This is a genomic window from Methylophilus sp. DMC14 (assembly GCF_056314085.1).
On the sequence record NZ_JBQUZA010000001.1, the window covers coordinates 114950 to 344703 of the forward strand.

Annotated in this window: 239 protein-coding genes, 7 tRNA genes, 1 pseudogene and 1 riboswitch (2 of these 248 running past the window's edge); of the genes and pseudogenes, 86 read left to right on the forward strand and 161 right to left on the reverse strand. The window is 51.1% G+C overall.

Features of this window, described 5'->3' with window-relative positions; translation table 11 throughout:
• The 11 genes from ACT53C_RS00580 to ffh form a co-directional block, all read right to left on the reverse strand.
• Positions 1-371 carry the start of a TrbL/VirB6 family protein gene (locus tag ACT53C_RS00580; RefSeq protein WP_476144336.1) on the reverse strand. It extends 751 nt beyond the left edge of the window, so 371 of the gene's 1122 nt are visible here — the first part of the coding sequence; it begins with the start codon at positions 369-371; the stop codon falls past the left edge of the window.
• A gap of 12 nt (positions 372-383) precedes the next feature.
• Entirely contained in the window at positions 384-659 is a 276-nt protein-coding gene (locus tag ACT53C_RS00585; protein ID WP_476144338.1) for a hypothetical protein, read from the reverse strand.
• Positions 656-916, reverse strand: a complete 261-nt coding sequence (locus ACT53C_RS00590) for a hypothetical protein (protein ID WP_476144339.1) — start codon at positions 914-916, stop codon at positions 656-658. Before ACT53C_RS00590 ends, ACT53C_RS00585 begins: the two co-directional genes overlap by 4 nt.
• On the reverse strand, positions 913-1959 hold the full coding sequence (locus ACT53C_RS00595; protein WP_476144340.1) for a relaxase/mobilization nuclease domain-containing protein: 1047 nt from the start codon (positions 1957-1959) through the stop codon (positions 913-915). The genes ACT53C_RS00590 and ACT53C_RS00595 overlap by 4 nt, the downstream gene beginning before the upstream one ends.
• Positions 1952-2494: a plasmid mobilization relaxosome protein MobC gene (mobC, locus tag ACT53C_RS00600; RefSeq protein WP_476144341.1), complete on the reverse strand. Its 543-nt coding sequence runs from the start codon at positions 2492-2494 to the stop codon at positions 1952-1954. The genes ACT53C_RS00595 and mobC overlap by 8 nt, the downstream gene beginning before the upstream one ends.
• Positions 2491-3315 carry a hypothetical protein gene (locus tag ACT53C_RS00605; RefSeq protein ID WP_476144343.1) on the reverse strand — a complete coding sequence of 275 codons (825 nt, stop codon included), beginning with the start codon at positions 3313-3315 and terminating at the stop codon, positions 2491-2493. The genes mobC and ACT53C_RS00605 overlap by 4 nt, the downstream gene beginning before the upstream one ends.
• A 3-nt stretch (positions 3316-3318) precedes the next feature.
• Positions 3319-3531: a hypothetical protein gene (locus ACT53C_RS00610; RefSeq protein ID WP_476144344.1), complete on the reverse strand. Its 213-nt coding sequence runs from the start codon at positions 3529-3531 to the stop codon at positions 3319-3321.
• 83 nt (positions 3532-3614) lie between these two features.
• Positions 3615-4046 (reverse strand): hypothetical protein, encoded by a 432-nt coding sequence (locus ACT53C_RS00615; RefSeq protein WP_476144345.1) that lies wholly within the window; start codon positions 4044-4046, stop codon positions 3615-3617.
• A gap of 111 nt (positions 4047-4157) precedes the next feature.
• Positions 4158-5201 carry a tyrosine-type recombinase/integrase gene (locus ACT53C_RS00620; protein WP_476144346.1) on the reverse strand — a complete coding sequence of 348 codons (1044 nt, stop codon included), beginning with the start codon at positions 5199-5201 and terminating at the stop codon, positions 4158-4160.
• Between the two features lie 107 nt (positions 5202-5308).
• Positions 5309-5384, reverse strand: a tRNA-Lys gene (locus tag ACT53C_RS00625).
• Positions 5385-5523: 139 nt separating this feature from the next.
• Positions 5524-6885: a signal recognition particle protein gene (ffh, locus tag ACT53C_RS00630; protein ID WP_194749092.1), complete on the reverse strand. Its 1362-nt coding sequence runs from the start codon at positions 6883-6885 to the stop codon at positions 5524-5526.
• Positions 6886-7023: 138 nt separating this feature from the next.
• On the opposite strand from ffh, the gene ACT53C_RS00635 reads away from it, so the two are divergent.
• Positions 7024-7857, forward strand: coding sequence for a cytochrome C assembly family protein (locus tag ACT53C_RS00635; RefSeq protein WP_313985825.1), 834 nt, complete (start codon positions 7024-7026; stop codon positions 7855-7857).
• A 33-nt stretch (positions 7858-7890) separates the two neighbouring features.
• Here the strand turns inward: ACT53C_RS00635 and ACT53C_RS00640 are convergent, their stop codons facing one another.
• The 4 genes from ACT53C_RS00640 to pssA all read right to left on the reverse strand — a co-directional run bounded on the left by ACT53C_RS00640 (position 7891) and on the right by pssA (position 12011).
• Complete coding sequence (locus ACT53C_RS00640) at positions 7891-8562, reverse strand: histidinol-phosphatase (protein WP_476144348.1); 672 nt, start codon at positions 8560-8562, stop codon at positions 7891-7893.
• A 24-nt stretch (positions 8563-8586) separates the two neighbouring features.
• Positions 8587-9480 (reverse strand): drug/metabolite exporter YedA, encoded by an 894-nt coding sequence (yedA, locus tag ACT53C_RS00645; protein WP_313985749.1) that lies wholly within the window; start codon positions 9478-9480, stop codon positions 8587-8589.
• Between the two features lie 84 nt (positions 9481-9564).
• Complete coding sequence (locus tag ACT53C_RS00650; RefSeq protein ID WP_275356273.1) at positions 9565-11097, reverse strand: 2-isopropylmalate synthase; 1533 nt, start codon at positions 11095-11097, stop codon at positions 9565-9567.
• A 125-nt stretch (positions 11098-11222) separates the two neighbouring features.
• Positions 11223-12011: a CDP-diacylglycerol--serine O-phosphatidyltransferase gene (gene pssA / locus ACT53C_RS00655; protein ID WP_313985745.1), complete on the reverse strand. Its 789-nt coding sequence runs from the start codon at positions 12009-12011 to the stop codon at positions 11223-11225.
• Between the two features lie 156 nt (positions 12012-12167).
• Between pssA and ACT53C_RS00660 the strand changes: the two genes are divergently transcribed.
• The 12 genes from ACT53C_RS00660 (at position 12168) to ACT53C_RS00715 (ending at position 27829) form a co-directional block, all read left to right on the forward strand.
• On the forward strand, positions 12168-13358 hold the full coding sequence (locus ACT53C_RS00660; protein ID WP_476144349.1) for a tRNA guanosine(34) transglycosylase Tgt: 1191 nt from the start codon (positions 12168-12170) through the stop codon (positions 13356-13358).
• A gap of 445 nt (positions 13359-13803) precedes the next feature.
• Positions 13804-14118, forward strand: a complete 315-nt coding sequence (gene yajC / locus ACT53C_RS00665) for a preprotein translocase subunit YajC (protein ID WP_476144350.1) — start codon at positions 13804-13806, stop codon at positions 14116-14118.
• Positions 14119-14178: 60 nt separating this feature from the next.
• A complete protein-coding gene (gene secD / locus ACT53C_RS00670; RefSeq protein ID WP_194748614.1) occupies positions 14179-16008 on the forward strand; it encodes a protein translocase subunit SecD in 1830 nt (609 codons plus the stop codon).
• Positions 16009-16052: 44 nt separating this feature from the next.
• Positions 16053-16997 carry a protein translocase subunit SecF gene (gene secF / locus ACT53C_RS00675; protein WP_194748615.1) on the forward strand — a complete coding sequence of 315 codons (945 nt, stop codon included), beginning with the start codon at positions 16053-16055 and terminating at the stop codon, positions 16995-16997.
• A gap of 81 nt (positions 16998-17078) precedes the next feature.
• Positions 17079-18350, forward strand: a complete 1272-nt coding sequence (locus ACT53C_RS00680; RefSeq protein ID WP_313985737.1) for an HlyC/CorC family transporter — start codon at positions 17079-17081, stop codon at positions 18348-18350.
• An 81-nt stretch (positions 18351-18431) separates the two neighbouring features.
• Positions 18432-18743, forward strand: a complete 312-nt coding sequence (gene clpS, locus ACT53C_RS00685) for an ATP-dependent Clp protease adapter ClpS (protein WP_194748617.1) — start codon at positions 18432-18434, stop codon at positions 18741-18743.
• A 274-nt stretch (positions 18744-19017) separates the two neighbouring features.
• The gene (clpA, locus tag ACT53C_RS00690) at positions 19018-21273 is read left to right on the forward strand and encodes an ATP-dependent Clp protease ATP-binding subunit ClpA (RefSeq protein WP_194748618.1); all 2256 of its coding nucleotides are present in this window, start codon (positions 19018-19020) and stop codon (positions 21271-21273) included.
• Positions 21274-21492: 219 nt separating this feature from the next.
• Positions 21493-21846 (forward strand): hypothetical protein, encoded by a 354-nt coding sequence (locus ACT53C_RS00695; RefSeq protein ID WP_476144353.1) that lies wholly within the window; start codon positions 21493-21495, stop codon positions 21844-21846.
• A gap of 93 nt (positions 21847-21939) precedes the next feature.
• On the forward strand, positions 21940-23184 hold the full coding sequence (locus ACT53C_RS00700; RefSeq protein WP_476144355.1) for a TolC family protein: 1245 nt from the start codon (positions 21940-21942) through the stop codon (positions 23182-23184).
• Between the two features lie 10 nt (positions 23185-23194).
• On the forward strand, positions 23195-24346 hold the full coding sequence (locus ACT53C_RS00705) for an efflux RND transporter periplasmic adaptor subunit (protein ID WP_476144356.1): 1152 nt from the start codon (positions 23195-23197) through the stop codon (positions 24344-24346).
• Positions 24347-24349: 3 nt separating this feature from the next.
• Positions 24350-27451, forward strand: a complete 3102-nt coding sequence (locus ACT53C_RS00710; protein ID WP_476144358.1) for an efflux RND transporter permease subunit — start codon at positions 24350-24352, stop codon at positions 27449-27451.
• Positions 27452-27496: 45 nt separating this feature from the next.
• Complete coding sequence (locus ACT53C_RS00715) at positions 27497-27829, forward strand: P-II family nitrogen regulator (RefSeq protein WP_275356279.1); 333 nt, start codon at positions 27497-27499, stop codon at positions 27827-27829.
• 42 nt (positions 27830-27871) lie between these two features.
• Here the strand turns inward: ACT53C_RS00715 and ACT53C_RS00720 are convergent, their stop codons facing one another.
• The 3 genes from ACT53C_RS00720 to dapA are packed head-to-tail and all read right to left on the reverse strand — an operon-like array spanning position 27872 to position 30829.
• Positions 27872-28639: an MBL fold metallo-hydrolase gene (locus ACT53C_RS00720; RefSeq protein WP_476144360.1), complete on the reverse strand. Its 768-nt coding sequence runs from the start codon at positions 28637-28639 to the stop codon at positions 27872-27874.
• A 12-nt stretch (positions 28640-28651) separates the two neighbouring features.
• Entirely contained in the window at positions 28652-29908 is a 1257-nt protein-coding gene (gene bamC, locus ACT53C_RS00725; RefSeq protein ID WP_476144362.1) for an outer membrane protein assembly factor BamC, read from the reverse strand.
• A 39-nt stretch (positions 29909-29947) separates the two neighbouring features.
• The gene (gene dapA, locus ACT53C_RS00730) at positions 29948-30829 is read right to left on the reverse strand and encodes a 4-hydroxy-tetrahydrodipicolinate synthase (protein WP_194748626.1); all 882 of its coding nucleotides are present in this window, start codon (positions 30827-30829) and stop codon (positions 29948-29950) included.
• Positions 30830-31029: 200 nt separating this feature from the next.
• On the opposite strand from dapA, the gene rsxB reads away from it, so the two are divergent.
• The 10 genes from rsxB (at position 31030) to ACT53C_RS00780 (ending at position 37231) form a co-directional block, all read left to right on the forward strand.
• Positions 31030-31749, forward strand: a complete 720-nt coding sequence (rsxB, locus tag ACT53C_RS00735) for an electron transport complex subunit RsxB (RefSeq protein WP_476144364.1) — start codon at positions 31030-31032, stop codon at positions 31747-31749.
• 27 nt (positions 31750-31776) lie between these two features.
• Positions 31777-32436 carry an endonuclease III gene (nth, locus tag ACT53C_RS00740; RefSeq protein ID WP_476144366.1) on the forward strand — a complete coding sequence of 220 codons (660 nt, stop codon included), beginning with the start codon at positions 31777-31779 and terminating at the stop codon, positions 32434-32436.
• Between the two features lie 2 nt (positions 32437-32438).
• Entirely contained in the window at positions 32439-32888 is a 450-nt protein-coding gene (locus ACT53C_RS00745; RefSeq protein WP_275356285.1) for a DUF1841 family protein, read from the forward strand.
• Between the two features lie 105 nt (positions 32889-32993).
• The gene (locus tag ACT53C_RS00750; protein WP_476144367.1) at positions 32994-33641 is read left to right on the forward strand and encodes an MOSC domain-containing protein; all 648 of its coding nucleotides are present in this window, start codon (positions 32994-32996) and stop codon (positions 33639-33641) included.
• Between the two features lie 83 nt (positions 33642-33724).
• Positions 33725-34267 (forward strand): sigma-70 family RNA polymerase sigma factor, encoded by a 543-nt coding sequence (locus ACT53C_RS00755; RefSeq protein ID WP_476144369.1) that lies wholly within the window; start codon positions 33725-33727, stop codon positions 34265-34267.
• A gap of 22 nt (positions 34268-34289) precedes the next feature.
• Positions 34290-34538: a zf-HC2 domain-containing protein gene (locus ACT53C_RS00760; RefSeq protein ID WP_476144371.1), complete on the forward strand. Its 249-nt coding sequence runs from the start codon at positions 34290-34292 to the stop codon at positions 34536-34538.
• A gap of 36 nt (positions 34539-34574) precedes the next feature.
• Entirely contained in the window at positions 34575-34922 is a 348-nt protein-coding gene (locus tag ACT53C_RS00765; RefSeq protein ID WP_379074790.1) for a hypothetical protein, read from the forward strand.
• Between the two features lie 14 nt (positions 34923-34936).
• The gene (locus ACT53C_RS00770) at positions 34937-35815 is read left to right on the forward strand and encodes an HvfB family MNIO-type RiPP peptide maturase (protein ID WP_476144372.1); all 879 of its coding nucleotides are present in this window, start codon (positions 34937-34939) and stop codon (positions 35813-35815) included.
• A complete protein-coding gene (locus ACT53C_RS00775; protein WP_476144373.1) occupies positions 35815-36567 on the forward strand; it encodes an HvfC family RiPP maturation protein in 753 nt (250 codons plus the stop codon). Before ACT53C_RS00770 ends, ACT53C_RS00775 begins: the two co-directional genes overlap by 1 nt.
• 196 nt (positions 36568-36763) lie before the next feature.
• Positions 36764-37231: a MarR family winged helix-turn-helix transcriptional regulator gene (locus ACT53C_RS00780; protein WP_275356290.1), complete on the forward strand. Its 468-nt coding sequence runs from the start codon at positions 36764-36766 to the stop codon at positions 37229-37231.
• 162 nt (positions 37232-37393) lie between these two features.
• Here ACT53C_RS00780 and ACT53C_RS00785 read toward each other — a convergent pair whose 3' ends face one another.
• The 3 genes from ACT53C_RS00785 to ACT53C_RS00795 all read right to left on the reverse strand — a co-directional run bounded on the left by ACT53C_RS00785 (position 37394) and on the right by ACT53C_RS00795 (position 41339).
• On the reverse strand, positions 37394-37579 hold the full coding sequence (locus ACT53C_RS00785; protein WP_194748637.1) for a DUF1289 domain-containing protein: 186 nt from the start codon (positions 37577-37579) through the stop codon (positions 37394-37396).
• A 23-nt stretch (positions 37580-37602) separates the two neighbouring features.
• A complete protein-coding gene (secA, locus tag ACT53C_RS00790; protein ID WP_476144374.1) occupies positions 37603-40335 on the reverse strand; it encodes a preprotein translocase subunit SecA in 2733 nt (910 codons plus the stop codon).
• A 101-nt stretch (positions 40336-40436) separates the two neighbouring features.
• Positions 40437-41339 (reverse strand): M23 family metallopeptidase, encoded by a 903-nt coding sequence (locus ACT53C_RS00795; protein WP_194748639.1) that lies wholly within the window; start codon positions 41337-41339, stop codon positions 40437-40439.
• A 42-nt stretch (positions 41340-41381) separates the two neighbouring features.
• Here ACT53C_RS00795 and ACT53C_RS00800 point away from each other — a divergent pair, with 42 nt between their 5' ends.
• Positions 41382-41882: a DciA family protein gene (locus tag ACT53C_RS00800; RefSeq protein ID WP_228518830.1), complete on the forward strand. Its 501-nt coding sequence runs from the start codon at positions 41382-41384 to the stop codon at positions 41880-41882.
• A gap of 196 nt (positions 41883-42078) precedes the next feature.
• Positions 42079-44109, forward strand: coding sequence for a sodium-translocating pyrophosphatase (locus tag ACT53C_RS00805; RefSeq protein WP_476144376.1), 2031 nt, complete (start codon positions 42079-42081; stop codon positions 44107-44109).
• A gap of 73 nt (positions 44110-44182) precedes the next feature.
• Here ACT53C_RS00805 and ppa read toward each other — a convergent pair whose 3' ends face one another.
• The 4 genes from ppa to gap (ACT53C_RS00825) form a co-directional block, all read right to left on the reverse strand.
• On the reverse strand, positions 44183-44731 hold the full coding sequence (gene ppa, locus ACT53C_RS00810) for an inorganic diphosphatase (RefSeq protein WP_194748641.1): 549 nt from the start codon (positions 44729-44731) through the stop codon (positions 44183-44185).
• A 72-nt stretch (positions 44732-44803) separates the two neighbouring features.
• On the reverse strand, positions 44804-45046 hold the full coding sequence (locus ACT53C_RS00815) for a YkvA family protein (protein ID WP_476144377.1): 243 nt from the start codon (positions 45044-45046) through the stop codon (positions 44804-44806).
• A 75-nt stretch (positions 45047-45121) separates the two neighbouring features.
• Positions 45122-46021 (reverse strand): phosphoribosylaminoimidazolesuccinocarboxamide synthase, encoded by a 900-nt coding sequence (locus tag ACT53C_RS00820; RefSeq protein WP_275356295.1) that lies wholly within the window; start codon positions 46019-46021, stop codon positions 45122-45124.
• Between the two features lie 104 nt (positions 46022-46125).
• A complete protein-coding gene (gap, locus tag ACT53C_RS00825; protein ID WP_194748644.1) occupies positions 46126-47187 on the reverse strand; it encodes a type I glyceraldehyde-3-phosphate dehydrogenase in 1062 nt (353 codons plus the stop codon).
• Between the two features lie 155 nt (positions 47188-47342).
• Between gap (ACT53C_RS00825) and ACT53C_RS00830 the strand changes: the two genes are divergently transcribed.
• On the forward strand, positions 47343-48335 hold the full coding sequence (locus ACT53C_RS00830; protein WP_194748645.1) for a sensor domain-containing diguanylate cyclase: 993 nt from the start codon (positions 47343-47345) through the stop codon (positions 48333-48335).
• 48 nt (positions 48336-48383) lie between these two features.
• On the opposite strand, the gene ACT53C_RS00835 is transcribed toward ACT53C_RS00830, so the two are convergent.
• Positions 48384-49577, reverse strand: a complete 1194-nt coding sequence (locus ACT53C_RS00835) for a phosphoglycerate kinase (RefSeq protein ID WP_476144378.1) — start codon at positions 49575-49577, stop codon at positions 48384-48386.
• 99 nt (positions 49578-49676) lie between these two features.
• Positions 49677-50678 carry a type I glyceraldehyde-3-phosphate dehydrogenase gene (gap, locus tag ACT53C_RS00840; RefSeq protein ID WP_476144379.1) on the reverse strand — a complete coding sequence of 334 codons (1002 nt, stop codon included), beginning with the start codon at positions 50676-50678 and terminating at the stop codon, positions 49677-49679.
• 163 nt (positions 50679-50841) lie between these two features.
• Here gap (ACT53C_RS00840) and msrA point away from each other — a divergent pair, with 163 nt between their 5' ends.
• The gene (gene msrA / locus ACT53C_RS00845) at positions 50842-51357 is read left to right on the forward strand and encodes a peptide-methionine (S)-S-oxide reductase MsrA (RefSeq protein WP_476144380.1); all 516 of its coding nucleotides are present in this window, start codon (positions 50842-50844) and stop codon (positions 51355-51357) included.
• A gap of 14 nt (positions 51358-51371) precedes the next feature.
• Here msrA and ACT53C_RS00850 read toward each other — a convergent pair whose 3' ends face one another.
• Positions 51372-51920 (reverse strand): RNA pyrophosphohydrolase, encoded by a 549-nt coding sequence (locus ACT53C_RS00850; protein ID WP_275356300.1) that lies wholly within the window; start codon positions 51918-51920, stop codon positions 51372-51374.
• A gap of 255 nt (positions 51921-52175) precedes the next feature.
• Here ACT53C_RS00850 and ACT53C_RS00855 point away from each other — a divergent pair, with 255 nt between their 5' ends.
• From ACT53C_RS00855 to folE2, 8 genes are all read left to right on the forward strand, one after another.
• Positions 52176-53117: a YVTN family beta-propeller repeat protein gene (locus ACT53C_RS00855; protein WP_476144381.1), complete on the forward strand. Its 942-nt coding sequence runs from the start codon at positions 52176-52178 to the stop codon at positions 53115-53117.
• Between the two features lie 198 nt (positions 53118-53315).
• Complete coding sequence (locus ACT53C_RS00860) at positions 53316-53861, forward strand: SRPBCC family protein (RefSeq protein WP_476144382.1); 546 nt, start codon at positions 53316-53318, stop codon at positions 53859-53861.
• A 443-nt stretch (positions 53862-54304) separates the two neighbouring features.
• On the forward strand, positions 54305-54661 hold the full coding sequence (locus tag ACT53C_RS00865; protein ID WP_476144383.1) for a type IV pilin protein: 357 nt from the start codon (positions 54305-54307) through the stop codon (positions 54659-54661).
• 222 nt (positions 54662-54883) lie between these two features.
• A complete protein-coding gene (locus ACT53C_RS00870; RefSeq protein WP_476144384.1) occupies positions 54884-55537 on the forward strand; it encodes an alpha/beta hydrolase in 654 nt (217 codons plus the stop codon).
• Between the two features lie 73 nt (positions 55538-55610).
• Positions 55611-55856: an exodeoxyribonuclease VII small subunit gene (locus tag ACT53C_RS00875; protein WP_194748651.1), complete on the forward strand. Its 246-nt coding sequence runs from the start codon at positions 55611-55613 to the stop codon at positions 55854-55856.
• Positions 55857-55882: 26 nt separating this feature from the next.
• Positions 55883-56773, forward strand: a complete 891-nt coding sequence (locus tag ACT53C_RS00880; protein ID WP_476144385.1) for a polyprenyl synthetase family protein — start codon at positions 55883-55885, stop codon at positions 56771-56773.
• A gap of 2 nt (positions 56774-56775) precedes the next feature.
• The gene (dxs, locus tag ACT53C_RS00885) at positions 56776-58620 is read left to right on the forward strand and encodes a 1-deoxy-D-xylulose-5-phosphate synthase (protein WP_476144386.1); all 1845 of its coding nucleotides are present in this window, start codon (positions 56776-56778) and stop codon (positions 58618-58620) included.
• 49 nt (positions 58621-58669) lie between these two features.
• Positions 58670-59479 (forward strand): GTP cyclohydrolase FolE2, encoded by an 810-nt coding sequence (gene folE2, locus ACT53C_RS00890; protein ID WP_476144387.1) that lies wholly within the window; start codon positions 58670-58672, stop codon positions 59477-59479.
• A gap of 193 nt (positions 59480-59672) precedes the next feature.
• On the opposite strand, the gene ACT53C_RS00895 is transcribed toward folE2, so the two are convergent.
• Both ACT53C_RS00895 and aroC read right to left on the reverse strand, forming a co-directional pair.
• On the reverse strand, positions 59673-60845 hold the full coding sequence (locus tag ACT53C_RS00895) for an MFS transporter (protein ID WP_379074735.1): 1173 nt from the start codon (positions 60843-60845) through the stop codon (positions 59673-59675).
• A 55-nt stretch (positions 60846-60900) separates the two neighbouring features.
• Positions 60901-61992 (reverse strand): chorismate synthase, encoded by a 1092-nt coding sequence (gene aroC / locus ACT53C_RS00900; RefSeq protein ID WP_275356308.1) that lies wholly within the window; start codon positions 61990-61992, stop codon positions 60901-60903.
• A 119-nt stretch (positions 61993-62111) separates the two neighbouring features.
• Between aroC and corA the strand changes: the two genes are divergently transcribed.
• Positions 62112-63200, forward strand: a complete 1089-nt coding sequence (gene corA / locus ACT53C_RS00905; protein ID WP_476144925.1) for a magnesium/cobalt transporter CorA — start codon at positions 62112-62114, stop codon at positions 63198-63200.
• Between the two features lie 6 nt (positions 63201-63206).
• Here the strand turns inward: corA and ACT53C_RS00910 are convergent, their stop codons facing one another.
• The 4 genes from ACT53C_RS00910 to grpE form a co-directional block, all read right to left on the reverse strand.
• Positions 63207-64001 carry a ParA family protein gene (locus ACT53C_RS00910; RefSeq protein WP_338655286.1) on the reverse strand — a complete coding sequence of 265 codons (795 nt, stop codon included), beginning with the start codon at positions 63999-64001 and terminating at the stop codon, positions 63207-63209.
• A gap of 495 nt (positions 64002-64496) precedes the next feature.
• Positions 64497-65627, reverse strand: a complete 1131-nt coding sequence (dnaJ, locus tag ACT53C_RS00915; protein ID WP_194748658.1) for a molecular chaperone DnaJ — start codon at positions 65625-65627, stop codon at positions 64497-64499.
• Positions 65628-65721: 94 nt separating this feature from the next.
• The gene (dnaK, locus tag ACT53C_RS00920; RefSeq protein WP_476144388.1) at positions 65722-67638 is read right to left on the reverse strand and encodes a molecular chaperone DnaK; all 1917 of its coding nucleotides are present in this window, start codon (positions 67636-67638) and stop codon (positions 65722-65724) included.
• A gap of 100 nt (positions 67639-67738) precedes the next feature.
• Positions 67739-68275 (reverse strand): nucleotide exchange factor GrpE, encoded by a 537-nt coding sequence (grpE, locus tag ACT53C_RS00925; protein WP_275356311.1) that lies wholly within the window; start codon positions 68273-68275, stop codon positions 67739-67741.
• 250 nt (positions 68276-68525) lie between these two features.
• On the opposite strand from grpE, the pseudogene ACT53C_RS00930 reads away from it, so the two are divergent.
• A pseudogene (locus ACT53C_RS00930) lies at positions 68526-68585 on the forward strand (type II secretion system protein); the annotation flags it as partial.
• A gap of 123 nt (positions 68586-68708) precedes the next feature.
• Positions 68709-69032: a hypothetical protein gene (locus ACT53C_RS00935; RefSeq protein ID WP_476144948.1), complete on the forward strand. Its 324-nt coding sequence runs from the start codon at positions 68709-68711 to the stop codon at positions 69030-69032.
• Positions 69033-69071: 39 nt separating this feature from the next.
• On the opposite strand, the gene waaC is transcribed toward ACT53C_RS00935, so the two are convergent.
• Positions 69072-70022 (reverse strand): lipopolysaccharide heptosyltransferase I, encoded by a 951-nt coding sequence (waaC, locus tag ACT53C_RS00940; protein WP_476144389.1) that lies wholly within the window; start codon positions 70020-70022, stop codon positions 69072-69074.
• Between the two features lie 30 nt (positions 70023-70052).
• On the opposite strand from waaC, the gene ACT53C_RS00945 reads away from it, so the two are divergent.
• Complete coding sequence (locus tag ACT53C_RS00945; RefSeq protein ID WP_476144390.1) at positions 70053-71183, forward strand: glycosyltransferase family 4 protein; 1131 nt, start codon at positions 70053-70055, stop codon at positions 71181-71183.
• Positions 71184-71187: 4 nt separating this feature from the next.
• Here ACT53C_RS00945 and ACT53C_RS00950 read toward each other — a convergent pair whose 3' ends face one another.
• From ACT53C_RS00950 to bioB, 6 genes are read right to left on the reverse strand one after another with little or no spacing between them, the layout of a single operon-like run.
• Positions 71188-72240, reverse strand: a complete 1053-nt coding sequence (locus ACT53C_RS00950; RefSeq protein ID WP_476144391.1) for a rhomboid family intramembrane serine protease — start codon at positions 72238-72240, stop codon at positions 71188-71190.
• Entirely contained in the window at positions 72241-72885 is a 645-nt protein-coding gene (gene bioD, locus ACT53C_RS00955) for a dethiobiotin synthase (RefSeq protein ID WP_476144927.1), read from the reverse strand. It abuts the gene before it with no gap.
• A complete protein-coding gene (gene bioC / locus ACT53C_RS00960) occupies positions 72885-73763 on the reverse strand; it encodes a malonyl-ACP O-methyltransferase BioC (RefSeq protein ID WP_476144392.1) in 879 nt (292 codons plus the stop codon). The genes bioD and bioC overlap by 1 nt, the downstream gene beginning before the upstream one ends.
• The gene (gene bioH, locus ACT53C_RS00965; protein ID WP_476144393.1) at positions 73764-74555 is read right to left on the reverse strand and encodes a pimeloyl-ACP methyl ester esterase BioH; all 792 of its coding nucleotides are present in this window, start codon (positions 74553-74555) and stop codon (positions 73764-73766) included.
• Positions 74552-75736, reverse strand: coding sequence for an 8-amino-7-oxononanoate synthase (gene bioF, locus ACT53C_RS00970; RefSeq protein ID WP_476144394.1), 1185 nt, complete (start codon positions 75734-75736; stop codon positions 74552-74554). Before bioF ends, bioH begins: the two co-directional genes overlap by 4 nt.
• A complete protein-coding gene (bioB, locus tag ACT53C_RS00975) occupies positions 75737-76768 on the reverse strand; it encodes a biotin synthase BioB (RefSeq protein WP_476144395.1) in 1032 nt (343 codons plus the stop codon). It lies immediately after the preceding gene.
• 391 nt (positions 76769-77159) lie between these two features.
• Between bioB and ACT53C_RS00980 the strand changes: the two genes are divergently transcribed.
• On the forward strand, positions 77160-77612 hold the full coding sequence (locus tag ACT53C_RS00980) for a ComF family protein (RefSeq protein ID WP_275356318.1): 453 nt from the start codon (positions 77160-77162) through the stop codon (positions 77610-77612).
• 9 nt (positions 77613-77621) lie between these two features.
• Here ACT53C_RS00980 and ACT53C_RS00985 read toward each other — a convergent pair whose 3' ends face one another.
• The 15 genes from ACT53C_RS00985 to ACT53C_RS01055 form a co-directional block, all read right to left on the reverse strand.
• The gene (locus ACT53C_RS00985) at positions 77622-78818 is read right to left on the reverse strand and encodes a tetratricopeptide repeat protein (RefSeq protein ID WP_476144396.1); all 1197 of its coding nucleotides are present in this window, start codon (positions 78816-78818) and stop codon (positions 77622-77624) included.
• A 19-nt stretch (positions 78819-78837) separates the two neighbouring features.
• Entirely contained in the window at positions 78838-79728 is an 891-nt protein-coding gene (locus ACT53C_RS00990) for an ExeA family protein (protein WP_476144397.1), read from the reverse strand.
• A gap of 8 nt (positions 79729-79736) precedes the next feature.
• Positions 79737-81515: a pilus (MSHA type) biogenesis protein MshL gene (mshL, locus tag ACT53C_RS00995; protein ID WP_476144398.1), complete on the reverse strand. Its 1779-nt coding sequence runs from the start codon at positions 81513-81515 to the stop codon at positions 79737-79739.
• A 61-nt stretch (positions 81516-81576) separates the two neighbouring features.
• On the reverse strand, positions 81577-81948 hold the full coding sequence (locus tag ACT53C_RS01000) for a hypothetical protein (RefSeq protein WP_476144400.1): 372 nt from the start codon (positions 81946-81948) through the stop codon (positions 81577-81579).
• Positions 81949-81961: 13 nt separating this feature from the next.
• Complete coding sequence (gspM, locus tag ACT53C_RS01005; RefSeq protein ID WP_476144401.1) at positions 81962-82675, reverse strand: type II secretion system protein GspM; 714 nt, start codon at positions 82673-82675, stop codon at positions 81962-81964.
• Positions 82676-82678: 3 nt separating this feature from the next.
• Positions 82679-83545 (reverse strand): PilN domain-containing protein, encoded by an 867-nt coding sequence (locus tag ACT53C_RS01010; RefSeq protein WP_476144402.1) that lies wholly within the window; start codon positions 83543-83545, stop codon positions 82679-82681.
• Positions 83542-84480, reverse strand: coding sequence for a hypothetical protein (locus ACT53C_RS01015; protein ID WP_476144403.1), 939 nt, complete (start codon positions 84478-84480; stop codon positions 83542-83544). The genes ACT53C_RS01010 and ACT53C_RS01015 overlap by 4 nt, the downstream gene beginning before the upstream one ends.
• 277 nt (positions 84481-84757) lie before the next feature.
• On the reverse strand, positions 84758-87586 hold the full coding sequence (locus ACT53C_RS01020; protein WP_476144404.1) for a DUF6701 domain-containing protein: 2829 nt from the start codon (positions 87584-87586) through the stop codon (positions 84758-84760).
• Between the two features lie 263 nt (positions 87587-87849).
• On the reverse strand, positions 87850-88266 hold the full coding sequence (locus ACT53C_RS01025) for a hypothetical protein (RefSeq protein ID WP_476144928.1): 417 nt from the start codon (positions 88264-88266) through the stop codon (positions 87850-87852).
• Positions 88267-88295: 29 nt separating this feature from the next.
• Complete coding sequence (locus tag ACT53C_RS01030) at positions 88296-89087, reverse strand: prepilin-type N-terminal cleavage/methylation domain-containing protein (RefSeq protein ID WP_476144405.1); 792 nt, start codon at positions 89085-89087, stop codon at positions 88296-88298.
• On the reverse strand, positions 89071-89694 hold the full coding sequence (locus tag ACT53C_RS01035) for a type IV pilus modification PilV family protein (protein WP_476144406.1): 624 nt from the start codon (positions 89692-89694) through the stop codon (positions 89071-89073). The genes ACT53C_RS01030 and ACT53C_RS01035 overlap by 17 nt, the downstream gene beginning before the upstream one ends.
• 32 nt (positions 89695-89726) lie before the next feature.
• On the reverse strand, positions 89727-90188 hold the full coding sequence (locus tag ACT53C_RS01040) for a pilus assembly FimT family protein (protein WP_476144407.1): 462 nt from the start codon (positions 90186-90188) through the stop codon (positions 89727-89729).
• An 8-nt stretch (positions 90189-90196) separates the two neighbouring features.
• Positions 90197-90649, reverse strand: a complete 453-nt coding sequence (locus ACT53C_RS01045) for a prepilin-type N-terminal cleavage/methylation domain-containing protein (protein WP_476144408.1) — start codon at positions 90647-90649, stop codon at positions 90197-90199.
• A gap of 121 nt (positions 90650-90770) precedes the next feature.
• The gene (locus ACT53C_RS01050) at positions 90771-91985 is read right to left on the reverse strand and encodes a type II secretion system F family protein (protein ID WP_476144409.1); all 1215 of its coding nucleotides are present in this window, start codon (positions 91983-91985) and stop codon (positions 90771-90773) included.
• 5 nt (positions 91986-91990) lie between these two features.
• The gene (locus tag ACT53C_RS01055) at positions 91991-93643 is read right to left on the reverse strand and encodes a GspE/PulE family protein (protein WP_476144410.1); all 1653 of its coding nucleotides are present in this window, start codon (positions 93641-93643) and stop codon (positions 91991-91993) included.
• 141 nt (positions 93644-93784) lie between these two features.
• Here ACT53C_RS01055 and trmL point away from each other — a divergent pair, with 141 nt between their 5' ends.
• From trmL to ACT53C_RS01075, 4 genes are all read left to right on the forward strand, one after another.
• Positions 93785-94249 (forward strand): tRNA (uridine(34)/cytosine(34)/5-carboxymethylaminomethyluridine(34)-2'-O)-methyltransferase TrmL, encoded by a 465-nt coding sequence (trmL, locus tag ACT53C_RS01060; RefSeq protein ID WP_476144412.1) that lies wholly within the window; start codon positions 93785-93787, stop codon positions 94247-94249.
• A 246-nt stretch (positions 94250-94495) separates the two neighbouring features.
• Positions 94496-96676: a DNA helicase II gene (uvrD, locus tag ACT53C_RS01065; protein ID WP_476144413.1), complete on the forward strand. Its 2181-nt coding sequence runs from the start codon at positions 94496-94498 to the stop codon at positions 96674-96676.
• 13 nt (positions 96677-96689) lie between these two features.
• On the forward strand, positions 96690-98471 hold the full coding sequence (locus ACT53C_RS01070) for a PglL family O-oligosaccharyltransferase (RefSeq protein ID WP_476144415.1): 1782 nt from the start codon (positions 96690-96692) through the stop codon (positions 98469-98471).
• Positions 98472-98555: 84 nt separating this feature from the next.
• A complete protein-coding gene (locus ACT53C_RS01075) occupies positions 98556-100325 on the forward strand; it encodes a GGDEF domain-containing protein (RefSeq protein ID WP_476144416.1) in 1770 nt (589 codons plus the stop codon).
• A gap of 20 nt (positions 100326-100345) precedes the next feature.
• Here the strand turns inward: ACT53C_RS01075 and ACT53C_RS01080 are convergent, their stop codons facing one another.
• From ACT53C_RS01080 to ACT53C_RS01095, 4 genes are all read right to left on the reverse strand, one after another.
• Positions 100346-101143, reverse strand: a complete 798-nt coding sequence (locus ACT53C_RS01080; RefSeq protein ID WP_379074680.1) for a BPSS1780 family membrane protein — start codon at positions 101141-101143, stop codon at positions 100346-100348.
• 22 nt (positions 101144-101165) lie between these two features.
• A complete protein-coding gene (locus tag ACT53C_RS01085; protein WP_379074677.1) occupies positions 101166-102092 on the reverse strand; it encodes a homoserine kinase in 927 nt (308 codons plus the stop codon).
• 40 nt (positions 102093-102132) lie between these two features.
• Entirely contained in the window at positions 102133-102477 is a 345-nt protein-coding gene (locus tag ACT53C_RS01090) for a DUF2782 domain-containing protein (RefSeq protein ID WP_194748686.1), read from the reverse strand.
• A 103-nt stretch (positions 102478-102580) separates the two neighbouring features.
• Positions 102581-103306 (reverse strand): LOG family protein, encoded by a 726-nt coding sequence (locus ACT53C_RS01095; protein WP_194749104.1) that lies wholly within the window; start codon positions 103304-103306, stop codon positions 102581-102583.
• A 96-nt stretch (positions 103307-103402) separates the two neighbouring features.
• Between ACT53C_RS01095 and polA the strand changes: the two genes are divergently transcribed.
• The 3 genes from polA to ACT53C_RS01110 all read left to right on the forward strand — a co-directional run bounded on the left by polA (position 103403) and on the right by ACT53C_RS01110 (position 106836).
• The gene (gene polA / locus ACT53C_RS01100; protein WP_476144417.1) at positions 103403-106168 is read left to right on the forward strand and encodes a DNA polymerase I; all 2766 of its coding nucleotides are present in this window, start codon (positions 103403-103405) and stop codon (positions 106166-106168) included.
• Positions 106169-106226: 58 nt separating this feature from the next.
• The gene (locus tag ACT53C_RS01105; RefSeq protein ID WP_228518837.1) at positions 106227-106445 is read left to right on the forward strand and encodes a hypothetical protein; all 219 of its coding nucleotides are present in this window, start codon (positions 106227-106229) and stop codon (positions 106443-106445) included.
• A 151-nt stretch (positions 106446-106596) separates the two neighbouring features.
• Positions 106597-106836, forward strand: a complete 240-nt coding sequence (locus ACT53C_RS01110; RefSeq protein ID WP_194748688.1) for a GlsB/YeaQ/YmgE family stress response membrane protein — start codon at positions 106597-106599, stop codon at positions 106834-106836.
• A gap of 29 nt (positions 106837-106865) precedes the next feature.
• Here the strand turns inward: ACT53C_RS01110 and ACT53C_RS01115 are convergent, their stop codons facing one another.
• Positions 106866-108539 (reverse strand): MHYT domain-containing protein, encoded by a 1674-nt coding sequence (locus ACT53C_RS01115; RefSeq protein WP_476144419.1) that lies wholly within the window; start codon positions 108537-108539, stop codon positions 106866-106868.
• A 212-nt stretch (positions 108540-108751) separates the two neighbouring features.
• On the opposite strand from ACT53C_RS01115, the gene ACT53C_RS01120 reads away from it, so the two are divergent.
• The 7 genes from ACT53C_RS01120 to ACT53C_RS01150 all read left to right on the forward strand — a co-directional run bounded on the left by ACT53C_RS01120 (position 108752) and on the right by ACT53C_RS01150 (position 117497).
• Positions 108752-109492 (forward strand): competence/damage-inducible protein A, encoded by a 741-nt coding sequence (locus ACT53C_RS01120; RefSeq protein WP_476144420.1) that lies wholly within the window; start codon positions 108752-108754, stop codon positions 109490-109492.
• Positions 109493-109498: 6 nt separating this feature from the next.
• Positions 109499-109756, forward strand: a complete 258-nt coding sequence (locus ACT53C_RS01125) for a YkgJ family cysteine cluster protein (RefSeq protein ID WP_476144421.1) — start codon at positions 109499-109501, stop codon at positions 109754-109756.
• Between the two features lie 72 nt (positions 109757-109828).
• A complete protein-coding gene (locus ACT53C_RS01130) occupies positions 109829-111670 on the forward strand; it encodes a type I restriction-modification system subunit M (protein WP_476144423.1) in 1842 nt (613 codons plus the stop codon).
• Positions 111667-112998, forward strand: coding sequence for a restriction endonuclease subunit S (locus ACT53C_RS01135; RefSeq protein ID WP_476144425.1), 1332 nt, complete (start codon positions 111667-111669; stop codon positions 112996-112998). The genes ACT53C_RS01130 and ACT53C_RS01135 overlap by 4 nt, the downstream gene beginning before the upstream one ends.
• Positions 112999-113139: 141 nt before the next feature.
• Positions 113140-113685: a hypothetical protein gene (locus ACT53C_RS01140; RefSeq protein ID WP_476144426.1), complete on the forward strand. Its 546-nt coding sequence runs from the start codon at positions 113140-113142 to the stop codon at positions 113683-113685.
• Between the two features lie 15 nt (positions 113686-113700).
• Positions 113701-114384 carry a hypothetical protein gene (locus ACT53C_RS01145; RefSeq protein WP_476144428.1) on the forward strand — a complete coding sequence of 228 codons (684 nt, stop codon included), beginning with the start codon at positions 113701-113703 and terminating at the stop codon, positions 114382-114384.
• Positions 114381-117497: a type I restriction endonuclease subunit R gene (locus ACT53C_RS01150; protein WP_476144429.1), complete on the forward strand. Its 3117-nt coding sequence runs from the start codon at positions 114381-114383 to the stop codon at positions 117495-117497. The genes ACT53C_RS01145 and ACT53C_RS01150 overlap by 4 nt, the downstream gene beginning before the upstream one ends.
• A gap of 24 nt (positions 117498-117521) precedes the next feature.
• Here the strand turns inward: ACT53C_RS01150 and lgt are convergent, their stop codons facing one another.
• From lgt to ACT53C_RS01175, 5 genes are all read right to left on the reverse strand, one after another.
• Positions 117522-118316 (reverse strand): prolipoprotein diacylglyceryl transferase, encoded by a 795-nt coding sequence (gene lgt / locus ACT53C_RS01155; protein WP_476144430.1) that lies wholly within the window; start codon positions 118314-118316, stop codon positions 117522-117524.
• A 99-nt stretch (positions 118317-118415) separates the two neighbouring features.
• A complete protein-coding gene (locus ACT53C_RS01160; protein WP_476144431.1) occupies positions 118416-119681 on the reverse strand; it encodes an MFS transporter in 1266 nt (421 codons plus the stop codon).
• 166 nt (positions 119682-119847) lie between these two features.
• Complete coding sequence (locus ACT53C_RS01165) at positions 119848-121302, reverse strand: efflux transporter outer membrane subunit (protein ID WP_476144432.1); 1455 nt, start codon at positions 121300-121302, stop codon at positions 119848-119850.
• 150 nt (positions 121303-121452) lie between these two features.
• Positions 121453-124593: an efflux RND transporter permease subunit gene (locus ACT53C_RS01170; protein WP_476144433.1), complete on the reverse strand. Its 3141-nt coding sequence runs from the start codon at positions 124591-124593 to the stop codon at positions 121453-121455.
• Between the two features lie 82 nt (positions 124594-124675).
• Positions 124676-125839 (reverse strand): efflux RND transporter periplasmic adaptor subunit, encoded by a 1164-nt coding sequence (locus ACT53C_RS01175; RefSeq protein WP_476144434.1) that lies wholly within the window; start codon positions 125837-125839, stop codon positions 124676-124678.
• A gap of 199 nt (positions 125840-126038) precedes the next feature.
• Here ACT53C_RS01175 and ACT53C_RS01180 point away from each other — a divergent pair, with 199 nt between their 5' ends.
• The 8 genes from ACT53C_RS01180 (at position 126039) to ACT53C_RS01215 (ending at position 134791) form a co-directional block, all read left to right on the forward strand.
• The gene (locus ACT53C_RS01180) at positions 126039-126665 is read left to right on the forward strand and encodes a TetR family transcriptional regulator (RefSeq protein WP_476144435.1); all 627 of its coding nucleotides are present in this window, start codon (positions 126039-126041) and stop codon (positions 126663-126665) included.
• 79 nt (positions 126666-126744) lie between these two features.
• Complete coding sequence (gene dusB, locus ACT53C_RS01185) at positions 126745-127788, forward strand: tRNA dihydrouridine synthase DusB (RefSeq protein ID WP_476144436.1); 1044 nt, start codon at positions 126745-126747, stop codon at positions 127786-127788.
• Positions 127788-128024: a helix-turn-helix domain-containing protein gene (locus tag ACT53C_RS01190; RefSeq protein ID WP_194748698.1), complete on the forward strand. Its 237-nt coding sequence runs from the start codon at positions 127788-127790 to the stop codon at positions 128022-128024. The genes dusB and ACT53C_RS01190 overlap by 1 nt, the downstream gene beginning before the upstream one ends.
• A 93-nt stretch (positions 128025-128117) precedes the next feature.
• On the forward strand, positions 128118-129722 hold the full coding sequence (gene purH, locus ACT53C_RS01195; protein WP_476144437.1) for a bifunctional phosphoribosylaminoimidazolecarboxamide formyltransferase/IMP cyclohydrolase: 1605 nt from the start codon (positions 128118-128120) through the stop codon (positions 129720-129722).
• A 110-nt stretch (positions 129723-129832) separates the two neighbouring features.
• Positions 129833-131101, forward strand: coding sequence for a phosphoribosylamine--glycine ligase (gene purD, locus ACT53C_RS01200; RefSeq protein ID WP_194748700.1), 1269 nt, complete (start codon positions 129833-129835; stop codon positions 131099-131101).
• A gap of 6 nt (positions 131102-131107) precedes the next feature.
• Positions 131108-132022 carry an oxygen-dependent coproporphyrinogen oxidase gene (hemF, locus tag ACT53C_RS01205; protein ID WP_476144438.1) on the forward strand — a complete coding sequence of 305 codons (915 nt, stop codon included), beginning with the start codon at positions 131108-131110 and terminating at the stop codon, positions 132020-132022.
• A gap of 1 nt (position 132023) precedes the next feature.
• Positions 132024-133328 carry a M18 family aminopeptidase gene (locus tag ACT53C_RS01210; protein ID WP_476144440.1) on the forward strand — a complete coding sequence of 435 codons (1305 nt, stop codon included), beginning with the start codon at positions 132024-132026 and terminating at the stop codon, positions 133326-133328.
• Between the two features lie 68 nt (positions 133329-133396).
• On the forward strand, positions 133397-134791 hold the full coding sequence (locus ACT53C_RS01215) for an amino acid permease (RefSeq protein ID WP_275356348.1): 1395 nt from the start codon (positions 133397-133399) through the stop codon (positions 134789-134791).
• 75 nt (positions 134792-134866) lie between these two features.
• Here the strand turns inward: ACT53C_RS01215 and ACT53C_RS01220 are convergent, their stop codons facing one another.
• The 6 genes from ACT53C_RS01220 to ACT53C_RS01245 all read right to left on the reverse strand — a co-directional run bounded on the left by ACT53C_RS01220 (position 134867) and on the right by ACT53C_RS01245 (position 140802).
• Complete coding sequence (locus ACT53C_RS01220) at positions 134867-135190, reverse strand: c-type cytochrome (protein WP_194748704.1); 324 nt, start codon at positions 135188-135190, stop codon at positions 134867-134869.
• Positions 135191-135394: 204 nt separating this feature from the next.
• The gene (locus ACT53C_RS01225; protein WP_194748705.1) at positions 135395-136330 is read right to left on the reverse strand and encodes a D-hexose-6-phosphate mutarotase; all 936 of its coding nucleotides are present in this window, start codon (positions 136328-136330) and stop codon (positions 135395-135397) included.
• Entirely contained in the window at positions 136330-138186 is a 1857-nt protein-coding gene (ilvD, locus tag ACT53C_RS01230) for a dihydroxy-acid dehydratase (protein ID WP_476144443.1), read from the reverse strand. Before ilvD ends, ACT53C_RS01225 begins: the two co-directional genes overlap by 1 nt.
• A gap of 103 nt (positions 138187-138289) precedes the next feature.
• On the reverse strand, positions 138290-138574 hold the full coding sequence (locus ACT53C_RS01235) for a TIGR03643 family protein (protein ID WP_476144445.1): 285 nt from the start codon (positions 138572-138574) through the stop codon (positions 138290-138292).
• Positions 138547-138735 (reverse strand): YbdD/YjiX family protein, encoded by a 189-nt coding sequence (locus ACT53C_RS01240; protein WP_476144447.1) that lies wholly within the window; start codon positions 138733-138735, stop codon positions 138547-138549. The genes ACT53C_RS01235 and ACT53C_RS01240 overlap by 28 nt, the downstream gene beginning before the upstream one ends.
• A gap of 12 nt (positions 138736-138747) precedes the next feature.
• The gene (locus tag ACT53C_RS01245) at positions 138748-140802 is read right to left on the reverse strand and encodes a carbon starvation CstA family protein (RefSeq protein WP_476144449.1); all 2055 of its coding nucleotides are present in this window, start codon (positions 140800-140802) and stop codon (positions 138748-138750) included.
• Between the two features lie 286 nt (positions 140803-141088).
• On the opposite strand from ACT53C_RS01245, the gene ACT53C_RS01250 reads away from it, so the two are divergent.
• Both ACT53C_RS01250 and ACT53C_RS01255 read left to right on the forward strand, forming a co-directional pair.
• Positions 141089-141289, forward strand: a complete 201-nt coding sequence (locus ACT53C_RS01250) for an ANTAR domain-containing protein (protein ID WP_228518840.1) — start codon at positions 141089-141091, stop codon at positions 141287-141289.
• Between the two features lie 147 nt (positions 141290-141436).
• A tRNA-Val gene (locus ACT53C_RS01255) sits at positions 141437-141512 on the forward strand.
• Between the two features lie 24 nt (positions 141513-141536).
• Here the strand turns inward: ACT53C_RS01255 and radC are convergent.
• Both radC and ACT53C_RS01265 read right to left on the reverse strand, forming a co-directional pair.
• Positions 141537-142211: a RadC family protein gene (gene radC / locus ACT53C_RS01260; protein WP_476144451.1), complete on the reverse strand. Its 675-nt coding sequence runs from the start codon at positions 142209-142211 to the stop codon at positions 141537-141539.
• 19 nt (positions 142212-142230) lie between these two features.
• Complete coding sequence (locus ACT53C_RS01265; RefSeq protein WP_476144453.1) at positions 142231-142998, reverse strand: hypothetical protein; 768 nt, start codon at positions 142996-142998, stop codon at positions 142231-142233.
• A gap of 100 nt (positions 142999-143098) precedes the next feature.
• Between ACT53C_RS01265 and coaBC the strand changes: the two genes are divergently transcribed.
• The 5 genes from coaBC to rpmG all read left to right on the forward strand — a co-directional run bounded on the left by coaBC (position 143099) and on the right by rpmG (position 147673).
• Positions 143099-144295, forward strand: coding sequence for a bifunctional phosphopantothenoylcysteine decarboxylase/phosphopantothenate--cysteine ligase CoaBC (coaBC, locus tag ACT53C_RS01270; protein WP_476144455.1), 1197 nt, complete (start codon positions 143099-143101; stop codon positions 144293-144295).
• Between the two features lie 102 nt (positions 144296-144397).
• Positions 144398-146578 (forward strand): TonB-dependent receptor family protein, encoded by a 2181-nt coding sequence (locus ACT53C_RS01275; protein ID WP_476144457.1) that lies wholly within the window; start codon positions 144398-144400, stop codon positions 146576-146578.
• Between the two features lie 123 nt (positions 146579-146701).
• Positions 146702-147154, forward strand: a complete 453-nt coding sequence (gene dut / locus ACT53C_RS01280; protein WP_194748713.1) for a dUTP diphosphatase — start codon at positions 146702-146704, stop codon at positions 147152-147154.
• A gap of 95 nt (positions 147155-147249) precedes the next feature.
• Complete coding sequence (rpmB, locus tag ACT53C_RS01285) at positions 147250-147486, forward strand: 50S ribosomal protein L28 (RefSeq protein ID WP_018986249.1); 237 nt, start codon at positions 147250-147252, stop codon at positions 147484-147486.
• A 31-nt stretch (positions 147487-147517) separates the two neighbouring features.
• On the forward strand, positions 147518-147673 hold the full coding sequence (rpmG, locus tag ACT53C_RS01290) for a 50S ribosomal protein L33 (RefSeq protein ID WP_013441158.1): 156 nt from the start codon (positions 147518-147520) through the stop codon (positions 147671-147673).
• Between the two features lie 57 nt (positions 147674-147730).
• Here the strand turns inward: rpmG and ACT53C_RS01295 are convergent, their stop codons facing one another.
• On the reverse strand, positions 147731-149035 hold the full coding sequence (locus ACT53C_RS01295; protein ID WP_476144461.1) for a mechanosensitive ion channel family protein: 1305 nt from the start codon (positions 149033-149035) through the stop codon (positions 147731-147733).
• A 10-nt stretch (positions 149036-149045) separates the two neighbouring features.
• Positions 149046-150503, reverse strand: coding sequence for a magnesium transporter (gene mgtE, locus ACT53C_RS01300; protein ID WP_194748715.1), 1458 nt, complete (start codon positions 150501-150503; stop codon positions 149046-149048).
• Between the two features lie 78 nt (positions 150504-150581).
• On the opposite strand from mgtE, the gene ACT53C_RS01305 reads away from it, so the two are divergent.
• A complete protein-coding gene (locus tag ACT53C_RS01305; RefSeq protein WP_275356357.1) occupies positions 150582-150830 on the forward strand; it encodes a glutaredoxin family protein in 249 nt (82 codons plus the stop codon).
• A 41-nt stretch (positions 150831-150871) separates the two neighbouring features.
• Here ACT53C_RS01305 and rplQ read toward each other — a convergent pair whose 3' ends face one another.
• From rplQ to ACT53C_RS01570, 53 genes are all read right to left on the reverse strand, one after another.
• The gene (gene rplQ / locus ACT53C_RS01310) at positions 150872-151258 is read right to left on the reverse strand and encodes a 50S ribosomal protein L17 (RefSeq protein WP_194748717.1); all 387 of its coding nucleotides are present in this window, start codon (positions 151256-151258) and stop codon (positions 150872-150874) included.
• Between the two features lie 33 nt (positions 151259-151291).
• Positions 151292-152278 (reverse strand): DNA-directed RNA polymerase subunit alpha, encoded by a 987-nt coding sequence (locus ACT53C_RS01315; protein WP_194748718.1) that lies wholly within the window; start codon positions 152276-152278, stop codon positions 151292-151294.
• 56 nt (positions 152279-152334) lie between these two features.
• A complete protein-coding gene (rpsD, locus tag ACT53C_RS01320) occupies positions 152335-152964 on the reverse strand; it encodes a 30S ribosomal protein S4 (RefSeq protein ID WP_194748719.1) in 630 nt (209 codons plus the stop codon).
• A gap of 47 nt (positions 152965-153011) precedes the next feature.
• Positions 153012-153401 (reverse strand): 30S ribosomal protein S11, encoded by a 390-nt coding sequence (rpsK, locus tag ACT53C_RS01325; protein WP_018986256.1) that lies wholly within the window; start codon positions 153399-153401, stop codon positions 153012-153014.
• Between the two features lie 39 nt (positions 153402-153440).
• Positions 153441-153803: a 30S ribosomal protein S13 gene (rpsM, locus tag ACT53C_RS01330; protein ID WP_194748720.1), complete on the reverse strand. Its 363-nt coding sequence runs from the start codon at positions 153801-153803 to the stop codon at positions 153441-153443.
• Positions 153804-153911: 108 nt separating this feature from the next.
• A complete protein-coding gene (gene rpmJ, locus ACT53C_RS01335; RefSeq protein WP_081620790.1) occupies positions 153912-154025 on the reverse strand; it encodes a 50S ribosomal protein L36 in 114 nt (37 codons plus the stop codon).
• A 24-nt stretch (positions 154026-154049) separates the two neighbouring features.
• Positions 154050-154268: a translation initiation factor IF-1 gene (gene infA / locus ACT53C_RS01340; RefSeq protein WP_194748721.1), complete on the reverse strand. Its 219-nt coding sequence runs from the start codon at positions 154266-154268 to the stop codon at positions 154050-154052.
• A 3-nt stretch (positions 154269-154271) separates the two neighbouring features.
• The gene (gene secY, locus ACT53C_RS01345) at positions 154272-155585 is read right to left on the reverse strand and encodes a preprotein translocase subunit SecY (RefSeq protein ID WP_018986259.1); all 1314 of its coding nucleotides are present in this window, start codon (positions 155583-155585) and stop codon (positions 154272-154274) included.
• Between the two features lie 24 nt (positions 155586-155609).
• On the reverse strand, positions 155610-156047 hold the full coding sequence (gene rplO, locus ACT53C_RS01350) for a 50S ribosomal protein L15 (protein WP_275356358.1): 438 nt from the start codon (positions 156045-156047) through the stop codon (positions 155610-155612).
• A 2-nt stretch (positions 156048-156049) separates the two neighbouring features.
• Entirely contained in the window at positions 156050-156244 is a 195-nt protein-coding gene (rpmD, locus tag ACT53C_RS01355; protein ID WP_019881237.1) for a 50S ribosomal protein L30, read from the reverse strand.
• 2 nt (positions 156245-156246) lie between these two features.
• A complete protein-coding gene (rpsE, locus tag ACT53C_RS01360; RefSeq protein ID WP_018986262.1) occupies positions 156247-156756 on the reverse strand; it encodes a 30S ribosomal protein S5 in 510 nt (169 codons plus the stop codon).
• A 14-nt stretch (positions 156757-156770) separates the two neighbouring features.
• Positions 156771-157124, reverse strand: coding sequence for a 50S ribosomal protein L18 (gene rplR, locus ACT53C_RS01365; protein ID WP_194748723.1), 354 nt, complete (start codon positions 157122-157124; stop codon positions 156771-156773).
• Positions 157125-157198: 74 nt separating this feature from the next.
• Positions 157199-157732, reverse strand: a complete 534-nt coding sequence (gene rplF / locus ACT53C_RS01370; protein ID WP_194748724.1) for a 50S ribosomal protein L6 — start codon at positions 157730-157732, stop codon at positions 157199-157201.
• An 11-nt stretch (positions 157733-157743) separates the two neighbouring features.
• Positions 157744-158139 (reverse strand): 30S ribosomal protein S8, encoded by a 396-nt coding sequence (rpsH, locus tag ACT53C_RS01375; RefSeq protein ID WP_194748725.1) that lies wholly within the window; start codon positions 158137-158139, stop codon positions 157744-157746.
• Between the two features lie 14 nt (positions 158140-158153).
• On the reverse strand, positions 158154-158459 hold the full coding sequence (gene rpsN, locus ACT53C_RS01380; protein ID WP_194748726.1) for a 30S ribosomal protein S14: 306 nt from the start codon (positions 158457-158459) through the stop codon (positions 158154-158156).
• A 3-nt stretch (positions 158460-158462) separates the two neighbouring features.
• A complete protein-coding gene (gene rplE / locus ACT53C_RS01385) occupies positions 158463-159002 on the reverse strand; it encodes a 50S ribosomal protein L5 (protein ID WP_194748727.1) in 540 nt (179 codons plus the stop codon).
• A gap of 8 nt (positions 159003-159010) precedes the next feature.
• Positions 159011-159328 carry a 50S ribosomal protein L24 gene (gene rplX, locus ACT53C_RS01390; RefSeq protein WP_194748728.1) on the reverse strand — a complete coding sequence of 106 codons (318 nt, stop codon included), beginning with the start codon at positions 159326-159328 and terminating at the stop codon, positions 159011-159013.
• Positions 159329-159345: 17 nt separating this feature from the next.
• Positions 159346-159714 carry a 50S ribosomal protein L14 gene (gene rplN / locus ACT53C_RS01395; RefSeq protein WP_018986269.1) on the reverse strand — a complete coding sequence of 123 codons (369 nt, stop codon included), beginning with the start codon at positions 159712-159714 and terminating at the stop codon, positions 159346-159348.
• A gap of 211 nt (positions 159715-159925) precedes the next feature.
• Complete coding sequence (gene rpsQ, locus ACT53C_RS01400) at positions 159926-160183, reverse strand: 30S ribosomal protein S17 (RefSeq protein WP_275356359.1); 258 nt, start codon at positions 160181-160183, stop codon at positions 159926-159928.
• Complete coding sequence (rpmC, locus tag ACT53C_RS01405; protein WP_194748729.1) at positions 160180-160374, reverse strand: 50S ribosomal protein L29; 195 nt, start codon at positions 160372-160374, stop codon at positions 160180-160182. The genes rpsQ and rpmC overlap by 4 nt, the downstream gene beginning before the upstream one ends.
• A gap of 11 nt (positions 160375-160385) precedes the next feature.
• Entirely contained in the window at positions 160386-160802 is a 417-nt protein-coding gene (gene rplP, locus ACT53C_RS01410) for a 50S ribosomal protein L16 (RefSeq protein WP_055827127.1), read from the reverse strand.
• Complete coding sequence (gene rpsC / locus ACT53C_RS01415) at positions 160786-161502, reverse strand: 30S ribosomal protein S3 (RefSeq protein WP_194748730.1); 717 nt, start codon at positions 161500-161502, stop codon at positions 160786-160788. The genes rplP and rpsC overlap by 17 nt, the downstream gene beginning before the upstream one ends.
• Before the next feature lies 1 nt (position 161503).
• On the reverse strand, positions 161504-161842 hold the full coding sequence (rplV, locus tag ACT53C_RS01420; protein ID WP_194748731.1) for a 50S ribosomal protein L22: 339 nt from the start codon (positions 161840-161842) through the stop codon (positions 161504-161506).
• A gap of 10 nt (positions 161843-161852) precedes the next feature.
• A complete protein-coding gene (gene rpsS, locus ACT53C_RS01425) occupies positions 161853-162128 on the reverse strand; it encodes a 30S ribosomal protein S19 (protein ID WP_018986275.1) in 276 nt (91 codons plus the stop codon).
• Positions 162129-162133: 5 nt separating this feature from the next.
• Positions 162134-162967, reverse strand: coding sequence for a 50S ribosomal protein L2 (gene rplB, locus ACT53C_RS01430; protein WP_194748732.1), 834 nt, complete (start codon positions 162965-162967; stop codon positions 162134-162136).
• An 11-nt stretch (positions 162968-162978) separates the two neighbouring features.
• Positions 162979-163293, reverse strand: a complete 315-nt coding sequence (rplW, locus tag ACT53C_RS01435; protein ID WP_018986277.1) for a 50S ribosomal protein L23 — start codon at positions 163291-163293, stop codon at positions 162979-162981.
• Entirely contained in the window at positions 163290-163916 is a 627-nt protein-coding gene (gene rplD, locus ACT53C_RS01440; protein WP_476144473.1) for a 50S ribosomal protein L4, read from the reverse strand. Before rplD ends, rplW begins: the two co-directional genes overlap by 4 nt.
• A complete protein-coding gene (gene rplC, locus ACT53C_RS01445; protein ID WP_049637763.1) occupies positions 163916-164566 on the reverse strand; it encodes a 50S ribosomal protein L3 in 651 nt (216 codons plus the stop codon). Before rplC ends, rplD begins: the two co-directional genes overlap by 1 nt.
• A gap of 137 nt (positions 164567-164703) precedes the next feature.
• Positions 164704-165012, reverse strand: coding sequence for a 30S ribosomal protein S10 (rpsJ, locus tag ACT53C_RS01450; protein WP_018986280.1), 309 nt, complete (start codon positions 165010-165012; stop codon positions 164704-164706).
• Between the two features lie 58 nt (positions 165013-165070).
• Complete coding sequence (gene tuf, locus ACT53C_RS01455) at positions 165071-166261, reverse strand: elongation factor Tu (protein ID WP_194748734.1); 1191 nt, start codon at positions 166259-166261, stop codon at positions 165071-165073.
• Between the two features lie 36 nt (positions 166262-166297).
• Complete coding sequence (gene fusA, locus ACT53C_RS01460; protein ID WP_194748735.1) at positions 166298-168391, reverse strand: elongation factor G; 2094 nt, start codon at positions 168389-168391, stop codon at positions 166298-166300.
• A 55-nt stretch (positions 168392-168446) separates the two neighbouring features.
• Positions 168447-168917, reverse strand: a complete 471-nt coding sequence (gene rpsG, locus ACT53C_RS01465; RefSeq protein ID WP_194748736.1) for a 30S ribosomal protein S7 — start codon at positions 168915-168917, stop codon at positions 168447-168449.
• A gap of 98 nt (positions 168918-169015) precedes the next feature.
• On the reverse strand, positions 169016-169399 hold the full coding sequence (rpsL, locus tag ACT53C_RS01470) for a 30S ribosomal protein S12 (protein WP_194748737.1): 384 nt from the start codon (positions 169397-169399) through the stop codon (positions 169016-169018).
• 207 nt (positions 169400-169606) lie between these two features.
• Positions 169607-173866, reverse strand: coding sequence for a DNA-directed RNA polymerase subunit beta' (rpoC, locus tag ACT53C_RS01475; protein ID WP_194748738.1), 4260 nt, complete (start codon positions 173864-173866; stop codon positions 169607-169609).
• Positions 173867-173889: 23 nt separating this feature from the next.
• Positions 173890-178062, reverse strand: a complete 4173-nt coding sequence (gene rpoB, locus ACT53C_RS01480) for a DNA-directed RNA polymerase subunit beta (protein ID WP_313985441.1) — start codon at positions 178060-178062, stop codon at positions 173890-173892.
• A gap of 244 nt (positions 178063-178306) precedes the next feature.
• Positions 178307-178684, reverse strand: a complete 378-nt coding sequence (gene rplL, locus ACT53C_RS01485; RefSeq protein ID WP_194748740.1) for a 50S ribosomal protein L7/L12 — start codon at positions 178682-178684, stop codon at positions 178307-178309.
• 33 nt (positions 178685-178717) lie between these two features.
• On the reverse strand, positions 178718-179215 hold the full coding sequence (rplJ, locus tag ACT53C_RS01490; RefSeq protein WP_194748741.1) for a 50S ribosomal protein L10: 498 nt from the start codon (positions 179213-179215) through the stop codon (positions 178718-178720).
• 276 nt (positions 179216-179491) lie between these two features.
• On the reverse strand, positions 179492-180178 hold the full coding sequence (gene rplA / locus ACT53C_RS01495) for a 50S ribosomal protein L1 (protein ID WP_194748742.1): 687 nt from the start codon (positions 180176-180178) through the stop codon (positions 179492-179494).
• Between the two features lies 1 nt (position 180179).
• Positions 180180-180611 (reverse strand): 50S ribosomal protein L11, encoded by a 432-nt coding sequence (gene rplK / locus ACT53C_RS01500; protein ID WP_029147986.1) that lies wholly within the window; start codon positions 180609-180611, stop codon positions 180180-180182.
• Positions 180612-180701: 90 nt separating this feature from the next.
• Complete coding sequence (gene nusG / locus ACT53C_RS01505; RefSeq protein WP_194748743.1) at positions 180702-181238, reverse strand: transcription termination/antitermination protein NusG; 537 nt, start codon at positions 181236-181238, stop codon at positions 180702-180704.
• The gene (gene secE / locus ACT53C_RS01510; protein WP_275357986.1) at positions 181238-181585 is read right to left on the reverse strand and encodes a preprotein translocase subunit SecE; all 348 of its coding nucleotides are present in this window, start codon (positions 181583-181585) and stop codon (positions 181238-181240) included. The genes nusG and secE overlap by 1 nt, the downstream gene beginning before the upstream one ends.
• Positions 181586-181628: 43 nt before the next feature.
• A tRNA-Trp gene (locus tag ACT53C_RS01515) sits at positions 181629-181704 on the reverse strand.
• 58 nt (positions 181705-181762) lie between these two features.
• Positions 181763-182953, reverse strand: coding sequence for an elongation factor Tu (tuf, locus tag ACT53C_RS01520; RefSeq protein WP_194748734.1), 1191 nt, complete (start codon positions 182951-182953; stop codon positions 181763-181765).
• Positions 182954-183075: 122 nt separating this feature from the next.
• A tRNA-Thr gene (locus ACT53C_RS01525) sits at positions 183076-183150 on the reverse strand.
• A gap of 20 nt (positions 183151-183170) precedes the next feature.
• A tRNA-Gly gene (locus ACT53C_RS01530) sits at positions 183171-183246 on the reverse strand.
• A gap of 70 nt (positions 183247-183316) precedes the next feature.
• Positions 183317-183401: transfer RNA gene (locus ACT53C_RS01535), tRNA-Tyr, on the reverse strand.
• A gap of 62 nt (positions 183402-183463) precedes the next feature.
• Positions 183464-183539 (reverse strand) — tRNA-Thr (locus ACT53C_RS01540).
• 128 nt (positions 183540-183667) lie between these two features.
• Positions 183668-184075: a ClpXP protease specificity-enhancing factor gene (locus ACT53C_RS01545; RefSeq protein ID WP_476144480.1), complete on the reverse strand. Its 408-nt coding sequence runs from the start codon at positions 184073-184075 to the stop codon at positions 183668-183670.
• Positions 184076-184136: 61 nt separating this feature from the next.
• Positions 184137-184736 carry a glutathione S-transferase N-terminal domain-containing protein gene (locus ACT53C_RS01550; protein WP_194748746.1) on the reverse strand — a complete coding sequence of 200 codons (600 nt, stop codon included), beginning with the start codon at positions 184734-184736 and terminating at the stop codon, positions 184137-184139.
• A 65-nt stretch (positions 184737-184801) separates the two neighbouring features.
• Complete coding sequence (locus ACT53C_RS01555; protein ID WP_194748747.1) at positions 184802-185512, reverse strand: cytochrome c1; 711 nt, start codon at positions 185510-185512, stop codon at positions 184802-184804.
• Positions 185512-186798, reverse strand: a complete 1287-nt coding sequence (locus ACT53C_RS01560) for a cytochrome b (protein ID WP_275357632.1) — start codon at positions 186796-186798, stop codon at positions 185512-185514. The genes ACT53C_RS01555 and ACT53C_RS01560 overlap by 1 nt, the downstream gene beginning before the upstream one ends.
• 5 nt (positions 186799-186803) lie before the next feature.
• Entirely contained in the window at positions 186804-187424 is a 621-nt protein-coding gene (gene petA, locus ACT53C_RS01565; RefSeq protein WP_275357634.1) for a ubiquinol-cytochrome c reductase iron-sulfur subunit, read from the reverse strand.
• Between the two features lie 116 nt (positions 187425-187540).
• Positions 187541-188287, reverse strand: a complete 747-nt coding sequence (locus ACT53C_RS01570) for a Nif3-like dinuclear metal center hexameric protein (RefSeq protein ID WP_476144484.1) — start codon at positions 188285-188287, stop codon at positions 187541-187543.
• A gap of 67 nt (positions 188288-188354) precedes the next feature.
• On the opposite strand from ACT53C_RS01570, the gene ACT53C_RS01575 reads away from it, so the two are divergent.
• Entirely contained in the window at positions 188355-189512 is a 1158-nt protein-coding gene (locus ACT53C_RS01575) for a S1C family serine protease (RefSeq protein ID WP_194748751.1), read from the forward strand.
• A gap of 13 nt (positions 189513-189525) precedes the next feature.
• On the opposite strand, the gene tatC is transcribed toward ACT53C_RS01575, so the two are convergent.
• The 28 genes from tatC to ACT53C_RS01715 all read right to left on the reverse strand — a co-directional run bounded on the left by tatC (position 189526) and on the right by ACT53C_RS01715 (position 210872).
• Entirely contained in the window at positions 189526-190263 is a 738-nt protein-coding gene (gene tatC, locus ACT53C_RS01580; protein ID WP_476144485.1) for a twin-arginine translocase subunit TatC, read from the reverse strand.
• A 31-nt stretch (positions 190264-190294) separates the two neighbouring features.
• The gene (tatB, locus tag ACT53C_RS01585; RefSeq protein ID WP_194748753.1) at positions 190295-190816 is read right to left on the reverse strand and encodes a Sec-independent protein translocase protein TatB; all 522 of its coding nucleotides are present in this window, start codon (positions 190814-190816) and stop codon (positions 190295-190297) included.
• 13 nt (positions 190817-190829) lie between these two features.
• Positions 190830-191012, reverse strand: coding sequence for a Sec-independent protein translocase subunit TatA (gene tatA, locus ACT53C_RS01590; protein WP_194748754.1), 183 nt, complete (start codon positions 191010-191012; stop codon positions 190830-190832).
• Between the two features lie 25 nt (positions 191013-191037).
• The gene (locus ACT53C_RS01595; RefSeq protein ID WP_194748755.1) at positions 191038-191367 is read right to left on the reverse strand and encodes a histidine triad nucleotide-binding protein; all 330 of its coding nucleotides are present in this window, start codon (positions 191365-191367) and stop codon (positions 191038-191040) included.
• Positions 191364-191684 (reverse strand): phosphoribosyl-ATP diphosphatase, encoded by a 321-nt coding sequence (locus ACT53C_RS01600; protein WP_476144486.1) that lies wholly within the window; start codon positions 191682-191684, stop codon positions 191364-191366. The genes ACT53C_RS01595 and ACT53C_RS01600 overlap by 4 nt, the downstream gene beginning before the upstream one ends.
• Complete coding sequence (hisI, locus tag ACT53C_RS01605; protein WP_194748757.1) at positions 191677-192060, reverse strand: phosphoribosyl-AMP cyclohydrolase; 384 nt, start codon at positions 192058-192060, stop codon at positions 191677-191679. Before hisI ends, ACT53C_RS01600 begins: the two co-directional genes overlap by 8 nt.
• On the reverse strand, positions 192057-192821 hold the full coding sequence (gene hisF / locus ACT53C_RS01610) for an imidazole glycerol phosphate synthase subunit HisF (RefSeq protein ID WP_194748758.1): 765 nt from the start codon (positions 192819-192821) through the stop codon (positions 192057-192059). Before hisF ends, hisI begins: the two co-directional genes overlap by 4 nt.
• Positions 192822-192823: 2 nt before the next feature.
• A complete protein-coding gene (gene hisA, locus ACT53C_RS01615) occupies positions 192824-193567 on the reverse strand; it encodes a 1-(5-phosphoribosyl)-5-[(5-phosphoribosylamino)methylideneamino]imidazole-4-carboxamide isomerase (protein ID WP_194748759.1) in 744 nt (247 codons plus the stop codon).
• 53 nt (positions 193568-193620) lie between these two features.
• Positions 193621-194265, reverse strand: coding sequence for an imidazole glycerol phosphate synthase subunit HisH (gene hisH / locus ACT53C_RS01620; RefSeq protein WP_313985806.1), 645 nt, complete (start codon positions 194263-194265; stop codon positions 193621-193623).
• A gap of 14 nt (positions 194266-194279) precedes the next feature.
• Positions 194280-194870 carry an imidazoleglycerol-phosphate dehydratase HisB gene (gene hisB, locus ACT53C_RS01625; protein ID WP_194748760.1) on the reverse strand — a complete coding sequence of 197 codons (591 nt, stop codon included), beginning with the start codon at positions 194868-194870 and terminating at the stop codon, positions 194280-194282.
• 152 nt (positions 194871-195022) lie between these two features.
• Positions 195023-195907: a 3-hexulose-6-phosphate synthase gene (hxlA, locus tag ACT53C_RS01630; RefSeq protein WP_194748761.1), complete on the reverse strand. Its 885-nt coding sequence runs from the start codon at positions 195905-195907 to the stop codon at positions 195023-195025.
• Positions 195908-196123: 216 nt separating this feature from the next.
• Positions 196124-197188 (reverse strand): histidinol-phosphate transaminase, encoded by a 1065-nt coding sequence (gene hisC / locus ACT53C_RS01635; RefSeq protein WP_194748762.1) that lies wholly within the window; start codon positions 197186-197188, stop codon positions 196124-196126.
• Positions 197189-197197: 9 nt separating this feature from the next.
• On the reverse strand, positions 197198-198493 hold the full coding sequence (hisD, locus tag ACT53C_RS01640; RefSeq protein WP_194749111.1) for a histidinol dehydrogenase: 1296 nt from the start codon (positions 198491-198493) through the stop codon (positions 197198-197200).
• A 13-nt stretch (positions 198494-198506) separates the two neighbouring features.
• Positions 198507-199148 (reverse strand): ATP phosphoribosyltransferase, encoded by a 642-nt coding sequence (hisG, locus tag ACT53C_RS01645; protein ID WP_275357652.1) that lies wholly within the window; start codon positions 199146-199148, stop codon positions 198507-198509.
• A gap of 2 nt (positions 199149-199150) precedes the next feature.
• Entirely contained in the window at positions 199151-200416 is a 1266-nt protein-coding gene (gene murA / locus ACT53C_RS01650) for a UDP-N-acetylglucosamine 1-carboxyvinyltransferase (RefSeq protein ID WP_275357654.1), read from the reverse strand.
• Positions 200417-200418: 2 nt separating this feature from the next.
• Positions 200419-200727, reverse strand: a complete 309-nt coding sequence (gene grxD, locus ACT53C_RS01655) for a Grx4 family monothiol glutaredoxin (RefSeq protein WP_476144488.1) — start codon at positions 200725-200727, stop codon at positions 200419-200421.
• A gap of 30 nt (positions 200728-200757) precedes the next feature.
• A complete protein-coding gene (locus ACT53C_RS01660) occupies positions 200758-201003 on the reverse strand; it encodes a BolA family protein (RefSeq protein ID WP_194748766.1) in 246 nt (81 codons plus the stop codon).
• 54 nt (positions 201004-201057) lie between these two features.
• Positions 201058-201864: an ABC transporter permease gene (locus ACT53C_RS01665; protein WP_194748767.1), complete on the reverse strand. Its 807-nt coding sequence runs from the start codon at positions 201862-201864 to the stop codon at positions 201058-201060.
• Complete coding sequence (locus ACT53C_RS01670) at positions 201861-202775, reverse strand: ABC transporter ATP-binding protein (protein ID WP_476144490.1); 915 nt, start codon at positions 202773-202775, stop codon at positions 201861-201863. The genes ACT53C_RS01665 and ACT53C_RS01670 overlap by 4 nt, the downstream gene beginning before the upstream one ends.
• Before the next feature lie 74 nt (positions 202776-202849).
• Positions 202850-203143 (reverse strand): STAS domain-containing protein, encoded by a 294-nt coding sequence (locus ACT53C_RS01675; RefSeq protein WP_194748768.1) that lies wholly within the window; start codon positions 203141-203143, stop codon positions 202850-202852.
• Positions 203144-203174: 31 nt separating this feature from the next.
• Positions 203175-203777 (reverse strand): MlaC/ttg2D family ABC transporter substrate-binding protein, encoded by a 603-nt coding sequence (locus ACT53C_RS01680; protein WP_275357659.1) that lies wholly within the window; start codon positions 203775-203777, stop codon positions 203175-203177.
• Positions 203778-203801: 24 nt separating this feature from the next.
• Positions 203802-204347, reverse strand: coding sequence for an outer membrane lipid asymmetry maintenance protein MlaD (gene mlaD, locus ACT53C_RS01685; RefSeq protein ID WP_476144493.1), 546 nt, complete (start codon positions 204345-204347; stop codon positions 203802-203804).
• Positions 204348-204381: 34 nt separating this feature from the next.
• A complete protein-coding gene (gene mlaE, locus ACT53C_RS01690; RefSeq protein WP_476144495.1) occupies positions 204382-205176 on the reverse strand; it encodes a lipid asymmetry maintenance ABC transporter permease subunit MlaE in 795 nt (264 codons plus the stop codon).
• A complete protein-coding gene (locus tag ACT53C_RS01695) occupies positions 205176-205979 on the reverse strand; it encodes an ABC transporter ATP-binding protein (RefSeq protein WP_194748772.1) in 804 nt (267 codons plus the stop codon). The genes mlaE and ACT53C_RS01695 overlap by 1 nt, the downstream gene beginning before the upstream one ends.
• Before the next feature lie 129 nt (positions 205980-206108).
• A complete protein-coding gene (locus ACT53C_RS01700) occupies positions 206109-206747 on the reverse strand; it encodes a type II secretion system protein (protein ID WP_476144496.1) in 639 nt (212 codons plus the stop codon).
• 204 nt (positions 206748-206951) lie between these two features.
• Positions 206952-208094 (reverse strand): c-type cytochrome biogenesis protein CcsB, encoded by a 1143-nt coding sequence (ccsB, locus tag ACT53C_RS01705; protein WP_194748774.1) that lies wholly within the window; start codon positions 208092-208094, stop codon positions 206952-206954.
• Between the two features lie 24 nt (positions 208095-208118).
• Positions 208119-210038 carry a cytochrome c biogenesis protein ResB gene (locus ACT53C_RS01710; RefSeq protein WP_476144498.1) on the reverse strand — a complete coding sequence of 640 codons (1920 nt, stop codon included), beginning with the start codon at positions 210036-210038 and terminating at the stop codon, positions 208119-208121.
• Between the two features lie 204 nt (positions 210039-210242).
• Complete coding sequence (locus ACT53C_RS01715) at positions 210243-210872, reverse strand: c-type cytochrome (protein WP_379074558.1); 630 nt, start codon at positions 210870-210872, stop codon at positions 210243-210245.
• Positions 210873-210982: 110 nt separating this feature from the next.
• On the opposite strand from ACT53C_RS01715, the gene yihA reads away from it, so the two are divergent.
• Entirely contained in the window at positions 210983-211618 is a 636-nt protein-coding gene (gene yihA / locus ACT53C_RS01720) for a ribosome biogenesis GTP-binding protein YihA/YsxC (protein ID WP_313985370.1), read from the forward strand.
• 36 nt (positions 211619-211654) lie between these two features.
• Here yihA and trmB read toward each other — a convergent pair whose 3' ends face one another.
• Entirely contained in the window at positions 211655-212365 is a 711-nt protein-coding gene (gene trmB / locus ACT53C_RS01725; protein ID WP_476144499.1) for a tRNA (guanosine(46)-N7)-methyltransferase TrmB, read from the reverse strand.
• A 173-nt stretch (positions 212366-212538) separates the two neighbouring features.
• Positions 212539-213708, reverse strand: coding sequence for a class I SAM-dependent methyltransferase (locus ACT53C_RS01730; protein WP_313985364.1), 1170 nt, complete (start codon positions 213706-213708; stop codon positions 212539-212541).
• 40 nt (positions 213709-213748) lie between these two features.
• On the opposite strand from ACT53C_RS01730, the gene ACT53C_RS01735 reads away from it, so the two are divergent.
• The 4 genes from ACT53C_RS01735 to topA all read left to right on the forward strand — a co-directional run bounded on the left by ACT53C_RS01735 (position 213749) and on the right by topA (position 218506).
• Positions 213749-214501, forward strand: coding sequence for a pteridine reductase (locus tag ACT53C_RS01735; RefSeq protein ID WP_476144501.1), 753 nt, complete (start codon positions 213749-213751; stop codon positions 214499-214501).
• Positions 214502-214508: 7 nt separating this feature from the next.
• Positions 214509-214829, forward strand: coding sequence for a hypothetical protein (locus ACT53C_RS01740; protein WP_379074548.1), 321 nt, complete (start codon positions 214509-214511; stop codon positions 214827-214829).
• Positions 214830-214897: 68 nt separating this feature from the next.
• Entirely contained in the window at positions 214898-215839 is a 942-nt protein-coding gene (gene ttcA / locus ACT53C_RS01745; protein WP_275357675.1) for a tRNA 2-thiocytidine(32) synthetase TtcA, read from the forward strand.
• Positions 215840-215950: 111 nt separating this feature from the next.
• Complete coding sequence (topA, locus tag ACT53C_RS01750; protein WP_476144502.1) at positions 215951-218506, forward strand: type I DNA topoisomerase; 2556 nt, start codon at positions 215951-215953, stop codon at positions 218504-218506.
• An 80-nt stretch (positions 218507-218586) separates the two neighbouring features.
• On the opposite strand, the gene ACT53C_RS01755 is transcribed toward topA, so the two are convergent.
• Positions 218587-219843: an HD-GYP domain-containing protein gene (locus ACT53C_RS01755; protein WP_476144504.1), complete on the reverse strand. Its 1257-nt coding sequence runs from the start codon at positions 219841-219843 to the stop codon at positions 218587-218589.
• A gap of 117 nt (positions 219844-219960) precedes the next feature.
• Entirely contained in the window at positions 219961-221124 is a 1164-nt protein-coding gene (gene metK, locus ACT53C_RS01760) for a methionine adenosyltransferase (protein ID WP_476144506.1), read from the reverse strand.
• A 166-nt stretch (positions 221125-221290) separates the two neighbouring features.
• Between metK and dapF the strand changes: the two genes are divergently transcribed.
• From dapF to uca, 10 genes are all read left to right on the forward strand, one after another.
• A complete protein-coding gene (gene dapF, locus ACT53C_RS01765) occupies positions 221291-222121 on the forward strand; it encodes a diaminopimelate epimerase (RefSeq protein WP_194748786.1) in 831 nt (276 codons plus the stop codon).
• A 33-nt stretch (positions 222122-222154) separates the two neighbouring features.
• Positions 222155-222808, forward strand: a complete 654-nt coding sequence (locus ACT53C_RS01770) for a DUF484 family protein (protein ID WP_194748787.1) — start codon at positions 222155-222157, stop codon at positions 222806-222808.
• Positions 222809-222997: 189 nt separating this feature from the next.
• Entirely contained in the window at positions 222998-223879 is an 882-nt protein-coding gene (xerC, locus tag ACT53C_RS01775; protein WP_476144509.1) for a tyrosine recombinase XerC, read from the forward strand.
• 184 nt (positions 223880-224063) lie between these two features.
• Positions 224064-224645: a superoxide dismutase gene (locus ACT53C_RS01780; RefSeq protein ID WP_476144511.1), complete on the forward strand. Its 582-nt coding sequence runs from the start codon at positions 224064-224066 to the stop codon at positions 224643-224645.
• Positions 224646-225048: 403 nt separating this feature from the next.
• A riboswitch (guanidine-I (ykkC/yxkD leader) is annotated at positions 225049-225146 on the forward strand.
• A 57-nt stretch (positions 225147-225203) separates the two neighbouring features.
• Positions 225204-226265 carry a putative urea ABC transporter substrate-binding protein gene (locus tag ACT53C_RS01785; protein ID WP_275357681.1) on the forward strand — a complete coding sequence of 354 codons (1062 nt, stop codon included), beginning with the start codon at positions 225204-225206 and terminating at the stop codon, positions 226263-226265.
• Positions 226266-226336: 71 nt separating this feature from the next.
• A complete protein-coding gene (locus ACT53C_RS01790; protein WP_476144513.1) occupies positions 226337-227092 on the forward strand; it encodes an ABC transporter permease in 756 nt (251 codons plus the stop codon).
• Positions 227089-227871, forward strand: a complete 783-nt coding sequence (locus ACT53C_RS01795; RefSeq protein ID WP_194748792.1) for an ABC transporter ATP-binding protein — start codon at positions 227089-227091, stop codon at positions 227869-227871. The genes ACT53C_RS01790 and ACT53C_RS01795 overlap by 4 nt, the downstream gene beginning before the upstream one ends.
• An 11-nt stretch (positions 227872-227882) precedes the next feature.
• Positions 227883-228611: an urea amidolyase associated protein UAAP1 gene (locus tag ACT53C_RS01800; RefSeq protein WP_194748793.1), complete on the forward strand. Its 729-nt coding sequence runs from the start codon at positions 227883-227885 to the stop codon at positions 228609-228611.
• Between the two features lie 13 nt (positions 228612-228624).
• A complete protein-coding gene (locus tag ACT53C_RS01805) occupies positions 228625-229260 on the forward strand; it encodes an urea amidolyase associated protein UAAP2 (RefSeq protein ID WP_476144516.1) in 636 nt (211 codons plus the stop codon).
• A gap of 211 nt (positions 229261-229471) precedes the next feature.
• On the forward strand, positions 229472-229754 hold the beginning of the coding sequence (gene uca, locus ACT53C_RS01810) for an urea carboxylase (protein WP_476144519.1). The gene runs 3317 nt beyond the window's last position; the window shows 283 of its 3600 coding nt (coding positions 1-283); it begins with the start codon at positions 229472-229474; its stop codon lies off the right edge, out of view.

Sequence of the window (229754 nt, forward strand, 5' to 3'; positions counted from 1 at the left end):
CCCAAGTCCAAGCCCTTCTGGAGGGCAAGATCGGCTGCCGCATAAGGATTAGTTTGTTCACCGGCAACCGCACTGACCAATGCATTTTGAAGATCGGACAGATCCCCCAAAATCTCAAGCTGGTATATGCTGCTTGAGAATGCAATGCTCGCCAATACAACCATACCTGCACAGCGTTCAAGAACATTGATAAATGGTGCTTGAAGCCTTCCAGACATGGCTTGATACCCCATCACTGTAAGCCACAAGAAGATACCGCCGTAGACGTATTTATATACAGCAAGTGCCAGGGCCTGAGAATGCTCGTTTGCATAATGTGTTGTAACACTGTCAAGCACAGCGCCCAGCTCCTGAAATAGATTAATGGTCATGTGTACTTTTCCTTATTTATTATCATTACCAGGTCTGAGATGGAACTGAATATCTGGCGACTTTGCTGCCCCTTTATACAACTTGATTTCATCGCATTCTTTTTTGCTAAACTCACCTGCATTTGTTAGGCAACTTAAAGCTTTTTCTTCAGTTGAGTTCAAGGTGTTGCAGACTTCAGCCTTATTGTTAAAGGCACACATAAACACTTTTGTTACATCGACTTTCTCAGGCTCTTTGTGACAAGCCGTAACAATGAGTACCGAAAGGACTAAAAAAACGTATTTCATTTCACTCTCCCTTTATTCATGTTTTGTTTCTGAAATAACAACGTGATCTGGCGAACATCCAGGAGCTTCATATAGCTAACGAAATCGTCACCCTGCATTAACAATGGCTCATCTGTGCGCGAATTGAATACAAAAAATGAAGCAACTTTGTTTTGAGCGATAAGCTTGACACCCTTATCTGTATGTAGCGCGACTAAACTCAAGCCTGGTATCAAGCCCAACTCAATATCTATTGTGTGCACTGACTCTAAATTCATCTTTCTGATCCTTTATCTTTGCTTTTCTGCTTATCAAGCTGTGAACGCAACTGCTTTTCAAGCTGCTCACCCAAACTGTCAGTCGAAGGCAGGGCATTCGCAAAGGCTTTTGCCTCTGATGACAGTTTTTCAGCCCCCTGGGCTTGCAGGGCATGCCCAATTTCGCGCCAACTATCGACAACGTGCTGTCTAGTGCGTGTAATCTTTGATTTCATGGGGTTAATGATCACTTGGGCATTGCGTATAAAGCCCTCTGCAGCCTTTTTAAGAGCCTCCCTATGGAATGACCTTAACCCACGCTTTTCCAGGTGTATTACGGGCTGTTTTTTAGGTCGCTTTGTGACTCCTCGAACTGGACGACGAGTAGCATTGGCTTCGATACCGTGGTCTATCAGCTTTTCTGCAAACATCTCACGCCACCGTTGTAAGTCTGCCTTACGCGGGTTCAGCCTTATACCGTCCTTACCCATTGCCTTAACGCATAGATGAACATGCGGATGTTTCTCATCGTCATGAGTTGCAAAGACATAACTATAGTTATCGCCAAATTCCGCTTTTGCAAAGTCTCTTGCAGCGCTAGTTACGGATTTTCGATCAGTCCCAGGTGGCATTGATAAGACTATATTGAAAGCTTGCTTAGGTTTAGAACCCACCTCATCAGCGATGGGATAGCCTCCAAATCTCCACTCATTTTGCAGATCCCTCACCTCTGGACGTCCAGAAAAAATATTTCCGGATTGATCCTCCAAAGGCACATCACCGTTTCTAGAAATGTACTCAAGATGGGACTTAATTTGTACCAGTGATTTACCGCCACCACTTATCTTTACCATCACTTCTGGAGTCCTGCGAACGGTATTGCGGATAGCATTGCTTAAGTAAACAGGTCTTGGCTTAGTGGATTTTCTGGGCAAGGGCTTGCGTTCAAGGCCTGTTAGGGTTCGACGCGATTTTAGCGGCCTGACATCCTCATAAAACAAACGGTCACCGACCTGTCGTAATAATCCGTCAACGACGATGGGAAATTCAGGCGAATTACTCATGTTTACCCCCCTGCCATCTGTTCAAATTGTTGGCGATCAAGGCGGCCACATGTTGCGTATGCAAATTGATCTCTTGGCGGATTTCCTGTATTAACTCAACTCTCGCTAAATCAGTTTCGAGTGGGTTACGGTTAATAGCACGAGCTATTTGATTGAGATTGGTACCTAAACGCAACAGCTGGGATGTTGAGGCAGTTAGCCCATCCATTTCGTGCTGACCAAAGGTTGGAACAGTCCTGGCCAGACGAGCATCCACAAGTCCACTAATAAATCGGTTTGGTGAAAACCCTTCAGCTTTAGCACGCCTTTGTAATTCAGCATACAAAGACGGTTTTAAACGAATCTCGATACGCTTTGTTTTACCGTCATCGATAATATCCGTAGCCACTTCTGGAGTGGAGCCAAATTCCCTTGTGAGCAAATGCTGGATTACCTGTTTCAAAGCGCTACTCGATTTGACGCCTTTTGATAAACAGTACTGATCCCACTTCGACCGTAGTGGCCCAAGATAAACGGAAATGATTGGAGCGCTCATAAAGAACCATCCCTTCCAGCGCTCGCAGTTTTAAACCCCAAAGACGATTTGATCTGCGCCATGTTTGCCCTAGCTTGATCTTTGGAAGTGGGCTTTGGCTTGCGCTCATGATCTGCAGCTGCAACTTGGCGACGACTTCTATTTGCTGCAATTTGGAGACCCGCGCTTGGATTAAATGATTTGTTTTTATATCTTTTAACGATTCCTCCAAACCACTGGACTGGCGACGTCTTGATTGAGCGTCCTCGAATCGCACCTTCTAGTTCGTCAACAAGCATCAACTGTGCTGAGGAATCAATTCCTTCCAGCAATAAAATAATCTGCTTAATTTCAATCTCAGATAGTTTTAAGTGAGCAAGATCGATAGGGGTAGTAGTACTTTTTAATACATTAAGTCCTTTGTTATTACCTGTATTTATTAATGTGTGATTATCCGAAGCAGGAAAATCCGAAATTGGAAAACCCGTATTCGGAAAATCCGTTTCTGGTGTCGAGGGCCCATTTTCAAACGCTTCTGGTGTATCGGTCACCTCCCAAAAGTTGCCCAAAAATCGACCCGACTCTTCATCTCGAATTTTTTCTATTGTTAGGTAACCACACTCCTGCAGCTCAACCAAACCAGTGCGCGTACTATCCCGACCACTTGGGCGCAAACTTCCAAGCTTTTTCAGATACAGCTTAAAATCTGGAGGCAATGAAAGTAGGTACGTGAGTATCCCGAGGGCTTTCCAACTTAGTCGATCATCACGAATGAGATTGTTGTTGAGCACGGTAAAGTTAGACCTGACTTTACGCCTGATAATGATCCCGTCTTGAGCCATATATCAAGCCTCATCAATAATCTGAGCGATACGTGCACTTTTAAACATAACCCTTCGGCCAAGCCTGACTTTTGCAGAGTTTAGCTTTCTGGAGAGTTCCCCATCCCTAGTAAGGGTTACTCGAAGACCTTCAGGGCTCCGATTCAGCAGCCGTGCAACATCTTGCATGTTTAGTAAGATGCCAAAGGTGGAAATAATCTGTTGTTCTGTTGTCATTTGAGACACCTTAAATCTATGGCGCATAGGCGCGTGAAAACACTTTCCTGCAATCAGGAAAACTAAAAGATTAGGGTGTGGGATTAAGACCGAAAGGCCAGAGGGGCGCTTAGCAAAGGAAGTTGCGTTAAGCCAAGTAGATCGGAAAGGCGATCAAAAAAAGAAATTTCTGGTCGAGGATTTACTGCAAGGAAAGAGCAAAAAAGCTGACGCCAAATGCTCATCTTCTCGCGTAGGCGATCAATGTACTCAGTCAATTCTTCTCTGATGGCAGCAACAAAATCGGTTAATTTTTCTGCCATCCAGTGATTAAGTTGTGTGAAAGCCATCATGAAGCTTATAGTAAGCATGTAAGCTTCAACGGCTAATTCAGTAGGCACTATTAACAGACTTAAAAGAAAAACGAAGGTGAACGCAATAAAAACAAAGCGGTAAACCGGTAACTGGTGATCCAATACCTGGTTCACATTTTGACATGCAGCTTTTACCTGTTTATTTAAATGTCTTACGCTCATGTTTTGAAGACTATCACAGGTTTTGATAGGTTAACAACAAGTATCCCATCTTACGAGGTTTCATGTTAATACTGGTTAATCAGCGATAATCCAGAACTTCTCTAGTACAGTTTATCTTTGGATTTTATCCAATTTCGCAACCAAGTCCTCAGCTCTTAAGTGCGTATAGCGCCGCAACATAGCCATTGATTTATGGCCACTTATGGATGCTACTTCCTGATCACTCAACCCTGCTTCTACAAGGCGACTTACAGCTTCATGACGTAGATCATGGAAATGCATTTCAGCAAAACCAAGATCTTTTTTAATCTGTATCCAAACCTTATTGAACTGATATGGGGATATTGTTTTCTTATCTCTGCCAATTTCTCCGAAGAAAACAAGGTCAGTATTTTTGGGGCGCATTGGGTTAGAAATTGCTACTTTAAACACTTCGGTAGCATGTCTTGTCAAAGGAACTGTCCTAGGTGAATTATTTTTGGTGTCATTTAAACTGACAATTCGCCGCTCTAAATCTATTTGATACATCTTGAGATTGAGAATTTCGCTCTGACGCATTCCGGTTTCAATAGCAACAGCCACAATCCAACCAAGCATCGGGTTACTGTGCTTATTAACAGCTTCTATCAACTTTGCTTGATCAGCATTTGATAAACGATGATTTCGACCTTCTCCTGCACTTGGTTTGCGAATAGCTGCAACAGGATTCAGAACTAAGCCCACATGCCACTCTTTGATTGCGATGGTGAATAGGTGACCTAATAATGCCAGTTCAAGTCGAACAGTGTTGTTTGACTTCCCCTGCCCAATTCTTTTATCTCTATATTGAGCAACCAAATCAGGAGTGACTGCAGCAAGACTATATCTACCGAAATGATCTGAAAGTAGTTTCAATCTAGCAGCCTCACGAAGTTGTGTACTTCCTTTTTTAGTAGGCACTACTTCACGCTCATATCTATCGAAAGCATCAGCGACCAACATCTTTTCAGAAGGTGCCCTCTTGATAAATACACCTCTAACCATTTCATCTTCTGTTCGCCTGGACCAATCCTCGGCATCACGCTTGGTACGAAATGTTTTAGATGCTGTTGGCCAACCAGTACGCCTTATTACTGCTTTCCAGGTTCCACTTTCGGTTTTTACAATCGTCGCCATTGTTGCTTTTTTGGATGTGAAGATTGCTTACTGTACCGAAATTGTACTTTTTGAGCAAAGTACAAAAGAGAAAGGGGTTACGTTTTCACGTAACCCCTTGATTTGTTTGGTAGGGTGTGCGGGGATCGAACCCACGACAAACGGATTAAAAGTCCGCTGCTCTACCAGCTGAGCTAACACCCCATCTGTTTCTTGTCTGCCGCTTTGTTTTGCGTCAAATTTGAAAGAACGCGATTATGGGGGATGAATTAAATTTGGTCAATGCTGTTTTGGCTTTTTTTGTATAAAAAGTTTATTTTTTTATTCATCCCGATTTTTTGCTTTACATTCCGGGGAATTTTCCGCCCATCATGCCGCCCATGCCCCGCATCAGCTTGGCCATACCGCCTTTGCTGAACATCTTCATCATCTTTTGCGTTTCTTCAAATTGATTGAGCAGGCGGTTGACGTCTTGCACTTGCACACCGCTCCCGGCGGCGATCCGTTTTTTGCGCGTGGCTTTAATCAGCTCGGGTTTGCGGCGCTCTTCTGCCGTCATACTATTAATGATGCCTTCGATGCGGCGCATGGATTTATCCACGTCGTCGGTGTTGATCTTTTGCGCCATGCCGGAAATCTGGCTGGGCATTTTGTCCATGAGTGAAGCCATGCCGCCCATTTTGCGCATTTGCAGCATTTGCGCTTTAAAGTCTTCGAGGTCAAACTTGGCACCGGATTTGATCTTGTCGGCGACTTTTTGCGCCTCGGCCATGTCGACTTTTTTATGCGCTTCTTCAATCAGGCTTAGCACGTCACCCATGCCGAGAATACGGCCAGCCATACGGTCGGGATGGAATGGTTCCAGGCCATCCACTTTTTCGCTCACGCCAATAAATTTGATTGGTTTGCCGGTGACGTGGCGCACGGAGAGTGCTGCACCGCCACGCGCATCACCATCGAGCTTGGTGACGATCACACCTGTCAGTGGCAAAGTCTCACCAAAGGCTTTGGCGGTGTTGACGGCATCCTGGCCTTGCATGGCGTCGACTACAAACAAGGTCTCAGTGGGCTTGAGGTAGGCATGCAGGTCTTTGATTTCGGCCATCATGGCTTCATCAATGGCTAAACGACCGGCCGTATCAAAAATCACCACATCGTAGTAATTCTTTTTGGCTTGATCCATGACCTGCGCAGCAATGTCCAGCGGCTTTTGCTGTGGGTTGGAATCAAAGCAGTCGATCTCGAGCTGTTTGGCCAGCGTTTGCAGCTGGGTAATCGCCGCAGGACGGTAGACGTCGGCACTGGCCAGCAGGACTTTTTTCTTTTGCTCTTTGAGCAGCTTGGCCAGCTTGCCTGAGGTGGTGGTTTTACCTGCCCCCTGCAAACCTGCCATCAAAATCACCACAGGCGGCACAGCGGCCAGGTTAAGGCCGACGTTGGCTTTACCCATGAGCTCGGTGAGTTCATCATTAACGACCTCAATCACGGCCTGGCCGGGGGTGAGGCTTTGCAATACGTCGCGGCCATTAGCACGCTCTTTCACGCGTGCAATAAAGTCTTTAACTACTGGCAGGGCCACGTCGGCCTCCAGCAGGGCCATGCGGACTTCGCGCATGGCATCGGCAATATTATCTTCAGTCAAACGGGCTTGGCCGCGCAGGTTTTTAATCACGCCCTGCAAACGGCCGGTCAGGTTTTCCAGCATGGAAGGCCTTTCTTTCATCATTCATGAAATTTGTATAAAGTGATTTTACATCATGGTGGGGCAACCCTTGCAATAAAGCGCATGCATCCGGCGTTTGCGCGGCAGTAACCCTAGGCGAATGCAATGAGTTTTGCCATAATGCCAAGCATGACTCAACACCTGCTCCCTTACCTGATTGTCGCGTTTGTCTATATGGCGGTGGCGCTCGATTACTGGCGCATTGCCAAACAGGGCAAACCGGTCGATGAAAATGCTTTTCCGTTTCAACTGCACGGCGCGATGGTGGCGCTGGGGCTGGTCATGCATGGCGGCCTGCTCTATCGGGATATGTTTGCTATCGGCTCAGTCAATTTGGGGGTGTATTACGCGCTGTCGGCGATTTTATGGCTGACGGTGTTGATTTACTGGGTGGCCGATTTAAAACATTCATTACACAGCTTGCAGGCCTTCGTCTTGCCGCCTGCCGCGCTTTGCGTGCTGATGCCAGGCTTTGCGGTGACAGACTATTATGTGGATACCCACGGCTTCACTCTGTTTAACCTGCATATCCTGATCGCCATACTGGCTTACAGCCTGTTTACCTTTGCGGCGCTGCATGCGTGCCTGATGCGCATGGCCGAGCGCGCCTTGCATCAAAAAAACAGCTGGCTGGCGCTACAAGGCTTTCCACCGTTACTGGTGCTGGATGCGCTGCTGTTTAAAGTGTTGCACGTGGGCTTTGTCTTGCTGACGATTACCTTGATCAGCGGCATGCTGTTTAGTGAAGAAATTTTCGGCAAACCCTTGCAGTTCAACCACAAAACCGTGTTTTCGATTGCCTCATGGATGATCTACGCCTGGCTGCTGTTTGGGCGCTTTAAATATGGCTGGCGGGGCAAAGTGGCCACCCGCTGGACGCTGGTGGGCTTTGTCTTGCTGCTGCTGGCGTATATAGGTAGCCGTTTTGTGTTACACGTGGTGCTGGGGCGCTAACTATTAAGCGCCTGCCAGCATACACGGCTCTTATTAGTTTCGCAGACTGATGATAGGCCAGCCTTGGTCTTGCGCGTAGGCGGTAAGCGTAGGGTCCGCATCCACAGCGACCGGATTGGTCACCAGTTTCATGAGTGGCAAATCGTTGTGTGAGTCACTGTAAAAATAACTTTTCTCAAAATCCGCCAAGCGCTGACCACGCGCGGCCAGCCATTCGTTCAGACGCGTCACCTTGCCTTGCTGAAAACTGGGCGTGCCACTGACGCCACCGGTATACTGCCCATCCACCATTTCAGGATCGGTGCCAATGAGATGCTCGATGCCGTATGCGGTGGCAATCGGCTTGGTGACAAAGCTGTTAGTCGCGGTAATGATCATGCACAAATCACCGTTGGCTTTGTGCTGGTTGACCAGGTCTTGTGCTTTTTGCGTCATCATCGGGCGGATAACGTTGGTCATATATTTTTTATGCAGCTCATCCAGAAACGCTTTGGGATGTTGCGACAAAGGCTGCAACTGGAACTTGAGAAAAGCATAAATATCCAGACAGCCGTTTTTATAGTCTTCGTAAAACTGCTCGTTGCGCGCCTTGTGTTGTGCGCCATCCAGCAGGCCTTCACTAATCAAAAACACGCTCCAGTTATAGTCACTATCCCCGGCCAGCAGGGTGTTGTCCAAATCAAATAACGCCAGGTTTTGTTTCATCACGCTTCATTTCTTTAATCAACATTAAACAATCTGTTCATCGGGCACGGCTTCTTTGGTTGCCGTCAGCACTAAAAAGACGCCGACCAGAATCACGGCCAGCGAAATATATTCCATGAGGTATATCTGTTCGTCGGCAAACCAGACGCCGACGACAAAGGCGACCACCGGATTGACAAAGGTGTTGCTACTGGCGACCAGGGGACGCACATGATGCAATAACCAATGGTAGGCAGAAAAAGCAATAATAGACCCAGGCACGATCATAAAGCCCAGCGCCACCCATGCCCGGGGCGACACCTGCGCAGGCATATGCTCGCCAAAGGCGATACTGAATAAAAACGCAATGATCCCGCCACACAACATCTGGCTAGCGGCACCCATGAGCCCGGAAGGCATAGACAAATGTTTGCCCCAGACCGATCCCAATGACCAACATGCGGCTGCAAACATCAGCAAGCAGGCACTGACCCAGTCGCCTTGCAGGCTGCCGCGGGTATTCAGCAACAAAATCCCAATCAAACCAATCGCAATGCCCAACCATTCGCGGCGGCTGATTTTGTGCCCCCACAGGCTGGAGAAAATCGCCATCCAGATGGGCGCAGTCGCAATCGCCAGCGCAGCCACGCTGGAGGATACATGCAGTTGCACATGTGACACCGTCCCATTGCCCAGCACGGGCAACAGCAGGCCAACCAAGGCCGCTCCACGCCACTGCAAGCGTGTCGGCGGCGCATGCCCGAGCAAGCGCAAACTGACATATAACAGGCTACCGGCAATGGTAAAACGCAGCCCCACCATCACAAAGGGCGGAAAGCTCTCAATCGCATACTTAATCGCGAGGTAAGTTGAGCCCCAGATAAAGTAGGTACAAGCCAGCGCAATGGTCACCAACAACCAATGATTTCTTTGCGTCATTGCGGCTTGCCTCTCCAGGGTGTCATGTTTGAAAAAAGAAAACGCTTGTTACCCGCAGGCAACAAGCGTTGGTTCAGAGCCTGCTTACACTTGCGGGTTCAATTTTTCTGCTTTTGCATAAAGCTTGTTGAGGCCATTCAGATAAGCTTTAGCGGAGGCGACGACAATATCGGTATCGGCGCCCTGACCGTTCACGATGCGCCCACCCTTGGATAAACGCACGGTCACCTCCCCTTGCGCATCGGTACCACTGGTGATGTTGTTCACGGAATACAGCAGCAACTCGGAATCACTTTGCACCACGTTTTCAATCGCCTTGAAGGTCGCATCGACCGGACCACCGCCATTGGCTTCGGTGCGCTGCTCGCTACCATCCACACTCAGGGTCAAAATCGCGTGCGGGATCTCGCCAGTTTGCGAGGCCACTTGCAAGTAGCTCAGCTTGAACATTTCACGGCTTTCCTGCACCACTTCATCACTGACCAATGCATGCAAATCCTCGTCAAAGATTTCCGATTTTTTGTCAGCCAGCTCTTTAAAGCGCGCAAACGCCGCATTGAGCGCGTCTTCACTTTCGAGTTCAATGCCCAACTCTTTCAACCGGGTTCTAAACGCATTGCGACCAGACAGTTTGCCCAGCGTCAATTTATTGGCACCCCAGCCCACGTCTTCGGCGCGCATGATTTCATAGGTCTCGCGGTGCTTGAGCACGCCATCCTGGTGGATGCCAGACTCATGCGCAAACGCATTGGCACCGACAATGGCTTTATTCGGCTGCACAGGATAGCCGGTGATGGTAGACACCAACTTGGAAGACGGCACGATTTGCGTGGTATCAATGCGCGTGTGCAGATTGAAGATATCGCTACGGGTTTTAATTGCCATGACGACTTCTTCTAGACTGGCATTCCCGGCGCGTTCGCCCAGGCCGTTGATTGTACACTCGACCTGACGTGCACCATTCATGACCGCTGACAGCGAGTTGGCGACCGCCATGCCGAGGTCGTTATGACAATGGGTAGACCAGACCACTTTGTCCGCACCCTTGACGCGCTGGATCAAGGTGGCAAAGCGCTCGCCCCACACCGCCGGCAGGCTGTAACCCACCGTATCCGGGACGTTAATGGTTTTGGCGCCCGCTTCAATCACGGCCTCAAACACGCGCACCAGAAAATCAATCTCTGAGCGTACCGCATCTTCCGCAGAAAACTCGACATCCTCAGTATACTCACGCGCCCATTTGACGGCTTGCACAGCACGCTCAACCACCTGGTCTTCCGTCATGCGCAGCTTGTTTTCCATATGGATTTTGCTGGTGGCAATAAAGGTATGGATACGGCCACGGACGGCATGCTTGATCGCCTCGCCGGCACGGCGCACATCGTTTTCACTGGCTCGTGCCAAGGAGCAAACGGTAGAGGTTTTAATCACTTTCGCGATCTCGGAAATCGCGTCAAAATCACCGGGGCTGGCGGCAGCAAACCCGGCTTCAATCACATCCACGCCCAGTTTTTCCAACTGGCGCGCAATGCGGATTTTTTCTTCTTTAGTCATCGCCGCGCCGGGGCTTTGTTCTCCGTCACGCAGCGTGGTATCAAAAATAATAATTTGTTCCATGAATATTCCTAATCTGACAGCCGGATTTTACCCGCTTGTCCTTTAAATGACTATAACCGCGCCCACACCGCAAGCGTCAAATAAAAAACGCGCTTACCCAAGCGCGTTTTAGAGAAGACTCTGCACTAGGCAGTATTTTTGGATTGCAGCCGCTCGCGTGCCCACATGTAATAGCCAGACAAGGCATACACGAACACCACGCTAAACAGCACTTCTGGCGGGCTGTATGAAATCAGCACAAAGGCCATCACCACCGCCAAAATGGCTACGAACGGCACCGAATGTCTGAGGTTGATATCCTTGCCGCTGTAGAACTTGAGGTCCGAGACCATAGAGCCTGCGGCAAAAATAGTGATAAACCAGGCAATCCATTTCACCTGCAAGGCGCCAAAGAAAATCTCGCGGCCATCGATATTGTATTCATAAGACACCCAGACAAATCCAGCAATCAAGGCTGCTGCGGCCGGACTGGGCAAGCCCTGAAAGTAGCGCTTGTCCTGAAAGGGATCATCCAGCTTGGTATTGAAGCGGGCCAGGCGCAAGGCGGCACAGGCGGCATAAATAAACGCTGCAATCCAGCCCAGCTTGTTCATGGGCTGCAAGGCCCACACATACATGATGAGCGCCGGGGCGACCCCGAACGACACCATGTCTGCCAAGCTGTCATATTCAGCGCCAAAGGCGCTTTGAGTATTGGTCATGCGTGCCACACGGCCATCCAGGCCATCCATCACCATGGCAATAAAAATCGCAATCGCTGACTGCTCAAAGTGCTGGTTCATCGCCTGCACAATCGCGTAAAAACCACCAAATAGCGAAGCTGAGGTAAACAGGTTGGGTAGCAGGTAAATCCCGCGCTGCCGCAGGCTGGTGTGTTGTTCGCGTCTAGACTGGCGGTTTTGTGATTCAACCATAAGGAACTTTTCAGAATTGCAGAATACCTGCATTGTTGCGGGCAATCACAAAAAATGCAAGCGTGCCCCCTGCATGCAAGCGGGTTTTCTCCGCAAGAAGCAAGTATCCCGGCTGTGCTAAAATAGCGCTTTATTTAAGCCAGTTATCGCGCGTTCATGCAGTTTTCCTTACACAATACCGACGGCCTAGCTCGCCGCGGCACCGTCAGCCTGCCCCATGGTGAAGTACAAACGCCGGCCTTTATGCCTGTGGGCACCTACGGCACGGTTAAAGCCATGTCTCCACAGGAGCTCAATGAGATTCAAGCCCATATTGTGCTCGGCAATACTTTTCATTTGTGGTTACGGCCAGGCCTGGAAGTGATTGCAGCGCATGATGGTCTGCACAAGTTTATGGGTTGGGACAAGCCTATCCTCACAGACTCAGGCGGTTTTCAGGTGTGGAGCCTGGGCGACTTGCGCAAAATTACCGAAGAAGGTGTCAAGTTCCAGTCCCCCATTAACGGCGACCGCTGTTTTCTGACGCCGGAAGAGTCCATGCGCATCCAGCGCGTACTCAACAGTGACATCGTCATGATTTTTGACGAGTGCACACCCTACCCGGCCAGCCATGATCAGGCGCGCAAGTCGATGGAACTCAGCCTGCGCTGGGCACAACGCAGTCGCGATGCTTTTAATGTCTACCAGACACACACCATCGCGCATACCCTGACCCTGCAGGGTGGCCAGGAACAAATCGCCCAACTAGGCGCAGACAACACACCCAGCAATGGCAACGCACTTTTCGGCATTATTCAGGGCGGCATGTACGAAGACCTGCGCGATATTTCGCGCCAGGGCCTGGAAGCCATTGGCTTCGATGGCTATGCCATTGGCGGCCTCTCGGTCGGCGAACCCAAAGAAGACATGTTACGCATCCTGGCACATACTGCGCCACAAATGCCTAAAGACAAACCTCGCTACCTGATGGGCGTCGGCACCCCTGAAGACCTGGTGGATGCCGTCAGCTATGGCATTGATATGTTTGACTGTGTGATGCCCACCCGTAACGCCCGTAATGGCTGGCTGTTCACGCAATACGGCGATGTGAAGATCAAGAACGCCAGTTACAAAACGGATACACGCCCACTGGATGATGAGTGTGAGTGCTATACCTGTCAGCACTTTAGCCGTGCCTATTTGCATCATCTGCACCGCATCGGCGAGATTCTTGGCGCGCGTTTGAACACCATCCATAACCTGCATTATTACCAGGTGTTGATGCAAGGCATGCGGGCGGCGATCGAAGAAAACCGCTTTGAGGCGTTTAAGGCGGAATTTGCCCGGAAACGGGCAGAGAAGCGTTAAGAACAACTCCATGCTTGTAGAGGTGAATGAAACACTGAGGCATAAGCTGAATCGATGATCGATTTACTTCGCCTTTAGGCGACTGCTCTTTCTTATGCTTGTCCATCAAAAAGAAGGCAAAGAAGACGACACCCTAGCTTCTGCTTATCCCCTACGTTGCTCGCCAAAACAAGCGGTCACGAAACTCGACCTGGCAGCTCACAAAATGCGTGAGCCGCTGCGTGACCCGAACAGTCGCTCCCTTTACTAACGCTCATGCTTCAATCATAACCAAGCTAACATTACCCTCGTCTAGATTCCGGCCTCCGCCAGAACGACAACGCTCATAAAACGCATTTCAGCAAATAACACCCTTTCATCCTCGAATCACACCACGCCATTTATTCTTCTCTTGCCTGTGCTAGAATCGCGAGTTACTTATTAGATTCATTCAGGAACAAGTATTATGTTTATCAGCAATGCCTATGCCGCTGGCGCGCCAGCCACAGACTTCATGAGCTTTTTGCCTATGGTGGTCATTTTTGTGTTGTTCTATTTCATGCTGATCCGCCCACAAGTCAAACAAGCCAAACAGCATAAATCCATGGTCGAAACACTGAAAGCAGGCGATGAAGTGGCGACCAACGGCGGGATTGTCGGCAAAGTGACTAAAGTCAGTGAAAATTTTGTCAGCATCGAAATCGCGGCCAATACCGTGGTGCATGTACAGAAACATACTGTGCAGACCTTGCTGCCTGCTGGCACTTTAAAATCGATTTAACTGTTATCCATTTAGTGCAAGCGCAAAGCGCTTGCCTTTCATTCTGAACAAGAGTTTGTTATGAACCGTTATCCGTTATGGAAATTCGTGCTGATTGGCACCGTGATTGTGATTGGGCTGCTGTACACGATCCCCAACTTTTTTGGGGAGTCACCTGCGGTACAAATCAGTCCGGCCAAAACTTCGCTCAAGCTGGATGAGGGCTTGCTGCGCAAAGTGGAGGATACGCTCAAGCTCGCGGATATTCCGTTTGATGGCGTGTTTATGGATGCGAGCGGCGTGAAGGTACGTTTTGCCAATACCGATACGCAACTGCTGGCAAAAGACAAATTGGTCGCCAACCTGGGCAAAGACTATACCGTCGCGCTCAATCTGGTGCCACAAACGCCAAACTGGCTGCAAAGCATAGGCGCCAAGCCGATGTATCTGGGTCTGGACTTGCGTGGCGGCGTGCACTTTCTGCTGCAAGTAGACATGAAAGCCGCGCTGGACAAAGCAGCGGAAAGCACCATGGGCGATTTCCGCATGGCCTTGCGTAAAGAAAAAGTCAATTATTTCGGCATTGAGCGCCAGGGCCAAGTGGTGGTAGTGAAATTTGAATCCGAAGCAGAAGCCACCAAAGCACGCAACCTGCTTGCAAAGGACTATTCTGACCTGACTTATAAAATTACGGGCAGCGACAAGGACTTCAACCTGACAGCCAGCATGAGCGTGATGGCGCAAAAACGCATTCAGGAATTCGCACTCAAGCAAAACTTGCAAACGCTGCACAACCGGATTAACGAGCTGGGCGTCGCTGAGCCTATCGTGCAACAGCAAGGCATGGACCGCATTGTGGTGCAATTGCCTGGTGTGCAAGATACCGCCAAGGCGAAGGAAATCCTGGGCCGGACCGCGACCCTGGAAATCCGCATGGTAGACGAAGAGAAGTCTGACATGGCGACCTTGCAAAAAGCGCAAAGCGGACAGGTGCCGTTTGGCGATGAGATGTTCACTGACCGTGAAGGTCGCCCCGTACTGGTGAAAAAGAATGTGGTGCTGACCGGTGACCGGATTACCGATGCAGGGCCTGGTGTGAATGGCCAAAATGGCGCTTCAGTCGTGAATGTCACGCTGGATGGCCGTGGTGCCGGAATCTTTAAAAATGTCACCCGTGAAAACGTTGGCAAACGCATGGCGATTTTGCTGATTGAAAAAGGTAGCACCGAAGTGATTACAGCGCCGGTGATCAATGAAGAAATTGGCGGTGGCCGCGTACAGATTTCCGGCATGGCCAACGCACAGGAAGCCACAGACATTTCATTGCTGTTACGTGCCGGGGCATTGGCCGCACCAATGGAAATCATCGAAGAGCGTACCGTCGGCCCAAGCATGGGTGAAGAAAACATCAAACGTGGCGTTCACTCTACCCTGTGGGGCTTTGCCGCGATTGCGGTCATGATGATTGTGTACTACATGGTGTTTGGGGGCGTCTCGGTGATGGCTTTGGGCGTGAACCTGCTATTGCTGGTCGCCATCCTATCCATGTTGCAAGCCACACTCACCCTGCCTGGCCTGGCCGCGATTGCACTGGCCCTGGGGATGGCAATTGACGCCAACGTACTGATCAACGAGCGTATCCGTGAAGAGTTGCGTAACGGCAATACGCCGCAAGCCAGTATCCATGCCGGTTACGATCGCGCGTTTGATACGATTCTGGACTCCAACGTGACGACCTTGATTGCAGGTCTGGCACTGTTCATGTTCGGGACCGGCCCGATCAAAGGCTTTGCTGTGGTTCACGTGCTGGGCATTATGACCTCTATGTTTAGTGCCGTGCTGGTTTCTCGTGCACTGGTGAATCTCTTGTATGGCTATCGCCGCAAGATTGAGCACCTGCGGATCGGCTAATCCGTGACCTGCCACGACTAGAAACGCATTTAAGAGAACACATTATGGAATTATTCAGAATTAAAAAAGACATCCCGTTCATGAGTTACGGGCGTCTGACCACTTCAATCTCGCTGATCACGTTTGTGCTGGCAATTTTCTTCCTGTTTCACCGCGGCCTCAATTATGGGGTGGACTTTACCGGCGGGACCGTGATGGAAGTACATTACCCGGCCGCTGCCAATATCGAGCAAATTCGCCAGGTCATGGATGCGGTTGGCTTGAAAGATGTCACGGTGCAGAACTTTGGTTCTAGCCAGGATGTGCTGATCCGCCTGCCCGTCAAAAAAGAATTATCGATTGCCCAGCTCTCTGAAAAAATCTCGACGGCCCTGAAAGGCGCGGATGCAGGTGCTGAAATCCGTCGTGTGGAGTCTGTCGGCTCACAAGTGGGTGAAGAGTTGTATGAAAATGGGGCGCTGGCCTTGCTGCTGGTCTGCGCAGGCATCATGGGTTACCTGGCCTTGCGTTTTGAATGGCGTTTTGCGGTAGCTGCCATCATCGCCAACATGCACGACGTGATTATTATCTTGGGCTTCTTTGCGTTCTTCCAGTGGGAATTCAACCTGACGGTGCTCGCCGCGATTCTTGCCGTGCTGGGTTATTCGGTGAACGAATCTGTGGTGGTCTTTGACCGTGTGCGTGAAAACTTCAAGAAAATGCGTAAAGCCAGCGCAGTGCAAGTGATTGACAATGCGATTACGCGCACCATGTCACGCACCATCATCACCCATATCATGACGCAGACCATGGTCTGTTCCATGCTGTTTTTTGGTGGCGAAACCTTGCACAACTTCTCACTGGCCTTGACCATTGGCATTCTGTTCGGCATTTACTCATCAGTATTGGTTGCCTGCCCGATTGCCATGTGGCTGGGCGTCAACCGTGCCAACCTGATTGGTGACAGCGAGAAAAAACCGAAAGAAGACGAAGCCGCCCTCGCCCCCTAAGCCGCGACCTAGTCCCGGTTTCCCTTGATTTTTAGCCACTGGTGAGTACACTAGTGGCTTCTTGTTTTTATCGTCGCCCCCTTGGACAATATCCCCTTAAGCTGGCAGATTTGCCTGCTACTGCTGTTGCTGGCTTTTACGGCCTTTTTCTCTATTGCCGAAACCAGTTTGATGTCGCTGAACCGTTACCGCATGCGACATCTGGCCAAAGAAGGTCACCGCGGGGCTAAACTGGCAAGCCGCTTGATTGCGCAAACCGACAAAACTCTGGGTGCCATCCTGCTGGGCAACACGTTTTGTATTGTGGGATCCTCGACGCTGGAAGTGATTATTTCGGAGCGTCTGTTTGGTGAGGGCGACTATGTGCTGATGTTTGGCTCGCTGGCCATCACTTTTGCCATTCTGGTGTTCAGTGAGATTTCGCCAAAAGTGATTGCCGCTGCCCATGCAGAAAAACTGGGCTTTGCCAGCAGTTACCTGCTCTACCCGCTATTATGGTTGTTCACGCCCGTGGTCTGGTTTGTCAATCTGTTTGTCAAAGCCTTCCTGAAAATACTCAGGGTACGCGTTAACTTTGACGAGCAGGCCCAAGCGGTAACCTCTGAAGAACTACGTAGCATTGTCAGCGATGCCGGGCAATATATCCCGTCACAAAGCCGGACCATTTTGCTGAACTTGCTTGACCTGGAAGACATTATTGTCGACGATGCAATGACGGCGCACACCATGGTGGAATTCATCGACCTCGATGATCCGATTGAGCAAATCATGGAACAACTGGTGCGTAGCCACCACTCGCGGCTGCCAGTACGCCAGGGCGATCATGAAGACATTGTTGGCATTTTACATGTGCGCAAAGTACTGCCGCTCCTGCGTGACTTCCATACCGGCCAGGCGCCCACCAAAGCGTTGCTGCAGGCAGCGATGAGTCTGCCCTACTACATCCCTTCTGGCACGCCGCTGTATACCCAGTTACAGCAGTTCCAGAAGCACCATGAACGCATTGCGCTCGTGGTAGATGAATATGGCGAATTCAAAGGCCTGCTGACACTGGAGGACATTCTGGAAGAAGTGGTCGGTGAGTTCACCACTCAAACGCCAGAACATGAACGCCAGTTTCATCAACATGAAGATGGCAGCTGGCTGGTGGATGGCAGCAGTCTGTTGCGCGATCTCAACCGCAAATTGAAACTCTCGTTGCCTACCGATGGTCCACGTACATTGAATGGACTGATTCTGGAGCACTTTGAGGATATTCCCGAGCAGAATACCAGCTTCAAGATCGGTGATCACCGGCTCGAAATCCTGGAAGCGCAGGACCGTATCGTCAAGCGCGTCAAAATTTATCTTTAAAACACGGCTAACTTCCGTATCCAGCACTTGAATTTTTTAATACAAGGCGCAAAATAAGTCCTAAGACAGGTATACGAAACTATGGCAAGACCCAAGCGTGATAGTGATTTGGCGGTAGCCCCTCAAGTTGCCAAACCCAAACCTCCCGAACTGTTCAAGGTGTTGTTACTCAATGATGACTACACCCCGATGGAGTTTGTGGTGGCAGTGATTGAGCGTTTTTTTAGCAAGACCCGCGAACAAGCGACGCAAATCATGCTCAAAGTACATACCGAGGGTGTGGGCGTATGCGGTGTATACCCACAAGACATAGCCGAAACCAAAATGCACCAAGTGCTGGAGTCGGCCAGAGAAGCGCAGCATCCCTTGCAGTGCGTCATTGAAGCAGCGTAACACAGGGTTGGAGCCGGAGTTAAGCATCGCAAGAATATCGGGCAAATACGCTGACATTCTTGCGCTTCAAAGCATCTTCACCGGTGGTAGCATGTGAATACATGGTTTCATTCAGTTTGACTCATTTAAACTTGAGCAAATAGTACGATTGGGGCATTGAATTTTTTTGAAAAAAGCACGATAACAAGAAAACAAATCGTTTTTGCCAGTTAGCGAAGGGTTGCTGTTGTGAATCCGGCGTTTTTTGTAGTGTAGTGTATTAAGGAAAGTCATCATGATTGCTCAAGAACTTGAAGTTAGCCTGCACATGGCTTTTATGGACGCGAGACAAAAGCGTCACGAATTGATTACGGTTGAGCATCTGTTATTGGCTATGTTAGATAACCCGACAGCCGCTGAAGTCCTGCGTGCTTGCGGTGCCAAATTTGATACCCTGCGTAGCGAACTCAGCCAATATATTGAAGAACACACGCCGACAGTGGCTGGCAGCGATGAGGTTGACACGCAGCCGACGCTTGGCTTTCAACGCGTCATCCAGCGCGCCATGCTGCATGTGCAGTCCTCCGGCAAAAAAGAAGTGACGGGCGCCAATGTGCTGGTCGCAATCTATGGCGAAAAAGATTCGCATGCCGTGTTCTTCCTGCATCAGCAAGGCGTGACTCGCTTGGATGTGGTCAACTTCATTTCACATGGCGTGGCCAAAATCCAGGAAAACGAGCAAAAATCCAGCAGCAGCGAACAGGAAACTGAAGGTGAAAGTGTCAGCACAGGCGCACTCGAAAACTTCACCCTGAACCTAAACGCACAAGTTGTTGCGGGCAAAATTGACCCGCTGATTGGGCGTGGCCTGGAACTTGAGCGCGTGATCCAGACATTGTGCCGTCGCCGCAAAAACAACCCGCTGCTGGTGGGTGAGGCAGGCGTAGGTAAAACTGCGATTGCAGAAGGCCTGGCTTCACGCATCGTCAACAAAGAAATTCCAGAAGTGCTGGAAAATGCCACCGTGTACTCGCTCGACATGGGCGCGCTGTTGGCTGGCACCAAATACCGTGGTGATTTCGAGCAACGCTTGAAGGCCGTCATGAAACAATTGTCCGAGAAACCGGATGCGATTTTGTTTATTGATGAAATCCACACACTGATTGGCGCCGGCTCTGCCAGTGGTGGCACGCTGGATGCGAGCAACCTGCTCAAGCCAGCGCTCTCAAACGGTTCCCTCAAGTGCATAGGTGCGACCACTTATCAGGAGTACCGCGGCATCTTCGAGAAAGACCACGCCCTGTCTCGTCGCTTCCAGAAAATCGACGTGCAAGAGCCTAGCGTGGCTGAGACCATTGAAATTCTCAAAGGCCTTAAGACCCGCTTTGAAGAGCATCATAGTGTGAAATATAGTGCCAGCGCCCTGACTGTGGCCGCTGAATTGTCTGCCAAATACATCAACGACCGCCATTTGCCAGACAAGGCGATTGACGTGATTGACGAAGCAGGAGCAGCCCAGCGCATTCTGCCAAAGAGCAAGCAGAAAAAAATTATTGGCAATAAAGAGATTGAAGAGATTATTGCCAAGATTGCGCGCATTCCGCCGAAAAATATTTCCAGTGATGACCGCAATGCGCTCAAAACGCTGGAACGCGATCTCAAAGCCGTGGTGTTTGGTCAGGACAAGGCAATCGAAGTATTGTCTTCTGCCGTCAAAATGGCTCGCAGCGGTTTGGGCAATGGCAACAAGCCGATTGGCAGCTTCCTGTTTGCGGGTCCCACCGGGGTCGGTAAAACCGAGGTGGCCAAACAATTGGCTTACATCCTGGGCATTGAGTTGCTGCGCTTTGATATGTCCGAGTATATGGAGCGTCACGCCGTCTCCCGCCTGATTGGTGCGCCTCCGGGCTATGTCGGCTTTGATCAGGGTGGTTTGTTGACTGAGGCGGTCACCAAGCAACCATACTGCGTATTGCTGCTAGATGAAATTGAAAAAGCTCACCCTGACATCTTCAACATTCTGTTGCAGGTGATGGATCATGGCACGCTAACAGATAACAATGGCCGCAAGGCAGATTTCCGCAATGTCACCATTATCATGACGACTAACGCGGGTGCAGAAAGCATGTCCAAAGCCAGCATAGGCTTTACCAACAGCAAGGACAGCACCGATGAAGCTGCTGACCTCAAGCGTTTGTTCAGCCCTGAGTTCCGTAACCGTCTCGATGCGACCGTGTCGTTCAGCGCCTTGAACCAGGAAGTCATTCTGCGCGTGGTGGACAAGTTCTTGATGCAGCTTGAAGATCAGTTGCATGAGAAAAAAGTGGATGTCACCTTCAGTGATGAGCTTAAGGCTTATCTGGGCAGAAAAGGCTTCGATCCACTCATGGGTGCGCGTCCGATGGCACGTCTCATCCAGGATACGATCCGCAAAGCGCTGGCTGATGAATTGCTGTTTGGTAAGCTAAATGATGGTGGTCAGGTCCATATTGATATTGATGAACATGACCAGATTCAGTTGAATTTTAAAGAGGAAACTGTTTCAGCCTGATTTGGATTGAACTTTCATCGCACAAAGGCCACTCTAAACAGTGGCTTTTGTGTTTTTTGCACTGCTTTAGTGCAAAAAATCATGGACACGAGTCATGCGATTGCTGCCTGGCCCCCGTGTTTTGTTTCAGCCAGGCTTAAAATCAATACGTTAGGGATATGCAAATTGCTGGTATAGTTATTGCTATCAATGAATTGCCTGACAGAACTGATTTTGTACATGCAAAAGATTTTTTATTTTCTACATGTGTTGTGTTTGCTGTTTGCACTGCAAACAACGGCCGCCGAACCGGCGGCCACCACGACCCTGCTCGAGACCGGCTTGCTTGACAACGCCGTCACTACAGTCGCGAGCCTGGCTAACGCATCCGATGACGCCTTGTCTGCGGACTTTGGAGAGGTGAGCAACTCGGTAGACATGCTCGAGATTGCCGAAATTGACATTGATAAAATCCTGCTCCCCGGATTCAGTTACCCATTAAATAAAGCCCTGTTCCATCCTCCCGAACATCAATCCTCTTCCTATCACTTGCTCTTATCCTTCTGGCTAGACCGGCCTCCGCAATCCGTTTAAAGACGTCGTGCCTGCGCGCATCCCCAGGATGTGACGCAGGTGTCATATGTATTCACAGAGCGCTGTCAACAGCACTCTGTCATGAGGATCATTATGTTGTCTTGTATTCGTTGGCGAACCTTATACTGGCTGGGGTGGCTGTGTAGCCTGCCCGCCCTCGCATTGGCCGAAGGCCAAACTTTTGACTTGCAAATGCTGCTGGACAAAGCCGTTGCAGAAAACCCTTCTATTGCTGTAAGCAAAGCGCAAACGGCCGCTGCCGCTGCCGGGATTACCGTTTCACGTTCTTACTATAATCCGGATCTAGAGATCATGACGGGTCCATCTACAGCCCGTCATGCAGATCAGCGCTCGCAGCAAAACTACGGTATTACAATCTCCCAGCCATTGGATTTTTTGAGTACGCGCGCTTCCCGCCGTGAATATGCAGAGCAGCAGTTTAATTTCGCCGAAAAAGGCATCCACACCACCAGCTTTGACTTGCGTAACCAGATTAAAGCGGCCTATTTGAATGTTTTGCTTCGCCAGCAGATTATGGAAATGCTGGGCGCAAACCTGGCATTACTGCAGCAAGTACAAAGCCGCGTCAAACGCAAGGTTGAAATAGGCGAAGCAGCCAGATACGAATTGATCAAGGCGGATACTGAGTTACTGGCCACAGAACGTGACTATGCCAGTGCACAAACCAGAATTGACGAAGCCAAAGCCATGTTGCATGGCATGATCGGCAATATGCCTGATGCGTTTGAGATCAAGCGGCAGTTACCTACCATCTCTAGCCTACCCGACATCACCGAATTAAGACGTTCGGCTGAGAACAATCCTTACCTGCAACAGCTGCAGAGTGCCAGGGACAGTGCTGAAGCCAAACTCAAGCTGGAGCAGGCGCTCCGCTTCCCTGGGGTGACCGTGAAGTCAGACTTCACGCAAGACCCGGACCTGAATACCTTGAGAGTAGGCGTGGTGGTGCCTTTACCGGTCTGGAACCGGCGCGAAGGCCAGATTGCGCAAGCAGCGGCGGGGATTGAGGAAGCCAATGCCCATATCAAACAGCAGCAACTGTTGCTGCGTAAGGAGATAGACAGCGCCTATCAACGGACCGTGATTGCAAGCAACCAGCTAAAAGCGTTTGAAAACGGCTTGTTGCAACAGTCGCAGGCAACCTTGAGTCGCGCTGAAGCGGCTTATAAATTCGGAGAACGCGGCATTCTGGAGTATCTGGATGCACAACGCGTCAATCGTGAAGTCAAACGGGACTACCTGATTGCCAAATTCGATTATTTTTTCAGTGTCTTGCAAATCGAACGTTTCATCGGTTCCGATTTGGTACAACCTTAAGGGGATGGTCATGTCTCGTGTGTTATGTTCAACGTTACTGGTCGCCGCGCTGGCTGTGATGTCTACCGCGTGCTCAGAAAAACCTGCCCCGGTTGCAGAAAAAAAAGAAGTCGTCGACCCTAGCCTGGTCACCTTGACCAAAGAATTACAAGCCAACGTCAAGGCCGGCCCGGTCACCGAAGTACAGTTCGTCGATACTTTGCGCATCCCTGGCCGTATTCAGGTGGACGAACAATATGAATCGCGTGCAGGCGCGTCGATTACTGGTCGTATCAGTACACTCGATGTCAATCTGGGCGACGAAGTTAAAGCAGGCCAGCGTCTGGCCACTATCAAAAGTACAGAGCTGGCGCAGTATCAACTAAGTTATATTAAAGCCAGCCAGCAGATGCAATTGCATAGAAAGGCCGTTGACCGTGCCAAGCAATTGCTTGAAGCCGACGTGATCAGCCCGGCCGAATTGCAGCGCCGTGAAGGTGAGCTCAATGCCGCCAATGCAGAGGTCAATGCTGCCCGCGACCAGTTACTGGTCCTTGGCATGGCGCCTAATGCCATCGCGCAACTGGGTCTGGCCAATAGCGGCATGTCTACCAGCCAGGTCAATTCAAAAATCACCGGCACGGTCATCGCGCGCAATGCCAGACTGGGGCAAGTCGTCGCCCCGGCCGAAGAACTGTTTGTGATTGCAGACTTATCGCATGTCTGGGCGGTCGCCGAGATCCCTGAACAGCAAATTGCACATATCAGCGAAGGACAGACCATCAATATTGAGGTACCGGCACTGGACGATGCCGAATTGACCGGCAAGCTGGCGTTTGTGGGCGATATTGTTAACCCGGCCACGCGGACCGTGATGGCGCGTGCCAATATCGATAATAGCAAAATGCTGTTAAAGCCAGACATGCTGATCACCATCCTGCTCGAGGCCAAACCGGAAAAAGTTGTGGCTGTACCCGCGACGGCTGTGGTGCGTGAAAACAATGCAGACCATGTTTTTGTGCAAACCATGAAACCAACGCAATACAAACTGATGCCTGTCACCCTCGGTAGAACCTACCAGGGTTACCGGGAAGTATTACAGGGCTTGCAAGCTGGTGACCAAATCGTGCTGGATGGCGCTTTTCACGTCAATAACGAGCGTAAGCGCAAAGAAATGGAGTAAGGCATGATTGAGTCTTTAATTCGCAGCGCGCTCAAGCAGCGCCTGATTGTGTTGGTGCTTGCCATCGCCCTGATTGGCGCCGGTTTATTTGCCGTTAAAAAACTGTCTGTCGACGCATTTCCTGACGTGACTAACGTCCAGGTCATGATTGCGACACAAGCCACCGGAAAATCTCCAGAAGAAGTAGAGCGTTTTATCACCGTACCGCTGGAAATCGCCATGACCGGCCTGCCCGGCCTCACTGAAATGCGATCGGTGAATAAAAACGCCCTGTCGCTGATTACGCTGGTTTTCACTGACAGCACCGATGTGTATTTCGCCCGACAACTGGTGATGGAACGCCTGATGGAAGTCATGGAGCGTATGCCTCAAGGCGTGACGCCTATTCTTGGGCCGGTCTCCACTGGCTTGGGGGAGGTGTATCAATTCACGCTGGACAAACCCAGTGATGGCAAAAAAGAACTGACGCGTGAAGACCTGACCGAAAGACGCGCCATCCAGGATTGGGTCGTGCGCCCATTGCTGCGCGGTATCCCCGGCGTGGCCGAGATTAACTCTCAAGGCGGTTACGTTAAACAATATCAGGTCTTGGTCAATCCTGACCGCATGACGCATTTTTCGATCAAGCTCAAAGATGTGTATGAAGCGTTAGCGCGTAATAATGCCAACAGTGGCGGCGGCATTCTGCCCCACTATGCCGAGCAATACCTGATCCGCGGTGTGGGCCTGGTGCAAAACCTCGACGATATCCGCAACATGGTGCTCAAGGAAGAAAATGGCATCCCGGTCTACATCCGTGATGTCGCAGAAGTCACCATAGGCCATGAAGTGCGCGTCGGCGTAGTGCTGAAAAATGGTGATACCGAATCCGTGGGTGGCATCGTCATCATGATGCGTGGCGGCAACGCCAAGGAAGTAGTCAGCCGTATCAAAGCGCGGGTAGAAGAAATCAACAGCAAAGGCATGCTGCCGCATGGCTTGCAGATCGTGCCTTATTATGATCGTAGCGAACTGGTGGATGCGGCACTACATACTGTTACCAAAGTGCTGATTGAAGGCATTATTCTGGTGATTGTGATTCTGTTCCTGTTTCTGGGCGATGTGCGTTCCAGCCTGATTGTGGTCGGCACACTGGTGCTGACGCCGCTGATTACCTTTATGGTGATGAATCATTATGAGATTTCTGCCAACCTGATGTCGCTGGGTGGTCTGGCGATTGCCATTGGCTTGATGGTCGATGGATCAGTCGTGGTGGTTGAAAATACGTTTCACCACCTGGGGCACCGTAAAGACGAAAGCCGGATTCGCGTGGCACTGGAAGCTGCCACGGAAGTGGCGACACCCGTCTTGTTTGGCGTAGGCATTATTATCCTGGTGTTCTTGCCATTGATGACACTGGAAGGCATGGAAGGCAAAATGTTTGCGCCTCTGGCCTACACCATTGCCATTGCCCTGTTTGTGTCGCTGATCTTGTCGCTGACCCTGACGCCAGCGCTGTGCTCCTATGTGTTAAAAGGCGGGAGCGGTGAAGATACCAAGCTGATACAGACGATCAAGCAACCCTATTTATCCGCTCTGAACTGGGTACTCAATAACGAGAAAAAAACCATTACTTTCTCGGCGCTTTTATTTATTGGCACCATTGCGCTATTCCCGTTTTTGGGGACTTCTTTTATCCCAGAAATGAAAGAAGGCTCGATTGTGCCGGGCATTAACCGTGTCCCTAATATTTCGCTCGAAGAATCCATGAAAATGGAAAACAAGGCGATGAAACTGATCATGGAGCAAGTGCCGGGCGTCAAGTCTGCCATCTCCGGCCTCGGCCGTGGTGAAAGTCCGGCCGACGCGCAGGCTCAAAACGAGTCCACCCCCATTATCAGCCTGAAACCGCGTGATGAATGGCCGGAAGGCTGGACACAGGATGATATTGCGGAAAAAATGCGACAAGTGCTTGAGAAGTACATCCCGGGCGTGCAAATCATCATGGCGCAGCCTATTTCTGACCGCGTGGATGAGTTGCTGACTGGGGTACGGGCCGATGTTGCCGTCAAGATCTTCGGTGAAGATCTGGATATGCTGAAACAAAAAGCGGACGAAATTGCCAAGATTGCCGGCACAGTCAAAGGCGCGACAGAAATCAAGGTAGAAAAAGTCTCCGGGCAACAATACCTGAATATTACGATTGACCGTCAGGCGATTGCCCGTCATGGCATCAACACTGCCGATGTGCATGACATCGTTGAAACAGCCATAGGCGGCAAAATCGCCACCGAGATTTTTGAGGGACAACGCAGATTTTCAGCCGCAGTACGCTATCCAGAATCTTTCCGTAATAATGAAGAAGCCATCCGCAACATTATGTTGACCTCCCCTAACGGCTCGCGCGTGGCGCTGGACGATGTGGCCGATATTGAAGTGAAAGATGGCCCGGCGCAGATCAGCCGTGAACTGGCCAAACGCCGTATTGTCATCGGGGTGAACGTGAAAGACCGTGACCTGGGTGGTTTTGTGGCGGAGCTGCAACAAGTGCTGGATCAGCGCCTGCAATTGCCCGATGGTTACTACCTTGAGTATGGTGGCCAGTTCCAGAACATGGAGCGGGCCATGGGTCACCTGATGATTATTATCCCAGTTACCATTGCGGCGATTTTCTTCTTGCTGTTCTTGCTGTTCCAGTCGATACGCTTTGCCACCATGATAATTCTGGTGCTGCCATTCGCCTCGATTGGCGGCGTGATTGCCTTGTTTGTCACCGGCGAATATTTATCAGTCCCGGCCTCTGTCGGCTTTATTGCCCTGTGGGGGATTGCAGTGCTCAATGCCGTGGTGCTGGTGTCTTATATCCGCACCTTGCGTGATGAAGGCCTGAGTCAACTGGAGGCGATTCGCAAGGGCTGCGCGCAGCGGTTCCGACCAGTCATGATGACGGCCACGGTGGCCATGCTAGGCTTGGTGCCGTTTCTGTTTGCCACCGGCCCAGGCTCAGAAGTACAGCGGCCATTGGCGATCGTGGTCATTGGTGGCTTGATCACTTCAACCTTGTTGACACTGATTGTGGTGCCAACCTTGTACCGTAAGTTTGAAGAAAGCAAAATAGAGGCATAATCCATGCCGAAACAAGCGACGTAAAAATATTCAGGGTGACTGTTTATGAAAGAAATCAAAGCGGTTGTACAACCAGCGAGATTACCTAAAATCCGCTCGGCCTTGCGCAATATCAAAGGCTTCCCCGGCATGTCCGTCCACAAAATGGAAGGCTGCGGTCCACACCTGCAAAAACCAAGTGCAGGGGTACGTGAGGAGCTCACCGATTACAGCCCTAAAGTCTATCTGTATATGGTGGTGCCGGATGACCTGGTAGAGGGTATCTTGCAAACCATCGTCGAGGTGGCCCATACCGGCAATGTGGGAGATGGCATTGTCTGGGTGACGCCCGTGGAACGCATGATCAGGCTCTCAGAGCAAATCATGGTGCTAGACTAGTGGTCGTGTGGCACTAAGTTAGGCGGACTGGACTGGCGCGCCTTACAAGTCGCGCCAGTCCAGTCCCTCAGCCTGATGGGCAATGCCTATCCAGTCACTGGCACAATGCAAGACTTCACTCAACGCCTGCCTGGCCAAGGCAGGCGTATTATTTTTCTCGCTTAAATGCGCAGCAACCAGATGCTTGAGGCGGCGGTTGTCCAGCTGACTCAGTAGTTGGGCACTGGATTGATTGTCCAGATGCCCCAACCAGCCACCTACCCGCTTTTTCAGCGAGTGTGCATAAGGCCCGGTGCGCAACATCTCCAGATCATGATTGCACTCAAGCAGCAAGCCATCACACGCCTGTAGCATGGCCACGATATGCGGGGTCACACTGCCAACATCTGTAAGCACCCCCAGCTTGTGCGCGCCATCCGTAAACACAAATTGTGCGGGTTCGCGGGCATCATGTGGCACAGGATAGGGATGGACCTCTATGTCTTGCAGGGCAAATGACGTATGAGCATCAATCAGCTTTACCGTCACCGCCTGGCTAGGCAAATAGCGCTCGCACATGCGGTAGGTGCCATGCGTGAGCCAGACTGGGATCTGGTAGCGTGCAGCCAGTTTAAACGCGCCTCGCGCATGATCGTCGTGCTCATGCGTCACCAGGATGCCAGTCAGTTGCTCAGGGGCTAACTGCAAGCGCGCCAGACGCTGCACGGTATCCTTGACACTAAAACCGCAGTCAAGCAAAAGCCGGGTTTCCCCGGCTTCTACCAGCGTGGCATTGCCTGCGCTGCCACTGCCCAATGATGCAAATCGCACGCGCGGACCCGCTTATTTCAATTGATCATACAACAGCGAAATAATGCGGTTTGCCGTAGTGGAGGTATTGCGTTTGTTGTCAGGCGTCAACACATACACATCGGTGGTGTCATCGGCATTTTCCAGCACCTGGATATGGTATTGCTTGCTCGACTTGTCACCATCGGACGTGCCTTTCCAGAATTTGCTTTTATCACCGGCTTTAACCTCGGTCGGTGCATTACTCTTCTCGTCATCGTCACTGCTCCAGAATTTCAAGCGCTCCAGCAAGCCTTTTTTCTGCTTGATCGGGTCCTCAGCATCCGTATCCGCATAACGCACATAGAAAATACCTTCAGAGCGGTTTTTATCCTCGGTCACAAAACCAATACGGTCCAGCGCCAGGCCCACACGGCGCCATGCACGGTCAAACGGCTCATTAAGTTTGAGCGTCACGCTCTGGTCTGGCTCTTTCACCACATCGGCGCGCTTGTCCGAAACCGCCTGCGTCATGACCTGATCGGCTTTCTGCTCATCCAGACCAAGCTTGACCATCATCCGGCGCAACAACTCCGCATCCAGATCAGCATCAAACTCTTTCCCTGCATTATTTTTGTTATCCGCCGCATTCGGACGATAACCGGTATCAATCACCCCTAACTGAGTGGTGACGTAGTTTTTGCCATCATCTGGCGCACCGGCAACGGTACGGTGCGTCATATAAATTTCAGTGGTCCCCTCTTTTTCGCCACGCTCCAAACGGGTACGGAACTTACGTCTGTCAGCAAAGCCGGAGAGCTTATCCAGCCAGGCATCAAACTTTTCGTCATACCCACGGTTGTCTTCTTTAGGCTTGATGGCATCCGACTGCAACCACTCTGTCTCGATCACCCCAAGTTCAGGATTCTCGACACGGACGGCAAAGCCTTGATCAAGCCAGAAATCACGCACCAGCGGCCAGATTTTTTCCGGTGGCGCATTCACCACCAGCCAGCGCTGGGAACCCGCTTTGACCATACGCACATTTTTCATGTCAGCCAGCACGGGCTGCGGACCATTCTGCTCTTGCGCTTCCTGGTTTTGGCTATAAGCCGAATAGCTGGTGGCGCCTGGTACATTGTAGGTGCTGCTGGTGCGGACCGACGTCAGGTCAGGCGGCACTTCAAGTGGCTTGGAACGACTGGCCCCCTTGTAGTCCGAACTGTTGTTCATAAACGGGATAGAATCGCAGGCGGCCAACACAGTCACCAGACTGAACAGCACTGCGCGTTGTAACCATACATGACTCATGTGTTTCACTAGCCTTATCCTAAATTAGTCTTTGCACGCTCAAACAGCGGCGATTTCTGCCTGCTGCATGGCGTGACGCAATACTTCATGATACTGGCCCGACAAATTGACCAGCGGCAGACGGATCCCGGTACCGATCAAGCCCATTTGTTGCAATACCCATTTCACGGGGATAGGGTTGGCCTCAACAAACAGTTTCTGGTGCAGGGCAAACAGTTTGGCATTGGCCGCCTTGGCGGCAACCAGGTTGCCACTCAAGGCCTGCACGCACATTTCGTGCATCAGTTTCGGTGCCACATTCGCCGTCACGGAAATAACCCCTTTGCCACCCAGCAACATCAGCGCCAGTGCTGAGGCATCATCGCCACTGTAGACCGCAAAATCTGATGGCGCGCGCAGCAGCAAATCAGTGCCCCGCTCAATGCCCCCTGTCGCATCTTTGATGCCGACGATGTTGCGTAGCTGTGCCAGGCGCAACACAGTGTCATTGCTCAGGTCGCACCCGGTGCGGCCAGGCACATTGTATAAAATTTGCGGGATATCGACGGCTTCAGCCACTGCTTTAAAGTGCTGATACAAGCCCTCTTGTGAAGGTTTGTTGTAATAAGGCGCGACCAGCAGGCAGGCATCCGCACCCAAACTTTTGGCTTTAGCAGTTAAAGCAATGGCTTCAGCGGTAGAGTTAGCACCAGTACCGGCAATCACCGGCACCCGCTTGGCGACATAATCCACCGTGGTTTTAATCAGCAGGCAATGCTCGTCTACATCTACGGTGGGCGACTCACCGGTCGTCCCGACAATCACAATGCCGTCCGTACCGGCATCGACATGAAAGTCGATCAGCTTTTTGAGTGCGTCCAGATCCAAACGACCATCTTCAAACATCGGGGTCACAATTGCGACCAAACTGCCCGTCAACATACCTAACGCCATTCAATAATAAAGCCAATATTTTAACTGATTATACGCATGAACGCCAAAGAACCACTTGCAAGGCCTGTGTAACTCCATAATCCTGCCAGCAGCATAGATTTAAACAGTGGGGATACGGCATAAAGTCCTGAGTAACGCACCCTTTCAGTTATAATCAATCCATTCGGATTAACGCTCGTCCAAGCTCCATGCCGCCTTCCGCACAGCCCCCAGCAGACCTCACGCAGACAGGCGTAACCGCGCCAGAGAACCCTGCCAGACTAGAGCCATTGATCAGTCAAATTGACGCCCTGCTGCCACAAACCCAGTGCGGGCAATGTGGATATAACGGCTGCCGACCCTATGCTGGCGCCATTGCTCGCGGCGAGGCAAACATCAACCAGTGCCCGCCTGGCGGCGACGCTGGCATACATGCACTGGCCGCCTTGCTCAACCAACCCTACCAAGCGCTCAATCCCGCACATGGCGTGACCAAAGGCAAACTGGTGGCCGTGATTGATGAAGACGCCTGCATTGGCTGTACGCTGTGTATCAAGGCCTGCCCGGTTGATGCCATCGTCGGCGCCTCCAAGCAAATGCATACGGTGATCGCGCAGGAATGCACCGGCTGTGAATTGTGCCTGCCGCCCTGCCCGGTCGATTGCATCAGCCTGCAAGCCGTGCCGGGGCGGCAGATGGCAATGTCTCCTGCAGAATCCGACCTGGCAAGACGCCGCCATCAACAGCGGCAAAAACGCTTGGCGCTTGAAAATCACGCAACAGCCCACACCTATGCCAAAGACCAGCCCCGGATGGAGACGAGACCGGCCAGCGACACCGCGCAGCCAACCCCGACCGCTACCGAGGCGCTCAAACAGGCGGCAATTGCAGCCGCGCTGGCGCGTATTAAAGCCAGGCAGGCAGGCTAAGCCACCCCAATAGATTGAAATCTTGTGATGAATGCTCAAAAAAGACAGGCCATTTTTGAAAGACTGGCGCAGGCCATTCCCAACCCCACCACAGAACTCGAGCATAGCTCTACCTTCGAGTTGCTCATTGCGGTGATTTTGTCTGCACAAGCGACAGACAAAGGCGTGAACATCGCCACGCGCAAGCTGTTCAAGGTCGCCAATACGCCGGCAACAATCCTGGCACTTGGGGTCGAAGGCCTGGAAAGCTATATCAAAACCATAGGCTTGTATCACGCCAAAGCCCAAAACGTGCTCAAATGTTGCGAGCAATTGCTTAACTTGCATGACGGTGAAGTTCCAGATACCCGAGAAGCGCTCGAAGCCCTGGCCGGGGTTGGCCGCAAAACAGCCAATGTGATCCTGAATACCGCCTTTGGCCAACCCACCATTGCGGTCGATACCCATTTATTCCGCGTCGGCAACCGCACCAAACTGGCCCAGGGTAAGAATGTACTCGAGGTCGAACAGCGTTTTTTGAGCACGACACCTAAAGCCTTTTTAAAAGATGCGCATCATTTGCTGATTCTGCATGGCCGCTATACCTGCACAGCCCGCAACCCTAAATGTGGTGAATGTTGCATCGCCGATTTATGTGAATTTCACGACAAACAGATACAGCCGGTTGCCCCAACGGCAGGAGTTTAGCCATGGCCTTGTTTAATCCCAGCCGCGATGAAGTGAGGCAGTTTTTCTTTGATGCCTGGGCAAAATTCAAACAGCAACAAGCCTTGACCGAGCTGGAGAAAATGGCCGTGGGCATCATGCATATGCATCCCGAATACCACGACATCCTGGACCAGCCAGCCCATTACCTGCAACAGGCTTACTATCCTGAAATGGGAGAAACCAATCCGTTTTTGCATATGAGTTTGCACCTGTCCATCCAGGAACAAATCAGCATCAACCAGCCGATCGGCATTACGCAAGCCTACGGCAAACTGTGTACACGCTTTCAGGAAGAGCACGCCGCCCAACATGCCTTGCTCGAATGCCTGGCAGAAACCATCTGGCTGGCGCAGCGCAATCAAACCGGTCTCGATGCCGCGCATTATTTGCAATTGATCGAACAACGCGCAGACATGCCCCCCAGTCAATAAGGCCTGGTATGCGCGTATGCTGGAAGATAAGTTGAATCACTTATTAAAGCACAAGGCGATTTATGCGAGCATGACAAGATCACCGACTCCCCTCTCTAGCTTGCTATGAAACTACTTTCAGTCAATGCGGCCTTGCCGCAAACCGTTCACATCAACGGCAAACCCGTCCTCACTGGCATTTATAAAACACCCCTGACAGGCCAGGTTGCCGTGCAAACGCTGGGTCTGGCGGGCGATGGTCAGGCCGATTTGACCGTGCATGGCGGCGAACACCAGGCCTTGTATGCCTACCCGATTGAGCATTATGCGCATTGGCAAAACCGCTGGCAAAAAAGTACACTCGCGTATGGCACTTTTGGCGAAAACCTCACCGTACAAGGATTGCTCGAAAGTGACGTCTGTATCGGCGATATCCTGCAAATCGGCGATGTGGTGCAGGTACAAGTGACCATGCCGCGCATTCCGTGCTTTAAATTCGGCCACAAAGTGGGCAAGCCCGACATGCTTGATGAGTTCTTGCGTAGCGGCTACAGCGGTTTTTACTTGCGTGTGCTGCAAGTCGGCCTCATTCAAGCCGGTGACGACATCCAGATTTTGCAGCGCGACGTGCACGGCATCAGCATACGCACCGCATTAGGACTGCAAAAACTCGGGGAAGGAGACCAGAAGCTTCTGCAAAAAGCCTTGCAGGTAAGTACGCTGGCGCCATTGCTACGCAAAGTCTATTCTGAACGACTGTCGCAACTGGGATAGTTTGTGTCACACCCATGGGAGCTTACGTCACTCTCCTGCAAACGCTATTCCACCGCCCTTGAATCTATGATTCAATAGCCGCCATGAAACCAAATCCGCATGACTGGCTCAATGAACATGGCGACTATCTTTACCGTTTTGCCCTCGCCCGCTTGCGCGACAGTCATCAAGCTGAAGATGTCGTGCAGGAAACCTTGCTTGCAGCCATCAAAAATCCAAACTTTGCCGAACACTCCAGCCCACGCACCTGGCTGACCGGCATCCTCAAGCATAAAATCATAGACTGTCTGCGCAAACAACTGCGTGAAGTGCCCGCCTCGGAACTCATGAGCGAAGAAGATGCCAATATGGATGAGTTTTTTGATGAAACCGGGCACTGGGCAGAAAAACCGCAGGCGTGGGATATGCCACAGCAAGCCTTGCAACAAAGCCAGTTCCTGACCATCTTGCAACAATGCATGGAGCGGCTGCCACAAAAACTGGCGGCGATTTTCACCATGCGCGAAGTCGATGACATGGAGAATGAAGAAATTTGTAAGGTACTGGAGATCAGTGCGACCAATGCTTGGGTCATGCTATACCGCGCCCGCATGGGTCTGCGAAAATGTCTTGAGATGAACTGGTAACCATAGGTAGCACAGAAAATAAATGTTGAGTTGCAAACAAACCAGCCTGCTGGTCTCGCAATCACTGGACCGTCCACTCAACTGGCGTGAGCGGTGGGCGGTGAGAGTGCATTTGCTCATTTGCGTCTATTGCAGGCGCTTTAAACAGCAACTGCTGTGGATTCGCCGTCACCTCGCCAGTTGGCAGCAACAGGCGGCGGACGATCAGTCACTGACGCTTTCTGCACCAGCCAAGGAACGAATCACACAACAACTGGACAAGTTTTACTGATGTCCGCTTTTCAATCTGAGGAAGAAGGAAAAAATCATGAAAAAGCAAAATGTGGCATTAATGACAGGTGCAGTGGCCTTGTCAATTGCAGCGGTCAGCGCGCATGCCGCCAGCAATCCGTTTGAAATCAAAGCGCTCGCGCAAGGATACCAGGTGGCAGAAGCCACAGACAGCAAAGCCAAGGAAGGCAAATGTGCGAGCGGCCAATGTGGGGCACACAAGAAAAAGATGAAAGAAGGCAGCTGCTCTGCCGAGAAAATGAAAGAGGGTTCTTGCCACCACCATAAAAGCAAAGAGGGCAGCTGTTCAGCAGAAAAAATGAAGGAGGGTGGCTGCTCTGCCGAGAAAATGAAAGAAGGTGCCTGTCACGCCAGCAAATCCTGAGGGACCCTAGCGCCATGGCGTTACGCTCAGAGATTCAGGGTGCGGGCTTGGGGCTCAAGCGTGAGCTGATTCCCCAACTGATGCGTCAACATGGGGAGCCACAGCTCAGCGCGCTGCAGTTTTTGGAGATTGCCCCGGAAAACTGGTTACAGGCTGGCGGCAAATACGCGGCGGAACTAGACTGGTTTGTGCAACGCTATCCCATGGTGTGTCATGGCTTGTGTTTATCGTTGGGCGGTCCAGACCCGCTGAACATCGCTTTTCTCAAACAGCTTAAGCAGTTTCTGAAAGACTTCGAGATTCCGCTCTATACCGAGCACCTGAGTTATTGCAGCGACCTGAGCAATGGCTATATTTATGATTTACTGCCTATCCCCTTCACGCAAGAGGCGGTGAAATATGTGGCGCAACGCATCCGGCAAACGCAGGATATTCTGGAGCAGCGCATCGCCGTTGAAAATACCTCGTTTTATGTGGCGGCACCGATGTCAGACATGGATGAAGTCAGCTTTATCAATGCCGTATTGACCGAGGCGGATTGCGACCTGCATCTGGATATCAACAATGTGTATGTCAACAGCGTCAACTTTCAGTTTGACCCTTATGCCTTTTTGGACCAGATTCCGGCCGAGCGTGTGGTATACGGGCACTTGGCCGGGCATTGGCAAGCGCAACCTGACTTACTGGTAGACACGCATGGCGAAGCGGTCATTGAGCCGGTCTGGCAATTGCTCAACCATGCCTATCGCAACTTGGCAATCTTCCCGACGCTGCTGGAGCGGGATAGCAATATTCCGGCACTCAACGAAGTCATGCTTGAAGTGAAGCGGATTGCGCAATCACAGCAATCACAATTGCTGACCGACGCAAACATGCTGCCAGAGGTGGCCTGATGCCCGCCTTTCAGGATTACCAGGCCGAATTTACCGCCCATTTGCGTCAGCCAGCGCAGCATGCCCCTCCGCATGGGGTAGACCGCAAACGCATGCGCATTTACACGGAGATCGTCTTTAACCAGTTTTTGACTAGCCTGCAAGCCTGCTTTCCGGTGCTCAGATCCATTCTGGGTAAGCGCGTCTTTCAACGCCTGGCACGGCAGTGCTTCTCCGGGCAAACATTTGCCAATCCCTTGTTTCAGGATATTCCCGCCAGATTTGTCGATTTTTTAAGCACCCATCAAGCCGCTGACCTGCCCCCATACACGACTGAATTGGCCCATTATGAATGGATAGAACTGGCGCTTAGCCGCGAGCTGGCAGAAGCACCATTGCGAGCGGCCGCGCAAACAGCGTTGGTACCTGGACTCACCCATCGCGTCAGCCTGACCGCCGTGCATCGCCTGCTGCATTATGCTTTTCCGGTGCATCAACTGTCGCGCAAGCAACGACATCTCCCTGCCGCTGACACTTACCTGCTCGTGTATCGTACGCCAGATTTTCAGATACGCTTTATCCAACTCAACGTGATCACCTACCAATTGTTACAACAGATACATCTGCATCCGGCCACTACAGAACAACATTTGCTAGAATTGTCCCAACATCTGCCAGATCTGCCGCGCGAGACTTTGCTTCAATTTGGAATAGAGACCTTGCAGACCCTGGCCGCGGCGCAAGCGATCGACGTTACCCCAGCGCAGGACTAATACGCACCGGGCTCATTAATCCACGTAAACAATTACCCTTAAAGTATAAATATCGTTAATATTTATCGTGAAAATAACTTTTTTGTCTAAAATAAACCCAGTTCGGGATTTTTTCCCGACATTCGCCACCTCATAACAGGTGGACATTCAGGGAAGCTGATACAATAAAAAAATAAATATTTACATTAAATTAACCATGCAAAATACTCTTGCCAAAGAAGCTTTAAAACAATTTCGGATTATTTTTGGAACCGTGAGGCAACACTTCAGGGAGATTGAAGTGTCGTGTGGCATTTCAGGCTCGCAATTGTGGTTATTACACGAAATCGCCACGCACCCAGAATTAGGTGTTTCTCGTCTGGCTGAAAATCTGGCCATCCATCAATCCACCTGTAGCTTGCTGGTCGAAAAACTGGTCAAAAAACAATTGGTGCAAAAACAGCGTCAAAGCGAAGACCAACGCAAAGTCGGCCTGATTGTGACTGATGCTGGGCACGCGGTGCTCGCCAAGGCACCGAAACCAGTAGATGGCATTCTGCCGCAAGTCTTGCACACACTGGATATCGAAGCTTTAAAAGAGTTAAATGCCTCGTTGAACATGGTCATTACCAAGTTGGACGCACAATCCAAAGCGCTCGCAGATCAGCCACTGGGTGATATGTAAAATAATCACTTTATTTGAGATTGAGAATGACTGTTTGCGTCACAAATCATTCACCAGGCTTCAGCTAAATCAGCCCTCAATCAGCTCAAAACAACGCACACAAATAAAAAAGTCGGCAACTGCCGACTTTTTTATTTGTGTCTTGAATCCTGCAAAAGTGAGTTATTCGCCAAATACTGCCGCCTCACGTGCCGCTGCCGTTTTGATGACTTCGGCTTTGGCCGCATTATCCAGATCCCACCATTGGCGGATTTCCTCTAGCGTTCTAAAGCAGCCCTGGCAAAAACCACTCACTTCGTCCATGCTGCACACCCCGACACATGGTGAGGCAATTTCCTGTTCTGACATGCTGATTTCCTTTCAAACTTACCCTAGCTCAAAGCACCGTGGCAATTTTTATATTTTTTACCAGAGCCACATGGGCAAGGGTCATTACGCCCGACACGTACGCCTTCAGGCACATTCAAAGATTCAGCGGCGCTTGCATCTGTGGTAGCCAATGCAGAGTCGTAATCCGTGTGTTGATACTGCACATTTGCCACCTCGGCGGCGCGCATGGCTTCTTCTGCGCGGCGCTCTTCAGCTTCAAGCTCTTCGCGGGAACGAATCTGCACCTGCATGGTGATCTTGGTGACTTCACTTTTCACCGTATTCAACAGCGACTCAAACAGCTCAAACGCTTCACGCTTGTATTCCTGTTTGGGGTTCTTTTGCGCATAAGAACGCAAATGAATGCCTTGGCGCAGATGATCCAGTGCCGCCAAATGCTCGCGCCAGTGGTTATCCAGGCTTTGCAACATAACTGATCGCTCAAAATTACGCATGTTGTCATTGCCTGCAAGTACCTCCTTGGCACCATACAACTCGTTGGCAGCATTGAGGATACGCTCACGCAAGGTTTCCTCATGCAGGTCAGGGTTGGTTTCCAGCCATTCCGCCACTGGCAAGGTCAAGCCAAGCTCAGCCTGCAAAGCCTGCTCGAGCGCTGGGACTTCCCATTGCTCTTCCACGCTGCCTGGGGGAACGTAAGTATTAAACAAGCTGTTGATGACGTCTTCGCGCATGGCATGAATCGTTTGGCCGACATCAATAGACTCTAGCAACTCATTGCGCTGTTCGTATATCACCTTGCGCTGGTCATTGGAGACATCATCGTATTCCAGCAATTGCTTGCGGATGTCAAAGTTACGGCCTTCTACCTTGCGTTGCGCGTTTTCAATGGCGCGCGTCACCATGGCATGTTCAATCGCTTCACCTTCCGGCATGTTGAGGCGGGTCATAATCGCCGCCACGCGCTCACCGGAGAAAATACGCAACAATGGATCTTCAAGCGACAGATAGAAGCGGCTGGAGCCTGGATCGCCCTGACGACCTGCACGGCCACGCAGCTGGTTATCTACACGGCGAGATTCGTGACGCTCGGTACCGATGATATGCAAACCACCCGCTGCCAGCACGGCATCATGGCGCTGCTGCCACTCGGCTTTGAGCTGGGCAATTTTGCCGGCTTTTTCTGCCTCAGACAGTTTTTCATCCTGCTGGATAGCATGAATTTCATTTTCCGAATTACCACCGAGCACAATATCGGTACCGCGGCCAGCCATGTTAGTGGCAATGGTAATCACGCCTGGACGACCGGCCTCTGCCACGATGCTTGCTTCGCGCTCATGCTGTTTGGCATTCAATACCTGATGTTCAAGCTTGGCCTGAGTCAGGAGCTTGGAAATCAGTTCGGAGTTTTCAATCGAAGTGGTCCCGACCAGCACAGGCTGGCCTTTGGCCTGACACTGTTTGATATCCTCAATGACGGCTTTGTATTTTTCCATCGCCGTGCGGTAGACCTTGTCCATCGCGTCCAGGCGCTGTACCGGTCTGTGGGTTGGAATCACCACGGTTTCCAAGCCATAAATCTGGTTAAACTCATAGGCCTCGGTATCAGCCGTCCCGGTCATGCCGCTCAGCTTTTGATACATGCGGAAATAGTTCTGGAACGTGATCGAAGCCAGGGTCTGGTTTTCTTTCTGGATGGTCACGCCTTCTTTGGCTTCGACTGCCTGATGCAGGCCATCAGACCAGCGGCGGCCCGGCATCATGCGGCCAGAAAACTCATCGACGATGACGATCTCGCCGTTACGCACGACATAATGCTGATCCCGATGATAGAGATTTTGTGCGCGCAAGGAGGCATACAAATGATGCACCAGCGTAATATTCGCCGGTTCATACAGGCTTGAACCCGCCGTCAGCAAGCCGGTTTGTTCCAGCAATTGCTCGGCATGCTCATGCCCGGCTTCACTCATGGTCACACTCTGGGCTTTTTCATCTACCCAGAAGTCGCCTTCACCCTCTTCGGCTTGCTGACGCACCAATTGCTTGGCCACTTCATTGATGGCACCATACAAATCCACGCTGTGTTCCGCCTGGCCGGAAATAATCAAGGGCGTACGCGCTTCATCAATCAGGATAGAGTCCACCTCATCCACCAGCGCATAATGCAAAGGACGCTGTACGCGCTCCTCTTTGCTAAACACCATGTTGTCGCGCAGGTAATCAAAGCCGAACTCGTTATTGGTCCCGTAGGTAATGTCTGCCGCATAGGCCAGCTGCTTGGCATCATGCGTCATTTGAGACAGGTTAATGCCTACGCTCAGACCCAGGAAGTTATACAGTTTGCCCATCCATTCGGCGTCACGCTTGGCCAGATAGTCGTTAACCGTCACCACATGTACGCCTTTACCGGTCAAGGCATTCAGATAAGTCGGCAAGGTCGCCACCAGGGTTTTACCTTCACCGGTACGCATTTCGGCAATTTTGCCTGCGTTGAGCACCATGCCACCGATCAGCTGTACGTCGAAGTGACGCATTCCCAACACGCGCTTGCCGCCCTCACGCACAACCGCAAAAGCCTCTGGCAACAGCTTTTCCAGGCTCTCGCCGCCAGCATAACGCTGCTTGAACTCCTCAGTTTTGGCCCGCAACTGCTCATCCGAGAGTGCGGCAATTTCTGACTCTAATGCATTGATTTGTTTGACGATTTGCTGGTACTGCTTGACGAGCCGATCATTGCGGCTACCAAATACTTTTTTAAACAACGAGGCTAACATGAGTCACACCGATTTCCGCTGACGCGGTGTTAATTGAAATAAACAGAGATTGTATAAGATATAGAGGGCGATTGTCTCAATTATTGTATTGCCTGACTGGGTCAGGAATGATTTTTGAGATACTCACGCGGGTCCAGCGGGTTGCCATTGAGACGAATTTCATAATGCAAATGCGGCCCGGTTGAGCGTCCGGTACTGCCAATTAAGGCAATCTTTTGACCTTTGGTGACACGGTCTCCCGGGTTCACCAATAGCTTTGAATTGTGGGCATAACGTGTCTCTAGACCCGCGCCGTGGTCAATCTTGAGCAAATTGCCATAGTCTGCGGTTTGTACCGCGGTGGTCACAATACCGTCTGCAGCTGCATACACCGGCGTCCCCACCGAGGCTGGGAAATCCAGGCCTTCGTGGAAAGCGCGATGGCCACTCATGGGATCAATCCGCCAGCCATAACTGGACGAACTATACGCGGCTTCCACCGGACTACTATTAGGCAGCATTTCGCGCAATACGCTCTTTTGCAACAACTTGGCCTCAAGCTTGCCCTGATACTCATCACGCAAATCGAGGTCTGCAGACATTTGCTCGATGGTTGCTTTCAGGTCTTCCTCACTCAGCGGAGAATCTTTTACCAGCGGCCCCCCGCGGCCCATCATGTCGTTGACCGGCGTTCTTTCATTAATCGGCTCGGCAGTCGATTTGACGCCTGCCAATTTGGACAAGCGCTGATTTTGCGCATCCAGCCGCAAAATACGCGCCTGCAATTCGCCAATTTGCTTGGCATAAGCATCGAGGTGATTTTGGGTAGACAACATGGCACCGCGCAAGTGAGGCGGCAACATGGCTTTGACCCCTTGTGATTTAATGACCTGCTGCGGTGTGATAAACAACAGCGTCAACACGATAGGCACCAAAATCAGCGCCAGCACCAAGCCGACACTTTCAAACACGCCCAATGTTTTGGGCTTGGCCATTTTTTCTGAAACAATAATGATATTAATCATGCTACGAACTCTCGCGATGCACCCGCCGCATGCCGACTAAACATGCATGACAGCGATGTGGTGTACAATATTCAAGCATTCTGTGGACAACCGGCCATGTTCAAAATCAACCAGATTTTCAAACATCATCAAGCGCTCAAACCGCTACTACAAGAAGCGGATGACCGTCAGCAATTACAACAATGCTGGTCTGCAGTTGCCCCGGAATTTTCCAGGCTTTCGCATGTGCTAGCCCTACAAGAGGGGGCGCTAACGATTGCAGTGCAATCAGGCGCTGTGGCCAGCAGAATCAGGCTAATGGAAGCCCAATTACTGCGAAAAATCCAGGAATTTAGTCAAAACTCCCGGAAAATCAAGGCTTTAAACCTTAACGCAATTAAGGTCAAAGTGCAAGTAAAATCTCGCCCGCCTAGCAAAACCAAACGCATCAAATCCCCGTCCAAGCACGCCTTAACGGCACTCGAACGTTGCGCCAAACAAATCGACAATCCTGCGCTGGAAGCGGCCCTGCTTGAGTTTGTCGACCACCAGCGTCAAGACTGAGCTAGCCTCACCTGCTAGCCGGGAACCCGGCCATCTCTGCAGTCAGAGTACGTAGGCTCCGCTATTGCACGCTATTGTAGGTGCACACTAATAGTGCAATAATGCCCCAACCTGTTACATTCCATTAACAAATCTGGCAACAGGGTGGTGAGCAGTCATTATCTTCAACGCAGTTTCATCAGGAACAGGAGAAGTCATGTCAGTTGCACTAATGTTAGCGCTTGGTGCCGCCGTTCTGGCGGTAGTGTATGGCGTCGTAATGAGTCAATGGATTTCAGGGTTGCCCGCGGGGAACGCCCGCATGCAAGAAATTGCCGGCGCCATTCAACAAGGGGCTGCTGCCTATCTCTCCCGACAATACAAAACGATTGCCCTGGTTGGGGTTGTTTTGACGATCTTGATCGGTATTTTTCTAAACCCGCAAACTGCCATCGGTTTTGTGATTGGCGCGGTTCTCTCCGGTGCCTGCGGATTTATAGGCATGAACGTCTCGGTGAAAGCAAACGTACGGACCGCCCAAGCCGCGACGCATGGCATAGGGGCGGCTCTGGATGTCGCGTTTAAAGGCGGCGCAATCACTGGCATGCTCGTCGTTGGCCTGGGACTGTTAGGGGTGGCAGGGTTTTATATCTACCTGGGTGCTGAGCAGGCGACTGATCTGAACCCACTGATTGGCCTGGCTTTTGGTTCCTCGTTGATCTCTATCTTTGCGCGCTTGGGCGGTGGCATTTTCACCAAGGGGGCCGATGTCGGGGCCGACCTGGTAGGTAAGGTAGAAGCGGGTATTCCTGAAGATGACCCCCGCAACCCGGCTGTGATTGCGGACAATGTCGGCGACAATGTGGGTGACTGCGCAGGCATGGCGGCTGACCTGTTTGAAACTTATGCGGTGACCCTGATTGCCACCATGGTACTGGGGGGACTGATGGCAACAGAAGCAGGTGCCAATGGCATCATTTACCCCTTGCTGCTAGGTGCGGTTTCCATCGTCGCCTCAATTATTGGCTGCTTTTTTGTCAAAGCCTCGCCCGATATGAAGAATGTGATGCCCGCGCTATATAAAGGCCTGGCGGTCGCTGGCGTCCTCTCGCTAATTGCGTTTTACTTTGTCACGCAATATGTATTTCCGCAAGGCTATACCCATGGTGAAGTCACGGTGTCCAGCCTGGCCCTGTTTGGCGCCTGTGCGGTAGGGCTGGGACTGACCGCGGCACTGGTATGGATTACCGAATACTACACTGGGACCGATTACGCGCCGGTCAAACACGTGGCGCAAGCCTCTACCACCGGCCATGCCACCAATATTATTGCCGGGATAGGCGTCTCGATGAAGTCCACCGCCCTGCCTGTACTCTCGGTGTGTCTTGCGATTTATGTCGCTTTTCACTTGGCAGGACTGTATGGGGTAGCCATTGCCGCCATGGCCATGCTCAGTATGGCAGGCATTGTCGTGGCTTTGGATGCTTACGGCCCGATCACCGATAACGCAGGCGGGATTGCCGAAATGGCTGAATTACCTAGCAGTGTCCGCGAGGTGACTGACCCGCTGGATGCTGTAGGCAACACCACCAAAGCGGTCACCAAAGGCTATGCCATTGGCTCCGCAGGCCTGGCAGCGTTGGTCCTGTTTGCAGACTACACACACAAGCTTGAAAGCGCCGGCATCACTGCCAGCTTTGATTTGAGCGACCCCAAAGTCATCATAGGATTGTTTATCGGCGGCTTGATTCCATATCTGTTTGCCGCCATGGCCATGGAAGCGGTAGGTCGTGCCGCAGGCAGTGTGGTTGAAGAAGTCCGCCGCCAGTTTCGCGAAATCAAAGGCATTATGGAGGGCACAGCCAAACCTGAATACGGCAAAGCCGTGGATATGCTGACCAGCGCAGCCATCAAGGAAATGATGTTGCCCTCCCTGCTGCCGGTGGCCGCACCGATTGTGGTCGGACTGGTTCTGGGGCCGGTCGCACTGGGTGGTTTGTTGATGGGCACCATCGTGACCGGCTTATTTGTCGCGATCTCGATGTGTACTGGTGGTGGCGCCTGGGATAACGCCAAAAAATACATTGAGGATGGCCATTATGGCGGCAAAGGGTCTGATGCTCACAAGGCGGCCGTGACAGGCGATACGGTTGGCGACCCTTACAAGGATACGGCTGGCCCAGCTGTGAACCCACTGATCAAGATCATCAATATTGTGGCGCTGCTGATCGTGCCCTTATTACATTGACCTTGGATTTTAAGCGTTCATAAAGCAAAAAGCCGGGCGAACGACCCGGCTTTGTTGTGCGCGTTGCAACAAATTAGAACGCTGGCTTCACTTCGGCCTTGTTGTAACGGGCAACCCCATCCACGATTTCCTTGTGGGCATCTTCAATCCCCACCCAACCTTCAATTTTCACCCACTTACCCTTGTCCAGATCTTTGTAGTGCTCAAAGAAGTGCGCAATCATATCCAGGCGCCAAGGCGATACATCGGTCAATGTTTTTTGATAAGCATAGAGGCCGCAGACTTTCTCAACCGGCACCGCCAGCACTTTGGCATCACCACCCGCTTCGTCCGTCATTTTCAGCATGCCCAATGCACGGCAACGCACGACCACACCTGGCAACAAAGGCACTGGCGTAATCACCAGCACATCCACCGGGTCTCCATCATCGCCCAGGGTATGTGGAATGTAACCATAGTTACATGGATACTGCATGGAGGTGCCCATAAAGCGATCGACGAACAGCGCACCGCTTTCTTTATCTACTTCATATTTCACTGGATCACCATTGGCTGGGATCTCGATAATGACGTTAAAGTCGTGGGGCAAATCTTTGCCGCTAGGCACCAAATTCAAAGACATGTTTTTAAACCTATCCCTATAAAAAAATCGCCATTATAGGCGATTAATATGAACATTTGCTGGCAAACAACACTATTTTTGATCCTGCTCAGCCGCGATCGCATCGCGGCATGCCTGCCTGATCGTCACAGGAATCAGCTTGAGCGCGAGATACAGTAACAGCGGAATAATCACCAACTCATCAAGCTGGCCAATTAGCGGAATAAAGTCGGGGATCAGATCAAACGGCAACACCAGATACGCCAAGGCTAGCCATAATAACGCTTTGGCTAACCAGGGCGTTTGCGGATGTGCAAGCAATGCGCGATAAAACAAGACCTCTTATTTAAAGCGTTGACCCAGCGTCACCAGTTGTGCACGAAACCCCATCGCCATTGACCGATTCAGTGGTCAATCCACCTGCAGGGTGCGACCGGTGAGTTTGGCAAATGCCTCCATGTACTTGTCCGAGGTGCGTTGAGCCACGTCAGCTGGTAATTCCGGGCCTGGCGGCGTCTTGTCCCAACCACAACTTTCCAGCCAGTCACGCACATACTGTTTATCGTAGCTGGGCGGGTTGCTGCCTACCTGATACTGGTCTGCAGGCCAAAAGCGTGAAGAATCAGGCGTCAATACCTCGTCCATCACATGCAATACCCCTTGCGCATCCACACCAAATTCAAACTTGGTGTCGGCAATGATGATGCCTTTGGTACGCGCATACTCGGCCGCACGCGTATATAGCGCAATTGCCGCCTGCTCGACCTGGGCGGTGAGCGCTTTACCAATCAGGGCTTCCACCTGGGCAATGCTAATATTCTCGTCATGCTCGCCTACCGCCGCCTTGCTCGAAGGGGTAAACAAAGGTTGTGGCAACTGCTGCGCCAGTTGCAGGCCTGCTGGCAGCGGAATATCACATACCGTGCCCTTGGCCTGATACTCTTTCCAGCCGCTGCCCACCAGATACCCGCGCACAATCGCTTCCAATGGCAAGGCTTTGAGTTTTTTGACCACCACGGCACGGCCTTTGACCTGAGCCACTTCATCCGGCGCGACTACAGATTCCGGCGCGATCCCGGTCAAGTGGTTAGGCACCACATTCTGCAATTGCTCAAACCAGAAGTTAGCCATTTGCGTCAGCATCGCGCCCTTGTGTTGAATCCCCGTGGGCAAAATCACATCAAAAGCACTCAAGCGATCTGTACTGACCAGCAGCATGGTCTGCGCGTCGATATCGTAGATATCACGCACCTTCCCCTGGTGCAGTTTTTTCAGACTCTTGATAGAAGTTTCGAGCAATGGCGCTGACATAATCGTGATCACAAAAGTAAAAACCGCATTATAAATGCGCCACGCCCTTGCAGGCGAATAAATTGTCCGGTAACGACATCAGCCCGCAAATGGACGCCGTCTCGCTAAGCGGCCACCTCTTCAATCTCGACTGGATCAGGTAAGTTGGTCATGCACAGCTTGGCATAGCCCACATAGCGCGTCAGACGCAGCAAATTGCAGGTATAACCATACTCATTGTCGTACCAGGCTACCAGCTTCACAAAAGAGGGGTCCAGCATAATGCCAGCCGATGCATCAAACACGCTGGCAGCTGGGTAGCCTCTGAAATCACTGGAAACCACGGCCTCATCGGTATACCCCAGCACGCCCTTCAAATCTCGCTCTGCGGCGTACTTCATCACGGCGCAGATGTCTTCATAAGTGGTTTTTTGCTGCAACTCGACCGTCAGGTCAACCACCGACACATCTGCCGACGGAATACGCATGGCCATGCCGGTTAACTTCTTGTTGAGGGCCGGAATCACTTTACCGACGGCCTTGGCCGCCCCGGTACTCGAAGGAATAATGTTATCAAAGACGCCGCGACCTCCCCGCCAATCCTTGTTCGACGTCCCATCCACCGTTTTTTGAGTCGCCGTGGCCGCATGAATAGTGGTCATCAATCCACGTTTGATGCCAAAATGGTCATGCAACACCTTGGCCATGGGCGCCAGGCCATTGGTGGTGCAAGAGGCGGCAGAAACAATTTCTTCACCGCGATAATGGTAATGATTGACGCCATAGACATACATAGGCGTGTCGTCCTTCCCTGGCGCTGATTGGACGACAATGCGTGCGCCCCCATTGATGTGTGCAGCACAGGTTTCCTTGGTCAGAAAGACACCAGTACACTCCACCACCACATCCACGTTTGCACTGGCCCAGTCAATCTGCGCCGGATCACGATGTGCCGTCAACCGGATGGGCTTGCCATTCACCACCAGCGACTCGCCCTCTAACTGTGCATCGTATGCGAGACGACCGTGCACCGAATCGTACTTGAGCATATACAACATCTGCTCGGGCGCTTCGATGCCGTTGATCGCCACCACTTCCACATCTTTGAACTCTGCCTGATTTAAAGCGGCTCTGAGCACCATACGCCCAATTCTGCCAAACCCGTTTATGCCGATCCGAACAGTCATTTTTTGGACTCCTTTTGTCGTGGATATCCTAAAACAAGCAATTTTGATGCTCATTTTGAGCAGTTAGCGTTAGACAGTCATCGTGGCCTTGAATAGAATAGAGTTGAAAACTTAAAAACTTTAAATCATTCAAGCCCCCGCCCATCGGATATTTTGTGAACGTTGCAGAGCAATTACTGAGCGGTATTCTGGATACATTATCATTGCAAGTGGCAGTGATTGATGAAGCAAGCAGCATTCTCTATGTGAATCAGGCTTGGCGCAGCTTTGGCCTGTTTTACGGCCTGCAACTTGACACAGACTGGTTTGGCATCGCCTATCTCGATATTTGCAAGGCCAATGAAGACACCAATCAGCCAGCCTTGCTGGAGGGCGTTCAACAGGTATTGAGTGGGGCACGTGACCATTTCAGTATTGATTACCTCTGCCACACCCCAACCCAGGAGCCGACCTGGCTGACCTTGAATTTGCAGCCGATGCAAAGCAGCCTCGCAGAGCAGGGCCCGTGCTTTTTGCTGACCCTCACCAATATCACGCATCACAAGCAGGTCGAAGACCGGATTTCTGCCCTCACACTGACAGACCCGCTCACCGGCCTCGCCAACCGCCGTCGACTGGAGCAATTCATGCGGGATGAGTGGTCACGCGCGATCCGCCATCAATCCAGCCTGAGTGTGATGATGGTCGATGCGGATCACTTCAAGCAACTCAATGACAGCATGGGGCATGCCGCTGGCGATGACTGTTTGCGCCAAGTCGCCACCATTCTGCAAGGCTTTAGTAACCGGCCAGGAGATCTGGCAGCACGCTACGGTGGAGAAGAGTTTGTGTTGGTACTGGGCCAGACCACGCAGGCGGAAGCCGTCAAAATTGCCGAGCGCATCCGGCAAAAAATCATGGCGCTGGATATCCGTTTTGCCGGACACCGCTTGATGACAGTGAGCATAGGCATTGCCTCACTGGGCGCCCATCATGCGCAATCCCCAAAGGAACAACCCGCACGTACCCAGTGGCTCAATTTTAGTGAAGACGGTAATTTGCTGCTGGAACAAGCGGACAAGGCCCTGTATGTGGCAAAAAAACAGGGCCGTAATCGCGTTGAAGTGTACGACAAACACCACAGACTGACGGTGCCGCTCTCGGTGTAGCCCAAATATGGGCTAAGTCCGCGAGCAGCTCACCGCATTAAACAAAAACTAGGCAGCACGCGCTTCCAGCATAGCCACCGCAGGCAAGGTCTTGCCTTCCAGAAACTCCAGAAACGCCCCGCCGGCCGTAGAGATATAAGACACTTTGTCATAGATGTCGTATTTTTGAATGGCGGCAATGGTGTCACCGCCCCCAGCCAGCGTAAACGCCTTGGTTTCGGCAATCGCCTTGGCAATGGTTTTGGTGCCTTCGCCAAACTGGTCAAACTCAAACACCCCGACCGGGCCATTCCAGACCACGGTACCGGCTTTCATGATGATATCAACCAACTCAGCCGCGGATTGCGCGCCGATATCAAAAATCATGTCATCCGCAGCGACCTCAGTTGCGGCTTTTTTCACGGCAGGCTCATTCGCATCAAACTGCTTACCCACCACCACATCTTTGGCAATCGGCACACAAGCGCCACGGGCAGCCATTTTCCCCATCAGGCCTTTGGCCGTTTCCACCAGGTCGTCTTCGCACAGAGATTTGCCTATTTCATGACCCGTCGCCTTGAGGAAGGTATTGGCAATGCCGCCGCCTACCACCAGTTGATCCACTTTGTCAGACAAACTTTCCAGCACGGTGAGCTTGGTAGAGACTTTAGACCCGCCCACAATCGCCACCAGCGGACGTGCCGGGGCCAGCAAGGCCTGGCTCAAGGCATCCAGCTCTTCGGTCAGCAAAATACCGGCACAGGCGACAGGCGCAAATTTGGCAATGCCGTGGGTGGAGGCTTCGGCGCGGTGCGCTGTGCCAAAGGCATCCATGACAAAAATATCGCAGAGTGCGGCGTACTTTTTGGCCAGCTCATCATTGTTTTTTTTCTCGCCCACATTAAAACGGCAGTTTTCGAGCAAAATCAACTGACCGTCCTCGGTGGTCAAACTGTCTTCAGGCGCATTCGGTGCCAGCCAGTTTTTCACCAGACGGACCGGCTGACCCAATAGCTTGCTCATGACATCGGCCACGGGCTTCAGGGAGTTTTCTTCGGTATACACCCCCTCTTCAGGACGGCCCAGGTGTGAGGTCACCATCACTTTGGCGCCGGCTTTCAATGCATATTCTATGGTGGGCATGCTGGCCACAATTCTGGCATCACTGGTCACTACGCCATCTTTTACCGGCACATTGAGATCCGCACGGATGAAAACGCGCTTGCCACGTAAATCGAGGTCGGTCATTTTGATGAATTTCATGAAGGTCTCCCTTGAGCGGTCGGCGCCGCTTGAATATAAACTGGTAAGGATAAAAAGCTGTTTGGCAAAAGCAAACGGGGCATAAAGCCCCGTGCATGATTAAGCAATGTGTTGAACCAGACGCAGCAGGTTACAGGTATATCCGTATTCATTGTCATACCAGCCGACCGCTTTGACAAAGGTCGGATCCAGCATAATGCCGGCATCTGCATCAAACACACTGGCGGCTGGGCTGCTACGGAAGTCACTGGAAACCACCTTCTCGTTAGTGTATTCCAGTACGCCTTTCAGCGCGCCGTCAGCAGCTTGTTGCATGGCTGCACAAATGGCCTCATAAGTCGTTTCGCTATTGAGCTCCACGGTCAGGTCAACGACAGACACATCGGCAGAAGGCACGCGCATGGACATGCCGGTGAGTTTTTTGTTGAGGGAAGGAATCACCTTGCCCACCGCCTTGGCCGCGCCTGTACTCGAAGGAATAATGTTTTCAAACACACTGCGACCGCCGCGCCAGTCTTTTTTGGAGGTGCCATCAACCGTGAGTTGTGATGCAGTGGCGGCATGAATGGTGGTCATCAGGCCACGCTTGATACCAAAGCTATCGTGCAAGACTTTGGCTAAAGGCGCCAAGCCGTTGGTGGTACACGAAGCCGCTGAAATAATGGCCTGACCAGCATACTCATGGTGATTCACGCCAAATACAAACATGGGAGTATCATCTTTACCCGGCGCAGATTGCACCACCTTTTTGGCACCGCCTTGAATATGCGGCTGGCAGGTTTCCTGAGTCAAAAAGGCGCCGGTGGACTCCACCACAATCTCTGCACCGCCTTTGCGCCAGTCAATATTGTTAGGGTCGCGCTCAGCCGTCAAATGGATACGCTTACCATTCACCACCAACGCGCCATTGTCAGCTTCTACTTTGGCATTAAACCGACCATGGACTGAGTCATACTTGAGCAAATACATCATGTATTCAACATCATATGAGCTGTTAATCGCCACCACTTCAATATTGCTGAACTCTGGCTGCTCAATTGCCGCACGCAACGCCATGCGACCTATCCGTCCAAATCCGTTAATGCCTACCTTGACTGACATATGCTCCCCAACATTGTTAGAACTAAAATGAAGTATTTTAACCTAAACACACTATACTGGACAGACAGTAAGTGTTTGATTTGATACACGACTCAAGCATTCCCATATTTAAAACCCGGTCATTTTGACCACGCAGTGCTGCTTGTGATGAAAGAGGAAGGTTATGCAAGACAACATTATTCTGGCGGGTGGCTGCTTTTGGGGCATGCAAGATTTAATCAGAAGACTGCCAGGCGTCATCAGCACACGGGTGGGCTATACCGGCGGAGAGGTGGCTCATGCCACTTACAAAAATCATGGCAACCATGCCGAGGCGATTGAGATTGTATTTGATCCCGCGCAGATCAGCCTGCGGCAATTACTGGTGTTTTTCTTTCAGATTCACGACCCGACCACGCCTAACCGCCAGGGTAACGATTTGGGGCCCTCTTACAGATCAGCCATTTTTTATGCCTCAGCAGAACAGAAAGCCGTTGCCGAACAATTGATTGCTGAAATGAACGCCTCAGGCATCTGGCCCGGCAAAGTTGTCACCGAACTCACACCGGCGACAGACTTTTGGCTGGCAGAACCGGAGCATCAGGATTATCTGCTGCGTTACCCCAACGGCTACACCTGCCACGGCCTGAGACCGCAGTGGATATTGCCGCAAGATATTGCAACGGCAAGCTGGTTATAAACCAGGCTTGAACATTACTCTGGCGTTACGGTGGGCGGCTGCTTGGTCACGGCCGAGGGTTTTCGCGCTTTAGGATAATGGCGCCTGGCAGGATGATGCAGAAAAGTCGCCAATTCATTCAAGGCCAATTGATAGACCTCGCGCTTGAATTCGATCACATCCTCCAGAGGCACCCAATACTCACTCCAGCGCCAGGCATCAAACTCGGGATGCTCGGTCGCACGCAATGACACATCACTGTCACGCCCGATCAGGCGCAACAAAAACCAGATCTGTTTTTGTCCTTTGTAGCTTCCGCGCCACTCACGCTTGACCCAGCTGGTAGGCACGTCATAGCGCAGCCAGTCACGTGTACGGCCCAGAATTTTAACGTGCTCAGGCTTGAGGCCCACCTCTTCCATCAATTCACGATACATGGCTTGCTCAGGCGTTTCACCATATTTGATGCCGCCTTGCGGAAACTGCCATGCATGTTCCCTGATACGCTTGCCCCAAAACACCTGATTGTGCGTATTGCAAAGCACAATTCCGACGTTTGGACGGTATCCATCACGATCTAACATAAAAAACTGCCTTCAATATTTCATGCAATTTTTTCACACTTTAGCCTTTAATGAAAGGACAACCGTCAAAAGCATGCGCAAGCCCGGCAAGGTGTATAAAATTCAAAAGCAGACTCGCCAATTTATTTAAAATCCATCATGCGCCCCATGAAAACACTGTCAACCAGAGACAAGACCATGCGTTGTTTGCCCATGCTCAAGCGATTTTCAACCAGATTTATGACCAGGCTCTCTATACGGCTCCTGTTGGCAAGTATGAAGTTTTTTGCCCCTCTCTTGCTTGGTGTGCCCGTTTTCGCGTTAGCGGGCAACCTCGCTTACATCACCAATCAAGGCAGTGACAGCGTATCCGTGCTGGACATCGCCAGCAAGCAAGTCACGCGTACCATTGCGGTGGGCAAAGCCCCAGTCGGGGTGGCTATCGCACCTAAAAAGCAGCGCGTGTATATCAGCAACGCTAATAGCCAAACAGTGTCAGTGATCAATAGCGCAACCCAACAAACGGTGCAAGAAATTCCGGTCAACGCCCAAGCCGTTGGCATTGCTTTAAGCCGCGACGAGAAAACCTTGTACGTGGCCGATTGGGGCGGCGAGCAAGTGATTGCAGTGGATACTGCGCATCCTGAAAAACAGCAAACCTTCAAAGCGGGCAAAACCCCTTCCGGCTTGCTGGTCAGTGCAGATAACAAAAAACTGTTTATCGCCAACCGCGACAGTAACGATGTCACCGTGGTCGATACCAAAACCTTAAAAACCATCGCGCAAGTGCCCGTTGGCCTTCATCCTTTTGCGCTGAGCTTGAGCCCGGATGGTAAAACCGTGTTTGTCGTTAATGTGGTCAGCAACACGCTCACCTTGCTTAATGTAGACACCTATCAGGCCAGCACCGTCAAAACCGGGCAGCACCCTTATGGCGTGGCGATCAGTCCAGATGGCCGTCGTGCTTACGTGAGCAACAATCACGCCGAAAGCGTGTCGGTGATTGATTTGACCAACGGCAACACTATCAAAACCATCGCCGTGGGCGAATATCCCGAGGGCATTGAATACGACAAGGCCAGCAATCAGGTACTAGTCGTCAACTGGGGTACTGACAATGTCTCCATCATTGATGCGCTCACGAATACCGTGACGCAAACGATCAGCAGTCCCAAGTTATGCCGCTCTTTCGGGCAATTTATTCTCGAAGCGAAATAGCAAGAAAAGGCCTGTGCAGAGCCGAAGCAATCTATTTTTTGATTTTTTCACAGGATGACCAATGAATTAGTCGCAAAGAAGTTTATTTTTGGGTAAAGTCTCGGATTGTTTTTTAAAACACTTTGACCGCTTACCGATCCACGCCGAGCTTTAGTTTTAAAAGCGTTTTAAAAGTCTGTAAATTTCAGGAGATATGTAATGAAAAAATTTCTAGGCATGATTGCAGTTTCTTTATTGCCGTTGATCCCACTCACCGCAGGTGCACACGGTGCAGCTGCCTTACGCTTTGAAAAAAGCGTCACCATCAAAGCGCCCGCTGCAAAAGTATGGGCATTGGTCAAAGATTTTGGTAACGAACAAGCCTGGAACTCAGGCGTTGCCTCTACAACCGTAGAACAGAAAAAAGATGAAAATGGTGACGACGCCACCTACCGCACCGTCAAACTGAAAAACGGCGGTGTTATGTACGAAAAACTGCGTTTCATTGATGACGCTGGCATGCGCGTTAAATACGAATATGTCTACGAAAAAAGTACATTACAGTTCACTAACTTTTACCCGATGATCACAGTCACCGCCAACGGCAATGACACCGTCGTTTCAATCAAAGGCAGCTATACGCGCGCTGACTCCTCCAACATTCCAAAACCTGAGCAAAACGATGATGCCGCCACCAAAGCACTCGACGACTTTTTTGACCCAAGTCTCGACAGCCTGAAAAAGGTTGCCGAATCGGGAAAGTAATTAGCCAGGGTTCTGGGAAAAAATCGCAAGGCAACAGTAAACCCTGGTGGAAATTCTGGTAAGTCTTACGTTGTAAACAACACTGTTTTTGCAAATCAGTCACTGCCAAAAGCAAGCGACTGGCCCAAGTAAAGGGATTGTGTACCACACAATCCCTTTTTTGCATTTAGCCGAACACCTGCCCAAAACCATCACCTCCCCTGTCACAGATGGGCAAAGCCTGTCACTTTCTGTCAACTTGGGCGATCACATACGCCAGCTTACTTTTTAAATTCAATTCAAAGAAATAAAGCAAAAAAACCCTTTAATTCATACTTTTCAATCAGTTACAAACCACAAAAGCGGATTGGCACACCTGTTGCTTTAGGGTTAGCCAACACTGTTAAAAAAGCAGTGAATTAAACAAAGAAGTAACTGACTTTAAACTTGACTTGAAGGAAAACATGATGAAAAAACACGCACAACAAGGTTTCACCCTGATTGAATTGATGATCGTGGTAGCGATTATTGGTATTTTGGCTTCTGTAGCGATCCCGGCTTACACAGATTATGTTCAATCAGCGCATGATGGCGCATGTATGGAAGAAGCTACAGCTTGGTCCAAGCGGGCATATACTCAATTAACTTTAGGCAACACACCAACGGCATACGCCATTACTGCTACTAGTAATTGTAGCGCTGCTCCAGCTGTTCCAACCGATGCGAGTAGCGCTGCTGCGTTGAATTTTACCCCTAGGTCTGGGACTGGTAAAACAGTTGCCTGCCTGATGAGTAATGCCGGCTCCTGCACACTTAACTAATTACTTGACAATTGAATCTCATTCAAATGACTATAGAAACCCCTGCATTGCAGGGGTTTCTTCATTAAAGAATCCAATTTATCGATCAGATATTAAATCGTTGAGGCCTTACAACAATCAAGTCAATGATATGACCTCACCGCTTCAGTTTAACTCTAACCACAAATCACCATTTTATTTTTTGCTAAACTTCCAAAAGTTTCCAAATTTAGAATAGATTACATGCTAGAAAGTATCATTAAACACCCGCAAGCACAAAATTGCCTTATCTGGATGCATGGCCTGGGCGCAGACGGCCATGACTTTGAGCCTGTCGTACAAATGTTCAACCTGCCCCATATCAAATTCATCCTACCCCACGCCCCCTATCGTCCAGTCACCCTGAATAACGGTTACGAAATGCGCGCCTGGTATGACATTTTTGGGCTACAGCCGGACAGCCCGCAAGATGAAGCCGGGATTAAAAGCATGCAAGCAACATTAAATGCGATGATAGAAGCCGAAATTGCGCAGGGCATCCCGGCGCACCGCATTTTACTGGCAGGGTTCTCGCAAGGCGGCGCGATGGCGTTACATACAGCAACGCGCTTTCCCCAAACGTTGGCAGGCGTACTGGCGCTTTCCACATACCTGCCCTTAAAGAGCCAGCTCTCTCAAGAAAAACACCCAGCCAACCAGCAATGCCCGATCTGGATGGCGCATGGGCGCGTTGATAGTGTAATCACACTGGCAACCGCGCAAGCGTCGCGGCAAACACTGGAGGCTGCTGGCTACGCGGTGGAATGGCATGAATACGATATGCCGCATAGTGTTTGCGACGAAGAGATCAACGATATCCGCCAATTTTTGCTCAAGGTGCTTCCGCCAGCGCAATAACCCAGCTTGAGAATAATCCCGCAAGCAGGGGGAGTTTTGTTAAAATAGCCAGCGTTTTCATAGGCCTATTTTCATGAGTGCTCCCAAAAAAACACCGTCTGCGGTGAGTGATCAACCCAGTTTTGCCGAACGCCTGGCGGCGCTAGAAACCATCGTCAAGCGCATGGAGTCAGGCGAATTGCCGCTGGAGGCCTCGCTGGCAGCCTATACTGAGGGCGTGCAATTGTTACAAGCTTGCCAGACCTCTTTAGAGCAAGCAGAACAAACCGTGATGCTGCTTAACCAACAACAGCAACTGACGCCCTTCGAAGCGAATTAACCCGCCAGCCACTTTCCTGTTTATTCATGACCACTTCTGCTTTTGTCTTTGATCACTGGGCACGCGCACATCAACAACATGTGGAGCAGGTGCTGTCTCGCCTCTTGCCAAGTGACCAAGTATTGCCTGAGCGCCTGCACCAGGCCATGCGTTATTCGGTGCTGGGTGGGGGTAAACGGGTCCGCGCCTTATTGAGTTATGCCGCAGCAGAACTGGCAGGCACCTCCAGAATGACGGCTGATGCCAGTGCGGCAGCTGTCGAGTTGATTCACGCCTTTTCATTGGTGCATGACGATATGCCATGCATGGATGACGACGATTTGCGTCGTGGCAAACCCAGCTGCCACAAGCAGTATGACGATGCCACGGCACTCTTGGTGGGTGATGCGCTGCAAAGCCTGGCGTTTGAATGCATTGCTGAGACGCAAGCGCCACAAGCGCTCAAGCAAGTGCAGGTACTGGCACAAGCGACCGGCTCACGTGGCATGTGTGGTGGTCAAAGCATCGATTTGCAGAGTACGGGCAAACGGTTGACGCGCGCTGAGTTAGAGACCATGCATCAATATAAAACTGGCGCGCTGATCCAGGCCGCAACACTGCTTGGCGCTTATGCGGCACCAGAAACAGCACCGGCATTAATTCAGTGTTTGGAGCAATACAGCCAAAAGATGGGTCTGGCATTTCAGGTCGTCGATGACATTCTCGATGCAACGGCAGATACGCAAACCCTGGGCAAAACAGCTGGCAAAGATGCGCTGCAAGACAAGTCCACCTATGTCAGCCTGCTGGGGCTGGAAGAGGCAAAAACGCTGGTAGAAGCACTTTATGCTGAAGCACTGCAATTATTGGCAGGCTATGGTGCCCAGGCGGATCCGCTGCGCGGGATTGCCAAATTTATTTGTGAGCGTCCTTTTTAATCATGACTTCACTGTTGTCCCGTATTCAATCCCCCACTGAGTTACGCGCACTCGAGCGCACACAACTCAAGGTGCTGGCCGCAGAACTGCGAGCATTTCTGATTCAAAGCGTCTCGCAAACAGGGGGGCATCTCGCCTCCAACCTTGGCGTCGTCGAACTGACCATTGCGCTGCATTACATTTACAACACGCCGGATGACCGTCTGGTATGGGATGTCGGCCATCAAACCTATCCGCACAAAATCCTGACTGGTAGACGCGAAGCCATGGCAAGCCTGCGCAAGGCGGGCGGGATTGCCGGTTTTCCCAAGCGCGACGAGAGTGAATACGACACCTTTGGCACCGGCCACTCCAGCACCTCGATTTCAGCGGCGCTAGGCATGGCGGTGGCCGCCAAAGCACAAGGACTGGATCGCCGCAGTGTTGCCATTATCGGCGATGGTGCCATGACCGCAGGCATGGCGTTTGAGGCGCTCAATAATGCGGGCGACATGGATACCAATATCCTGGTGATCCTCAATGACAACGACATGAGCATTTCCAACAATGTGGGAGCGCTCAACAATTACCTGGCCCGCCTGATGTCCGGCAAACTGTATGACAGCGTGCGCCGTAGCGGTAAAAAAGTGCTGGATATCATGCCGCCCGTGAAAGAATTTGCCAAACGCGCAGAAGAGCACGCCAAAGGCATGGTCACGCCTGGCACACTGTTTGAAGAGTTCGGGTTTAATTACATCGGCCCGATTGATGGCCACGATATAGACACGCTGGTGGATACGCTGGGCAATATCCGCCAATTACAAGGGCCGCAGTTCTTGCATGTGGTGACGCAAAAAGGCAAAGGCTATAGCCCGGCTGAAGATAATCCGAACAAATACCACGGCGTGAGCAAGTTTGACCCGGAAAATGGTCACAGCCCGATGCCTAGCGACCGTCCAACCTATACGCAAGTGTTTGGTGATTGGCTGGTAGACATGGCCGCAGCAGATGACAAACTGATAGGCATCACGCCTGCCATGTGTGATGGTTCCGGGCTCAACCGTTTTGCAGAGACGTATCCAGCACGCTATTTTGATGTCGGCATTGCTGAACAACACGCATTGACCTTTGCTGCTGGCATGGCGTGCGATGGCCTTAAGCCCGTAGTGGCGATCTACTCAACCTTTTTACAGCGCGCTTACGACCAATTGATCCACGATATTGCGCTGCAAAAACTGGATGTGTTACTGGCGATTGACCGTGCCGGGCTGGTCGGTGCCGATGGCCCCACCCATGCTGGCAGCTTTGATTTAAGCTTTTTGCGCTGCATCCCGGAGATCGTCATTATGGCACCCAGCGATGAAAACGAGTGCCGGCTGATGCTGTCTACCGGCTACCACTACCCTGGGACTGCGGCCGTGCGCTATCCGCGCGGCAGTGGCATCGGTGCCACCGTGTCGCCCACGTTAGCGACGCTAGCAATCGGCAAAGCCAGCCAAGTCAGACAGGGCGTAAAAGTGGCAATTCTGGCGTTTGGCAGCATGCTGGAGCCTGCATTACAAGCTGCAGAAGCTTTGAATGCCAGCGTGGTGAACATGCGCTTTATCAAACCGCTGGATGAAGCGATGGTGTTGCACATGGCGCAAACCCACGACTACCTGGTCACGGTGGAAGAAAACGCTGTTCAGGGTGGAGCTGGCGCTGCCGTCATGGAGTGCTTGCAGTCGCATGGCGTGGTGAAAGCCATCCGCTGCCTGGGACTTCCTGACCGTTTTATTGATCACGGCAAACATGAAACTATGCTTGCGGATTGTGGTCTAGACGAGACCGGTATACGCTTGGCTATTGAGAAATTAATTTCCGAGTAGTAAACTCAACTATTAACTAACAGGCGGGCATCCCCGCTATGGAACCCTAATGAATCAACCCGTGATCCCCACAACGATTGAAGACGTACAAAATACGCCTGACGTGCGTCGTCTGGACATCAACAAAGTCGGCATCAAATCTATCCGTCACCCTGTGATTGTCAAAGACAAAACAGGCGGCGAACAACATACCGTAGCGATGTTTGATATGTTTGTGCACTTGCCGCACAATTTTAAAGGCACGCATATGTCTCGCTTTGTCGAGATATTGAACATGAACGAGCGTGCCATCTCGATTGATTCATTTGAAACCATCTTGCGCCAAATGGTTGAGCGCCTGGAGGCTGAATCAGGCTATGTGGAAATGCGTTTCCCTTACTTCATCAACAAAGCGGCGCCAGTATCTGGCGTGAAAAGCCTGCTTGATTATGAAGTAACGTTTATCGGTGAAATCAAAAACGGCCAGTTCGAGATTACCGTCAAAGTCATGGTGCCAGTGACCAGCCTGTGCCCATGCAGCAAGAAGATTTCTGACTACGGCGCACATAATCAGCGCTCACATGTGACTGTGACTGCATTATTGAGCGAGTTTATGTGGCTGGAAGACCTGGTAACCCTGATTGAAGAACAAGCCTCTTGCCAGTTGTATGGTCTGCTCAAGCGTCCAGATGAAAAATTCGTTACCGAGCGTGCCTATGACAATCCAAAATTTGTCGAGGATATGGTGCGTGACGTCGCAGCACAACTCAATGATGAAAAACGCATCATCAAATACGTTGTTGAATCTGAAAATTTCGAGTCTATCCACAATCACTCGGCTTATGCATTAATTGAGAAGGATAAAAGAGACAATAAATAGCACCCGACTCGAAATTTCAGTGGAGGCTAACATCTCTTCGATGTTAAGCGAAGCGGCCGAAACTAAAACTTTGAGAGTATTCACAACCACAGTGCTTATGCGTTAATTGAAAAAGACAAACGTCTTTCATAAACAACGCATGCAAATAAAAACGGCCTATCAGGCCGTTTTTATATCTGCTGAACTGTAGGTACTAATGACTAAACATGCCATTGCGCGCATAAGGTTGGTGCAGATGCAGGCCCACCGCCACGATGATCGCCCCCAGGAGCGGAAACAGCGCCGCTAGCGTAAACGTTAATTGGCCGCCTAAATACTGCAAAGCAAAGCCCCCGAGTAAGCCACCCAGCGCGCCACCTACCCCGTACGCCACACTGTTATATATGGCCTGCCCTTTGGCCTGGTGACGGCCATTAAAATATTGCGTCACCACCTCGACCGAGGCCGCATGAAAACTGCCAAAGGTAAACGCATGCAGGGTTTGCGCCAGTAACAACAACCACAGTTGATCTGGCACCAGACCCATCATGGTAAAGCGCACCACGCCAATCAGCAGGCTCACCAGCAAAATGGTTTTGAGTTTAAAGCGTGCCATGATCCAGGGCATTTTCATGAAAATGCCAATTTCGCAAATCACGCCTAGCGACCATAACCAGCCGATCATGCCTTTGCTATAGCCATGCTCGGCCAGATAAATCGAATAAAAGTTATACATGAGCCCATGCGCGGTCACCATCATGGCGCAGCCAATCAGCAGCGACATCACGGCAGGCTGCTTCAGAATTTGCCACACTGAAAAATCATCCTGCGCATGCGGTGGAACATGCGCCTCAGGTAATAACCAGGTCAGGCCAAACAAGCTGCATTGCACCAGCAGAATAAACCAGAGCAGGCTGCCTATGCCAAACCAGTCCGTCAGGTAACCGAGTAAGACTGAGGCCACAATAAAGCCCCAGGAGCCCCACAAACGAATTTTGCTGTAGTGACCGTTGGTGCTGGCCAAATGCGCCAGTACCAGCGACTCCGACAGCGGCAAGGTGGAGCTGGTAAATAAACTTAAGGCGACCATGACAATAAACATGGTCTTGAAATCATGGGCCCAAAAGATGGCGACAAATCCCAGCAAGCCGAGAAACGCGGTCAGGCGTATCCAGCGTACACGTTGCCGGGTATGGTCAGCCAGCCAGCCCCACAGATTGGGCGCGACGATCCGGCTCAACTGAAACAGCGACATGAGGATGCCGATATCGGCAGGACTGAAGGATTCGGCCGTCAGATAAAGCCCCCAGTAGGGAACGAACGCACCGACGAAAAAGTAGTAGATGAAATAAAAGCGCGACAGATTAAAGTGTAAGGCGTGGCTCATGACAGTTGTGCGCTTTAAAGGTCACCGCCCAGGCGCAGGCCATGGGCGGGTGAAATTACAGACGAGGCGTGTTTGAATGTACGTCCGCATTCTGGCCACGATGACGCAGGGCATGATCCATCAGCACCAATGCCAGCATCGCCTCAACGATAGGCGTGGCCCGGATGCCGACACAAGGGTCATGACGACCCGTGGTTTGCATCATGATCGCCTCGCCAGACTGATTAATTGAACGACGCGCTTGCGGGATACTGGACGTGGGCTTGAACGCGACATTGACCACAATGTCCTGACCGCTGGAAATGCCGCCCAAAATGCCCCCGGCATGGTTGGTGGCAAACCCTTCTGGCGTCAACTCATCACAATGCTCGCTGCCGCGCTGGGCAATCGAATCAAACCCGGCACCGATTTCCACACCTTTGACGGCGTTAATGCCCATCATCGCATGCGCAATATCGGCATCCAGACGGTCGAAAATCGGTTCGCCCAGACCAACCGGCACGCGTTCGGCCACCACAGTAATCTGAGCACCGACAGAATCGCGCTCGCTACGGATCTGGTCCATATAAGCTTCAAGTTGCGGCAACATCTCGACATTGGGGGCAAAGAAAGCATTGCCCTCGTGTGCCAGCGCTTCCCAGCCCACAAACGGCACCTTGATTTCACCGAGTTGGCTCAAATAGCCGCGGATTTCTACGCCGTATTGTTGCTTGAGCCATTTTTTGGCAATGGCGCCGGCGGCTACACGCACCGCTGTTTCACGCGCACTGGAACGGCCACCGCCACGGTAATCGCGAATGCCGTATTTCTGGGCATAGGTATAATCCGCATGGCCAGGACGGAAAGTGTCCATGATTTTGCTGTAATCCTGCGAGCGCTGATCGGTATTGCGAATCAGCAGGCCAATCGGTGTGCCCGTCGTTTTGCCTTCAAACACGCCAGACAAAATCTCAACCTCATCGGCTTCAGCCCGTTGTGTGACGTGGCGTGAAGTCCCTGGTTTGCGGCGATCAAGATCGACTTGCAAATCGGCCGCACTCAATTCCAGCCCTGGTGGACAGCCATCCACAATCCCGCCAATGGCCGGACCATGCGATTCGCCGAATGAGGTCAGGGTAAACAGGGTGCCGATGGTATTGCCAGACATGTGAACTCTCACTGAATAATTTTGTTTATTTTATCATAGACTGCCTGCGACCCCGCCCACGGGTTGATTTCCGGGCCTTGAACGCTTATGCTGAAACGGCTTATTGATCTGGGACCATGATGGCTAAACGCAAGCACCCGCACCGCAAACATCGCCTGTTAGGCAAGCCGCAAACCGGCATCGACACGAACACGCAAACAGAGTCAACCGCCGCCTGCATTCATAAAATTTGCTACAACACGCAAGCGCTAGTCGCGCAGCAACTGACGATGCACGACATTGTCGACTGGCAAGCCCCTGCCGGGCATGTCGCCTGGATTAACGTGCACGGCGTGCTGGATATCCCTTTGTTACAAGCGGTTGCCCGCCGCTTCAAACTGCACCCGCTGGTACTGGACGATATTTTAAATACCGAACAGCGTCCCAAACTGGATACCTACCCCGACTACCTGTTTCTGGAAACGCGCCTGTTTTACTATGATGCTGAAAGCATGAGTGTGAGCTCCGAGCAAATCAGCATGGCCTTGGGTCGTGAGTGGCTGCTGACTTTTCAGGAAAGGCCCTCTGGCAGTTTTGAGCCCGTGCGCGAGCGCTTGCGCCAGGGCCAGGCCTTGCTGCGTCAAAGTGGCCCGGACTACTTGTGCTATACCCTGCTAGATAGCTTGATGGAACGTTACTTTCAGGTGCTGGAGGCCATCAATGAGGATGCCGAACAACTCGAAGCCCATTTGCTTAACCAGCCCACGCCGGAAGACCTGCAGAATATCCACCGCCTCAAACATGTGTCCATCCAGCTCAGACGGGCAGTATGGCCCTTGCGAGAAGTGCTCAATAGCTTGATCCGCAATGAACACGGATTCTTTAGTCCGCAAACTGTACCTTACCTGCGCGACCTGTATGATCACACCGTGCATTTCACCGAGTCGCTGGAAGCGATCCGTGACACCTTGAGTGGACTCATGGATATTTACATGACCAGCCTGAGTCAGCGCGTCAACCTGGAAGTACGGGCATTGACCGTGGTCGCCATGCTGTTTATGCCAGCGACACTGATTGCGGGGATTTTTGGCATGAACTTCAATGAAATGCCATGGCTCAAGGAGCCAAACGGCTTTTGGTGGGCGATGTTGATGATGCTGGGCATTGCCTTGGCCATGCTGCTAGTTTTCTGGCGGCGGCAGTGGTTAAGCAGCCGCCGTGAAGCTTAGTGGCGCTCAGGCAAGCGTCGCCAGCGGTTGCCGGTTCAATTGCCTGAACACATCCTGCAGCTCGAAGTAAAGCGCCAGATAGTCATGGGCGGCGGCACTTTGTGCGTCATACTCAAACACATGCTGGCCCATGCGCAGACTTTCGCTCAAGGCAGCATGCTCACCAATTTTGGTCATGAGCAGCTCCTGACCAAACAGGCGGCGCATTTCCTGCTCCACCTCAGTGGTCATGCTCTTGCGTGACTCGGCACGCGTGAGCAGGTAGCGGCGCGCGATCTTGCGCTTGAGCACGGGCTGCAAGGCATTGAGCGCCTTGTCCATCCTGACCGCAGAATGAATCGATAAATAATCCGTGGTCACAGGGACCACGACCAAGTCACTGGCAAACACGGCACTTAATGAAATCACCCCCATGTACGGGCAGCAATCCATCACCACCGTTAACGCCGGCTGCTGTTGTGCCAGGGTGTCCAAGCCCGCATTCAACTTACTCAGGGTCGCCGGTCCACGGCCAAATTGCGAATCGAGCTTGCTCAACGCATGATTGGCCGTAATCACTTGCAAACCATTACGTAGCGGTTGAACCAGGTTGGCGACAGCGGTGCCACGCTCATAAAAATCGAGCAGGCTGGACTGAACATTCAACCCTGTGTGCTTATAGATCTCGGTCAATCTTGCCTGCGGATCCATATCCAGCAACAACGCTGGACGTTGTTTGCGCTGGTAGGCGGCGGCCAGATTTAGCGCAGTCGTCGTCGCCCCAACTCCGGCTTTCTGATTAAGAATGGCAATTTTTAACATGAGGGTATGAATGCAAAGTCGCGCTTGAGGAAATCATTTCAGACCTGGATATTTCAGACCTAGATGCGCACTATCATAAACGATGTTGCCAGTAGAGACCACCCCGCACCGCCTGTGCAAGCAACAAAGCCGGGCGCACAAAGCAAACAGTACAAAAAAAGAAACCCGCAAAAGCGGGTTAAAAGGGGGTTTGGATCAGGAGGAAATCAATGCTAGTCGTTGAAAATCAACTAAACCTAGCCATCAAACAAAACATTTTGTGTTTCGTTTAAAGATGTGTTCAGTATAGGGAGGAGTTATTGCAGTTATTTGACCAAGCTGTAACTGAATTGTAAAAGACAAAATTCAATTGTTATTAAATTGTAACTTTAATAAAAACAACAACTTGCAAGAATCGCTTGAAAAACTGTTTTAAAAAAACAGTCAAAAAGGGAATAGCCGTTAGTCTAGCAGAAGGCGACTCGCCAGACTAACGGCTTTGATCAGACACGGGAATTAGCTAAAAAAATCGCGTGCTTTATCGACCCAACTTTTGTTCTTAGGGCTATGTTTGCCCGCATCCGCCTGGGTGCTGTTCTCAAACTCGCGCAACAACTCTTTTTGCTTCTCGGTCAGGCGCACCGGTGTTTCAACCACCACATGCACCATGAGATCGCCATGCTCGCTAGAGCGCAAAGGCTTGATGCCCTTGCCACGCAAACGGAACACGCTGCCGGTCTGTGTTTCTGCTGGAATCTTCATTTTGGCAGCGCCATCCAGAGTCGGCACTTCGATTTCGCCGCCCAGCGCAGCGGTACTGAAGCTGATCGGCATCTCGCAATGCAGGTTTGCACCATCGCGCTGGAAGATCGGATGTTCCTTGAGGTGGACCACCACGTACAAATCACCAGTTGGCCCCCCGTTGACGCCAGCCTCCCCTTCACCGCTTAAACGAATACGGTCGCCTTCATCCACACCGGCCGGAATTTTCACGTTCAGTGTCTTGTTCTGTTTGACGCGTCCATTGCCATGGCAAGTGGGGCAAGGGTCTTTCACCATCTTGCCGGTGCCGTGACACTTGGGACATGTCTGCTGCACAGAGAAAAAGCCCTGCTGCATGCGCACCTGACCATGTCCGTTACAAGTGGTACAAGTGACCGGAGAGGTACCAGGCCGTGCGCCAGAGCCATGACAGGTTTCACAGGTGGCTTGCACCGGAATACGGATTTTGGTTTCGGTGCCGCGCGCCGCCTCTTCAAGCGAAATTTCGAGGTTATACCGCAAATCTGCGCCACGGTAGACGTTGGAACGCTGATTGCGTCCACCGCCGAAAATATCGCCGAAAATATCGCCAAAAGCATCACTGAATCCACCACCACCGAAGCCGCCAAAGCCAGCGCCGCCGCCCATGCTCGGGTCTACCCCGGCGTGACCATATTGGTCGTAAGCGGCGCGTTTTTGCTCATCGCTGAGCACTTCATAGGCTTCTTTTGCTTCCTTAAAGCTCTCTTCGGCTTTAGGGTTATCCGGGTTACGGTCCGGGTGAAACTTCATCGCCAGCTTTTTAAAGGCTTTTTTAATTTCCTCATCGCTGGCGTCCCGGTTCACACCGAGTACTTCATAATAGTCTTTTTTTGCAGCTGCCATTGCTTGCCTTTTTCATGTCCAGTTAACAGCGTCTAGAAATGCGAAAGTCGTTAGCCTGCAAGAGGACTAACGACTATTCGCCTGCCGTGTCGAATTAGTCCTTTTTCACTTCTTCGAACTCGGCATCGACCACATCGCCTTCCACGGTTTTTTCACCTTGGGGCTGTGCGCTCTCTGTATTAGCTTGAGCCTGTTGCTCAGCGTATACCTTCTCGCCCAGTTTTTGCGAAGCTTCCATTAATGCATTGGTTTTGGCTTCAATGTCTGCCTTGTCATCGCCTTTGCCCACGTCTTCCAGCGCTTTGATGGCGTCTTCGATCTTGGCTTTTTCATCGGCCTCCATCTTGTCGCCATGCTCACCCAGCGATTTTTTCACGCTGTGCAATACACTGTCAGCCTGGTTACGGGCATCGACCAGTTCACGCAGTTTCTTGTCTTCGTCCGCATATTTGGCCGCATCTTCTTCCATGCGCTGAATTTCTTCTTCAGACAAGCCAGAGTTTGCCTTGATGGTGATTTTGTTTTCTTTGCCGGTTGCCTTATCTTTGGCAGACACATGCAGAATACCGTTGGCATCGATATCAAAAGTCACTTCAATCTGCGGCATGCCACGTGGTGCGGGTGGAATATCACTCAGATTAAACTGGCCCAGGCTCTTGTTACCTGAGGCCATTTCACGCTCACCTTGCAGCACGTGAATGGTCACGGCATTCTGGTTGTCTTCAGCAGTCGAGAACACTTGCGAAGCCTTAGTCGGGATCGTGGTGTTTTTCTTGATCAGCTTGGTCATCACGCTGCCCAGGGTTTCGATGCCCAGTGACAATGGGGTCACATCCAGCAGCAATACGTCTTTGACATCGCCTTTCAACACGCCGCCCTGAATCGCAGCACCTACCGCCACAGCTTCATCCGGGTTCACGTCTTTACGTGGCTCCTTGCCAAAAATCTCTTTCACTTTTTCTTGCACTTTAGGCATACGGCTCTGACCACCGACTAAAATCACGTCAGAGATGTCAGAAGGCGACACGCCTGCGTCTTTCAATGCCATTTTGCAAGGCGCCATGGTGCGCTCGATCAGGTCTTCCACCAGGGATTCAAGTTTGGCGCGGGTGATTTTGACCACCAAGTGCTTAGGACCCGTTGCATCTGCCGTGATGTACGGCAGGTTGACTTCTGTCTGTTGTGCGCCGGACAACTCGATCTTGGCTTTTTCAGCTGCCTCTTTCAGACGCTGTTTAGCCAGCAAGTCGTTGCGCAGGTCCAGGCCGTTCTCTTTCTTGAACTCATCTGCCAGGAAGTCGATGATACGGTTATCAAAGTCTTCACCACCCAAGAAAGTGTCACCGTTGGTAGACAACACTTCGAACTGGTGCTCGCCATCAATCTCAGTAATTTCGATAATCGAAATATCGAACGTACCACCACCCAGGTCATACACCGCGATCTTGCGGTCGCCTTCCTGTTTGTCCAAACCAAACGCCAATGCGGCAGCGGTTGGCTCGTTGATAATCCGTTTCACTTCCAGACCGGCAATACGGCCTGCATCTTTGGTGGCCTGGCGCTGACTGTCGTTAAAGTAAGCAGGCACGGTAATCACGGCCTCGGTCACTTCTTCGCCCAAATAGTCTTCAGCAGTTTTCTTCATCTTGCGCAGCACTTCTGCGGAGATTTGTGGCGGCGCCTGTTTTTTGCCGCGTACTTCGACCCAAGCGTCACCATTGTCGGCTTTGGCAATGGTGTAAGGCATGAGGTCGATGTCTTTTTGCACTTCTTTTTCGTCAAAGCGACGGCCAATCAGACGCTTCACCGCAAACAGGGTGTTTTTCGGGTTGGTCACGGCCTGACGTTTAGCAGGGGCACCGACCAGAATCTCGCCATCTTCCTGATAAGCGATGATAGAAGGTGTGGTACGCGCACCTTCAGCGTTTTCAATCACACGAGGTTTCCCGCCTTCCATCACTGCCACGCAGGAGTTGGTGGTCCCCAAGTCAATCCCGATAATCTTTGCCATAGTCGTTATCCTTATCCTTTAAATTTGGTTAATCTCAATCTCTGATGCACTGAACATTGGGACATCTCTACAGATTTCAAGTCCCTGTTCACAATATGGATTATTTTGCCTGAATCACGGTCACCAGCGCTGGACGCAACACGCGCTCATTCAGGCTGTAGCCTTTTTGCAAGACGCTTAATACCGTATTGGGCTCACCCTCTGCTGGCACCATGCTGATGGCTTGATGCTTGTTCGGGTCAAACTTCTCACCCACCGGGTTGATTTCAGCAATATTGAATTTCTCAAATACGCTCAATAGTTGTTTTGCAGTCAGTTCTACGCCATTTTTGTAGCTATCCACATCGGCGTTCTCTACCGCCAACGCGGCATCGAGGCTGTCCTTCACTGCCAGCAACTCACCACTGAATTTTTCGAGCGCAAATTTACGCGCCTTATCAATATCGTCAGCAGCGCGGCGACGAATATTCTCGCCTTCGGCTTTCACATACAGCACCTGCGCCTTGGCTTCTTCCAGCGCTGATTCGAGTTCGGCAATGCGGGCATCTTGAGTATCGTTCGTGAGATCTGGTGTGGTTTGGCCATCAGGCTGGCTGTTGATTGGCTCAGCCGCTGATGCGTTATTTTCTTCTTGCATATTGCTCCCCTAAGATTTATTACGGTATTTTTTGCAAATGGGGAGCAGTCGCAGAGATTTCAAGGGCCATCAGATAAAATTTAGGGCGCTATCTTGGGTTGATGTGCTTGAAACGTCATCCTTGCCCAAAAGAAAAATCGAGATTTGACTCAAGCCAAGAAGTAGCAATATATCTTGCATCTTCTTGGCTGATTGTTTGGCGGCTTCCAAGATAGAATCAAACATGTATTTGATATGAGATGCTGCCACCATGTCATCGATATTTAAACATCGAGGATTTACTCTGGTCGAGCTTGTTTGCACCATTGCCATTTTGGGTATTCTTGCTGCATCTGCGCTTCCACGCTTTGCGAATGTTGCAAGCAGTGCCCGAATTTCGACTTTATATGCTTTTAAGGGCACAATTATACAGGCAGCTACAATGGGTAGAAGCATGTGTTTTTTGGATCCTGAATGCAATATGAACGCAGATGGTGGGCAATTTCCGACTACGGTGATAGAAGGCAAGACGATTTATTTTCATTATGGATATCCGACCGGATGGGGTCGTTTTTTTGTAGACGATGGTGTCGGTAGTCTTAGAGATTTAATGGATATCACGGGCTTCAGTTACACACAGCATCAAGGCGGTTCTTTCCAGACTGTATATACCAAAGATGGTGCAACAGACCCACAAAATTGCAAAGTGATTTATCAATTGAGCCCAGATGGCCAGCCACCATTGATGTCCGTCAGCTTAGTCACCAGCGGCTGTTGATAGCCCGGCCATCAGTGTTGATAATGCGTCCGGCACGAATCACGCAATTGGAGCCAGCATGGCTATCACATCGTTCACTAACGGCATTAACCCAGCCCCACCGAGATTCATCGCAGGTGAAACTCGCCCAGCTGCCACTCCCGTGTAAGCTGGCTCAGTATCCGTATACAGGGCCACAACAGGCACATTTAATGCCGCGGCCAGGTGAGAAAGCCCAGTATCAACACCAACAGCGAACCGCACATGAACCATGCGACGAGCGAGTGTTTGCAGATCCATTTGGGGCAGTACCAGCGCATCTGGCACTTGCCCTGCAATGCGTAATGCACGTTGATGCTCCATGTCGTTGCCCCAAGGCAGCCACATTTGCAATCCTTGCCGCGCATAATACTGCCCCAAGGCAACCCAATGAGTTTCTGGCCATAGTTTGCTATCGCGGCTGGTAGCATGGAGAGCGAGAAATGCCATGCTATTGGCATCTGGACATTGCGCAGACAGTCCGTAATTGGGCTTTTCCAATGGCATCGCATAATGAAGTGCGCTGGCCGCCAGGGTGCGCATCCGAATCACGGCATGCTGCCGGTAGGGAATCGCATAGGTGTGCTGATAAAAGCGGCTGGCCATAGGCTCACGAATGGAATGCTGATCATAGCCATGGCGCGGACCACGTGCCCAGGTGGCCATCACCGCACTTTTGAGCAGGCCTTGCAAATCAAGCACGGCATCATAAGGTTGCGCCGCGACGGCCTGTTTGACAGCCGAGATTTCCCGCCAGGTCTGCCAACGCCACCACTGCTTGCGCCAGCGGCGTACTGCGACGGTAAATACTTGCTTCACCTGCGGATGCAATCTTGGAATATCGGCAAAACTTTCTTCTACCAGCCAGTCAATCTGCGCATCGGGATGATGCTGCAAGAGATCTTCCACCACCGGCAAAGCGTGGATAACATCCCCCATAGAGGTGGTTTTGACGATCAAGATGCGTTTCATGGCCGCTATTTTCGCATACAATGCCAGCGCATGAAGTTTGCGTTTCTCATATTCAAATACTTTCCCTACGGCGGTGTGCAGCGTGACATGCTGCGTATTGCCCGCGACTGTGTGGCATTGGGACACGAAGTCACCATTTTTACCGGCGAATGGCGTGGCGAACAACCATCAGGCATACACATCCGCTTGCTCAAGGCCCGCGGTTGGCTCAATCATCACCGACACACCTCGCTGATCCGCCAGATGCAGCAAGGGATTGCGCAAGGCAAGTTTGACCGTATTGTCGGCTTTAACCGCATGCCGGGGCTGGATGTCTATTTCGCCGCCGATCCCTGCTATGCCGAACGCATGTCACGCGAACCCTGGTATAAAAAATTGTCTGGCCGTTACCGCTTTTTTTCTGCCATGGAGCAGGCCGTGTTTGGCCCCCAGGCAGGCACACAGATTTTGCTGCTTAACCAGCATGACCAGGCGATTTTTCAGCGTTGGTATGGTACCGACCAGGCACGCTTTCACCTGATCCCGCCCAATATCCCGCTGCAGCGATTTGCTGACTTAGCCGCCCAGGATGACCGCGCCTATGTGCGCCAGGCATTTGCGTTACCAGAAGACGCCATCGTCTTGCTCACCGTCGGTTCGGCTTTTTTGCGCAAAGGCGTGGACCGTGCAATCAACGCCTTGAGCAGCCTGCCAGAGACACTCAAGCAACGTTGCTGGCTAATCGCCGTCGGAGAGTTTGAATCCAGCAGCAATATGCAGGCCTATGCTGCTGAGCGTGGTGTCGCCGACCGTTGTATTGAAGCTGGGGGCCGCCCGGATATCCCGGCGCTCATGCTAGGCTGCGATGTGCTCATACACGCCGCGCGCTCAGAACTGGCCGGCATCGTCATCATTGAAGCGATGACGGCCGGTTTGCCGCAATTGGTGACCAGTGTGTGCGGCTATGCGAGCTATGTTGCCGCTGCCGGGGCAGGAGAAGTATTGCCTGAACCGTTTGATCAGGCCGTGATGAACCGCACTTTGCAGACCATGCTCACCAGCTTGCCGCAACAACGCTGGGGCCAACAGGCCCGCGCATACGTCGCCCAACTGGCCGCCAAACAGGTCTCAGCGCCTGAAGCCCGCATCATTGAGGCTGCTTCAAGCCGCCGCCCACTTTAACCGATTAAGGCGCAGCGGGTCGGCCGGCCTTAAACGGCAGATGCCGCAGCTGGTCCGCCGCCGCCTTGCTGGCTTCACTGCGTTTCAAGGCATAGGCTTTGGCCTGCTCAAGCAAGGCCGCAGAAGGCAGCTTGGGGTCCTCAGACAAGCGGGACAGTTTTTCAAAGCTCTCTTCATAAGGCGTGGCGACCTGTGCGTCAATCTGCGCCGCCATTTCATCAAAACTGACACTGCCCTCTCGCCCTTCAAGCATGATCTGCTGCCATTTGTGCTGAGCCTGCTGGTCAACCTGGTTGAGTTTTTGCAATTGCTTTTGAATCGCCACCTCTTGCCGCCAGCGATATTTGGGTGCCGGCAAATGCGTCAGCAAACCCAGCACGACCAGCGCCCAGGCCAGCCCTGCCAAGGCTTGCGATATAGTGATAGCGGGCGAGCCACGTAAAAAAGCGGGCAACATGAGCAAGCCCAGCACGCCGCCGGTCAAAAACCCGCCAATATGCGCAGAGTTATCAATACCGGGGATCACGTAGCCCATGCCTATGGTCAACGCTGAAAAGAGCATGCCTCCCCAGAACAACCAGCGAAATTCAACTTGCTGCATCTGGTGTCTGGCAACCCAGAGATAGACCAGCAACGCGCCATAGATGCCAAAAATCGCCCCGGAGGCGCCGCCTGACACCGCCTGATTGCCCTGAACCACCAGCGACAACAGATTACCGCCTATACCGCTAACCAGGTAAATCAAGAGAAAGCGTGCAGAGCCGAACATGCGTTCGACCAGCTTGCCGCCATCCCACAAGGCCAGCATATTCATGCCCAGATGCACGGCGCCAAAGTGTAAAAACATGGCGCTGCCCAAGCGCCACCACTGACCATCGGCCGTGGTTGGGGCAAAATTGGCGCCCCAGGTCAGCTGTACTGTATTGGGCGAGTGCCAAAACCCGGCGCCACCAAACAGCATGAGCACGAACACCAGCACATTAAGCGCAATCAATGTGCGCGTCATCGGCGGCACAGGTGCGCGCAGCTCAATGCGAGGGGTGGGTGAAGCGTGCATCTAGGCGAGTGACTCCTGAAAAGGCACCTGCAACAAGGGCGGCTGTTGCAAACTGTCGATTAAGGTTTGCAGGTTTTCTTCTGGCATAGACATCTGCGGATCAATCCTGTTCGCGACCCAGCCACAACACGCTATCTGCCGCGACTTGAGCCCCTCTGCCGTCAGCAGCGCATGGTTGATACAGCCCAGGCGCATGCCGACCACCATCAGCGCAGGCAATTGCAGGGCCTGAATCAAATCGGCCACGCTGTGCGTCTGGTTTAAAGGCACCAGCAAGCCCCCTGCGCCTTCCACAATCACCACATCGGCCAGCGTGGTCAGTTGTGCATAGGCGGCTTGAATGACCTCCAGCTGAATCTCCATGCCAGCTTGCGCGGCGGCAATATGGGGCGCAATGGCCGGTGTAAAGCGGTAGGGATTAATCAGTTCAGCAGGTGCAGTCACGTTGGAGGCGGCGGTCAGTAAACGCACATCTTCATTTTGCCAGCGGCCATCCAGCCACTCGCAACCGGAAGCTATTGGCTTCATGCCGATCACCGTCTTGCCTTGCGCAATCAACTGCTGCATCAAGCGAACGGTGACTGTGGTTTTACCAACACCGGTATCGGTGCCAGTGACAAAAAAACGTGAAGGCAACGGCTGCATCATGCTCCCTGCGTGGCGGGTTTGCGCGACATGAATTGCACCGGACTGGTCCCGGGTGCCGTGTAGGGCTGGCTCCCGGTCCAGGCATGTACAAACACCACTTCATAGGTGGCGGGCAATTTACCCTGGTGGCGAAAAGCCTCATAGCCCTGGCGCAATTGCTGCAAAAAGCCCTTGCCACTCAAGCCCTTGGCACGCCCCGCCGTCGCATTATGTGCGCCAATCGCTTTGAGGTCGCGCATCACAGATTCCACCGTATCGTAGGTCAGGGTGTAATGCATCACATCCAGCACCGGCGCGCTAAAGCCAGCCCGCGTCAGTGCATCGCCGATATCATGCATGTCAATAAAACGGCTGACATGGGTATGCCCATGACCAGAGGCTGCGCGCAGTTCTTTCAGCGTATCCGGTCCCAAGGTGGCAAACATTAGCAGCCCGTTGGGTTTCAGCACACGCCTGAATTCTTGCAATACGGTGTCCATGTCGTTACACCACTGCACGGCCAGGTTGGACCACACCATATCAACACTGGCGGTCGCCAACGGCATGGCTTCAATGTCGGCACACACCATTTGTGGTTTGGCCTGCCAGAAGCGATACCAGGGAAACAGCGTTTTCGTGCGGACCAGCATACCTTCGGCAATATCCAGCGCCACGCCTCTTGCCTGCTTAAAGTGTTTGAGCAAGGCATGCAAGCCATGACCGGTGCCGCAACCTGCATCCAGAATCACCGCAGGCGCCAGCTTGACCACGTCCAGACGGCTCAACATCTCCTCACGTACCTGGCGCTGCAAAATGGCGGCGGCATCATACTGTTTGGCTGCACGGTGAAACGACTGGCGCATGCGCGTCTTGTCGATCTGATAAACATCCTGCATTTAATGCTCCCCGGCGCGCGCAGCGGGCTCATCCGCCATAAAGGCTTCGACCGTTTCGCAAAAAGCTTCCGCATGTGACAAAAAGGGTGCATGTGCCGCCCCGGCGATCACGCGCAAATGGGCACGCTGCAAATGCATGGCCAGCCAGTGCGCTGCCGAGACCGGCGCCAGCGTGTCTCGATCCCCGTGAATGATCAGCGCGGGCTGGAACAAGCGCCCGACCTCTTCGCGCAAATCGGTCTGCATCAGGATATCCAGGGCTTGATTCAAGCTATCTTGGGTAGGCGTGGGTTTGGCGCCAAACGCAATACGCAATTGGCGTACCGTGCTGCGCGCATCTTTGGCATGCATGCATTGCAGGGTCAAGAAATTGAGCAAGGTGGCATTAAAGTCTTGCGCAAACCGCTCGTTGAACTGCTCAAAATGGCGGGCTGCAATGCTATGTGGCCAGTCTGGTTTACTCACAAAACAGGGGTTGGTCCCCACCAGAATCAGCTTCTCTACCCGGTCCGGCTGATTGAGGGCAATTTGCTGCGCAACCAGGCCGCCCAGCGACCAGCCTAAAATGGTGGACACGCCGGGGATTTCCTCAGCGACCGCTTCGGCCAGACTATGCAAGTGATAAGGATAAACTGGACGGCTCTGGCCCATGCCGGGCAAATCCACCAGAAACAGTCGAAAATGGGTGGACAGCCGCTTGGTGACCCTTTCCCATACCGCACTGTTCATGCCCCAACCATGGAGCATTACCAGCGGTTTGCCTTGCCCCATGATTTCGATAAAACAACTCATGCCCCCGCCCCGACAGCTAACTCACGCTCGGCATCGTGCAAGGCTTGAATCAGCGCCCTGACGTCGGACTCACGATGGGCAGCCGACAGGGAAATGCGCAGGCGGGAAGTGTTCACCGGCACGGTAGGGGGGCGGATCGCAGGGACCAGAATGCCACGCGCCTGCAAATACTGGCTCAATGCCAGCGCCTCATGGTTATCGCCCACCACCAGCGGCTGGATAGCGGTTTCTGACGGCAGTAAGTGCCAACGGGTGAGTGAGAGCTCACTCTTGAGCAGCGCAATCATGTCAAACAATTGCTTTCTGCGCGCATCACCCTGCTCTATCTCTTTCACTGAAGCCAGCAAGGCGGCGGACAGCGGTGGTGGCGCAGGCGTGGTGTAGATATAACTGTTGGCGTGCTGAATCAGGTAATCAATCACGATTTGTTGGCCTGCTACAAAAGCACCCGCCACACCCGCGGCTTTGCCTAGTGTGCCCATCATGATCAGGCGTGGTGACTGTAGCCCCAGGTGCTTGAGCGAGCCACGCCCTTGCGGACCAAGCACACCAAAACCGTGCGCATCATCCACATACAAATAGGCATCGTAGCGTTCGCAGAGCGCAAGATACTCAGCCAGCGGCGCAATATCGCCATCCATACTGAACACCGCATCAGCGGTGACCAATTTGTGACGGGCCGTGCTGGCTTGCAATAATTTTTCCAAGGCGGCCACGTCATTGTGCGGAAAGCGATGATGTGAGGCACGTGACAAAAATGCGCCATCATTCAGACAGGCGTGATTCAGCTTGTCCGAGAACACGGCATCTTCACGCCCCATCAAGGCACTGACGACGCCAATATTCGCCATGTAGCCGGTGGAAAACAGCAAGGCTGCCGGTTGCCCGACAAAAGCCGCCAGCGCCTGCTCTAACTGATCATGATAGCGGTGATGACCGGTAATCAGATTGGAGGCGCCACTGCCCACGCCCGCTTCGGCAGCGGCTTGTTGCAAAGCGGCCACCAGCGCAGCATCGTTGGCCAGGCCCAGATAATCATTGCTGCAAAACGACAAAAATGGCTGGCCATTGGCGGTGATATGCTCGGCCTGGGGCGAATCCAGCAAGCGGCGTTGACGCATCAGACCCAGTGTTTGCCGTTTTTCCAGATCGGCCCGTAAAGACTCCAGCAGATCGCTCATTTAGATTTTCTTCAAGCCTAATTTGGCAAACAGGGCATTGTCAGACTCAACCTCAGGGTTGCCGGTCGTCAGTAATTTTTCACCGTAAAAAATACTGTTGGCCCCGGCATGGAAGCACAAGGTCTGCACGGCTTCGCCCATGCTCTGGCGGCCAGCAGACAAGCGGACAAAGCTGGTCGGCATGGTGATGCGGGCGATGGCAATCGTACGCACAAACTCCAGCGGATCCAATGGGTCGGTGCCATGCAAAGGCGTGCCTTCCACTTGGGTTAACAAGTTGATGGGCACGCTTTCCGGCGGTTGCTCCATATTGGCCAACTGCGCAATCAGGCCCGCGCGCTGCGCACGGGTTTCACCCATGCCAATAATGCCGCCGCTGCACACATTGATATTCATGCTGCGCACGCGGTCCAGGGTGTCCAGACGGTCCTGATACGTCCGCGTGGTAATCACATCGCCATAGAACTCGGGCGCGGTATCCAGGTTATGGTTGTAATAATCCAGCCCAGCCTCTTTCAGTTGCTCGGCTTGCCCATCCTTAAGCATGCCCAGCGTGGCACAGGTTTGCAGCCCCATCGCCTTCACTTCAGAGATCATTTTGAGCACAGGCTCCAGGTCGCGCTGTTTGGGTCCGCGCCAGGCAGCTCCCATACAGAAACGGCTGGCACCGCTTTCTTTGGCTGCTTTGGCTGCGGCCAGCACCTCGTCCAACTGCATCAAGGGCTCATTTTCAACCTCGGTATGATAACGCGCAGCTTGCGGGCAATAGCCGCAGTCTTCGGAACAGCCGCCCGTTTTAATCGACAGCAGTGTGCTGACCTGCACGGCGTTTGGATCAAAATGCTCCCTATGCACAGTGTGCGCTCTGTGCAGCAAATCATTGAACGGCAATTCAAACAGTGCCATGATATCTGCAACGCGCCAGCGCTCAACCGCTGGATGACAGGAAGCCGCAGGCTTCAAGCCATCCAGATTAATGACGGAGGTTTGCATTTCGGTGCCACAAGCAGTAGCAGAGGTGTGTTGTTCCATAAGTCCCACGCATTAAAAAATAGATGAATAATCCGGCCGAATTATATGTTGTTTAAAATCATACGTGAAAAAATTTTACAACAGCTTAAAATTTAAACAAATCAACACCACTCACTGGTTGTCGCAGTGGCTGGCAACGACGCTGCCCTGCCCGCTGTGCCATCAAGCCCCAGGCGCTCGCCAACCTTCAGCGACTGACGAGCCAATCTCCCCTCCAAACGGACTTTGTTTAGACTGCCAGGCCAGCCTGCCCTGGTACCAATCGCCGCGTTGCCCACAATGCGCATTACCAAATACGCGAGGTGAGCTGTGCGGCATCTGTTTACAGCATGCCCCCGCTTTTGACCAAACGCTGACCGTTTTTCGCTATGCCTATCCGCTAGATCGACTCTTGCATCAATTTAAATACCACCAGCAATTGCCATGGGGGGCGCTATTGGCACAGGCCTGGCTATCCCGCCTGCCAGTGTTACCCGCGAGCCAGCAGCCAGCCGTCCTGGTGGCGATGCCCATGCACCTGAACCGCATCAAACAGCGTGGGTTTAATCATGCGCTTGAATTAGCCAGGCACTTGCAAAAGCAGTGGCAAATTCCGTTAAGGATAGACGGCTGTGAGCGATTGATAGACACGCCAGCGCAAGCAGCGATGGACATGAAAACAAGAACCCGCAATCTACGCGGTGCCTTTGCGACCTCGCAGCGATGGCAAGGTCAGCATGTGATGATCGTGGATGATGTGATGACGACAGGAGCCAGCATGCATGCGCTGGCAAAAGTTTTTAAACAGGCGGGGGCTGCACAGGTGACGGCGCTCGTGCTGGCACGCACCCTCAAACAGGACTAGCTAGCACAATTATTCGGCATTGGCTTGTACGCTGCCGCCCAGTTGACGGATGCGCTGCGTAACAAATTCGAGCAAACGCTCGCTTAACGGCAGGCTTTGCGCCTGTTGCAAGTGCTGCAAGGCTTGCGCATTCTGGCCCACAGCTTGTAATGAAATGGCGTACGCCACCATCCATTGTGCATGCCCCGGCCGCAACAGCGTCGCGCGTTCAAAATGTGGCAAGGCGGCGGCATGCTGGCCGGTTTGCTGATAAGCCATGGCCAGCATCCATTGCGATTCGGCATCTGGCGCCAGCACATTGACCACCGGTTTTAATGTTTGTAACACTGCCTCTGCCTGACCATGCGCCAACTGCCATCTGGCCAGCGATTTGGACACCCCCACTTGTGCCGGAAACTGCTTGATGCCTGCCTGCAGAACCGAGACAGCCTCGGCCTCTTGCCGGGACTCAAACAAATAGGCGGCCAACAGCTGGCGTGCATCTTCAGACTGCGGGTAAATTGTCAGCGCTTGCCTGAGCATTGCCAACGCCTCGTTCAAACGACCTTTTTGCTCATGATCAACGGCACGCTGGATCAAGACATTCACTTCCTGCTCCGGTCTGACATGTTTATTGACCATACCTTTTTCGGCTGACTTTTCATCACTTTTGCCCTGGCTCTGGTCCGCGTGCGACTCCAGCGCGGGCGCGATGGTGGCAACCGTGATTGCCGCCGCATTGTCCGCGGCCTTCATGCTGAACTCGCCCTCTACTTGTGGTGTAGCAGCATTAGCCACGGGCTTCACTTGAGCAACGACAGGGCGCGCGCTGGGCTTTGCAGGGATGGGCTCTGCATGCCAGGTACTAAACAATGACCTGGTCAATTGCGGCGGCGCCCAAGTCGCCACCGTGCTTGCCTCTGCGGCTACCGGGGCTGAAACAGGCTGCGCAGTCTGTACACGCGGTGTTTGCCGTTGAGCCTGCTGCACTGCCTGGGGTATTGCAGTCACATGCTGCGGGTAAAAATACGCCATTAACATAGGCGCATTCATCCACACCCATCCGGCAGTCGCAACCAGCAGCCCGCCGCCTATCAGGCGATTCAACCAACGGCCAGCCGGAGCTGGCTGTGCAGACAACACCGGCTTGACCTGTCCGGTCCAACCATCCGCGGGACTACCCTGACGGGCCTCTACGTTTTGTAACACCTGATTAATCAAGCTCATTTGATTCCTCCGTCGCCTGCTAACGACCAAACCCGGCCAGGGTGGCATGCAACGTCAACCACCATTTAAATCCATGCCCCAGCCAGCGGTGCTGGGCTTTGACACTGGCTTGTGTATCAAGAATCGCCGCTTTCACATCCTCGGTTGCAACCCTGTGCTGGCCACGGCCAAACGCAGACAATAATGCTTTATGCGCCAGAATATTCAGCAAGCGCGGAATGCCGTTGGCATACCGGTATAGCAATCGCATACTGGCCGGACTAAACACCATGCCGCCCTGATACCCTGCCACATGCATGCGATGATTCAAATAAAACGCTAATTCTTCCCATTGCAGGCCTTTGAGGTGATATTCAAAGCCAATGCGCTGCCGCAGCTGGCGAATAGACGGATGGTTGAGACGCTCTTCCAGCTCAGGCTGACCAAAAATAACCACCTGCAACAGCTTGCGCTTTTCAGTTTCGAGGTTACTCAGCAAGCGCAAGGCTTCCAGCGTTTCCAGTGGCATGGCTTGCACCTCATCCAGACAGACGACCACATGCGTGCCCTTTGCCGCAAAGGTCAGCAATGTGCGATGCAGCGCATCTATCATGTCATGGTGGGTAAACTCAGGCTTGAAGGCGACGCCAAACTCGGTGGCCAGCGTCATCAGTAAAGCATGTGGGTCTAGATAGGGGTTAGGGAGGTAAGCAATCTGGCAACCGGGCTCCAAGGCTTTGAGCAAGCGGCGGCACAGCAGTGTCTTGCCAGTACCGACTTCGCCAGTGATTTTGACAAAGCCTTCACCCGACTCAATCGCAATCAAGAGCGTATTGAGTGCCTCTTGCAATGTGCGCGTGGCGTAATAAAAGCTCGTATCCGGCGTGATCGAAAATGGAAACTCTTTTAAGCCAAAATGCTGCAGGTACATGCCCGCTCCTAAAATGCGTTGTCTGACTTGAGTTTTTCTACCCGGTCCTGGCTGTCGAGCATATCTTGCGCCCAGTTATCGCCACTGCGGACCACGGTGGATTTGAGCAGAATGACCAGCTCGGTTTTGGTAGAGCTTTGGTCTTTCTGGCGAAACAGGTTGCCCAAAAACTTGACATCGCCCAAACCAGGCACTTTTGTACGTGTATTATCCACGGATTCAGACATCAGCCCGCCGATCGCAATCACGCTGCCATCACGGGTACGCACGATGCTATCAGTTTCATTGATGTTGGAAGAGGCTGTGGGAATCGTGTACGTGCCGCCGTTGGCACTGGACAAACTCACAGTACGGTTGACCTGGGTGACTTCACTGATAAACGGATGGACGTGCAGAATAATGTTGTCATCCTTGTCAATTTGCGGTGTCACATCCAGTGAAATGCCAGAAAAATAAGGTTGCAACTGGATATCTGGCGTCACCACGGCGCCGCCGGTGGTGGTGGTCACATTGGTACGCACATTAGTCACATAGAACGCATCATTCCCCACCTTGAGTACCGCTTTCTGGTTGTTGATGGTGGCAATGCGCGGACTGGACAGGACTTCTACATTGCCCTGTGTTTCGAGAAAGTTAAGCAGCGCAGAAAAGTTTTTGCCTTGTACCGCTAGCGCAAACATCGAGCCGCCTATGGACACCGGGTCACTGTTACTCAAAGCGCCAGGTACGGTACTGGTCAGCGTGCCATTGGTCAGTGTACCGGTTTCTCCCAGTGTAGTATTGCCGTTCACGTTACCAAAGGTGTAATCACGGCCGTGAATGTTTCTGACCGCTGCCCAGTTAATCCCTTGTTGCGAGTTTCTATTCAGTTGCACCTTGATAATTTTGGCTTCCAGAATCACCTGACGATCCACAGTCACCTGCATCAGGCTCAGAAACTTCTCCACCTGGCGAATTTCCTTAGGCATGGCTTTGACCATGATCAGGCCAGACTGCGCGTTAATGACCACCTTGCGTCCGCCTTCTTCACCAATCAGGCTGCTCAATGAGCCGGTAATGTCATCCCAAAAGTCATTATTGGTGCGCATACTCACATCTGAAGCATACACTTGCAGGTTGGAGGCGCCCGAGGCCGCCTGGTTGCCCGTGCCTGTCCCGGTTGAGCCAGAGCCAACGCCCATGGCACCGTTCATGGCGGCGGCCTGCCCGGCCACGCCTGCGGCACCGCCTGCACCCGAGCCGCTGGCCGTCCCCGACGTCACGCGGGTGGCAGAAGACCCTCTACGAGCGCCCGTAATGTAATTGACCTGAAAAACACGGGTTTGCAGGGTTTGTGGCTCGACAAAAATCTGTTTGCCGTTCATTTTGTACTCATAGCCATACAAGTCACGCAAGGCATTGAGCGCTTCAAATAGCGTCACATCGCGCAGGTTAATCGTAATCTCGCCTTTCAGCTCCGGGCTTAAAGCAATGCTGTAAGGACTGCCAGAAACCATGCCCATCAGTACTTGACTGGCCGGGGCTTTGTTAACCACGAGGTCAAAGCGAGGCTCGACGCGCTTGGCCAGGGCTTTGGGCGGCTCAATTTTAAGCGGCTCAAACAACTCATCCGTCACTTCTTTAGGCGGTGGCACCACTTGTGCTTGCGCCTTGGCCGCAGAGGTCGCCAATTCGTTTTGTATTTTTGGTTGAATTGATGGATTGGTCGGCGTGAACGGGTTACTGGTGCATCCAGCCAACCCGGCGCCTATCATCATCACACCCAAGGTATTCACAAAAGTTTTCATAGCAGTCTCTCTATTGATATTCACCTGGTGGCCACTTCAGCCAATCGCAGGCATTTTCACTTTATTTTTTAACCGTTTTTGCCTGTTTGGCTTTTTTTATCTGCGCAGGCGACGGCGCCTGCATCACAACACTGGCCAGCCCCAAACCCAGCAGTTTTTTCTCACCGTTTTGATTGATAAACGCCGCTTGCTGGTGCTTGACCGAAACCAGCTTAAAGCCTTGATAGCGCTCACCCAACGGTACCAGCTCGCCATTCACCACGGCAAATCCATGCTTGCCGTTGTCCTGGATGGCCGTCACTTGCCAAGCCGGCGTAGCATCCGTTTGCGCCTCTGGCAGATAAGGCAATACAGCAGCTGGCGGCTGCGTAGGGTCTATCATTTGCTCGGCGGCCTGGCTATGTGCCATGCTGACCAATACCATCCAAATCATGAATATGCGCATGCTATATCCCCAACCAGGCGTTTTCCCCACTCAGGGTATACACTTGAAAAATCAATTCGCTTTCTGGGTAGCCGCCTTTAAGCTCGGCACTTTCCCATGCCAGTTTACGGCCGATCGCTTTCAGGGACTTGCTATACGCCATCAACGCAAAATACTGCCCTTTTAAATGGACTTTCACAGCATGCTGATAGACATGCGGCACATTCTTCCAGACCTCGTCCGAGGCCGCAGTAGAATCAGTCCCTGATGCGGTTTGTGCCTGCAATAACTTTCTTCGCGTTTCAATAAAATCCACCACCGGCAATGATTGCATTTCAATCACTTGCACATCGGTATGCTTTTGCAGCAGTTTCTTCAACATATCCACCATGGCTTGTGGCGAAACCATAAATGCAGATACCTTGAGTAATTCCTCAGTTTGGCTGGCCATTTTTTGCCTGGTTTCTTCAATCTCCTGCTGAAACGCCTGCGTGGCAGGCTGTGGCGCCGCCTGCGCTGCAATCGTAGTGAGTTGCTCAGTCAAGGTGGTCGTATCGTTTTGTATTTTGAGGATTTCCTGCTGGGTGCTGGCCAGTTGCACCCGCTGTGGCTCCAGCAAAAAGGTATCCATCAGGCCCACCACGGCAAACAATCCGGTGCCAATCAGCATCCAGCGTTCGCGCATCGAGAACGCTTGCCATTTATCGCTGATTGCCTGTAGTTTTTCAGATCGCATGACTTACTGTCTCCCGCTCTGGTTGCCGGGCTGAGGTGGCACCGTCTGGCGCACAAATTCGTCCCAACTCATGCCATTGACCAATTTGTTCGTGGCTTGCGTATCACGCCCCTTGACTTCAAATGTATACACTTTGAGTCCAGGCACTTCAGCGGCTGCCGGGCTGCCAGGGGCTGACGGCGCAGGTGTTGAAGCAGCTGGCGCAGCGGCTGGATCGGCTCCCGCACCCTCTTTACCAGCAGGCGCAGCCGCTACCGGATCTGGCGTCGGGGTTGATGCCGGGCTTGCAGGGTTAGCGCTGGTGCGCGGCTGCGGTTTGTGCAACTCGACTTGCTTAAACTGGATGCCGGAAAACTCGGTGCCTGCAAAGACAGACTGGCTGGAGAGTAAATCCAGATAAGCCGGAATATCTTGTGATTGCAAGGCCTGGCCGGTGAGTGACAGATGCTGGACGGCAGGCTCGACCTTGAAGCCGGTTAACCAGACTCCAGGTTGCTGCTGCCCTGTAAATGCCCGTAAATAGTCGATCAAATGAGCAGACTGCTCTGAAATCGACTGCTGAAAAATAGCCAGAATTTGCGACTGCATTTCCAAACGCCCCTTGAGCGCTTTCAACTCTGCCTCGAGCTTGCTGTTATCGATTGGCGCGGCTTTTTTCGAGAACTCGTCCACTTTTTTCTGCATCATTTCGTACTGCGCAACGGCCTGGTTACGTTGCACCTGTAGCTGCGCATTTTCATCTGCGAGGCCGGTGTAGAAGAAATACATCACCACTGCGGCCAGCAGGTAGACTGCTGCCACCATAGGCAGCGTGAACCACTCTTTGGCCTTGACGCCTCCACCTTCATACAGGTTAATCTGCTGACTCATGCGACAGCCTCCTGACGCAAGGCAGCACCCAGGGCAGGCATCAACATGGCCTGTTTTTCAAGGCTGGAAAAATCCTGGTTGGCAGGCAGCTCAACGATATCTTCCAGGTTAAAGACGTTGACCGGCACATAGAGGCTGGAACTCAGGCCACTTACCAGATAGTCGCGATGCACGACTGGCGCCACCACCATACGGTTCAAGCTCAGGAAAGGAAACTGACGGTCAAAGCTGTCCAGCGAGCGTTGCAGCTCAAGCACCAATTTATCAAAATTGGTTCTGAAGATTTCGTCTCTGTCGTTCAAAAAGTCGCGATCCAACTCAATCAGACGCGTGTGGTAAAGCTCGCCTTTTGCCGTAAACGTGATCAGGCAGCCGCGTGGCAGGATGCTCACCATCACCAGCGCGCGATCTTCGTGTTCAAGCAAATGGGCAATATTGCGTTGTGCCAACGCGTGCACATCAATCGAACGCAGGTTAAATCCGGCATCGACCAAATGGTTACCCGCCCCGGTCACCGTGGTTTTTTTGGCACAAATCGCCAGCATCAAGGCCTGACGGTTAGCTACAGAAGGATCTGAAGGCAGATCGATCCCATCAACCACCGCTTGTTCTACCGCATAATCAAGCAATCCCTTGAGTTTCCAGCGTAACGCCGGTTTTACTTCATCCTCTGGCAAATTGGGCTTGTCAATCTGCACAATGTTGTACTGGTCGACATTGAGTACCAGATTGCAGGGTAAAGACTTGAGGTCATTTTTGGTCACAAAGTGACGTAATGTGGAAGTAGCATCCAACGGTATTTGCTCAACCGCCGCAAATGAAACCACTGGCTTAGTCCCTTCTGCAGGCGGCGTCAAGGCAACAGTACTCACATGCATGTCGGTAAAACTCACCCCTACCTGCTGCTTGTTTTTTTGTCTTTTAAACCATTGCATAGAGAGTCGCCAGTCTTTCAGAGTCACTTTATCATTTAAAATCAAAGAATAATAATACTTACTTCAAGCACAATCGCAAATTAGTATACACAAAAAAGTCGCACGTCAAATCATCTTCTTATGCGCAAAATGACTTAACTGGCCATGCGCCATCGTGGCACCAGACAATCACGCTATCCGGCCACGCCTCATATATGCGAGCAACTTTAGTGCCTGAAACGGGAGATCAAATGCAGGAATAAGACGACAAAACCACCTGATTTAGGTGGCTTTGTCTTTATTGGAAGCTTTCACGCATGTAGATGATGGGCGCTTTGTAGATGCCAAACGAGGCGCGCCCCACAGGATCTGTCGTCCCAAACCAATCTGACTTGCCACCATCAATGGCACTGACTGGACCGGCATTGCTTTGACAAGTAACCTCACCTGGAGCAGCATTGCCCAGATTTACTTCAAGATCAACACTGCCAACATTGGGCCGCCCATCGGACCCCACTTTGGGCGCTGAAAGAATAGCTTTCACCAAGCCGTTATTCGCAGTGAAAGTACCAGACATAAAGGTCTCACAAGCTGTCAGGTTACCCTTATAGTTTTTCATAACGATGCTTTTGCTATCAATGGTGGTACATGCGTCGCCCTGACTACGCACATAAAAACCATCTTTGTAAAATTGCGCCTCAATCGGCACCGGTAAAGCCAACAGCTCCGAGCCATGGGCAGGGATCACGGCCAGACGGCCATAGCGGAACTCAATCCCCCCACTCGAAATATCGACTGGGGCGGTTGTGGTGACTTGGTCACTGTCTTTTGGCTGCGTTGAAATCACCACTGGACCTTTATTGACTGCTGACCCAGGCCTGGACAGTTTATGTCTGACGCGAACACTGGTGGTACCATTATTCCAAATCGGCACTGTGTTATCTGTCGTTTTTGTGATGGCAGGGCTGGTAGCACTTGCACTCAATGTGGCGCCATTAGATGGCGAGGCGCTAAACTGGTACGAACTATAACTGGTCAGATCCAGCCGTGCATAACTACCTGTATAATTTTGTGTCGTCGTCCCTGCCGCATTAAGTGCAGTGATACTGAATGGCGTCATAAACCCCGGAGCTGTACTGGTTGCAGTGGTATCCTGCCCATAGTAAACAAAACTGCCACAAGCCAGCGTCAACGGACTGGAAGCATCCACGCGGAAACTGTTGGGGATGAAACGGCCAAAATAATTCGTATCTGAGGTATTACCAAAACGGCAACCATATTTTGGCGGCGTCCCTGCACCGCCATTATCAAATGGACTCCCACTGTTATCACAATCACCTTTGGATTGATCCACTGCGGTGAAAGTATCATCGTAGAGGCCTTGCGTTGAAATTTTAAAATGTCCGACCTCAGAATAGGTGAAGCTGGTTCCCGTGCTGGACCCGGCACTGGCCGCCGCAAATGATCCCGCAACCTGCCCTACAACTGACGCCCCTGGATGAGCCACCAATAATGCATTCGATATTTTGGGCGTGCCATTATAGCCCTGCTCGTTGCTAGAAACGGTCAGGCTAAAATTATCTGCCCCCGCCTTGAATACGGGCGTGGCGGTATTGCTTGGTGAGGTTGACTGTGAAGTATTGCTGCTAGTCACTGATAACGATTGTGGACGCATGGCAAAGTTATCAGACGAACAACCCGATTTGTTCTGACCGGTGTCAGTCACCTTGCAACGCAAATTGGGATATGCCCGCGTCACATCCAAGGCGTTGAATGTCACTTTTTTACGTCCGCCATCCGAAGTCGCGAAGCTGACGAACTTGGTCGCGATGATATTTGTACTGCAGGTGTTACTACTGTCGGTGACCAAATCAACTTGCAAGCCAGATGAATTGTAGCCACTGGACTGATCCCCACTGGCAAGCACGGCAACCACATCGACATCAAAAGACTGACCCAACACCTTGGTGTAGAGCGGATTACGCTTGGATGAGTCAGTTTTTAGATTGTTATACGTCATGCCACTTTCCATACACTCAAACGTATTCACACACGCCGTGTTAGTCATGGTAAAGCTACAACTTTGCGAGTTATTTGCCGTGTTCCAGCACTTGATGCCATTCATCGGCCCCTTACTAAGACCAGTCGCCCCCAAGCTATACGTGGCTGCTGCGCTGCCTTGCAAGGTCAGGGTGGCCGTGGTACCCACATCGCCGATCTCAAACGCATTGCTTGGCGTCACCGTGACGCTAGGAGAACCGGGCGAAATCGTCAATGTACCCGTGAGACTACCAGAGTTAATTAACTGGTCATCCGGGCAAGGCATGGTGGAGACCAAACAAGCCATGACCTGAATATCGACCGGACATAAGGAAGAACTCCCAGGGTGGCGGATTTCCAAATGATCGTAATCAGGGACCAAAGTTGAGCCCACCACAAAGTCATAGCTGAACGTATAGACTCCGGGAGCTGTAAAGTCATACTCAATCGCCGCACCGGTGTCTGTTAAGGTGGTATTGACTGTATTCCCCAACTGGCCTGTTTTGGCTATCGCACAGGCAGTCGAATTATTATTCGACCAGAATGTTTGATAATTGCCTACACAGTAGCGGCTAAACGTTCCATCCCTCTCCCTGAAACTCTCAACCACATCTAAGTTAGCAGGCAAACTTGTACTCGATGGGCAAGCAACATTCGTAGAGTTGCTCCCTGACGAGCAATTCCCTGCATATGGATAGGTCCCTGCTACTTGCTTACCATTAGTGTCCACATAGCGCACACCGCAGCCGCAGTCAGACCCCCCTAAATAGGTATCAACCACATGATAATAGCGTACAGGATTAGTTGAGCTGACTGGATATGTCGGAGGAATATAAATGCTCACCTTGGCGGTGACAAAATCATAAGGATAGGTGTAGCTCCAATCTATGGTGACTTGTGGGCCACCTCCGACATTATTGCCAGGAACGGTAAATTGAGATCGGGTCGTCTGGGCATTCCCGGCTGATGCATTAGCAGGCGAGACCGCCGTCATCGCTTGTGGGCTGTAACTTCCTGCCGCATTGTAAGCAAAATGATCAGGGCCATAAATGGTGTTATTGCCGCGGATATAAATACCATTATCCAAACGATTCTGTGAAGGATCACTGTAAATGACATCCTGAGGAGTTTGGCTGGGGCTATAGATCTGACCCGTACTATTTAACCTTTGCACCTGTATCTGGGTATAACGGTCAATATAAATCTTTAAGCCATTGGATGAGCTTGATCCGCCATTCTGGTTCAGGATAGCCGGAGCAGCCAGTACGAATACAGGACCTAACAGCCCTGTAATACAAAGCCCCCATAAAAAAGTTAATCTCCGCCAGGCAAACAATGTCTTTTTCCCTCTTAACTACACTCTTCTGTCCCCATCAGGCAACGGCTCAAGCTCACGGTGACTTTGCGCTCAACATAATCAAGCGCACCAGCCGCCCCTTTTGAAGCAATCGCAGTAATGGTATACATCCCGATATTCTGTGTACCCGCCCGATCTTGCGGAGTCGGATTGGTCTGATTACAGGTAATTGCAATCGTAAAGCCATTAATCGTAAACGGGTTAGGCGGCGTAGGGCATGATTGCATAGTTGTCGATCCTGGCGACAAGACATAATAAGCCGTCCATTCCACACCTGCTCTGGCTGCAAGATAAGCTTGCACACCCTGCACGTCTTGTATCGCCCCCTGATTAGCCAGCAATGACAGCCGCATGGCATACCCCACCAAGGCAGCCAATGTCACCATCAAAAATATTGCCACAGGCAACATAAATCCTTTTGTGCGATAAAGTGTATTTTTCATGGCGAATTCACCACATTAATCAGGTTAACTAAGCGCACAACACCGCCATTTTTACTGAGCTCGAGCTGGGCAGTAACCACACCGCTATGCTGCATCACCCCTTCAGTGTAGGTAAAACTACAGCCAGTGACATCTTGCGCCACGATACTGGGTGTTAGTCCGGCAAAGTTTGAAGGGTGTGCAGATGGAATCGCGTAGTTCGAATACATCAATAGGCGACGATTCGCCAAATCACAGACATAAAAAACAGCCCCGTTCACCACATAGAAGCGACTGCCGGGAGAAGGTAGGGGAAATGCGGGGCCGCTGAATGAAAGTTGATTAAGGTTATTACCAGTGCTGGTTAAGGAGCGAATGGTGTCGCCCGCATACACATCCGCCGCTAGAATACCAAGGTTATAAATCACTAATTGGTCACCAGAAGCAACTGAAGGCACTGGATCACCAAGTACATTAAAAGTGTCATTCGCACTGACAAAATCCAGCGTATCCTGCTGGTAACGCCCCCCCGCTTTGATAGGCACAAATTCCACGTATGAATTATCGGCTGCCACCCATACACTGTTTGGCAAGGCATTGCGGATATCCCGTGACATCCGGCGTAAGGAAATATCCGCACGGTCTGCCAGCTCATAATAGGCTTCTGAATTCACATATGCCAGAATGGAGTTCTTAATAAAGGTCACGGAAATGCCACCCAAAATAGCCATAACGACAATGACAATGACCAATTCCACCAAGGTGAAACCAGCTATATTAGGTCTTGGTGATCTAAATTCTTGGCGCATAACGAACCCTGTATCCGGTCAGACGGATTGTAGTGTCTGCAGGACCTGCCACCGTAATCACAATCTGTAACACCGCATCTGCTGGCAGCCCTGCAAAGGCACCACTGCCACCAACTTGCGTGATAGCCACGGATGCAGAGTAAGGATTTAAGCCATTCAAGGCAGTAGAACTGCCAATACGGCAAACCCCGGCACATCCACCACCCGGCATGGAAAATCCACCATAATCGGCCACATTATCAAAGGGATCGGTCGCGCTGTAACGGCTTTCAGTAGAGGGCGTAGGCCCGTTTAAACTCGCGTTTTGTGGATTGGTACAATCTGCATAACTCGTCGCCGTAGAAGCATTCGTGTCATCCGGGTCACAGAATGTAAAAGGCATTTGTTGAATTTCTTGCATTAGCGACTCAGCAATGGCGATTGCCTGCTTGCGTGCCAGCGGATCGGCAGAATGACGCCCCATAAAAGAAAGCCCGCCGATGACGCCAGCGATGGCGGTGGTGACAATGACCATAAACACCACCATCTCAACCAGCGAAAATCCCAGCTGAAGCTGCTTTCCTGTCTTACATGGTCGTTTTTGAGAGTGATGTCTATTGTTATGCATTGTCATCATCCAAGCTGCGAGTGGCAGACTCGTCAGTGTATATATCCGGTATCTACTTCGACCGTCACAGTCACAGATTGCGCATTATTTTTCTTGTTGGTCGCTTGATAGTTAACCGTAGAATTAGGCACCGCCCGCCCGAGTGCGTCAAACCCAACGCTGGCATTATCTGAGGTGATATCCACATTTTTGCTGCTCGTGAACACGTATGCCGCAGCTGTCTCAGGACTCATTACCGCCTGATTACAAGCGGTATCAAAACATAAGCTGACCGTATCTGGCACCGCATTATTGTGAATCACATACACATTGCGACGCTGGGCAATTGCCGTTTTTTGCGCATAGCGTAATGTAGATGAAAGTAAACCCGCGTCACCGCGGGTTTCGAAGATGTCGCCGTTTGCGAACCTAGGCATTGCGACAGCCACCATAACGCCTGTCAAAGCAATTACCACAACCAACTCGACAAGCGTAAAACCAGAGTGAATGCGCATACATCAAGTTAGCTGCAATTCTGCTGAGCCGCAGCACCTTGTAAATTACCAGTATTGACTATGCCAGTTGCTTGGTCATACGTAAAAGAACAGTTTGCAAATCCGTTTGCATTAAATGTCATGATCCCATTAGCACCAGGAGTGGCAACAAAGTTGTTATCAAGATTTTGCAAAGCAGCGACAATTCCAGCATTCGTTGCTTGTGGATAACCAACGTTGGCGACAACAGCCACGTTATTTCCATCCATATTCACTGCAGCGCCAGTACTGCCACCAGCAATCCATGCCGCACGAGCCATACTTGCTGCAGATCGCACAGATGCTGCCAAGCCATTCATGCTCGCAGCACGAGCATTACTTTGAACATTCACAAATCTTGGCAAAGCTGTAGCAGCCAAAATACCGAGAACTGCAATCACAACCACTAATTCAACCAATGTAAAACCAGCTTGTTTTTTCATTACTCAAACTCCTAATCAAAATGCCCTGCCGTTCTTATCACAGTGGCAGGTTAACACTGCGTTAAATAGTCAATAGCAAATACTATGCCAGACAATTTTGGTCAACTCCCCCAACCCAAAACTAGCTACCTTTTAGCATCACAGAACTCATGTCCCATATTGGTAAAAATACGCCCAATGCAAGCACCAAGACTAACGCTCCCAAAAACATAATCAAAATAGGCTCAATCTGCGCACCCAAGGTTTTAACGTCATACTCCACATCTGCTTGATACATATCGGCAATTTCCTGCATTAATGTATCCAGCGAGCCCGATTCTTCGCCGACAGCGATCATTTGCAAAACGAGTGAGTTAAACACACCAGTTTGCGTAGCTGTTCTGAGGATGGTTTCGCCACGCTCAATGCCCGCAGACATGCTCAAAATTTTGGCTGAAATATATTCATTTTCAACGGTTTGTGACACCAGCCGCAACGCGGAGAGAATGGGCAAGCCACTCCGCGTAGACAAAGCAAAGCTACGCGCAAAACGCGCCATGGTGCCTTTAAAAATAATTTTTCCGGCAATCGGGATACGCATTTTAATGCGGTCCCAATTAGTGCGTCCTGAGGTGGTCTTGATATAAGATTTAAAACTCCACCCAGCTGCTGCAATGATGCCAATCAAGACAAACCAGTAGTTGCGCATAAAGCTTGAAAATGCAATCAGCATTTTGGTGATCAATGGCAAATCGGCATGCATGCTGGCAAACACTTTTTCAAACTGCGGGATCACCATGACATTAATCACCACAATGGCAATGGCCATGGCAGTCAAAACGAACATAGGATATTGCAAAGCCGACTTGATTTGCCCACGCATAAAGCGGTCAAATTCGATATGCTCAGACAGGCGCAGAAAAATATTATCCAAATTACCCGTCGTTTCGCCAACCCGGATCATACTGATATAAAAACTATCGAAGACTTTTGGATGCTCGGTCATCGCCACTGACAATTCACGGCCTGAGTCCAGGCTCACGCGCAGTTGACCCACCACTTGCGCCAGCTTGGGGTTGCCTACTGAGCTTTGAATGCCTGAGAGGGCGCGCATAATCGGAATCCCGGCTTTAAGCAGCGTATACATCTGCTTGCTGAAAATCATCACCTCAAGACTGGTGATTTTTTCTTCAAACAGGTTAATCGCAACAGCACCCGTTTTCTTGGGCTTAATCTCTACCGGCGTAATTCGGGTACCAATTAACGCGGCGCCCAAGGCATCGGCATCGGCGGCTTCTTGTACCCCAGTCACCACCATGCCATCTTCGGTGCGCCCTTTGTATTCAAATAATGGCATAGGCGTTATTCTTCAAACTGGTTATCGACACGCATGATTTCTTCCAGCGTGGTTTTACCTTCAATCGCCAGTTGTAGCGATTGGTCGCGCAGCGTTTTACCTTTGAGACGTTCACGCGCTTTTTTGATAAAGACATTGGTATCTGGCATGTTGGCTGCCATTGCCAGCTCATCGGTCATTTCAAGAAACTCATACAAGCCCACCCGCCCCAGATAACCGGTTCGGTTGCAATGTTGACACCCTTTGCCATGGCGGAAGTTGGTCGGTAAGGTTGCATCCGACAATACCTGATTGAGCCACACTGTTTCACTCTCTGTAGGCGCATGCTCTTCAGCACAGTGCGGGCAAATCAGCCTTACCAGACGTTGCGCCATGACACCGAGCAAGGACATGGCCACCATGAAACGCGGCACGCCCATGTCGATCAAACGCACCGGAGCAGTTGAGGCATCGTTGGTATGCAACGTGGAGAGTACCAGGTGACCCGTCATGGAGGCACGCAGACCGGTTTGCGCAGTTTCTTCATCCCGCATCTCGCCCACCAGCACAATATCTGGATCCTGCCGCAAAATGGCACGTAGCAACTTGGGGAAGTCCAGCTCGATTTTCTCATTCACCTGCGTCTGAATAATGCCGGGCAACCGATACTCCACCGGGTCTTCCACCGTAATGACTTTGGTTTCGGGGGTATTAAGCTCACTCAATGCTGAGTACAAAGTCGTCGTTTTACCACTCCCGGTAGGCCCGGTGACCAACACCATGCCACTGGGCCGGTTAATCATTTTGCGGAAGCGCGCGAGTAAAACAGGCGGCATGCCCAATTTGTCCAGCTGAAAGTGCGCAGTGTTCTGAATCAGCAGACGCATGACCACCGTTTCGCCATACTGCGTTGGCATGGTCGAAATACGCATATCGACCGCCTTACCTTTGACTGAGAAGCCAAAACGACCATCTTGTGGCAGACGCTTTTCAGAAATATCCAAGCCAGCCATGATCTTGAGACGCATGACCAACGCAGTGGCAATTTTGATATCTGCCTGGGTTTGAAAGTGCATGACACCATCAATCCGAAAGCGGATCAGCAGCTTGTTGTCTTGCGGCTCAATGTGCACGTCAGACGCTCGCACTTGCACCGCATCCTCAAAAATCGTCTGCAACAGCTTGACCACAGGCGCATCGTCTACGCCCAGGTCTACGCCCATCATGCTTGAGAGATCGGCATTGCTGTCTGCCAGGTCCTCTTGCAACTCAAGCGCCAGTGAAGAAATCTGCTCAGTCTGGCGATAGGAACGATCAATGGTCTGCATGAGCAGACTCTCTTGCACCACGACGATATCAATATCACGCCTGAGCAGCCTGACCAATTCGTCATAGGCATAGACATCCGAAGGGTCGACCATCGCCACCAGAATGCTGTCTGGACGCTCTTCGAGCAAAATGGCACGGAAACGGCGTGCCTGCACTTCAGGAAGTTTTTGAACCTGCTTGGGATCCAGCTCATACTGGCCAAGATCCAGGAAAGGGATATTGAGCTGATGTGCAACGGCTTCAGCAATTTGCCGCTCGTTGGCATAGCCTTTTTCAGCAATCACCCGTCCAAGGCGGCGGCCTGTCTTGCGCTGCTCTTCCAGCGCCTGATCCAGTTCAGCTTGGGTCATGAAATTCTGTCTGACCAGAATTTCACCTAATCTAATTTTCTCGGGACGAGCCATGGCGTTGTAATTATTTATCTTGAGATACTTTCTCGACTATCATATCACCGTCATACTATCCTTGCGTAAGCAAACAAGCAGCCAAACATGTTTCATATCGTGCTTTTCGAACCCGAAATCCCGCCCAATACAGGCAACATTATCCGTCTCTGTGCCAATGCAGGTGCCAGGCTACATCTGGTCAAACCACTGGGTTTTGAACTTTCAGATAAACAGTTAAAGCGGGCTAGGCTGGACTACCATGAATATGCAGCGTTGACCGTCTACGAAAACTGGGCGGAATGCCAGCAAGCCCTGCATGGAAAGCGCATGTTTGCCTTGACCACCAAAGGCAGCACGCGCCACAGCGATTTGCAGTTTAAAGACGAGGATGTATTTGTGTTTGGACCAGAGTCGCGTGGCTTGCCAGAAGAAATTCGCGCCCAATTTGCGGCAGAGCATCGTGTCAGATTGCCAATGTTGCCGCATAGCCGTAGCCTGAATTTATCCAACTCAGCCGCAATTTTGCTGTATGAAGCCTGGCGACAAGTCGGGTTTACCGGTGGTGTTTAAAATCACCTTCTAAAACCTATAGACAAAAAAAGCCCCGATTAAGGGGTAAATCGGGGCAATAGGCCTCATCGTAAAGGCTTCCGCTCAGGGAGGAAAGAAGCGGAAAGATGATTCATCATCATCGTGCAAGTATGAGTGTGAGAGGTTTTAAAAAGTTCCAGAAAAATGTTGAGTGCAACGATTTGCCGACTACAAGCGCATGCTTAAGACTGCGCCTGAAACGCTGCATCATGCGATAATAACGGCATGTATTCTGAAAATAATCTGTTACAGGGCCTGAATGATAAACAACTGCAAGCGGTCACCCTGCCGCATGTCTCGGCACTCATTCTAGCTGGGGCCGGCAGTGGAAAAACCCGCGTGCTCACCACGCGGATTGCCTGGTTGATCCAAACTGGGCAAACCTCCCCCATGGGCCTGATGGCAGTGACGTTTACGAACAAAGCAGCCAAGGAAATGCTGACCCGCCTCACGAGTATGTTGCCGATTAATACACGCGGCATGTGGGCAGGCACCTTTCACGGCTTGTGTAACCGTATGTTGCGCGCGCATTACCGTGAAGCGGGCTTACCCAATACCTTTCAAATTTTAGATACCGCCGACCAGCTTTCTGCCATCAAGCGCGTGATGAAACTGATGAATGTGGATGATGAAAAATATCCGCCCAAGCAGGTGATGGGCTATATCAATAGCTGCAAAGAGGAAGGCCTGCGTGCGGATAGCGTCGATGCTTACGACGGCCATAGCCAGAAACTGCGTGAAATTTATGCGGCCTATGATCAGCAATGTAACCGCGAAGGCGTGGCCGATTTTGCCGAGTTATTATTGCGCTGCTACGAGCTGCTAGAACGCGAACCGCACATCCGTGCGCATTATCAGCAACGCTTTCAATATATCCTGGTCGATGAGTTTCAGGACACCAACCGTCTGCAATACCTGTGGCTAAAATTGTTAGGCGGCGCACATAACAGTATTTTTGCCGTCGGGGATGACGACCAGAGCATTTACGCCTTCCGTGGCGCACGCGTCGGCAATATGAATGACTTCCAGCGCGATTTCAACGTACAGAATATCGTCAAGCTCGAAGAAAACTACCGCTCGCACAGTAATATCCTCGATGCCGCCAACGCCATCATTGCCAACAACCGCAACCGTTTGGGTAAAAACCTGTGGACCTCGGCCGGCAAGGGCGAGCCGATTCGCATTTATGAGGCTTACAACGATACCGACGAAGCGCAGTTTATTGTCGATGAAGTGAATATGCTGCAAAAAGAAGGCGTGCCCTTGGGCGAGATGGCCCTGCTCTACCGCAGCAATGCGCAGTCCCGCATTCTCGAACATACCCTGTTTTCGGCCAACATCCCTTACCGCGTGTATGGCGGTCTGCGCTTTTTCGAGCGGGCTGAAATCAAACACGCTTTGGCCTACATGCGGCTGATTGCCAACGCCAACGACGACACGGCCTTGTTGCGTATTATTAACTTCCCGCCCCGCGGCATCGGTGCGCGTGGACTGGAGCAACTGCAAGAAGCTGCGCGCCAAAATGAATGCAGCTTATGGCAGGCCGCCACCAACAAAGTCGGTGAAGGCAAGCTAGGCAGCAAAGGCTTAGATGGCTTTGTCGCCCTGATCCGGAAAATTGTTGACCAAGGCTACGGCATCACGCTGGGTGAAATGGCAGAAATGGTCATCAACCTGAGTGGCCTGATGGCGCACTACCAAAACGACAAAGAAGGCGAAGACCGCATTGAAAACTTGCAAGAGCTGGTGACGGCTGCGGTCGCCTTTAGCAAGCAGGACTTGGGCAACCATCACAACATGGAGGAAGATGCCGACCTGCTGACCCAGTTTCTGAACCATGCCAGCCTAGAAGCAGGCGACCATCAGGCCGACGTTGGCCATGAGGCCCTGCAACTGATGACCGTGCATGCCGCCAAAGGTCTGGAGTTTCAGAGTGTGTTTATCAGCGGCGTCGAAGAAGGCCTGTTCCCACACGAGCAAGCTGCCTATGAAAATGGTGGCCTTGAGGAAGAGCGGCGGCTCATGTACGTCGCCGTCACGCGCGCGCGCCAGCGCTTGTATATGACATATGCGCAAAGCCGCATGCTGCATGGACAAGTTCGCTACGGCATCCCGTCACGCTTTGTCGATGAAATCCCTGCCGAACTCACCAAACGCCTCAATAGCAAACCGGCTGCCAAACCTTATGCGGCAGGCGGTCAATACACCATGCCAGCTGCACAACCGGCAAGCACCCAGTCCAACTATCCGTTCAAGATTGGTCAAAGTGTGCGCCACAGCAAATTTGGCGAAGGGGTTGTGGTTAGCTATGAGGGGAACGCCAGCGATCTGGCGGTGAAAGTGAATTTTGGCAGCACCGGATTAAAAACACTGATGCTCGAATACGCCAAGCTGGAAAAGATCTAGCCAGACCAAACCATTGAAAACCTATGCAGAAAAATTGGGTGGCTCAAAAATGAGTCTTTATCTGATAGGTGGCATGTTTTGTCTGCCATTCGTCATTGCCTACCACGACGTCCCAATCCCGAACTTCTACAATGAGTGGATCGCCGGGCTGCTTGGATTACTGGCACTTTGGCCCTTGATCACCAAGCCGTTCTGGCAATCGCCCACGCTTCCCAGATCAAGCTTCATCTTTTTAGTACTCCTGCTACTCACTTACTTACAAGCCATGCTGACTGGGGCTACTGCCCCCCATTTGCCTTTGATTCAAGGGTACTTGATCTGGGGCTTTTTGCTTACAACGCTGGGGTATCAATTGCGCCAACAGCATGGCTGGGAAGCTGTTTCCATTGTGCTTGCTTGGTCACTACTCATCGGCAGTGCAATCAATGGGTTATTTGTTGTAATGCAACTTTTACAGCACAGCGGCATCGTCCTTCCTATCCCAAGGCTGGAAAGCTACGGCATGTTGGCACAACGCAATCACTTTGCAAATTTCATCAGCCTTGGCATCGCGTCATTAATGTATTTACATGCCAAACGCGCAATCCAGAATCGATGGACTGTCATTAGCCTGGCGATGGCTTTAGTAATGCTGTCTTTTTCTGGCTCGCGCAGTGCAATGCTTTATTTGGGCGCGATTGCATTGCTGTGCGGGTTGTTGCATTTAACCTTGCAGTATCAAAAACGCTCAATTCAAACCACCGAGCGTCTACTCAAGATCAGCCTCATGTTACTGCCCAGTTTTCTCATGCTTCAATTAGCAATGAATGCCTGGCTTCCTGAGACCTTTATCCAGACCCCTCTTACGCGTGCCATGGACGGGATCAGCAACCCTTCAGCCTCGTTACGCCTGCAGTTCTGGCAAACCAGCCTGGCTTTGTTTAGTCAGTCTCCCCTACTAGGCATGGGCGTTGGGCAAATGCGCTGGCAAACTTATCTTCTGGCCGCGACCCCCAGCATAAACCCATCCCATATGTTCTTTGAACATGCCCACAACCTGTTTTTAAACCTGATGGCAGAAATGGGCCTACTCGGCTTACTCACGGCATTGGGCGGATTATTGTTATGGGCAAGGGCATTTTTCAGGCACCATGTCACGACAGTGGAAACCTGGTGGTTGCTTGGGTGCCTGGGCATCATTTTCATACACAGCATGGTTGAATATCCTTTGTGGTATAGCTACTTTCTTGGGATCTTCGTTTTTTTGCTCGGAATGGGGGAAGCCTCGACAGTTACCCTCGCCAACTTTTCTCAATCCGCCCGTAAGTTATTAAGGCTATCACTGGCAGGCGTATTAGTGTATGGCCTCTGGCAACTGGCCTTCATGCAGATCGGCTATCAAAAACTTGAAAAACAAATTCTGTTTGCCAGCCAGCCAGAAATGTCGCTTGCTCAAAAGCAAGACTTTGTGAATGAGATGCTTTGGGTCAATCAAAATACACTGCTTGCTCCTTATGCTGAGCTGGTGTTGGCCACCTATTTAGCCCCCAATCCAACTCAAGCAGAGCTTCAACGATCGATCGCAGAAAACGCGATTCGCTTCATTCCGTTGCGAAGACCATGTTTACATTTCATTCTATTGCTGGAGCTACTTGAAAAACATGATCAAGCCAGCGCGCACTTGAGACGTCTGCTCAGCGTTGCAAATGGAAACCTGGAGCAGGACATACAACAACTACCTGATCAAGAAGCACGAATCCTGCGGGCGATGGTGATACAGCAAAAACGTGCTGACACCACAGCCACGGCGCCCTAACAACATTCAGATAGTCATAAATATTTCATCCAATCTTGACATTTCCTTGATCAAGAATCTTCACGCTTCGTCGATACTGCTAGCATGATTTATGCTGCCCCCAATACCGAAATTGAAGCCATCATGGCACAGAGAAACCTGTTGCCCTTGTTTCAGCCCATTATTGATATCAAGCAAGCGCAGGTGTTTGCGCATGAGGCGCTGATTCGCGGCCCGCTGGAGTCCAAACTGCATGCGCCGATTGCCTTGCTCAATGCGGCCAAGTTATGTGGGCGAGATATCGAGATGGAGTCTATCGCGCGCGATGTGATTTTTGAAGAGTATCGCCGGGCGAACCATGCCATGCCTCTGTTTGTGAACTTTAGCCCGGATGCCTTGCTGCAGAGCGAAAGCGAGTGGTCATTAAGCTTGAAGCAACTGGAAAACTATCAGCTTGTAGCCAGCGATATTGTCATCGAAATCACCGAGAGTTCCACCATACGCGATTACGCCGAGCTCAAAGAGGCGGTTACCAAACTCAAGGCGCTCGGGTTTAAAATCGCGCTCGATGATCTGGGTGAAGGGACTTCAAGTTTGCGCTTGTGGTCTGAGCTGTCACCGCACTATGTCAAAATCGACAAGCATTTTATTGCCAACATCCACAACGATCCGATCAAGCTGGAATTTGTCCGCGGCATTCAGAAAATTGCGCTGGAGTCTAACACGCTGACGATAGCCGAAGGCATAGAAACCAAAGAAGAGCTGGCGGTCATCAAAGACTTGAAAATAGACTATGCCCAGGGCTACCTGCTGGGCCGTCCGTTCCCCAAATTTCAGGCGACTTTGTCCGAGGAAGTGAGCACCCTGCTCAACAAAAACATTATTCGTTTATTTGCGGACCAGCAAACCATGGTCTCCAAACAAGCAACCGTGTCCGGGCTCACCAGCTATCAAGTGGCGGCGCTGCCTGAAATGACCAATGAAGAAGTCTATGACTGGTTTCATCACGACAACAATCTCAACTCTATCCCGGTCACCGACCATAAAGGCAAGCCACTGGGGCTGATCAGCCGTTATGACACCATAGACCGCTTTGCGCGGCGTTACCAAAAAGAATTACATGGCAAGAAATCCTGCACCACATTTATGGATACGCAATGCCTCATCATCCAAAAGGACATGCACATCCTGGCCTTGAGCGAGCTGATCCTGCAAGCCGATCCCAAGTATTTACTGAACGGCTTTATTATTGTCGACGGCGAGCGTTATGTGGGCATGGGCAGTGGTCATGCGCTGTTGCGCGAAGTGACCAACATGCAGATTCATGCCGCACGCTATGCCAACCCCCTCACCCTGCTCCCGGGCAATGTGCCGATTAATGCCCATATCGACAAGCTGCTGGAACGGCGCATAGCGTTTGTCGCCTGTTATTGTGACCTTGATCATTTCAAGCCGTTTAACGATGCCTATGGTTATCGCCGCGGCGACGAGGTGATCCAGTTTGTCGGGCGCATGCTGAGCAGTATGGTGAACCATGAGCATGATTTTGTCGGCCATATCGGCGGTGACGACTTTGTGATTGTGTTTCAGAGTGAAGACTGGGAACGGATATGCCGCGACATTCTGGACACGGTGGCGAAGGTCATGCCAGACTTTTATGACCTCAAGGATGTGCAGTCAGGTGGCATTCATATTGAAGACCGCTTGGGCAATGAACACTTTTTCCCGTTTGGCAGCTTATCCATTGGCGCAGTGAGAGTTAGTGCCGAGTTTTTTGCCAGCCATCATGAAGTGGCTGGCGCCATGAGTCATGCCAAAAAACAGGCCAAAAAGATTGTCGGTAACAGCCTGTTTACCGAGCGCCGCAAGCGATAAGGCCTGCGGCAAGCAAGCGATTAAACGCTGGCCTCGACTTGTGGTGCGGCCCTGAAGGCATCTTTGTAGCTGATGTATTGAAATGCAAACATCAGCGCATTAATGACCAGCAAGGCAATAAACACCAGCAGCGGCATCAACAATTGCGTGACCGTTGGAATCAGCACGCCTAAAATGCCAATCACCAGCCCCAGTCCCAGCATTACCACCAGCATGCCCAGCATCATGACTAGCCAGGCTACGCCCATGGGCACGGTATATTGCAGCATGCCGGCGATACTGGACTTGATCGCTTTCACCAGCGGATAGCCATTGAGGGCAATCAGCATGGGTGAAAACCAGGTGGCAATAAACAAAGGCAAGAGCAATAACAACAACTTCACAATAAATGACAACGCATTTTCAAGAAACTTGGTCATATGTGAATCACTCATGCCGGCTTTGGTCGGCGCATGCGAAATGAGCGAAGCAAGTTCGCTGCTGAGCAGATAGGTCGCCAACACAGCATAAATCAGGCAGCTAGCGCCCAACAGCAACAAAGGCTTAAGATGCAGCTTGAGATGTTGCCAGGCGTCACCGGGCGACATTTCGCCGTGCATATCCACCTGGCGGTAGAGCATCACAATCCAGGCCATGCAGACGGGCCAGATCACCACACTCACCATGCCCAAAAATCCCAGCAATGGCAAGGATGGCAACACCATAAAAATGAAGATGTAGGCCAGCGAGCACAACATCCAGATATGTGGCTGCGTTTTAAATAAAGCCAGGCTTTCTTTTACCCAGCGCATACCACGCTGGCTGTTTGTTTCTGTCATGTGACTCCCTTTTATAGCGCGACTAAGTAAGCGCTTGACGATTCAGCAATACCCGCTCGAAATGAGCCGGGTCTTTGGCATGGGTCAATTCCCCTACCACAGGATAGTAAAAATCATACAGGCGCGATAGCCAAAAGCGCAAGGCAGCGCGGCGCAACAAGGCCGGCCAGAAGGATTTTTCTTCTGCAGTGAACGGGCGAACCGCGTGATAGGCATTCATGAACACGGCCAGCTTGTCATCGACAAACACACCGTTGGCATCCACGCACCACTCATTCACCGCGATGGCCACATCGTAGGCCAGTACATCATGGCAGGCATAGTAAAAATCAATAAAGCCGCCCAACACATTGCCGTCAAACAACACGTTATCGCGGAACAAATCGCCGTGTATCACACCATGTGGCAGCCCAGACAAATCCAGGCCATGCTGAAACTGCAATTCCTCTTGCAACAAATGCTGCTGTACTGGTGCAAGCTTGGGCATCACCTGCTGCGCTGTCATCACGCGCCAGCCCTGACCGCGCTGATTGTGTGATTGCTCATGAAACGCCATACCCGCCAGATGCATACGCGCCAGCGTCTGCGCCACGGCTTCAATCTGGGTCAGGTTAGGCTGACTGACATCACTGCCACGCAAGCAGCTCACCATCAGGGCAGGTTTGCCATGAATCCGGTGCAAGGCCACGCCTTCTTTATCGACAATCGGGCTTGGGCATTGAATGCCGTGCTGCGATAAATGCGTCATTAAGTGCACAAAATAAGGCAGCTCGTCAAAATCGTTTTTCTCGAACACAGTCAGCACAAAGCGTGACTCGCTGGTTTCGACAAAATAATTGGTATTGGTAATGCCAGCCGCAATGCCGCGCAAAGTTTGCAGCTCGCCAACATTAAAAGGCGCCAACCATAGGCGCACTTCATCCAGACTCAGAGTGGTAAAAACAGACATGTGGGTGACAACCCTACCCTTACGGGCAGGTCAAAAACATTTAGAAGCGGAAAAGAATCCATTTGGGCACGGACACCGGGCGAGAAGGACCATCATGCACCCACTCGCCATTACGGTCTTCCCGGTGCAGGTAGTAAGACTTGCCGCTCGGTGGTGTCACTTTCACCATATAGACCTCACCATTCAGGCTGTATTCCTCAACCTCGTTATCACCATCCTTGCGCTTGGAGATGGTCGGCTGGTCTATGGGTTGTCCTTCAATGACCTTGGGCGGAGAGGGAATGTCATCCAGCAACTCGGCATCTTTGGGGGCCGCAGCACTAGCCAGCATGGAAAAACTCGCAAGGCACAGTGTGGCCAGCATAAAACGGGAAACATTACGCATGGAAGACTCCTTAGTCAGTGATCGCTATTCTAGCAAAAGCCGTGCCGTGGCGGACATCCAGCGCTGAATAAACTTGTAAATATCCTGGCTTTGCGCGCAGCGATTACAGGTACAACTGCATCTTGCGCTCCGCTGGCGTCAATTCGAAGCCAGTGGTTTCATAATGTTTGAAAATCGCGTCCACGATCTGTTGCGGCTCATCAATCACTTGCACTAGGTGCATATCGGTCGGCGAAGCCATGCCTTCTGCCACCAGCGTATTGCGCAACCAGTCTATCAAGCCTGCCCAAAACTGGCTGCCGACCAAAATAATCGGAATCTTGCGGCTTTTGCCGGTTTGCACCAGCGTAATCGCCTCCATCAGTTCATCCAGCGTGCCAAAGCCGCCCGGCATAACGACAAATGCGCTGGCATATTTGACAAACATGACCTTGCGCATAAAAAAGTATTTAAAACTGATGCCGATATCCTGATAGGGATTACCGTGCTGCTCGAAAGGCAACTTGATATTCAGCCCGACACTGGCGCCACGGCCTGGAAAAGCACCTTTATTGGCCGCCTCCATAATGCCTGGCCCGCCGCCCGAAATCACACTAAAGCCGGAGTCTGATAATAGTCGGGCAATTTCTTCGGTGCGTTGATAATACGGATGGTCAGGCTTGGTACGAGCACTGCCAAAAATCGACACCGCGGGCGTAATCGCCTTGAGGTTTTCAGTGGCGCCGACAAACTCGGCCATGATTTCAAAGGCATGCCAGGATTCATGGCTGGCACTATCGCCATTGAGCAACTCAGGCTCGACCATGGTAGGCAGCTTGGGGGTGGTCATCATTCAATCCTTCAACAATCAAAACCAAATTAGTGTACATGAAGTGGCTTTGAAATGCGTAAAATACGCCATTGATTTGACTCTTGAGAACACACAATGAAAACCCTGCTTCTGGTCGATGGCTCCAGTTATTTATACCGCGCGTTTCATGCCATGCCGGATTTGCGCAACTCGGCCAACGAGCCAGTCGGGGCGATTCAAGGCGTGCTGAATATGTTGCGGCGCCTGCACAAGGACTATCCTTCTGACTATAGCGCCTGTGTGTTTGACGCCAAGGGCAAAACCTTCCGCGACGATCTCTATCCTGAATACAAAGCCAACCGCGCCAGCATGCCGGACGATTTGCGCGTGCAGATTGAACCGCTATACGAAACCATCCGCGCGATGGGCTGGCCGCTGATTATTGAAGAAGGCGTTGAAGCCGACGATGTGATTGGCGCACTGGCCAAGCAGGCCGAAAAAGAAGGTATCCGCACCATTATCTCGACTGGCGATAAAGACATCACGCAACTGGTGAATGAAAATATTACCGTGGTCAACACCATGCGTGATGCCTTCCGTAAAACCGATGATGTATTGGATATTGCCGGGGTGGAAAACAAATTTGGCATCCCGCCCAGCAAAATTATCGACTACCTGACATTGGTCGGTGACAGTGTAGACAATGTGCCTGGGGTCGAAAAAGTCGGCCCAAAAACGGCCGTTAAATGGCTGACAGAATATGGCTCTCTCGACAACATTGTTGCCAATGCCGACAACATTAAAGGCGTGGTCGGCGAAAACTTGCGCAAAGCCCTACCCTGGTTACCCACGGCACGCGAATTGATCACTATCCGCTGTGATATCGGTATCCGTGAGCATTTTGATGAACTGATCCCCAAAGCCCCGGACAAGCCTGCACTCCTCGCGCTGTTTGACCATTTTGAGTTCAGAAGCTGGAAGCGTGACTTAGACAAATTGCCAGACGGTGCCATAGCACCGTTGATTGAAAATCCGGCCCTACCGACCGTCGAGGAGCTTAGCGGACAAGCCGGTGGCGATTACTCGCCGGATACGCGACGGCTTTACCAGACCATTTTATCGGATAGTGAACTGGAACCGTGGCTCACCAAACTGGAACAAGCCGCCCTGCTTTGTTTTGACACTGAGACGACCTCACTGGACCCCATGCAAGCCAAAATTGTCGGCGTCTCGTTCAGCGTCACGCCGGGGGAAGCGGCTTACATCCCGCTCACCCATGATTACTTTGATGCGCCTGCGCAACTGGCTTTGACGGCGACCCTGGCCAAACTTAAGCCCATCCTTGAAAACCCGAACATTAAAAAAGTCGGCCAGAACCTCAAATATGATATGCATGTGCTGGCCAATCATGGCATCACGCTGCAAGGCATTGCGCACGACACCCTGTTGCAATCGTATGTGTTTGAGAGCCACAAAGGGCATGGCATGGATGAGCTCAGCGAGCGCCATCTGGGCATTGCCCCCATCAGCTACGAAAGCGTGGCGGGCAAAGGCGCAAAACAAGTGTCGTTCAGCCAGGTCACCGTCGAGGTGGCTGCCGAATATGCCGCGGAAGACGCCGACATCACGCTGCAACTGCATCAGGCCCTGTACCCGCAAGTGACAGTCTCGGACAAACTGCGCTTTATTTATGAGCAGGTAGAAATGCCCAGCATGCAAGTGTTGCAACGCATGGAGCGCAACGGCGTGTTGATCGACAGCCACATGCTCAACCGCCAGAGCAATGAAATTGGCCTGCGTTTGATGGAGATTGAAAAACAGGCGTATGAGCTGGCCGGACAACCGTTTAACCTGGGTTCGCCCAAGCAGTTGCAAGAAATCCTGTTTGGCAAACTGGGCATCAAACCCTTGAAAAAAACGCCTTCTGGCGCCCCCAGTACCGACGAAGATGTATTGCAAGAGCTGGCGCTGGATTACCCGTTGCCCAAGGTAATCTTGGAGCACCGCAGCCTGGCCAAGCTGAAATCCACCTACACCGACAAGTTGCCGAAAATGATCAACGCGCAAACCGGGCGCGTGCATACCAACTACAACCAGGCGGTGGCGATTACCGGACGGCTGGCCAGCTCGGACCCCAACCTGCAAAACATTCCGGTGCGCACCGCCGAAGGCCGACGCATCCGCGAAGCTTTTATCGCCCCGCCCGGCAGCCAGATCATCTCGGCGGACTATTCGCAGATTGAGCTGCGCATCATGGCGCATCTCTCACAAGATGCCGGGATGCTGACGGCCTTTGCCAATAACGAAGACATCCATCGCGCCACGGCCGCAGAAATTTTTGGCGTGGACAAAGCGGCCGTAGATAACGAGCAGCGACGCTATGCCAAAGTGATTAACTTTGGCCTCATCTATGGCATGAGCGCGTTTGGCCTGGCGCAAAACCTCAATATTGAGCGCGGCGCGGCGGCCAATTACATTGAACGCTATTTTGCGCGTTACCCCGGTGTCAAAGCCTATATGGAAAACACGCGCGCACTGGCCAAGCAGCAAGGCTATGTCGAAACCTACTTCGGCAGACGCTTGTGGGTGCCTGAAATCAACAGCGCTAACGTACAAAGAAGAAACGGCGCCGAACGCGCCGCCATTAATGCCCCCATGCAAGGCACGGCGGCCGACCTGATCAAACTGGCAATGATCGCCGTCGACCAATGGCTGACCGAGCAAAAACTGCAGACCAAACTCATCATGCAGGTGCACGATGAACTGGTGCTGGAAGTGCCTGAACATGAACTGGCATTAGTCAAACAGACCTTGCCCGTGCTCATGCAAGAAGTGGCAACCTTATCAGTGCCGTTACTAGCCGAGGTCGGCGTGGGCAACAACTGGGAGAGCGCCCACTAGACAGTCGCCTGACTTACGGTCAATATGAGCCTATCTTTTTTAACTGTGGAGCTTGGGCATGAAATCATTAGCGATGGTAGGCATTATATTGATTGCAGTCGGCGCAGCTGGTCTGATTTTCAAAGGGTTTAGTTACGAGAGCAAAGAGACCGTGGCAAAAATCGGCTCTTTAGAGGCCAATGCAGAGATCACCAAAGAGGTGGAAGTCCCGCAAGCGCTTAGCCTGATTGTGATTGCGGCGGGGGCTGCCTTGTTGATCATCGGTCTGAAAAAATAAATCCTCAAGTCAGGGTAGGCGCGGCGCTATCTGGACGTTTGCAGTGAGTGAGTCAGCTGAATCTGACAGGTTTTTCCTAGATGGGCTGACAGATGACAGGCGCAACTGTGCTTAGCATAGAGCTTCATCATAACAACAGGGGAGTACACACATGCTTTGGACAATTGTTGTAGGGATTATCGCGGGCTGGTTGGCAGGCTTGATCATGAAAGGCGATGGCTTTGGCCTGATTTGGGATTTGGTGCTTGGTATTGCCGGGGCAGTGGTCGGCGGCTGGCTGTTTGGCCTGCTGGGCTTGAGTGCCAGTGGTGGCATGATAGGCAGCATTATCGTCGCCACCATCGGTGCCGTCTTCCTGATTTTTATTTCCCGCCTGCTCAGGTCGGCATAAAGCAGCATTCACCCTTACTGCAGTACAGCCTAGCTGGAAAAGATGACTTTTCCAGCTTCGCCTTTTTTGGCCTGATACATCGCATTATCCGCCTTCTGCAGTAAGGCTTCGATGTCGTCGGCCGTTTTAGGCCAGTCATAGGCGATACCTATACTACAGCCTACCGCGATCTCCTGACCCGATTGCAACTTGATGGGCTGACTGATGCTCTCGACCAGCTTGCCTGCAACCATGCGGGCCAACTCTTCCGGCTGGGAGGCAAAGGTCAGCAAAATGACAAACTCATCCCCGCCAAAACGACACACCATATCTTCTTCGCGCAACACATCAGGTAATCGTTGTGCGATGGCCATCAACACTTCATCGCCCACAGGATGGCCATGGGTATCGTTGACGGCTTTAAACCCATCGAGATCCACGAATAATAAAATAATGCCCCGTTGCGGCTGACTGCTTTGAAGCTGGCTGACAATGCCATGCATCATACTGAGCATGCCGCGCCGGTTGAACAAGCCGGTCAGCGGATCTTCGGTCAACAGTTTCTCTAGGGCGTTTTGCTGCTGGCGAAATACGGTTAAATCCATCAAAAAACTGATACAAAAATCCAGCTCATCTTCAATCACACGGGTCAGTGCAATCCGCAATGGAATTTCGCGCCCATCCGCATGTATCCCGTGACGCTCAGCGACCACTTTTCCAGCCTGGTCATGTTGCCTGCGTTTGCGCGAGAGCGTGCTGAGCTGCTTCCAGTCGGGGATCATTTTGCCAAGCGAACGGCCCACGATTGCCTGCGACTGAACGCCAAACATCGCCTCAAAAGCGCGATTCACCATCTGGATATGCCCCTTGGCATCCGTAATCACAATGGCGTCTATCGCGTGCTGAAAGATCACGCGCATTTGATGCTCCCTGAACTGTAACTCGCGGGCCAATTGCCGCTGCCGACTAATCATGGTTTGCGCCAGAATAGCGCCTAGCAAGGTCACCAAGCCCATGGTGACCAGCAAGGACAAATACAGCCGGTCTACGGTGGGCACAGGCTCATCAAACTGTATGGGGCCACTAAAGCTGGCCGCAGCCATGCCCAGATAGTGCATGCTGGTAATGGCAGCCGCCATGACCAGGCCGCTGAACAAATGGCGCCAGGGCCGCAGTCGCCGCAAACGGGTACAGCGTTGATGAAACCACAACGCCAGAATGGCTAGCATCACTGCTGAGCACACGGACACTAGCACCAGCCATGGATTAAACGCCATGACAGCAGCCGTTTGCATGGCCAGCATGCCGGTGTAATGCATCACCCCGATGCCCAGGCCGATCAAGGCGCCGCTAATGGTTAAATCGTAAGGAGATTTTCTTGCTTGCGCCACCCATTGCATGGATGCCCAGGAGGCAACAAATGCCGGCAGTAAGGAGAGCAAGGTGATGACCAGCTCGTAACGCACCGTGGCACACAGCTCGAAAGCTAGCATGCCAATAAAATGCATGCCCCACACTGCCGATCCCATTGCCAGGCCACCGCCAAGCATAGTCAAGTGACGGTCGCGCTTAAGTTTGAATTGCTGGGAGACCTCGGCCAGATGGATGGCAATCACAGAGGCCGTGAGTGCGATCAGGTAGGACAAGGCGACCATCGAGGGTTCATAGCGAGATGAAAGGATGGTGTCTGCTGGACTCACAAAATCAAAGAGAAAACTGTTCAATGGATTTCTTTCGATAATGTACTGATCACTGACTGAAAAGCTGGCTAGGCCAGCACGCAATGGGTCAAAACCACATCAAAGCACTTGCACACTGACGCGCTCACCAGACCGCAAAAGTGCTGCCGCAATGGCTATGCTGTGAATTTTCAGCAATTGCTTGGTATTATGCTGCTGTTAAAACGCTCACTCAAAATTAATTTACTCAATATAACATGCGCCAATTTGGGATTTATATCATCGGTGACGAGATCCTGTCCGGCAAGCGCCAGGATGCCCATCTCAGCAAGGTCATTGCGCTTCTGTCTGCCCGCGGCTTGCAACTGAGCTGGGCGCATTTTATCGGCGATATCCCCGAGCAAATCACGCAGTTGCTCAAGGCCAGTATGGCGCGCGGCGAGATTGTGTTTAGCTTTGGTGGCATCGGCGCCACCCCGGATGACTACACCCGCCAATGTGCAGCCGCGGCTGCCGGGGTACCGATTGAGCGACATGCAGGCGCCGTTGCCAATATTGAAGCGCAATATGGGGAAGCGGCTTACCCTAAACGCGTGCTTATGGCTGACTTTCCACAAGGCTGTGAGCTCATCCCCAACCCGATTAACCGCGTGGCCGGATTCAGCATTCACGAGCATTACTTTGTGCCCGGCTTTCCAGAAATGGCGCACCCGATGGTGGAATGGGTGCTGGACACCTATTACAGTCACCTGTTTCATGGCCAGGACTATCTGGAGCAAGCCATTGTCGTCACTGAGGCAGGCGAAAGCGACTTGATTGACTTGATGAACAGCATGCTGAGCCGTTATCCCATGCTCAAGTTGTTCAGCTTGCCGCGCACCAACCAGCGCCGCACCACGGAAGTCGGTCTCAAGGGCGAAAGTGCGCATGTGCTTGCAGCCATGCTGGAGCTGAAGGCTGGCGTGTCTGAATTAGGCTACCCCTGGGTGGATGTTTAACCTCGAATGGACTGCCGCCCTCACTGCGGAGCCTGCTGCATTGCCCCGTCTATCAACAGCCCGATTCCCGGCATGCCACAGGGCAAGCCCGCGGGTGTACCCTGCATACAGCTTGATGACCAGTTGCGATGCAAATTGTTTGGTAAGCCGGAGCGGCCAGCATTTTGCGGCGGCTTAAGTCCCAGCCTCGAAATGTGCGGAGAAACGCGTGAACAGGCGATTACCTGGCTAAGCTGGCTTGAAGCCGAAACGCAGCCAAGGTAAAGCAGTTTCAGCCAGCAGACTGATCAATGGTATATTGCAGCCATTCAAAAAAATATTCAGTCAGTAGCAAGCATGAACCATCAAGCACTCTCTTCCTTTATCTGGTCGGTCGCCGACCTGCTTCGTGGCGACTACAAACAATCCGAATATGGCCGCGTGATCTTGCCTTTTACTGTATTGCGCCGCTTGGATTGCGTGCTAGAAGCGACCAAGCCTGCGGTACTGGCCGAGTTTGATGCCAAAACCAAGGCGGGCATTAATCCAGAGCCATTTTTGTTACGCAAAGCCGGACAAAGCTTTTACAACACCTCCCCGCTCGACCTGGTGAAACTGCTAGGTGACCAAGACCATATCCGCCAAAATCTTTACGCCTATGTGCAAGCCTTTTCACCAGCAGCACGTGATATTTTTGAGCGCTTTGATTTTTATACGCAAGTTGAGCGCCTGGCCAAGGCTAACCTGCTTTACCTGGTCACCGAAAAATTCGCCAATATCGACCTGCACCCAGAGGCGGTCGATAACGCCAGTATGGGTGGCGTATTTGAAGAGCTGATTCGCAAGTTTGCTGAAATCTCCAACGAAACCGCCGGTGAGCACTTTACGCCGCGCGAAGTCATCCGCCTCATGGTCAACCTGATTTTTATTGAAGATGACCATGTGCTCACCCCTGGCAACGCCGTGGTACGCACCATTTATGACCCCACAGCGGGTACAGGCGGCATGCTCTCCACCGCAAGTGAGCACCTGCTGGCGCACAACCCGCAAGCGCGGCTTAACATGTTTGGGCAAGAACTCAACGACGAGTCTTACGCCATCTGCAAGGCCGATATGCTGATTAAAGGCCAGCCGGTAGAAAACATTGTGTCTGGTAACACGCTGAGTGAAGACGGCCACCTGCACACCAAGTTTGACTACATGCTCTCCAATCCGCCGTTTGGTGTGGAATGGAAAAAGGTCGAAAAAGCCGTGCGGCAAGAACACGAGCAAAAAGGCTTTGATGGCCGCTTTGGCCCTGGCCTGCCACGCGTGAGTGATGGCTCCATGCTGTTTCTCATGCACCTGCTCTCAAAAATGCGCCCGGCGCAAGAAGGCGGTAGCCGTTTTGGCATCGTGCTTAACGGCTCGCCATTATTCACCGGCGGCGCAGGCAGTGGCGAGAGCGAAATTCGCCGTTATGTGCTTGAGAATGACCTGGTTGAAGCCATCATAGGTCTACCCACCGATATGTTTTACAACACCGGCATTGCCACTTATGTGTGGATACTCTCCAACAAAAAACCAGCCGCTAAAAAAGGCAAACTCCAGTTGATTGATGCCAGCAGCTACTGGCAAAAAATGCGCAAAAGCCTGGGTTCAAAACGCAAAGAGATGAGCGATGACCATATTGCCACCGTGACCAAACTATTCGGCGACTTTATTGAAGCCGAGCAAGTCAGCGTGTTTGACGCGCAAGGCAAACTCATTGGCGAACCGCAGTTAGTCGCCACAGGTAGCGCACTGCCCAAAGCGCCAGAAGGCGGCAAACTCAAACGCGTACCTATCTCACGCATTTTCAAAAACCAGGACTTTGGCTACACCACCATCACCGTAGAGCGCCCACTCAAAGACGAGGCAGGCAACCCCATATTAGGCAGCAAAGGCAAACTCAAAGGCAAACCGCAACCAGACAGCGCACTGCGTGATACCGAGAACGTACCGCTCAATGAAAATATCCAGGCCTACTTTAAACGCGAAGTGCTCCCCCATGCGCCCGATGCCTGGATAGACGAAGAAAAAAGCAAAGTCGGTTACGAAATCCCCTTTAACCGCCAGTTTTACGTGTTTGAGCCGCCACGAAGCTTGCACGAGATTGATGAAGAACTGAAAGCGGTGTCGGCCAATATCATGAGGATGTTGGGGGAGTTGGCAGAATGAGTTTGCCGAAGTATGAGGAGTACAAAGACAGCGCAATCCCGTGGCTTGGTAAAATTCCTGAGCACTGGGAAGTCACAAAGACGAAGTATGTTTGCTCCTTCTCTACTGGATGGACGCCTCCCACAGGAGACACTTCATCATATGAGGGGGAAAATCTCTGGGCAAACATTTCCGATCTCGGTGCGAAGACCATAATAGATACGGCAAAGAGAATTAGTGACGCAGCGGCTTTAAAATCGGGTATTGAGCTCTCGCCAGAAGGCAGTCTGCTGTTCAGTTTCAAATTATCGATTGGTCAAGTCTCGTTCGCTGGCTGTGACATGTTCACAAATGAAGCAATTGCAACCTTCAGAGGCTCAGATGAACTAGCCTTACCATTTGCATACTATGCATTTCCGTTATTCCTAGTGCAGAACGCATCAGAAAACATTTATGGAGCAAAACTTCTCAATCAGGAACTAATTCGAGGCGCAGCTTACGCACTTCCTCCAATTGAAGAACAAACTGCCATCGCAGCCTTCCTTGACCGTGAAACCGCCAAAATTGACGCGCTGATTGCCGAGCAGGAAAAGCTTATCGCCCTGCTGGCCGAAAAACGCCAGGCCTCCATCTCCCTCGCCGTCACCCGCGGCCTCAACCCCAATGCCCCGATGAAGGATTCTGGCGTAGCATGGCTGGGTAAGGTGCCAGAGCATTGGGAGATGAAGCGCCTTCGCTTTGTCGCCGAGTTAAATCCATCTAAATCCGAAATTGCACACTATGATCGTGCGACTTTAGTTTCATTCCTGCCAATGGAGGCAATTGGTGATGATGGATCGTTAAGTCTGGAACGATTGCGACCTATAGCAGAAGTCGAGACGGGCTATACCTATTTTAGAGATGGAGACGTGACATTGGCAAAAATTACTCCATGCTTTGAAAATGGCAAAGGTGCGCTGATGCAGGGCTTACACGGCGGAATAGGGTTCGGCACAACAGAACTGATTGTTGCGCGCCCTATGAAGAGAGAAGTTACCGGTGAGTTGTTGAACTGGATATTTCGTTCACCCAACTTCCGACAGCAGGCGGAATCCAGCATGTATGGCGCAGGAGGCCAGAAACGCGTCCCTGATGATTTTGTTCGTGATTTTGTTTGGGCTTTTCCCTCGTCTGATGAACAAGTCGTGATATCAAAATTTCTTGATGGCGAAACTCAAAAACTTGATCAGCTAGACATTGAATCAAGGCGTGCGATTATGCTTCTCAAAGAACGTCGCAGTGCCCTTATCGCCGCTGCCGTCACCGGCCAGATCGATGTACGCGGATTGGTTGAATCTCGACCAAATTAACCCAGCGGTTATATACGTTGCCTTTTCGGCAACAACCATTGCCAAATGCGCAACACACAAAACCACGTAGCACCGTAAAGCTTGCCAACCCTCTGTTTATATGCAATATTCGCAATTCGCGAATTACGAATATTGGCTCTCATGGAACTCAAACCTCAAGACTTACTGGTGTTATTGAAAGTGGCGGCGAACCCGTCACAGCCATGGACTTATGCTGCGCTGGGTGAGGCCCTCTCAATGAGCGCCTCTGAGACGCATGCCAGCGTCAAACGTGCCGTGGCGGCGGGCCTGGCAGTAGCGCCTTCGCGCGGCAAATGGTCGCCAGTGCGTGCCAGTTTGCTTGAGTTTATCTTACATGGTGTGCGCTATGTGTGGCCAGCCACACCCGGACCAGTCAAGCGCGGTGTACCCACTGCGTTTGGTGCCGAGCCACTAGCGAGCAAACTCTCGGTTGCCGCCGGTGAAGCACCCGTGTGGGCTCACCCAGCAGGCAATGCAAAAGGCCCTACTCTTTCGCCACTCTACCGCACCGCACCGCAAGCCGCGCTGGCTGATCCGGCGTTGCATCGCCTGCTGGCCTTGCTAGATGCACTACGCACTGGGCGGGCACGCGAACGTGCACTGGCCGCTGAGTTAATAGAGGCAGAACTGATGCAGTTGGGCAGCGGCAGCAACGATGTGAGCTAATAATGCAGACTAATAATGCGGACTAGCGACCCTAACTTGCCTGACTTGCGCCTGATTGCCGCAGCCTTGGGGGATTTGCGCCAAGAGGTGGTGTTTGTGGGTGGCGCAGTCGCTGGTTTGCTAGTGACCGACCCGCTCGCTGACAGCGTGCGCGCTACACGGGATGTGGATGCCATCGTCAATGCCAACCGTGCTGCCTTTTACCGCATTGAGGAGCAAGTGGCAGCACGCGGTTTTGTGCGCGACGCCAGTAGCGATGTGATTTGCCGCTGGGTGCACAAAGCGTCCGGCGTTGTGTTTGACCTAATGCCCGTGCAGCCTGAAGTACTGGGCTTTTCTAACCGCTGGTATGCTTATGCGGTAGAGACGGCTGAGCCGGTTGATTTGGGTGATGGCACAAGCATCCGCCTGGTGAGCGCCACTGCCTTTGTTGCCACCAAGCTAGAGGCCTTTACCAGCCGAGGCGCTTGGGACTTTATGAGCAGCCACGACCTGGAAGATGTGCTGAATATTGTGGATGGCCGTGAAGAACTTGTTGCGGAAATGGCCGCGGCACCTGCTGCGCTAAGAGAGGCAGTAGCAGGGATATTTGCAACGCTTTTAGCAAACGAAAACTTCTTGAACGCTCTGCCCGGCTTGATTGCCGAGCCTGAGCGCGTTGAAATTGTACTTATGCGCTTGAAGGAATTAAGTGTATGAACCTGCATCAAGAACACCACTTTGAGCGCGAAATCTGTGCGCATTTAGCTGCAAACGGCTGGCTGTATGCCGAAGGCGATGCCGCGCAGTTTGACCAAACCAACGGCTTGTTTTTGCCCGATTTGTTAGCCTGGGTGGAGAGTACACAGCCTGAAAGCTGGCAGCGCCTGAGCAAAACCCATGGTGCCGCATTACCGCAAGTGCTGGCCGAGCGCATCCGCAAAAACCTGAATGAGCGCGGCACGCTGGATGTGTTGCGCCGAGGAGTGGAAATGCTGGGTTTGCTTGAGCCGCTGGCGCTGGCGCAGTTTAAGCCTGCATTAGCCATTAACCCGGCGATTCAAGCAAAGTATGCGGCCAACCGCTTACGTATCGTGCGACAGGTAAAGCACTCACCCAATCACCCGCATGACGCACTCGATTTGGTGTTATTTCTCAACGGTATTGCCGTGGCCACGGCGGAGCTAAAAAGCAATTTCACCCAAAGCGTGCAGGATGCGGTTGACCAATACCGCTATGACCGCCACCCGCAGCCCAAAGGCGGTATGCCAGAACCTATATTGGGCTTTCCTGGTGGGGCACTGGTACATTTTGCCGTGAGCCAGAGCGAGGTGATGATGACCACACGGCTGGCTGGCCCGAGCACTTTCTTTTTGCCGTTTAACCGTGGCAACAACGGTGCGGCTGGCAATGTGCCGAATCCTGAAGGTTTTGCGACGGCATATTTGTGGGAAGAAGTATGGGCACGCGAAAGCTGGCTGGATATTTTGCATCGTTACCTGATCGGCAAACGCGACGATAAAAAACAGCTTCAAACAGTGATTTTTCCACGTTATCACCAGCTGGACGCCACACGCAAACTGGTGGCCGATGTGCTGGAGAACGGTGCCGGTGAGCGATATTTAATCCAGCATTCTGCAGGCTCTGGCAAAACCAACTCCATTGCCTGGACAGCGCATTTTCTGGCGGACTTGCACGATGCGCAGCACAACAAGTTATTCGATAGCGTATTAGTGGTAAGTGACCGCACGGTGTTGGATGCTCAGTTGCAAGAGGCGATTTTTGACTTTGAACGCACGACCGGCGTGGTGGCGAGCATTAACAATGAGCATGGCAGCAAAAGTTCGGCGTTACGAGAAGCACTGAATGCTGGCAAGAAAATTATCGTCTGCACGATTCAAACTTTTCCGGCTGCCATGGCTGCTGCCCAAGAGTTGGCTGCCACGGATGGCAAACGTTTTGCTGTGATTGCAGATGAGGCACATAGCTCGCAAACGGGTGAAGCGGCGGCCAAGCTCAAGCAATTATTATCGGCAGAAGAATGGGCAGAGCTGCAGGATGGCGGCGAAGTGGATACCGAGGCACTGCTCACTGCGCAAATGGAAGCCCGCGCGGGCGTCAAAGGATTGACCTATATCGCTTTTACCGCGACGCCCAAAGCGAAAACGCTGGAGTTATTTGGCCGCAAAGGCGAGGATGGTTTACCGCAGCCGTTTCATGTCTACTCTATGCGTCAGGCCATTGAGGAGGGGTTTATCCTGGATGTACTGAAAAATTACACCAGCTATAAACTAGCGTTCAAACTGGCTCATGATGGTCAGGAGTGGGATGACAAACAGGTCGAACGCAGTACAGCCATGAAGGGCCTGATGCAATGGGTGCGGCTACATCCTTATAACATCGCCAGCAAGGTGCAGATTGTGGTTGAGCACTTTCGCGAGAACGTACAGCCGCTATTGGCAGGCAAGGCCAAAGCCATGATCGTGGTGGGCTCACGCCGTGAAGCGGTGCGCTGGCAGAAAGCCATCCGCGCTTACATCGCCAAGCAGAATTATCCGCTGGGCGTACTGGTTGCTTTTTCAGGCGAAGTGAATGACCCAGAAAGTTTTCCCGAGGCAGTCACCGAGACTAGCCAACAGCTCAATCCAGGCTTACGTGGCCGCGATATCCGCGAAGTGTTCAAAGAACCGAGTTATCACCTTTTACTGGTCGCAAACAAGTTCCAGACCGGTTTTGACCAACCGCTACTGTGTGGCATGTATGTAGACAAAATGCTGGGCGGGATTCAGGCAGTACAAACCTTATCGCGCTTGAACCGCGCACATCCAGGTAAGGACACGACTTACATCCTGGATTTCGTGAATGAACCGGCAGAAATCCTCAAAGCGTTTAAAACCTACTTTGATACGGCAGAACTTGAAGCTGTCACTGATCCGCATCAAGTCTATGACCTGCGTGCCAAACTTGATGCCACCGGCTATTACGATGAGTTTGAAGTGGAGCGGGTTGCCAAAGTCGACCTGGACCCCGGCGGCACTCAAAAGCAGTTGGATGCTGCGATTGCACCCGTGGCTGAGCGCCTGTTGAAACGTTACAAGGCTGCACAGCAGGACAAAGCTACCGCGGAGGAACAACAAAACGATAAGGCAGCCCAAACGGCTAAAGAGCAACTGGATGCCCTGTTGTTATTTAAGAACGATATGGGCGCTTATATCCGCCTGTATGCTTTTTTAAGTCAGATTTTTGATTACGGCAACACAGCGATTGAAAAGCGTTTTTTATTTTATAAACGTCTAATGCCATTGCTTGAGTTTGGCCGTGAGCGAGACACAGTGGACTTATCCAAAGTAGTGCTGACCCACCACAGCTTAAAAAACCGTGGCAAACAGCCGATGAGCCTGCATACCGACGGCAGCTATAAATTGGCCCCCATGGATGCTGTGGGCAGTGGGAGTGTGCAGCAAAAACAACAGGCCTATCTTGCTGAAATTATTGATAAGGTGAATGGTTTGTTTGTGGGTGAACTCACCGATGACGACCAGCTCGTTTACGTGAATGGCGTGCTTAAAGGAAAGTTGCTGGAAAATGACACGCTGGTTAAGCAAGCAGCCAGCAACAGTAAATCACAGTTTGACAGCTCGCCAGACCTGAAAGAAGCATTGATGCATGCCATCATGGACACGCACGAGGCGCATCAACTGATGAGCACACAGGCACTTAACTCCACCCGTGTGAGGGAAGCGTTACTTGATATATTGCTTGGGCCGGGGCAGCTATATCAAGCGCTCAGGGCAAAATCTGACCGCGGGATTTCAGATGGATCGCGTGTTTAAAGCCTGCTGATCCAGCTTGCTGAATTAAACCTGCTTGCGATAAGCCCTGCGCATGAGCCAGAGCCCTGCCAGAATCATAGGCACGCAGAGCCATTGCCCCATGCTGAGCCCCAGCGATAGCAGGCCCAAGAAGCTATCTGGCTCGCGCGTAAACTCAACCAGAAAACGGAAGCTGCCGTAACAGAGCAAGAACATGGCGGACACTGCACCGATGGGTCGTTTTTTGCCCGCAAAACACCAGAGAATCACAAACAGCGCGATCCCCTCTAGTGCAAACTCGTAGAGCTGCGAAGGATGCCTTGCCAACTGATCGACGGCTGGGAACACCATGCCCCAATCCGCATGGGTAGGCCGCCCCCATAACTCGCCATTGATAAAATTACCCAGTCTGCCTGCCCCCAGGCCAATCGGCACGAGCGGCGCCACAAAGTCCATCAATTGCAACCAAATCACGCCGCGCTTGCGGGCAAACAAGGCCATGGCCACCATGACGCCAATAAAGCCACCATGAAATGACATGCCCCCTTGCCACAGGGCAAAGATTTCCAGCGGATGTTGCAGGAAATAACTGGGCTGGTAAAACACCACATAGCCTAACCGCCCACCCAGCACGACACCGAGCGCGATGTAAAACAGCATGTCGTCCGGGTCACGCGCCTGCCAGGGCGAGTTTGGGTCCAGTTTACGCAACCGGTTGACCTGATACTGCCCCAACCACAGGCCACCAAAAAAACCGATCAGGTACATCAAACCATACCAGTGGATACCAAAACTGCCGATTTGTAATGCGATGGGGTTAAAGCCCGGATGGGTAAACATGCCGTATCACCGTGAAAAAAACTGCATTATAACTGCTGACCCGACCAGCGCAGGCAAACAGAGACTAAAAGCCACTCAATCACTGCATGCACCTATTATTCAATCCAGGTTGGATACGCTTGGCGACATGCGCCAGACGGCCAGAAAACTGATCAAGGCCATGCTGGAGAGATAAGCCCCTACCCAGGTCAAGCCACCCTGATTGACCAGAGATTGAGCAATGGCAGGTGCGAAGGAGGCACCCAGAATACCACCCAGCTGATAGCTGAGCCCTGCCCCGCTGTAACGCACAGCAACCGGGAACTGCTGTGGCAGAAAAGCGCCCATGGGGGCAAAAGTGACGCCCATTAAAAACAGCGCCGCAAACAGAAAAACCAGGATCAGCCCGCTATCCGCACTGCCTAGTAAGGGCGCCAGGGCAAATCCCAGTAATACGGCCAGACCTTGTCCGAGCATCAGCACAGGTCGCTGGCCAACCTTGTCTGACCACCAGGCAGCCAGTGGCGTCGCGGTGGCCATGCCTAGCACAGCGATACACAGCATCCCCAGAAAAACCGGGCGCGCAATGTGCAAGGTTTGCGTGCCATAACTCAGGCAAAACACCGTCGCCGTATAAAACAGGTGATAACACACCCCCATGGCCAGCGCACCGAGCACAATGGCACGTCCATGCGTGACCAACAGCGCCTTAAGCGGCCAGCGATGCAACTCTTTTGAAGACTGTGCCTGCGCGAATGCGGGCGTTTCAGCCAGCTTGAAGCGGACATATAGCCCGACCATGACCAGCGCCGCACTGACGATAAACGGCACGCGCCAGCCCCACTGCTCAAATTGTGTCTCCGTTAGCCCCAGAGTTAAGGCCAAAAAGGTCAAGGTTGCGAGTAAAAAGCCGATCGAAGGCCCCAGTTGCGGAAACATACCAAACCAGCTGCGACGATGTACGGGCGCATATTCAGTTGCCAGTAAGGCTGCCCCTGCCCATTCGCCGCCCAAGCCTATACCTTGACCAAACCGCAACAGACAAAGCAGCGCCGGCGCCCACAGCCCCCATTGATCGTAGCCTGGCAAGACGCCAATCAGAAACGTCGAGCAGCCCATGACCAGCAACGACGCGGCCAGGGTGGATTTGCGGCCGAGACGGTCACCAAAATGACCAAACAGCAAAGCCCCCAGTGGCCGTGCAATAAACGCCAGACCAAAGGTCAGCAAGGCATTTAACGATTGCACCGCTGGCGCGCTGGCGGGGAAAAAGACCTGGCCGATCACCAGCGCTGCCGCCATGGCATAAATATAAAAATCGTAAAATTCGATGGCTGTACCAATGAAACTGGCAAAGGCAATATGACCAATTGAAACTCTGCTCATGATTTTATGCTCCCGCTATATCGTCGAGTATGCTCACTAAGGATATCTCTGTGGAGTACCTCACAACAAAAAGCCGGAGTATCATCCCCGGCTTTTACTGAACTCAAGACTGTATCTTAGTAAATCTGAGCTTTGATTAACACAAGAAAATCTTCGAGGTCTTTGTCTAATGCCAACCACCACCTAAAACTTTATAGAGCGTCAATTGACTGGTTGCCTCATTTAACTGCAGCGCTACCAATGTTTGCTGTGCATTATAGTAAGCTCTTTGCGCATCCAACACAGCCAAATAACTATCAAAACCACCTTCGTAGCGATTAGTTGCCAATTTTAGAGCCTGCTCAGTCGCAGCGACCATAGCACGCTGTGATGTTAGTTGCCCTTGCAAGCCCTCTCTCTCGGCAAATACATCAGCTACTTCTCTAAAAGCGGTCTGAATCGTTTTATCATATTTGGCAAGCAGAATTTGTTTATTTTGCTCGGCAGATTTAACACGTGACTGAATGCCTCCTATCGGGAAAATAGGGACACTCACCTGGGGAATAAATGTCCACAAATTACCTCTGCCATCGCCATTAAACAATCCACCCAAGCTAGAGCTAGAGTAACCTGCGCTTGTACTGAGCGTAATGGTAGGAAAATATGCAGCCCTGGCTGCACCAATGTTAGCATTTGCACCTTTTAGCAAATGTTCTGCAGCTTGAACGTCAGGCCGTTGCTGCAGAATCTCGGAGGTCACATTTTTCGGCAACTCAGCGTAAGCAGTTACCATGTTCAATTGAGGAGGTGGCAACAATTGCTTAGGCACACTGGCACCAACCAACAGATTCAGTGCATTTAAATCCTTGTTAACAATGGTTTGATAATTTGCAACCGAAACCTTTGCACTGTCTACTGTCGTCTGCAACTGCGTCAGACTTAACATATCTATGCCACCCAAATCGAACGACTTTTGATTGATATCATAAGTTGCCTGCTGACTTTGCAATGTTTTCTTGGCAATATCCAATCGCATCATATCAGCCGCCATAGTAAGCCAGGCATTCGCCACCTCACCAATCAAGCTAATTTGAGTACTTTTTTGAGTTTCTTCATCGGCATAGAATGTCTGTAGTGCCTGTTCATTTAAGTTTCTAATACGCCCAAATAAATCAAGCTCATAAGCACTAAAACCAATCGTCGCACGATAAACACGCGAAATCTTGCCACCATTACTTGTGGCCCCTAGGTTAGAGACATTGCCACTGGCGTTACTAGGCCCTGCAAAAGAAACCCCCGTATTTGCATTTCCATAATAGGCCATTTGAGAGCCATTACCCATGACTGAAGGGTATAAGTTATAAGTCTGAATCTGATACAACGTTCTCGCATTTTCAATATTCAATGCGGCCACTCTTAAATCACGGTTATTCTCGAGTGCCATCTGAACAACTTGTTTGAGCCTGTCATCAGCAATAAACTTTTTCCACTCAAGGTCGCTGAAGGCCTTTAGATCGGACTGCCCCTGGCCCAATGATACAGGAATAGGCGCATCCGGCTTTTTATAAAAAGGCGCCAAATCAATACAACCAGATAAGGATAATATGACCAATAGCACCAAACTCTTTTTAAGTATGTTCATTCTCGATATACCTAGTTAATTCTTGTTTGTCCCCTGGATTGACTCTTTCTTGAATCATCAAGATTCAACCCAGAACGTTGTGAGCGCTGGCCTATGAAACTTAAGGGCCAGACACTCTTTAAAACAATCCACGATAAGCTGCTACGCTCTTCATTGTGCAGAAGCATCTTCTTCCACATGACCATGGTGACGCACTTTTTTCTCACTGGTCAGCCAGGTAAAGAACAATGGGATAAAGATGGTGGCAATAAAGGTTGCAAGCAACATGCCGCCGAAGACGCCTGTCCCCATGGATTGACGCGCTGCGGCACCCGCACCGGTCGCAAACACCAGTGGAATAATCCCCAGCACAAACGCCATGGAGGTCATCACAATCGGTCTGAAGCGCAAGCGGGCGGCTTCAAGCGCAGCTTCAGCCAACGGCATGCCCTCTTCCATTTTTTGCGAGGCAAATTCCACAATCAGGATGGCGTTTTTAGCCGCCAGACCAATCAGCGTAATCAGGCCAATCTGGAAGTAGATGTCGTTGTTCATGCCACGCGTCAACACTGCCAGCAAGGCACCTGTCATCGCAAACGGGATCGCCATGATCACTGCCAGCGGCAAGGACCAGGTTTCAAACTGTGCCGCCAGGATCAGGAACACCATAATGGTGGCGAAGCCAAAGGCCACCAGCGCAGCCGAACCGGTCCGCTTTTCCTGATAAGCCTGACCAGTCCAGGCAATCTGGTAGCCATCCGGCAAGTTTTCCTTGGCGATTTTTTCCACCAGCTTGATCGCATCGCCAGAGCTCACGCCGGGCGCACCGCTACCGAACACTTTGGCAGACAGCAGGCCATTGTAGCGTTCAAGCTGTTCGGCACCGACGATGTTGCTGACTTTTGCCAGTGCAGACATCGGCACCATATTGCCATTCGGATTATCATCCGTCGGCTGGCTACGTACATACACCTTCCCCAAGTCTTCAGGCTTCATGCGGTAACCCGCCTCGGCTTGCAACTGCACGCGGTAAGTCCGGCCATTACGGTTAAAGTCGTTGACATAGAGCGAGCCCATGGTGCTCTGCAAGGTCGCGTAAATATCCGCAATTTTCACATTCTGTGACAAGGCTTTGGCTTCATCCACCTCAATGTACAACTGCGGTACGGTCGGCCGGAAGAAACTATTAATCTGTGTCAGTTGCGGATTGGCACGCATCGCATCCATAAAGTTGTTCATGACTTGCGCCAGTTTGATGGGATCCGTATCCCCATGACTCTGCACATAGACCTCAAAACCGCCCGCAGAACCCAAACCACGAATCGCTGGCGGGTTCACGGCAAAGCCCATGCCATCCGGCTGACTCATGCCTATGCCGATCAACTTTCCAACCATCTGGTCGGCATTGGTAGTACGCTTTTCCCAATCCGTCATACGGACAAACATGGTCGCCGCATTCGTTTTGTTGGCGCCGGTAAGCAATTCAAAGCCATTCACCGCAAATTCATGCGCAGTGGCAGGATCTTTCGCAACCGCTGACCGGATGTTTTCCATGGTCTGGGAAGTCCGCTTCAAGGTAGCGCCATCTGGCATCACCACAATGCTAATGACGTAGCCCTGATCTTCTGGCGGCACAAATCCACCAGGCACGGTACGGAACAGGAAGATCATCACCACCAGCATGGCCCCAAATACGATGGCACCAATCAGTTTGTGACGTAAGGTCAAGCGGACGGTGCCCGTGTACAAGTTGGTCAACCGGCCAAAGCCCTGGTTAAACTTCCTGAAAAAAGCATTTTCGTGATGACCGCCACTCTTCAGAATCATGGCACATAAAGCAGGGGTCAGCGTTAACGCCACCACGCCTGAAATGACCACAGCAATGGCCACAGTGACCGCGAACTGACGATAGAGCTGCCCGGCAATGCCGCCCTGGAATGCCACAGGAACAAACACTGCGCACAGGACCAGTACAATCGCCACCACCGCCGCTTGCACTTGTGCGATAGACTTAATCGCCGCATGCAGCGGGTTCAAGCCTTCCTCTTTCATCAAACGCTCGGTGTTCTCAAGCACCACGATCGCATCATCCACCACAATGCCGATGGCCAGAATCATGGCAAACAGAGTCAGCAGGTTGATCGAGAAGCCGAACACATACAAGCCGGCAAACGTACCAACAATCGAAATCGGCACTGCAATCATCGGAATGAGGGTTGCGCGCCAGCTTTGCAGGAACAGGAACACCACGATCACGACCAGTACCAGCGCCTCACCAAAGGTATGGAACACTTCTTTGATGGTGGCTTTCACAAAGTCACTGGTGTCATAAGGAATGTTGTATTCCATGCCTTGCGGGAATTTGGCTTTTAACTCTTCCACCTTGGCCTTGATCGCATTGGCGGTATCCAGTGCATTGGCACCGGTCTGTAAAAAGACCGGCATTGCCACACCGGCCTGGCCATCGAGTGCAGAAGTCACGTTATAGCTTTGTGCGCCCAACTCGATGCGTGCCACATCTTTCAGGTGCAAGACACCGTTGGGGCCTTGCGCACGCAAAATAATGTTGCCGAACTCTTCAGGGTCAATCAACCGTCCTTTAGCTGTCACGGTAAATGACAATTGCTGATCAGGCAAAGCGGGCTCAGCACCGATCTTGCCTGCGGCATACTGCGCGTTTTGTGCGCTGATGGCCGCAGAAACATCGCTGGTAGACACCCCCAGTTGCGCCATGCGGTCAGGACGCAACCAGACACGCATGGAGTAATCTTGCCCACCAAAAATGGTGACATCGCCCACGCCCTTGATGCGCTTGAATTCATCCAGCAAATTCAAGGTGGCGTAGTTACTCAGGAACAAACGATTATGGTCTTTGTTTTTCGAGGTGAGCATCACGACCAGCAGGATGTCATTCGAACGTTTTTGAACCACAACCCCGGTCCGGCGTACATCTTCGGGCAAACGCGGCAACGCAATGTTCACACGGTTACTGACGTTAAAGGTCGCCTGGTTGACATCGGTACCGACATCAAATGTGGCGGTAATGGTTAAAGTACCACTGCTGTCAGAGCTAGAGTTAAAGTAAAGCAGGTTTTCCACACCACTTAGCTGCTCCTCAATCGGGGCAGCCACGGTTTTTGACAGTGTTTCTGCGCTGGCACCAGGATAGCTGGCCGTAATCAGCACCGTAGGGGGTGCAATTTGCGGATATTGGGCAATCGGCAACTGGAATGCCGCTGCGAGACCTGCCAACACGATGATGATAGACAGCACGCTGGCAAAAATCGGGCGTGTGATAAAAAATCGGGTCATATCGTTTTCCCTGAGACGGGCCTGGTACATGCCCAGGCCCTTGGTAACATAATGGGCTTATTCAACAAAGACGGTGAATGCGTTAAGACTTGGCTGGTGCCGGCGCAGCGTCTGGTGCATGTGGTGCCACCGGTGCACCAGGTCTCACCTTGATCAGATTGTCGACAATGACCTGATCGCCGGCTTTCAAGCCATCCAACACCGTCCAGCGGTTGTCAAACCAGCCGCCCGCGACAATCGGCCTGACCGCGGCCACCGTTTTGCCTTCTTTATCTTTTTCGGCCACAAAGACAAACTTGCCTTGCTGACCAGTCAGTACGGCCGTTTGCGGAATCAGGAAGACGCCATCACGCTTGCCAGTGGTCAGGCGTACCCGCACAAACTGACCTGGCAACAAGGCACTGTCCGCATTCTGGAATTCGGCCCGCAGTTGCTGCGTCCCCAATGCCGGGTCAATCTGACTGGCAGAGAAGTTAATCTTGCCTGAATAACGATATTCAGTATTGTCTGCCAGGATCAAACGCACATCCTGCACGCGGCCTGGGCGCAAATGCCCACCCAACGCTGTGAGCTCGGACTCGGACAGGCTGAAGCGGACCCAAATCGGAGACAATTGTACGATGGTGCTCAACAAGGTAGTGTTGGCACTGACCAACGCCCCTTCTGACAACACAAAGCGACCGGCAATCCCACTCTCTGGCGCTTTGACATGCGTATAAGACAGATTCAGCTCCGCTTCACGCAGTTGCGCCTGATATTGCAACAAGGTCGCTGCGGCAACAGAGTTATCAGAGGCGGCATTATCATATTCACGCTGACTGATAGAGTGGCTCTCCAGCAAACCCTTGAGACGTTGCGCCTCACGCGCAGTTTGCTCAATCCGGGCTTTTTGTTGTGCAATCAGCGCCTTGGACTGATCTACCTGCAACTGATACGGAACAGGATCAATCAAGAACATATCTTGCCCGGCCTTGACCGCATCCCCTTCTTGATATAGGCGTTTAAGCACAATGCCACCGACGCGTGGACGCACTTCAATTTGCTTGGCGCCCTCAGTTTGCGCAACCACTTCAGTTTGCACCGGGATGGTTTCAGCGGCGACGGTTTGCACGGTGACTGGCATCGCAGGCATGCCACCCGCGGCTGGATTTTGCTGCTGTGAAGATTTTCCGCAAGCACTCAATCCCAGGCTTAATGCAAGCACGAGCAAGGCAAGGCGAGGCTGGATAGTCTGTGAAATCAACATGTTATCCTCTGTTCAGTTTTAAAATAGACTTGATTACATACATCATTGGATGTATATTATATACAAACACGAATGTATGTAAAAGGGTTTTGCAAAAAATTTTGCCAAATGCCCACCGCCACAAGCCGCCTGTGACGGCTGATAAAATACAACATTCAAATGAAACATTCATGAATTTATGAAAGAGCGATAAATACTTATGGTACGTAAAACCAAAGAAGATGCTGCAATCACGCGCCAACACATCATTGACTCTGCGCGACATATGTTTCTGCAAAAAGGGGTTAGCCGCACCAGTCTGGAACAGATTGCCTCCCATGCCAAAGTCACGCGCGGGGCCGTCTATTGGCACTTCCAGAACAAGGCAGATTTGTTTCATGCCATGCGCGAAGAAGTGTATTTGCCGTTGATAGACCGCATGGATGACACCTTACTCGGAAACGCGGAAGAGTCCAATATTGATCCGCTAGGCCGCATTCGCACACACCTCGAAAACACCGTACAGATTCTCAACGATGACGCCACCACGCGCGCAACTTATGAAGTCATGATGTCCAAATGTGAATATGTCGATGAGTTTGCCGATGTACTCAAATCTATTTTAGGTAACTGTAGCGGACTCGTGCACAAAATGGAACAGGCCTACGCCAAAGCACAGGAAATCGGCCAGGTCGGCACCCAGCTTAGTCCGCAAGAACTCGCCTGGGACACCCACCTGTTTTTCTCAGGCCTACTGCACATGTGGGTCAAAGACACCGAAGGAACGTTATTCCGCGACCGCGCCATGCAACTAATCAACACACACATTAATCTGCGTAAAAAATAAGCAAAAATGCTACTTTAAACATTCCCTCGTCTGCGATTTGCAGTTAAAATAGTCAGTCTTTTCACTGACTTATCCAAGCATGCAAATCGGACCGCATCAACTTAAGAACAACCTGGTGGTTGCCCCTATGGCGGGCGTGACCGACCGTCCTTTCCGCATGTTGTGCAAAAAAATGGGGGCAGGGCTGGCCGTCTCCGAAATGGTCACCTCCAATTCCTTATTGTATGGCAGTGAAAAAACCAAGCGCCGCGCCAACCATGAAGGCGAAGTCAGCCCGATCTCGGTGCAAATTGCCGGCGCAGAACCGGCCATGATGGCCGAGGCAGCCAAACATAACGTCGACAATGGTGCACAAATCATCGACATCAACATGGGTTGCCCAGCCAAAAAAATCTGTAATGTGATGGCAGGGTCTGCCCTGCTGCGAGACGAACCGCTGGTGTCCCAAATTCTCAAGGCGGTGGTCAATGCGGTGGATGTGCCAGTCACCCTGAAAATCCGTACCGGCTGGGATAGACAAAATAAAAACGCCATCCAGATTGCCAGAATGGCAGAAGACATCGGCATTCAGGCGCTGACGATTCATGGCCGCACGCGGAATGACCTTTACCATGGCGACGCCGAATATGACACGATTGCCGCCGTCAAGCAGCAAATCAAGATTCCGCTGATTGCCAATGGCGATATCACCACGCCAGAAAAAGCCAAATTTGTGCTTGATTACACCCAGGCCGACGCCGTCATGATCGGCCGTGCAGCCCAAGGCCGCCCCTGGATCTTCCGCGAAACCGAGCACTTTCTGAAGACTGGCGAGCACATGCTGCCGCCGACCGTAGATGAAATTCACCAGGTGATGCTGGAGCACTTGCATGACTTGTATGCTTTTTATGGTGACCTCACTGGCATGCGCGTCGCACGCAAGCATATTTCCTGGTATACCAAGGGCTTATCTGGCTCTGCTGCCTTCCGTCACAATATGAATACCTTGCAAACCATAGAATTACAATTACAAGCCATCAATGACTTCTTTGCCGAGCTCCGTGCGAAAAACGACCGTCTGGTCTACGACGAGGAGACTGAACTGGATCAAGAACCCCCAGGCACCCAGGAGCTCGCAGCCTAATGCAAACCGATAGTAAATTAAGTCTCGCGGTACGCGAGTCTCTGGACGACTATTTCATGCATCTGGATGGGCAACCGCCGCATGCGATTTACGAAATGGTGCTTGGCTGCGTGGAAAAGCCCATGCTGGAATACGTACTGAACAAAGTGGGCGGCAACCAGAGCAAAGCCGCCGACATGCTGGGCATTAACCGCAACACCCTAAGAAAAAAAATGGCCGCCTACGGCCTAGAATAAGCATGACCCCGGTCTGATGACATCTCAACATCAGACCTTTTTCATTTTTTAAGCCTTTTCATTTTTTATTTAGCAACTCCATTCAAACTCATTATGACGATTAAACGCGCGCTTATCAGTGTTTCCGATAAAACCGGTGTGCTGGAACTGGCACAATCCCTGCACCAACTGGGTGTAGAAATCCTTTCCACGGGGGGCACTGCAAAACTGTTCCGTGACAACCACATTCCCGTCAAAGAAGTGAGCGACTTTACCGGTTTTCCAGAAATGCTGGATGGCCGGGTCAAAACGCTGCACCCCAAGGTGCACGGTGGCCTGCTGGGACGCCGCGACCTGCCTGAACATGTGGCGGCCATGCAGCAATATGGCATTGAGAATATCGACTTGCTCGCCGTCAATCTCTATCCGTTTGAAGCGACGGTGGCCAAGCCCAACTGCACGCTTGAAGATGCGATTGAAAACATTGATATCGGCGGTCCGGCCATGGTGCGTTCCGCAGCCAAAAACTGGAACGATGTCGCCGTACTGACAGACGCTGCCCAGTACACTGAAGTGGTCAACGAGTTGAAAGCCAATCAGGGCGCCGTGTCCAAAGCAACACGTTTCAAATTGTCTGTGGCCGCATTTAACCGCATTGCCCAATACGATGCCGCCATCAGCAACTACTTGTCCGCCATCGACTTCACCGAAACCGAAGCGGCAGGCAAGCCAGTCCTGAGCCAATTCCCAGGCCAGATGAACAGCAATTTTGTCAAAGTACAAGACCTGCGTTATGGTGAAAACAGTCATCAGCAAGCCGCCTTCTACCGCGACCTCTACCCTGCCCCAGGCAGCCTGGCCACCGCGCAACAATTGCAGGGCAAAGAATTGAGTTACAACAACATCGCCGATGCAGATGCGGCTTGGGAAGCTGTGAAATCTTTCACCGGCCCGGCCTGCGTGATTGTCAAACACGCCAACCCTTGCGGTGTAGCCCTGGGCGTGAACGCACTGGAAGCCTACAGCAAAGCCTTCAAAACCGATCCGACCTCTGCTTTTGGTGGCATCATTGCCTTCAACTGCACGCTTGATGGCGCAGCTGCAGAAGCCGTTTCCAAACAATTTGTCGAAGTGCTGATTGCCCCCGATTTTACGCCAGAAGCCCTGGCCATTTTCACCGCCAGAGCCAACGTACGCGTGCTGAAAATCGCCTTGCCACAAGGCGGCAATAACCCTTGGGAACAAGGCCGCAATGCCGTCGATTCCAAGCGCGTAGGCTCAGGTATTTTGCTGCAATCTGCCGACAACCATGAGATGCATATGGCTGACCTGAAAGTGGTCACCAAACTGCAACCAACGCCACAACAAATGCAAGACCTGCTGTTTGCCTGGAACGTGGCTAAATACGTCAAGTCCAATGCCATCGTGTTCTGTGGCAATGGCATGACCTTAGGCGTGGGTGCAGGCCAGATGAGCCGTGTCGACAGTACCAAAATCGCCGCCATCAAAGCGCAAAATGCCGGCTTGAGCCTGCAAGGTTCAGTGGTCGCTTCTGACGCATTTTTCCCGTTCCGGGACGGCGTAGACGTACTGGCCGATGCAGGCGCGAGTTGCGTGATCCATCCCGGTGGTAGCATGCGCGATGAGGAAGTGATTGCGGCGGCTGATGAACGCGGCCTGGCCATGGTCGTGACCGGCATTCGCCACTTTAGACATTAATTCTATTTGCCACAGAGAACACAAAAAACATCTTCAAAGCATTCCGCTATTGATTGCTACTCTGTGTCTTCTGAGTTCTCTGTGGCTCAAACTTAATCAGGTAATAAAAGATGAAAATTTTAGTGATTGGTTCTGGCGGTCGTGAGCACGCACTGGCCTGGAAAGCCGCACAAAACAAAGCAGTGAGCCGCGTTTATGTTGCTCCCGGTAATGCAGGCACCGCGACAAATCCTGACATGATCAATGTGCCGATAACCAAAATCGATGAGTTGGTGAAATTTGCCGAAGATGAGCAGATTGCCCTGACCATTGTTGGCCCGGAAGCCCCGTTATCGCAAGGCGTGGTCGATGCATTCCGCGCCGCTGACCTGAAGATTTTTGGCCCGACTAAAGCAGCGGCACAATTGGAAAGTTCCAAGGATTTTGCCAAAGCATTTATGGTCCGCCACAACATCCCTACCGCCAAATACCAGACCTTCAGCGAGGTCGCACCAGCGCATGCCTACATTGATGCCAATGGCGCACCCATCGTTATCAAGGCGGACGGCCTGGCGGCCGGCAAAGGCGTGGTGGTTGCCATGACACTGGAAGAAGCGCATGCCGCCGTCGATGCAATGCTGGCTGACAATAAGCTTGGCGATGCCGGTGCACGCGTAGTCATTGAAGAATTTTTGACTGGCGAAGAAGCCAGCTTCATGGTCATGGTCGATGGCAAAAACATCTTGCCACTCGCCACCAGCCAGGACCACAAACGCCTGCTTGATGCCGACCAAGGCCCCAACACCGGCGGCATGGGCGCTTACTCGCCTGCGCCAGTGGTGACGCCAGAGATCCACGCCAAAGCCATGCGCGAGATTATTGTGCCTACCGTTGAAGGCATGGCCAAAGATGGCATCCCGTATACCGGCTTTCTATACGCCGGGTTGATGATTACCCCGGCAGGCGATGTGAAAACACTGGAGTTCAACTGCCGCATGGGTGATCCCGAAACGCAGCCCATCATGATGCGCCTGAAATCAGATCTGGTCGAACTGGCTGAACACGCAGTCAATGGCACGCTGGACCAGGCACAAGCAGAATGGGACAGACGTTTTGCCTTGGGTGTGGTGATGGCAAGCGCCAATTACCCGGATACCCCCAGATTGGGCGATGAAATTCATGGCTTGCCGAAAGACGTACAGGATGGTCATGTGTTCCACGCTGGCACCACCCTCAAGGACGGCAAGGTAGTCACCAGTGGCGGTCGCGTCTTGTGTGTGACGGCCTTGGGCGAAACGGTCAAGTTTGCGCAACAGCAAGCTTATAAAGTACTGGAACAAATCCAGTTCGACGGTGCTCAGTACCGTAAAGATATCGGTTACCGCGCCATCAAAAACTAAGCTGTCATGACAAACCAGATCCAACCCCAGGCCGTCTTTGATTACCTGCAAGGCTTGCAGGCCCGTATTGTCGAAGCCATTGAACTCGTCGATGGCAAAACCTTTTTGCAGGATAGCTGGCAGCGCCCTGAAGGTGGGGGCGGGAACTCTTGCCTGCTCGAAGGCGGCAACGTGTTTGAGCGGGCTGGGGTTGGCTTTTCACATGTGCTCGGCAACAAGCTGCCGCCTGCGGCCAGCGTCGCACATCCCGAAGCAGCGGGCCGCCCCTGGGAGGCCATGGGCGTCTCCCTGGTGTTTCACCCGCACAACCCCTATGTGCCGACCGTACACATGAATGTGCGTTTTTTTGTCGCGCGGGCGCAACAGGCGGGTGAAGAGGATATCTGGTGGTTTGGCGGCGGCATGGATCTGACGCCTTACTATGGCTTTGAAGACGATTGCATCCACTTTCACCGCGTCAATAAAGAAGCGCTGGCTGCCTTTGGCGCCGATTATTACCCAAAATTCAAAAAAGACTGTGATGCTTACTTTTTCCTCAAGCATCGCAAGGAGCCGCGCGGAATCGGCGGTGTCTTTTTTGATGACTTTAGTGAATTAGGCTTTGAAAAAAGCTTTGCCTTGCAACGTGCAGTGGGCGATGCCTTTATCAATGCCTATTTGCCTATTGTGCAACGGCGTAAAGAGACGCCTTTTGGCGAACGCGAACGCGATTTCCAGGCTTATCGCAGAGGCCGTTATGTTGAGTTCAACCTGATTTTTGATCGCGGCACGATCTTTGGGTTACAGTCCAATGGCCGTACAGAGTCCATCTTGCTCTCTATGCCACCCATCGTTAAATGGCGCTATGACTGGAAACCTGAAGCCCGTAGCGCAGAGGCCAAACTGTATACTGACTTTTTGATTGAAAAGGACTGGGTTTAATATGCAAGTTTCAGTAGAAGCCAGACAACACGCGCAAGCCCTGCTGGATTTTATTGATCAAAGCCCCAGCCCTTGGCACGCGGTAGACACGGTCGCAAGCCGACTCAAGGCGCATGGCTTTAAAAACCTGCGTGAAAACGAACCTTGGCAATTCAAGGCAGGGGGTAAATATTTCGTAGTGCGTGATGGCGGCTCCATCATTGCCTTTATGCTTGGTCAACAAGCCCTTGCCGACAGCGGTCTGCGCATTGTCGGCGCGCATACCGACTCACCCGGCCTGCGCCTGAAACCGCATGCAGCTTACAGCACAGAAGGTCTGGCGCAACTAGGGGTAGAAGTCTATGGCGGCCCCATTCTGGCCACTTTTACCGACCGCGACCTGAGTCTGGCCGGTCGTGTGGTGCTCCGCACCCCTGAGGGCCTGCAAACGCGTCTGGTCAAATTGGAGCAGCCGATGGCACGTCTGCCCAATCTGGCCATACACATGAACCGCGAAGTGAATGAAAAAGGCCTGGTACTCAACAAGCAAACCGGTCTGCCCTTGATTTTTGGTCACGCAGCCAACAGCTCCGAAGCCAAACAATTGCTGATTGATACACTCGCCGGCAAACTGGCCGTGCCCGCAGACGTCATTGCTGGCTGGGACCTCACGTTTTATGACACCCAGCGCGGCAGTTTCTGGGGCATGGAACAAGAATTCATTGCCAACAGCCAACTGGACAACCTGGCTTCGTGCCATGCCGCGTTGGAAGCCCTGTTAGGCACCGAAACGCCGCAGGCGACCTCTATTTGTGCACTGTTTGACCACGAAGAGGTGGGCTCTGAAAGCGCCACGGGGGCGGGTGGCAGCTTTTTGCTGGATGTGATTGAGCGGATTTGTCATAGCACTCATCTCACGCCAGAAGACAAACTGCGCAGCTTTGCCAACAGTTTTTTTATCAGTGCCGATATGGCACATGCCTTTCACCCCAATCATGCCGGCAGCTATGAACCGTGTCACCATGTGCAAGTCAACCAGGGCCCGGTCATTAAAACCAATGCCAACCAGCGCTACAGCACCAATGCCGTCACGGCTGCGCGCTTTATCCACTTGTGTGAACAAGCGGAGGTCCCCTATCAACAATATGCGCACCGCACCGATTTAGGCTGCGGCAGCACCATAGGGCCCATCATGGCAGCGCAATTAGGCATCGCCACCGTCGATGTCGGTAACCCGATGTGGGCCATGCACAGCCTGCGCGAAAGTGCGGGTGTGCTCGATCATGGCTACATGATTGCCACACTCAGCCGGCATTACGCGAGCTAATCCATCAGCAGCATTGACGCTGGTACAACGATTGCTTTACCCTAGGCAGACATGGGGAGAAACAATCAATGCTAGAACAATTATTGCGCAAAAAACCTATCCAACCACATGCGCATACCGGCCTGAAAAAATGTTTAACCGCCTTTGACCTGGCCTTGCTAGGCATCGGTGGCGCCATCGGTACCGGCATTTTTGTCCTGACCGGTATCGCGGCCGCGACCCAATCTGGCCCTGCCGTCGTCCTTTCATTTATTATTGCGGCCATCGCTGCAGGATTTGCGGCGTTATCTTATGCCGAACTCTCGTCTTCAGTTGGCGGCTCTGGCAGCGCCTATGGTTACAGCTATGTCGCGTTTGGCGAGTTTGCTGCATGGATGATGGGATGGATGCTATTACTGGAGTATGGCGTTGGCGCTGCAGCGGTTGCCAATGGCTGGGCAGGTTACTTTGTAAACACCTTGAGCAACCTCGGGCTACACTTGCCAGCGCACCTGACCAAGGCACCGGTGTTAGGCGGCACCATCAACCTGCCAGCCTTTGCCATTATCTGGGTACTGACCCTGCTACTCATGGTCGGCGTCAAGGAAAGTGCGCGAGCCAATAACCTGATGGTGATTATCAAACTGTCCACGATTGCGATTTTTCTCGCCTTGTCCGTGGGTCATATTCACACCGAAAACTGGCTGCCATTTATGCCGTTTGGCTGGTTTGAAACGCTGGACAATGGCAAAAATATTGGCGTACTGGCTGGCGCCTCGCTGGTCTTTTTTGCCTATTTTGGCTTTGATGCTGTGTCAACCGCGGCCGAAGAATGCAAACTGCCACAACGCGACTTACCGATTGGGCTGATCGCTTCACTATCATTTTGTACCATTATTTATATCATCGTCTCTGGCACGCTGACCGGTGTGATTCCTTATCACGAGCTGAATACCTCGTCACCCGTGGCTTATGCATTGACCAAACTGGGTTATACCTGGTCATCCACACTGGTGGCGACTGGCGTGCTGGCTGGCTTGATTACTGTGCTGCTGGTGCTGCTCTACGGCCTGACACGTATTTTATTTGCCATGAGCCGCGACGGCCTGATTTCCCCGGTATTTTCAGCAGTGAATCCTGACCGCCAAACACCCAGTAAAATTATCTTGCTTTGCGGAACGGTGGTTTCCATCGTGGCCGGTTTTATCCCGCTCGGCGAATTGGCAGAAACGGTCAATATCGGGACGCTAGCCAGTTTCATTATGGTCTGCATTGGCGTGATCCGCTTGCGTCAGACCCATCCAGACTTACCGCGGCCGTTCAAAAATCCTTTTAATCCGCTGATCCCACTCGGAGGTGTCATCACCTGCGGTGCGCTGATGTCGTTTTTACCCGCCTCAACCTGGCATCGCTTTGGCTTGTGGGCGGTGGTGGGCGTGGTGTTCTATTTTGTTTACTCACTCAGACACAGCCGCTTGCGCTAATCATTTAGCCCGCGCGAGCAGCAATAAAAAAGCCGACGTTTGAGTCGGCTTTTTTGATTCACAGCAACGCTGGAATTACAGAGACAATACCCATTCAACAATGGTTTTGATGTCTTCGTCTTTCACTTGTGGGCTGTTTGCTGGCATTGGAATATTGCCCCAAACACCGCTACCACCCGCTTTAACTTTAGCGATCAATTTAGCTTCAGCACCTTTGTCGCCTTTGTATTTAGCAGCAACATCTTTGTAAGCTGGGCCCAATACTTTAGCATCCACACTGTGGCAAGCCAAACAGCCGCTTTTTTGTGCCAATGCTTTAGCAGCGGCAGCGTCAACAGCGTGAGCAGAACCAGCCATCAACATGGTCGCTGCTGCGATTGCGGATAATAAAACTTTCATGCGATCTCCTTGAATATCCTCTAAATAAATAGAACCCCGAAATGCAATTTTCGTGCATGTGGCATCTTACCTGACCAGCCAAAATCTACAATAGTAAAACCGCTAAAATACGAGGCCGTATTGATAATTTGAACCAGTTTGGCGTTTTGCCAACACCCTAAAAACGCACGTGAAACAAGATGGTTGACACGTGTCACAACAAGGTTACAGGGTCTCGATCGAATACTCGGCGCTCAGGACATGTTTGCGGCCAGGATTAATCACCACCATATTATCCAGCGCGTTGGTTGTTTCCACACAAATGGTCTTGCGCCACTCTTCGCCCACGCCCATATCGCCCATGGTCGCAGCCTTATCGGCACCAGGATTCCAGACAACCGTGGTATCACTGCCGGATTTGGACACATGGATGATGCGATTATAGCCGCTGTCATGGATAGAACAATCAGAGCTGTGATCGACATAAACACGGTCATATTCGTGGCCGTCAAAGCTCAATGGGTTGTGCTCGACGTTGCGCTCGTATTTGAGTAGCTTATCCAGATAAACCAAATCTTGCATGCCGGTAATTTTGATATTGGATAAATCACTGACATTAAAATAGGTGTGAAAGGCTTCACTAATCACAAATGGATGCTCAGCCAGATTGGTGGTCGCCAGATCAATCCGCAAGCGGCGGCCAATAGTAATGGTCAGCGTCAGCTCATAAGGATAGGACAACTGACGTTGTGCTTCTGGCGTTTGCTGCATTTCGAGAATGATGCGGGTGGCACCGGTTGGCGTCGCGTCAATATCCATGACTCGCCAGGGAATCACGCGCGCAAAGCCATGCGGACACAAAGTGCTGTCGGTAGGGTGCGCGCCAAACCACGGCCAGCAAATGGGGACGCCACCACGGATAGAACGCCCTTTGACATAACGCGCATTGCTGGACAACCATAAAACCGGGTGTGAAAGGAACTTGGGTTGCCAGTGCATGACATGTGCGCCCTGCAAGGCAATCTTGCCGGTCGCCAGCGGATTATCAATTTCGAGATATTGCAGACCGTTTTCGTCTTGCCATTGATTGACATGCGCATGCAACTTCATGCGCTTGGTCATTTCCATGCTTTTGGCGAGGATGCTACATTCGTCGTTCATTATCTTCCCCTTTCGATCTGGGTCACATCACGCACGGCGCCTTTGGCGGCACTGGTGCTCATGGCGGCATAAGCGCGCAAGGCAGGCGATACCAGACGCTCACGGTTCAGCGGTTTCCATGCCTGGGCGCCTTTGGCCTCCATATTGGCTCGGCGGTGCGCCATTTCTTCATCAGTCACCGCCAGGTGTATGGTGCGATTCGGAATATCAATTTCTATGGTGTCGCCTTCCTGCACTAGGCCGATCGCACCGCCTTCAGCAGCTTCTGGCGAGGCATGCCCAATACTCAGGCCGGATGTACCACCTGAGAAACGGCCATCAGTCAGCAAGGCACAAGCTTTACCCAACCCTTTGGACTTGAGGTAGGAGGTCGGATAAAGCATTTCTTGCATGCCCGGCCCGCCACGCGGCCCTTCATAGCGAATCACCACGACATCCCCGGCCACAATCTTGTCGTTGAGAATGGCTTCCACGGCAGAGTCCTGGCTTTCAAATACACGGGCGCGCCCGGTGAATTTAAGAATACTGTCATCCACGCCTGCTGTTTTCACAATACAGCCGTCTTGCGCAATATTGCCATAGAGCACGGCCAGCCCACCATCCAGCGAGTAGGCATGCGCCTTGTCGCGGATACAGCCGTTTTCACGGTCATTATCCAGCTCTGGCCACAACATGCTCTGGCTGAACGCGATGGTGGTTGAAATGCCACCTGGCGCAGCACGATAAAACTTTTTCACGTCCTCATCCTGCGTGGTCATAATGTCCCATTTGGCCAGCGCTTCGCCCATGGTTGCACTATGAACGGTTGGCACGCCCGTATGGATGACACCGGCACGATTCAGCTCGGCCAGGATGCCCATCACGCCACCGGCACGATGCACATCTTCCATGTGATATTTGCTGGTTGCTGGCGCCACTTTGGAAACGCACGGCACCTGACGTGAGATGCGGTCGATGTCTTTCATGGTGAAATCGACACCGGCTTCATGTGCAGCCGCCAGCAAATGCAAGACGGTATTGGTAGAGCCGCCCATGGCCACATCCAGACTCATGGCGTTCTCAAACGCTTGCATGGTCGCGATATTGCGTGGCAACACACTGTAATCATCCTGCTCGTAGTGGCGTTTTGCCAGCTCAACAATCAGTCGACCCGCTTGCAAGAACAACTGCTTGCGCGCAGCATGGGTGGCGAGTGTAGAACCATTGCCTGGCAAACTTAAACCCAGGGCTTCAGTCAGACAGTTCATCGAGTTGGCGGTAAACATGCCCGAACAGGAACCGCAGGTTGGGCACGCAGAACGTTCTACCTCTGCCACCTCTTCATCACTGACATGACTATCCGCGGCTTCGACCATGGCATCGACCAAATCCAGCTTGCGTATCTGGCCTTGCCAGTTCACTTTACCGGCTTCCATCGGCCCACCAGAGACAAATACGACAGGGATATTCAAGCGTAATGCCGCCATCAACATGCCCGGCGTGATCTTGTCACAGTTGGAGATACACACCAGCGCATCCGCACAGTGCGCATTCACCATATACTCAACACTGTCAGCAATCAAATCACGGCTAGGCAGGCTGTAGAGCATGCCTCCATGCCCCATGGCGATACCGTCATCGACAGCAATCGTATTAAATTCCTTGGCTACGCCACCCGCTTTTTCAATTTCACGGGCAACCAGTTGGCCCATATCTTTTAAATGCACGTGGCCAGGAACAAACTGCGTAAACGAGTTAGCCACCGCGATAATCGGTTTGGAAAAATCTTCATCTTTCATACCAGTGGCACGCCACAAGGCGCGGGCACCAGCCATGTTACGACCTTGGGTAGTCGTGTGAGAACGGTATTTAGGCATGGGAAACACTAGGATTGACGTTAAAATCCTATTTTAACTGAATCCGTAGCCGCATGTGCGGCTGAAACAGCTTTGTTACATTCGCGGCGTGCGATAAAAAATGCTAAGGACGGTATTGCTTGTGTTGATAGGACGAGCAATGCCGGCTCACCGCCGGGCTGCGTAGCGCCTGGTGCTTGGTATGTTGGCCACGCGTACGTTTACGCCAGGCAATAAATGCAGCCGAACTTAATTGCTGCCGCATGAGGATAATCACGTCTGCCTGCCTGAGCCTAAACTGGCTGGCAATTGCCTCGAAAGGCGTACGATCCTCCCACGCCATCTCAATAATGCGCGAAATATCCCCTGGATCCATTTCAGCTAACAACACCGTTTGACGCCTGTCCATTTCTGATCCTGCCATTGTTTGAAAAATGCTGCCCGCCCTAGCGGAGGCGGCGCATCAGGCAAATGCGCATGATGCTCGGCATAATGTGCCAGATAGCGTTCATAAGCATCGTCGCCAGAAAGCTGTCTAACGCGCTGCCATAGTTGCTTGAGCAATCGCATGATGTTCATCCTCTAGCCCAGTTTAGTCGCCACGTACGCCGCTTCATGACTTCGACTTACGGGCAAACCGGCCAGGCTACGTCTACTCATCCTGACCATATCCACTACCACCACCCACAGCATGGTCACAAAAAACAAGGTGAGCCAGGCATCTAACTGCTGGTTAAAAATCAGTTGCGGCGCAACAGCCGCCTTTTCTGGCGGCAATACCCCTGTAGACAGCTTCTGCGCCAAATCATTCGCGGCCGCAAAAAAACCGACCCGGATATCCTGACTAAAAATCTTCTCGTAAGCCGCACTGGTGGTCACTACCAGCAACCAGACCAAGGGCAACGCAGTGATCCAGGCCTTATTCGCGCGGCCAGACTTGATCAAGATCCCAGTGGCAACCGACAGGGCAATCGCAGCCAGCATCTGGTTGGCTATCCCAAACAGCGGCCATAAAATATTGACCCCGCCATTCGGGTCAATCACCCCGATATAGAGGAAATAACCCCAGCCAGCGACGATCAACGCGCTGGTTAGCACCACTGACGGCGTGTAGGAGGTTTCCCCTAATTTGGGATGCAAGTTACCCAACATGTCTTGCAGCATAAAGCGACCCACGCGTGTGCCTGCATCGAGCGTGGTGAGAATGAAGATGGCCTCAAACATGATGGCGAAGTGATACCACAAGGCCAGCAAATGCTCCCCGAAGACCGTGCCCAGAATACTGGCCATGCCCACCGCCAAGCTAGGTGCGCCCCCGGTGCGGGCAAACAAGGTCGTTTCCCCCATCGCACTTGCCAGATGCTGCATCTGTTCCACCGTGACCGGATAGCCCCAACTGCTGATGGTATTCACAACATCCAGCGCCTCTTTACCGACCACGCCTGCCGGGCTGTTAATCGCAAAATAGACACCAGGCTCCAACACCGTTGCCGCGATCATGGCCATGATGGCAACAAAACTCTCTAGCAACATGGCGCCATAACCGATCATGCGGATATCGCCCTCACTGGAAATCAGCTTGGGCGTGGTACCGCTGGCAATCAAGGCATGAAAGCCAGAAATCGCGCCGCAGGCAATCGTAATAAACACAAACGGAAACAACTTGCCGCCAAAAATCGGCCCCGTGCCGTCAATAAACGGCGTAATCGCGGGCATGTGTATCTCGGGCCGTAACCATAAAATCGCCACAGCCAGCATCATGACCGTGCCCAGCTTCATATAAGTCGATAAATAATCGCGGGGGGCCAGCAACAACCACACCGGCAACACAGCCGCGGCAAAGCCATAGGCAATCACGCTAAACGCCAACGGCAAGCCTTCATGGTCAAATAGCGCCGCCAGGGTAGGATGATGATCAACCCAGCCACCCAACATCACTGAACCAAGCAGCAAAGCCACGCCCAACAACGACGCCTCAAGCACACGCCCCGGACGCAGATAACGTATATAGACACCGACGACCATGGCAATAGGAATGGTCGCGGCAACCGTCGACGTACCCCAGGGGCTGTGTTTCATGGCGTTGACCACGACCAGACCCAGCACTGCGATCAAAATAATCATGATGACCAACGTTGCAATCATGGCGGCGGTTCCACCAATAGCGCCGATTTCATCTCGCGCCATTTGCCCCAGACTGCGGCCATCGCGGCGGGTAGATAAAAACAGCGTGACCATATCCTGCACTGCGCCGCCCAGCACAGCCCCGATCAGTATCCATAAGGTGCCTGGCAAAAATCCGAATTGTGCCGCCAGGGTAGGCCCAACCAAAGGACCTGGTCCGGCAATGGCCGCAAAGTGATGACCGAAGACCACCCAGCGATGCGTGGGCACATAATCGCGGCCATTATTCAACCGCTCGGCCGGCGTGGCCCGGGTGGCATCAATACTCAGCACTTTGGCCGCAATCCAGGCCGCATAAAAACGATAGGCAATCAGGTAAACACACACTGCCGCAGTGATCAGCCACAGTGCATTCAATGTTTCTCCACGCCACCAGGCAATTTGTGCAAAAGCGGTAGCCCCCAAGAGTGCCAGCAATCCCCAAAACACCTGCCCCAACAACCCTTTTAACATGCCATTTCTTCCCTTTTTTAATCTCTGCACTGTAACAAAAAGCGCTCATCTGCGCAAAACTCTACACAGGCCCACTCCTCCTAGCGAACTGGTGCAACTGCACTGTGGTGGTGCAGACTAGTTAGAACAGCGCCGCCATCAAAAAAGAAAGGTCCCGCCTGTTTCCTGATTAGAATCATATTGTTATCAAAGCTTATCCAGCTGGCATACAGTTTGCTAAAACTCTAGCAGTAATAATCTGATTAAACGATCAATGAGACCACCCAATTCTGTTATGGCTTCTGGCATGCCTCCCGTTCCACGCGACATTCTGAGTCTTGAAGACCAGAAGTTGGTGGATAGCGCGCGTGACATTCTCATGCATCAGCGCGATCTCAGCGAAGACCAGGCTTATTCACTCCTGGCTGAAATGGCTTTTAAGCGTAAAACCGGCATCGCCGATATTTCGCTACAGTTAGTTAACATCACCAAACGACTCACCACCTAAAGCCACCATCCTTGCACCGGAATCGTCCTTGGCGGTTTGGGGTGATCCATCAGCCGCGTCAACATCTGCAGTCTTTCACATTTATTCCGGGCAACTGCTTGCACTAAAAAAGAGTTTCGGTATAATGCGCGCTTCGTTGCAAGGCACGGGTGCTTAGCTCAGTTGGTAGAGCGTCGCCCTTACAAGGCGAATGTCAGCGGTTCGACCCCGTTAGCACCCACCACTCCCAGCCTTCAGCAGATCAGCTTCAAATCATCCCATGTTCGCTAAAAGAAAACGTCTCTTGCTTGGCGACGATAATGTGATCCAGCACTTTCACATCCACCAGCATCAATGCTTCTTTCAAACTGTGGGTTAATTGCTCATCGGCTCGACTCGGACTGGCGACCCCACCGGGATGATTATGGCTCAGGATCACCGCGGCCGCATTGAGCGCCAGCGCACGTTTAACCACCTCACGCGGATAAACATTGGTTTGCATCAAGCTGCCTTCGAATAAGGTTTCATAGGCGATCAGCCGATTTTGCGCATCTAAAAACAAAATACCAAACACTTCGCGCTGCAAGGCCGACAGTTGTAACTGCAAATAATCCTTCACCTGGCGTGGCGAGCGAAAACTGTCATTTTGCTGCAAGGTTTCGCCCAAGGCCCGCTTGCTCATTTCCAGCACCGCCTGCAACTGGCAATATTTACTCACCCCCATGCCAGACACCCGTGACATCTGTTTAAGATCTGCTGAAAACACGCCATTCAGGCTATGAAAATGTTGCAACAACTCTCTCGCCAAATCCACAGCGGTTTTACCAGCCACCCCAACACGCAAGAAAATCGCCAATAACTCTGCGTCCGATAATGACACTGCGCCGGTGCGCAGCAATTTTTCGCGTGGCCGCTCCTGTTCCGGCCAATCTGTAATTGCCATGTTGCCCCCCTTTTATCGCCTAATGCAGCCAACCGATCTCACGTGCTGTTGGTCGGCCAATCACCACTTCATCCAAACTTTTTGCCATGCGCGAGGTTTGCGCAGATTGAGGGATCTGGCCCGCCATCAGCTCGGCCATGGATTGCGGATAAAGCGGCTGGGCATAGGGCTCTGCGTATCCCTGCGGAAACTGGGGCTGATGGGTGTTGAGGTCGTATTTATCTGTGGCACTCAGGGTATGCAGCAGCTCATGCGCTACAATGACAGCATTCACAGAGTGCTGGCTGTTTTCGGCAAACAAATTGACACGGCCGATGCGGCCTTTGTGCAAGGCGGTGGAGTGCCGTAAATGGCGCTGCCGGGCCGGATCGTGGTAGAGCAGATACAACTTGATGTCTAGCGGGACGCCAACCTCCGGCTGATGCCGCCAGCCAAACCAGCGAAATTGCAGACTCCACAAAATAATCTCATGCAACGGCGCACTCACTGCGGGTGGCGCAGGCGGCACCTGATGAATTTCCGGGCCAAGATAAAACGTGATTGGCCGCCTCAAGGGCAATTGATATTTGGCAGCCTCCCGCGAGAAAAAGGCGGCCAACTGTTCAAAATCCTCAGCACGCAAACTGGCAATATACGCGGCTGAAGTCGCAGAGCCATCGGCATTGACCGGATATAAAGCCACCTTGAGCGAATGCCGCCATTGCAGGACTTCGTACTCTTGCCAAAGCTGCAATAAAGCCGCACTCACCACTACTACCCAGAAGAAAATTCGGACTGTCTTTATCATGCCTGCCACCCAAAGGATGGATAGATGTTAACATGTTTAAAGACAGCCAGCGGCGCTCAAAAATGCTTCGATGCGCGCTTTTGCAGTTAAAATACTTGCCATGAATGCGATCTACGCAAAACCTTTAAATATTCTGCTGGGCGTCACTGGCGGCATCGCTGCTTACAAAACAGCAGAATTGGTGCGCTTGCTGGTTAAACAAGGCCACCATGTACAAGTGGTGATGACTGAAGCAGCCACCCACTTTATCACCCCAACCACCTTGCAAGCCTTGTCCGGGCAACCTGTGTTTATAGATAGCTGGGATCAGCGTATCGCCAATGGCATGCCGCACATTGAGCTCAGCCGTCAGGCAGATGCCATCCTGGTTGCACCAGCCAGTGCCGATTTTATGGCCAAACTGGCGCATGGCTTTGCCAACGACCTGCTCTCCACCTTATGCCTTGCACGTGAGTGCCCACTTCTGGTTGCACCCGCCATGAACAGACAAATGTGGGAGAATGCGGCGACCCAGCGCAACGTGCAACAACTCAGGCAAGATGGCGTCACCGTCCTGGGGCCGGACAGCGGTGAGCAGGCATGTGGCGAAGTCGGACAAGGCAGAATGCTGGAGCCGGATCACCTGCTGGAGGCCCTCACCCGTTTTTTCACACCCAAGTTATTGGCTGGAAAAAACATCCTGATAACCGCAGGTGCGACCATGGAAATGCTGGATCCGGTGCGTGGCATCACCAACCTGAGCAGTGGCAAAATGGGCTTTGCTCTGGCGCAAGCCGCCACCCGTATGGGCGCAACGGTCACGCTAATCTATGGCCACCATCAAGTCACGCCTCCCGAAGTCAGCCAAGCCTGCTTCGCCGGCAGCGCCGGTGAGATGTATCAAACCGTGATGCAGCATATTGCCAACCAAGATGTATTTATTGCCGTCGCCGCCGTGGCAGACTACCGACCACAACAAATATCAACGCAGAAAATCAAAAAGAGTGAGTCTACACTTACCTTAACACTCATAAAAAACAAAGACATTCTGGCAGATGTCGCGTCCTTGCCTAATCCGCCTTATTGTGTCGGTTTTGCAGCAGAGTCAGAACAAATACTCGAACACGCCCGACAAAAACGGCTGGCGAAGCGGATTCCCATGATTGTGGCGAATCATGCCAATTCGGCCATGGGCAGCGACCACAACACGGTGACCATCATAGATGATCAAGCTGAAACACCCCTGCAAGCTGATGAAAAAATCAATATCGCGTTCGAGATTCTCTGCCACCTGCATGCGAGACTTGATCCACATTAAATATCTTCAGGCCTCCTCAGTATTTTCATGAAAATACTGAGGAGCGAAAGCTTACGCACAGCTTACAATCGCGCGATTCGATTTTAAGTAGAAAGTTTGAACATGCGCGTATTCCGCCTCACGCCTTTATCGATGGCCATCGCCACCGCCTTCACCGCCCCAACCAGCGGATTGGCAGATGAAGAAAAAGCCGTCACCCTGTCCCCGATTGTGGTCACAGCCACCCGACAAGCACAAAACAGCTTTGACCTCCCGGTCGCGATTGACGTCGTAGAGCAAAAAAACATCAAAGATGGCCAGCTGCAGATCAACCTCTCGGAAAGTCTGATTCGCGTACCCGGCATTACCGCGCAAAACCGCACGCAGCAGGCGCAAGACCCACAAATTTCCAGCCGGGGTTTTGGTGCACGTTCATCGTTTGGGGTGCGTGGCATTCGTATTTATGTCGACGGCATCCCGCTGACCATGCCAGATGGCCAAGGCCAACCCGGCGTAGTTGACCTGTCAGCAATTAAAAGTATAGAAGTCATGCGCGGGCCATTCTCTTCGCTTTACGGCAACTCGTCCGGTGGCGTAATTCAAATGTTCACCCAAGATGCCCCTGCAACGCCAACACTAGGTGCAACCGCAATGTTTGGCAGCTATGACACCAAACGCAACATCTTGGAAGCCTCCGGCCAGCTTGAAGGGATGGAATACATGCTGAATGTTTCCAACTTCGAGTCTGATGGTTACAGAGCGAATAGCGCAAGCAACAAGCAGATGGCTACTGCCAAATTCAAATTCAACCTCACAGAAGATACCAAAGTCACCACTTTAGTTAACTGGTTCGATCAGGAAGCACAGGACCCTCTGGGATTGGATCGTGCGCGTGCATTCTCAAACTCAACACGTAAAGACGTGGTCCCCGCTGCTTTATTCGCTAATACCAGTGTGAAAAGAGACCACACCCAAGTGGGATTTAATATTGAGCATGCGTTTAACGCAAATAATAAAATCACAGTCACGCCCTACGTTGGCAACAGAAATAATGCGCAAATTTTAACAACAACTGCAACAGCTACTGTTTTACGTGGATCAGGCTCAGCCACAAACTTTTGTAGTTCATCTGATCCACTTCGTGGCACCTGCGCCAGATTGAGCACAATTAATAGAGAGTTCTACGGCACAGATGCAAGATGGGACAATAGCGGTTATTTGGCCAATCTTCCTTACAAGCTGAGTGTGGGGATGACCTATGGAAAATCTTCTGATGATCGCGTGGATACGAATATTCTGAACAATGGTTTTAATGTCAATAGCCTCAATCGTGATGAAATCAACGAGGTCAGCAACTTCGACCAATATGTTCAAACCAATCTGAGCTTAAGCCCAACATTGGACATTCATGCAGGGGCCAGACATACTAAAGTCAAATTAAAAGTTAAAGACAATCTACTAAGCGTGAATGGTGATAACAGTGGCTCAGTTTATTATCAAAAAACAACACCTGTCATTGGCGTGATATGGAAAGCCACCGAAAAAATTAACTTGTATGCCAACTTTGGCAAGGGCTTTGAAACACCGACATTTATTGAAGCTGCTTTCGACAATGTGACTACAGGTGTTGCCAGTAAACCCAACCTTGCCTTGAAAGCTGCCGAAAGCCGTAATATTGAGTTAGGTGCTAAAGCCTTTATTACTGATAACGTCAGAGCGAACCTAACGCTATTTAAGGTGGATACTGACAACGAAATCGTTACCAGACAGACAGTCTCCGGCAGATCAAGCTACCAAAATGCAGGGCATACAAAACGTACCGGGATTGAAGCTTCGCTAGATGCTAATCTTGAAAACAATATTACAGCCTTCGCATCCTATACCCTGCTCAATGCAAAATTTGAAGATCCATTCACCACTGTGATTAATGCAGCTGGGACAACAGGAACAGTGAACGCTGGCAACCGCATTCCAGGTACTTACAAGTCACAAGTTTATGGCGAACTTGCATGGAGACATCCTGCGCTGGGATTCTTCTCGGCCCTGGAAGGCCGCTACAATAGCCAGGTGTATGTCAACGACATCAACTCCGACAAAGCGCCTTCTTACACAATCTTCAATGTCCGTGCGGGTTTCGAGCAAACCCTCAGCAACTGGAGATTTAAAGAATATTTGCGCCTTGAAAACATCACTGACAAAAATTATATCGGTGCTGTACGTGTAAATGATGGCAATGGCTTATTCTTTGAGCCTGCCGCGGGTCGCAATTATTTGCTGGGCTTAAGTGCTCAGTACAAGTTTTAATCAACGAAGCGCCTCTTAAAAGCCAGCATCCGCTGGCTTTTTTATTGAATAGCCTTGCCGCGATTAGTGATTTTAGACGCCATTTCGTGTTTAATAGCGCAATCAGTTTCTGGAGCCAGCCGCATGTCAATTACCGTAGACCTTAAAATCCTTGATCCTCGTTTGCATCATATGATGCCAAGTTACGCGACACCTGGGTCTGCAGGGCTGGATTTAAGAGCGTGTATTGAACATACGCAAACCATACAAGCGGGGGAGACCATCATGATCCCAACCGGTATGGCGATTCATATCGATAACACTTATTACGCTGCCATGATTCTGCCGCGCTCTGGCTTGGGCCATAAACATGGCATCGTATTGGGCAACCTGGTCGGCCTGATTGACTCTGACTATCAGGGGCAACTGCTGGTTTCCTGCTGGAACCGCAGTAAAGAACCGTTTATTTTGAACCCAATGGAACGTATCGCGCAGATGGTGATTGTGCCGGTAGTGCAGGCAGATTTTCATATCGTGGATGAATTTACCAGCAGTGAACGCGGTGAAGGCGGCTTTGGCAGCACAGGCAAGCACTAATTATTTGAAAAGTTGCAATAATTGCTTGATTTGATCATAAATTTCAATCTATAATCTCGCTCTTTCTGAAAAGATAAAAGTATTTGGAGACAACCATGGCACGTGTATGTCAGGTAACCGGTAAAAAACCAATGGTGGGTAACAACGTTTCCCACGCACAAAACAAAACAAGACGTCGTTTCTTGCCTAACTTGCAAAACCGTAAGTTTTGGGTTGAGAGCGAAAACCGCTGGGTAAGCCTGCGCATTACTAACGCCGCTTTGCGTACCATCGACAAAAATGGTATCGATGCAGTATTGGCTGATTTGCGCGCTGCTGGCGAAAAAATCTAACTCGCAGCACTAGTGAGCAAAGGACAATATCATGCGTGAAAAAATCAAATTGGAATCCAGTGCTGGTACAGGTCATTTCTATACCACTACTAAAAACAAACGTACCATGCCAGAGAAAATGGAGATCAAAAAATTTGATCCAGTTGCTCGCAAGCATGTCATGTACAAAGAAACTAAATTGAAATAATTTCAGTTTCAAGTGTTTAATAAAAAAGCCTGCATATGCAGGCTTTTTTATTAGCTTTCATTTATCCGTTGATACATCGCCATTAACAGCGCTTGAAGAGGAAATAATACGGACCTCCTGCTGTGGGTATGGAATCCGAATATTATTGGCTTTAAAGCGCCGCCAAATCTCATAATAAATGTCACTTTGTAATTTGGCTGTACCTTCCTCAGGGTTTGGAACCCAAACCGCCAACACTAAATCAATGCCATTCTGACCAAATGACTTGATTGTCACATCTACCGCCGTATCATCCTGTATGGTGCGCTCATGTGTTCTGCCGATTTCTTTTAATAACTGTATCGCCAGATCAAGATCGCTTTCATAGGAGATCTGAATAGGAATAGGCACCTTGGCTGTATGTACTGCAGAGGTATGATTGATTACCACATCCGTAATCATCTTCTCGTTAGGAATGATGATTTCTGTCGAATCGGGCTTCTGCAGGATCATGTAGCGAGAGCGCAACTCTTGCACAACACCATGATGATCCCCAATGGTAATCAGGTCACCCATGTGCAGAGACTTATCCATCAAAATGATAAAGCCGCTCACGTAGTTACTGGCGATCTTTTGTAAGCCAAACCCCAACCCAACACCGAGCGCGCCGCCAAAGACGGACAACATGGTGACATCTATGCCCACCGCCGCCATGGACATCAGCAAGGCAATCACAATCGCCACCATGCGCACCAGCTTGACCATAATCACGCGCCAGTTGCCATTGATATTGGTAGCAGCCATCAAGCGCATCTCAATAATGCGGCTCAGCCACAATGCCACCAGCATGGTAATGACGATGGTCAGACTGCCTTGAAGCAGCAACAACAGGTTCAGCTTTTGCTTGCCGACAGTGAATTTCACGTCTTCGAGAATCTGCAATGCCGGATCGAGAAAACCGCTGATATGCAAAGCAACAATGACCCAGACACACCAGGCGATCACGCGCTCAAACGAATGTAGCCAGGCGCCAGGTGAAAAGACATAACGCAATACATAAACAAAACTGCGAATCACCACCATCGCCAGCAGCATGCGCACTGACAGCTTGATCAACCCCACATGCATCCAATGCTCCAGGCTGAGCCGGGTAATCAGCAACATTAAAAATGCAACCAGAGGAAAGAACAGCCGCTCAATTCCGCCCAGCAGTATTTTGTACACAATGTTTACGCGCCCTGCCGCAATTTGCTTGCGTAAGTGCAGATTTAACAGCCCGCTGACAGCGAGCACGGCACCAATGATGAAAAATTGCCATAACGCCGACACCGAGCTCAGGTCGTGCGCAATTTCTTTCCAGAGAATATCAATATCGCTATCCATGTATTACCGCTTATAACAAGAAGATGGTGGCCAGGCCTAGAAAAATCATAAAGCCGCCGCTGTCGGTGATTGCCGTAATGAGGACACTGGAACCCACGGCGGGGTCACGATCCAGTTTATTCATCACCAAAGGAATGGTGACGCCAATAATGGCCGCCAACAACAAATTAAGCGTCATCGCTGACATCATGACCAGCCCCAAGGCCGCGCTATGATAGAGCCAAAAAGCGATCAGGCCGAGCACACTCCCCCAGATTAAGCCATTCAGCAAAGCCACGCCCATCTCTTTTTGCAACAGAGACTTCATGTGATAGCCAGAGATCTGCCCCAAAGCCAGACCGCGTACAATCATGGTGGTGGTTTGGTTGCCGGAATTGCCGCCTATGCCGGCAACAATCGGCATCAGTGCAGCCAACGCAACAATTCGCTCAATACTACCCTCAAACAAGCCAATGACTCGGGAAGCAACCAGCGCCGTCACCAAGTTAATTGCCAACCACGCCCAACGGTTTTGCACCGACTTCCAGATGGAGGCAAAGAAGTCTTCTTCTTCGCGCAAACCAGCCAAAGACAGCATATCCGCCTCGGCCTCTTCACGGATGATATCCATCACCGTATCCACGGTAATCCTGCCGACCAGCTTGCGATTATTATCTACCACCGGGGCAGTCACCAGGTCATAACGTTCAAACGCCATCGCCGCCTGATCCGCCATATCCTCAGGGTGAAACACCACAGCATCGGTAGACATGATATCGCCGACTTTGGTCTCCGGATCATTCAGAATAATACGCTTGAGTGGCAACACCCCTTGCAGGATGTCATCGCGATTAATGACAAACAACTTGTCGGTATGGTCGGGAAACTTAGGCAATCTGCGCAGATAGCGCAAGACTACTTCCAGCGTGATATCGTCCCGAATGGTCACAATATCAAAATCCATGATCGAACCGACCGTATCATCGGGATAAGACAGCGCTGATTGCAAACGCTCACGATGCTGTGTATCCAGGCTATACAGCAGATCCTGCAATACATCTTTAGGTAAATCAGGCGCAAGATCAGCCAACTCATCGGTATCAAGCTGCTCAGCGGCTGCCAGCAACTCTTCGCTATCCATGTCAGCAATCAGTGTCTGGCGCACCGCATCCGACACTTCGAGCAAAATCTCGCCATCACGTTCTGCTTTTACCAGATCCCAAACCATTAAACGATCGTCTAATGGCAGCGATTCCAAGATATAGGCAACGTCGGCCGGATGTAGCTGATCTAATTTGTGCTGCAGCACATTCAAATTCTGCTTGTGTACCAGCGTCTCAACCAGATCATGATTCGGCATATCCTGCCTATGCACAACATGCTCAACCAGCTTGTGTTTCCCCAATAAATGGATCACTTGCTGCAAAGTCTCACTGAGGCTCTCTTTGCCTTCAATTACTTTTTCATCATGTTCGTGAATTTCTGTCATGCAGGATCCAATGTTGAGCAGCCGTTATTTTTTGCAGGTATTATTGTACAAAGCGTTGATGACACTACCTAGACTTTTATGCAAAAGCCATTGATATTATTTGGCACCCTTGGGTGCCATCTCTGTGAGGATGCAGAGCGTATTTTGCAGGCCTTAAAACTGCCTTACCAATACGTAGACATTATTGAAGATGAAAAATTGCTAGAACGCTATCAAATCAGCATTCCAGTATTGTTAGAAAACACGTCAGATCAGGAGAATATACTGGCTTGGCCATTTAATGGCGAACAAGTCAGTCAATGGCTGTTATCGCATCGTACCAAATAAAAAAGCCAGCGATTGCTGGCTTTTTTATTGATGCGTCAGACTTACTCTGCAGCTGGTGCTTCTGCAACTTCTGGACGGTCTACCAACTCAACAAACGCCATAGGCGCATTGTCACCGTTGCGGAAACCACATTTAAGAATACGCAGGTAACCACCATTACGTGCATTGTAACGTGGACCCAGTTCACCGAACAGTTTACCAACGATGTCACGGTCACGCAGACGGCTGAACGCCAAACGACGGTTTGCCAGTGTAGGTGTTTTACCCAAAGTGATCAGAGGCTCAGCGTACTTACGAAGCTCTTTTGCTTTTGGCAAAGTTGTTTTGATCACTTCGTGACGCAGCAAAGAGGTCACCATGTTGCGGAACATGGCAGCACGGTGGCTGCTGGTTCTGTTCAATTTACGATTGCTATTACCGTGACGCATAGTAATTTCCTTAAGTATTTATCTTATTAGAAATTAAGCTTTTTCCAAGCCAACAGGTGGCCAGTTTTCCAGCTTCATTCCCAGTGTTAAGCCTTTGGAGGCCAACACATCTTTAATTTCATTCAATGATTTTCTACCCAGGTTAGGCGCCTTCAGCAATTCGTTTTCAGTACGCTGAATCAGATCACCAATGTAGAAAATGTTTTCTGCTTTGAGGCAGTTGGCAGAACGTACTGTCAATTCCAGATCATCTACTGGACGCAACAGGATAGGATCTACCTGTGGAGCTGCTTTCACTTCAACGTCAGCAGAAGCACCTTCCAGGTTCGCAAATACAGACAACTGACCAATCAGGATACGTGCAGCATCACGAATCGCCTGCTCAGGCTCGATGATACCGTTGGTTTCCACATCCATAATCAGCTTGTCGAGGTCAGTACGCTGCTCAACACGGGCACTTTCAACATGATAGCTGACTTTGTTGATCGGGCTGAAAGACGCATCCACCATCATGAAGCCCAACACACGGTCTTCATCGTTGGCTTTTTGGCGCGCTGGAACAGGTTGATAACCACGACCCATTTCAACTTTCACTTCTAGGTTCAACTTACCGCCTTTAGTGATGTTAGCAAGGATATGATTTGGGTTCACAATCTCAGCATCATGACCCACTTCAAAATCACCCGCTGTCACAATCCCTTCACCGCTTTTGCTCAAAACCAGAATGGTTTCAGTTTTGTTGTGCAGTTTTAAAGCAACACCTTTGAGGTTGAGCAAGATATCAACAACATCTTCTTGCACACCTTCGATAGTGGAGTACTCATGTACGACACCATCAATTTTTACTTCAGTAATGGCAAAACCCGGAATGGAAGAGAGCAAGACTCTTCTTAACGCATTACCCAAGGTATAGCCAAAGCCACGTTCCATTGGCTCCAAAGTCACACGTGCGCGGAGTGGCGTTATCACTTCAACGTCAACAACACGTGGCTTCAAATAATCTGTAGGGTTATTTTGCATACAATTCCTTGAAGTAATTGGGTATTAAAAAATAAACCTTAGCCTAGACTAAGCGATTACTTAGAATACAATTCAACGATCAATGATTCATTGATGGTAGCAGGCAACTCATCACGCTGAGGTTTAGCCTTAAACTTACCAGACAATGCTTTGACGTCGACTTCCAACCACTCAGGGAAACCACGCTGTTCAGCTGCTTCAACAGCTGCTTTAATACGCAATTGTGTTTTTGCTTTATCAGCCACAGAAATCACGTCACCAGCCTTCACTTGATAGGAAGGAACGTTTACGCGCTTGCCGTTAACCAAAATAGCGTTATGACGGACCACTTGACGTGCTTCTGAGCGAGAACCAGCCAAACCCATACGGTATGCAACGTTGTCCAAACGGGACTCCAGCAACTGCAACAGGCTCTCACCAGTAATGCCTTTTTGACGGTCAGCTTCCGCGTAGTAAGTACGGAATTGACCTTCCAATACGCCGTAGATACGACGTACTTTTTGTTTCTCACGCAGTTGGACACCATAGTCTGACAAACGTGAGTTACGGCGTTGACCATGCTGACCTGGTGCGAAGTTGCGCTTTTCGATCGCGCATTTGTCTGTAAAGCATTTTTCTGCTTTCAGAAACAGCTTTTCACCTTCACGACGGCATTGACGGCATTTAGGGTCTAAATTTCTAGCCAAAATAGTTCTCCAGTAATCGATTCGCTAATCTGTGACAGCGAAATGAATTAAATTCTGCGTTTTTTCGGTGGACGGCAACCGTTATGAGGTACCGGGGTCACATCCGTAATGCTAGTGATTTTGAAACCAGCAGCATTCAACGCACGCACAGCAGATTCACGACCTGGACCTGGCCCTTTAATACGCACTTCCAGATTCTTCACACCAGACTCCTGAGCGGCTTTACCAGCCACCTCAGAAGCTACCTGAGCAGCAAATGGAGTACTCTTACGTGAACCTTTAAAACCTTGACCACCGGAAGTAGCCCATGACAATGCATTGCCTTGACGATCGGTAATCGTGATAATCGTGTTGTTAAAAGAAGCGTGCACGTGGGCAATACCCTCGGCAATATTCTTTTTAACTTTTTTTCTAACGCGTACATTAGCTTTTGCCATGTTGTACTGTCCTTAATATTTACTTTTGTTCAATAAAGATTATTTAGCTTGTTTGATCGCTTTAACCGGACCTTTGCGTGTACGCGCATTGGTTTTGGTACGCTGACCGCGCACTGGCAAACCACGACGATGGCGAATACCGCGATAGCAACCCAAGTCCATCAAACGTTTGATATTCATGGTCACTTCACGACGCAAATCACCTTCTACAGTGTATTTAGCCACTTCGTCACGCAGCTTCTCTACTTCTGCATCGCTCAAGTCTTTAACCTTTACAGTAGTTAAAACACCAGCTGCAGCACAGATCTTCTGCGCAGTATCGCGACCAATACCATAAATAGAGGTCAACGCAATTTCTGCATGTTTGTGGTTTGGGATATTTACCCCGGCAATACGAGCCATACTTAAACTCCAATAATCAATCGTTTTTCACGATCAAACTTGTGCGTAGAAAAGAAAAGCCGCATATTATATCAGCTTCACTATGCTCTCACAAGCAATTGTTTACCATTAACCTTGACGTTGTTTATGACGTGGGTCAGTACAAATAATGCGAACAACACCGCGACGTCTTACGACTTTACAGTTACGGCATAATGTTTTAACTGATGCGCGAACTCTCATCTTACTTTCCTTTAATTAATTCACTTACTTTGCGCGGAATGTAATTCGCGCACGGGTTAAATCATAAGGGGTCATCTCAACCGTGACTTTGTCACCTGGCAGAATACGGATGTAATGCATACGCATTTTGCCTGAAATGTAACCAAGTACTGTATGACCATTTTCCAGTTTCACTTTAAAAGTTGCATTCGGGAGATTTTCAACAATCTCCCCCTGCATCTCAATGCGATCCTCTTTTGCCATCTTCTACTTACCCGTCCCCTTAAAGTTTGCCTTTTTCAGCAAGCCTTCATACTGTTGCGACATCAGATGAGATTGCACCTGCGTCATAAAGTCCATCGTCACAACAACGATAATCAACAATGAAGTTCCACCAAAATAGAACGGGGTATTAAATTTCAACACTAAAAACTCTGGCAATAAACAAACCAGCGTAATGTACAGCGCACCAATCAATGTCAAACGACCCATGATGCGGTCAATATATTTTGCGGTTTGCTCACCTGGGCGAATACCTGGCACAAATGCGCCACTCTTCTTCAGGTTATCTGCAGTTTCCTTGGGATTGAACACCAATGCCGTGTAGAAAAAAGCAAAAAACAAAATCGCTGCAGCAAACAACAAGATATATAAGGGCTGACCAGGCGACAGTTTTGCACTGACGTCCTTGAGCCAATACATGTGCTCACTGCTACCAAACCAACCAGCTAAAGTAGCCGGGAATAAAATAATACTTGAAGCAAAAATCGGTGGAATCACACCAGACATATTTAGCTTCAAAGGCAAATGCGTCGATTGACCGCCGTAAATGCGGTTACCAACCTGACGCTTTGCGTAATTCACTGTGATTTTGCGTTGACCGCGCTCAACAAAAACCACCAGCGCTGTCACTAAAATCACTGCCACAAACAGGAACATCACTAATGGAATAGAGAATGCGCCTGTTTTAGCCAAATCCAAGGTGCTACCAATTGCATGCGGCAAGCCCGCTACAATCCCGGCAAAAATAATGATAGAAATACCATTACCAATGCCACGCTCGGTAATCTGCTCACCCAACCACATCAGGAACATCGTCCCGGCCACCAGTGTGGTAACTGCAGTGATGCGGAAAGCAAAGCCAGGATCCAATACCAGACCAGCCTGACCTTCAAGTGCGATCGCAATACCCAGCGCCTGGAAAGTCGCTAACAATACCGTGCCGTAACGCGTGTACTTCGTGATCTGGCGTCTACCAGCTTCACCTTCTTTTTTCAGCTGCTCCAACTGTGGTGAAACCACCGTGAGCAACTGCATAATAATCGACGCAGAAATGTAGGGCATGATCCCCAGGGCAAATACGGTAAAACGCGACAGCGCCCCACCGGAGAACATGTTAAACATGCCCAAAATGCCATCTTTCTGCGTGTCGAACAACTGCTTCAACACTGTAGGATCAATGCCTGGCACTGGAATATGTGCACCGAGGCGGTAAACCACCAATGCACCCAACAAGAACCACAAACGGCTTTTTAATTCGCCAAGTTTGCCAACGGAACTTAAGATATTATCCTGTGCCAAGCTGATACTCTCTTTTGACTACGTTTATACTTCCAGCACTTTGCCGCCAGCTGCTTCAATGGCTGCCTTAGCACCTTTGGTCAACAACAACCCTTGCACTTGAACCTTGGCTGAAACTTCACCAGACAGATAGACTTTCACTGCCTTCACAGCAGCTGGAACCAATTTCGCTGCTTTCAATGCCAAGATATCAACCACTTCAGCATCAACCAGAGCTAACTCGCTAGTACGAATACGTGCGGTGTCTGCATGAGTCAGGGAGTTAAAACCACGTTTAGGCAAGCGACGTTGCAAAGGCATTTGACCGCCTTCAAAACCTACTTTATGGAAACCGCCAGCACGGGATTTTTGACCTTTGTGACCACGGCCACCAGTTTTACCCAAGCCAGAACCAATCCCACGACCTAAACGACGAGGTGCTTTTTTTGCGCCTGCAGCAGGCTTAATCGTGTTTAATTGCATGATTATTCAACCTTCAAAAGATAACTCACAGCGTTGATCATGCCGCGAATTTCAGGAGTGTCCTGCACTTCTACAGTGTGGTGCATACGACGCAAACCCAAGCCACGAACAGTAGCTTTGTGTGCTTCAATACGACCAATCAAACTTCTTACCAGCGTCACTTTCAAAGTAGCGCTTTCTTTTTTTGCTTTAGCCATGATTAACCTCTGATTTCTTCTACGGTCTTACCACGTTTAGCGGCGATTTCAGCCGGTGTATTCATGGATGCCAGACCATTCAAGGTCGCGCGAACCAGGTTGTAAGGGTTGGTTGAACCAATACTCTTTGCAACCACGTTAGTCACACCCATTACTTCGAAGATCGCACGCATTGCGCCACCAGCAATAATACCGGTACCTTCAGAAGCTGGCTGAATCAGCACTTTAGCGGCACCGTGAACACCGGTCACTGCATGGTGCAATGTGCCATTGTTCAGGTTTACTTTAACCATGCTACGACGGGCTTCATCCATGGCTTTTTGTACAGCCACTGGCACTTCACGTGCTTTACCTTTACCCATGCCAACGGCACCATCACCATCACCAACCACGGTCAGTGCTGCGAAGCTCATGATACGACCACCTTTAACCGTTTTACTTACACGGTTAACGGTAATCATCTTTTCGCGCAAACCGTCAGTTTGCTGCTGTTGTTCAATATCTTTAGCCATTCTTTATCTCACCCTTAGAATTTGAGACCAGATTCACGGGCAGCGTCAGCCAAAGCCTTGATACGACCGTGATACTTGTAGCCTGAACGATCAAATGCAACAGTGGTAATACCTGCTTTTGCTGCTTTTTCAGCAATACGCTTACCAATCAGGGTTGCAGCTTCGATGTTGCCGCCATTTTTCAGTTGTTGACGCACTTCAGCCTCAACGGTGGATGCACTCGCCAACACGCGATCGCCAGTTTCAGCAATAATCTGTGCGTAGATATTGGTGTTGGTGCGATGTACACTCAAACGTGTCACTTTCAACTCGGCGATTTTGGCACGGGTTTTACGTGCTCTGCGCAAGCGGTTATTTACGTTTTTCATTGAATTTACCTTTAATGTTGAATCACTGTTCAGGCGAGCTTCTAATTAGGAGCTGTAACCTACAAGTGTCTTACTTATTTTTTCTTGGTCTCTTTGATGACCACCACTTCGTCCGCATAACGAACACCTTTACCTTTATAAGGCTCTGGTGCACGGTAAGCACGAATTTGAGCAGCCACTTGACCAACCACTTGCTTGTTGGCGCCTGTCAACACTACTTCAGTAGGAGTAGGTGTCTGTACAGTCACGCCTTCAGGCATTTTATGGTTGATTGGGTGGGAATAGCCCAACTCCAGGTTCAAGGTAGAACCCTGAGCATTGGCTTTGTAACCCACACCGATCAGTGACAGCTTACGGGTAAACCCGGCAGAAACACCTTGCACCATATTGGCCAGCAATGCGCGGGTTGTACCTGACATCGCTCTTGCATGCTGTGTTTCACCATTCGTTTGAACCAACAACTGCTCACCTTCGCGAACCACTGAAATATCAGCAGACAACGCTTGAGTCAACTTACCCAAAGGGCCGCTCACCGCGACTTCTGAGGCTGAGATTACAACTTCTACTTTCGCAGGAATTGCAATCGGATTTTTAGCAACACGTGACATATTGATTCTCCTTAGGCCACGATGCACAGAACTTCGCCACCAATACCGGCAGCTTGTGCTTTACGATCGGTCATCACGCCTTTGGATGTTGAAACAATCGTCACACCCAAACCGTTCATTACTTTAGGCAGATTTTCGCTACCTTTATAAACACGCAAACCTGGCTTGGATACGCGCTCGATCTTCTCAATCACTGGACGACCTGCGTAATATTTCAGGCTAATGTTCAAAACTGGCTTACCGTCATTGTTTTGAACGTTGAAATCGTCGATATAACCTTCATCTTTCAACACATTTGCAATTGCACCCTTCAACTTGGAAGCAGGCATTGAAACGGTTGTTTTATTCGTACGTTGCGCGTTACGAATACGGGTCAACATATCGGCAATCGGATCACTCATACTCATGTTCTATTCCTCCGTTACCAGCTGGCCTTGGTGACACCTGGTACGTGACCAGCCATCATCAATTTACGCAACTCGTTACGTGCGATACCAAATTTACTAAACACACCACGTGGACGACCAGTCAAAGCACAACGATTACGTGTGCGAACAGGACTGGAATTACGTGGCAAACTTTGCAATTTCAAACGTGCAGCCATGCGATCTTCAACACTGGCAGACTGGTCATTCACAGTAGCAACCAATTCAGCTCGTTTAGCTGCAAATTTTTTAACGGTTTCGCGACGCTTTTGCTCGCGCTCTGTCATACATACTTTTGCCATGACTTAACCTCTGAAAGGGAAACTAAACGCAGCCAAAAGAGCTTTCGCTTCTTCGTCTGTTTTTGCTGTTGTGGTAATTGTGATATTCATCCCGCGCAGCGCATCGATCTTGTCGTACTCGATTTCCGGGAAAATGATCTGCTCTTTTACACCCATGTTGTAGTTACCACGGCCATCAAATGATTTGCCGGAAATACCACGGAAGTCACGGATACGTGGAATAGCCACAGTGATCAGGCGATCCAGAAACTCATACATGCGCTCACGACGCAAAGTTACTTTACAACCAACAGGATAGTCATCACGGATTTTAAATGCAGCCACAGACTTTTTAGCCTTGGTCACAATAGGTTTCTGACCGGCAATTTTCTGCATATCAGACACCGCATTTTCCATGACTTTCTTGTCAGCAACGGCTTCGCCCACACCCATGTTCAGGGTAATTTTTTCGATACGAGGCACCTGCATTGGAGAGGTATAACCAAATTGTTCTGTCAATTTGGCCACTACTGTATCGTTATAATACTGTTTTAAACGTGCCATATTTATTCCTATGCGTCGATAGACTCGCCGCTAGATTTGAATACACGAATCTTGCGACCATCTTCCAGTACCTTAAAACCAACACGATCAGCTTTTTGTGTTGCAGCGTTGTAAATCGCCACATTGGAGCCGTCAACCGGCATTTCCTTGCTGATGATGCCACCAGTGATACCACGCATGGGGTTAGGACGAGTGTGTTTTTTCACTACATTCAAACCTTCAACCACTACATGGCCGCTTGGCAAGACGCTCAAAACAGTACCTGTTTTGCCTGCATCTTTACCTGTATTCAAAATGACCTGGTCACCTTTGCGAATTTTGCTCATTTGATTGTCTCCAAGCCTTACAACACTTCAGGCGCCAGTGAAACAATCTTCATGAAGCGCTCACTACGCAATTCACGTGTCACAGGGCCAAAAATACGTGTACCAATCGGCTCCAGCTTGTTGTTCAACAACACTGCAGCATTGGCATCAAATTTAACTAACGAACCATCTGGACGGCGAACACCTTTAGCAGTGCGCACAACCACAGCGTTGTAGATTTCACCTTTCTTGACGCGACCACGCGGCGCAGCATCTTTCACGCTGACCTTGATGATGTCGCCAATGCTGGCGTAACGACGCTTGGAACCACCCAAGACCTTGATACACTGAACGGAACGCGCACCAGTGTTGTCGGCCACTTCCAGCCGAGATTGCATTTGAATCATGAGAAATAATCTCCAACTTAATCCGTTATAACCACTACCAGCCGCCCGCTTTTTGAACTTGCGCCCAAAAAACACGTTAAGGCCAATAGACCACGGTCAGTATTGGGGTGCCAGCTACATGCCAACTAAGGCGGGCACCGAAAAGTCCAACATTATACAACCAAAAAAACGCTTATGACAAGCGTTTTTCCGGTTTTATATATTTGAAGCCTTATTTAGCTTCGATTTTGCTTACGATCCAAGTTTTGGTCTTGGAGTATGGGCGGGTTTCTGTGATCGTCACAACATCGCCTTCGTTACATGCATTGTTTTCATCATGTGCATGGAACTTGTTCGATTTCACAACCACTTTACCAATCAAAGGGTGTTTCACTTTACGCTCGACAAGCACAGTCACGGTTTTATCCATCTTGTTGCTTACGACGCGGCCAGTCAAACTGCGTACAACTTTCGCTTTTTCAGTCATCATGCCTGTTTCGCCTTCTCAGCCAGCACGGTCTTGACGCGAGCAACATCTTTGCGCACTTTAGCCAGCTGATCCACTTTGTTCAATTGTTGAGTCGCCAATTGCATACGCAATGAAAACTGCGCACGACGCAACTCTACCAACTCGTTATTGAGCTCATCTGCCGATTTTGCTCTGAATTCTGAAGCTTTCATTTAACTACTCCTTAACTGCCAATTTGACGGGTCATGAATGTAGTTTCAATTGGCAACTTAGCAGCAGCCAATTTGAAAGCTTCGCGAGCCAACTCTTCGCTCACGCCATCCATCTCGTACAACATTTTGCCTGGCTGAATTTGAGCGATGTAGTAATCAACACTACCTTTACCATTACCCATACGCACTTCAGCTGGTTTTTTAGAGATTGGTTGGTCAGGAAACACACGGATCCAAACGCGACCACCACGTTTAATGTGACGAGTCATCACACGACGGGCAGCTTCAATCTGGCGTGCGGTCAAACGACCACGACCAATCGCTTTTAAACCAAATTCACCAAAGCTTACCTTGTTACCAGTAGTCGCAATGCCTTTATTACGACCCTTTTGCATCTTGCGGTATTTCTGTCTAGCTGGTTGCAGCATCTTTAGCCCTCGGCTTTCTTACTTTTTTCTCTGGCTCAGCATCGGCAACCGCAGCATTAGCAGCAGCGTTGTCACCGAAAATCTCGCCTTTGAATACCCAAACTTTAATCCCGATAATACCGTAGGTGGTAGAAGCTTCTGCCACACCATAGTCGATATCAGCACGCAGTGTATGGAGAGGCACACGACCTTCGCGATACCACTCTGTACGTGCAATTTCGATACCGTTCAAACGACCGGAACTCATAATCTTGATGCCTTGTGCACCCAAACGCATTGCATTTTGCATGGCGCGTTTCATGGCACGACGGAACATCACACGCTTTTCCAATTGCTGAGCAATCGACTGTGCGATCAATGTAGCATCTAACTCTGGCTTACGCACTTCTTCAATGTTCAGGTGAACAGGCACGCCCATCAACCCTTGCAGAGTAGAACGTAAAGACTCGATGTCTTCACCTTTTTTACCAATCACAACACCTGGACGGGCACTGTGAATTGTAATTTTTGCGTTTTTAGCCGGACGCTCGATAATAATTTTGCTTACAGCAGCGCTTGCCAGTTTCTTGTTCAAGAACTCACGCACTTTGATGTCGCCTTGCAACATCGCAGGGAAGTTCTGGCTGTTAGAGTACCAACGTGAGGCCCAGTTTTTCTGAACGCTCAAACGGAACCCAATTGGATGAATTTTCTGTCCCATATTATTCCTTTGAGTCACCGACTGTCACATGAATATGACAGGTTGGCTTCGTAATACGACCAGCGCGACCTTTTGCACGTGCACGGATACGCTTCATCACCAAGCCTTTATCGACATAAATTGAAGTCACCTTCAACGTATCGATATCAGCACCATTGTTATGTTCAGCGTTAGCAATGGCTGACTCAACCACTTTTTTGATGATCTCAGCACCACGCTTGGGCGTGAATGCCAGGATATTCAGTGCTTGATCAACTTTTTTGCCACGCACAAGGTCAGCCACCAAACGCGCTTTTTGCGGAGAAAGGTGTACGCCTTTTAAAACTGCAGTCACTTGCATTATCAGCCCCTTACTTCTTCGCTTTTTTATCAGCCGCGTGACCCTTGAATGTGCGTGTCAACGCAAATTCACCGAGCTTGTGACCAACCATGTTTTCAGAAATCAACACAGGCACATGCTGTCTGCCGTTGTGCACTGCGATGGTTAAACCAATGAAATTTGGCAAAACTGTCGAGCGACGTGACCAAGTTTTGATTGGTTTGCGATCGCGACCCGCAACAGCGGTTTCGACTTTCTTCGCCAAATGTGCATCCACAAATGGACCTTTTTTAATAGAACGTGCCATAGCGATTACCTTACATTTCTCGGACGACGACTTACGCGCATGTTATCGGTACGCTTGTTCTTACGAGTACGATAACCCTTAGTTTTCTGACCCCATGGTGACACAGGGTTCATACCGGCAGCAGTACGGCCTTCACCACCACCGTGCGGGTGATCAACCGGGTTCATCACCACACCACGTACGGTTGGACGGATACCGCGCCAGCGCATCGCACCAGCTTTACCGATAGAACGCAATGAATGCTCTTCGTTACCCACTTCACCCAGGGTTGCCTTGCAATCCACGTGCACACGGCGAACTTCACCAGAGCGTAAACGCAACTGAGCATAAGAACCTTCACGCGCCAACAGCTGTACAGAAGTACCAGCTGAACGGGCGATTTGGGCACCTTTACCTGGCTGAATCTCGATGCAGTGAATGGTGCTACCAACTGGAATATTGCGCAGTGGCAAAGCATTACCAGCACGGATAGGCGCTTCAGAGCCGCTCAACAATTGCGCACCGGCAGCGATGCCACGTGGCGCAATGATGTAACGACGCTCACCATCCGCGTAGCACAACAAAGCAATGTTTGCTGTACGGTTTGGATCGTATTCGATACGCTCAACAGTTGCAGGAATACCATCTTTGTTACGGCGGAAGTCAACAATACGGTAATGCTGCTTATGACCACCACCTTGATGACGAGTGGTAATACGGCCGTTATTGTTACGACCTGCGTTCTTGCTTTGACTTTCCAACAGCGGCGCGTAAGGCTTGCCTTTATGCAAATCTGGTGTAATGACTTTCAATACACCGCGACGACCGGGGGAAGTTGGTTTGACTTTAACTAATGCCATGTCTTCTCTCCTTATTCGCCAGCTGCGAAGTTAATTTCTTGACCTGGCTTCAAGCTCACATAAGCTTTTTTCCAGTCACTACGTTTACCCATGCGACGACCAGCGCGCTTCACTTTACCTGCGACATTAATCACAGACACAGAAGCAACTTCGACCTTGAACACCAATTCAACAGCCGCCTTAATTTCTGGCTTGGTCGCATCAGTACGCACTTTAAAAGCAATTTGCTGATGCTTGTCAGCAATGAATGTTGCTTTTTCAGTAATTTGTGGAGCCAAAATCACTTGCAACAAACGATCTTGTGTTTTTGTAGCTGCGGTAATCATGCCAAGATCTCCTCAAGTTTCTTCACAGCACTGGCTGTGACCAAAACGTTAGGGAAACGCACCAGACTTACTGGATCAGCATATTGCGCTTCAACCACCAATACGTTTGGCAGGTTACGGGAAGACAAGTACAAATTCTCATCAAAACCATCAGTCAACAGCAAAACACCGCCATCGATGCCCAGAGCATTGATTTTCTGTACGAATTGTTTAGTTTTTGGCGTATCAACAGTGAAACTGTCTACCACCTTCAAACGGTCCTGACGCACCAGTTCAGACAAAATCGTCTGCATACCAGCACGGTAAGCCTTACGGTTCACCTTGTGGCTATAGTTTTCGTTAGGACTGTTTGGGAATGCACGACCGCCTCCACGCCAAATCGGGCTGGATGCCATACCGGCACGGGCGTTACCAGTGCCCTTTTGTGCATATGGCTTGTGTGTCGTGTGAGCTACAGTAGCACGTGTTTTTTGAGCACGGGTTGCGGTTCGGGCATTTGCCATGTAGGCAACAACCACTTCATGCACCAATGACTCATTAAATTCACGACCGAACGTCACATCAGAGGCATCTACGCCTTTTTTAGCAACCTTGCCGTTTTGATCGATAAGTTTCAGTTCCATTATTTAGCCCCTTTCGCTTTGATGGCTGGACGTACAACGACATTGCCACCTTTGGAGCCAGGCACGGAACCTTTAATCAACAACAGGTTACGCTCTACATCTACACGGACGATTTCCAGGTTTTGGGTTGTGACTTTAGCATCCCCCAAATGACCAGGCATGCGCTTACCAGGGAATACTCGACCTGGATCCTGCGCCATACCGATAGAACCTGGTACGTTATGTGAACGTGAGTTACCGTGAGATGCACGGTTAGAGGAGAAGTTATGACGCTTGATCGCACCGGCAAAACCTTTACCGATGGAAGTACCCGTCACATCAACCAACTGACCAACGGAGAAAATGTCTACAGTAACATTGCCGCCCACTTGGAAGTTAGCCAATACATCTTCAGCCACATTGAATTCTTTAATACCAGCACCAGCAGCAACGCCAGCCTTGGCATAATGACCAGTCAACGCTTTGTTGATACGGCTGGCACGACGCTCACCGTAAGCAACCTGAAGGCCAGTATAACCATCAGTTGCGACTGTCTTTACTTGTGTCACGCGGTTAGGAATCACTTCCAGCACTGTTACAGGAACGCTTGCGCCTTCTTCTGTAAAAATGCGGGTCATGCCCACCTTGCGACCAATAAGCCCTAAGCTCATGATCAGTTCCTTATAATAGTTAAAGTGAACGATTACAATTGACCGTCCACCGAAGAGCGCGGATTATACCGAACTATTCTTGATTTGACAATAACCTTTTCTTTCGAAAAGGTTATTTCTAATGACAACTTTAAAAATTAAAGCTTGATTTCTACATCTACGCCAGCTGGCAAATCCAATTTCATCAATGCATCTACAGTCTTGTCTGTAGGGTCAACGATATCCATCAAGCGCTGATGGGTACGGATTTCAAACTGATCACGGGAGGTTTTGTTCACGTGTGGGGAACGCAGAATGTCAAAGCGTTCGATACGTGTTGGCAATGGCACTGGACCTTTTACAACTGCACCAGTACGTTTCGCAGTATCCACAATTTCCAAAGCAGATTGGTCGATCAAACGATAGTCAAATGCTTTCAGACGGATACGAATTTTTTGAGCTGCCATGTTTTTTCCTTAAAAAGAGCAAAAAGCGGCAGGATACTCCTGCCGCTCATAAAAAGAATTACTCGATGATTTTGGCAACAACGCCAGCACCAACGGTACGACCACCTTCACGAATCGCGAAGCGCAGACCATCTTCCATCGCGATAGGCGCGATCAATGTCACAGTGATAGATACGTTATCACCTGGCATCACCATTTCGGTACCTGCTGGCAATTCAACTGCACCAGTCACGTCAGTGGTACGGAAGTAGAACTGTGGACGGTAGCCGTTGAAGAATGGTGTATGACGACCACCTTCATCTTTACCCAACACGTAGATCTCAGCGGTGAACTTGGTGTGTGGTTTGATAGAACCGGATTTAGCCAGCACTTGACCACGCTCAACTTCTTCACGTTTAGTACCGCGCAGCAGTACGCCTACGTTGTCACCTGCTTGACCTTGGTCCAGCAGTTTACGGAACATTTCAACACCAGTACAGGTGGTTTTCAAGGTTGGCTTCAGGCCAACGATTTCGATTTCGTCACCGACTTTAACGATACCACGCTCAACACGGCCTGTTACTACAGTACCACGACCAGAGATAGAGAATACGTCTTCTACTGGCATCAGGAAGGTACCGTCAATGGCACGCTCTGGGGTTGGGATGTAGCTGTCCAATGCGTCAGCCAATGCGAAGATCGCTGGTTCGCCGATTTCTGATTGGTCACCTTCGAGGGCCAATTTAGCAGAACCTTTGATGATTGGGGTGTCATCACCTGGGAAGTCATACTTGCTCAGCAAGTCACGCACTTCCATTTCAACCAGTTCCAACAACTCAGCGTCGTCAACCATGTCAGCTTTGTTCAGGAACACAACGATGTATGGTACGCCAACCTGACGGGCCAACAGGATGTGCTCACGTGTTTGTGGCATAGGGCCGTCAGCAGCGGAACATACCAGGATCGCGCCGTCCATCTGGGCAGCACCGGTAATCATGTTTTTAACGTAGTCGGCGTGGCCTGGGCAGTCAACGTGTGCGTAGTGACGGCTTGCAGTCTCGTACTCAACGTGTGCTGTGTTGATGGTAATACCACGTGCTTTTTCTTCTGGTGCCGCGTCAATTTGGTCGTAAGCTTTTGCTTCGCCACCAAATTTCTTGGTCAACACTGTGGTGATCGCCGCTGTCAATGTTGTCTTACCGTGGTCAACGTGACCAATCGTACCAACGTTCACGTGTGGCTTGGTACGTTCAAATTTGCCTTTTGCCATGATGTTTTTCCTTTAATTCAATACTTTAAAAATCAATTATTTTTTGTTGATGATTGCATCAGCAACGTTTTTCGGCGCATCTGCGTAATGTTTGAATTCCATGCTGTAGGTTGCACGACCTTGTGACAAGGAACGCACGACAGTGGAGTAACCAAACATCTCTGACAGCGGCACTTCAGCTTTAATCGCTTTACCGCCACCAGGCATATCATCCATGCCCTGAATGATGCCACGACGAGATGACAAGTCACCCATCACATCACCCATGTACTCTTCAGGCGTCTCAACTTCAACCGCCATCATTGGCTCCAGCAAGACTGGATCTGCTTTACGCATACCATCTTTGAAACCGATAGAAGCAGCCATCTTGAACGCGTTTTCGTTCGAGTCAACGTCATGGTAGGAACCATCAAACAGGGTCACTTTTACGTCGACCACTGGGAAGCCTGCCAGAACACCTGCTGGAATTGTTTCACGCAACCCCTTATCTACTGCAGGGATAAATTCACGTGGCACAGTACCGCCTTTAATGGCATCCACAAACTCGTAACCTTTACCAGCCTCATTTGGCTCCATTTTGAGCCATACGTGACCGTACTGACCTTTACCACCGGACTGTTTAACGAATTTACCTTCAACCTCAACCGCTTTACGGATCGCTTCACGGTAAGCCACTTGTGGCGCACCTACGTTGGCTTCAACGTTGAATTCACGCTTCATACGGTCAACCAGAATCTCCAGGTGCAATTCACCCATACCGGAAATAATGGTTTGGCCAGATTCTTCGTCGGAACGCACGCGGAAAGAAGGGTCTTCTTGTGCCAAACGGCCCAATGCCAAGCCCATTTTTTCCTGATCGCTCTTGGTTTTTGGCTCAACAGCCACGTGAATCACTGGCTCAGGGAATACCATGCGCTCAAGGATGATAGGCTTGTCTGGAGAGCACAAAGATTCACCAGTGGTCACTTCTTTCAAACCGATACAGGCTGCAATGTCGCCTGCCAACACTTCATCCACTTCTTCACGGTTATTCGCGTGCATCTGCACGATACGACCAATACGCTCTTTTTTACCCTTCACAGAGTTGAGCACGGTATCACCCTTGTTCAACACACCAGAGTAAACACGGATAAAGGTCAACTGACCGACAAACGGGTCTGTCATCAATTTAAATGCCAGCGCAGAGAACCCTTCTTTGTCATCGGCTTTACGGCTGGCTGGTTTGCCATCATCATCTTCACCGGTCACATCAGGAATATCTACTGGAGATGGCAGGAACTGAATCACCGCATCCAGCATACGTTGCACGCCTTTGTTTTTAAAGGCAGAACCGCACAGCATCGGCTGAATTTCACCCGCAATGGTACGCGTACGCAGACCAAACACGATATCCTTCTCTTCCAGATCACCGTTTTCCAGGTATTTGTTCATCAGATCTTCGCTGGCTTCTGCCGCAGATTCAACCATCTGCTCACGCCATTTTTTAGCAGTCTCAACCAGATCAGCCGGAATCTCACCGTAAGTAAATTTCATGCCTTGAGAAGCCTCATCCCAGATGATGGCTTTCATTTTCATGAGATCAACGACACCAGTGAAAGTATCTTCACGGCCAATTGGGATCACCACAGGCACTGGGCTAGCGCGCAGACGCGTTTTCATCTGCTCAACAACTTTGAAGAAATCGGCACCAGAACGGTCCATTTTGTTCACAAAGGCCAAGCGAGGCACTTTGTATTTGTTGGCCTGACGCCAAACAGTTTCAGATTGTGGTTGCACACCACCTACCGCACAGTACACCATGCAGGCGCCATCCAGCACACGCATGGAACGCTCAACTTCAATCGTGAAGTCTACGTGCCCAGGGGTATCAATAATGTTGAATCGATGCTCAGGCAAAGACAGGTCCATGCCTTTCCAGAAACAGGTGGTCGCAGCGGAAGTAATGGTAATCCCACGCTCCTGCTCTTGCTCCATCCAGTCCATGGTCGCTGCACCATCGTGCACCTCACCAATTTTATGGTTCACACCAGTGTAGAACAGAATACGTTCTGTCGTGGTTGTTTTACCTGCGTCAATGTGCGCAGAAATACCAATATTACGGTAGCGTTCAATAGGGGTTTTACGTGCCACGATGCTTTACCTTTGCTATCAATTCAACTAATTATTAAAGAACGAGGTCGTTTAATTAAAAACGGAAGTGTGAGAAAGCCTTGTTGGCTTCTGCCATACGATGAACTTCTTCACGCTTCTTCATTGCGGCGCCGCGGCCTTCTGAGGCTTCAAGCAACTCAGCAGCCAGACGCAAGCCCATGGACTTTTCGCCACGCTTGCGCGCTGCATCACGCAACCAACGCATTGCCAAGGCGCTACGACGGCTAGGACGCACTTCAACAGGCACCTGATAGTTAGCACCACCGACGCGACGGCTTTTCACTTCAACGATAGGGCGCAGATTGTTCAACGCTGTGGTGAATAATTCCAGCGGATCTTTGCCACTCTTGCTGGCTACTTGATCAAATGCACCGTAAACAATACGCTCAGCAACAGATTTCTTACCACCTGTCATCAGTACGTTTACGAATTTGGATACTTCCTGGCTACCAAATTTTGGATCCGGCAAGATATTACGTTTGGGGACTTCTCTACGTCTAGGCATAACTATTCTCTTTCAATTAAATTTTGCTAGCTACAACACTGCAAGGCATTTCAGCCGCTATTAAAAATTGGACCAATGTCCGAAACCAACTTAACAAATTAAGCTTTAGCTTCTTTAGGACGTTTAGCACCGTATTTGGAACGTGACTGTTTACGATCTTTCACACCAGCCGTATCCAAGCTGCCGCGCACCATGTGGTAACGCACACCTGGCAAGTCTTTTACACGACCACCGCGAATCAGCACCACAGAGTGCTCTTGCAGGTTATGGCCTTCACCGCCGATGTAGCTAATAACTTCGTAACCGTTAGTCAGGCGCACTTTGGCAACCTTACGCAACGCGGAGTTTGGCTTTTTAGGAGTAGTGGTGTACACACGGGTACATACACCACGCTTTTGTGGGCAAGATTCCAGGGCTGGAACCTTGCTCTTGGTTACCACTTTAACGCGTGGTTTACGTACTAACTGATTAATGGTTGGCATTGCCTTAACCTCTTCACCTTAAAAAATCCACCAACTGAGCAGGAAACTCAGGACTGGCAGCATATCAACAATAACACCTTATTGAGACAATAAGGCTATTCTGAGAAACCCAGCATTTTAATAAACGAGTCAAGGGGTGTCAAGCATTATTCATACTTGAACACCCCTTGTTTTATTACCCGGCCTGACGACCGGAAAAGCCTAAAATTACTCGGTCGCGTTGTCGTCCGTTGCGGTTTCTTCAACCACTTCTTCTGGTGCAAACATCGCTTCAGCGGCCAACATCGCTTCTGAAGGCTCAGCGACATTTGGCGTCAACGACGCAATTGCTGCACGCTTGCGAGACTCGTGATACGCCAAACCGGTACCGGCTGGAATCAGACGGCCGACAATCACGTTTTCTTTCAAGCCACGCAGATCGTCGCGTTTGCCCAAGATCGCAGCTTCGGTCAACACTCTTGTCGTTTCCTGGAACGATGCGGCAGAGATGAAGGAGTCCGTAGACAGCGATGCCTTGGTAATCCCCAGCAATACGTACTCGAAAGTTGCCGGACGTTTGTTTTCGGCAATGACGCGTTCGTTTTCAGTCAACAAGTCTGCACGTTCTACCTGCTCACCCGGGATGAAGCTGGTATCACCGGCATCTTGCACTTTCACACGGCGCAACATCTGACGCACAATGACTTCAATGTGCTTGTCGTTAATCTTCACGCCCTGCAAACGATACACGTCTTGCACTTCGTCAATGATGTAACGTGCCAGTGCCTCACGACCTTGCAGACGCAAGATGTCTTGCGGATCTGCCGGGCCGTCGACAATCGTTTCACCCTTGGTGACCACTTGACCATCGTGCGCGGTCACGTGCTTGTCCTTGGCAATCAGGAACTCGCTGGTAATACCGTCGAGGTCAGTAATGACCAGACGCTGCTTACCCTTGGTGTCCTTACCAAAGGACACAGTACCGGTCACTTCTGCCAGCATGCCGGCATCTTTGGGTGAACGCGCTTCGAACAGCTCTGCTACGCGTGGCAGACCCCCGGTAATATCCCGTGTTTTGGAGGATTCTTGCGGGATACGTGCCAGCACTTCACCCACACCCACTTCCTGACCATCTTTCACGGTAATGATACAACCCAGCTGGAAGGTGACGTTTACCGGCGTTTCAGTACCGGCAATTTTCACTTCCACACCATTTGCATCCAGCAATTTCACCTGTGGACGCAAGCCTTTAGTCGAGCCCGCTCTTTGTTTAGGATCAATCACCACCAGTGAGGACAAGCCAGTGACTTCATCCACCTGCTTAGCAACCGTGACGCCTTCTTCAACGTTCTCGAACTTCACGCGCCCCGCATACTCGGTAATAATCGGACGAGTATGTGGATCCCAAGTCGCCAAGGCCTGACCCGCTTTAACCGTCTTACCATCATTGATGGTCAGCGTCGCACCGTAAGGCACTTTATGACGCTCACGCTCACGGCCATTGTCGTCAGAAATCACAACCTCACCGTTACGGGAAATCACGATCTGCTCACCACGTGAGTTGGTCACGTAACGCATGGTAGAAGTGAAGCCAGCCGTACCGTTAGACTTGCTCTCTACTTGTGACACAGAAGCTGCACGGGATACCGCACCACCAATGTGGAATGTACGCATGGTCAACTGTGTACCAGGCTCACCGATGGACTGTGCCGCAATCACGCCGACAGACTCGCCGATACTGATCAGCTTGCCACGACCCAGGTCACGACCGTAGCACTTGGCGCAGATACCGTAACGCGTGTCGCAAGTCAGGGCAGTACGCACTTTGACTTCATCAATGCCCAAGGCATCAATTTTCTCGACTTCGTCTTCACCCAGTAAAGTACCGGCTGCGAATACCACTTCCTGTGTTTCAGGATGCAAGATATCCAGAGCAGAGGTACGGCCTAGGATACGGTCATGCAAGGGCTCAACTACTTCACCGCCTTTAACCAGCGCCTTGGTGACCAAGCCTTCGGTGGTGCCACAATCCGTCTCGGTCACAACCAAGTCTTGTGTCACGTCTACCAGACGGCGTGTCAGGTAACCGGAGTTCGCTGTTTTCAGCGCCGTATCGGCCAGACCCTTACGCGCACCGTGGGTTGAAATAAAGTATTGCAACACGTTCAAGCCATCACGGAAGTTCGCCTTGATCGGCGTTTCAATAATGGAACCATCTGGTTTCGCCATCAGGCCACGCATACCAGCCAGCTGACGTACCTGCGCTGCAGAACCCCGCGCACCGGAGTCGGCCATCATGTAAATCGCGTTAAAGGATTCCTGACGGACAGCTTTACCGTCTTTGGTGACCACGTTGCCGTCAGCGTCCTTGACATCTTCTTCGCGCAACTGCTTCATCATGGCCTCAGCCACTTTGTCACCGGCACGACCCCAGATGTCGACCACCTTGTTGTAACGCTCACCCTGTGTCACCAGACCGGACACATACTGGTCTTCGATCTCTTTCACTTCAGCATCGGCAGCCGCAATCAATTGCTCTTTCTCTGGTGGCACCAACATGTCATTGATGCTGATAGAGATACCGGCTTTGGTCGCGTATGAGTAACCGGTGTACATCAGTTTATCCGCGAAGATCACGGTTTCACGGATGCCCACCTTACGGAAGCTGGCGTTGATCAGGCGTGAAATTTCTTTTTTCTTCAGTGCCTTGTCAATGTAGCTGTATGGCATGCCTGGTGGCAGAATTTCAGACAGCAAAGCACGGCCAACGGTGGTGTTATACCGATTGAATTTCTCGGTTTTGTGACCGGTCACATCCATCTCGAACTCACGGATACGCACCGTAATCTTGGCGTGCAAATCGATCAGCCCCTGGTCGTACACACGTTGTACTTCCTTGATGTCACTGAAGATCATACCTTCGCCACGTGCAGCCACTTTTTCGCGAGTCATGTAGTACAGACCCAACACAATATCCTGCGAAGGCACAATGATAGGCTCGCCGTTGGCTGGAGACAGTACGTTGTTGGAGGCCAGCATCAACGTGCGGGCTTCCATCTGTGCTTCCAGACTCAATGGAACGTGTACCGCCATCTGGTCACCGTCAAAGTCGGCGTTAAAGGCTGAACACACCAATGGGTGCAACTGGATCGCTTTACCTTCGATCAATACTGGCTCAAATGCCTGGATACCCAAACGGTGCAAGGTAGGCGCACGGTTCAACAACACCGGATGCTCGCGGATCACGTCCTCGAGGATATCCCAGACTTCTGGTCCTTCCTCTTCCACTTTCTTCTTGGCCGCTTTAATGGTGGTTGCCAGACCTAACACTTCCAGCTTGTGGAAAATGAAAGGCTTGAACAATTCCAGCGCCATTTTCTTAGGCAAACCGCACTGATGCAGTTTCAACTGCGGACCAACCACAATCACGGAACGGCCGGAGTAGTCCACACGTTTACCCAACAGGTTTTGACGGAAACGACCGCCTTTACCTTTGATCATGTCAGCCAGTGATTTGAGCGGACGCTTGTTGGCGCCGGTCATGACTTTACCGCGACGACCGTTATCCAGCAGAGAGTCAACAGCCTCTTGCAACATACGTTTTTCGTTACGGACGATGATTTCAGGCGCTTTCAACTCTAACAAACGCTTCAAGCGGTTGTTACGGTTGATCACACGGCGATACAGGTCGTTCAAATCTGAGGTCGCAAAGCGGCCGCCATCCAATGGGACCAATGGACGCAGCTCTGGTGGCAACACTGGCAAGATTTCCAGGATCATCCACTCTGGCTTGATGCCGGATTTCTGGAACGCTTCCAGCACTTTCAGACGCTTGGCGATCTTCTTGATCTTGGCTTCAGAGCTGGTCGCGGACAGTTCGCTACGCAATGTTTCAATCTCGCGCTCAATGTCCATGGTGCGCAACAATTCACGCACGGCTTCAGCACCCATCACGGCGTTGAATTCGTCACCGTATTCTTCCACCTTGGCCAGGTAGTCATCTTCAGTCAGCAACTGACCACGGGTCAGCGGCGTCATGCCTGGATCAATCACGATGAATGCTTCAAAGTACAACACACGTTCGATGTCGCGCAAGGCGATATCCAGCACCATGCCCAAGCGGCTAGGCAGGGATTTCAGGAACCAGATGTGGGCGACAGGTGAGGCCAGCTCGATGTGACCCATGCGCTCACGACGCACTTTGCTCAGTGTGACTTCAACGCCACATTTTTCACAAATCACACCGCGATGTTTCAAACGCTTGTATTTACCGCACAAGCACTCGTAATCTTTGATCGGGCCAAAGATTTTGGAGCAGAACAAACCGTCCCGCTCAGGTTTAAAGGTACGGTAGTTGATGGTTTCTGGCTTTTTCACTTCACCATAGGACCATGAACGGATTTTTTCAGGTGAAGCCAGCGCGATCTTGATCGCGTCGAACTCTTCTTCTTGCGTAACCTGTTTAAATAAATCTAATAACGCTTTCATAGAGACTCTCCTAATGGCGGGGCTTAGTTACGGTCCAAATCAATATCAATGGCCAGTGAACGGATTTCTTTCACCAGCACGTTGAATGATTCAGGCATACCCGCATCAATTTTGTGCTCACCTTTGACGATGTTTTCGTACACTTTGGTACGGCCATTCACGTCATCTGATTTCACGGTCAACATCTCTTGCAAGGTGTATGACGCACCATAGGCTTCCAGTGCCCACACTTCCATCTCACCGAAGCGCTGGCCACCGAACTGGGCTTTACCACCCAGCGGCTGCTGTGTCACCAGGCTGTAAGGACCGGTAGAACGTGCGTGCATCTTGTCGTCGACCAAGTGGTGCAGTTTCAGCACGTGCATGTAACCGACAGTCACTGGACGCTCGAACGCATCACCGGTACGGCCATCAAACAGTTTGACCTGTGTTTTGCCAGCGTGGAACTGCAATTTCTTGGTGTGCTCGTCATCATCAGGGAAAGCCAGATCCAGCATGGCTTTAATGTCAGACTCAGCGGCACCGTCAAACACTGGTGTCGCGAACGGCACGCCGTGTTTCAGGTTCTGCGCAAGGTCAATCACTTCCACATCTGTCAGACCAGCAATGTCTTCTTTCTTGCCAGTGCTGCTGTTATAGATCTTGTCCAGGAAGCCTCGAATTTCAGCCACTTTGGCTTCTGCTTGCAGCATATCGCCAATGCGTTTGCCCAGACCTTTGGCAGCCCAACCCAGATGGGTTTCCAGAATCTGACCGATGTTCATCCGTGAAGGCACGCCCAGCGGGTTCAACACGATATCCAGCGGCGTACCATCAGCCATGTATGGCATGTCTTCGACCGGGCAGATTTTTGAAATCACACCCTTGTTACCGTGACGACCGGCCATCTTGTCACCAGGCTGAATACGACGTTTCACAGCCAGATAGACTTTGACCATTTTTTGCACACCTGGTGGCAGTTCGTCACCTTGTGTCAGTTTACGCTTCTTCTCTTCGAATTTGTTATCGAATTCGATGCGGGCCTGGCTCAAGCTATCTTTCAACTGCTCAAGTTGACGGGCAGCCTCTTCATCGCTCAAACGGATGTCAAACCAGTCATAACGACCCACGCTCTCCAGATATTCCTGAGTCAGGGTGTCGCCTTTTTTCAGCTTGTTCGGACCACCTGTGGCCACTTTACCCGTCAACAGACGGCTGATACGGCCAAAAGTATCGTCTTCTACAATACGCATCTGGTCGCCCAGATCTTTCTTGTAGTGAGACAACTGGTCATCAATAATTTGTTGCGCACGGGCATCACGGTCGATACCTTCGCGTGTGAACACTTGCACATCGATCACAGTACCGGTCATGCCAGAAGGCACGCGCAGTGAAGTGTCTTTCACGTCAGACGCTTTTTCACCGAAAATCGCACGCAGCAATTTTTCTTCTGGCGTTAAAGTGGTTTCACCTTTAGGGGTCACTTTACCGACCAGCACGTCACCCGCTTCCACCTCGGCACCAATATAGATAATCCCGGAGTCATCCAGACGGCCCAGCATGCGCTCGGACAGATTGGAAATATCGCGGGTAATCTCTTCAGGTCCCAGTTTGGTATCACGTGCCACCACTGACAGCTCTTCAATGTGGATGGAGGTGTAACGGTCATCAGCCACTACGCGCTCGGAGATCAGAATCGAGTCTTCGTAGTTGTAACCGTTCCAAGGCATAAAGCCAACCAGCATGTTCTGACCCAGCGCCAACTCACCCATATCCGTAGAAGCACCATCCGCCACCACGTCGCCGCGGCTAATGATATCGCCTACTTTAACCAGCGGACGCTGGTTAATATTGGTGTTCTGGTTAGAACGGGTGTACTTGGTCAGGTTGTAGATATCCACACCCACTTCGCCGGCTTGCGCTTCAGCATCGTGGACACGAATCACAATACGGCCTGAGTCGACGTAATCGACCACGCCACCACGACGGGCAGTCACGACAGTACCGGAGTCCACCGCGACTGTACGCTCAATGCCTGTACCGACTACGGCTTTTTCAGCACGCAGACAAGGCACGGCTTGACGTTGCATGTTGGCACCCATCAAGGCACGGTTCGCGTCATCGTGTTCCAGGAAAGGAATCAATGAAGCCGCAACAGACACGATCTGGCCTGGTGCCACGTCCATATACTGTACGCGCTCAGGTTGCGTCATGGTAAATTCGTTATGGAAACGCGCAGAGACCAATTCCTCCTTGAAGCCACCGTCTGTAGACAGTTCGGTATTAGCCTGTGCGATCACATACTGGCTTTCTTCAATGGCTGACAGGAAATCAATCTTGCCTGACACCTTGTTGCCTTCAACCAGACGATAAGGGGTTTCCAGGAAACCATATTCGTTGGTACGGGCATACAGCGCCAGTGAGTTGATCAAACCAATGTTTGGACCTTCAGGCGTTTCAATTGGACAAACTCGGCCATAATGGGTGGTGTGTACGTCACGCACCTCGAAGCCGGCACGCTCACGGGTCAAGCCACCTGGGCCCAAAGCGGAGATACGGCGTTTGTGCGTAATCTCGGACAATGGGTTAGTCTGGTCCATAAACTGCGACAACTGGCTAGAACCGAAAAACTCACGAATCGCACTGGAGACTGGCTTGGCGTTGATCAAGTCATGCGGCATCAGATTCTCGGACTCAGCCTGTGACAGACGCTCTTTGACGGCACGCTCAACACGGACCAGACCGGCACGGAACTGGTTCTCGGCCAATTCACCCACGGAACGGATACGACGGTTACCCAAGTGGTCAATATCGTCAATCTCGCCACGGCCATTGCGCAACTCAATCAGCACGCCAATGACAGCGAGGATATCTTCGTTGGATAGCACATTGCTACCGGTATCGCCTTGTGGGCCGACTTTTTCGTAGAAACGACGCATCCAGGTTGCTGAACGTTCTTCCAGCTTGCTTGGATAAGCACGGCGGTTGAATTTCATACGCCCCACTACGGACAGGTCATAGCGATCTTCAGAGAAGAACAAACCATTAAACAAGGCCTCTACAGCCTCTTCGGTTGGCGGCTCGCCTGGGCGCATCATGCGGTAAATCGCTACACGTGCACTGTACTGGTCAGGAATCTCATCACTGCGCAATGTTTGCGAAATGAAATTACCATGATCCAAGTCGTTGGTGTAAATGGTGTCGATTTCTGAAATCTTTGCCGCGACCAATTTTTCAAGCAATGATGGTGTCACTTCATCATTGGCGTTAGCAATCAGCTCACCGGTTTCAGTATCAATAATGTTTTTGGCAACTGCGCGACCCATCATAAAGTCGGTCGGTACCGCCATGGTGGTTACGCCTGCTTTTTCGATGTCACGGATATGTTTAACGGTGATACGTTTGTCTTTGGCAACCAGCACATTACCGTCTTTGTCAGTAATGTCGAATTTGGCAACTTCACCACGCAGGCGGTCTGCCACCAACTCAAACTCCACGCCTTTCGGGCCGATGTGGAAAGTGTCGGTGTCGTGGAAGGTTTCCAGAATTTGTTCTGGGGTGTAGCCCAATGCCTTCAGCAGGATGGTCACTGGCATCTTGCGGCGACGATCCACACGGAAGTACAGATAATCTTTAGGGTCAAACTCAAAGTCTAACCAGGAGCCACGGTAAGGAATAATCCGTGCAGAGAACAACAACTTACCGGAGCTGTGGGTTTTACCACGATCGTGCTCAAAGAATACGCCAGGGCTGCGGTGCAATTGGGACACAATGACACGCTCGGTACCATTAATCACGAAAGAGCCATTTTCGGTCATGAGCGGCAATTCACCCATGTAGACTTCTTGTTCTTTGACTTCTTTGACGGTTGGTTTGGACGCTTCACGGTCCATAATAGTCAGACGCACCTTGACACGCAGTGGCACGGCGTAAGTCAGCCCACGTTGCTGACATTCTTTCACGTCAAATGGCTCTGCGCCTAGTTGGTAGCTCACATAGTCCAGACGGGCATTCTCTGAATGACTCACAATCGGGAAAATGGAACGGAAAGTCGACTCTAGACCTTCGTTTTTACGTTGGTCCGCTGGTACATTTTCCTGCAGGAATGATTTATAGGACTCCAGCTGCATGGCCAGCAGATAAGGTACCTCTTGAACGCTGTCACGCTTGGCAAAGCTTTTGCGAAGGCGTTTCTTTTCGGTAAAGGAATAGCTCATAGCGTCTCCTGAAATTTTTTGAGGGTAGAAGACAAAACACTTTTCATCCACTGCAATGTTTTGACATCTAACTTCGCATTTAAAATCAGCCACTTAAATTAGCCGGTTAGCTTATCTATATGTGGCCACAATACCGCTTTTACAACAGGCTTCCAGACAATTACAGTTTATTTACAATCTGCAACGCCAGAAATGGCGAAGGCCGACGGTCTCCCGTCAGCCCAGCCAGATTCACAATTGTGAATTATTTCATCTCAGCAGTAGCGCCCGCTTCGATCAATTTCTTCACAGCGGCTTCAGCGTCAGCTTTGCTTACGCCTTCTTTAACCGCTTTAGGTGCGCCGTCTACCAGGTCTTTAGCTTCTTTCAAGCCCAAACCTGTCAGTTCACGAACTGCTTTAATCACGCTCACTTTGTTGTCGCCAGCGCCATTCAAGATGACGTTGAACTCAGTTTGCTCAGCAGCTGCTGGAGCAGCACCAGCAGCAGCGCCGCCAGCAGCCACTGCAACAGCAGCAGCAGAAACACCAAACTTCTCTTCGATTTCTTTGATGAACGCAGTCAGTTCCAATACGGTCATGCCACCGATTGCATCTAAGATGTCAGCATTAGAAATTGCCATGATATAAATTTCCTAAAATAATTTGATTAAAAATTAAGCCGCTTGCTTTTCTTTTTCGTCGCGTATTGCAGCAACGGCACGAGCAAACTTGGTTGGGACTTCGTTGAGTGTGCCAGCCAATTTGGACAGCAACTCATCACGGCTCAATGTAGATGCCAACGCTTGCACGCCAGCCACATCAAGACGCTCATTAGGCATTGCGCCCGCTTTCAGTACGAACAATTCGTTATCTTTTGCGAAATTGTTCATGACTTTGGCGGCTGCAACTGGATCGGTAGAAATACCGTACACCAGTGGCCCAACCATGTCGTCAGCCAATGCGGCAAAAGGCGTACCTTCTACTGCACGACGAACCAAGGTGTTTTTCAACACACGCAGATACACACCTGCATTACGTGCATCAGCACGCAGTTTCGTCATATTGGCTACGCCAATACCACGATACTCAGCAAGTACGATTGCTTGTGCGTTTGCTACTTGCGCAGCAACCTCGGCAACGACTTCTTTTTTCTCTGTAAGATTAAGACTCAAGGTCTGTTCTCCTTCCGTTAATGAAAGCCCGGTTAAATCACCGGGCCACTCACGGCGTCCTTGTGCAGGGCATGGATATATCCTGTGTTGGGGATCGCCATCTGCGTTGGTTTCAAACTGCTGCAAACAGAGGATTACTCACCCATTTGCATTCAATTTTCAATTAAGTAAAACACCAACGGTCTTTGATGTTCTTGAGTGCTTACAAAATTGCATAAACACTCAAGCCCAAAGTACTTGCCCGATCCATTAACGGACCGGGACTTGATTCAATGCTTAAGCAGCGACTGAAGCTTGGTCAACACGTACGCCAGGACCCATGGTGCTGGAGACGGACAATTTCTTCAGGTATACGCCTTTGGAGCTGGCTGGCTTGGCTTTGTTCAATGCTTCGATCAAAGCAGACAGGTTGCCTTGCAGTTGCTCAACAGTAAATGAAGCACGGCCGATGGTGCAGTGAACGATACCGCCTTTATCAGTACGGTATTGCACTTGACCCGCTTTAGCATTCTTAACTGCTGTCGCTGCGTCTGGTGTCACTGTACCGACTTTAGGGTTAGGCATCAAACCACGTGGGCCCAACACTTGACCCAAGGCACCAACGATACGCATCGCATCAGGTGTAGCAATGGCTACATCAAAATCCAACATACCGCCTTTGACTTGCTCGGCAAGATCTTCAAAACCAACGATGTCAGCACCAGCTGCTTTTGCAGCTTCAGCTTGTGCACCTTGTGCAAACACAGCCACACGCACTGTTTTACCAGTCCCGTTAGGCAATACGATCGCGCCACGCACCAGCTGGTCAGATTTACGTGGGTCGATACCCAAGTTAATCACTGCGTCTACAGATTCGTTAAATTTAGCAGTTGCGCCTTCTTTTACCAGGCTCAGCGCATCAACTACCGGGTACAGCTTGTTGCGGTCAATCTTTGCACGCAACGCATCAATTCTTTTCGCCATGTTATACACCCTCCACTTCGATACCCATGCTGCGTGCGCTACCAGCGATGGTGCGAACGGCTGCGTCCATGTCGGCAGCGGTCAGGTCAGGCATTTTTGTTTTGGCGATTTCTTCGGCTTGTGCACGAGTAATCTTGCCAACTTTGTCCGTATGAGGACGTGGAGACCCTTTTTCCAGCTTGGCTGCTTTTTTGATCAGCACAGTTGCAGGAGGGGTTTTCATCACGAATGTGAAGCTCTTATCTGCAAACGCAGTGATCACCACTGGGATAGGCAGACCTGGTTCAACGCCTTGTGTTGCCGCGTTAAACGCTTTACAGAATTCCATGATGTTCAGACCACGTTGACCCAGTGCTGGACCGACTGGTGGGCTTGGGTTGGCTTTACCTGCAGGGATCTGCAGCTTGATATAGCCAATGACTTTCTTTGCCATGTTTGACTCCTTGAATGGGTAATAGCGCCTGTGGCAGGCTCCCCGTTAAAAAATATCGACTGCCAGTCAGGCCGTCGACACAATGCACAGCTAGACTTCTTTTTCTACCTGTGCAAAATCCAGTTCAACTGGTGTCGCACGGCCAAAAATGACCACTGAAACACGCAGTTTGTTTTTATCGTAGTTCACTTCCTCTACGCTGCCAGAGAAGTCCTTGAATGGGCCATCGATCACACGAACGCTCTCGCCCTTTTCAAAGGTCATCTTCTGTGTCGGGTTAGATTTGCTGTCATCCATGCGACGCAGAATAATTTCAACTTCCTTATCCTTGATCGGGGTTGGACGTTGTGCAGTACCACCGATGAATGAAGTCACACGCGGTGTACTTCTCACCAAATGCCAACTTTCGTCAGTCATTTCCATTTGCACCAACACGTAACCGGGATACAAGCGACGCTCAGAAATGGTCTTCTGACCATTTTTCAGCTCAATCACCTCTTCTACCGGCACCAGAATGTCACCGAACTGATCCGGGATATTCGATCTTGCGACGCGCTCTTCCAAACCGGCCTTGACGGATTTCTCCATGCCGGAGAAGGCCTGAACTGCATACCAACGCATAGCCATTAAGCCCCCCTACCCATAATCCATTGCACCATGTAGGCAAAACTGATGTCTACCAACGCCAAGAAAGCAGCCATGATCACAACCAGCACCACAACAGCCAGTGTCGTTTGCATAGTTTCCTGACGCGTTGGCCACACCACACGCTTGGCTTCAGCAACAGACTCATTAAAGAAAACCAGCGCCTGCTTACCTTGTGGCGCAGTCCACGCGACCGCTACAGACGCGACAATACCTGCCAACACGGCAAGTATCCTGATAACCATTGCTTTATCTTCAAAAAGATAAAAACCGGCAATCCCCAAAGCTAGTAACAACAGGGATAAAGCCAGTTTGATTTTATCGATCATATACTTAACTTTATGATTAACACCACAGACTATTCTGGGTGTTTGGCAGGCCAAGAGGGTCTCGAACCCCCAACCCTCGGTTTTGGAGACCGATACTCTACCAATTGAGCTATTGGCCTGTACTCTTTAAAGCGAAAGCTGCACGGGTTGTAGCGCAGCTTTCACCTACATCAACAATTACTCGATGATTTTGGCAACGACGCCAGCACCAACGGTACGACCACCTTCACGAATCGCGAAGCGCAGACCATCTTCCATCGCGATAGGTGCGATCAATGTCACAGTGATAGAGACGTTATCACCTGGCATCACCATTTCGGTACCTGCTGGCAATTCAACTGCACCAGTCACGTCAGTGGTACGGAAGTAGAACTGTGGACGGTAGCCGTTGAAGAATGGTGTATGACGACCACCTTCATCTTTACCCAACACGTAGATCTCAGCGGTGAACTTGGTGTGTGGTTTGATAGAACCGGATTTAGCCAGCACTTGACCACGCTCAACTTCTTCACGTTTAGTACCGCGCAGCAGTACGCCTACGTTGTCACCTGCTTGACCTTGGTCCAGCAGTTTACGGAACATTTCAACACCAGTACAGGTGGTTTTCAAGGTTGGCTTCAGGCCAACGATTTCGATTTCGTCACCGACTTTAACGATACCACGCTCAACACGGCCTGTTACTACAGTACCACGACCAGAGATAGAGAATACGTCTTCTACTGGCATCAGGAAGGTACCGTCAATGGCACGCTCTGGGGTTGGGATGTAGCTGTCCAATGCGTCAGCCAATGCGAAGATCGCTGGTTCGCCGATTTCTGATTGGTCACCTTCGAGGGCCAATTTAGCAGAACCTTTGATGATTGGGGTGTCATCACCTGGGAAGTCATACTTGCTCAGCAAGTCACGCACTTCCATTTCAACCAGTTCCAACAACTCAGCGTCGTCAACCATGTCAGCTTTGTTCAGGAACACAACGATGTATGGTACGCCAACCTGACGGGCCAACAGGATGTGCTCACGTGTTTGTGGCATAGGGCCGTCAGCAGCGGAACATACCAGGATCGCGCCGTCCATCTGGGCAGCACCGGTAATCATGTTTTTAACGTAGTCGGCGTGGCCTGGGCAGTCAACGTGTGCGTAGTGACGGCTTGCAGTCTCGTACTCAACGTGTGCTGTGTTGATGGTAATACCACGTGCTTTTTCTTCTGGTGCCGCGTCAATTTGGTCGTAAGCTTTTGCTTCGCCACCAAATTTCTTGGTCAACACTGTGGTGATCGCCGCTGTCAATGTTGTCTTACCGTGGTCAACGTGACCAATCGTACCAACGTTCACGTGTGGCTTGGTACGTTCAAATTTGCCTTTTGCCATGATGTTTTTCCTTTATTAGTACTAAATAAAGCCAATAATATTGTTTTCACAAATTATGCGACGCGGATGACAGCACCCTTGCGCGACTACTTACCAAGCCCCATATCACTACAGAGCGCATCTGGTGCCCATGGCGGGAATCGGACCCGCGACCTCTCCCTTACCAAGGGAGTGCTCTACCACTGAGCCACATGGGCGTTTTGCCTTTTGTTATTGTTGGAGCGGGCGACGAGGTTCGAACTCGCGACATCTTGCTTGGAAGGCAAGTGCTCTACCAACTGAGCTACACCCGCACTATGCAGAACACCCAAGGAAGGCTCTCACCAACCCGCTTTACAGCAACACCTACAGGCAATCATTTTTTGGTGGAGGGGGCTGGATTCGAACCAGCGTACTCAGAGAGAACGGATTTACAGTCCGTCGCCTTTAACCACTCGGCCACCCCTCCAAAAAATCGACCGCGATTATCGCGGTTTATGTCATCAACGTCAATGTCAACTGACATAAATTTGGTGCCGGGTATCGGAATCGAACTGATGACCTTCGCATTACAAGTGCGCTGCTCTACCAACTGAGCTAACCCGGCATTTCAGGAAGGCGCAACTATATCACTTTTTTTGGGATGTGATCTAGTGCTTTTATGAATTTTTTTATTTTTTGTTGAAAAAATTGCATTCAAAATGAAGCATCGGCTAAACACCGAGCACAGCACCCTTACTTCACTACTTTAAGGTGTGACTTTTTCGCTTGCGCATCCACCGCAGACGCTACCGGGGACACCATTTTTTCAGGCGCTGGCGGCACGTCATCCACAACTTCAAAAAACATACCTTGCCCATTCTCCCTGGCAAATACGCCTCCGATCCGGTTGATCGGGACATAAATATGTTGCGCAACGCCATTAAAGCGCGCAGAGAACACAACCGCATCATTATCAATATGCAAATCTTTGACAGCAGTGTAGTTCACATTTAGCACAATCTCGCCATTTTTGACATAAGCCATCGGCACACGCGTCTGCGCATCCACTTTGACCAGCAAATGCGGCGTCAGATTATTATCCAGACACCATTCATGTATGGCGCGAATCAAATAAGCCGTGGTCGGAATCAATGTACTCATGTTGGACTTCCTTAAAAAAACAGCGCGAATATGGATTCGCGCTGTTTATGCATGACTGATGTTATTTACGCATCGCCTTTTCAGAGGGTGTCATAGCCTCTGCATACATTGGACGCGAGAACAAACGCTCGGCATACTTGAGCAATGGCGAAGCCTGGTTTGGCAACTCAATGCCATAATGCCCTAAACGCCATAACAATGGCGTGATCGCCACATCCAGCATGGAGTACTCGTCGCCCATCAGGTAGTTTTGCTTGCCAAAAATCGGCACCAACTGCGTCAGGTTATCGCGAATGACCTTGCGTGCACGATCCGCGGTTTCCTGGTTATCAGATTCAACATCCTTGATATGACTGAACAAGTCTTTTTCAAAGTTATATAAGAACAGTCTTGCACGTGCACGCATGACCGGGTCAGCTGGCATGAGTTGGGGATGCGGAAAACGCTCATCGATATACTCATTGATGATATTGGCTTCTGACAAGACCAGGTCACGCTCGACCAACACCGGCACTTCACCATACGGATTCAAAATGGCCAGATCTTCAGTTTTATTGGTCAAGTCCACATCAATGACTTCAAAGTCCATGCCCTTCTCGAACAGCACGATACGGCAACGGTGACTGTAAGGATCAACGGTACCCGAATACAATCTCATCATAATTTATTTTCCCTATAAAAAAAGACACCAAGGCCTCACGCCTTGGTGTCAGACTTGGTTGGCAATTAGCGAATATCTTTCCAGTATTCGGCTTTGATTTTTTTCACCAAGAAGAACAATCCTGACAGGAACAGCAACACTGCCACCCCAATCCACAAACGGGATTGTTTGGCTGGCTCTGCCATAAATGCGAGGAAGTTAGTCAGATCACCGACAAACTGGTCATACTCTTGCGGATTGAGCTTACCGGCTTTGTCCAGTTTAAGGGTGTGTGTTTCGTGATCGAGTACTTGCACGCCTTGCAACTCATATAACACATGCGGCATGGCCACCTTGTCAAACACCAGGTTATTCCAGCCAGTGGGACGTGACTCATCCTTGTAGAAGCTGCGCAGATAGGCATACACCCAATCCGCACCACGCGCACGCACTTCAACGCTCAAATCAGGCGGTGCAGCACCAAACCATTTTTTCGCATCTTTAGGATTCATGCTAATGCGCATGGTTTCGCCCACCTTCTCACCGGCAAACAACAGATTGTCTTTAATCTCTTTGTCGGTCAGGCCAATGTCCTGCAAGCGGTTGTAACGCATGTAGTTGGCGCTGTGGCAATTCAGGCAATAATTTACAAAGATCTTGGCACCACGCTGCAATGACGCTTTATCCGTCATCTTGATTGGCGCTTTGACATCAATATGCACCTCATTTGCAAACGCCATCACTGACGCCAAGAGGGCCAGACCTGCAAAGGCCTGCAAAAACAATTTTTTCATCATTAGTATGTCACCCTTTCTGGCACAGGCTTGGTTTGATCTTTTTTGGTATACCAAGGCATCAAGACAAAGAATGCAAAGTACACCACTGAACAAATACGAGCCAACACAGTCGCGCGGTCTGCACGACCCATCCATGGTCCAAATTGACCCCAGACATCACCTGGCACGGTTCCCAGATAACCCAGGATCACGAAGCTGATCACAAAAGCGGCCAACCAGCGTTTGTACAACTTGCCACGGTAACGAATAGACTTCACCGGACTCTTGTCCAACCACGGCAAGAACGCAAAGGCCACGACTGACAAGCCCATGGCTACCACACCAGGGAATTGCGAGATACCGATAGGCGGCACTGCACGCAAAATGGAGTAGTAAGGCGTGAAATACCAGACTGGCGCGATATGCGGCGGCGTCTTCAAAGGATCTGCCGGAATAAAGTTGTTCGCTTCAAGGAAGTAACCACCCATTTCAGGCATAAAGAACACAATCGCAAAGAACACCATCAGGAAGACAACCACACCCACCAGATCTTTCACAGAGTAGTAAGGGTGAAATGGAATGCCATCCAATGGAATACCGGTTGCCTTGTCTTTATAGGCCTTGATTTCAACGCCATCAGGGTTGTTAGAGCCCACTTCATGCAAGGCCACGATATGCACAGCAACCAACCCCAGCAGCACCAGCGGTAAGGCGATCACGTGGAAAGCAAAGAAACGGTTCAGGGTAGCATCGGAAACCAGATAGTCACCACGCAACCACTCAGACAAGTCAGGACCAATAAACGGCACAGTTGAGAACAGGTTCACAATCACCTGCGCACCCCAGTAAGACATTTGCCCCCATGGCAGCAGGTAGCCAAAGAACGCTTCGCCCATCAGCACCAGGAAAATGCCCACACCAAACAACCAGATCAACTCACGCGGTGTGCGGTAAGACCCGTAAATCAAGCCACGGAACATGTGCAGATAGACCACCACAAAGAACATGGAGGCGCCGGTCGAGTGCATATAACGGATGATATTGCCGCCAAATACGTCCCGCATGATGTATTCCACCGAAGCAAAGGCCAACTCAGCATCGGGCTTGTAGTTCATGGTCAGAAAAATACCGGTGACAATTTGCAGCACCAGCACCAACAAAGCCAATGACCCGAAGAAATACCAGAAGTTGAAATTTTTCGGTGCGTAATACTCGGTAAGGTGTCCCTTGATGGTACTGGTCAGCGGAAATCTGGCATCAAACCAGCCCAATAAACCAGTGGCAGTTGTTTTTTTAGTCGTTGCCATGATAGTTAAGCCTCCGCCTTTTTGTCTTCGCCAATCAGCAAGGTCGTGTCAGTTAGATATTGATGCGGCGGCACCAGCAGATTTTTTGGTGCCGGAGAGCCTTTGAACACACGGCCAGCCAAGTCAAACTTAGAGCCGTGGCAAGGACAGACAAAACCACCATCCCAGTCTGCTGTCATTGCAAAGTTGTCGTTTGGTGAACAACCCAGATGCGTGCAGGTCCCCAACATGACCCCGAACTCTGGCTTGATAGAACGATCCTTGTTTTTACAATACTCAGGCTGTTGCGGCACCTCCAGATTCGGATCCGACAACTGGTCATCATGCTTGACCAACTTATCCAGCATTTCTGGCGTACGACGCACGATCCAAACCGGTTGACCACGCCATTCAGCCGTCATTTTCTCGCCCGGCTTCAACTTGCTGATATCCACCTCGACAGGTGCGCCCGCCGCTTTGGCACGTTCACTTGGCAGCATGCTACCAACAAACGGCACCGCTACTGCAGCAACCCCAACAGCCCCGGTGGCGGCAGTCGCTTTCACCAAAAAATCGCGTTTTTGCAAATCCACCTCAGATGGCTGGCAAAACGACAAACAGTTGTTGTCAATTTTGTTTTCTGACATTGGCTTCCTTAATCTACCCTTTTGAGGTAACAGTGAGTATAAAACTTGAGTCGCGATTATACATTTTTCGCAGAAACAAGCCAAATTTATTTCAATAAGTCATTGATATTAATCAATTAAACAGGGTTGCCCAACTCAACATAAACATGCTCCAAGCCATGCGTTTGTGCAAGCCACTGCCCAAGCGCCTGGACGCCATAACGCTCAGTGGCATGATGCCCGGCACTGAGGTAAGCCGTGCCTGATTCGCAGACGGTATGCCAGGTTTGCTCGGAGACTTCACCACTGATAAACAGGTCCACGCCAGCAGTGACCGCCTGTTGAATATAAGATTGGGCAGCGCCAGTACACCAGGAGACAGTGTGTACTAACTTATCAGGGGCCCCAAGCACTTGTGGCTGCCGCCCCAATCGTTGGGCAACATGCTCTGCCACCTGCGCCAGCGACATCGGTTGCGCCAAGGTGGTCACAGGCAGCATATTCTTATCATCAAGATAGCGTGTCACCGGCCAGCCGAACATCTGTCCCAGTTGCACATTGTTTCCCACCTGCGGATGTGCATCTAGCGGCAGGTGATACGCCAGCAGGCTGATATCATGTGTGAGCAAGCGCTTGAGGCGCTGACGCTTGAGCCCAGTCACCTCTGCTGGCTCGCCACGCCAGAAATAGCCATGATGCACTAGAATCGCATCCGCATTGGCGGCGATGGCCGCCTCAATCAGCGCCTGACTGGCAGTCACGCCACTGATAATGCGCCGCACTTGCGGCCGCCCCTCCACCTGCAAACCGTTGGGGCAATAGTCCTGGAATTTGCTTACTTGCAAAAAATTAGCCAATTCACTAACAAGAAGATTCAATTCCATCTCTGAGTCTCATATACTAGTCGTTGTTAAAGACATTCACTTATTGCACATTTCTCTTTTGGCATCTATGCGACATCTCTGGTCTATCTTCTCACAAGCAGTCACCGTTTGTCTGGGCATTTTGTTTGTCTTAAAACTTTTTTATCCCACCCTGCTCACGCAACCCGTGAACAAAACCCTGGTGATCAAGGAAACGGCCGCCACTAGCCAGGCCATGGTCGCGAAGTCCGGCTACCGCAATGCCGTGAGCAAGGCCATGCCTTCGGTTGTTAATATTTTCACCACGGCTCGCATGAGCCAGGATCCACACCGCGCATTGAAGAATGACCCATTGTTTCGTCATTTTTTCGGTGATGAAATAGAAGAAGAGGATGAGCAACCTGAAAACAGCCTCGGTAGCGGCGTGATTGTCAGTGCCGATGGCCTGATCCTGACCAATAACCATGTGATTAGCTCGGCCGATCAAATTGAAGTTGCGCTCAGCGATGGCAGCAAGTCCTCAGCCACAGTGGTCGGTACCGATCCCGAGACCGATCTGGCCGTACTCAAAATAGACCGCAAACAACTTCCCGCCATTACATTCAGCAATAGTGACCAGATGAAGGTAGGGGATGTCGTCCTGGCAATTGGCAACCCGTTTGGCGTTGGACAAACCGTGACCCAAGGCATTATTAGCGCACTGGGACGCAACCATCTGGGCATCAATACATTTGAGAACTTTATTCAAACCGATGCCTCCATTAACCCTGGCAACTCCGGTGGCGCGCTGATCGACGTCAACGGCAACCTGATCGGCATCAATAGTGCCATTTATTCCCGCAATGGCGGCAGCATGGGGATAGGCTTTGCTATTCCGGTCAGCATCGCCAAACAGGTCATGGAACAAATTACCTTTAATGGGTCGGTGACGCGTGGCTGGATAGGCATAGAAGCACAAGACATTACGCCAGAACTGGCGGAATCCTTTAACCTCAAGAACGTCAACGGCTCCTTGATTGCTGGTGTGTTGTTAGATAGTCCGGCTGATCGCGCCGGCTTGCGTCCTGGCGACATCCTGATTGCCATCGACAACAAACCTGTATCTGACAGCCAAGCAATGCTAAATATAATCGCCATGCTCAAGCCACGTGACAAGGCAACATTGGCAATCTTGCGCGCAGGCAAGAAAATGGAGATCAGCCTGATCGTAGGTAAGCGCCCACTGCCAAGCAAAGTAGCGCAATAACTAGAAAGTGGAATTAAGTTGGTGTAGCACTGTCTGCTGGCGATTGCGGCAACCAGCGAACCACCAGCAGGCCCAGCTCATAGAGCAACCACAACGGGATGGCCAGCATGCATTGAGAGACAATGTCTGGTGGCGTAAAAATGGCGCCCAACACAAAAGCGCCTACGATTACATAAGAGCGCGCCTCCTTGAGTTGCGCCAAAGTCACCCACCCCATCAATGATAACAATATGACGGCGATGGGCACTTCAAACGCAAAGCCAAACGCCAGAAACATGCCGATGACAAAGTCGAGATACTCAGCAATATCTGTCATCACCGCGACACCCGCCGGCGCACTGCCCACCAGAAAGCCAAACACAACCGGGAACACGGCAAAATAGGCAAAGGCCATGCCCATAAAGAATAACCCGATGGCCGCCGTAAGCAGGGGCCGAATCAATCGTTTTTCATGTGCGTATAACCCCGGTGCGATAAATGCCCAGCACTGATAAATCATCCATGGCAACGCGATCAAAAAGGCTGCCATCATGGTCACTTTCATCGGCACAAAGAAGGGCGTGGTGACTGCTGTCGCTATCATTTGCGCCCCTTGCGGCAACTTTGCCAGCAAGGGTGCCGCCAGCAAATGATAAATGCGGTCAGCAAACGGAAATAAAGCCACAAAAATGACCAGCCAGCCCGCAACCGCACGCAACAAACGGTTACGCAGCTCAATCAGGTGGGAAATAAAACTTTCAGTAGGCGTCATAATTTATAAAGCGCGATCAAACTACAAACGCTTAGAGGATGGGTTCATTCGGTGGCGTATCGTTTGCCGTCTTCGCCGCCTGCCGTGCGCGGCGCTGTCTCGGCTTTGCCGCAGGGGCTTCTGCAAATAACTCGGCTTGTGGCGCTGGCGCAGATTCAGAAACCACCAATGCGCTAGGCACTGCTGCTTCAGCAGGCTGCTCATCGTTCACCGGTGATGACTTGCGTTGACGTGGTTTGCGTGACGGTTTAACCGGCTCAACAACCTTCTCTGGCTGGACACTGGTTTCGGCGATCGAATTCTCAGGCAAAATATGCTGTGCCGCATCGTCATATACCGACTGCAAGCCCGATTTTACTTCGTCTTGCAGTTGTTGCAACTCGGCAAACCTGGCTTCACGATTAACCTCATCTTTTACCTGGCTGACAAAGCGTTGCATGCGCCCAAAAAAAGCGCCCGCAGTGCGGGCGACTTTAGGCAGTTTTTCCGGCCCGATCACCACCAAGGCAACCAGCGCAATCACCAGTAATTCTGAAAACGAAATATCAAACACAATCGGTCAGTACTCACTTACTTTTGTCAGAAATCTCATCAGGCTTAGAACCTTCTTTGCCGTCATTCATTGCTTTTTTAAACTCATTGACCGCGCCACCTACATCACCGCCAATATTACGCAGCTTTTTGGTACCAAACACCAGCACCACGATCAGTAACACGATCAGCCAATGCCATAAACTGAATGAACCCATTGCAATCTCCTTAACGCGTCAACTTTTAAGCGGCAGGCCCGCCACCAAAGACATGCAGATGGATATGGAACACTTCCTGGCCACCCTCACGCCCGACATTCATCACTGTTTTATAGCCAACCAACCCTTGCTCAGCAGCCAGCTTGGCACCCAGCAACATCATTTTACCAAGGAGCGCCTGATGCTCAGCAGTACATTCTTTAAGCGTTTCAATATGTGCTTTGGGGACAATCAGAAAATGCACCCGCGCCAGTGGCCGAATATCATGAAATGCGATGACCTCGTCATCTTCATACAGCAATTTCGCCGGAATAGTGCCAGCAACAATTTTACAAAAAATGCAGTCTGCACTCATTCTTTTCTGCTCGCTTTCTCAACGATGCCCGACAGCCCTTCACGGCGCGCAAGCTCATTAAGCACATCCTGCGCCTGCAAGCCGGCATGACTTAACATCACCAGGGTATGAAACCATAAATCGGCGGTTTCATAAATCAGCTCTTCCTTGTTGCCGCCTTTGGCCGCAATCACTGTTTCCGTCGCTTCTTCACCCACTTTTTTGAGAATGCTGTCCATGCCTTTGGCATAGAGTTTGGCGACATAGGAGTTGGCCGGATCGGCACTTTTACGCGCTTCCAGCAATTCAGACAAGCGGCTTAATACGTCATCACTCATGGTAAATCGCTTTCGGATCTTTGAGCACAGGCTCTACAGTCACCCAGGTATCGCCCTGTAATTGCTGAAAGAAACAGTTATGCCTACCGGTGTGACAGGCGATGCCACCCAATTGTTCGACCGTGATCAGCACGACATCATTATCGCAATCGAGACGAATGTCGTGCACGATTTGCGTGTGCCCAGACTCTTCACCTTTATGCCACAGTTTGTTGCGCGAGCGCGAATAGTAAACTGCATGTCCAGAGTCTCTAGTCAATTGCAAGGCTTCGCGGTTCATCCAGGCAAACATGAGAATTTTACCTGTGTCTTTTTCCTGGGCGATGACCGGCACCAAGCCTTCTGCCGTCCAGGCCACTTGCTCCAGCCAGCTCATCGCACTTCTATCCCATGTTCACGCATATAGTCTTTCGCTTGCTGCACAGTGAACTCACCATAGTGAAAAATACTGGCAGCCAGAACAGCGTCGGCGCCACCAACGGTGACACCCTCCACCAGATGGTGCAGATTCCCCACGCCGCCGGAAGCAATCAATGGCACATCCACTGCTTCGCTGATCGCTTTGTTGAGCGGGTTATTAAATCCGATTTTGGTTCCATCGCGGTCCATGCTGGTGACCAGCAACTCACCGGCCCCCAGACTCACCATCTTTTGCGCCCATTTGACGGCATCGAGACCGGTAGGATTACGCCCGCCATGGGTGAACACTTCCCACTCAAACGGCTGATTATCTACTTTTTTGGCATCAATCGCGACCACTATACATTGCGAACCAAAACGTCCGGCAGCATCCTCAACCACTTGCGGATTGACCACGGCAGTGGTGTTGATGCTGACTTTATCGGCCCCCGCATTGAGCAGCCGCCGCACATCTTCAACCTTGCGCACGCCGCCACCGACGGTTAACGGGATAAAAATCTGCTCGGCCACACGCTCAATAATGTGCAGAATCAAGTCACGATTGTCTGAGCTGGCGGTAATATCCAGAAACGTCAGTTCGTCCGCGCCCTGGTCGTTGTAACGCTGTGCGATTTCCACCGGATCGCCTGCATCGCGCAATTCCAGAAAATTCACGCCTTTGACGACACGACCGTCAGTCACATCCAGGCAAGGAATAATGCGTTTGGCGCAGCCCATTTTTATTGACCACTCAGCTGGTCAGCTAACGCTTGCGCAGCAGAAAAGTCCAGTGTACCTTCATAAATGGCGCGGCCGGTAATGGCACCCATGATGCCTTCATCCTGCACGGCGCACAAGTTGCGCACATCATCCAGATTGGTCACACCGCCACTGGCGATCACCGGAATCGTTAAAGCCTGCGCCAATGCTACAGTCGCTTCAATATTCACGCCAGTCAACATGCCATCCCGGCCGATATCCGTGTAAACAATACTTTCCACACCGTAATCTTCAAATTTCTTCGCCAGGTCAATCACATCATGCCCCGTCAACTTGGACCAGCCATCCACGGCTACTTTGCCGTCTTTGGCATCCAGCCCCACCATGATCTGGCCTGGGAAAGCATAGCAGGCCTCATGCAGAAAGCCCGGATTCTTCACAGCGGCGGTGCCAATAATGACATAGCTGATACCATCATCCAGATAGCGCTCTATTGTATCCAGATCACGGATGCCACCACCCAATTGAATAGGGATATCCCCACCTATTGCAGCCACAATAGACTTGATCGCACCTTCATTGACAGGCTTGCCCGCAAAGGCCCCATTCAAGTCCACCAGGTGTAAACGCTTACCGCCTTTATCTGCCCAATGTCTGGCCATCGCTGCAGGATCTTCGGAAAATACGGTGGACTCTTCCATCAGTCCCTGCTTCAAACGCACGCAGTGGCCATCTTTTAAATCAATTGCTGGAATGATTAACATGTTGTTTTCAGTAGATAAATAACGAGTAGTGACTAAAACGACTGTAGCCCGTCTTAGGGCTTCCAGTTTACAAAATTACGTAAAAGTTGCAAGCCTGCACTGGCGCTCTTTTCCGGGTGAAACTGCACGGCAAATACATTGTCACGTGCAATCGCGCCGGTAAAATCAAATGGATAGGCGGTGGTCGCAGCGGTCAATGCCGTCTCATCCGGGACCACATAGTAGCTATGCACGTAGTAAAAACGGGCCTGGTCAGGAATCTCCTGCCACAAGGCATGCGGCTGAGTCTGATGTACCTGGCTCCAGCCCATGTGCGGGACCTTGAGCTTTTCACCATGCACATCCACCATTTTTGCCTGAGGAAAGCGCTTGACCTCGCCGGCATACACGCCTAGCCCAGGAACATTGCCTTCTTCAGAATGCTCAAACAACATTTGCAAACCAATACAAATGCCGAGGAAAGGCTTTTGCTGTGTTGCATCAAGCACTGCCTGGCGCAAATTGCGCGCATCCAGTTCACGAATGCAATCCGGCATGGCGCCCTGCCCCGGAAACACTACCCGCTCCGCCTGGGCAATTTGCGCAGGATCGCTGGTGACTGCAACCGTGGTATCAGGCGCTACCGCTTTGAAAGCATTGGCAACTGAACGGAGGTTTCCCATGCCATAATCAACAATGGCGACTTGCAAACGATTCATCATAAACAATCGGGCTATAACGCACCTTTGGTTGATGGCATCAAGCCGGCCATGCGAGGATCTTGGGTGGCCGCCATACGCAAGGCACGACCAAACGCTTTAAAAATCGTTTCCGCCTGGTGATGAGCGTTTTGGCCTTTGAGATTATCAATGTGCAGCGTGACCAGTGCATGATTGACAAAGCCCTGGAAAAATTCGTGAATCAGATCTACATCAAACTCACCGATCATGGCACGCGTAAAGGTGCAATCAAACGCCAAGCCCGGACGACCGGACAAATCCAGCGCCACACGGCTCAAGGCTTCATCCAGCGGGACATAGCTATGCCCGTAGCGCGTCAAGCCTTTTTTGTCGCCCAACGCTTTGCTGAATGCCTGACCCAAGGTAATCCCAATATCTTCAACCGTATGGTGGGCATCAATATGCAAATCCCCCTTGGCATGCACTTTCAGATCTATCATGCCATGACGGGCGATTTGATCCAGCATGTGATCCAAAAAGCCCAGCCCACTGTCCAGTTCAGACTGCCCTGTACCATCGAGATTAATCGACACAGTAATTTGGGTTTCTAGCGTATTACGCGTAACTTCGGCTTGACGTGACATATGAGAGAGGAAGGTGATCACTGAGAGTTTGCAAGTATTACACGCATTTTACAGCAAGTCTTGGCAGACAGGCAAAACCAGTTGTGAAAAACAAAAAAGCAGCCCAATGGACTGCTTTTTTGAATCGTGCATTTATCAGAAATAAAAGCGGATTATTTTGCTTCTTCAGTCGCTGGTGCAGCTTCTGCAGCAGGCGCTTCAGCGGCTGGAGCAGCTTCTTCAGCAGCAGGTGCTTCGGCAGCAGGCGCCTCAGCAGCTGGGGCAGCCTCTTCAGCAGCTGGTGCTTCTGCAGCAGGCGCAGCTTCTTCAGATTTTTTACCCAACAAAGAGAATACCAATACTGCAGCAACTGCAGCAATAATCCATGGCAGCAACTTGTTACCACCTTTAGCAGCACCAGCACCTGCACCGTGTGCAATTTTGGTGATTTCTGTTGCAGCAGCAGCAGGATCAGCAGCACCGTAGATCGCTGCACCAGCAACGACGATATCAGCACCAGCGTCAACCACTTGTTTAGTCGTTGCAGCTTTTACACCACCAGCCACAGACACTTTAGCGCCTGTTTTCAGACCGGACACCAGGCCCAAGTCAGCGAATGGAGTTTGACCAGCCGCTTGTTGGTCCAAGCCAGTGTGCACGCCGATGATGTGTGCACCCAACTTAACAACTTCCAGCGTACGGGCTTTTTTGTCTTTTACGTTGATCAGGTCGATTTGCGCTTCTTTGCCATATTTGTTGGCAGCATCAATCACGCCTTTGATGGTACCGATGTCAGCAGTGCCCAAAACGGTACAAATGTCAGCACCTGCTTTGTAGAATGGCTCAGCTTCGTAGAAGCCAGCATCCATGGTTTTCAGGTCAACCAAAATTTTGTTGTTAGGGAATTTTGCACGCAGTGCTTTCAACAGTTCGATACCGTTGTGCTTGATGCAAGGGGTACCGATTTCCAAGATATCAACGTGTGGCGCCACTTTAGCTGCTAAAGCGATCGTCGCGTCAAAATCCAATGAGTCCAATGCCATCTGGGTTTGTGCCATTTTTCTTCCTCCGAGTTTGCTCTATTTTCAATCCAATGAATCTATGCGCAGCAATCATGCAAACGCAACCGTCACTGCACATTATGTACAATAGGGTGCATCATAACCGGATTTGCCACACAATGACAATATTCGCTGGATATTTTTATGTGCGATTACAATCAATTAACCGCGATTAGCCCGTAATTTAGTACAAATCCCGCGCTTTTGACGACATCAGGCTTGCACAAGCGCACGTATTGCCTGCATCAAGGCCTGATTTTGCGACTCGTTGCCGATGGTAATCCGTAAAAAATCGGAAATTCTAGCTGGTTTTTTGAAATGGCGGACGATCACGGCGCGTTCACGCAGCCCTGCGGCCAACTGCTCACCCACATACGCCGGGTGACGGGTAAAAATAAAGTTTGCCCCGGAAGGCAACACTTCAAATCCCAACGCTTCTAGTGCACTGACCAGGCTGGTACGCGACGTGATGACCTGTTGACGCGTTTGCTGAAAGTAAGCTTCATCCTGCAATGCCGCAATGGCACCCGCCTCGGCAAAACGATCAATCGGATATGAGTTAAAGCTGTCCTTGACCCGGATTAATGCCTCAATCAACGCGGCATTGCCCAACGCATAGCCCACGCGCAAGCCTGCTAACGAACGTGATTTCGAATAGGTATGCGTCACCAGCAGATTTGGGTAACGATGAATCAGTGCGACCGCGGACTCGGTGCCAAAGTCAACATAGGCCTCATCGACCACCACCACAGATTGCGTATTGTGGGCCAGCAAGCGCTCAATTTCGCTTAATGGCAGCGGAATGCCGGTTGGCGCGTTGGGGTTAGGGAAAATAATCCCGCCATTAGGGCGCAAATAATCGTCTATCGCCACTTCAAACTGCGCATTGAGCGCAACGGTTTCAAAGTGGATGCCGTACAAGCCGCAGTAGACCGGATAGAAACTGTAACTAATATCAGGAAACAACAAAGGCAAGTCGTGCTTGAGCAAGGCCTGAAACACGTGCGCCAACACCTCATCGGAACCGTTGCCGACAAACACCTGATTGGCTTGCAGCCCATGATATTCAGCCAACGCCGCCTTGAGGCGACTGGAATCCGGATCGGGATACAAGCGCAAACTGTCTGCAGCTTCTGCCTCCAAGGCAGCAATCACCTTGGGGCTGGGACCATAAGGATTTTCATTGGTATTAAGCTTGACCAGATTTTGCAACTTGGGCTGTTCGCCCGGCACATAAGGGGTCAACTCATGAACAATCTTGCTCCAATATTGACTCATGGCTGCCTCTTATTTCAAGCGATACTCAGCACTACGCGCGTGCGCCTGCAGGCCTTCGCCATACGCCAACGTCGCAGCAATCTTGCCCAGCGTTTGCGCCCCCGCAGACGACACCATAATCAGGCTGGAACGCTTCTGGAAATCATAGACCCCCAACGGCGAACTGAATCGGGCGGTACGTGAGGTCGGCAGCACATGGTTGGGGCCGGCGCAATAATCGCCCAGCGCCTCACAGGTGTCACGCCCCATAAAGATCGCCCCGGCATGCTTGATCTGCTTGCTAAAGGCCAAGGCATCGTCCATGGATAACTCCAGGTGTTCTGGCGCGATGTAGTTGCAAATCTCGGCGGCCTCAGCCAGGTCCTTTACTTGTATCAGTGCACCCCGGTTTTGCAGCGAGGTACGAATAATCTCCTGGCGCGGCATGTCGACCACCTGACGGGCAATACTGGCCTCCACCTGATCCAGAAATTCTGCGCTTGGCGACAGCAATATCGCCTGTGCCAACTCGTCATGTTCCGCCTGGCTGAACAGATCCATGGCTGTCCAATCTGGATTGCTCTTGCCATCGCTGATGACCAGAATCTCAGAAGGACCTGCCACCATATCAATGCCGACGACCCCGAACACCCGGCGCTTGGCCGCAGCCACATAGGCATTACCTGGCCCGACAATCTTGTCTACCTGTGGCACGGTTTCAGTGCCATATGCCAGCGCCCCCACGGCTTGTGCACCGCCAATACAGAACACGCGATCCACGCCACAGACCGCAGCCGCAGCCAGTACCAATGAATTTTTCTCGCCATTCGGCGTAGGCACAACCATCACCAACTCTTGCACACCCGCCACCTTGGCAGGGATCGCATTCATCAGCACAGAAGAGGGATAAGCCGCCTTACCGCCAGGCACATACAAGCCCACGCGATCCAGCGCCGTCACCTGTTGACCAAGCAAGGTGCCATCAGCCTCAGTATATTGCCAGGACTGCATGACCTGCTTTTCGTGATAGCTACGCACCCGGTCAGCTGCTGCCTGCAAAGCCTCGCGCTGTGCCGCCGGCAGGCTGGTTAAGGCCGCTTGCAACTCCGCTTGAGGAATTTCCAATGCAGCCAGACTGGAGGCATTGGTTTTATCAAAGCGGTTGGTATATTCAAGCACAGCCGCATCACCGCGCGCCTTCACATCCTTGAGAATATTGGCAACCACCAGGTCTATGCTGTCATCTTGCGCGGTCTCAAAAGCCAGCAATGCCTTCAATTCGGCATCAAAGCCATGATCCTGTGTATTTAAGCGTTTAATCTTCATCATTTTCTAAACATTAATCTTTGCGGACAGCGCCCGCAAAGCTATCAATAATCGGCTGCAACAAAGGCCGATTCACTTTGTAAGAAGCCTGATTGACCACCAGCCGCGAACTGATAGCACCAATCTCCTCTACTGCTTTGAGCTTGTTGGCGCGTAAAGTTCCACCCGTGCTGACCAAATCCACAATCGCATCCGCCAATCCAACCAACGGGCCCAATTCCATCGAGCCATAAAGCTTGATCAAATCCACATGCATGCCTTTGGCGGCAAAATGCTCGCGTGCGGTTTTCACATACTTAGTCACCACCTTGAGGCGCGCGCCCTGACGGATGCTGGCTTCATAATCGAAGTCATCACGCACCGCCACCATCATTTTGCAGCGCGCAATATTCAAGTCCAGCGGTTGATACAGGCCTTCTCCACCATGCTCATCCAGGACATCCTTACCGGCAATACCAATATCTGCTGCACCATATTGCACATAGGTAGGCACATCGGTCGCACGGACAATCACCAACCGGACATCCTCACGGTTGGTCGGCAAAATCAGCTTGCGGGAAGACTCGGGGTCTTCTAATGCCTGAATCCCTGCTGCGGCCAACAAGGGCGTGGTTTCCTCAAAAATACGCCCCTTGCTGAGTGCGATAGTAATCATGATTAGTTCGATCTGCGCACTTTGGCGCCCAGTTGATTCAATTTTTCTTCGAGTTTTTCGTAGCCGCGATCCAGATGGTAAATCCGATCTATCACGGTTTCCCCCTCAGCGACCAGGCCAGCCAGAACCAAGCCGGCAGACGCACGCAAATCGGTGGCCATCACATTTGCGCCTTCCAGTACGGAGACACCTTTCACCAAGGCAGTATTGCCCTGCACATCAATATTGGCCCCCATGCGCTGCAACTCTTGCACATGCATGAAGCGGTTTTCAAAAATGGTTTCAATCACCGTAGATACGCCCTCTGCCACCGTATTCATGGCCATGAACTGCGCCTGCATATCAGTAGGAAACGCAGGATGCGGCGCCGTACGCACATTGACGGCTTTGAGTTTGCCATCACTTTTGACCGTAATACTGTTTGCGTCATGACTGATCTGGGCACCGGCTTCACGCAGTTTTTCGATCACCGCTTCGAGCAAATCAGGACGTGCGTTTTTCAAGGTTACTTCACCACCGGTCATGGCAGCGGCTACCATATAGGTGCCGGCTTCAATACGATCACACACAATATGATGCTGTGCGCCAAGCAAACGCTCCACCCCTTCGATGGTAATCGTGTCTGTGCCAGCGCCTTTAATGTTGGCACCCATTTTATTCAGGCACTCGGCCAGATCAACCACCTCAGGTTCTTTGGCGGCGTTTTCCAGCACTGTCGTGCCCTGCGCCAGCGCAGCGGCCATCATGAGGTTTTCTGTGCCGGTGACAGTCACCAGATCCATATAATACTTAGCGCCTTGCAGGCGGCGGTTAGGCAAGTGCAAGGTGCTGGCCTGGATGTAACCGTGCGTGATATGCATGGCAGCACCCATGGCTTGCAGGCCTTTGATATGCAAATCGACCGGACGCGAACCAATGGCGCATCCGCCGGGCAAAGACACGCGGGCAGTGCCAAAACGGGCCAGTAATGGCCCCAGTACCAGAATCGAGGCACGCATGGTTTTTACCATGTCATAGGTGGCTTCAAACGAGGCGACATCGCTGGCATCCAGTATGACCTGATCCGCCTGTTTGCTGACCTTGACGCCCATGGTGTCCAGCAGCTTCAGCGTAGACGCCACGTCACGTAACTCAGGCACCCCAGTAAGCGTAAAAGGCGTTTCCGCCAGCAAGCCAGCGCACAAAATTGGCAACGCGGCATTCTTGGCGCCAGACACGACGACTTCGCCGTGCAGAGGCACGCCACCTTCAATAATCAGTTTATCCAAAATTACGCTTTCGCCAACAGTTCTTGCAATTCACCACTCTGGTACATGCTGCGCATAATGTCGGCACCACCGATAAACTCCCCGCCTACATACAGTTGCGGAATAGTCGGCCAGTTAGCAAATTGTTTGATGCCTTCACGCACCTCCATGTCTTGCAACACATCTACCGCAACAAACTCGGCACCACAGGCGTTGAGGATTTGCGCAGCCACGCTTGAAAAGCCGCATTGCGGAAACTTGGGGCTACCTTTCATATACAGAACCACCTTGTTGCTGGTCACTGTCTCTTTGATTTTTACTTGTACATCCATGATTCATCACTCCATCGTGTTAAGAACGCTTCAGGCCTGTAGTTGCTGCCATTGCGTCGGGGTATAGGTTTGCATAGACAACGCATGAATTTCCGCACGCATCCGGTCTCCCAGTGCGGCATAGACAAGCTGGTGCTGCTGCACCATGCGTTTACCTTCAAATGCCGGACTGACTATCACCGCATCAAAATGCGTGCCGTCATCGCCATTGACTTTCAGGTAATCGCACTCCAACCCGTTGCGGATATAAGCCTCTAATTGCGCTGCTGTTAACACAAAACCTCTCTTGTTCTACAAAATACAGTTGAATCTAGCCAGGGGTCTGACCAGCTAACTGCGTAATTTATAACCGGATTTTAACATCTTTAGGCATAGCCACGCCAATCCGAGCAAGAAGCTAGCCACCACTGCCAAACTCAGCCATGGCGACACGTCCCCCTGCCCGAAGAAGCCATAACGAAAACCGTCTATCATGTAAAAAAATGGATTCAATTGCGAGACCGCCTGCCAGAAAGGGGGGAGCGAGTGAATCGAATAGAAAACACCGGATAAAAACGTCAGCGGCATGATGACAAAGTTTTGAAAAGCGGCCATCTGGTCGAACTTGTCCGCCCAGATACCGGCAATCACACCAAACGTGCCCAGCAATGCGCTACCACAAAGTGCAAACGTGATAATCCACCCGGGATGCACCGTTGGTACCGACACAAAACACAACGCAACCAGATAAATACTCAACCCAACCACTAAACCACGGATCATGGATGCCGCCAGAAAAGCGATAAAAAACTCCATGGTCGTCAGCGGCGTGAGTAGCAGGAAGACAATGTTGCCCATCACTTTAGACTGGATCAGGCTCGATGAGCTATTGGCAAAGGCATTCTGCAACAAGGACATCATCATCAGGCCAGGCACCAGAAACGCGGTATAACTGACCTGATCGTAGACTTTGACGTGGGACTCCAGCACATGCGAAAAAATCAGCAGGTATAACAATGCTGTCAGAATGGGCGAAGCAATGGTTTGAAATGCCACGCGCCAAAAACGCAACAGCTCTTTTTTAAACAGCGTATAAACGCCGCGACGCTGCGGGCTGATTTTGTCATCCAGCCAAAAAAATGGATTCAGCCACTTCATGCCAGCACCCCTTGCTGATTCCCCACCAGGTTAAGAAAGACATCTTCCAGATCCGCCTCCTGCAGTTGCATGTCCAGCACCTGCACGCCCGCCTGACGCAACGCAGTCAGCACCGTTTCCACCTGCGTTAACTCCGTGATCGCCAGGACGACCTCTTCCCCGTTTTGCTGCTTGAGTAGCGGCTGTAACACAGCAGGCAAGGCCGCCGACAAGCGTAACGACAACTGCTTTGCGGCATGGCTCTTGAGCAAAGCGCGCGTACTGTCTAGCGCCACAACGCGGCCTTGCTTCATCATTGCCACGCGCTGACACAAAGCCTCAGCCTCTTCGAGATAATGCGTGGTCAAAATAATCGTATGTCCTTGCTGATTCAGTGTTTGAATAAACGCCCACAGCATTTGCCGCAATTCGACATCCACCCCTGCGGTCGGCTCATCGAGCACGATGACGGGGGGCTTGTGCGCCAGCGCCTGCGCAATCAGGGCCCGACGCTTCATACCGCCCGACAGTTTTCGCATATTGGTATAGGCTTTGTCAGTGAGCCCCAGCCCTTCGATAATCTCATCGACCCAGACATCATTCTCAGGGCCATGCCCGAAATAACCAGCCTGGAAACGCAGCATTTCACGCACATTGAAAAACGGATCAAATACCAGCTCTTGCGGCACCACGCCCAATGCCTGACGCGCACGCTGATAATCAGACTGCACATCGTGCCCCATGATGCGGATGCTGCCGCTCGTGGGTTGCAACAACCCCGCCATCAAATTGATCAGCGTGGACTTACCTGCCCCGTTAGGGCCAAGTAAAGCAAAAAACTCGCCTTGCTCAATCTGCAAATCCACGCCCCTCAGGGCTTCAAACTGACCAAACCGTTTGGTAATTCCTGTGATTTCTATGGCAGCGGCCACGTCTATCCTTTCGCTATCCCAAAAAAACGAAACCCCACCTCGTCTGAGCTGGGGCTGTTCGATTTTGTGAGTGGTTAATTCAACAAGAATCCATCGACACCGTATAGCTGCATTAAACTTCGCAGATTGTCTGGCACCCCGACGACTGACATGTTACCCGGGTGCGTATAGTCATGATTAAGTCTGCGCTGTATCTCAAGAATCATACTGATCGCCACCGTATCCACCTCTTTCACCCCTGAAAAGTCTAGGGTCAGTGGCGAGGCCAGCTGCAATTTTTGCAAGTCAGCTAAAGTTTCGCTGATATTGGCAATCAGCAAATCACCTTTAAAGTGCAAACTATTTTGTTGTTGCGTCAGTTGAGCCACCCGTTTCTCCCGATTTTTTCAGACCACGCAGTTATTTACCTGTGGCTGCCTTGTTCTTGTCCGCCAGTTTTTTCGTCAGGCTATCCAGACCATTTTGGCGAATTTCTTGTGCAAACTGGCTACGGTAGTTAGTGACCAGACTCACGCCTTCAATGACGATATCAAACACTTTCCAGTCGTCGCCTTTTTTACCCAACGTGTAATCAACGGCAATCGGATCGCCACCAGGCTGCTGTATCGCCGTTTTGACGGTTGCTGTATCCGCCCCGGACTCCATGCGGAAAGGCTTGTATTCAATTACCTGATTTTTGTATTTAGACAATGCAGTAGCATAAGTGCGTAACAGCAGCGTCTTGAACTCAGCCTGGAAAGCGGTTTTCTGATCTGGGCTCGCATTGGTCCAGTTTTTACCTAACACCAGACGTGACACTTTCTCAAAATCAAAGTTTGGCAGTATCTTTTCTTCTGCCAGACTGAAAATCTTTTGCTGGTTGCCCGCTTGAATATCCTTATCGCTTTTGATGACTTCAATCACATCGTCGGCGGTCTTTTTCACCAGTTGATCGGGCGCCATTGCTGCCATTGCTACACCACTGACCAGCCATATGGCTGCTGCCATCCACCACTTTTTCATCGCTATCCCTTTATATCGTTTGAGTTATTTGCCCACTTTATCAAGCGGGCTGGCATCTAACGCATCAACTGTACTTTCGGTTGATGCAGCTGCCGTTTTATTTCCATTGTCGTTACTTTCTGTCGCCTTGCTATACAAAAACTGACTAATCAGTTTTTCCAGCACAACCGCATCCTGGGTCTGTGTGATCTTGTCCCCATTTTTGAGGTTGATCTCGTCACCACCGGCTTCGAGCCCAACGTATTGCTCACCCAGCAAGCCTGCAGTGTAAATGTTGGCGAACGTATCTTTGGGGAATGCATAGCGGGCATCAATGTTGAGACTCACGACGGCCTCATAAGTTTTAGGATCAAACACAATATCGTTGACGCGACCGACCACCACCCCTGCGCTTTTCACAGGGGCGCGAGGTTTGAGGCCGCCGATATTTTCAAAATTCGCCGTCACGGTATAGGTCTGGCCGATATTACTGGTGGTGAGATTGCCCACTTTCATGGCCAAGCCCAATAAGGCGGCCAAGCCTAATGCCACAAAGATCCCGACCCATAAATCAATTGTTGTTCTTTCCATTGCTGCTCCCGCAAATATCTCGTACGTTGTCCTGCTAAACCGCGATCATGAACGAGGTTAATATAAAATCCAGCCCCAATACCGCCAGTGACGAACTCACCACTGTGCGTGTTGTGGCCCGGCTGACCCCCTCAGCGGTCGGCGGTGCATCATAGCCCTCAAACAAGGCAATCATGGTACAAGCCACGCCAAACACCAGGCTCTTCAACACGCCATTCAGGATGTCATACTGCCAGTCCACATTGGCTTGCATCTGTGACCAGAATGCGCCAGCGTCAACGCCAATCAAAGGCACTGCCACCAAATAGCCGCCCAAAATACCCACCATCGAGAACAAGGCCGCCAATATCGGCATGGCAATCACCCCCGCCCAGAAACGCGGGGCAATGACGCGTGCGATGGGACTGACCGCCATCATTTCCATGGCAGAAAGCTGTTCTGTTGCCTTCATCAACCCGATTTCAGCAGTAATGGCGGTACCGGCACGTCCGGCAAATAACAAGGCGGTAACTACCGGCCCCAACTCGCGCACCAGGGCCAACGAAACCAATACGCCAATCGCTTCCGACGAGCCGTATTTTTGCAATGTGTTATACCCCTGTAACGCCAGCACCATCCCGACGAAAAACGCGGAGACCAGAATAATGATCAGCGAGAGTACGCCAGTAAAATAAACTTCGCGGATCGTGAGCCGAAAGCGGCGAAAACTCTCGCCGGAGGAAATCAGCGTTAACCACAACAGGCGACCACCCGCCCCCAGGCGCCAGATTTTATTGATAAAGCCCGCCCCCAGCTTGGTCAGCAGCCGCTTGATTTTATGCAGAATCATTAACGCGCCCCTCTTAACAAACTGGCATGATATTCAGGCGCCGCATAATGGAAAGGAACTGGACCGTCTTTTTCACCATGCACAAATTGATGGATAAACGGCAACTCGGACTGGCGTAGCTCATCGGGCGTGCCCTCGGCAGCGACAATGCCGTCGGCGACGAAATAGACGTAGTCCGCAAACTGGAAAGTCTCTTCAACATCATGCGTGACGATGATAGAAGTTGCCCCCAGCACGTCATTCAGGCTGCGAATGAGGTCGCAAATAACGGCCATGGAAATCGGATCCAGTCCGGCAAATGGCTCGTCATACATGATAATGCTGGGATCCAGGGCAATTGCGCGCGCCAGTGCAACACGTCTGGCCATACCGCCTGACAGCTCTGTAGGCATCAGGGCATGCGCACCCCGCAAACCAACGGCATTCAACTTCATCAGCACCAGGTCACGAATCATGCTTTCGGGCAAGCTGGTATGCTCGCGCATCGGAAACGCAACATTTTCATACACGGATAAATCGGTGAACAAGGCACCATGTTGAAACAACATGCCCATTTTCCGGCGCAGTCGATAGATGCCTTCACGATCTTGCTCATGAACGACCTCACCAACCACTTTGACTTGCCCCTTGGTCGGCTTTAACTGCCCACCGATCAAGCGCAACAAGGTGGTTTTACCGCTTCCACTGCCGCCCATGATGGCAACCACCTTACCTTTGGGAAACGTCATGTTGATGCCTTTATGCAACAATCGGCCTTTGTAGCCGAAAGACAGGTCTTGAATTTCTACAATTGCGTTCGCCATAGGAAGTGGGAGTTGTAAATCGGCTCTTATTCTAAAACAGATTCAAATTGAAAAGATGTATGTAAACCTCATAATACAAAAAGCCTGAAAAACCAGGCTTTTTGTATCAGCAATCTGTTGTATTCTACACTAAAAACTCATGCACACTAAGTAGGCCGTGCCGGGTAGCGGGGCGGCAACACCGGCACTAGGTGTGCCATTAACGACAACACGCATGGCGCCAGTATTGCCGACACCGTCATCCAGCATGGTATCCAATTGCGCCGCATAACGCCCTAAAATTGCATCGGAACACATGGCATGCGCACTGCTAAACGCGCCTGCGGTGACCGCTGTCAAAGCGGTCACGTTGCTGACACCCAACTGCCCGCCTTCACTATTGCGCGGCACATACTGCACGCTGGTGGGGTCGGTTGATCCGGTAGCCAAGCCCGCCAATCGCAGGTGTTGCCAGATTAAAAATGATTCATCCGTATCCGTGTTTGAATTCCAAGCCCCCTGAATCAAGCCATTTTGTGTTTGCCCGTTCGTAGTCGCATTGGTGCCGTTGACATGGATATCTGCCGCATGATCATCCCCGGGTAAGACGCGAAAACGGTCTTGATAGCCATAAAAATATGTGGGGATATTTCTAAAGTCACTGGCGAGACTTTTCACCTTGGCGTTGGCAATCAATTCTTGCCCGCGCATCACCCCGGCCAATAGCAACCCGGCGATCACCAGCACAATCGCCAATTCAATCAAAGTAAATCCTTGTTGTGTTTTCATGTTAAATCCTCCTGATAGCTTAAACCTGTTGTTAAAAGCATGACCCAAGACGCATCTGCACCGACGCCATGAATAGCCCGGCACAGCAATTACTTTAACATTAATTAAATATATTTAACAAATAAAACACCAGGAATCTAGCAAAAAGACCAAAGAAAACGGGCAGATGTTTACACATCTGCCCATTGAAATGACTACTTAAAATTAAAGCGTACCGTAAGAATGCAGCCCGCTTAAAAACATATTCACGCCCAAAAATGCAAACGTTGTCACCAGCAAACCGACCAGCGCCCACCAGGCCAACATGCTGCCGCGCAAGCCTTTCATGAGACGCAAATGCAGCCAGGCCGCATAGTTTAGCCAGACAATCAGTGCCCAGGTTTCTTTAGGGTCCCATGACCAGTAGCCTCCCCAAGCCTCTGCGGCCCACATTGCCCCTAAAATCGTTGCAATCGTGAAAAATGCAAAACCGACCGCAATCGCTTTATACATCAAATCATCCAGCACATGCGGCGCGGGCAAGCGACTCGCCAGAATGCCCCGCTTTGCCAGCAGGTAAGCCCCGGCAACCATCGCCGCCAGCGAGAAGGCGCCATAGCCAATAAAATTGGCGGGCACGTGAATTTTCATCCAGTAACTTTGCAAGGCAGGCACCAACGGCTGAATCTCGTTGGCATGACGATCGAAGGTATACCAGAGAATAAAGCCCACCGCGGCATTGATCACCACCAGCACAAAACCACCCAATTGGCGTGTTTTAAACAATTGCTCATAGTGCAAATACAACAAAGCGGTGATCAGGCAAAACAGGATAAACACTTCGTATAAATTGCTGATCGGGATATGGCCGATATCGGGTGCAATCAGGTAGGACTCATACCAGCGCACCATCAGGCCGACAAACCCAAACAAGGTCGCCGTCCATGTCAGTGCCGAGGCCACTTTGGCGGTGAACTCTGATTTTTGGAACATGGCCAGCCAATAGGTCAGCATGGCCAGTACAAACAGCACATTCATCCACATGATGGCAGACTGGCTGGCCAACAGAAACTTGAGCAAGAAGCGTTGACCACCCTGACTCAAGTCGCCCTGATAAACGTAGACGCCAATCAGGCTCAGCACAGCCACACCCAAGACCAGGCGGGCAATGGCTGACCAGCGCCAACCCAAATAACTAAATACCGCGACTGCCCCAAACAGAAAGCTGACCTCATAAATATCCATGAAGCCTGCATAGCGCTGATACGAAAACACCGCACCCGCCAGCAACAGAATGGCATAGACCCAATCAAACTTGCTTAACGACTGCCAGAAAGATACTGGCTTGGATAACGTTGACGTATTCATCTTATTCCCCGATTCAATAACGCATTATGCTGAAGGTGCTTGCAACAGCGTTGAAAGTTGCTGGCGCGCACGCGCAAAATCCTGATCCAAGTCCATATTTTTACGGTTAGACGACATGGCCACCAGGACTTCGTGCTGTGCAGGTTTGATCAATAACCACAAGCGACGTTCCTTAATATAGAACATGGCAAAAATACCCAGTACCAACATCACCGAACCCAGATATACCCAATTCTGCCCAGGCGAGCGCGTCAGTTGGAAACCACTGGCTTGTTTCAGCGTGTAATTCTTGAGCTGAAAATAATACGGTGTGCCATAAAAGAATAAGTCATTCATGGCATTCAGGCTATCCTGTATAAAGATGGCGCTGGTCTGATCCTCTGCGATAGGCTGCAAGTGACGTTGTGCACGGCTCATTTGATATGCCTGCATCGCTGCACGGTTCAACAATTTGAGATAAGTTTGTGCCGCTTGCTCGCGCTGGTCTTTGGGCACAGCGCTTTCAATAATGCGCGACAACTCACTGTAGCCGCCACGCTTGAAGGTCATTAGCAATTGCTGCAAGCTTTGCTCAAACTGCGCTCGTAATGTGGGGTTATTACCTGGCATTTGCGCGGCCACCTGCTGCGCGATCGCCTGAATCGACTTGTCATCGCGCAAGGTTTGGCGCAATCGCATAAAACCGGTGATTTCCATGTCGTCATCTGCGGGAATGCGCAAGTACTTGAAGTCCTCCTGCACGGTCTCACGCATGCCAGAGACGAAATAAGCGCGGCCATCCAGCATCAGAGGCTGCATGTAATTGACATACTCACGTGCCTGGCCACTGGCATTGCGCAATTTGAACGTGGTGTTTGGACCCACATTGTGCGGCTTACCTTTACCATCCGCCGACAGATTCAGGATATTAAACTGGCGAAACTCGTTGAATTCGACGGTCAGCTTTTGCGCGCCGTCACCGAGCGAGCCTTTTTGCAAGATCATGCCATCCACATCAAAGCCATCCTGCTGGTTAGCGGCCAAATCCCAGAGTTTGAATTTGAGCTGTGAGCCACCATCCTGAAAGTCAGATTGGTAAATCGCAATCCCTTTGTAAATAAAAGGATGATTCACTCTGACCGTCGCCTCAATCGGTTGCTTCAGGTCTGAATCAGTGATGAGGATATCGCTTTCAAACGATTTCGGCATCCCGGTCGGGTAATGCTCGATACGGAAGTCCTTGAGCATGACCGTAAAAGGTAATTCTTGGACCAGATAGCCATCACGCACCCGTAAGAAAGATACGTTGTCACGTTCGCCTTCCGGCAAGGTCATATTGGCGCGGAAGGAAAGGTTGCCCACCCCCAGTCGACTCTCAGGCGGCACCTGGCGTGAAGGAATATCGCGCGTCTCAACCTTTTTATAACCCAGCAATTCCTGAATCTTGAACGGCAAATTGCCATCGAGCAGGCCACCAAAACAAATCACCACAATCGCGGCATGCGTAAAGATATAGCCCAAGCGCTGATGCGTCCCCAATTTGGCCGCAATCAGCACATCGCCATTACTTTGTGGCGTGGCCTTGAAGGTGTAACGCTCTGCCGTCAACCAGGCGGACAACTGTGACTGTAAGGCGGTTGCTGCCGGAGCCGTCGTCAGGCTCGCCTGATGCTCAAATAAACGTAAGGATTTTTCAGTGGCATGCTCTTTATAGGTTTTCCATTCCTTGAGCATGAGCGGTGTATTCCGCAGCACGCACAAGGTGGTTGAAATCACCAAAAACAGTAAAATCACCAAAAACCACGCCGCATGATAGACATCCAGCAACCCCAGCAATTCGAACAATTCAAACCAGAATTGACCGAACTTTACGATGTAATTGGTATAGGGCTCATTCTGCTTGAGCACGGTACCAATAATCGACGCAACGCCCAACAGCGTTAACAAGCTCACGGCAAAACGCATGGAACTCAGTAACTCATAAACACGCCGGGAAAATGAAGCTGGAGATTTCAAATCGTTCTCGTCAAAAAGATGGATAAGTTTGGTTGCTGGTCAGTCACGGTCTTAACGCAAGGCCCGCTGTTGTGGACGACACAAAACTGCAAAGGTTGCATACGGCTACAGTAAAAAAGGTGGCCAAAGCCACCTTTTTCGAGCAGTCAAAAATTAACGCAAACCTTGGATATAGTCTGCAACAGCCTGCATCTCGGCATCGCTCATTTTACCGGCGATGGTCATCATCATTGGTGCATTGGCGCGCTCACCCGTGCGGAAAGTACGCAGTTGCTGCAAGGTGTAATCTGCATGCTGCCCGGCCAAGCGCGGAAACTGCTTGGGCAAGCCGGCACCTGTTGCGCCATGACAAGCTGCACAGGCAGGCACTTGCGTTGCAGCAATCCCGCCGCGATAGATCTTCTCGCCCAGTGAGCCTTTGCCATTACTTTTCGCCTTGTTCAGCTTAATGCTTTGGGAAGAAAAGTATTTTGCCAAGCCTTCCATGTCTTCCTGGCTTAAGGCACCGGCCATGCCGGACATCACTGCGTTGGCACGCGTGCCTTCTTTAAAATTAGTCAACTGCTTGACCAAGTACTCAGGATGCTGACCCGCCAACTTGGGGTTGGTCGTAATCACACTGTTACCATCTGCGCCATGACAAGCCGCACAGACGTTCTGCACGATTTTCTCAGGGCCATTGACCGCTGGTGCCGCCGCCGCAGGGGCCGCTTCCTCAGCAAAAACAGGCTGCAAGCCAGTTGCCAGCAATAAAAACAATCCCGCTTTAAAACTCTTTAACATATCTGAATGCCCCAACGTTTTTATTCTGCAGCATTTTATCAAACAAAGCCTGTTCGTGATAGCATGCAAGCCTGAATAGTCCACAAATCTTGAGTCAGCTCAACGCCATCATGCCTGTTTTCCAAAATGCCAGCTTTCACCTCTCTGCACACCACCTGCGGGACTTGCCCCCAGCCAGTGGCATTGAAGTAGCGTTTGCCGGCCGGTCTAACGCCGGAAAATCGAGCGCGCTGAACACTTTGGCCAACCACAACCGGCTCGCGTTTGTGAGCAAGCAACCAGGCCGCACACAGCTGATTAACTTTTTCACCCTAGGCGATGACAAGCACCTGGTTGACCTGCCTGGCTACGGTTACGCCAAGGTGCCTGAAGCCATGCGCATGCATTGGCAAAACGTGCTGTCCCGCTACCTGAGCGAACGCAGCAGCCTGGCCGGCCTGGTACTGGTCATGGATAGCCGTCACCCACTCACACCACTAGACCGGCAAATGCTGGACTGGTTCTGCCCCAGCGGCAAACCTGTGCACGTACTGCTGACCAAAAGCGACAAATTGTCGCGCAGCGAATCTACTATCACCTTAGGTAAAGTCCGCAAAGAGCTCCAAGCCAACTGGGGCAATGCCATCACCGTGCAACTCTTTTCCAGCCTGAAAAAGCAAGGGGTGGATGAAGCAGAAAAAGTGCTGGGCGAATGGTTTTTTGGCGGCGACACCCAAACGGAAGCGGTGGCGCCAGCCAGCGAATAAAAAAGGCAGACGCACAGTCTGCCTTTTTAGTGGGCCTTAAACGCGCCTGAATACCAAATCCCACACCCCGTGTCCCAACTTGAGACCCCGGTTTTCAAACTTGGTGAGCGGACGGTAGGCCGGTTTCTCGGCGTAATCTGCCGCAGTATTCTGCAACTGTGACTCTGCGCGCAATACCTCAAGTACCCACTCGGCATACTCCTGCCAGTCAGTCGCCACATGAATGTAAGCGCCCGCTTTCAATTTTGAGCACAACAGCTTTACAAACTCAGCCTGGATCAATCGACGTTTGCGATGACGTTTTTTGTGCCAGGGATCGGGAAAGAAAATGTGTACGCCATCCAGCGAACCGTCTGCCAACATCTGCTGTAACACCTCAACCGCATCATGCTGAATAATACGGATATTCTGGATATCCCCCTCCTGCATCAACTTGAGCAAACTCCCCACGCCTGGGGTATGCACCTCGACTGCCAGAAAGTCATAGTCAGGCAAGGTTTGTGCAATCTTTGCCGTCGCATCCCCCATGCCAAAGCCGATCTCAAGGATTTTTTTGCTCTCGCTACGCACGAATGCCTGATTCAGATCGAGCGGCTGCGCTGCATACTCGATCCCGAATTGCGGCCAGGCCGTTTGTAATGCGCGCTCCTGGCCCTTGGTCAAGCGGCCCTGACGCAGCACAAAACTGCGGATACGGCGTTGATAAGGCGCTTCGTCAATCGGGAGGGTTTGGTCTAATTCACTCATGGGGCGCATTATACTTGAGAGGCATGCTTTTGATTTTGTGATTTTTACGGTCTGTGCTTTCAGCTTCATTGCAACCAGTCGCGAGTACAACAATGTGTCAATCAAGGTTGCGTGCACTCAAGCGCAAACATGGCTGATTCAAGCATACACGGCCGCCATCAACCAGCCCAAACTTAAAGCTGATGACGCTTATCCCCTTGCAAAAAGCCCAGCAATGGCAATGAGATCCCTTTACTCAAAGCCAATACCTTGAATAATTCGCCCATCTCCGCCGGTGACAACAGCTTTTGCACCGCAGCCACCTGCGGCAAATAATGGGCACTGTCTTCGGGATTGATCTGCTGTAGCAATTGCAGAATGCCGCAATTGATCAAAAACTGGGCTTGATTGGTGTATCCCGCGCAATCGAGTCCATGTGCCAATGCCGTTTCGGCCATGGCGGTAAAATCGACGTGGGCGGTGATGTCTTGCAAGCCGGGATACCGCAACGGATCATCATGCGCATAGTGCTGATAATGACACATCAGCGTGCCCTGGTTGCGCTGCGGGTGATAGTACTCGCGGGCACTGAAGCCGTAATCAGGCAGCAAGATCAATCCTTGCTGCAACATCGCGGCGAGACTGGCGATCAATCCTTGTGCCGCAGGATTAACTTCGGTGAGATATCCTTCTGGCAACTGAGCGGCGTCGATGTGTGCGACGCCTGCCTCATTTTGCAAAGGGCGCGTTTGCCATACAAACCCATGTTCATAGCCAACCCCGCGCTCTAGCCAGCGGCCGCCATGCCACTCCACCAGCTGTACCGGGATCGCATCCAGCACTTCATTGCCAATCACCACGCCCGTGAATTGTTCAGGCAAACGATCCAGCCATTGCACCCGTGCATAAAGCTCGGCTGGCAAGCCTGCCTGCAAGCTTTCTTGCTGGCGCATCCGTAAGTTGGCACTTACCTCAAGGATAGAGTAGTGTGGGAGTAGCTGGTGCTGGGTATGCAGCGCTTGCAGCAAGCCTTGCGCCAATCTGCCGGTGCCTGCGCCTAGCTCCAAAATAGCCCCCCCGGTTTCTAACAGCACAGGGGCGAGCTGGTTGGCGATGGCCTGCGCAAAGAGAGGCGAAATTTGGGGAGCAGTCACAAAATCGCCGCCTATACCGAACTTATTGCCGCCGCCGCTGTAATATCCGAGGTGTGGCGTATACAAGGCTTGCTGCATGTAATCCGCAAAGGAAATCCAGCCGCCTTGTTGCTCAATATGCGCTTTGATCTGTTGGTGCAGGGCGTCGCTGTGCGCCTGCATCAGCGCATCCGGCACAGGCAAGCGGGAAGAAGTGGGTTGAACAGTCATTCAATCATTATAATGTGAGCCGTTTAGAAAAGAGTACAACGTGAAATTCAGCCCTAACAATAAAGTGGTATTGATTACCGGCGGTGCCAAACGGGTAGGCGCCGCCATCACCCGCGCCTTGCACCAGCAAGGGGCCAATGTGATGTTGCACTACCACACCAGTCAGCAAGAAGCCGAAACATTGCAAGCAGAGCTCAACCAGACGCGTGCCGACAGTGTAGCGATCATGCAGACCAACCTACTGCAAACGGCAGATTTACCCAAACTGATCCAAGCCACCTTGCAACAATTCGGCCGACTCGATGCACTGATCAACAACGCTTCCAGCTATTATGCGACACCCCTCGGTGGCATTAGCGAAGCACAATGGGACGAACTCACCGGCAGCAATCTCAAAGCGCCCTTATTTTTAAGCCAGGCCGCCGCCGATGCTCTGTTCGCCAGCCGGGGGTGCATTGTCAACATCACAGACATGCACATAGAGCGCCCGAAAAAGCATTACATCGTTTACAGTGCCGCCAAAGCCGGCCTGGTCAACCTGACCAAATCGCTGGCGCAGGAGTTGGCGCCCAATGTACGCGTCAATGCGGTTGCACCAGGGCCAGTGTTGTGGCCAGAAGACAATCAGGAGTTTGATGAAACCTACCGGCAACAGGTCGTCAACCAGACCCTGCTTAAGCGCACAGGCGAACCGGATGACATTGCCAAGGCGGTCAAGTTTCTGGTGTATGACGCGCCGTTTATCACCGGCCATGTGCTGGCCGTGGATGGCGGCCGCCATTTAAGTATTTAACTTAGCGATGCGGATTAAAGAGCAGACCATCACTATCCATGCTGCTGCGCCCCCCAAACCCGAATTGGGTGCAGCCTGTAATGGCTGTGGTGTCTGTTGTGCGGCCGAGCCCTGCCCGGTGAGTCTGACCCTGCTCTGGCCACATCAAACCCCGTGCCGCGCCCTGATCTGGAGTGAAGTTGAAAAACGTTATTTTTGCGGCATGGTCAGTGCGCCGGCGCAATTTTTAAGCTGGCTACCGACCAGGCTCAACCGTGCGGCCAGCCGATTATTCAGACGCTGGATTGCTGCAGATACGCGATGCGATGCAGATGTTACGCTGGAATAAACAAAATCACCTCAAATAATCAAACACTTACCATTTTTACGCCCGGCTTTCCGCTATAATGCGCGCCTATGAAGATCAAACATTACCCTGACGATGTCAGCCAGAATTTTTTAAAGCTGCGCAACCAGTTGATTAGTGCCACCGGTAAAGCCATTGGTGACTACAACATGATTGAGGAAGGCGATACCGTGCTGGTGTGCATGAGTGGCGGCAAAGACAGCCATGCCATGCTCATGATTCTGCTGGCGCTGCAAGAACGCGCGCCAATCAACTTCAAACTGATTGCGATGAATCTGGACCAGAAGCAGCCGGGCTTTCCAGCCGACATTCTGCCGGCCTACTTTGAAAAACTGGGTGTGGAATATCGCATCGTCGAGGCCGACACCTATTCCATCGTCAAGGAAAAAATCCCTGAGGGTAAAACCACTTGCAGTCTGTGTTCACGCCTGCGTCGTGGCATTATCTACACCACGGCGCAGCAATTGGGTGCCAACAAGATTGCGCTGGGACACCATCGCGATGACATTGTGCAAACCTTGTTCTTAAACATGTTTTACGGGGCCAAGATGAAGGCGATGCCGCCCAAGCTGGCGACCAACCGTGGCGAATTCATGGTGATCCGCCCGCTGGCCTATTGTGCCGAAAAAGACATTGCCGCTTATGCACGCGGCATGCAGTTTCCGATTATTCCGTGTGATTTGTGCGGCAGCCAGGAAAACTTGCAGCGGCAAAAGGTAAAAGACATGCTTAACAACTGGGAGCGTGAACAACCCGGGCGCATCAATAATATTTTCCGTGCCATTGGTAATGTGGAGCCCTCACACTTGGCAGATTTTGACTTGTATGACTTCAAGCATTTGAGCCAGGCTAAAGAGGAGGATGAAGATCCCATGTTTGACCATGAGAAATTTTCGAGCAACGACATGGCGCTGACCATTGCCACGCAAGACGAAAAACATATTGCCTTTGCACGCAAACCGTTTCCAGTTGCGGTGTCCACTGAAGAATAAAACAACTATTTGAGGATGGCAGGTGTATAAAACGGCACTTTCTTGTATGGAAGGTTGTCTAGCCGTTGCAACGCTTGCTATTATCTAGCCAACGCTTAAACAGACTACGCAATGTCCAAACTACTGATTGTAGAATCCCCTTCCAAAGCCAAAACCCTAAAAAAGTATTTGGGCGGCGACTTTGAAGTCTTGGCCTCTTACGGGCATGTACGAGACCTGATTCCGAAAAATGGCGCCGTCGATCCAACCCAGCAATTTGCCATGAAGTACGGCATTATCGACCGCAACAGCAAGCACGTAGATGCGATTGCCAAAGCAGTCAAAAATGCAGACAGCATTTATCTGGCAACCGACCCGGATCGCGAAGGCGAGGCCATCTCCTGGCATATTGCCGAGATTCTGGCCGAGAAAAAGCTGATCAAGAACAAATTGCTCAAACGCGTTGAGTTTAACGAAATCACGCAAACCGCCGTCAAGTATGCGATTGATCATCCGCGCGACATTTCGATGGACCTGGTCAATGCGCAGCAGGCGCGCCGCGCGCTGGACTATCTGGTTGGCTTTAATTTATCGCCACTACTATGGAAAAAGATCCGCCGCGGCCTCTCGGCTGGCCGCGTGCAGAGCCCGGCCTTGCGCCTGATTGTTGAACGCGAGCTCGAAATCGAAGCCTTTACCAGTCAGGAATACTGGAGCATCCATATGGGTGCGCTCAAGCATGCGCATGGTTTTGAAGCCAAGCTGGTGCAGCTCAATGGGGCAAAAGTCGAACAGTTCACCGTCATCAATCATGACCAGCAAGCCGATATCGTCGGCAAACTGCTGCTGGCGTCTGCCGGCAAAACAACGGTCACCCGCGTTGAGAAAAAACAACGCAGCCGGAGTCCGGCCGCCCCATTCACCACTTCAACCTTGCAACAAGAGGCCGTGCGCAAGCTGGGCTTTACCACCAGCCGCGCCATGCGTGTTGCACAACAACTGTATGAAGGGGTAGACGTGGGTAGCGGCACCGTCGGTTTGATTACCTACATGCGTACCGACTCATTCAGCCTGGCCACTGAAGCAGTCATGCAAATCCGCGACTACGTGAAAAAGCATTTTGACGCAGACTACCTGCCTAAAGCGCCCATCATGTACAAAACCAAAGCGAAGAATGCTCAAGAGGCGCATGAGGCGATCCGCCCTACCGACATTACACGGACGCCAGCCAGTATGCGTCAATATCTGAATGACGAGCAGTTCAAACTGTATGAAATGATCTGGAAGCGCACGCTGGCTTGTCAGATGACACAGGCCAAATATGACGCAGTCAGTGTGGATCTGGCCGTCGGCTCCGAGGCCAACCTGTTCCGTGCCAGTGGGCAAACGCTGGTCTTCCCTGGCTTTATTGCCGTCTATATGGAAGGCAAGGACGACGACAAAGACGACGAAGATGCCGAGGCCAAACTACCGCACCTGGAAACGGGCGAAGTGCTGAACGTTGAGCGTATTTATGGCGAGCAACATTTTACCGAGCCGCCGCCGCGTTACTCTGAGGCCAGCCTGGTCAAAGCACTGGAAGAATACGGTATTGGCCGCCCCTCGACGTATGCGAGCATTATCTCCACCTTGCAAGACCGCGAGTATGTGCTACTGGATAAAAAACGCTTTACGCCCACCGACGTGGGCCGTGTGGTCAACAAGTTTTTGACCGAGCACTTTACCCAGTATGTGGATTATGACTTTACCGCCAAACTCGAAAACGAGCTCGATGAGATTGCCGAGGGTAATTTAGACTGGGTGCCGGTCATGGACAAGTTCTGGCAAGGGTTTAACCAGCAGATTCAGGTCAAGGCCGATGTCGAACGTCCGGGCAATGAACTCATAGATGAACAATGCCCCAAATGTGGCCGCCAGTTGCAAAAACAACTGAGCCGCTATGGTAGCTTTATTGGCTGTACCGGCTACAACGCCACCCCAAAGTGTGATTACAAACGCAGCCTGGATGGTGAAACCAATACCGCGACCGAACCGGTCGTCATCGGTCAAGACGCGGAAACCCAAAAAGACATTTACCTGATGAACGGCCCTTACGGCCCCTATTTGCAGGTAGGTCTGCCCGTGGAAGGCGAAAAGAAAAAGCCAAAACGCGTCAGCATCCCCAAAGAGATTCCACTCAGCCAGATTAATATTGATACGGCGCACATGCTGTTGAGCTTGCCACGAGACTTGGGCGTACACCCGGAAACTGCTAAAAAAATCGTTGCTAATATTGGCCGTTTTGGCCCTTATGTCAATCACGATGGCAAGTTCAAATCCATCCCGAAAACCGAAAGCGTATTCAGCATTACGCTGGAGGGCGCAGTGGCACTATTAGCAGCTGCGGGAGGCCCGGCACCGCTGGCTGACTTGGGCGCGCACCCTTCAGGTGAGGGGCGTATCGAGGTATTCTCAGGACGTTATGGGCCCTATGTGCAACATAACAGCATCCGTGCCACCCTGCCAAAAAGTGTGACCCCAGAGGAGCTAACGGTTGAACAAGCGCTGGAACTGTTGTCCGAAAAAGCCGCAAAAGACGGTGGAGGAAAAGCCACGAGCAAGAAATCCACCGCTAAAAAAGCACCAGCAAAAAAGACCGCAACTAAAACAACGACCAGCAAACGGACTAAAAAAACCGAAGCAGAATAAAAAAGGGAGCCTGGCTCCCTTTTTTATTTTTCTTTGAGTACTTTATTCAATCTGCAGCCTTAATTAAAAACGTGTTTAGGCTAATGAGTCGCCCATAAGTGCTCAATATTACCCACCCCCCAAGCCTCTGCAGATTCATTTCCAATAATTTCATCCACCCCCTTGGACAAATCCAGCTCAACCACCCGAATATGCACTTGGGATTTGGTCGAGAAAAAAGCCTTGACCACGGGCTTGAGCAAACTGTCCTCAGTTTGCCGGGTCACCACCGCCAATCGCCCTGACTTCAACATGACAACAGTCCCGATTGGATAAATGCCCAGGCTTTTGACAAACGCTTTAAAAATCACCGGATCAAAATGCCCTGCCCAGCCGGCCATGCGCTTAAGCGCCATCCCGGGCTCCCAGGCGGATTTATAGGCGCGTGCCGAGGTCACCGCGTCATACACATCACAAATCGCGGCCATTTTGGCAAACAGACTGATTTTGTCGCCTGACAAGCGTTCAGGATACCCTGTCCCATCCATTTTCTCATGATGGTGCAAACAAACATCTAGGGTCACAGCATCTGCAATACTGGCTTTTACCAGCATGTCATAGCCAAGCTTGGGATGTTGACGGACAATATCAAACTCCTTATCAGAGAGTGCGCCTGGCTTGTTCAATATTTCCAATGGAATCGCCGCTTTGCCCATATCATGCATGAGCCCAGCCAACCCCGCCTGACGCGTCTCGGTTTCTGACAACTTGAGTTCTTTGGCGAGTGCTGTCATCAATGCGCAGACCGCCACCGAATGCATATAGGTATAGTCATCTGCCGTTTTCAAACGCACTAGGCTAATCAAGGCGTGGACATTGCGTGTGACAGAAGCAGAGATCTCCTCCACGATAGGCATGACAGCTTCCGCCTCAATGGCTTTGCCCAATCGCAAATCCTGAAACATGGAATTGATCGCCTTGCGTGATGAGGCAATCACTTTGGCCGCTTGCTCACGCTCAGCTTCCAGGCTCGTTGGCTTGAATCTATCGGGATCAGGCAACGGCTCAGGTGCCAACACACCCGGGCCATCCAACTCCAGCATAACCAGCTCTTGGTCAGACGGTGCCTGCTCTGCTTCCGCTGGCGCAGTGATCTCTTGTTTGACTTTAGCCACATCCAAGCCCTGACTCACATCAATGACCACCTGCTTGATTCGGCTAGCCATCAATTTCTTCAGGTCATCAGGATCCTTAAGTACAAACTTGCTGCGCCAAAATGGATGATCCATCCACGGGCCTTTGAGCTCCTGAATATACATGCCTAGGCGGACATCTTTGACCGCAATTGTTTTTAACATTCTCTTTAACAACCCCAATACAACTGCTTACAGTTTACATTTGATTTAGGTCAAAAATCCATAAAAAAAGAGGGCAAATGCCCTCCTTAAAATCACTTTTACGCGAATATTTATTGTTTAAATGCCAGCCGCCGCGCGCAGTGCTGCTGCTTTGTCCGTATTTTCCCAGCTAAATTCAGGCTCATCGCGGCCAAAATGGCCATATGCGGCCGTTTTACTGTAGATCGGGCGTAACAAATCCAGCATTTTCACAATGCCTTTTGGACGCAAGTCAAAATGCTCGCGCACCAACTGGGTCAGGAGCTCATCAGAGACTTTGCCTGTGCCATAAGTCTCGACCATGATGGAGGTTGGCTGTGCTACACCAATGGCATAGCTCACCTGCACCAAACATTTGTCAGCCAAGCCAGCCGCCACAATGTTTTTAGCGACATAACGACCTGCGTAAGCAGCTGAGCGGTCAACCTTGGAAGGATCTTTTCCTGAGAACGCGCCACCGCCATGAGGGGCCGCACCACCATAGGTATCCACAATAATTTTGCGGCCGGTGAGGCCGCAATCACCTTGCGGGCCGCCAATGACAAAACGGCCGGTCGGATTGACAAGATACTTGATCTCGCCTTTGATCAATTCTGCTGGCAAGGTCGGTTTGATAATTTCTTCAATGACAGCTTCACGAATGGCTTCTAGTGACATCTCCGGGGCATGCTGGGTAGACACCAACACGGTGTCAATTTTATGCGGTTTGCCATCGACATACTGGATAGTGACTTGTGATTTGGCATCCGGACGCAGCCAAGGCAAGCGGCCATCTTTACGCAATTGCGATTGACGCTCCATGACACGGTGGCTCAACCAGATGGGCAAAGGCATCAGTTGTGGCGTTTCGTTCACGGCATAGCCAAACATCAGACCCTGATCACCCGCGCCCTGATCCAGAGGGTCATCATTGGCGTTATCGACGCCTTGCGCAATGTCCGGGGATTGCTTGTCATAAGCCACCAGTACTGCACAACCTTTGTAGTCAATGCCGTAATCGGTATTGTCGTAGCCGATGCGTTTGACCGTATCGCGCGCGACTTTGATGTAATCAACATTGGCCGTCGTCGTAATCTCACCGGCCAACACAATCAGGCCAGTATTTGCCAGTGTTTCCGCCGCCACACGTGCTGTCGGATCTTGGGCGAGAATGGCATCGAGAATGCTGTCAGAAACTTGATCGGCCAGTTTGTCAGGATGACCTTCGGAAACGGATTCCGAAGTAAAAAGATATTCACTCATATTTGACGCCTTGAAAAGTATAAAGAGTTAATAAAAGCGATCGACTAAAGGCTAAAGCCGAACGCAAAATTGGGAACGACGATTCTACCCGAGTTTAACGGCAACAAGGAATAAATATGCGGACCATAGATGCCTTCAACGGCGCGATAAGGTATTATCTTGAGCTATGAAATTAAGATTCACCAAAATGCAGGGCGCCGGTAATGACTTTGTCGTCATTGATGCGACTCGCGCACCCGTCAACCTCTCCCATGCCCAAATCCAGCACATCGCCAACCGCTATTTTGGCGTGGGTTGCGACCAGTTATTGATGGTCGAGTCGACGACCACGCCTGACGTGGACTTTCGTTACCGCATTTTTAATGCAGATGGTGGCGAAGTTGAGCAATGTGGCAATGGGGCCAGGTGTTTTGTGCGATTTGTCGTGGATAAAGGGCTCACTGACAAACACGAAATCAAGGTCGAAACCGCCAGTGGCGTGATTACGCTCAAATTACAAGAAGACGGACAAGTCACCGTGAATATGGGCGCACCTCGTTTTACACCCGCACAGATCCCTTTTGAAGCTGAGCAACAAGCAACCACTTATGAATTGCCATTGGCGAGCGAAACCATCACAGTTAGCGCAGTATCCATGGGCAACCCGCATGCAGTAATGCTGGTAGACAATGTGCATACGGCCGAAGTCGCCAGCCTTGGTCCGCAAATAGAATCGCATCCTCAATTTCCGCAACGCGTGAATGCGGGTTTTATGCAGGTCCTGAACGAGCATGAGATCAATTTGCGTGTCTATGAACGCGGCAGTGGTGAAACGCTGGCTTGCGGCACTGGCGCCTGCGCGGCAGCCGTCAGTGGCATCCAACTGGGTACACTACAAAGTCCGATCAAAGTCCATACCCGTGGCGGCATCCTCACCATCCAATGGGCAGGCGGAGAGTCGCCCGTCTTGATGACCGGGCCGGCAGAGATTGTATTTGACGGCGAAATTGAAATTTAAAACAAAGAACTTAAGATAAAGAACAGCAGTATCATGGAAGAAAGCATCAACGAAAACGACATCAAGCATTACCTCAAAGCACACCCTGATTTCTTTGAGCGTCATGCCCACTTACTGGCAGAGCTGTTCCTGCCCAGCCCACATGGCAAAGGCACCATTTCACTGGCAGAACGTCAGCAAATTGCACAACGTGACAAAATCCGCGTGCTGGAATCCAGATTCACCGAGCTAATTCTGACCGCAGAAGAAAACGAAACCACCGCCAACAAGGTGCACGAGCTGACTTTAGGCTTGCTGTATGCCAAAGACGTGCCAGCCTTGCATGCGCATCTGGTCGAGTTTTTGTCCAGCCAGTTTCAGTTGCCAAATACGCAACTCAAACTATGGGCCAATGACGCCCATGCGCCAGACAGCCTGTTTATTGCGGCAGAAGACTCGCTCAAAAACTGGGCCAAAGACTTGAGCCAACCTTACTGTGGCACGCTGCCAACCATGGATATTGCTGGCTGGTTTAGTGAAACCCCGGCTTCGCTGGCCGTGATTCCGATGCGCTACCAGGAAGTGACGTTTGGTTTGATGGCCATCCCAAGTGAACAACGCAGCCGCTTTTATGCTGGCATGGGCACGTTATTCCTTAACCGCATCGGTGAACTGGTCAGCGCCTCACTGGCACGCTATATTGTATGAAAGCCCCCGCTGAGGTTTCCGCCAAGAGGGATCTTCTTGCGGCAATTGTCAGCGTAAATCAACCATGTCAACGTGGCCAAATAGCCGCGTTGGCCGGGACCCAGCGTCCGCATGAACAAGCATGGTCACTCCAACTGCGGCGGGCACTGGCTGCCGCTGACTCATATTTAAAGTACTGCGGATACTCGCATGCATGAATTGCTAGATGACTACCTCGATTTTCTGCATTTCGAGCGTGGTCTCAGTGAACATACCCGCAACAACTACCAGCGTGACCTCGAACAACTGCTGGCGCAACACGGGCACACGCTGCAATCGATCACCCCGCAACACATCCGTCGGAGTATTGCCACTCTGCATAGCCAAGGCCTGAGTGGCCGCAGCATCGCACGTATGCTCTCCAGCTGGCGTGGCTTCTTCCGTTATCTGGTCCTGCATCACCAATTCCCCTCCAATCCGGTCGTCGGTTTGCGCGCACCCAAAGCCGCCAAAACGCTGCCACACGCCTTATCCATCGAGCAAACCATCAAACTGGTCGAACTGGAGGGCGATACCGCCATCGTTGTGCGCGACCGCGCCATGCTGGAACTGTTCTACTCCTCAGGCTTGCGACTGAGCGAACTGGTCGGCCTCAATCTGGACCGGCTGGATTTAAACGAAGGCATGGTCACCGTCATCGGCAAAGGCAATAAAACACGGATAGTCCCGCTGGGGAGCAAAGCCGTTGCTGCACTGAAGGCCTGGTTGGCCCAGCGGCCGCTGTGGCTGCTCAAACAGCCACAGCAACCCGCGGTCTTCATTAGCCAGCAAGGCCGCCGCCTCAACGGTCGCAGCATCCAAAAGCGCATCAGTGACTGGGCCATCAAGCAAGGCCTGCATAACCATGTGCATCCCCATATGCTGCGTCACAGCTTTGCCAGCCACGTACTCCAAAGTAGCGGTGACTTACGTGCCGTACAAGAAATGCTTGGGCACGCCAATATCAGCACCACCCAGGTCTATACACATCTGGATTTTCAGCATTTGAGCAAAGTGTATGACGCTGCACACCCGCGTGCCAAAAAAAAATAAATGGCTGAATCAATGGCCTAGCCTTTACCCTAGTCCTCACATGGTTTTGCAAGTGCATAAATTGTGGCAAAATAACCCTACTAAATTGGTAAACTTTCTACCAGTCTCGTGACTCTAAAGTCACATCGCCTGCGTTTAGTCATGACAGGCAGTTATTTCAATTAAACCTAAAAAAGGAAATTCCATGGAACACGTCTTACCAGCATTGCCTTTTGCAAAAAACGCATTAGCCCCACACATGTCTGAAGAAACTTTTGACTATCACTATGGCAAACACCACCAAGCCTACGTGACCAACCTCAACAACCTGATCAAAGGCACCGAGTTTGAAAATGCCAGCCTTGAAGAGATTGTGAAAAAATCTTCTGCTGGCATCTACAACAACTCTGCACAAATCTGGAACCATACCTTCTTCTGGAACTGCCTGTCTCCAAACGGTGGCGGTGAGCCAACCGGTGCATTGGCTGCAGCCATCAATACCAAATGGGGTTCTTATGAAGAATTCAAAAAAGCCTTCCAAGCTTCAGCAGTCGGCAACTTTGGTTCAGGCTGGACCTGGTTGGTGAAAAAAGCTGACGGCTCTGTAGACATCGTTAACATGGGCGCCGCGGGCACCCCATTGACCACAGGCGACACTGCATTGTTGACCATCGACGTTTGGGAACACGCCTACTACATCGACCACCGCAATGCCCGTCCTAAATTCGTGGAAACATTCCTCAATCACCTGGTGAACTGGGAATTTGCAGCAAAAAACTTTGCTTAATTCGCAGAGTCGTTGGCGACAATAAACTAAAAGTCGCAAACATTAACCTGTATATTAAAAGCGTTGTTTGGTGATACCAAACACCTGCGCTAAAGCCCCGGACCTTCTGGGGCTTTATTTTTTCCTGGTTGATCAGTTTGAATAGAGACGCTTGGTAATCATGCCTTTGTGAGGTGAGGCTGACTTTCTCTGAAAGTATTTTCTCTGTCATTTACCAGTGAATGATTGCATTTTTATCGTATTGCACGATTTTAATCACGCCCAAACTTGGACTTAACGCACTATCAAAGTGCATAAATATTGATCACTTTTATAGGAATTCCATTTAAAACAAGGATTTACTGACTGGCATATTAGTTGCTAGTTTAGTCATGTGGGGCAGCAGGTATGAACGCTGCATTACCTAATGGTTGGCTAGGGTTCCGGCTTACGTGAGTGAGTGCTGGTCCGAGAGCTGACGACCTCCAAGAGGTTACACGGCGGGATAAAAGCCCGGGAGATAGCAACATTTTGAATGTTAGCTGCTCCCTTGCCGAATAATTTACTTGGAGTTCTCCTATGCTAGTTCGACGCTTTACAATCGCACTGACGCTGCTTTGCTTTTCTCTATTCAATACCACTGCATTCGCTGCTGACTCAAAAAAACAATTCAATATTTGCTGGACCATTTATGCTGGATGGATGCCATGGGATTATGCGCAAGCAAAAGGCATCGTCGCCAAATGGGCAAAGAAATACGGTATCACGATTAAAGTTACTCAGTTGAACGATTATGCTGAGTCCATTAATCAATATACCGCAGGGCAATTTGATGGTTGCAGTATGGCCAATCTGGATGCATTGGTTGTGCCAGCGGCGGGTGGCGTTGACTCCACCGCATTAATTGTCGGCGACTATTCAAATGGTAACGACGGTATTGTCATTAAGGGTGCGAATAAACAGATCAAGGACCTCAAGGGGCAAAGCGTACACTTGGTTCAATATTCTGTATCGCATTACTTACTGGCGAGAGCTCTGGAACAGGCCGGACTCACCCAGAAGGACTTGAAGTTAGTCAATGTCTCAGATGCAGATGTTGTCGCCGCTTTTAGCACGCCGTCTGTGAAAGCCATGGCAACCTGGAACCCTCAACTCTCTGAGTTAGCCGCGCTGCCAAATACCTCAAAAGCATTCACCTCCAGCCAAATTCCTGGCGAAATCATCGACTTGATGGTCGTCAATACAGACACTTTACGAAAAAACCCCTCGCTAGGGAAAGCTTTAACGGGCGCATGGTTTGAAGTGATGGCACTCATGAAAGCAAAAGATAAAGAGGCGTTGCAATACATGGCAAAGCACTCTGGCACAACCCTGGATTCATACATGCAGCAAATTTCCACCACCGCCCTGTTTTATGAACCTGCTGCCTCACTGGCCTTTGTCAGGGACGCGAAACTGCCAACGGTGATGCAAAAGGTCTCTAGTTTTTCTTTCGAGAATGGTTTGCTGGGGCCTGCAGCAAAATCCGCAACCGCCATTGGCATTGAATATCCCAACGGCGTCGTCACCGGTAATAGCAAAAATATCAAACTCAGATTCACTGACACGTATCTGCAAATGGCGGTTGATGGCAAGCTCTAAACAGGTCAATCATGAGATTAATTAATCAATACCCCAGCAGGGGGACGAGATGGATGCTTGCCGCAATCCCAATGATCTTGATCATTGTTGTGTATTTGGTGAACTCACATCTTCGCCTGGTTGAAAATCCAGAGGACAAGCTCCTTCCTAGTGTTTCTCAAATGTGGGAAGCCCTGAAGCTGATGGCCTTTACAGAAGACCCGTCCACTGGGACCTTTCTGATGCTGGATGACACCTTGTCCAGTTTGAAGCGACTAGGGATCAGCTTAGCCATGGTTGCATCGCTTGGGTTAACGCTCGGTATTTTATTAGGATCGATCCCGTTGTTACGGGCATCCCTTTCCCCTTTGGTCGCGATCATCTCCATGGTGCCGCCGCTGGCGATTCTTCCCATCCTGTTTATCGTGTTTGGCCTGGATGAGCTCTCTAAGATCATGCTGATTGTGATCGGACTCACGCCCATGCTGGCACGTGACCTGGAACAACGGGCACGAGAACTGCCCAAGGAAATCATCATTAAAGCGCAGACATTAGGCGCTAACTCATGGACGTTAATGATACGGGTGGTACTACCGCAATTACTGGCAAGATTGATGACTTCCCTGCGCTTACTGATGGGCTCAGCCTGGTTATTTCTGATTTCTGCGGAAGCCATCTCCTCGACAGAAGGCCTGGGATATCGCATCTTTCTCGTGCGTAGATATCTCGCGATGGATGTGATCTTGCCGTATGTTTTGTGGATCACCTTGCTGGCTTGGCTGACAGATTATGCACTCAAAAAACTGCATCAAGTCTGCTTTCCTTGGGCGGAAGGAGCGGACGCATGAGTTTTATAGAGTTTAAGAATGTGTGGCGAAGCTACGGAGACCATGTCGTTTTAGAGGGTCTGAATCTGAAGGTTGAAGAAGGCGAGTTTTGCACGCTGGTAGGCGCTTCAGGCTGCGGAAAATCCACACTCCTGCGCATGCTGCTGGGCCAGGAGACCCCGACCAAAGGTGAGATTCTTTTGGATGGGCAAAAACTCCCGGCAGAGCCAGACCCCTCCCGCGGGGTGGTATTCCAAAAGTACTCGGTGTTCCCGCACCTGACGGTTCTGGAGAATGTGGTCATAGGCATGGAGTTTTCCGCATCGCCTTTTTGGGGGCGCCTGTGGGGCGCTAAAAAGAAAGAAGCAAGACGCAAGGCTACGCAAATTCTCAGCCGTGTCGGGCTGGATCACCATTTGCATCAATACCCGTCTGCGCTATCGGGCGGCATGCAGCAACGCCTCGCCATCGCGCAGGCTTTGATCGCTCAACCACGTATCCTGTTGCTGGATGAACCCTTTGGCGCGCTGGATCCTGGTATTCGCAAAGATATGCATGCACTCATGTTAGAGCTATGCAAAGAGACAAAATTGACGGTCTTCATGGTCACCCATGACTTGTCTGAGGGCTTTCATTTGGGCACCCGATTGATGGTATTTGATAAGGTCAGAGTCGATCCACATGCACCCAAAGCCTACGGTGCGCGTATCACCTACGACATCAAGCTCAATCAGGACAGACGCCAGCAACAAGCGCAGGTGGCGACCTTGCCCACCCATGTGCTTAATCAAACGAATTAAAAGGTTTACCGATGAACAACGATACAAATACATCTAGCATCCTCTACGAAGAGCTTGTTCCAGGCGGAGGTCACACCTCCTTCATCCTGAAAAAAGACCAGGTTTTGCGCATGACCGACGTCGAAGGTCACGCCAATGTCAGCCTCATGATGTTGAATGCACATCAACACAGCGAGCGGCTGAACTTACCAGACACCTTAAAAGCGCAACACACGGCCAAGCTCACAAAAGGACATTGCTTTTACTCGGACATGGGGAGAGTACTCGCCGCCATCACAGAGGATACATGCGGTTGGCATGACAGTTTGGGCGGGGTGTTAAACGCTCAAGAAGTCCTAGCGAAATATGGCGTTGGCCGCTATCAGGAACTCAGAAATAATTTCTATCGTAATGGCACGGATAATCTGTTGGTTGAGATGGGTAAATGGAACCTTGATCTTCAAGACTTGCTCATGGTCGTCAACTTTTTTAGCAAAGTGACCGTGGATGACGAGGGATCCCTGTTCTTTGAGCCCAACCATTCTTGTGCAGGTGATTACGTGGAGTTGTATGCACCAATGGACACCTTGGTGATTCTGACCGCCATTCAACATCCATTGGATCCCAATCCTGAGTATCACCCCCGCCCCGTGCAACTGTCATGGCGCAACGCAGAGAGCGAAAGTATCAGTGAAGTGTGTCGACAGTCACGGCCAGAAAACGGTCGTGCTTTCCATAACACTGAACGCTTCTACCTGTGAGGAAAGAATCAATATGAACATCATCTCAAGCCCATTAGCTGCTGAAAAAGCCTTTTTTCACCATGTCATTCCGGCAGGCGAACCTTATTTGTTTGAAGTCAAAGCAGGACAGACATTCAGGCTGTTAGACACTGAAGGTAACCAGGCCGTGGATACCCTTTTTTATAGCGCGAGCAATCCAAGAGAGCGTTATGACGCGCAACGGACCATGCGTAATCAGAACAAGGTTTACCTGACGACCGGTACAACGCTGTACTCAAATCTGGGCAATCCATTAGCCACGATTGTGGCAGATACCTGCGGTCGCCACGACACCCTGGGAGGCGCATGCGCTCAGGAAAGTAATACCGTACGTTATTCACTCGACAAGCGCTACATGCATAGTTGCAGAGACAATTTCATGTGCGCCTGTTTGCATGATGGCAGATTGAACAAGCGGGATATTGGCGCAAACATTAACTTCTTCATGAACGTTCCGGTCACTCCGGAGGGCGGCTTGACCTTTGCAGATGGCATTTCAGCGCCAGGCAAATATGTGGAATTAAAAGCGCACCAGGATTTAATTGTGTTGATCTCGAATTGCCCACAACTGAACAACCCATGTAATGGATGGAACCCAACCCAAGCGGAGGTGTTTGTATGGAACTAACATTCAAAAAGAAGATGATACGCGTCTTTCGAAAAGTGCTTGATGCCTTGTATCAAGGCATGACAGCAAGAGCAGACTTCTCTAAATAAACATGATTTAGTCAGTCACTTAACGGCTATCCAAATACTCACCTAGCCAGTGGATCCCGCTGTGGACGACCTCAGCGCGGTTTCGTATATGCGGGACGACCCGCCCTCAGAAGATCATTTGTATGTTCAATAAACTACTGATTGCAAATCGAGGGGCGATTGCTTGCCGCATCCTCCGCACCCTAAAAGCCCTGAACGTGAAAGGGGTGGCGGTTTATTCAGAATCGGACATTGCCAGTTTACATATTCAGCAGGCCGACGAGGCGATTAGCCTTGGGGAAGGTCCCGCTGCAAATACGTATCTCAATGTGGCGCGGATACTTGAAATTGCAAAAACCACCGGCGCGACTGCCATTCATCCTGGGTACGGTTTTTTATCTGAGAATGCAGCGTTCGCAGAAGCTT

Bases quoted from the DNA above. Each gene is read 5' to 3' on its own strand.
- ACT53C_RS00585 (WP_476144338.1), bottom strand. From the start codon at position 659: ATGAAATACGTTTTTTTAGTCCTTTCGGTACTCATTGTTACGGCTTGT.
- ACT53C_RS00590 (WP_476144339.1), bottom strand. From the start codon at position 916: ATGAATTTAGAGTCAGTGCACACAATAGATATTGAGTTGGGCTTGATA.
- ACT53C_RS00595 (WP_476144340.1), bottom strand. From the start codon at position 1,959: ATGAGTAATTCGCCTGAATTTCCCATCGTCGTTGACGGATTATTACGA.
- mobC (WP_476144341.1), bottom strand. From the start codon at position 2,494: ATGAGCGCTCCAATCATTTCCGTTTATCTTGGGCCACTACGGTCGAAG.
- ACT53C_RS00605 (WP_476144343.1), bottom strand. From the start codon at position 3,315: ATGGCTCAAGACGGGATCATTATCAGGCGTAAAGTCAGGTCTAACTTT.
- ACT53C_RS00610 (WP_476144344.1), bottom strand. From the start codon at position 3,531: ATGACAACAGAACAACAGATTATTTCCACCTTTGGCATCTTACTAAAC.
- ACT53C_RS00615 (WP_476144345.1), bottom strand. From the start codon at position 4,046: ATGAGCGTAAGACATTTAAATAAACAGGTAAAAGCTGCATGTCAAAAT.
- ACT53C_RS00620 (WP_476144346.1), bottom strand. From the start codon at position 5,201: ATGGCGACGATTGTAAAAACCGAAAGTGGAACCTGGAAAGCAGTAATA.
- ffh (WP_194749092.1), bottom strand. From the start codon at position 6,885: ATGCTGGAAAACCTGACCGGCCGTTTGCAGGGCGTGATTAAAAACCTG.
- ACT53C_RS00635 (WP_313985825.1), top strand. From the start codon at position 7,024: ATGCCAAGCATGACTCAACACCTGCTCCCTTACCTGATTGTCGCGTTT.
- ACT53C_RS00640 (WP_476144348.1), bottom strand. From the start codon at position 8,562: ATGAAACAAAACCTGGCGTTATTTGATTTGGACAACACCCTGCTGGCC.
- yedA (WP_313985749.1), bottom strand. From the start codon at position 9,480: ATGACGCAAAGAAATCATTGGTTGTTGGTGACCATTGCGCTGGCTTGT.
- ACT53C_RS00650 (WP_275356273.1), bottom strand. From the start codon at position 11,097: ATGGAACAAATTATTATTTTTGATACCACGCTGCGTGACGGAGAACAA.
- pssA (WP_313985745.1), bottom strand. From the start codon at position 12,011: ATGGTTGAATCACAAAACCGCCAGTCTAGACGCGAACAACACACCAGC.
- ACT53C_RS00660 (WP_476144349.1), top strand. From the start codon at position 12,168: ATGCAGTTTTCCTTACACAATACCGACGGCCTAGCTCGCCGCGGCACC.
- yajC (WP_476144350.1), top strand. From the start codon at position 13,804: ATGTTTATCAGCAATGCCTATGCCGCTGGCGCGCCAGCCACAGACTTC.
- secD (WP_194748614.1), top strand. From the start codon at position 14,179: ATGAACCGTTATCCGTTATGGAAATTCGTGCTGATTGGCACCGTGATT.
- secF (WP_194748615.1), top strand. From the start codon at position 16,053: ATGGAATTATTCAGAATTAAAAAAGACATCCCGTTCATGAGTTACGGG.
- clpS (WP_194748617.1), top strand. From the start codon at position 18,432: ATGGCAAGACCCAAGCGTGATAGTGATTTGGCGGTAGCCCCTCAAGTT.
- clpA (WP_194748618.1), top strand. From the start codon at position 19,018: ATGATTGCTCAAGAACTTGAAGTTAGCCTGCACATGGCTTTTATGGAC.
- ACT53C_RS00695 (WP_476144353.1), top strand. From the start codon at position 21,493: ATGCAAAAGATTTTTTATTTTCTACATGTGTTGTGTTTGCTGTTTGCA.
- ACT53C_RS00700 (WP_476144355.1), top strand. From the start codon at position 21,940: ATGTTGTCTTGTATTCGTTGGCGAACCTTATACTGGCTGGGGTGGCTG.
- ACT53C_RS00705 (WP_476144356.1), top strand. From the start codon at position 23,195: ATGTCTCGTGTGTTATGTTCAACGTTACTGGTCGCCGCGCTGGCTGTG.
- ACT53C_RS00710 (WP_476144358.1), top strand. From the start codon at position 24,350: ATGATTGAGTCTTTAATTCGCAGCGCGCTCAAGCAGCGCCTGATTGTG.
- ACT53C_RS00715 (WP_275356279.1), top strand. From the start codon at position 27,497: ATGAAAGAAATCAAAGCGGTTGTACAACCAGCGAGATTACCTAAAATC.
- bamC (WP_476144362.1), bottom strand. From the start codon at position 29,908: ATGAGTCATGTATGGTTACAACGCGCAGTGCTGTTCAGTCTGGTGACT.
- dapA (WP_194748626.1), bottom strand. From the start codon at position 30,829: ATGTTGACGGGCAGTTTGGTCGCAATTGTGACCCCGATGTTTGAAGAT.
- rsxB (WP_476144364.1), top strand. From the start codon at position 31,030: ATGCCGCCTTCCGCACAGCCCCCAGCAGACCTCACGCAGACAGGCGTA.
- nth (WP_476144366.1), top strand. From the start codon at position 31,777: ATGAATGCTCAAAAAAGACAGGCCATTTTTGAAAGACTGGCGCAGGCC.
- ACT53C_RS00745 (WP_275356285.1), top strand. From the start codon at position 32,439: ATGGCCTTGTTTAATCCCAGCCGCGATGAAGTGAGGCAGTTTTTCTTT.
- ACT53C_RS00750 (WP_476144367.1), top strand. From the start codon at position 32,994: ATGAAACTACTTTCAGTCAATGCGGCCTTGCCGCAAACCGTTCACATC.
- ACT53C_RS00755 (WP_476144369.1), top strand. From the start codon at position 33,725: ATGAAACCAAATCCGCATGACTGGCTCAATGAACATGGCGACTATCTT.
- ACT53C_RS00760 (WP_476144371.1), top strand. From the start codon at position 34,290: ATGTTGAGTTGCAAACAAACCAGCCTGCTGGTCTCGCAATCACTGGAC.
- ACT53C_RS00765 (WP_379074790.1), top strand. From the start codon at position 34,575: ATGAAAAAGCAAAATGTGGCATTAATGACAGGTGCAGTGGCCTTGTCA.
- ACT53C_RS00770 (WP_476144372.1), top strand. From the start codon at position 34,937: ATGGCGTTACGCTCAGAGATTCAGGGTGCGGGCTTGGGGCTCAAGCGT.
- ACT53C_RS00775 (WP_476144373.1), top strand. From the start codon at position 35,815: ATGCCCGCCTTTCAGGATTACCAGGCCGAATTTACCGCCCATTTGCGT.
- ACT53C_RS00780 (WP_275356290.1), top strand. From the start codon at position 36,764: ATGCAAAATACTCTTGCCAAAGAAGCTTTAAAACAATTTCGGATTATT.
- ACT53C_RS00785 (WP_194748637.1), bottom strand. From the start codon at position 37,579: ATGTCAGAACAGGAAATTGCCTCACCATGTGTCGGGGTGTGCAGCATG.
- secA (WP_476144374.1), bottom strand. From the start codon at position 40,335: ATGTTAGCCTCGTTGTTTAAAAAAGTATTTGGTAGCCGCAATGATCGG.
- ACT53C_RS00795 (WP_194748639.1), bottom strand. From the start codon at position 41,339: ATGATTAATATCATTATTGTTTCAGAAAAAATGGCCAAGCCCAAAACA.
- ACT53C_RS00800 (WP_228518830.1), top strand. From the start codon at position 41,382: ATGCATGACAGCGATGTGGTGTACAATATTCAAGCATTCTGTGGACAA.
- ACT53C_RS00805 (WP_476144376.1), top strand. From the start codon at position 42,079: ATGTCAGTTGCACTAATGTTAGCGCTTGGTGCCGCCGTTCTGGCGGTA.
- ppa (WP_194748641.1), bottom strand. From the start codon at position 44,731: ATGTCTTTGAATTTGGTGCCTAGCGGCAAAGATTTGCCCCACGACTTT.
- ACT53C_RS00820 (WP_275356295.1), bottom strand. From the start codon at position 46,021: ATGTCAGCGCCATTGCTCGAAACTTCTATCAAGAGTCTGAAAAAACTG.
- gap (WP_194748644.1), bottom strand. From the start codon at position 47,187: ATGACTGTTCGGATCGGCATAAACGGGTTTGGCAGAATTGGGCGTATG.
- ACT53C_RS00835 (WP_476144378.1), bottom strand. From the start codon at position 49,577: ATGAAATTCATCAAAATGACCGACCTCGATTTACGTGGCAAGCGCGTT.
- gap (WP_476144379.1), bottom strand. From the start codon at position 50,678: ATGTCAGTCAAGGTAGGCATTAACGGATTTGGACGGATAGGTCGCATG.
- msrA (WP_476144380.1), top strand. From the start codon at position 50,842: ATGCAAGACAACATTATTCTGGCGGGTGGCTGCTTTTGGGGCATGCAA.
- ACT53C_RS00850 (WP_275356300.1), bottom strand. From the start codon at position 51,920: ATGTTAGATCGTGATGGATACCGTCCAAACGTCGGAATTGTGCTTTGC.
- ACT53C_RS00855 (WP_476144381.1), top strand. From the start codon at position 52,176: ATGAAGTTTTTTGCCCCTCTCTTGCTTGGTGTGCCCGTTTTCGCGTTA.
- ACT53C_RS00860 (WP_476144382.1), top strand. From the start codon at position 53,316: ATGAAAAAATTTCTAGGCATGATTGCAGTTTCTTTATTGCCGTTGATC.
- ACT53C_RS00865 (WP_476144383.1), top strand. From the start codon at position 54,305: ATGATGAAAAAACACGCACAACAAGGTTTCACCCTGATTGAATTGATG.
- ACT53C_RS00870 (WP_476144384.1), top strand. From the start codon at position 54,884: ATGCTAGAAAGTATCATTAAACACCCGCAAGCACAAAATTGCCTTATC.
- ACT53C_RS00875 (WP_194748651.1), top strand. From the start codon at position 55,611: ATGAGTGCTCCCAAAAAAACACCGTCTGCGGTGAGTGATCAACCCAGT.
- ACT53C_RS00880 (WP_476144385.1), top strand. From the start codon at position 55,883: ATGACCACTTCTGCTTTTGTCTTTGATCACTGGGCACGCGCACATCAA.
- dxs (WP_476144386.1), top strand. From the start codon at position 56,776: ATGACTTCACTGTTGTCCCGTATTCAATCCCCCACTGAGTTACGCGCA.
- folE2 (WP_476144387.1), top strand. From the start codon at position 58,670: ATGAATCAACCCGTGATCCCCACAACGATTGAAGACGTACAAAATACG.
- ACT53C_RS00895 (WP_379074735.1), bottom strand. From the start codon at position 60,845: ATGAGCCACGCCTTACACTTTAATCTGTCGCGCTTTTATTTCATCTAC.
- aroC (WP_275356308.1), bottom strand. From the start codon at position 61,992: ATGTCTGGCAATACCATCGGCACCCTGTTTACCCTGACCTCATTCGGC.
- corA (WP_476144925.1), top strand. From the start codon at position 62,112: ATGGCTAAACGCAAGCACCCGCACCGCAAACATCGCCTGTTAGGCAAG.
- ACT53C_RS00910 (WP_338655286.1), bottom strand. From the start codon at position 64,001: ATGTTAAAAATTGCCATTCTTAATCAGAAAGCCGGAGTTGGGGCGACG.
- dnaJ (WP_194748658.1), bottom strand. From the start codon at position 65,627: ATGGCAGCTGCAAAAAAAGACTATTATGAAGTACTCGGTGTGAACCGG.
- dnaK (WP_476144388.1), bottom strand. From the start codon at position 67,638: ATGGCAAAGATTATCGGGATTGACTTGGGGACCACCAACTCCTGCGTG.
- grpE (WP_275356311.1), bottom strand. From the start codon at position 68,275: ATGCAAGAAGAAAATAACGCATCAGCGGCTGAGCCAATCAACAGCCAG.
- ACT53C_RS00935 (WP_476144948.1), top strand. From the start codon at position 68,709: ATGTGTTTTTTGGATCCTGAATGCAATATGAACGCAGATGGTGGGCAA.
- waaC (WP_476144389.1), bottom strand. From the start codon at position 70,022: ATGAAACGCATCTTGATCGTCAAAACCACCTCTATGGGGGATGTTATC.
- ACT53C_RS00945 (WP_476144390.1), top strand. From the start codon at position 70,053: ATGAAGTTTGCGTTTCTCATATTCAAATACTTTCCCTACGGCGGTGTG.
- ACT53C_RS00950 (WP_476144391.1), bottom strand. From the start codon at position 72,240: ATGCACGCTTCACCCACCCCTCGCATTGAGCTGCGCGCACCTGTGCCG.
- bioD (WP_476144927.1), bottom strand. From the start codon at position 72,885: ATGCAGCCGTTGCCTTCACGTTTTTTTGTCACTGGCACCGATACCGGT.
- bioC (WP_476144392.1), bottom strand. From the start codon at position 73,763: ATGCAGGATGTTTATCAGATCGACAAGACGCGCATGCGCCAGTCGTTT.
- bioH (WP_476144393.1), bottom strand. From the start codon at position 74,555: ATGAGTTGTTTTATCGAAATCATGGGGCAAGGCAAACCGCTGGTAATG.
- bioF (WP_476144394.1), bottom strand. From the start codon at position 75,736: ATGAGCGATCTGCTGGAGTCTTTACGGGCCGATCTGGAAAAACGGCAA.
- bioB (WP_476144395.1), bottom strand. From the start codon at position 76,768: ATGGAACAACACACCTCTGCTACTGCTTGTGGCACCGAAATGCAAACC.
- ACT53C_RS00985 (WP_476144396.1), bottom strand. From the start codon at position 78,818: ATGAGCTTGATTAATCAGGTGTTACAAAACGTAGAGGCCCGTCAGGGT.
- ACT53C_RS00990 (WP_476144397.1), bottom strand. From the start codon at position 79,728: ATGTACCTGCAGCATTTTGGCTTAAAAGAGTTTCCATTTTCGATCACG.
- mshL (WP_476144398.1), bottom strand. From the start codon at position 81,515: ATGAAAACTTTTGTGAATACCTTGGGTGTGATGATGATAGGCGCCGGG.
- ACT53C_RS01000 (WP_476144400.1), bottom strand. From the start codon at position 81,948: ATGATTTGGATGGTATTGGTCAGCATGGCACATAGCCAGGCCGCCGAG.
- gspM (WP_476144401.1), bottom strand. From the start codon at position 82,675: ATGCGATCTGAAAAACTACAGGCAATCAGCGATAAATGGCAAGCGTTC.
- ACT53C_RS01010 (WP_476144402.1), bottom strand. From the start codon at position 83,545: ATGAGTCAGCAGATTAACCTGTATGAAGGTGGAGGCGTCAAGGCCAAA.
- ACT53C_RS01015 (WP_476144403.1), bottom strand. From the start codon at position 84,480: ATGCAATGGTTTAAAAGACAAAAAAACAAGCAGCAGGTAGGGGTGAGT.
- ACT53C_RS01025 (WP_476144928.1), bottom strand. From the start codon at position 88,266: ATGTTGCCTGTGGCAATATTTTTGATGGTGACATTGGCTGCCTTGGTG.
- ACT53C_RS01030 (WP_476144405.1), bottom strand. From the start codon at position 89,087: ATGCGCCAAGAATTTAGATCACCAAGACCTAATATAGCTGGTTTCACC.
- ACT53C_RS01035 (WP_476144406.1), bottom strand. From the start codon at position 89,694: ATGCATAACAATAGACATCACTCTCAAAAACGACCATGTAAGACAGGA.
- ACT53C_RS01040 (WP_476144407.1), bottom strand. From the start codon at position 90,188: ATGCGCATTCACTCTGGTTTTACGCTTGTCGAGTTGGTTGTGGTAATT.
- ACT53C_RS01045 (WP_476144408.1), bottom strand. From the start codon at position 90,649: ATGAAAAAACAAGCTGGTTTTACATTGGTTGAATTAGTGGTTGTGATT.
- ACT53C_RS01050 (WP_476144409.1), bottom strand. From the start codon at position 91,985: ATGCCATTATTTGAATACAAAGGGCGCACCGAAGATGGCATGGTGGTG.
- ACT53C_RS01055 (WP_476144410.1), bottom strand. From the start codon at position 93,643: ATGACCCAAGCTGAACTGGATCAGGCGCTGGAAGAGCAGCGCAAGACA.
- trmL (WP_476144412.1), top strand. From the start codon at position 93,785: ATGTTTCATATCGTGCTTTTCGAACCCGAAATCCCGCCCAATACAGGC.
- uvrD (WP_476144413.1), top strand. From the start codon at position 94,496: ATGTATTCTGAAAATAATCTGTTACAGGGCCTGAATGATAAACAACTG.
- ACT53C_RS01075 (WP_476144416.1), top strand. From the start codon at position 98,556: ATGATTTATGCTGCCCCCAATACCGAAATTGAAGCCATCATGGCACAG.
- ACT53C_RS01080 (WP_379074680.1), bottom strand. From the start codon at position 101,143: ATGACAGAAACAAACAGCCAGCGTGGTATGCGCTGGGTAAAAGAAAGC.
- ACT53C_RS01085 (WP_379074677.1), bottom strand. From the start codon at position 102,092: ATGTCTGTTTTTACCACTCTGAGTCTGGATGAAGTGCGCCTATGGTTG.
- ACT53C_RS01090 (WP_194748686.1), bottom strand. From the start codon at position 102,477: ATGCGTAATGTTTCCCGTTTTATGCTGGCCACACTGTGCCTTGCGAGT.
- ACT53C_RS01095 (WP_194749104.1), bottom strand. From the start codon at position 103,306: ATGACCACCCCCAAGCTGCCTACCATGGTCGAGCCTGAGTTGCTCAAT.
- polA (WP_476144417.1), top strand. From the start codon at position 103,403: ATGAAAACCCTGCTTCTGGTCGATGGCTCCAGTTATTTATACCGCGCG.
- ACT53C_RS01105 (WP_228518837.1), top strand. From the start codon at position 106,227: ATGAAATCATTAGCGATGGTAGGCATTATATTGATTGCAGTCGGCGCA.
- ACT53C_RS01110 (WP_194748688.1), top strand. From the start codon at position 106,597: ATGCTTTGGACAATTGTTGTAGGGATTATCGCGGGCTGGTTGGCAGGC.
- ACT53C_RS01120 (WP_476144420.1), top strand. From the start codon at position 108,752: ATGCGCCAATTTGGGATTTATATCATCGGTGACGAGATCCTGTCCGGC.
- ACT53C_RS01125 (WP_476144421.1), top strand. From the start codon at position 109,499: ATGGACTGCCGCCCTCACTGCGGAGCCTGCTGCATTGCCCCGTCTATC.
- ACT53C_RS01130 (WP_476144423.1), top strand. From the start codon at position 109,829: ATGAACCATCAAGCACTCTCTTCCTTTATCTGGTCGGTCGCCGACCTG.
- ACT53C_RS01135 (WP_476144425.1), top strand. From the start codon at position 111,667: ATGAGTTTGCCGAAGTATGAGGAGTACAAAGACAGCGCAATCCCGTGG.
- ACT53C_RS01140 (WP_476144426.1), top strand. From the start codon at position 113,140: ATGGAACTCAAACCTCAAGACTTACTGGTGTTATTGAAAGTGGCGGCG.
- ACT53C_RS01145 (WP_476144428.1), top strand. From the start codon at position 113,701: ATGCGGACTAGCGACCCTAACTTGCCTGACTTGCGCCTGATTGCCGCA.
- ACT53C_RS01150 (WP_476144429.1), top strand. From the start codon at position 114,381: ATGAACCTGCATCAAGAACACCACTTTGAGCGCGAAATCTGTGCGCAT.
- lgt (WP_476144430.1), bottom strand. From the start codon at position 118,316: ATGTTTACCCATCCGGGCTTTAACCCCATCGCATTACAAATCGGCAGT.
- ACT53C_RS01160 (WP_476144431.1), bottom strand. From the start codon at position 119,681: ATGAGCAGAGTTTCAATTGGTCATATTGCCTTTGCCAGTTTCATTGGT.
- ACT53C_RS01165 (WP_476144432.1), bottom strand. From the start codon at position 121,302: ATGAACATACTTAAAAAGAGTTTGGTGCTATTGGTCATATTATCCTTA.
- ACT53C_RS01170 (WP_476144433.1), bottom strand. From the start codon at position 124,593: ATGACCCGATTTTTTATCACACGCCCGATTTTTGCCAGCGTGCTGTCT.
- ACT53C_RS01175 (WP_476144434.1), bottom strand. From the start codon at position 125,839: ATGTTGATTTCACAGACTATCCAGCCTCGCCTTGCCTTGCTCGTGCTT.
- ACT53C_RS01180 (WP_476144435.1), top strand. From the start codon at position 126,039: ATGGTACGTAAAACCAAAGAAGATGCTGCAATCACGCGCCAACACATC.
- dusB (WP_476144436.1), top strand. From the start codon at position 126,745: ATGCAAATCGGACCGCATCAACTTAAGAACAACCTGGTGGTTGCCCCT.
- ACT53C_RS01190 (WP_194748698.1), top strand. From the start codon at position 127,788: ATGCAAACCGATAGTAAATTAAGTCTCGCGGTACGCGAGTCTCTGGAC.
- purH (WP_476144437.1), top strand. From the start codon at position 128,118: ATGACGATTAAACGCGCGCTTATCAGTGTTTCCGATAAAACCGGTGTG.
- purD (WP_194748700.1), top strand. From the start codon at position 129,833: ATGAAAATTTTAGTGATTGGTTCTGGCGGTCGTGAGCACGCACTGGCC.
- hemF (WP_476144438.1), top strand. From the start codon at position 131,108: ATGACAAACCAGATCCAACCCCAGGCCGTCTTTGATTACCTGCAAGGC.
- ACT53C_RS01210 (WP_476144440.1), top strand. From the start codon at position 132,024: ATGCAAGTTTCAGTAGAAGCCAGACAACACGCGCAAGCCCTGCTGGAT.
- ACT53C_RS01215 (WP_275356348.1), top strand. From the start codon at position 133,397: ATGCTAGAACAATTATTGCGCAAAAAACCTATCCAACCACATGCGCAT.
- ACT53C_RS01220 (WP_194748704.1), bottom strand. From the start codon at position 135,190: ATGAAAGTTTTATTATCCGCAATCGCAGCAGCGACCATGTTGATGGCT.
- ACT53C_RS01225 (WP_194748705.1), bottom strand. From the start codon at position 136,330: ATGAACGACGAATGTAGCATCCTCGCCAAAAGCATGGAAATGACCAAG.
- ilvD (WP_476144443.1), bottom strand. From the start codon at position 138,186: ATGCCTAAATACCGTTCTCACACGACTACCCAAGGTCGTAACATGGCT.
- ACT53C_RS01235 (WP_476144445.1), bottom strand. From the start codon at position 138,574: ATGGACAGGCGTCAAACGGTGTTGTTAGCTGAAATGGATCCAGGGGAT.
- ACT53C_RS01240 (WP_476144447.1), bottom strand. From the start codon at position 138,735: ATGCGATTGCTCAAGCAACTATGGCAGCGCGTTAGACAGCTTTCTGGC.
- ACT53C_RS01245 (WP_476144449.1), bottom strand. From the start codon at position 140,802: ATGTTAAAAGGGTTGTTGGGGCAGGTGTTTTGGGGATTGCTGGCACTC.
- ACT53C_RS01250 (WP_228518840.1), top strand. From the start codon at position 141,089: ATGCCTCCCGTTCCACGCGACATTCTGAGTCTTGAAGACCAGAAGTTG.
- radC (WP_476144451.1), bottom strand. From the start codon at position 142,211: ATGGCAATTACAGATTGGCCGGAACAGGAGCGGCCACGCGAAAAATTG.
- ACT53C_RS01265 (WP_476144453.1), bottom strand. From the start codon at position 142,998: ATGATAAAGACAGTCCGAATTTTCTTCTGGGTAGTAGTGGTGAGTGCG.
- coaBC (WP_476144455.1), top strand. From the start codon at position 143,099: ATGAATGCGATCTACGCAAAACCTTTAAATATTCTGCTGGGCGTCACT.
- ACT53C_RS01275 (WP_476144457.1), top strand. From the start codon at position 144,398: ATGCGCGTATTCCGCCTCACGCCTTTATCGATGGCCATCGCCACCGCC.
- dut (WP_194748713.1), top strand. From the start codon at position 146,702: ATGTCAATTACCGTAGACCTTAAAATCCTTGATCCTCGTTTGCATCAT.
- rpmB (WP_018986249.1), top strand. From the start codon at position 147,250: ATGGCACGTGTATGTCAGGTAACCGGTAAAAAACCAATGGTGGGTAAC.
- rpmG (WP_013441158.1), top strand. From the start codon at position 147,518: ATGCGTGAAAAAATCAAATTGGAATCCAGTGCTGGTACAGGTCATTTC.
- ACT53C_RS01295 (WP_476144461.1), bottom strand. From the start codon at position 149,035: ATGGATAGCGATATTGATATTCTCTGGAAAGAAATTGCGCACGACCTG.
- mgtE (WP_194748715.1), bottom strand. From the start codon at position 150,503: ATGACAGAAATTCACGAACATGATGAAAAAGTAATTGAAGGCAAAGAG.
- ACT53C_RS01305 (WP_275356357.1), top strand. From the start codon at position 150,582: ATGCAAAAGCCATTGATATTATTTGGCACCCTTGGGTGCCATCTCTGT.
- rplQ (WP_194748717.1), bottom strand. From the start codon at position 151,258: ATGCGTCACGGTAATAGCAATCGTAAATTGAACAGAACCAGCAGCCAC.
- ACT53C_RS01315 (WP_194748718.1), bottom strand. From the start codon at position 152,278: ATGCAAAATAACCCTACAGATTATTTGAAGCCACGTGTTGTTGACGTT.
- rpsK (WP_018986256.1), bottom strand. From the start codon at position 153,401: ATGGCAAAAGCTAATGTACGCGTTAGAAAAAAAGTTAAAAAGAATATT.
- rpsM (WP_194748720.1), bottom strand. From the start codon at position 153,803: ATGGCTCGTATTGCCGGGGTAAATATCCCAAACCACAAACATGCAGAA.
- rpmJ (WP_081620790.1), bottom strand. From the start codon at position 154,025: ATGAGAGTTCGCGCATCAGTTAAAACATTATGCCGTAACTGTAAAGTC.
- infA (WP_194748721.1), bottom strand. From the start codon at position 154,268: ATGGCAAAAGAGGATCGCATTGAGATGCAGGGGGAGATTGTTGAAAAT.
- rplO (WP_275356358.1), bottom strand. From the start codon at position 156,047: ATGCAATTAAACACGATTAAGCCTGCTGCAGGCGCAAAAAAAGCACCT.
- rpmD (WP_019881237.1), bottom strand. From the start codon at position 156,244: ATGGCTAAAGCAAAAAAAGAAAGCGCTACTTTGAAAGTGACGCTGGTA.
- rpsE (WP_018986262.1), bottom strand. From the start codon at position 156,756: ATGGCTAAAGATATTGAACAACAGCAGCAAACTGACGGTTTGCGCGAA.
- rplR (WP_194748723.1), bottom strand. From the start codon at position 157,124: ATGAAAAACGTAAATAACCGCTTGCGCAGAGCACGTAAAACCCGTGCC.
- rplF (WP_194748724.1), bottom strand. From the start codon at position 157,732: ATGTCACGTGTTGCTAAAAATCCGATTGCAATTCCTGCGAAAGTAGAA.
- rpsH (WP_194748725.1), bottom strand. From the start codon at position 158,139: ATGAGTATGAGTGATCCGATTGCCGATATGTTGACCCGTATTCGTAAC.
- rpsN (WP_194748726.1), bottom strand. From the start codon at position 158,459: ATGGCAAAAGTATGTATGACAGAGCGCGAGCAAAAGCGTCGCGAAACC.
- rplE (WP_194748727.1), bottom strand. From the start codon at position 159,002: ATGGCACGTTTAAAACAGTATTATAACGATACAGTAGTGGCCAAATTG.
- rplX (WP_194748728.1), bottom strand. From the start codon at position 159,328: ATGAGCAAAATTCGCAAAGGTGACCAGGTCATTTTGAATACAGGTAAA.
- rplN (WP_018986269.1), bottom strand. From the start codon at position 159,714: ATGATTCAAATGCAATCTCGGCTGGAAGTGGCCGACAACACTGGTGCG.
- rpsQ (WP_275356359.1), bottom strand. From the start codon at position 160,183: ATGATGACTGAAAAAGCGAAAGTTGTACGCAGTTTGACTGGCCGCGTC.
- rpmC (WP_194748729.1), bottom strand. From the start codon at position 160,374: ATGAAAGCTTCAGAATTCAGAGCAAAATCGGCAGATGAGCTCAATAAC.
- rplP (WP_055827127.1), bottom strand. From the start codon at position 160,802: ATGCTGCAACCAGCTAGACAGAAATACCGCAAGATGCAAAAGGGTCGT.
- rpsC (WP_194748730.1), bottom strand. From the start codon at position 161,502: ATGGGACAGAAAATTCATCCAATTGGGTTCCGTTTGAGCGTTCAGAAA.
- rplV (WP_194748731.1), bottom strand. From the start codon at position 161,842: ATGCAAGTGACTGCAGTTTTAAAAGGCGTACACCTTTCTCCGCAAAAA.
- rpsS (WP_018986275.1), bottom strand. From the start codon at position 162,128: ATGGCACGTTCTATTAAAAAAGGTCCATTTGTGGATGCACATTTGGCG.
- rplB (WP_194748732.1), bottom strand. From the start codon at position 162,967: ATGGCATTAGTTAAAGTCAAACCAACTTCCCCCGGTCGTCGCGGTGTA.
- rplW (WP_018986277.1), bottom strand. From the start codon at position 163,293: ATGATTACCGCAGCTACAAAAACACAAGATCGTTTGTTGCAAGTGATT.
- rplD (WP_476144473.1), bottom strand. From the start codon at position 163,916: ATGGAACTGAAACTTATCGATCAAAACGGCAAGGTTGCTAAAAAAGGC.
- rplC (WP_049637763.1), bottom strand. From the start codon at position 164,566: ATGAGCTTAGGGCTTATTGGTCGCAAGGTGGGCATGACCCGCATTTTT.
- rpsJ (WP_018986280.1), bottom strand. From the start codon at position 165,012: ATGGCAGCTCAAAAAATTCGTATCCGTCTGAAAGCATTTGACTATCGT.
- tuf (WP_194748734.1), bottom strand. From the start codon at position 166,261: ATGGCAAAAGGCAAATTTGAACGTACCAAGCCACACGTGAACGTTGGT.
- rpsG (WP_194748736.1), bottom strand. From the start codon at position 168,917: ATGCCTAGACGTAGAGAAGTCCCCAAACGTAATATCTTGCCGGATCCA.
- rpsL (WP_194748737.1), bottom strand. From the start codon at position 169,399: ATGCCAACCATTAATCAGTTAGTACGTAAACCACGCGTTAAAGTGGTA.
- rpoC (WP_194748738.1), bottom strand. From the start codon at position 173,866: ATGAAAGCGTTATTAGATTTATTTAAACAGGTTACGCAAGAAGAAGAG.
- rpoB (WP_313985441.1), bottom strand. From the start codon at position 178,062: ATGAGCTATTCCTTTACCGAAAAGAAACGCCTTCGCAAAAGCTTTGCC.
- rplL (WP_194748740.1), bottom strand. From the start codon at position 178,684: ATGGCAATTTCTAATGCTGACATCTTAGATGCAATCGGTGGCATGACC.
- rplA (WP_194748742.1), bottom strand. From the start codon at position 180,178: ATGGCGAAAAGAATTGATGCGTTGCGTGCAAAGATTGACCGCAACAAG.
- rplK (WP_029147986.1), bottom strand. From the start codon at position 180,611: ATGGCAAAGAAAGTCATTGGCTATATCAAGCTGCAGATCCCTGCAGGT.
- nusG (WP_194748743.1), bottom strand. From the start codon at position 181,238: ATGGCTATGCGTTGGTATGCAGTTCAGGCCTTCTCCGGCATGGAGAAA.
- secE (WP_275357986.1), bottom strand. From the start codon at position 181,585: ATGATCGATAAAATCAAACTGGCTTTATCCCTGTTGTTACTAGCTTTG.
- tuf (WP_194748734.1), bottom strand. From the start codon at position 182,953: ATGGCAAAAGGCAAATTTGAACGTACCAAGCCACACGTGAACGTTGGT.
- ACT53C_RS01545 (WP_476144480.1), bottom strand. From the start codon at position 184,075: ATGAGTACATTGATTCCGACCACGGCTTATTTGATTCGCGCCATACAT.
- ACT53C_RS01550 (WP_194748746.1), bottom strand. From the start codon at position 184,736: ATGATGAGATTGTATTCGGGTACCGTTGATCCTTACAGTCACCGTTGC.
- ACT53C_RS01555 (WP_194748747.1), bottom strand. From the start codon at position 185,512: ATGATGAAAAAATTGTTTTTGCAGGCCTTTGCAGGTCTGGCCCTCTTG.
- ACT53C_RS01560 (WP_275357632.1), bottom strand. From the start codon at position 186,798: ATGGCAACGACTAAAAAAACAACTGCCACTGGTTTATTGGGCTGGTTT.
- petA (WP_275357634.1), bottom strand. From the start codon at position 187,424: ATGTCAGAAAACAAAATTGACAACAACTGTTTGTCGTTTTGCCAGCCA.
- ACT53C_RS01570 (WP_476144484.1), bottom strand. From the start codon at position 188,287: ATGGAATTGAATCTTCTTGTTAGTGAATTGGCTAATTTTTTGCAAGTA.
- ACT53C_RS01575 (WP_194748751.1), top strand. From the start codon at position 188,355: ATGCGACATCTCTGGTCTATCTTCTCACAAGCAGTCACCGTTTGTCTG.
- tatC (WP_476144485.1), bottom strand. From the start codon at position 190,263: ATGACGCCTACTGAAAGTTTTATTTCCCACCTGATTGAGCTGCGTAAC.
- tatA (WP_194748754.1), bottom strand. From the start codon at position 191,012: ATGGGTTCATTCAGTTTATGGCATTGGCTGATCGTGTTACTGATCGTG.
- ACT53C_RS01595 (WP_194748755.1), bottom strand. From the start codon at position 191,367: ATGAGTGCAGACTGCATTTTTTGTAAAATTGTTGCTGGCACTATTCCG.
- ACT53C_RS01600 (WP_476144486.1), bottom strand. From the start codon at position 191,684: ATGAGTGATGACGTATTAAGCCGCTTGTCTGAATTGCTGGAAGCGCGT.
- hisI (WP_194748757.1), bottom strand. From the start codon at position 192,060: ATGAGCTGGCTGGAGCAAGTGGCCTGGACGGCAGAAGGCTTGGTGCCG.
- hisF (WP_194748758.1), bottom strand. From the start codon at position 192,821: ATGGGCTGCGCCAAACGCATTATTCCTTGCCTGGATGTGACTGACGGT.
- hisA (WP_194748759.1), bottom strand. From the start codon at position 193,567: ATGTTAATCATTCCAGCAATTGATTTAAAAGATGGCCACTGCGTGCGT.
- hisH (WP_313985806.1), bottom strand. From the start codon at position 194,265: ATGAATCGTTTGCAAGTCGCCATTGTTGATTATGGCATGGGAAACCTC.
- hisB (WP_194748760.1), bottom strand. From the start codon at position 194,870: ATGTCACGTCAAGCCGAAGTTACGCGTAATACGCTAGAAACCCAAATT.
- hxlA (WP_194748761.1), bottom strand. From the start codon at position 195,907: ATGGCACAAACCCAGATGGCATTGGACTCATTGGATTTTGACGCGACG.
- hisC (WP_194748762.1), bottom strand. From the start codon at position 197,188: ATGAGTCAATATTGGAGCAAGATTGTTCATGAGTTGACCCCTTATGTG.
- hisD (WP_194749111.1), bottom strand. From the start codon at position 198,493: ATGAAGATTAAACGCTTAAATACACAGGATCATGGCTTTGATGCCGAA.
- hisG (WP_275357652.1), bottom strand. From the start codon at position 199,148: ATGATTACTATCGCACTCAGCAAGGGGCGTATTTTTGAGGAAACCACG.
- grxD (WP_476144488.1), bottom strand. From the start codon at position 200,727: ATGGATGTACAAGTAAAAATCAAAGAGACAGTGACCAGCAACAAGGTG.
- ACT53C_RS01665 (WP_194748767.1), bottom strand. From the start codon at position 201,864: ATGAAGTGGCTGAATCCATTTTTTTGGCTGGATGACAAAATCAGCCCG.
- ACT53C_RS01680 (WP_275357659.1), bottom strand. From the start codon at position 203,777: ATGAAAAAGTGGTGGATGGCAGCAGCCATATGGCTGGTCAGTGGTGTA.
- mlaD (WP_476144493.1), bottom strand. From the start codon at position 204,347: ATGGAAAGAACAACAATTGATTTATGGGTCGGGATCTTTGTGGCATTA.
- mlaE (WP_476144495.1), bottom strand. From the start codon at position 205,176: ATGATTCTGCATAAAATCAAGCGGCTGCTGACCAAGCTGGGGGCGGGC.
- ACT53C_RS01695 (WP_194748772.1), bottom strand. From the start codon at position 205,979: ATGGCGAACGCAATTGTAGAAATTCAAGACCTGTCTTTCGGCTACAAA.
- ACT53C_RS01700 (WP_476144496.1), bottom strand. From the start codon at position 206,747: ATGAAAACACAACAAGGATTTACTTTGATTGAATTGGCGATTGTGCTG.
- ccsB (WP_194748774.1), bottom strand. From the start codon at position 208,094: ATGAATACGTCAACGTTATCCAAGCCAGTATCTTTCTGGCAGTCGTTA.
- ACT53C_RS01710 (WP_476144498.1), bottom strand. From the start codon at position 210,038: ATGCGTTTTGCCGTGAGCTTGTTAACGCTGTTGGGCGTTGCGTCGATT.
- ACT53C_RS01715 (WP_379074558.1), bottom strand. From the start codon at position 210,872: ATGTTAAAGAGTTTTAAAGCGGGATTGTTTTTATTGCTGGCAACTGGC.
- yihA (WP_313985370.1), top strand. From the start codon at position 210,983: ATGCCTGTTTTCCAAAATGCCAGCTTTCACCTCTCTGCACACCACCTG.
- trmB (WP_476144499.1), bottom strand. From the start codon at position 212,365: ATGAGTGAATTAGACCAAACCCTCCCGATTGACGAAGCGCCTTATCAA.
- ACT53C_RS01730 (WP_313985364.1), bottom strand. From the start codon at position 213,708: ATGACTGTTCAACCCACTTCTTCCCGCTTGCCTGTGCCGGATGCGCTG.
- ACT53C_RS01740 (WP_379074548.1), top strand. From the start codon at position 214,509: ATGCGGATTAAAGAGCAGACCATCACTATCCATGCTGCTGCGCCCCCC.
- ttcA (WP_275357675.1), top strand. From the start codon at position 214,898: ATGAAGATCAAACATTACCCTGACGATGTCAGCCAGAATTTTTTAAAG.
- topA (WP_476144502.1), top strand. From the start codon at position 215,951: ATGTCCAAACTACTGATTGTAGAATCCCCTTCCAAAGCCAAAACCCTA.
- ACT53C_RS01755 (WP_476144504.1), bottom strand. From the start codon at position 219,843: ATGTTAAAAACAATTGCGGTCAAAGATGTCCGCCTAGGCATGTATATT.
- metK (WP_476144506.1), bottom strand. From the start codon at position 221,124: ATGAGTGAATATCTTTTTACTTCGGAATCCGTTTCCGAAGGTCATCCT.
- dapF (WP_194748786.1), top strand. From the start codon at position 221,291: ATGAAATTAAGATTCACCAAAATGCAGGGCGCCGGTAATGACTTTGTC.
- ACT53C_RS01770 (WP_194748787.1), top strand. From the start codon at position 222,155: ATGGAAGAAAGCATCAACGAAAACGACATCAAGCATTACCTCAAAGCA.
- xerC (WP_476144509.1), top strand. From the start codon at position 222,998: ATGCATGAATTGCTAGATGACTACCTCGATTTTCTGCATTTCGAGCGT.
- ACT53C_RS01780 (WP_476144511.1), top strand. From the start codon at position 224,064: ATGGAACACGTCTTACCAGCATTGCCTTTTGCAAAAAACGCATTAGCC.
- ACT53C_RS01785 (WP_275357681.1), top strand. From the start codon at position 225,204: ATGCTAGTTCGACGCTTTACAATCGCACTGACGCTGCTTTGCTTTTCT.
- ACT53C_RS01790 (WP_476144513.1), top strand. From the start codon at position 226,337: ATGATCTTGATCATTGTTGTGTATTTGGTGAACTCACATCTTCGCCTG.
- ACT53C_RS01795 (WP_194748792.1), top strand. From the start codon at position 227,089: ATGAGTTTTATAGAGTTTAAGAATGTGTGGCGAAGCTACGGAGACCAT.
- ACT53C_RS01800 (WP_194748793.1), top strand. From the start codon at position 227,883: ATGAACAACGATACAAATACATCTAGCATCCTCTACGAAGAGCTTGTT.
- ACT53C_RS01805 (WP_476144516.1), top strand. From the start codon at position 228,625: ATGAACATCATCTCAAGCCCATTAGCTGCTGAAAAAGCCTTTTTTCAC.